We start from the raw sequence: 168478 nt of genomic DNA on the forward strand, positions 1-168478 counted from the left end.
CGTAGTGGTCCGAGAAGAGCTTTTCGGACCCAGCGGAGGCGTCGGGCATCGCCGTACTCCTTCGATCGGGATCGGTGTGATCAGGGTGGGAAGAGGAGGTGGTCGGGGTAAAGCGACAGATTGTCGACTCGGACAAATCACCTGCTAAAGGCGCCGGGTTGGTGAGTGCGTGCTACGTTCCGAAGGCCCGGCTCGCACCCCGCAGGACGAGGACCGTCATGACGTACACGCCCCCGCTCTGGCCCGTCTCCGTGAAGGGCGTCGCGCTCGACGCGCACCATCGCGTGCTGCTGTTGAAGAACGAGCGGGACGAGTGGGAGCTGCCCGGCGGCCGTTTGGAGATCGGCAGTCCGGACGGGACTCAAGTGCCTGACGCTGGCCCGGAGGCGGCGGTGGAGCGTGAGATCCAGGAGGAGACCGGCTGGGAGGTGAAGGCCGGCCCGCTGATCGACGGCGGGGTGTGGATCTACCAGCCGATTCCCGGACGGCGGGTCCTGATCGTGACGTACGGCTGCACCGTACTGACCCCCGACCGGCCGCCGGTCGTCAGCCACGAGCACAAACAGCTGGGCATGTTCACCGCTGACGAGGTGCCGGAACTGAACATGCCGGACGGCTACAAGCAGGCCATCGCCACCTGGTACGGCCTCAAGCGTGCAGACTCCCCGGTACTGGACGACTACGGGCGGATGTAGCCGACGATGGCCGACGGCGAGATCGTGAAGCGAGCGGACGCGGACGGCGGCCGTCTTCCCCGCCCCTCGGCCCGGCATGCCCAGTGGCACTGGGCGACCCCGCAGGCCCAACTGGTCCTGGCAACAGGCGAGCTGGCCGATGTACTGCGCTTCTACCGGCGCGTGCATGGCCTCAACCAGACCGCTCTCGGCGACCTCCTCGGCTACGACAAGACATACATCTCTGCCTTGGAGTTGGGGAAGCGAGCACTCGACGACGTCGGCTCCCGCCGCCGGCTCTGTGAAGCCCTCAACCTCCCACCACACGTCCTCGGCGTCACCGATCCCACCGACCCCGACCACCGGGCGATGCTCCAGTTCGGGGAGTCCACGGTCCGGCTCGCCGAGATTGCCCGCCAGTCCGGGCACGCCTCCGAAGCCGTCTCTGAACTGTGGCCCCTCGTTGCCCGCCTCGAAGCCCGCGTCGACGACGGCCACACCGAGCGCGACGTCCTGCACCTGCTCGCGAGAGCCCGCGTCGGCCTCGGCGTCGCCCTGGGCAACGTGCTGCCCGAGGAACGCCTGGCCACCGCCGCACACTGGACGGCCAAGGGCCTGGAGATCGCCGAATACTTCGACGACTCCCGCATGACCTCGTATGTCCTGCGTATGCACGGCAACGAACTACGCAAGGCCAATCTCCGAGGCGCTGCCGTGCAGCGGTTGTGCCGCGCCGCCGCCATCGCACCCGATGAAACCGCTCGCGCCGCGGCCCTGCCTCTCCTCGCCCGGGCCTCCGGTGCCCTGGGCAACAGCGAGCTGTTCGACCGGGTGATGCGCGAAACGGACACGCTGGTGGACCGTGTCGAGCACACGAGCCTCTTCAACCCCTTCTCGTTGCACGAGATTCGCCTGCGCGGTCTCGTCGCCACCGGCCGTACGAAGGCCGCGATGCGGCTGGCGGAGACGAGTCCCGTTCCTACGACCGTTGTGGCCCCGCAGTGGCGTGTCATCGAGCTGATCACGGTGGCGCACGTCCAGCTGCTCGCCGATGACCGCAGCGGTGCCGCCGGGTCGCTGGACACAGCGACCCGGGAGGCGGTGACCCAGCGTCTCCCTCACCAACTCCAGCGGATCATGCGCACTGCGGGGACACGGCTGCCGGCGCAGCAGGCCGCGGCATCCGATTTCCTGGACCGGATACGAAGTGAGATGGCGGCCTGACCGGGTCGGCGTCTGACGGTCGAGTCGGTCAGCGTCGGAGACGGGACGCGCCCGACTGCCGCGGCATGTGCGGAGTTGACGTGTGGCTGGTGCTCTGTCCATGACGGGGGTTGGTTGCGTCCGCGGGTAGGTCTGCCATACGCCGCAAGCGCCACGTCAGGACATCGCTGATGGAAGAGGCGTTGTCCAGTTCCCGCAGGCCGGCGGCTTCTGCCAGAAGCGCCCGGGGATCGCGGCCAGCCTGTTCGGCCTGTGCCATGGTGGCGACGAGCGCCGGCCATCCGGGCTCGGCGATGACCGAGTCCGCGAGGTCGGGAAGGGCCACGTGGACCTGCAGCGCGTACCAGTCGCGGACTGGCTGGATGATTTGTCGGCCCTGTTCCCTCAGCAGGGCGAGGGGAGCCTCGGCTGTTGTGGCGTAGGCGGTACGCAGGTGGACTGCGGCCTGGCGGGCGGACTCTGCTTGCTGCGCATGCCGGTGCTGGGCGTGCCAGTGGGCGGTGGCGAGCACCAGGAAGAAGAGGGTGTCGATCAGCATGGCCGTGGTGGCGCCGTCTTCTCCTCTGCCTCGCGCGGGCCCGCTGTAGAGCAGTTCGCGGGCGGCCAGACGCAGGGCTTGGGCGTGGCGGTGCTCGGCGCGGGTGTGGGACAGACGCGCGCGTTCGAATGCCCAGGCTGCCTGTCTGAGCTGCTGGCGGGTGTCGGTGTCGCTGGTCATGGCGAGGGCGTCGAGGATCTCGCCGGTGGCGGTGATGCGAGCGGCCGTCGCGCCGTCACCGTCCTGGTCGATGGTGAGCAGGGCGACCCAGGCAGCGTGGGTGGCGGAGCGCCGACTGGTGGCGGCGGCTGAAGGCTTGTGCCCGGTGCCGTCCGTTCCACGGTTCGTAGCGTGTTGGTGTGTCTCGGCCGGGGTGGTGGTGAAGCGTTCACGGATGCGGGGCAGCGACAGGTCTGCGGAAAGGGTGGAACCGGCGTAGTAGACCGGTTCGCCGACCTGGCTTCGGTCGTCGGGGAGAGCGACGTTGTAGCCGAGCAGGTCACCTGATGGGGCCACGCGCTGCCGGACGAGGAGCCCGGTGGCATGGAGCCGGGCGAAGAACTCGTCTTCACTGGTGGCGCCTGTCAGGGCCTGCCGGACGGCTGTCCGCAGCTCTTCTCGTGCGGCGCGGTCGCGTCCCTGACGCTCGGCCTTGTGCTGTTCGGCGCTCGTGGGGCGCTTCGGTGCGGTGCCGTCCCCAGGTGTCACTCGGCGCAGGTCGTAGTCGGCTTCGATGCGGCGGGCCTCGTCCTGGGCGCGCTTGCCAGAGCGGTGATGGTCGGGACGCCGCCCGTCCTCCCGGACAAGGGTGGCGATGATGTGGATGTGGTCGTCGGCGTGCCGGATTGCGGCCCAGCGGCAGCCGACGCCGTCGCCGAGGTCGATACCGGTGGCGGCGACCATGCGGCGTGCGATGCCCGCCCAGCCGGCGTCGGACAGGATGCGGTCGCCCGGTGCGGCGCGCACCGAGCAGTGCCAGACGTGGCGGGGTGGGCGTTGGTCATCGTCCAGGAGGTGAAGTGGCTGGTCGAGGATCTGCTGGAGAGCGGTGAGGCCGGCGTTCACGTCCCGTCCCGGATCGGGGGCCAAGCCGTCGTACGAGGCGACCAGATGCGGATCGACGTGCTCCTCCTTGGTGCCCTTGCCGTAGAGGTAAGCGAGCAGGCCGTAGGTGTTGCTGCCCTGCTTGTGGATCTTTGGGATCATGCGGCCTCGCCGTACTGGTCGCGCCGCGACCGCGGTTGAGGGCTGCTCGGGTCGATCAGGGCGATGAACCGCTGGACGGCTTCGTCGACGCGGTTCCGTGTGGTGGCCGTCCGCTCGATGGCATCGTCCAGGTACGGGGCTTCCGCTCCGGCGTTGAGAGCGGCGACGGCCTGGTTGAGGAGGTTGCCGTACTGGGTGAGGGCGCGGCGGGCGGCGAACAGTTCCTGAAGGACGCGGCGGTTGTCGGCGATCGCGGCGGTGACGCCGGTCAGGTCGCGTGCTGCGGCGAGGCCGGACTGGGCCAGGAACCCGGCCAGGGTCAGGTTCGCAGCTTGTGCTCCGGCTTCGGCGAGGGCTCTCTCGCTGCTGCTGAGCCGCACGCTGACGGCCGGTCGCTGCTTCGGCTTGCGCGGCCGAGATCGTGGCCTGGGCTTGCTCGGCGAGGGCGTGGTGGGCCCTGTTTGCTCGCCCTGCTGCGATCCGCCCTCGGTCGCAGCCTGGTCGGCCGGTGCCCCCTGGCGCCGGTCGACCGCCTCCGCCACCCCCGGGGCGGAGGCCGGTTGGGACACGCCCCCTGCGGGGGAGTGTCCCAACCTCCAACTTGCTCCGGCTGAGGTCGGTGTCGTGGTCGCCTTCTGGTTGATGGTGGGGTGCTCCTGATGTGGGTCGTGCATGAGTGGGCCTCCGGGACGTAATCGGTGGGGGAACGGGGCTTGTGGGCCGACGCTGATGTCAGGTGCGCGCAGCAGCTGAATAGCTCGGTTGCTGCGGGATGCCATTCGGAATGGGCTGTCGAGGCGTGGACACATGGGAAGCAGCAGGACCGGTCCCCTGAGGCAATGCGGTCCCCGGTCCCCGAACGCTTCGGGGACCGGGCGTCGACGCCCATCGGGGACGGTCCCCCTGACACGTCGTCACGGGGACCGTCCCGTTCCACTGCACAGTCCCGGTCCCCGATGGGACGGTCCCCGTTGTCGGGACGCTCCGGGGACCGACGTGCATTGCCCTCTGACCTGGTCTTTCGACGGGGACGGTCCCCTCTCGGTCCCCGATTCAGCGGGACAGCGGTCCCCGATTCCGGTGCTTGACGGTCCCCGCCAGGTGGTGATCGTGATCGTGGGACCAGCGGGGACCGTAGGCCGGTCCCCGCGGCGTCAGTCCCCGATCGGCTCTCGGCTCGGTCTTCGAGTGCGCCCGGGCCTGCCGCCGTGAAAGTCAGGTGTGGGTGTGCCGTCTGCGGTCGGGGCCGGTGAGGATGACGCGCTCGGTCATCTCGGCGAGGCGTGAGGCGACCCGGTCGCCGAGAGTGGCCCGCAGCTCCGGGATCGGCAGGTTGGTGGTGATCAGGGTGGGGAGCATGTGCTCGTACCGGTGGTTGATCAGCCGGTAGGTGAGTTCCTCCGTCCACTCGCTGCTTTTGGCCGCTCCGAGGTCGTCCAGGACCAGCAGCGGGCAGCGGGCCAGCGTCTGCAACTCGCGTTCGGTGTCGTGGCCCGGACGGGGACGGAGCCGTGCGTGGAGGTCGGCGGAGGTAGTCGCCTCCCAGCGGAGCCTGACACCTCGTGTGAGGAGGGCGCGGACGGCGCCGTACGCCTGGTAGGTCTTGCCGGTGCCTGTGGGGCCGGCGATCAGCAGCGACGGTCCCTCGGCGATGCCGGGGCCGCTGGGCCCCGAGCGTCCGGCGTGGGCGACCTGGCCGGCCCAGGTGGTGATCTGGGGGTGATCGGCAAGGGCGCGACGGTAGCGGGCGGGGATGCGGGCGTCGGCGAGTTCCAGTGCCGTGACCGGCTCGGGCGGCGGTTCCTCCGCTGCGACGGAGGGGTCGATACCCCGGTCGGCCAGGATCGTGTGGAGCCGGTTGACGAGCGGACCGGCCCGCAGGGGCTCGCGGGTGAGGGTGGCGTTCAGAGTTCACCCCCGTAGGCGGCATCCATGTTGCTGGGGTTCGTCCACGCCTGGTGGGGGACCGGTTTGGGCACGGCGTTCATGGCCTCGTGGACGAGACTCGGAAGGGTGCTGGGATGCAGCCCTTTGGCCCGGTGACGCGCCAGTCCCGCCCGGAGATGAGTGGCCGTGATGCCTTCGTCGAGGAGTTTGCGCACCTCGCGACCGAGATGGCTCAGGACGCTTTCCGGTGGTCGGTGGGCGCACTCGGCGGCGTACTCGGCGATCAGCTGCTGGGCCGAGACGGTGTCGGGCGCGGGGGCGCTCGCGCCCCCCGAAGGGGTACTTCCTAGATCCATGATCCTAGGTCCTAGATCCGTACCCTGAGGGCTCACGTTTGCTGCCCGGAGCCCTCCCTGCTTCCTCACGGAAGACTCCGTGAAACGCTCCTGACCTGCACGATCATCGCCATCCCCCGAATTCAGTGAGGGCTCCCGTATCTCGTGGGAGTCCTCCCGGAACGTTCCGTGAGGCGACGGTGAGGGGGCCATGACGTCGACGTTCCCGACGAGCGTAGTGGATCCGGCGGGCGCGTCGTGGTGAGGGCATCCGGGGAGACGGCTCTTGCTGGGGCGGTTGATCTTCTGGTGCTGGTGCCACGTGACGATGTGGAGGTACCGCTTGTCGTCCGGCCCCTTGTAGCGGCAGATCAGCCTGGCGGTGGCGAGATGGGCGAGGTCCGTCTCGACGTCCGTGGGGCCGTGTTCCGGGCGCAGGACCCACAGCTGTCCGGCGATGATCGCGGCGTGGTCGCGGTGGCGGCCCTGGTCGTCGGCCTGGGTGAGTAGGCCGAGGAAGGTGCGCTCGGCGGTCAGGGAGACGGCGGCCAGGGACTCGGAGACGAAGGCTTCGGGCTTGATGGTGCGAATTCGGGCCAAGAGGCGGGGTTCCTCACTCGGTTGCAGGGCGGCAGGCACCCATGGTTCACCGTCATCGTGGCGGTACGGGCGAAAAGAGCGGAGAAGTCGACCGGCCGGCGGTGCAGTGCGCTGGAGCCCACTCGCGCTTTCCGGGGGTGTCGTCAACATAGCCACACCCAGGCCGCGCAAGTCCAGCCCAATCCCGCGCAATCTCTCACGGCAGAAAGGCTGCCGAGGAAGCTGGCCGTGAAAGGCGGTGCGAAAACCGTAAGGGACGATCGGCGGTTGACCAAAAAGTTGTTCTGGACGTCGAGCCAGACAGATCACATTGAGAACCTGTTGACGTACTGCCGAAGCGGAAGCTACAACACAACACCCCTGCGCTGAAGGGCAATCGGAGTCCCGGCCTGACGTCAGTCTCCACAGCCTGAAGAGATGCGCAGCGTCTCTTCGGCCGGGAGCGCGGCCGCAACATAGACCACGATCGCCGGTTCACCAAACCGGCGAATGCAAGCTACAAATGGAGCCATGGCAGCACGCTCTCTAGACATCGGACCCGCAGGCATACGAACCGCCCGAACCATCGAAATCGTCCGCACCGAACGCGGTCTCTCCCAGCGCCGGCTTGCCGCTCGCGTGACTGCCGTCGGCCGTCCGATGTCCAACACCATGCTGTCCCGCATCGAACGCGCCCAACGCCGTTGTGACGTCGATGACCTGGTCGCTCTCGCTGAAGCACTGCACGTTTCCGTCCTGGTGCTCCTCGGAGTCGACCCCTTGCCTGCCCCGCGCTTGTTGCACACCTAGCACGGGATCTCCGGTGTTCACCGGCCTGCTTGGCGACCGCACTCACTCCGAAACCCTCCGACGAAAGGCAACCGTGCCTGTACGCCTCCTTCATATTCACCACCCGGGTGCCGATCCGGAATCAGTGACGAACCCAGCTATGCGGCAGGCATTCCTGAGCGTGAAAGAGGCCGCCGAATACCTCGGTATGTCGCCGCACACTCTCTACGTCTGGCGGCATCGTCGAATCGGTCCGCCCAGTTTCCGGATGGGGTCCCGTGGGCGGGTGACGTACAGGCTTGAAGCGCTGGACGCCTGGATCTGCGAGCAGGAACGCGCAGATTCGCGCTCCAACCCGGCCCTGAGCCCATTGAGCGTCGAGCCGGAGCAACGCTCGGACTACGCCACGAGCGCCTGACCGGGCCTGTCCCCACCCCACGCCACCTGTCATCGAGGGAAGTATTTGGCCGGCTACATCGAAGACCGCTGGATCAAGAAGAAGAAAGACGCCGTCACCGGCAAGCGAGAGCGCACCACCCGCTACGGCAAAGGCTCCAGATATCGGGTTGCCGGTATCCCGGGGGTCCGGGACAAGTCCTTCGACATCCTCGAAGACGCCAAGGTGTGGCTCCGTAGGGCCGGCACGGACAGCGAACGCGGCGAGTTCGTCGACCCCCGCGACGGCTCGATCACGGTCGACGACTACGTGACACGCTTCTGGCGGACGGGAGTTCGCGGGACGCCTGCCACGGTCAAGCGCATCGACGAGCGGGTTCGCCTCCACATCCAGCCTCACCTGGGCACCGTGCCTCTTCGCGACATCACACCGGTGGTGTTGCGCGGATACATCACTGCGCTGGAGGCCGAATGCTCACCGCGGTACGCACGCCAGATCCTGTTCTCGCTCTCGAACATCTTCGAGACCGCCATCGACGACAAGCGTCTGGTGCGCAATCCGCTCCGGGCCAAGTCGGTTCGGTGGCCGAAGGTGCCGGACGACCAGCGGGAAGCCTGGCCGCTGAAGACGGCAATGAGGGTCCTGGAGGCGATCAACCCGCGGTACCGCATTGCCGCTGTGGTGGCATTGGGTTGCGGACTGCGACAGGGCGAAGTGTTCGGGCTGTCACCGGAGGACGTTGACTTCTCCCGCGGAGTGCTGCGCATCCGGCGACAGGTCCAACTTCTGCACGGACGCCTGTACTTCACGCTCCCGAAGGGCGGCAAGACCCGTGTCGTCGACATGCCCCCATCGGTCGCCTCGGCGTTGGCCGACTACTTCCTGGAGTTCCCGGCTGTCGAGGTCGAATTGCCCTGGGGAGGTCCCGAGGGCGACAGGGAGCGCAGGAAGTTCCCGCTCATCCTCACCACCACGTACGGCAACGCCCTCCGCGCGAACATATTCAACGTGGATGTGTGGAAGCCCGCACTCGCAGTCGCTGGTGTCATCCCCATGCGGAAGGCGGGTGAGCGATGGGCGGCGTCCCGCAAGGACGGCTTCCACGTGCTGCGTCACACGTACGCCTCGGTCATCCTTGAAGCGGGCGAGTCCGTGGTCACCCTGGCGCGCTGGCTGGGGCACTCCAGCCCGACCATCACGCTGGACTACTACGCCCACTTCATGCCCGAGGCAGGCGGGAAGGGACGCAGTGCCATCGACTCGCTGCTCGTCCGGACTTCCCAAGCCGCCGTGGCCGCATAGAGGACACGACGAGCCACCAAGGCCCTGAGCAGAGGGGGGCGCAGCACCGCTGCGCCCCCCTTGGGTTTTAGCCGGTCAGATGGTGACATTTGTCGGTTAGTGGGGAGGGGCGGCTTGTCCGGCGAGCCGTGTCTCAGGGGCAGCTGGCCGGTGCGGTGTGCGTCGCGTTGTTCGGTCACCCACCGTTGTACCTGGTCGACGGACTTCCCGAGGGGCTGGCCGGTGGTGTCGAGCAGGTGGTGCACCATTGTGGGTCCTCGGCGGTCTACCTCGTCCAGCGGCGCCAGACCATCTCCGGCCAGCTGCCGTTCGTGACAACGTCCGGCCGATGGCGGGGGGCGTGGGCATGTCTGCGGTGCCAGGCGGCTCGGCCGAGGAAGGTATCGACGGCGTCGGCAGCCCATCTGCCGGCGTCACGTACGGCGAGCCGGTCGCGCCGGGCTTCGTCGGCGACGTCGCGTCGATCAGACAGATCGCGATCTCGTCCAGCAGAGGCGCGGAGGGAACGGCCAGGAGTTCACCCAGCGGGGACTGTCCCGTCAGCAGCAGGTCGATCCCACGGCTTTCAGGGCCCTTCTCGCGCGTGCCCGGTCATGCAGTCGATTCTCCTCAGGCGCTCCCCAGAGTCGCTCGTACTCCCCAGAGAATGGCTCCGCGCGTTGTCGGTGGGGCGTGCTGGCGAAGGGTCTCCGGTCGATCAGATGATCACTGGCGGTTGCTGCCAAGGGTTGAGCAGGTGTGAGTCGTACTCGATATACGCTTGTTGCTCGTACTCGATACATGGTTTCCTTTGGGCATGACCAATATCAGGCTCACCAAGCCGACCATGGCGGTCTTGGGGGTGCTTCTCGATGCGAAGTCCAACGCTCCTGCGTGGGGTCTGAGTATCTGCCGCGACGCCGACCTGGGCCCCGGTACCGTCTACCCGATTCTCGACCGTCTCCTTGGGCGTGGCTGGCTCAGGAGCTGGGACGAGGTAGAAGCCCATCCAGGGCGTCCGGCCCGACGCTTCTACGAGTTCACGGGCACCGGACGCGCCCAGGCGCTGGAAGCGCTGGAAGCTCGCAACGCCCGCCGCGCCCGGTTCGGCCTTCGTCCGGCCGGCGGTGCAGCGTGACGACGTCAGGAAGCTACGGAGTACCGCCTGAACGGGGTTGGGAAGGCCACCTTGGCGATCGCCTGGCCGGGCTAGTGGAAGGAAAGCTTGGGGCGGAAAGCCGGGATCGCGTACTCGCGCACCTCGCGACCTGTGAGAGGTGCAAGGCCGAAGCCGACGAGCAGAGGCGCCTACAAAATATCTTCGACGAGGTGGCGCAGCCGAGGAGGCGGAGTGCCGAGGGCGCTCCAGCCGAACATCGCGTGTCCAGCTCGCCGGTGAGGCTGGTTCGCGTACAGCAACGCCGAGAACCGCGAGCAGAACGATGGACCTTCCTGGCGGCCAGGATCGCCGGAGACCGACGCGATATGCGCACAGCATGGCTGGCTGACCTCGACGGCAGACCTGAGGATGGTGTCTTCCTCACAACCTGGCAGCAGCGGCGATATGCGCTCGGCTGCCTCGTTGCTGCTGTCCGCTTCTTTCTTCATGATGGCCTCGGCCACCTGTGGTGTCCCGTCGACTGGATGTTGACCGGGCGGAACCGCCGAGAAACGTTCATCGGACTTCCGCCAGCACTGCTCGTGCTCTACATCGCGAAGCACGACGGAGTTCACACCCTCCTGACAGAAGGCTGGGTCTGGGTTGGCGGCTGCGGTGCGGCCATGTTTGCTCTTGTCCGCTGGCTTCAGCGAGTTCGCGGGATCGAGCTGACAGAACAGTCCCCGCCCGACGCGGAATAGGCTCAGAAGCTCCTTCCCTGCAGGGCGAGGGAGGGAGCCAGCTCTATGCACGGAAACAGAAGGAGGTCGAGCGGCCCAGCGTCGGAGTACGGACGCAGGATTGGCTAGCCCCCCAACAACGCAGAAGGCCCCGGCGGGATGGCCGGGGCCTTCTGCACCTCAACGCGAGAACGCGCACCACCAGAATGCCCGGCAACGCCAGCACCTACCTCCCGCTCCCCTCATGGTGTCCTTGGCTGCGGCTGTGCCACCGCCGCTCGTCTGGCTGGGCCCTGTGCTGGCTCACCAGTGAAGCGGTGTGTCGCCGATGGCGGTGCCGGAGTCCGCCCGTGCTGGCGCCACTACGGCGTGGGGCCCGGGCGCAGCAGATTGGGGTTTTCGCGCCCTCCAGGGATTCGGATGATGACGACGAGGCATGGTTCTGTTTCACCGGGACGTTGAACGGGCTCGATCCAGATGCTACTGAAGAGGTTCACGGCGCCTTCGGCGTCGACGGTTTTGTCGAGAGCGAGCAGGATGGCGAAGCCTGCGTTGGTGTTTTGGTATTCGGCGGCTTGGGCGACGTATTGACGTAGTGCGGTTTCACTCGCGTCGTCTTCTTCAATCTTGCATTCGACGTTGAATTGCACGGCGCCGAAGGAGACGAGAATGTCGGTTCTTCCGCCTGCCTTGTCGATGACTTCTGAGTTGACCACGCTGAAGAGCGCCGAGAACTGCAGCACTTCCCGGTAGTGCTGATGGAATAGAGCTTCGTCAACTTTCTGCTTCTTGCCGTCTTTATCGCGTTTGCGAAGGTACTCGGTGTAGGAGCCGCCCATCTTCCGGCCGATGTCGTAGCAGAGGTAGGCGTAGCGGATCGTGGCTTCCAGGAGAGCGGTGAACTCGTCGGCGATGCCGGTGATCCAGTCGCTGGAGTTCTTCAGCTGTCTGAGGAGTTGCGCCCTGAGACGGCTGTACTTGGGGTCGGCGATGGGCGCGATAACATCGTCGTGGGTACGCAGGCCTAGTTCGAGGCGGTCGAGGACGTGCTCCGGCGTCTGGTCAACGAATGCGGCAAATTCGTCCTTGAGTTGGTCTGCCAGCCGCTGCCAGCGTCGTGCTTTTCCCTGATCACCCGCCTGCTGACCGGTGGAGTTCTCACTGGTCTTGGTGCGGTGAAGGAGAGCGGCGTGGAGTTGCTGGGCCGCGGGGTCGTCGCGGAGTTCCTCGTCATGGGCCAGGGCGTGCTCAAGGAAGCGCTGCCGGTGTTCGTGCTGAAGGAAGGCGTCCTCGATGACGGGCGCCACCAGGGTCTCCACGGCTGCGGCTGCTGGGGTGTCCGTGAGGACGGCGACCGTGTTGTGCGCGGTGTACGCGCGGAGTAGGGCGGTGAGGATGCCGTGTCCGCCTTCGTACCAGGGGTCATCATGGGCGAGGTGTGCCGCGGCGCCGTCGAGTATGACGGTGAGTTCCGACCAGGCGATCACGTCGTCCTGGCGCGGTCGTGCCCAGGCGGGGGTGCGGGTGCGGTAGCGATAGTCCCGGTAAAGGGGGAGGGTCTCGCGCAGGGTGGATGCGGCGGTGTTGACGCGTGTGGGTGCGTCGGGAGCGGACAGACCGAGGACGGCTCCGATAGCGGCGTGGTAGAGCTGGGCGTCCAGGCGGCCGGGGTCGATGGTGATCAGTTCGGCCAGCCGGTCCTGGGTCTTGCGGAGTTGCTCGGTCATCGGCGCGTACTGGTCTTGTTCGAGAGCCTGGCGTAGGTCACCGAGGGCGAGTTCGAAGGCTGCGTCCCGGCAGGTGTGGTCGAGCATCAGGCAGCGTTCGAGGGCTTCGCGGAGGCCGGCGCCTGGATGGTGGGCGTCGAGGACGCCCAGGAGGCGCGGCAGACGGGTAGCCATGGCCTCGGGAAGTGCAGCCGGGTCCTCTGTTGCTTCGTCCATGGCGCCGAGGAGGCGCGCGGCCTTGGTGACGCCGGCCAATGTGAGCTGGACGAGACAGTCCGCGGCTTCCACCCCTATGAGAGCCGCGGCGAGGTCGTCGTCGGCGTCCTGGGCCTGCTGGAGGCGGGCGAGTAGCGCGCGGGCCAGTGGAGTGCCGAGTTCACGTGCCAGGGCCGGGCAACTCGCGAGGGCGTCGGTGGCGCTGGCGAAGGCAGCGTGGTTGTCGTTCGTCCGAAGGCCGTTGAGGACGGCGTCGTACAGCGGCTTGCATGCTTCGGCACCGAAGGCGTCAAGACAGTGGGCGGTCGCCTGGATCAAGTGGGCAAGGAAAGGCCCCTGGGCGAGGTGGTCCGCAGCGGCGAGAACGGCGTCGAGGCCTCCGAGATCCTCCGCTGTCGGACCGGCGCGCAGTTGGGGACGGGAGGCTTGCGCGGCCCACTGGGCCAGGCGTTCGTCAATGACATGCACGATGCCTTCCGCCTTCCTCGTCGTCGCTGGATACCCTTGGTGGCTTGGCCTAGAAAAGATGACGTTTGTCAGGACCGGTCACGGTACGGTCCGCGGGGAAGAACTCCCAAACTGCGTCGTCGATCGACGTGATCACGATCTGGATGCCGGGGTCGTCTGCCGCGGTCTCGTAGAGAGTCTTGATGCAGCGGCGCGCGTTCTCGTGGGAGAGCTCCTCGGCCGTGGGCGCGTCGATGAGCAGCAGACCGGGGTGGGACATGATGCCCCGTTTGCGGCCGACTTTGATCATGCCGACGATGGCCGCGATGCGCATGCGCAGGCGGTCGGTAGGGCTGAATGCGCTGAAGGGGTGCTTTTTGCCGGTCTTGCGGGCGTTGAGGTGCCCCGCCAGGTTGAGGTCGACGCTGGTCAGGTTGGCCACGCCCAGGTCGTGGGCGATGTTGACGATCTCAATGTTCAGGTCGGCGAACAGGGCCTTGCTGTGGTCGGCGACCACCATCGACAACACCTGGCCGGCCGCCTCCAAGATGGCGTCGCTGTCGTCGGAGTCGTCTTCGACGTCCGCCGGGCCCGTCGTCGCGGTGACGTAGTTGCTGACCACCTCCGGCAGGCCTGCTCCGTTGCCGGTGGCGACTGCTAGTGCCCCGCGCAGCTGATAGACGGACTCCCGCGCCGATTCAAGACGGGTGTACCAACTGCCGGAACGCGCCGCGGTAAGGCGGGCGTTCACCAGGTCATAGGCGGCACGGCTGCTTTCGCAGGCGGCGGCACTGCTCTCCACGACTTGCCGAGCCGTATCCTCGGCCGTACGGGAGGCATTCACGCGCTCCTCCAGCCGACTTAGCAGGGCGGTCCGCGCCTCTGGGTCGTCCCGCACCTCCGGCAGAGGGCTCGCGCACACCGAGCAACGGTGGTCGCTCTCTTCCGCAGTACGGCGGGCATCGTCGATCTCGTGATCGCACCGTGGGCAGGACTCCGGCTCAAGCGCCCCAAGCAGGAACCGGGCTGCGCTGCTCTGCTTAGCCCGGCGGACCGCCTTCTCGTCCTTCAAACGTGCCTTGCGTGCGAGGGCGTGGCCTTCCTCTGCCCCCTGGAGAGCTGCCTGGTCGAGGGCGACCTGGCGGGCGGCGGCATCGACATCGGCGAGCAGGCCCGTCAGATCGGGCTGGTCCGCTTCCAGGGCCGCCACCCTCTCTTCGGCACCCCTGAGCGCCTGGCGTAGCGGCTCAGTCTGCTGCTCGCGGGCCTGAGCATCCTCGCGTGCCCGGCGCCGAACACGGAGGCCCTCCTGGGTGTCCTTCTTGCGGGCCGTGATGACCTGGGTCAGCTCGGATGCGTAGGGGACGTCGAGGTAGAGCTGCATCAGCTTCACGGGCAGCTGGTTGTACGCCGTCGGGCCCAACAGAATGCTGGAGTTTCCTGCGTTCAATGCGACGGCATAGAAATAGCTCGCCCAGCCGTGAACGTCCTCTCTGCTCTCGCGGTTGCCGTCAGCGTCCTTCGGAGCGTTCGCCTCGGCCGTCCAGAGCGGCAGCGGCCGCAGCCCCAGGCGGTCGAGCATGAAACGGTCGATGAGCCCTTTGACGCCGTCGGGTTCCGCGGTTGCGACCACGCGTACGCCGGGACCGGATTCCTGAGAACCAGTGAGGTCCATGAGGTGATCGAGGGTGTCGGCACTCAGGAGCCGGCAACTGGGACGGTCCGGTTTGTCGAAGGTCAGGCGGATGGAGGCGGCGACGCCGGCGACCTTGATGTCCGCGCGGACATAGGAGAACCAGCCCACCGTCTCCGGTCGCTTGAAATCGTCGAAGCCGGCCCCGCGCAGGGCGTAGCTGAGAGCCCACAAAAGGCTCGACTTGCCGACGTTGTTGAGGGTGCTGGCGATCGCCCACGGGCCCGGTCCCAGCGTCATGTCGACGGTGAAGGGGCCGTCATTGTCGTCCGTATCAGTCTTGGTGCCCTCGCAGTACAGCCGGTGCACGACCAGCTGCCGTCGCGCCGGTAGCGGGCTGGTGAGAAGGATGCCGTGGGCCGACAGGGCTTCGCGGACCCTGCCCACATCAGCGGACGGCACCCGGGTGGCGATCCGCTCGTACAGCTCGCCGTCGGACGGCACGGGCAAAGGCTCTGTGGTCACGCAGCATCCCCCTGCTCTGCTTCGGCACGCAGACGGGCCAGACGCGTGCGGGCTCGGTCGGCAATCGACGGGATGACCTCGTTCAGTGGGGTCTGAGCGTAGTCGCGCTGCAGGTACTGCCGTCTGCGCAGTGCCAGGGCTGAGTGCCCGGTGGCCTCGGCCAACGCCCGGACGAGGCGGGCGCGCTCGGTGTACCAGGCCAGGACCGGAAACTGTTCCGCTGCCCGTGCGGCGAGATCGCGCCCCTTGGCCGTGAGGTAGTAGTTGTCCTGGAGCACCCGGTCGAAAGTGCGCCGCGGAACAACCACCACCAGCCGAGGCGCGGCCAGGACGCTCATCGCCTGGTCGATGTATTCGAACGCCCCGAACAGGTAGCGCAGCATCGGGATCGAGCAGATCTCCGGCTCGTCCGAATCCAGGATGTCGCCCGCAATCTGCAACTTGATGGCTTCCTTCTCGCGCTCGCGCTCGTAGTCGTTGAGAAGCTCATCGGCAAGGTAGTCCGGGTTACGCAGCCAGAAGTCGAGCTTCTGCAGCCGGCCCTCAGTGCGCAGCACAGCCACCGCATCCTTCGGCGCAGCCTGCTGCTCTGCCTCGTTCAACGGATCGGACACTGCCGCGATGAGCAGCAGCAGCCGAATCGCGTCCGAGAAACGATCCCCCTCGTCATCATCCACTCACACACCGTAATGACTCACGGCGTGGTCGATCAATGCCCCTGCACAGGCTGCTCAAGGCGTGTAGACGGCGCTTCGGATGGCCTGGTCGACTCGGCGGTCGTCCGCCAGTTCATGAAGGTGCCGTGCTCCGTGCGGTTGGGCGCGCAGCGCGGAGGCAACGACGCTCGCGGCATGTCCCGTGAGCTCGCGCATCCAGTCCTTGATGTCGTCCTGCGGCTTCCACCGGTCGAAGCGGCCGTCCCAGTCGCACATACCCTGAACAGCAGTGTCGAGCAGATCCCATTTCTTCTCGCGTGCTGCGAGGCGGGCGACATCGAGCAGCCACCACACGGCTCGGTCGGACTCCTGCCACGTGGGCCAGTCGTCGGCAGCGGCATGCCGAGTGAGGGCCTGGACCACGGCGGCCGCCTGGTCAGGGTTGTCGAGCAAGGCTTTCCTGGCGGTCGTCACCTTCAACTTGGTGAGCACGTCCAGGTACAGCTCGTAGGAGTCAGGCCGGTCGGCGGCCACGGCGAGCAGCTGGGAGGCCGCGGCGGCGTCGTTCTTCTTGTCCGCGGCCTCCAGCAGGCGCTGGGCGCGCACGACGGGCAGCTCGCTACCGGCATCCGTCTCGCGTTCGACCAGATCGAGGAAGGCAGTCATGTCCTGGGGACGGCGAGCGGGATCGAGTTGCGTAGCCTGGCGTACGACGCCGTACCACGGTCCGGGTTCGGGAAGCAGAGGCCTGTTGGCCTGCGGCCATGTCCCAGTGAGAATCCAGCCGATGAGCTGGCCGAGGCTGTAGATGTCGCTCGCCGGAGTCACGTCGTGGCCGTCGACGGAAAGCTCCGGCGCGGCGAACCCCTCGGTGCCGATCGCGGCGCGGGTCAGGAGGCCTGCGGTGCTGGTCTGCCCGCGGGGGCGGCGAACGATGCCCCAGTCCGCCACCACCCAGCGGCCGTCCAGTAGCAGGATGTTGGACGGTTTGATGTCCCGATGGATCCAGCCGTGCTGGTGCGCCTCGGCCAGTCCTGCGGAGACAGCGTCGACCAGGGCCCGCAGTTGTTCTGCGTCCTGAAGTGCTCTCCGCTTGTCCTCGACGGTGGCCGCGGCCAGTGGCATGACGAACCAGTCGTGGGCAGGGCTGAAGTCGAGTACCGGCATCACATTCAGGTTGGCACCCAGTCGCTGGGCGATCTCCACTTCACGGCGCATGCGCCGGGCATCCCGCTGGCCCTGGCCCCTGCGACGTTTGAGGGCCACGACCGTGCCCGAGGACTTGTGCTCGGCTCGGAAGACTTGGGCCTGGCCACCGTCGTTGTTGAGCGGCAACCGGTCAAGGCGGTAGTCGCGGCGCTCACCCCGGGCCGCCTGTCTCACGATCCCGTAGTCGACGGCTGGAGCCGCGAGGGTTGGGAACGCTGCCTGGGAAGCCGCAGGGGTGTGGAGTCCGGTGAGGCGCATCAAGGCGGGGCGGACATGCGTCGGGTCGTTGTCCGGCAGCGAGCCGAGCAGATAGGCCACCCCACCGCCAGGTTGCTGGTCGAGCCCGAAGACCTCGCCCAGCCGGACCTCTGCCACCGGCTCGCTTCGCCGACTGGTGACCTCGGTGCGGTGCAAAGCGACGCGGCTGCCGGTGCCGTCGGGCGACGCGCTCAACACGCTGTCCGCACCGGCACGCAGCACATCTGCCGGGAAGTGAACAGGGGTAGGGATCCATTCCTCGCGCTGCCCGGCATCGGTGGTGCGAGCCAGGTCAATCACGGCACTGTGCCCCGAAGCGGCGAGGAAGAACCTGCGCCGGTCCAGCCACACAGCCGAGCGCACCGCCGCCTCGAAAGTGAGCGGGTAGCGCATCTGGTCACCCACCCGCTCGCCGGCGCGCGTCAGCGCAAGCGTCCCCGCGCCCGCGCGGAATGTGACCCCGGAGCCGGACAGTACCCACGGTTCTCCCTCCGGCCCGCGCAGCAGCACCGAGCCGTCTTCGAAACCGCCCGCCACGGCATTGAGCTGCCCCTCGCGCCAGCGCACCAGGGCAGAGCCGCACATCACCAGCACCTCACCGTTGCTCCGGCCCAGCGGCATTCCATGGCAACCAGGCAGGGCCAGATGCCAGCGGGTGTGGCCGCGTACGGCGTCGACCTCCAACAGACCGTCAGGGCAGGTGATCAGTACAGTGTCGCCTCGCAGCCACGCCAGCCCTGACGGCCGTGCCTCCTGCGCCTGCCCCACGAGCAGCACCTCGGCGGCCGCGCCGCCCCAGGTCTGCACCTCCACACGGACCGGAGAATTCAGCCGAGAAGTTGGTGTCATCGCCCGCGCATCCGCGGAAGGTTCGCCAATGGCGAGCATGTCGGCCAGGGACACATGCGCCCGGTGTCGGCGGAAGACGTCACGAATCAGTTCGGCCAGGGGAGTCAGCCCGGCAACCGCCGCCTCCAGGTACGTGGTGTCCACCAGCACACCGGACGCAGGCATCGCAGCGATCATCTGCTCGTCGACCGCGCTCGGTTGGGTACGCCAGTGCACATGAACCCAGCGATGGCCTTGCAGTTCGTCGTCGAGAGATTCTCGAACGTTTCGGAAATAGGCTCCCCAGTCATCCGACTCGTGGTTGGGGTTGGTGAAGGTGACGAGATAGTCACGGCCTTCGAACTCGAAGGTGATCTGCCCCCAGCCTCCCCGGCCGAGGAGCACTTCCTGCACCGCTGTCTGTGGGACGGACCGGTGCAGCAGTGACACGACGATCTGTCGCAGTTCTCCCAGCACGTGTCGTCTTTCCCGCCTGTGGTGGCCGTACTCGACCAACAGCTCGCGCTCCTGCTCCACCGCGCTGATCCCCCCCTCGTTTCCTGGCCTGGCCCACGCGTCCGCATCACTGACCGGCCCTGGGTCCGTGAGCCTACGGCCCGTGATGGCTCCCTCACCTGGGAATAGCTCAGGATCGGTGACCTCACCGACCTTCTCCTCGGTGTCGCCCTTGACGTCGTAGACCAAGTCGATGAACTCGACCTGGGTTTGGTGAAGTCCTCGATCTTGGGCGGGGTCTAGTCGGACCGCCGGCGACTTCGGCACGCGTATGTCCGGGCGACTCCGCCCGCGCCGTCGAGCAAGGCACCCGGCATCAGAGAACCAAGCCATACACACCTCCGCGCAACGGGAAGGTGGGTGACCAGCCAAGGGCTTACCCGATAAATGCACATGCGACCCTACCGGTAGCAACCCCCAGACCCTACGAAGCGGTGGCCTCCGGGTAGCCGATACAGGCGGCCAGCTCGTCGTACCGGTACCAGTCCGTCTCCGCGAGCTCCCGCACCCGCTTGATGAACTCCGTCCACGCTCCGAGACCGTGAAGCTGCGGGGCCCGCGTCCAGAAGAGCGCCGCGAGGTCGGGCATCTTCGCTGCGGCACGGCACTCCTGGTTCTCAGCCCAGGCGGCCAGGATTCCCGCCAACTGCTCCGGCCGGATGAAGCCGGCCAGCCGGATCACCACACTCTCGCCGAAGTGTTCACCGGCGCGGTAGTTGCCGGCCGCGGCCAGGATTTCCGCCACGACGTCGGTGAAGTAGGCGGAGGGATTCGCGGCGATGACGTCGGCCTGCTGGTACGGATCGAACTCGGTGAATTTCCTGGCCAGGGCAGGGATGCGGGCCCGTATGGCGTCGCTGCCAGCCAACGCGATCACGTCGATCACCCGGCGGGCCCCCGTGCCGGCTGGCGGGTACTGAAGCTGGTCAACGTAGGTGCCGATCTGCTGGCACACCGTCGCGTCGAGGGCGTCGGTGAAGACGTCGAACTCGCTTAGGCGCGTAAGCCCCTTCAGCTGCCGCTCCATGGGAAGCTCGTTGAACTTGGCCATGGTTTTGGTCACGGCCTCCCGCACGGCGTCGCGGTCGTGCTGGGCGAAGGCAATCAGGCAGAGAGCGTGCCGGTCTGCGGCCACGTTCGAGGCGATGCTGCTGGTCTCGGGCACTGGCAGTTCGAGCATGGCGTGCTTGGCCGCTATGGCAACGATCTGCTTCCAGGCGCTGGACTTCACCCGCTGGGCGAACATCTGCACCAGGTAGTCGGCGTGGCCGACGAAGGAGGGGTCGTCCACGTGGGCGATATACCGGTCGACCGCTTTGCGCCCCTGGGTGGGCGGGTGCACCAGCAGGGCGTCCAGCGCGGCCACGAGGTGGGCCCGTGCGTAGTCGCCGGTCGGGGCGAAGACGTCGCCGAGCGACCTGAGGGAGGGGTGTGCGCAGAGGTTACGATCCTCCTTCAGACGCAGCAGCTGCCGGTGCTCGATCCCGTCGATCAGCTCCAGATCAAGCGCGTCCTCCAAAAGCCTCTTCTCCACGTCCTCCACGATCTTGATCGCTGCACTATCAAGCTTTCCCCGGGCCTCGTTGAGTTTCGCGACGATGTCGGCAGCCTTGCCGTCGCCATCCTCGGCAAGCTGGTAGAGCTTGTGGATGATGTCGGTGCAGACGGCCGTCCAGGTCGCCACGATGGCGGCCCGGGGGGTACCGGTGCTGTGGCAGCGAAAGGCGTCGTCGACCAGCGGCCGGACCTCCTGGTGCCAAACACGGGCAATGCGTTCTTCGAGGCTTTGCACCAGCTGCTCGCTGTTCTGTCAGGGCCCGTGTGGTGCGGGCAGGTCCGGCGGCCGGCCGGGGCGGAATTGCCGTACACCTATGTAGCGGCGAGCGTCCGGCCGGACACCAGGTTTCCACGACGGCACCGGCCCACAACAGCACGGCGAGCTGGCCCGGATTCCTCGCGGGGCGTCGGCGCGGAGACCGGGGCTCCTATCGGCCGTACCCGGGATCCGCCCCCGGGTCTGCGGGGAGCCACCGGTGATGCGGCGGCAAGATGCCAAGGACTGCGGCGTCGTTACCTGATCGGGGTCATAGCGCCACATCTGTCGGAGTCGTGTATGGCGATCTGCTGGAGCCGGTCGGCCGCCGACCGGTCGAGTGTCGTCTTGCCCCAACATCGGGATCCGGTCAGCTTGAACAGCATCGGGCCAGAGTCGCAACCCACCGCGACCTTCTCGACCGAATTTCCCCGGACGCCTCTCAGGCCTGGGACTGCTTACCCTCCGTGTCCAACGGGCACCTTGTGGCGGCGGCGAGGAATCCTCAGTCGGAGCGAGTGGATCTGAGGCTGGGGAGTGTCAGCCGAAGCGATGCGCGTTTCATTCTCCCCAGATTCTCCCCAGCGGCTCCGGACGGCGCTGAAGGCGGTCGCGGACGCCCCGGTGACGCCCTGACGCAGGCCCTGGGTGATCAGTTACTCAGAGCCAGTCTTTCCGTTTGAAAATGAAGTACAAACTGGTGCATACGATCGCCATCAGGATGATTGCGAAGGGGTATCCCAACACCCAGTGCAACTCCGGCATCTCCCGGAAGTTCATGCCGTAGATCGTCCCGACCAGCGTGGGCGCGAACAGAATGGCCGCCCATGAAGAGATCTTCTTGATCTCCTCGTTCTGTTCGAAGCCCGCCTCCGCCAACGCGCGCATCTCCGCGTTCTGTTGCTGGGTGACCAGGGTCGCGTTGACCGTGAGGATCTCCGTGAGGGCCTGGCGGAAGCCGTCGACGCGTTCGCTGATGTGGGTGACGTGGTCGGCGACGTCGCGCAGATAGCGCTGGAGTTCCTCGTCCGTGTCGTACTTGGCGAAGCCGGCGATCAGGCTGTGCAGCATGCCGACCAGGGGGCGGGTGGCACGCTGGAACTCGACCATCTCGCGGGAGAGTTCGTAGATGCGGCGGGAGACCTCCGGGTCGCCGCGGAAGACCTCCGTCTCGATCTCGTCGATGTCGTTCTGGACGCCCTCCACGACCGGGGCGTAGCCGTCCACCACCGCGTCGAGGATGGCGTACAGGACCGCCTCGGGGCCGAGTTTGAGCAGGTCGGGGCTGTCCTCCATGCGGAGGCGGACCGCCGAGAGGTCCGGTGCCGCGCCGTGCCGCACCGTGATCACGAAGTCCGGGCCCACGAAGACGTGCAGCTCGGCGAAGTCGACCTCCTCCGGCGCGTCCAGGTAGCGGGCGGCACGCAGGACCACGAACAGCGTGTCGCCGTACCGCTCCAGCTTCGGACGCTGATGTGCCTCCATCGCGTCCTCGACCGCGAGCGGGTGCAGATCGAACTCGGCGGCCAGCGAGAGGAGTTCGTCCGAGGTGGGGCGGCCCAGGCCGATCCACGCCATCACCGAGGCCTGGTCGCGCAGTTCGCGGTACGTCTGTGCGAGGGTCGCCGGCGTCGACACCCGCACCCCGTCCCGGTAGAGCGCCGCCTCCACCACGCTCGGTGGTTCACCCGGTTCCGTCGCCGCGGAACCCGGCTCCGGGAGTTCGGCCGTGTCGTGGTCCGGCGGCAGGGCGCGGCGCCAGACGGACCTCCTGGTGCTCCGGCCGTTCCTGCCGTTCCCGGAGTTCTTCGAGGCCGGACTGGGGCGTCGCTCGGACATCGCGGCCGCCTCTCGATGGGACTGCGTCGGCGTGATCCAGGTGATTGTAGTGATGGGGCGTGGCCGGACGGGAAGGGAGCGGGCAAGTACGGGATGCGGTGCCGAATGAGGACAGGATCTGTCCGCGACGGACGCTAGCGTGCGTGTCATGACGAAGACGTCGCCCCGCCCGGTCCTCGGTACCCGCGCCCTCAACCGCGCCACCCTCGACCGCCAGCTGCTGCTGCGCCGGTCGTCCCGCTCGGTCGAGGACGCCGTGGCGCACCTCGTCGGCCTCCAGGCGCAGAACGTGAAGCCGCCGTACCATGCCCTCGCCGCCCGCCTCGACGGCTTCGACCCCGAGCGGCTCTCACGGCTGATGACGGACCGTGAGGTCGTCCGCATCGTCACCCTGCGGTCGACCATCCACACCCACACCGCCGACGACGCCCGCACCCTGCGCCCGCTCGTCCAGCCCGCCCGCACCCGTGAGCTGACCGCCTTCCGCAAGGGCCTCGCGGGCGTCGACCTCGACCGGCTTGCCGCACTCGCCCGCGACCTGGTCGAGGCCGAGCCGCGCACCATGGCCGAGCTGCGCCAGGCCCTCCTCGCGGAATGGCCCGGCGCCGACCCGCAGTCCCTGGCCCTCGCCGCCCGCTGCACCCTGCCCCTCGTCCAGGTTCCGCCGCGCGGTCTGTGGGGCCGGTCCGGGCGGGTCGCCCTGACCACCGCCGAGCACTGGCTGGGACGCCCCACCGCCCCGGCCCCGGCGCCGGACGAGACCGTGCTGCGCTATCTCGCCGCCTTCGGCCCCGCCTCCGTCAAGGACATGCAGACCTGGGCCGGACTCACCCGGCTGCGTGAGGTCTTCGAGCGGCTCCGGCCCCGCCTCGTCGCCTTCCGGGACGAGCACGGTGCCGAACTCTTCGACCTGCCCGACGCGCCCCGCCCCGACCCCCGGACCCCGGCCCCGCCGCGCTTCCTCCCCGAGTACGACAACCTGCTCCTCTCGCACGCCGACCGCACCCGGGTCATCCCGCCCGAGCACCGGGGCCGCCTGTGGCAGGGCGGTCAGCCGCACCGCACCCTGCTCGTCGACGGCTTCGTGGCGGGCGTGTGGAAGACGGTGGACGACACCCTGGTCGTCGAGCCGTTCGGCCGGCTGAGCCGGGGCCGGCGGGCGGCCGTGCTGGCGGAGGGCGAGCGGATGCTGGCCAGCTTGTACCCGGGTGCGTCGTACGACATCCGGTTCGGGACCGTCCTGCCCGCGGCCGGCCGGTGACCGTTCGAACGGGGCGGCCTGAGAACGCGGCGTCCGGAGACCGGCCGAACGCGGGCGGGACATGGATAGGGGGCGCTGCGGGCTGCTCGTGGTAGCCCGCAACGCCCCCCGGTCACTCACCCGGGCGATGCCCGGGAAGCCTCCGGTTACGAGTTGACCTGCGCGGTCACCAGGTTCGAGAAGGTGGTCAGCCGGGTGTAGACACCCGGGTAACCGGCCTCCGCGCACCCCTCTCCCCAGGAAGTGATCCCTGCCAGGACGCCCCCGATGAGCAGGGGACCGCCGCTGTCGCCCTGGCAGGTGTCTACGCCACCGGACGTGTATCCGGCGCAAACCATGTCGGTCTGGACGAAGTCCGAACCGTAGGAGCTCTTGCAGCTGGAGTCGGACACGATCGGGACGGTCGTGGTCCGCAGCTGGTTGGAGGAGCTGCCGTTCTCCGAGGTGGTGCCCCAGCCGAGGATGCGGGCCGTGGTGCCGGCCGAGTACAGGCCGGTCTGGGAGGAGCTGACGTACGACGCCGGGGTGTACGTCATCGCCGTCGAGAGGGTGAGGACCGACACGTCGTCGCCGTTGGTGGCGTCCGTGTAGTCCGGGTTGATCCAGATCTTGCTGACCCGGCTCACCGTGCCGTTGGTGCCGTCCAGGTTCGTCCGGCCGCCGACCACGCGGACGCTGCTGGTGGTCTCGCCCTCCATGCAGTGCGCCGCGGTCACCACCTTGGTGGCCGACACCAGGGTGCCGCCGCAGAACTGGCTGCCCGACGCGTCCGTGATCTGCATCATGAACGGGTACGCCGTGGTCGTGGTCGTCGTGCCGCCGACGATCGGCTGGGGGGCGGCTGACGCGGTGGGGGACGCGATCAGCACGGTCGCTGCGGCGGCAGCCGTCGCCACCACGAGGGCGGCGGTCTGTCTGGCGCGGTTGAGCCCGAACATGAGTCTCCTCAGTGGGGGTTGCCGGTGGGGGGTCGCGCGGGCGTGGGGGGTGCACGGGGGTCGCGGGACCGGCCCCCGTATGCCCGGGCGAGCGGCACATCCATAAGCTAGAGCGCGGAACCCCACCCTCCCAATGAGGGAACCCCCTAGGGGGATGGGGGAGGGAAAACCCTCGGTCCGCCTCAGTTAACCGGGAGCGCTCTCACTTCGCGCGCCGCCCCGCGGCCAAACGGACTATGTCCACCCGCGATCGTATGCCCAGCTTGCGGTAGACCCGGGTCAGGGTCGCCTCCACCGTCTTGACGCTGATGAACAGCCGGGCGGCGATCTCCCGGTTGGTGGCGCCCTCCATGACCAACGCGGCGACCTGACGCTCCATCGCGGCCAGCCCGTCCAGGGCGTCGAGCGCGGCGGGCGCCTCGACCGGCGGCTCCGGGGCCGACACGGCCTCGTCCACCTGGCGCAGCCACGGCAGCGCCCGGCACCGGCGGAACAGCCGGGTGGCCTCGTCGTAGGCCGTGGGGGAGCGCCGCTCGCGCAGCGAGGCCAGGGCGAACGCGGCGCGGGCCTCCTCCAGGCCGTAGCCCAGTTTGGCGAACCGGTCCTGAGCCGAGGTCAGCTGGGCGACGGCCGCCTCGTGCTCCCCGTGGGCCGCCCGGACCAGCGCCTCGGCCCGGTCGAGCGCGGCGAGGACACTCTCCCGGCCGAGCCTGAGCGCGTGCTCCCGGGTGACGTCGATGACGTCCTGCGCCTCGGCCGTCTCACCCACCCGGACCAGCGCCTCGGCCAGGTCGCCCTGCCAGCGGCCGCGGGCCGGGTCGGTGATGCCGAGGCTCTGCTCCAGCTCCCGCACCCGGCGCAGCGAGCGCACGGTGCCCGCCGGATCGCCCGCCACCAACTGGGCGTACCCGAGGGCGCCGAGAGCCCGGGACAGGTACATGGTGTCGCCGTCCTGCTCGGCGTGGTCCACCGCCTCCCGGGCCAGCGCGAGCCCCCGGTCCACGTCACCGCCGGAGGACTCGGCCAGTGAGGTGAGCATCGCGGAGGCGGTCTCGCCGATCCCGCTGTCGTGGGCCAGGTGCAGGCCCTCGCGGGCCAGGTCGAGCGCCCGGCCGCAGTGCCCGGAGCGCAGTTCGGTCTCGGCGAGCCCGCGCAGGAAGTGCACCTCGCTCTCCACCTGGCCGCGCCGCCGGACCTCCCGCAGCAGCGCGGTGACCGTGGCCCGCGCCTCGGCCAGCTGGTCGCCCATCACCAGCCAGCGGAACCGGGCGCTGCCGGCCCCGTTGTGGTGGCACGACACACCGGGGTCCTGAGGCTCCCGCAGTGCGCGCTTGATGGTGGCCGGCGCCCCCGGATGGCCCATCAGGGTCTCGACCTGGGCCTGGAGGGAGAGCGCGAGCAGCTCGGTGCGGCGGTCCTCGCCGCGCGCCGCCAGTTCGGCGGAGTGCGCGGCCGCCCGCCGGGCCTCGGTGAAGTCGCCCTCGACGATCAGGGCACGCCAGGCCAGCTGGTAGTGGACCTTGCCGAGCAGCCGGGGGTCGTCGCCGGCGTCGGCGAGGGCGTGCGGGAAGGCCGCGTCGACCTCGGTCATGGTGTGGCCGGCGGAGTCGATCACCAGGATCCAGGCCCGTACCCGGTCGACGGGCCGGGTCGCCCGGGTGAGCACCTCGCGGGCGATGTCCTGGGCGAGGTCCACCTCGCCGGCGCTGATCGCGTCCTCGGCGGCCCGCAGCCGGCGCTCGTCCGGGCCGGGTCTGTTGTCACCGGGGGTGTGCCGGGCGGCGAGCAGGCCGAGCTGCGCGGCCACCGAGGGCGCGCCCCGGTCGCGGGCCTGGGAGGCGGCCTCGGCGAGCCGGGCGGCCACCTCCGGGTCGGTGCCGGTGGCGGCCAGGGCCAGGTGCCGGGCCCGCTCGATCGGGTCGGAGGCCGCGGTGGACAGCGCCGCGTGCGCGGCCCGCCGCTCCTGGGCGGGCGCCTCGGCGTACAGCGCGGCGGAGATGAGGGGGTGCGCGAAGCGTACGGCCGGGCCCTCCGGTTCGGTGGCCAGCAGGCCGAGTTCGGCCGCCTGGGCACATTCGGCCTCGGCGTTCTCCCGGCCGGCCGCGTGCAGCAGGGCGTGCGTGGGCCGGGCGCCGGCGCTGGCCACCAGGAGGGTGCGGCGGGCCTCCACCGAGAGCATGTCCAGCCGGGTCAGGACCAGGGCGCGCAGCGAGGTCGGCACCGGCAGCGGCTCGCCGGGCCGGGGCGGGGTGGGGTTCTCGGCGAGGGCGCGGCCGAGCTCCAGCGCGAACAGCGGGTTGCCGCCGCTGGTGCGGTGGATCTCCCGGACGGCGGCCCGGGGGAGCGCGGCGTGGCCGCGGTGGTCGAGGAGGTCGGCGACCTGCGCGCGGGTGAGCGGGCCGAGGCGTACGGCGACCGTGTCCGGGGGTGACGCGCGTAGGTGACGGTCGTACTCCTGGCCCTCCGTGCGGACCGCGCACAGCAGTTGGACCGGGGTGCCGCCGAGGCGGCGGGCGGCGAAGCCGAGGAGTTCGGCACTGGCCGGATCCAGCCACTGGAGGTCGTCCGCGACGATCAGTACGGGGCCCTCGGCGGCCAGCGCGCGCAGCGCGGAGAGCACCGCGAGGCGCAGGGCGAGGCCGTCGCGCTGGAGGGTGGACTCGCCGCGGCCGGTGAGTGCCGACTCCAGGGCGGTGCGCTGGGCGCCGGGCAGCCGGGGCGCGACCTCGTCGAGGACCAGTCCGAGGAGGTCGGCGAGGGCCAGGAACGGAAGATGGGATTCGGACTCGGTGGCCGAGCAGCGCAACACGGTGCGGGCGGCGCCGGAGTATTCGGTCTCCAAAGCCCGCAGGACGGTCGATTTCCCTATTCCGGCCGGCCCGTGCAGGAGCACACTGCCGCCCGAGGCGAGCTGTTCACGGGCGGCCGACAGCAGCTCCGCCCGGCCGATGAGCAGGTCGGGGCGGCATCGGGCAGGCTCCTGGAAGTCCCGTCGCACGGTCACCGCTCCCCTCGTGTGTCGTGTTCGGGCCAAATTCTAGGCAACGAACCCTGAAATCCGGTCGAACGGCATGGTGAGGGAAATAACAGCGGCCTTGCATCAGGTAATTCAAAGCACGCATGCATGAATGGATCGGGTTCCCTCTGCTACGGCAACAACCCCGTCCGACGAGCCGCCGACACCGCCTCCCCCCGGGTGTGCGCACCCAGTTTCCGCATCGCCGAGCGCAGATACGCCTTGACCGTCTCGGGCCGCAGTCCGAGCCGCTCGGCCACCATCGCGTTGGTGGCGCCGGCCGCCACCCAGGCCAGCACATCCAGCTCCCGGGGCGCCAGCACCCTTGCGGCCGCGGGCGCCGGGGCGGCCAGCAGCCCGCAGGCGGCCAGCAGTTCGGCACGCAGAGCGGGGTCGGAGATCCGCGGGGCAAGCGCCCGCAGCGCCGCATGCGCCTCCCGCACCTGCTCCCAGGCGGCCCCCGGATCCGGTGCGGCGGCGGGCTCCGGCCGCGCCGCCGCCAGCAGGCCGCGTGCCTCGTCCCGTACGACCAGGGCCTGCTCCACGTCCCGCGCCGCCGCCACCGCCGCGCCCAGCGTGCGGTCGCCCAGCGGCTCGGCGGTGCGCAGCGCGCCGTAGAGCACGCCCCGCACCCGGCGCCGTACCACCACGGGCACCGCGAGGACCGAGCGGATGCCCTCGGCCGCCACCGGGATGTCGTACTCGTGGCTGATCTGCCTCGAGAGCGAGTAGTCGGTGACCGCGCACGGGCGGGCCAGCATGACGGCCCTGCCGCCCAGGCCGTTGCCGGAGGTGACCGCGAGCGAGCGCAGAGCGGCCGTGTTGGCGCCGCTCAGCTCGCTGATCCGGACCTGTGGCCGGTCGGCGTCGACCAGACCGCCGAAGGCGACCGGGAGCCCGGTGGCGCGCCGGAGTCTGGCCAGCGCACCGCGAATCTCCACCGCCCCGGCGACCTCTGCTGCCACCTGTCCTGCCCTTCGACCCCGGCCCCGTGCTGTTCACACCCCCGTACGGGGGTAGTGAGACCTGCATCACGGATTACACGATGCCAGAGAGCCGCCCGGCAATGGTCCGGTACCGAAGGAGACGCGAATGACGAGTGCGACGGAGGACTTCCGCAGGGCGCGGGACTTCCTGCTGGAACACCGTACGGACTATGCCGCCGCCTACGAGGGGTTCGTGTGGCCGCGTCCCGACCACTTCAACTGGGCGCTCGACTGGTTCGACGTCATCGCCGAGGGCAACGACCGCACCGCCCTGCACATCGTCGAGGAGGACGGCACCGAGACGAAGCTGTCCTTCGCCGAGTTGTCCGAGCGCTCCGACCGGGTCGCGGGCCATCTGCGGGCGCGGGGCGTCGAGCCGGAGGACCGCATCCTCGTCATGCTCGGCAACCAGGCCGAGCTGTGGGAGACCGCGCTGGCCGCGATGAAGCTGCGCGCCGTCGTCATCCCGGCGACCCCGCTGCTCGGCCCGGCCGACCTGTGCGACCGCGTCGACCGGGGCCGGGTGAAGCACGTGATCGCGCGCGCCGGGGACGCCGTCAAGTTCGCGGAGGTCGCGGGGACGTACACCCGGATCGCGGTGGGCGGGATGGCCGAGGGCTGGGAGGCCTACGAGGACGCCTACGCGGCGGACGCCGGGTTCCTGCCGGACGGGCCGACGCTCGCCGACGACCCGCTGATGCTCTACTTCACCTCGGGCACCACCGCCCGGCCCAAGCTGGTCGAGCACACCCACACCTCGTACCCCATCGGGCACCTGGCCACCATGTACTGGATCGGTCTCAGGCCGGGCGACGTCCACCTGAACATCTCCTCGCCGGGCTGGGCCAAGCACGCCTGGTCGAACCTGTTCGCGCCGTGGAACGCGGAGGCGACCGTCTTCATCCACAACTACAGCCGGTTCGACGCGGGCCGGCTGATGGCCGAGATGGACCGGCACGGGATCACCTCCTTCTGCGCTCCGCCGACGGTGTGGCGGATGCTGATCCAGGCCGACCTGACCCAGCTGGGTACCCCGCCCCGTGAGGTGGTGGCGGCCGGCGAGCCGCTCAACCCCGAGGTGATCGAGCAGGTCCGGCGGGCCTGGAACACCACCGTCCGGGACGGGTTCGGCCAGACCGAGACGGCCGTCCAGGTCTCCAACAGCCCCGGACAGCCGCTGAAGACCGGCTCGATGGGCCGTCCGAGCCCGGGCTACCGCGTCGAACTGCTCGATCCGGTGTCGGGCGCGCCCGGGGCGGCGGAGGGCGAGATCGCCCTCGACCTGGCGGCGCGGCCGGTGGGCCTGATGACCGGATACCACGGGGACGCGGACCGTACCGCGGAGGCGATGGCCGGCGGCTACTACCGCACCGGTGACATCGGCTCCCGGGACGAGGACGGTTACATCACCTACGTGGGCCGCGCGGACGACGTGTTCAAGGCGTCCGACTACAAGATCAGCCCGTTCGAGCTGGAGAGCGCGCTCCTGGAGCACGAGGCCGTGGCCGAGGCGGCCGTCGTCCCGGCGCCGGACGAGCTGCGGCTCGCGGTGCCCAAGGCGTACGTCGTGCTGGCGGCGGGCTGGGAGCCGGGCCCGGGCACCGCGAAGATGCTGTTCGAGCACTCCCGTCAGGTCCTGGCACCCTACAAGCGGGTCCGCAGGCTGGAGTTCGGGGCGCTGCCCAAGACCGTCTCCGGCAAGATCCGCCGGATCGAGCTGCGCGAGGCCACGGCCGCCGGGGCGCCGGACGAGTACCGCGAGGAGGACTTCCGGTGAGCATCTCGTACACCCACGGCACGAGCGGGACCGTGCTGCTCGGCGACACCATCGGCGCCAACCTCGACCGGGCCGTCGCGGCCTGGCCGGACCACGATGCGCTCGTCGACGTCCCGTCCGGGCGCCGCTGGACCTACCGCCGATTCGGCGCCGACGTCGACGAGCTGGCGTGCGCACTGCTGGCGAGCGGCGTCGCCAAGGGCGACCGGGTGGGCATCTGGGCGGTCAACTGCGCCGAGTGGATGCTGGTGCAGTACGCCACCGCCCGCATCGGCGCGATCATGGTCAACATCAACCCGGCCTACCGCACCCACGAGGTCGAGTACGTCCTCAACCAGGCGGGGATCTCGCTGCTGTTCGCCTCCCTCAGCCACAAGGGCAGCGACTACCGGGCGATGGTGGAGGAGGTGCGGGGCAGGTGCCCGCAGCTGCGGGAGACCGTGTACATCGGGGATCCGAGCTGGGACGCGCTGGTCGCCCGGGGATCGGCCGAGCGGGGCGCCGAACTGGCCGCCAGGGCAGCGGAACTGTCCTGCGACGACCCCATCAACATCCAGTACACCTCGGGGACCACCGGCTTCCCGAAAGGCGCCACCCTCTCCCACCACAACATCCTGAACAACGGCTACTTCGTGGGGGAGCTGGTCACCTACACCGAGCAGGACCGGATCTGCGTCCCGGTGCCCTTCTACCACTGCTTCGGCATGGTGATGGGCAACCTGGCCGCCACCTCGCACGGGGCCTGCATCGTGATCCCGGCCCCGTCCTTCGAGCCGAAGGCCACCCTGGAGGCGGTCCGGCGGGAGCGCTGCACCTCGCTCTACGGCGTACCGACCATGTTCATCGCGGAGTTGAACCTGCCCGACTTCGCCTCCTACGACCTCTCCACGCTGCGCACCGGCATCATGGCGGGCTCGCCCTGCCCGGTGGAGGTGATGAAGCGGGTGGTCGCCGAGATGCACATGGCGGAGGTCTCCATCTGCTACGGGATGACGGAGACGTCCCCGGTCTCGCTCCAGACCCGGATCGAGGACGACCTGGAACACCGCACGGGCACGGTCGGCCGGGTGCTGCCGCACCTGGAGGTCAAGATCGTCGACCCGGCCACCGGGGTCACCCGGCCCCGGGGCACGGCGGGCGAGTTGTGCACCCGGGGCTACAGCGTGATGCTCGGCTACTGGAACGAGCCCGAGAAGACCGCCGAGGCCGTCGACCCCGGGCGCTGGATGCACACCGGCGACCTGGCGATGATGCGTGACGACGGGTACGTCGAGATCGTGGGCCGGATCAAGGACATGATCATCCGGGGTGGCGAGAACGTCTACCCGCGTGAGATCGAGGAGTTCCTCTACGCCCACCCCAAGGTCCGTGACGTCCAGGTGGTCGGGGTGCCGCACGAGCGCTACGGCGAGGAGGTCCTGGCCTGCGTCATCCCGCACGACCCGGCCGACCCGCCGACCCTGGAGGACCTGCGCGCCTTCTGCGCGGGCCGCCTGGCCCACTACAAGGCGCCGAGCCGGATCCAGATCCTGGAGAGCTTCCCGATGACGGTGTCGGGGAAGGTGCGGAAGATCGAGCTGAGGGCGGCGTACGCGGGCTGAGCCCCGTCGTGCGCCGGGCGCCGGCCGGGACCAGGGGTCTCAGCCGGCGCCCGACGCGTTCAGGCCGGCGGCGAGTTCGTTGACCGGCTGCGGTGTCCCCGTGAGGTCCAGGACGAACAGCGGTATCCCCAGCGTGTCGGCCCGGTCACGGGCGTCCTCGGCGTATCCCGCGAGGGAGAAGTAGACACAGCGCGAGTCCTCCGTCATCGCCGCCAGCCACAGGCACTCCACGTCCCGCAGCGAGGCCGGCCGCACGGTCGGGTCCACCTGGGCGACCAGGCCGCGCGCGGCCAGACCGACGCCGGAGGGCGGCCGCTGGTCGGCACGGCGTATGTCCGGGTAGCCGAGCCAGCGCAGGTAGAGCGCGGCGGCGGTGACCGCGTCCCGGGCGGTCCGGATCGTGACCGGCCGGAAGGGTGACCGCGGCTCCGGGGCCGACGCGGGCGCGGACTCGGTCCCGGCGATCGGCACGCGCAGTACCGCCCCGCAGCCGCAGCCCAGCTCGGGCTGCGGCCACTGGTCCCGGCGGCCGCAGGAGCCGCAGCTCACCGTCACCCACTCCTCGTCCCAGGCCCGGTGCGCGACCGGCACCGGCGCGGTCCTGCCGTCGAGGGAGGGGGTGACCGGGGCACCGCAGGCGCAGGGGTAGGACGGCGCGGTGTAGCGGTGCTCTCGCCGGCAGGCCGGACAGCGCAGCGGCACGCTCTCGGACATGGCCCCACCCCAGGCGTCGCGTCGGTTCGGCCGTCCCATGGTGCTCCCGCCGGGGCCCGGTTGTCCGTCCCTTGACGAGGTTCGTCGCCACCCCTACATTGATTTCAGATAGTAGAATTTAGTTTCCGTAATACGGAATTATGCTCACCGCGGGGCGCGACGGGAGCAGGCATCCGACAGCCGAAGCTGGAGTACTCCATGGCTCGAATGACCTCTGCCCGCGCGGCAGTCGAGATCCTCAAGCGCGAAGGCGTCAGCGCCGCGTTCGGGGTGCCGGGCGCGGCGATCAACCCGTTCTACGCGGCGCTCAAGGCCTCCGGAGGCATCGACCACACCCTTGCCCGCCATGTCGAGGGCGCCTCGCACATGGCCGAGGGGTACACCCGGACCCGCCCCGGCAACATCGGCGTCTGCATCGGTACGTCCGGTCCGGCCGGCACGGACATGATCACCGGGCTGTACTCGGCCACCGGCGACTCCGTCCCGATCCTCTGCATCACCGGCCAGGCACCGACCACGGTGCTCCACAAGGAGGACTTCCAGGCCGTCGACATCGCCTCGATCGCGCGGCCGGTGACGAAGATGGCGGTCACCGTACTGGAGGCGGCCCAGGTCCCCGGCGTCTTCCAGCAGGCCTTCCACCTGATGCGCTCCGGCCGCCCCGGCCCGGTCCTGATCGACCTGCCGATCGACGTCCAGCTCACCGAGATCGAGTTCGACCCGGAGACCTACGAGCCGCTCCCGGTCTACCGGCCGGCCGCGACCCGCGCCCAGGCCGAGAAGGCGATCGGCCTGCTGAACGCGTCCGAGCGGCCGCTGATCGTCGCGGGCGGCGGAGTCATCAACGCGGACGCCGCCGGACTGCTGGTGGAATTCGCGGAGTTGACCGGAACCCCGGTCGTCCCCACGCTCATGGGGTGGGGCGTGCTCCCAGACGACCACGAACTGAACGCCGGCATGGTGGGCCTGCAGACCTCCCACCGCTACGGCAACGCGACCTTCCTGGAGTCCGACTTCGTCCTCGGCATCGGCAACCGCTGGGCCAACCGCCACACCGGCAAGCTGGACGTCTACACGGCCGGCCGCACGTTCGTGCACGTCGACATCGAGCCCACCCAGATCGGCAGGATCTTCGCCCCCGACTACGGCATCGCCTCCGACGCCGGGGCGGCGCTGAAGCTCTTCGTGGAGGTGGCGCGGGAGCTGAAGGCGGCGGGCAGGCTCCCCGACCGCGGCGAGTGGGCCGCCGCGGCCCAGGAGAAGAAGGCGACCCTCCAGCGCCGTACCCACTTCGACGACATCCCGATCAAACCGCAGCGCGTCTACGAGGAGATGAACAAGGCGTTCGGTCCGGAGACCCGGTACGTCTCCACGATCGGCCTCTCGCAGATCGCCGGCGCCCAGATGCTGCACGTCTTCAGGCCGCGGCACTGGATCAACTGCGGCCAGGCGGGACCCCTCGGCTGGACGGTCCCGGCCGCGCTGGGCGTGGCCAGGGCCGACCCCGAGGCCTCCGTGGTCGCCCTCTCCGGCGACTACGACTTCCAGTTCATGCTGGAGGAGCTGGCAGTCGGCGCGCAGCACAAGATCCCGTACGTGCACGTCCTCGTCAACAACTCCTACCTGGGCCTGATCCGGCAGGCGCAGCGGGCGTTCGACATCGACTTCCAGGTCAGCCTGGAGTTCGAGAACATCAACTCGCCCGAGCTGGGCGTGTACGGCGTCGACCATGTGAAGGTCGCCGAGGGCCTGGGCTGCAAGGCGATCCGGGTGACCGACCCGAACGAGTTGGGCGCGGCCTTCGAGCAGGCCAAGAAGCTGGCGCAGGAGCACCGGGTGCCGGTGGTGGTGGAGGCGATCCTGGAGCGGGTCACCAACATCTCGATGTCGACGACCAACGACATCGGCAACGTCGTGGAGTTCGAGGAGATCGCGACCGAGCCCGGCCACGCGCCGACGTCGATCAGGACGCTGAAGGTCTGAGCCGCCGCACAGCGAAGCGGGCGGTCCGTCCGGAAGGATGGACCGCCCGCTCCGCTGTCGGTGACACGGAGGCCGCCGCCCCCGTGCCGGCGGCCTCCGTGTGCAGTGAATATGCCCCACGACCGGGGCGGCCGAAGCGTGCTGAACATGATTCAGAGCTTGATTTGAGGATTCGCCGCCCGCTTCACCTGGGTTCAGGGGCTTTCGGGATGTTCGGTCAGGCCCGGCCAGTCGTCCGGGCCGCCGCCCTGCCACTCGATGAGGTCGCTCTCCTCGACCTCGATCCGGTCCAGGTCGGCCATCCGCAGGATCTCGACCACGTCGTCGAGATGCGAGGCGAGCCCCAGGGTCACGTCCCCCTCGGTGACCCGGCGGGAGCCGTCCAGGGCGGGAGCGTGCACGACGATGTGGGGGAACTCCGTGGGTGGGTGTGCTGTCATGCCTTCAGCCTCCTGCGGCCGGGACGGATGCGCACGCCGAAGCGCCGGACACGGGCGGTTCCGTGTCCGGCGCTCAGGCTGTGACCGTCCGACGGCGCGAGGCTGGGCGCGACAGGTCGTTCGCGCCGCCGGACGGGGTCCACAACGGCTGGGACCGCGGCGGGTGCGACGGAGCCGGGCGGCCTTCCCTCAGGTCGGGAAGGGCGTTCCGGTCCTTCACCACCGCACTGGCTCGCACACCGCCACGGTCCGTGCCACGCCCGCGCACCCCCGGCCGGTCACCCCTCATCCGGGCCGTCCGGCCGTGCGCGGGCCGTCTGTGTCAGTCCTCGCGCAGGGCGTTGAAGTGGTTTCCGGGCGGCGCCGCCGCCTGGGCGCGACAGGACAGTTGTCAGCGGCGGCGCCGCCCGGAAGTCGGGGTGCGGCTCAGACCCGGGTGCCGGAGAGGCGCTCGACCGCGCGCAGCAGCGCGGAGTGGTCCAGGCCGCCGTCGCCCTGCGCGCGCAGGGAGGCGACCAGCTGGGCGACCACGGCACCGACCGGCAGGGCGGCGCCGACGTTGCGGGCCGCGTCGGTCACGATGCCCATGTCCTTGTGGTGCAGGTCGATCCGGAAGCCCGGCCGGAAGTCGCGGTCCAGGAAGTTGCCCTTCTTCCGCGCCAGCACGGTGGAGCCGGCCAGGCCGCCGCCCAGCACGTCCAGCGCGGCCGCCAGGTCCACGCCGGACTTCTCCAGGAAGACCACGGCCTCGGCGCACGCCTGGATGTTCACGGCGACGATCAGCTGGTTGGCGGCCTTCACCGTCTGGCCCGAGCCGTGCGGACCGCACAGCACGACGGTCCTGCCGAGAGCCTCGAAAATCGGCTTCGCGAAGTCGAAGTCGGCCTGCTCGCCGCCGACCATGATGGACAGCACGGCCTCGACGGCCCCGGCCTCGCCGCCGGACACCGGCGCGTCCAGGACGCGGAGGCCCTTGTCCCGGGCCGCCTCCGCCAGGTCGACGGAGGTCTGCGGGGTGATGGACGACATGTCGATCAGCAGCGCGCCCGGCTTCGCGTTCTCCAGGATGCCGTCGGGACCGTAGGCGATGGCCTCGACCTGCGGGGACGCGGGCACCATCGTGATGACCACGTCGGCGTGGCGCACGGCCTCGGCGATCGAGGGGGCCGCGGTCCCGCCGGCGGCGGCCAGCCGGTCCAGCTTCTCCTGCTCCAGGGTGAAGCCGGTGACGTCGTAACCCGCCTTGACCAGGTTCTCGGACATGGGGGAGCCCATGATGCCGAGACCGATCCAGGCGATCGCCGGGCGGGTTTGGCGGGAGGAAGGGGGGAGTGTGCTCATGGTGGAGATGCCTCTCTCGACTGCGCTGCGAAGTCGGGGAATTCAGCGGGCGGCTCGGGCCTCGCGCGGGAGCCAGCCGAAGGCCTCGGCACTCGGGCGGTCACCCGGCTTGTACTCCAGGCCCACCCAGCCGTCGTAACCGGCCTTCGCCAGCTGCCCGAGCAGCTCGGCCAGGGGGAGCGAACCCGTGCCCGGGGCGCCGCGGCCGGGGTTGTCGGCGATCTGCACGTGGCCCGTCTTCGCGGCGTACCGCTCGATCACCGACGGGAGGTCCTCGCCGTTCATGGACAGGTGGTAAAGGTCCATGAGGAAGCGTGCGTTGCCGAGCCCCGTGGCCTCGTTGACCCGGTCCACCACGGCGACGCCGGCCGACGCGCTCACCAGCGGATACCGCGGCGACTCGGGCCGGTTGAGGGTCTCGATCAGGAGGACCGCGCCGATCCGGTCGGCCGCGCGGGCGGCCAGTGCCAGGTTCTCCAGGGCCAGGGCGTCCTGCTCGGCCGGGTCCACGCCCTCGACGCGGTTGCCGTACAGCGCGTTGAGTGCCCCGCAGCCGAGCGACTGGGCGAAGCCGGCCGCCACCTCGATGTTGGCGCGGAACCTCTCGGACTCCGCGCCCGGGATCGACAGGGCGCCCCGGTCGGGTCCCGGCAGCTGTCCGGCGTAGAAGTTCAGGCCCGTCAGCCGCACGCCCGCGTCCTCGACCGCCCTCTTCAGCGCGTCGAGCTCGGACCGCTCGGGGGTGGGGGAGCCGGTCCAGGGCCACCAGAGCTCGACCGCGCCGAAGCCGGCCGCGGCGGCGGCCGCGGGGCGCTCCAGGAGCGGGAGTTCGGTGAAGAGGATCGACAGGTTGACATTGAAGCGTTGCTCTGCGGCTGCGCCCGGTTCGAAACCTGACATGGAGGTCGGCGCTCCCTTCCGCTGCCTAAGTTCCGTATTACGGAAGTTGCTTTCTGCTTAATGGAAGACTGCCCGTGACCGGGGAGAGCTGTCAAGAGCGCCCGCGCAAAAGCCGCGCCCTACCCTGAAGGCATGGCACGGTCCAACGACGAGGTCGCCGCACTGCTCCAGGAGTACGCGGACCTGATCTCCATCACCGGTGGGGACGCCTTCAGGGCGCGGGTCTACGAGAAGGCCGCCCGGGCGGTCGGCGGTCACCACGCCGATGTCGCCACGCTCGACCTCAAGGGGCTTCAGGAGATCCCGAACGTCGGGAAGTCCATCGCCCAGAAGATCCTGGAGTTCTTCGGCCAGGGCACGGTGTCCGCCGTGGAGGAGCTGCGGGCGAAGATCCCCGCCGGGGTACGGCGGCTCACCGCCATCCCCACGCTCGGCCCGAAGAAGGCCATGGCGGTCTACGAGGAACTGGGCGTCTCCTCGGTCGAGGAACTCGCCGACGCCATCCACCAGGAGCGGCTGCGCGACCTCAAGGGCTTCGGGCCCAGGACCGAGGAGAACATCCTGCACGGCATCGAGCTGCTCCGGTCGGCCGGCGGCCGGGTCCGGCTCGACGTCGCCATGGACCTGGCGGAGGGCATCGTCGAAGCGCTGTCCGCCGTGACCGGCTGTGAGAAGTGCACCTATGCCGGTTCGCTGCGCCGGTTCCGCGAGACGATCGGTGACATCGACATCCTCGTCGCCGCGGAGGAGTCGGCGCCGATCATGCGGGCGTTCACCGGGCTGCCGTACGTCACCGAGGTCATCGGGCAGGGCGGCACCAAGACGTCGGTCCGCACCAGCAAGGGGCTCAACGTCGACCTGCGGGTCGTACCGCCGGACTCCTGGGGCGCGGCGCTCCAGTACTTCACCGGCTCCAAGGCCCACAACATCCGCACCCGGGAACGGGCCGTGCACCACAGGCTCAAGCTCTCCGAGTACGGACTCTTCGACGTCGAGAGCGGGGAGAAGATCGTCTCCGAGACCGAGGAGGAGGTGTACGGCCGCCTCGGCCTGCCCTGGATCCCGCCGGCCCTGCGCGAGGACCGCGGCGAGATCGAGGCGGGGCTGCGCGGTGAGCTGCCGGAGCTGGTCACCGAGGCGGATCTGCGCGGCGACCTGCACACCCACACCGACCTCACCGACGGGCTCGCCCCACTGGAGGAGATGGCCGAGGCGGCGGCCCGGCGCGGCTACGCGTACTACGCGATCACCGACCACGCGCCCGACCTGGCCATGCAGCGCATGACCGACGAGCGGATGCTGGCGCAGCGGGCGCGGGTGCGCGAGCTGGACGGCACGTACCCGACCAGGGGGCGGCGCGGCGGGCTACGGCTGCTGCACGGCACCGAGCTGAACATCGGCCCCGAGGGCGAGGTGGACTGGCCGGAGGAGTTCCTCGCCGGGTTCGACCTGTGCGTGGCCTCGGTCCACTCGCACTTCCACCAGAGCCGCGACGCCCTGACCCGGCGGCTCGTGCGGGCCTGCGAGAACCCCCACGTCCACATCATCGGCCACCCCACCACCCGCCTCATCGGCAAGCGCCCCGGCATCGACGCGGACCTCGACGCGGTCTTCGCCGCCTGTGCCCGCACCGGTACGGCCCTGGAGATCAACGCCCACCCGGACCGTCTCGACCTGCGCGACGAGGACATCCTGCGGGCCCGGCGGCACGGCGTGAGGTTCGCCGTGAACAGCGACGCCCACGCCGTTCCTCATCTGGACGTCATGCGCTACGGGATCGGCACCGCCCAGCGAGGCTGGCTCACCAAGGACGACGTGATCAACACCTGGCCGGAGCGACGGCTGCGGAGTTTTCTGCGCAAGCGCGGCTGAGCCGGTGAGCCGGGCGGCGCCCGGGTTCAGTCGAAGACGATGACCTGGCGTCCGACGACGTCGCCACGGCCCAGGGCCTCCAGGTTCTCGTTGACGTCCTCCAGCCTCACTTCGGTCACGTTGTGCGTGACGAGGCCGGCTTCGGCGAGGGAGAGCACCTCGACGAGGTCCAGGTGGTTGCCCCAGAAGGAGCCGAGGTAGGACAACTCCGTGCCGACGAACGGGAACTGACGGTGCGCCACGCGGTCACTCATGAGACCGACGGCCGCCAGGGCGCCTTCCGGGCCCAGCAGGTCGAACCCCATGGAGACGGACGCCTCGCTGCCGACGCAGTCCAGGACGGCGTGGACGGTGCGCCGGCCGGTCAGGCTCTCCAGCTCGTCCTGGATGGCCTCGGTGGACCTGTCCCTCACGTTGATCCCGTAGTCCGCGCCGTTCTCCCTGGCCACGTCCAGCTTGCCGTCGCTGCGCGCGAACGCCACCACTGTCGCGCCGCTGCCCAGCAGCCTGGCGTACTGGATCGCGTAACTGCCCAGCCCGCCGATGCCCGTGACCGCGACGGTCCGGCCGGGCCCCAGCTTGCCCGCGTCCCGGAGCTTGCGCATCCCGCGGTACGGGGTCATGCCCGCGTCGGTCATGGGGGCGAGGAACTGGGGGAATTTCGCGGCGTCCTCGGAGACCGGGATCGCGTGACGGCACTCCACCGCCATGTACTCGGCGAAACCGCCGGGCGGGCCGAACCCCACCCATCTGCCGTCGCCGCTGCACAGGTTCTCGTTGCCTTCCCGGCACTGGCGGCAAGTGCCGTCTCCCCAGCTGGGGTTGACCACCACCATGTCGCCTTCCGAGTAACCCACCGACTTCGGTACACCACTTCCCATTCCCGCCACCCGGCCGGTGACCTCGTGGCCGGGGATGTAAGGGAGTTCTACCGGAAACGGACCTTCGAAATAGCCGTCAAGAAGTTGGTAATCGCTTCGGCACATGCCCGTCGCGGCGACCTTCAGGAGGATCTCGTCCGGCCCGGGATCGGGTACGGGGACCTCGTCGATGCGAAGGGGCTGCCGGTATCCGTGCATCCGAGCTGCTTGCATCTGCATCGGGCGGCCTCGCTTTCGTACAGATGTGTCCATCAAGTCTGAGTGGCCCGCACGGGAGCGGCAACTCGGAGCGGACCATGGGAACGTACGCGGTGCGGCAATGCGACCGGGTGGTGCATGATCGAAGATCCGGAGAGTGAAAAGGCCTTCCGCCGCCTCGTGAATCAAGAACAGTGCGGCCTTTCCGAAGGATTGCCATGATCAAACCCTATGGCCCGTACGATTTCATGCCGGAGATCAGGACTTTCTCGGTGACCTCGCAGTCCGTGACCGACGGCGGCCGACTGGCCCGCGAGCAGGTGAGCGGCATCCTCGGAGCGGGCGGGATGGACGTCTCGCCGCAGCTGAGCTGGTCCGGTTTTCCCGAGGAGACGCGGAGTTTCACGGTGGCGATGTTCGACCCCGACGTGCCGACCGCCTCCGGCTTCTGGCACTGGGCGGTGGCCGACCTGCCCGCCTCCGTGACCGACCTCCCGGCCGGGGCGGGAGACGGCAGGGACCTGCCCGGCAACGCGATGACACTGGCCAACGACGCCGGCTACCGGAGATACCTCGGCCCGGCGACACCGCCGGGCAACGGCCCGGACCGGTACTTCCTCGTGGTGCACGCCGTCGCCGTCGAGGAACTGGGGGTGTCCGAGGCCTCGACCCCCGCCTCCATGGACTTCCTCCTGTTCAGCCGCGCGATCGCGAGAGCGACCATGTACGGCACCTTCGAGCGTTCCTAGGCCTGCCGTCCGGGCCTCCTCGGTCCCGGAGACGATCTTCTCGCCGCTCTCGACGTCCCCGTACGCGCGGAGCATGAGCGACGTCGTCGGCGCCGGCCTCGTCGGGCGGCAGCAGTTCCCCCGCCCATCGCGCACACCAGCGGCTTCGCCGCGCTGACGAAGGGCTCGTCCGCTTTTCGGCTCACCTGTCGCCGCCCCACGGTGACCCGGAGAGGGATCCGGGTGCCCCCGGCCTCCGCCAGCCGGACGGAGACGGCGCTGCGCGGTCAGCTGCCGGAGCCGGTCACCGTGGCCGGCCCGCGCGGCACCGGGCCGAACATCGGCCCGAGGTCGAGGTGGACGGCCCGGACGGCCTCCACCCCACCGCCCGCCTCCTGGAGATCAACGCCCGCCCGGACCGTCTCGACCTGCGCGACGGGAGGACATCCCGCGGGCCACCCGGCCGGAGCGACGGCTGCGGAGCCGCACAGGCGCGGCCGAGCCGCCGGGACTTCCTCGCGGACGTCTCGCCCTCCGTGAACCGCGGCCCGGCACCCGCAGGACGTCAGGGTCCGCCTCTCGCTCCGGGAAACGCCCCGCCGCACCGGAACCCGCCCCTACAGTGGTCGTCCCGGGCGTCAGCCTCAGCCGTGGCCGAGCGCCCGACCGGAACGGGGGAGGGGGAGTTCCTGTGCGGGACGACGTGTGTTCGGCGCCGGAGCCCGGATTACGTCGTGTGCCGGCGTTGCAGGTGTTCAGTCCGGAGCACCTGACCTTGCTGCGCGACGCGGGTGTGGTGGAGACCTGGCAGCACGGCGACGTGCTTCTGCGGCAGGGAGAACGAGCCGACCGCGCCATTCTGTTGCGCAAGGGCGTCGTCAAGGTCGTATCCGAGTCGGTGGGCGGCTACACGAGCCTGCTTGCCTTCCGGGGAGCCGGGGAACTGGTGGGCGAACTCGCCTGCATCGACGGCGGAACGCGCTCGGCATCTGTGATCGCGACGCAGGACGGGCACGGGGTCGCGGTGTCCGGCAGCAGGTTCGCCGCACTGCTGCGCGCCAACGGCGACCTCGGCCTGGCAGTACTCCGGAGCATCAGCGCACGCCTGCGGCACTCCGACGTCCAGCGTGAGGCGATGGGAGCCGAGCCCGCCGCGACGCGGGTGGCGCGGCTGCTCGTCGAGATGTCCGACCGGTACGGCGTGGACGCATCGGCCTGGGCGCCGACGGCACGGTCGGTGCGCATCACGCAGCACGAGTTGGCGAGCGCGGTGGGGACCTCCCGCGAGTCCGTCGTGCGGACCCTGCGCGAGCTGCAGTCCTGCGAACTGGTCGCCACCCGACGGGGCGTCATCGTGGTCCTGGACCCCGCTTCGCTCGCCATCTGGGAACCGGATCGGCCCTGACCGAAGCCAACTGCTCCCCAGTGGGTCATTTGATGCGGAAGAGGGGGCGGGGCTTCGGCTTACCTGGAGTGCGGCGGTCGTCGGAGCACAACGGGGGAAACCCGACGGCCGCCGTCCCGCGCAAACGAAGGAGAGGTGCGTCCGGCATGGACGGCAAACCGCGTTACTACCTCATCGTGGTCATCGACATCGAGCGATTCGGCCGCCGGACGGACCCCATGCAGCAATGGCTGAGGGAACAGCTCTACGCCGTCGTCGGCAAGGCGCTGGACCAGGCGGGGATCGGTACCGACGACATAGTTGCCACGAGCGACCGGGGGGACGGCTGCTTCCTCCTGCTACGGCCCTCCGTCTCCAAACTCGACCTGACGACCCGGTTCCTGGACGCCCTGCAGACCGGTCTGCGCGGTCACGCCCAGCGCGGCCACGAGGAGACCGCCTTGCGGTTGCGCGTCGCGCTGCACGCCGGTGAGGTGGCACAGGACAAGCACGGCTGGGTGGGCGAGGCGCTCAACACCGCCTGCCGGCTCGTCGACCTGGAGGTGCTGCGCACCACCCTCGCCGCGGCCTCCCGTTCCTGCCTGGCCCTCGCCGTGTCCGCGGACTGGCACGCCGCAGTCGTCCGCCACGACTACCCCGAGCTTCCGGCGTCCGGCTTCCGCGAACTGCCTTTCGTGGCCAAGGAGATCACCTCGCGCACCTGGCTGCGCGTCCCCGGCTACGACGAGCCCCCAGGCCTGGGCGGCGCTACGCCCCCGGCGTCCGGGCGCCCGGCGCCGCCCGCGCCCCGCCCTGCCACGGACACACCTGCCGCGGACTCCCAGGCCGTCGCCGCGGCCCCGGGCCCGTCTGCTCCGACCACTCCGACAGGCGGCCACCACGGCCCCTTCGCAGGCGCGGTCTTCCACAACCCGGGCCGGGTGTACGGCGGGAATCACTACGAGGGCGTCACACCGGACGAGGCGCACGCCGACACCGCCGGGAGGGATGAGGCATGAAGGAGGAGCCCGCGCAGGGGCCCGCCCAGAACAGCCCGGAGAACGCCTCCCCCGGACAGGACGGCGAGGTTGCGCCTCCCGTGTCCGCCGGCCCGGCGGAAACCACGGAGCTGGGCGTCGACGACATCCGTCGTGCCCTGTCGGCACGCGCGGCCCAGCCCGGTTCGACGGACGAACGCCTCGACGCGGAACGGGACGCCCGCTCCTACCTCTCGCGCTTCGCCCAGTCGCGGATCACCGGGGAGCGGGTGTACGGCGGGGATCACATCGAGGTACTCCTCGGCCAGGGCCGCCGCTCCGTCCGCGCCTACCAGCTGTCGGCCCAGGACGTCGACCTCGTCTCCTCGGCGTTCCTGCCTCCGGCCTCCTACGACGACCTCCTGCGCGACAGCGAGCCGTTCCGTGTGGTGCTGCTCAGTGGTGCCCGGGGCCACGGCAAGTACGCGGTGGCACAACGGCTGCTGCTGGAACGCGGCCACGCCATCCTGCAGTGCCTGGAGCCGGACGCCGACCTGACGCGACTCGACGAGTCGTCGCTGCGGCCCGGGCACGGCTACCTGCTCCAGGAACTCGGCCCCGACGGCACCGCCGCTCCGCTCACGGGCTTCGAACTCCACCGCCTCAACTCGGTGATGCTCGCCCGGAACTGCCGCCTGGTCATCACCCTGCGCGACGGTGTGCGCACGGCCGATCCCGAACTCGGCAAGCAGACCTTCCCGGTGAACGGGCCGCCCGCGCCGTGGGACGTCTTCGAGAGGCACCTGCGCTGGTGGCTCGGCCCGCAACGGACGAGACGCGCGGAGGAACTGCTGCGTGCCCCGGAGACGGCCACGCTCTTCACCGAGGCGCAGTCGGCCGGCACGTCGCTGGCCAGGGCGGCGGAGAACGCCCGTCTTCTCTCCGAGTCGTCGGCCGCACCGGCGGACGCCGTACGTCAGGTGCGGGAACACGGCTCGGTCCGCGACGCCGAGGAGTTCGAGAAGTGGTTCAACGGCCTGGATGACCTGCCCACCCAGTGCGTGGCCGTCGCCACGGCGGTCTTCGGCGGAGAGGCCTACGAGACGGTGTCCGCCCTCGCCACCTCGCTCGGGCGACGGCTCCAGCCACCGCCCACCGCCGAACACCCCGAACGCCCCCGCAACGAGGCGGTCGTCGCGACCCGTGCGACGCGGCTGCGCCGGCTCAACGCCTCGCTCGTCGGCGCACAGGTCGCGTCCCGGCACGGGGGCGTCCCCGCGAAGGTCGTGCGCTTCGACGACTCCCGAACGGCCGCCCGGGTCCTGCAGAACGTGTGGGAGGAATACGACATCCTGCGCCACGAGCTGCCGGGCTGGCTGAAGGCCTGCGCGGGCCACGAACTGGCCACCGTCCGGACCAGGGCAGCGGTCGCCGTCGGGTTTCTGGCCGAGCTGTCCTTCGACAGTCTGCGCACGGGTGTCCTGCAGCCCTGGGCCAGGAGCCCCGTGCGGGCGCTGCGCGAGGCCGCCGCGACGGCCCTCGTCATCGCCGCCGAGACTCCCGAACTCGCCGCGCCGGTAAGGGATCTGATTCAGGCGTGGGCGAGTGGTGACGCGGTCCTGAGGGCCACGGCGGCGCGTGCCTGGACCGCCCTGCGGCGCTCCGACGCGGGCAGCGCCGATGAGGCGGTCGCACTTCTGGACACGCTCGCGGCCACCGACAGCGCGGAGATCATCGAGGCGATCTGCCTGGGGGTCACCGAGTCGCTCGCCGCGACGGACGGTCATGAGGCGCGTGACGCCCTCCACCTGCTCCGGCACTGGATCTCCCGGCGTGACGTCCAGCGCCGGACCGTCGGGGAGCTGTCCTTCCTCTTCGCGGCGGCCGACCTGCTGGAGGACATGCCGGCCGACGGCGGCGGTACGCACCGACGATGGCCCAAGCTGCTGGCGCTGGCCACCCGCGACCCCGTCCACCAGCGGGACATCGCCCTGCTCTGGGACGCGGTGCTCCAGTCCCCGGAAACCTACGAGGCGGCCACCCAGGTCCTCACCGAATGGGCCCGCATGGTGGACGCGGACGCCGCGGGCCGCCGCGCACTGGCCCGGCTGCTGCACGCGGCGGCCCCGACCGACCGCAGCAGACGCTTCCTGCTGCGCCACGTCGCCACCTGGAACACACCCGACAGCCGTGCCGCCCGCAGCGCCGGGCAGATCCTGAGCCATTTCGACAGCAAAGGCAGCACACCATGACCATGTCCGATGCCGAGCAGCTGATCGCGGGCCCGTGGCCCGCCGGGATGGTGAACCGGGGCGAGACACCGCGGCCGGGGACGGCCCTCGTGTTCTCACTCGACACCGGCGAACCCGTCGTGGTGGACCGTCGGCCGTCCTTCTTCGAATCGTCGCGGTTCCACTACCGCTACGAGGTGGACATCACCGACCACCACACCAACTGGCACGACACCCTGCCGAGTCGGACCAGGGGGTTCGACTTCCAGGCCGAGATCAGCACCGCCTGGCGGGTCACTTCCCCCGACGCGGTGGTCAAACGCAGCCTCACCACCGTGGCCACGGCGGAGTCGCTGGTACGGGGAGTGCTCAATGATCTGCTGCGCCCTCTCACCCGGGGGTTCGACATCGAGGACGTCGCCCGTGCGGAGGACTCGGCGAACCGCTCCCTGCGCAGCCGTGAGCACCCCTTCGACGCCGGGCTGACGGTGTTCGCCTGCGCTGTCCGGCTCGGTCTGGACGAAACCGCCGAACGCCACCTTCGCCGGCATCGCGACCTGGCCTGGCAGCGAGAGCAAGCCGAGCTCACCCACCAGGTCAACCGGGTCCAGACGGAGGGCGAACAGGCGCTGACCTCACTGGTGGAGGAGCACGAGGCACGACGTATAGGGCAGCGGACCGCCGCGCTGCAGGCCGCCCAACGCGGTGAGGGCGGGCTCCTGATGCACCTCGTCGCCCAGGATCCCAGCCAGCTGCGCAGCATCCTCCAGGAGGTCGCCGCCAGGCAGGACATGGCACTGGAGCGGAAACAGGCCCTCCTGCGGGACCTCAAGGGCGACCTGCATCCCGCCGAGTACGCCGAGTGGGTCCAACGGTTCATGGGCGAGCCGATCCCCTATGCGGGCCCCGCGCTGGGCGGCGAGTCCTCCTCGCACCTTCCCCGGCCCCACACTCCCGCGCCCCTCGGCACACACAACGGTGCGCCCGGAACCTCCCCGCGCCCGGAACCCGCCACGGACACCGGAGGGCCGCAGCCGGAGGGATCAGGAAGCGGGGTCGTCAGCTGGAAACCGGTCGGCGGGCGACGCTCCTCGGCCCACGGCGACCGCAACCGCGGCGAAGAGGACGACAAGGGATGAACCAGGATCCCCTCGGTCACGACTACGGCCGCGAGCAGGGATACACGTACCCCTATGACCACGTACGGCCTCCCGGCGCGAAACCCGGGAGGCACAAGCCCGGCAGGCTGCCGGGCCGAGCACCGGTGGGCGCGACGGGCGGACAACCGCCCGGTGATCACCGGGGCATGTCGGCAGCACGCTGGCGTCCGACCGGTGTCATCCGCTGGGTCGTGACACTGGCGCTGGGCATTCTGGGAGGATTCATGGCAGGGCCCTACGGCGCGACTGCCGGGCTGGTCGTGGGAGCGGTCGCCGGCTTCCTCGCGGGCGAGGCGGTCAAGGCGGTCACTTCGCGAAAGCAGGATGAGCGGACGATGCCGGAAGGCGTCGCCGGCGGTCCCCGGCAGGACACCGGCCCTTCCGCCGTCTCCTCGTCCCCCGCGCCGGCCGCGCGGACCGGCGCCCCTGCCCCGGCCGGGGCCCAGTGGCACGGCACGACCACCCCGGCCCCGTGGCAGAGCCCCCCCTCTGCCGTGGGCGAGCGTCCGTCCACGGCCGCTCCTGCCGGCGAAGAAGACCGGATGGTGCCGACGCGGCCGACGGCGCAGCCGGCCGTCCCCGTGGTGCGCAAGCACGTGCCGTCCACGGCGACGTGGACCTGCCCGCCGCCCCCGGTGATGTACCAGCCGTCGCGCCTGGCCGAGCTGCCCTGGAGGCTGCCGCCTCAGCCGGCCCCGCCGGGGCTGGCGGCCGACTCCGCGCGGGTGGGGGATCTGGAGGTCCGCGCCGCCTCGGTGGTGGGACCCGGGCACCGGATCGACGAGACCCGGGCCGGCCCCCGGCAGGACTCCTACCGCATCGGCCGGGACGCCGCCGCACGGCATCTGGTCGTCGCGGTCGCGGACGGCATGTCCGACAGCAGCCACTCCGACACGGCGGCCGCCGTGGCCACCCTCTCCCTGGTCAACTCCCTGCGGCGCCAGCTCGACGAGGGTGTACCGCCGTTCCACCTCGATCACCACACCGCCTTTCTGGAGGCGGCGCAACAGGTCCACGCCATCGCCAGGCAGCGGCAGTGGTCCGCCGACAGCGTGCGCACCGTGGCCGTGGCGGCGGTCGTCCCCGCCGACACGCCACCGAACGGTGCCCGTGACATCTGGCTCGCCGGACTCGGCGACACCAGCGCCTGGGTGCGCGAGCCCCGCCGCTGGGCCCAGTTACTGGGGGAGAAGGAGCAGGGGCCCGACGCCGGACGGCTCCGCACCTACCTGCCGCACACCCCCGAGGCCGTCGAGCGCCGTCACCTCTCGCTCGGCCCCGGCCAGGCGCTGGTCCTGACCACCGACGGAGTGGGCGACGCGCTCACGGAACTGCCGCAGGCGCACGACTGGTTCCACCACCACTGGGCCGCCCCGGTCACCGCCCTGGACCTGCTGCTGCACATCAGTTACGACTCCCACCAGCGAAACGACGACCGGACCGCTGTCGTCGTCTGGACCCCGTCCGCGGACGGAGGGCGGTCATGAGGACCTGGTCGGACAACCCCTTCCCGGACGACATCCCGTTGTCCTCGGTCAAGCTCGCCGGAGACAATCTGGGCGCGGGCGGCCAGGCGCACACGGTGGAGCGCCTGGCCGACCATCCCGGCTGGGTCGCCAAGCTGTACAAGTCGCCCATGGGCCCGCAGGAGGCGGTCACGCTGGGCCGCCTCGTGAAGCTGCCCCGGTCGATGACGGAGGCGGACCGCGCGACGCTGGACCGCGGTGCGGCCTGGCCGGTCTCGCGTATCACGGACGGGAGCCGGACCGTCGGTGTCGTCATGGCCGAGGCACCCGCCCGTTTCTACGTGCCGTTCAATCTCCGCGGAGGGCGGCGCAGTGGGCCGCGGGAACTCCAACTCGACCATCTGGTGAAGGACTCGGCCTACCTTGAGGACATCGGGGTGCGGCCGCCCACGCGCCAGCGCAGGCTGGAGATCGCCTGCCGGTTCCTGGAGCTGGGCGCCGTCCTGGAACGGCACGATGTCGTCTACGGCGACTGGTCCTACCGCAACGCGCTGTGGGACCAGGACAGCGACTCGGTGTACCTGCTCGACATGGACTCCTGCGGCATAGGCACCCGGCCGTGGATCGCGTCGCCCGACTGGAGCGATCCGGCGTTCCCCGAAGGTACCCCGCTGACCGTCCCGACCGACCGGTACCGGATGGCGCTGCTCACCCTGCGCTGCATCACCGGCGCGCGGGGTGAACCGCTGGAGAGTCTCAGCAGGCTGGAGCGGGACTGGCCGGCGAGCGACACCTTCCCGGGGCTTCTCCGGCAGGCACTCGACCGCGGCGATCTGCGGCAGCGTCCCGGGACGGCGACGCTGCTGAAGGCGTTGCGGAGTCCGGGTGGTACCGGGTCTCAGACGGACGTCGCGCCGGGCAGCAACGTCACCGGCTTCCGCCCGGTACGCCACCGTCCGGCACCGCAGACCGCGGGCGGGACGGCCACTGCGGCCGCGCCGCCCACCCCGCGTCCGGCGCCGCAGCCTCAACCGTCACCGGCGGGGGACGCCAAGGGCGTGCTCGTCGGCTGTGGCGTCCTCGTCCTGGCCCTCCTCGCGTTGATCGTCGTCCTGTTCTTCGTCGTGTGGACGTGACCCGTCCCGTACCCACGCCATGTCACCAGGCATCTCGCAAAGGATCATCATGAGTTACGCACCGTCGTCCGGCCTGCCCATGTACGTGGTGCTGGACACCTCGGGCTCCATGCAGAAGTCCGAGCACCTGCTCAACCAGACGCTGGAGACGATCTACGACACCATCGACACGACACCCCAGGTCAAGGAGTTCGTCCACCTGTCGGTGCTGTCGTTCAACAGCCGGCCCCATGTCGTCACCCAGATGACGGACTTCGACGACGTGAACCATCTGCCCACGGTCACGTGTTCCGGGCGCACCAATTTCGGCCCGATGTTCCAGCTGGTGCGCACCCGGATCGAGGCGGATGTGCCCGCCCTGGTCGACAAGGGAGTCCGCGTGCTGCGGCCCGTCGTCTTCATCCTCACGGACGGCATCCCCACGGACAAGGACGATCTGCCGAGCGACCCCTGGGAGAACCATCTGGACGACCTGCTGGACCCCCAGTGGAAGACCAGGCCCCACATCATCGCCTACGGCTTCGGCAACGCCCGCGAACAGGTGATCAAGAGGATCGCCACCGTGGCGGCCTTCGTGGCCGAGAAGTCGGACGACAACACATCAGCCCTGCGGAACGCGCTGATCAGCTTCCTGCACTCCATGGTCGCTTCCGCCGCCAGCCGCAGACTCGAAGTACCGGAACAGGTCAAGGGCTACCGAACGGTTCCCCTCGACTACGTGGACTGACCACCGCCCGTCCGTTCGCACGAGCGAGGCGGGGGACGGGCCCGTCCCCCGCCTCGCTTCCGCGCCCGCGGAGTCGTCGCGCAACGATGCTGATCGCCGAGGGCGAGTCCGTTAAGGTCGTCTCGGAGCGACTGGGGCACACGGAGCCGGAGCGGCAGACCAGGTTGCGGTGGACCGCGTGGTCGGCGCCTTGGCCGGCGACGCGCCCCGGATGTGCCCTCTCGGTCGGCAGAGTGAGAGACGCGCAGGTCAGAGCGGTGCCATGGGGGCGCAATGCGATTGAGAGTGGAGTTCACGACCGAGCCCTTCGATCTGGACGAGGCACCCGCGCACGCGCTGGTCGCCCGTGAGGTCATCGAGGGTGCTCAGCTGGACGCGGTGGACGTCGGGCCGTTCGGGAACACGGCCGAGGGCGGCACCGACGCCGTGCTCACCGCCGTGGACGCGCTGCTGCGCAGGACCCTGGAGGCCGGGGCCACCCGGATCTCGCTCCAGGTCAACGTGGTGGGGGAGGACGGCGACAAGTGACCGGAAACGCGGACGAGCCCTTCATCACCGCGGTGAAGCCGCTGGTCGACGCCATGGGCGGGGAGCTGCTGCCGCCCGACGAGGCCGGCGCCGACGATGTCGTGCTCGCCTGGGAGGGCGTCGACGTGGTCGCCGTACGGCTGCCCCAGCTCGCCGACTCGCTCGACCACATCCTGGCTGCCATGGAGCGCAAGCAGGGCAAGCCGCTGGCCGACCTGGACCGCAAGGCGAAGCAGGAGGTCGTGCGCATACTGGAGGCGCGGGGCGCCTTCTCCGTACGGCACGGTGTGGAGACCGTGGCGGGCGCGCTGGGCGTGAGCCGCTTCACCGTCTACAACTACCTCAACCGCGACAAGGAGAGCTGAGCGGCGGGTCCCGGGAGCCTGCGCAGTGGCCCCCGGGGCGTTGTTACGCGGAATTTTCAACAAAGTGTTGACGCCGGGTTCCGGAGGGCGTTAGCTAACGGCAGCCCGTTCAGCACGAAGGCCGCCTACGGCCACGGAGGCTCCCGTGACGTCGACTTCCACGCCCCCGGGTCTGGCCCGGTTCAATGATCTGGAGGAGCAGGCGGCGTTCGCCGCCCTCCACGAGGCGTGCGCCTCCACCGCGTGGGCCCGGCGACTGCTCGCCGCCCGCCCCTACGCCTCCCCTCAGGCCCTCTACTCCGCCAGTGACGCGGCGATGGCCGTGCTCGGTCCCGCCGACCTGGCGGAGGCCATGGCCGGGCACCCGCCGATCGGCCGCCCCAAGCCGGGCGATCCGGCCTCGGCCCGGGAACAGTCCGGCATGGCCGGTGCCGCCGAGACGCTCAAGGCGGAGATGCTCGAACTCAACCTGGCGTACCAGGAGAGGTTCGGCCATGTCTTCCTGATCTGTGCCACCGGCCGCGGCGCCGAGGAGATGCGGGACGCGGTCAAGGAGCGGATCGGCAACGCGCCCGAGCGGGAGCGGGAGATCGTCCGCACCGAACTGGGCAAGATCAACCGTATCCGGCTCGCCCGACTCGTCGCAGAGGACGCCTGACGCCATGAGCACCAGCACCACCGCCTCCGTGTCCACCCACATCCTGGACACCTCGCTCGGCCGCCCCGCCGAGGGTGTGGCCGTCCAGCTGTCCGCCCGCCGGGGCCGCGAGGCCGGCTGGCGGGCGCTCGGCGGGAGCGCGACCGACGCGGACGGCCGGTGCAAGGACCTGCCGGCGCCGCCGGAGGGAACCACCCACGTACGGCTCGACTTCGCCGTGGAGCCGTATTTCGAGAAGAAGCAAGCCGATGCGCAGCAGGACGCCCCCGCGAATCGGGACAGCGATACGTTTTTTCCAGAGGTAGCGATCACCTTCGCCGTCAGGCCCGGCGAGCACTACCACGTACCGCTGCTGCTCAACCCGTTCGGCTACTCCGTTTACCGAGGGAGCTAGCTACATGCCCACCATCCTGGGACAGAACCAGTACGGCAAGGCCGAGAACCGGGTCGTGAAGATCACGCGGGACGGTGCCACCCACCACATCAAGGACCTGAACGTGTCGGTGTCGCTCTCCGGCGACATGGACGAGGTCCACTACTCCGGTTCCAACGCCCACGTCCTGCCGACCGACACCACCAAGAACACGGTGTTCGCGTTCGCCAAGGAGCACGGCATCGAGTCGGCCGAGCAGTTCGGCATCCACCTGGCCCGGCACTTCGTGTCCAGCCAGGAGCCGATCCGCACGGCCCGGATCCGGATCGAGGAGTACGCCTGGGAGCGCATCGAGGCCTCCGGCGCCAGCTCCCGGTTCGTCGGCGCGGACGAGGTGAAGCACTCGTTCGTGCGCAAGGGCCAGGAGACCCGGCTGACGCAGATCACGTACGACGGTGAGTCGTGGGAGGTCGTCTCCGGCCTCAAGGACCTCGTCGTGATGAACTCGACCAACTCCGAGTTCTGGGGCTTCGTCAAGGACAAGTACACGACGCTCCCCGAAGCGTACGACCGGATCCTCGCCACCCAGGTCTCCGCCCGCTGGCGGTTCAACTGGACCGACGACGAGCAGAAGATGCCCCACTGGGAGAAGTCCTACGAGCAGACCCGCAAGCACCTGCTCCAGGCCTTCGCCGAGACGTACTCGCTCTCGCTCCAGCAGACGCTGTACCAGATGGGCTCGCGCGTCATCGACAACCGCGGCGAGATCGACGAGGTCCGCTTCTCGCTGCCGAACAAGCACCACTTCCTCGTCGATCTGGAGCCGTTCGGCCTCAAGAACGACAACGAGGTCTACTACGCCGCCGACCGGCCCTACGGCCTGATCGAGGCGACCGTCCTGCGGGACGGCTGTACGGCGAAGATCCCGGTGGACCTCACCAACCTCTGATCCCCCCTTCTCGGCACCCGCGGCCGGTGACGCCCCGCGTTCCGGCCGCGGCACTCAAATCCCCGGGGTCCTGCCGTGCCCTCACCACGAGTCCGCTGAGCGAAAAGGACGAACCATGGCAGCAGACCGGCGCACCGTCATCGAGAACTGTTCGATCGCGACCGTCGACGCGCACGACACCGAGTACCGGGACGGGTACGTCGTCATCGCCGGCAACCGCATCGAGTCGCTCGGCGCGGGCAGGGCGCCCGAGGGCCTGGAGAACGTCGTACGCCGTATCGACGCGACCGGTCACCTGGTGACGCCCGGCCTGGTCAACACCCACCACCACTACTACCAGTGGATCACCCGGGGCCTGGCCACCGACCACAACCTCTTCAACTGGCTTGTCGCGCTGTACCCGACCTGGGCGCGCATCGACGAGCCGATGGTGTACGCGGCCGCCCAGGGTTCGCTCGCGATGATGGCCCGCGGCGGTGTCACCACCGCGATGGACCATCACTACGTCTACCCGAAGGACTCCGGTGACCTCTCCGGCGCCATCATCCGCGCCGCCCGCGAGACCGGCGTCCGCTTCACCCTCGCCCGCGGCTCCATGGACCGCAGCGAGAAGGACGGCGGCCTGCCCCCGGACTTCGCCGTCGAGACCCTCGAAGGAGCCCTCGCCGCCACCGAGGCGACCGTCAAGGAGCACCACGACCCCTCCTTCGACGCCATGACCCAGGTGGCCGTCGCGCCCTGCTCGCCGTTCTCCGTCTCCACCGAACTCCTGCGCCAGGGCGCCGAGTTGGCACGCCGTCTCGGAGTACGGCTGCACACCCACGGCTCGGAGACCGTCGAGGAGGAGCAGTTCTGCAAGGAGCTGTTCGGGATGGGTCCGACCGACTACTTCGAGTCCACCGGCTGGCTCGGCGAGGACGTGTGGATGGCGCACTGCGTCCACATGAACGACTCCGACATCGCGGCCTTCGCCCGCACGAAGACCGGTGTCGCCCACTGCCCGTCGTCCAACGCCCGCCTGGCGGCCGGCATCGCCCGCGTCCCCGACATGCTCGCCGCCGGCGTCCCGGTAGGCCTCGGCGTCGACGGCGCCGCGTCCAACGAGTCCGGCGAACTCCACACCGAACTGCGCAACGCGCTGCTGATCAACCGCCTCGGCGCGCACCGGGAAGCCGCCCTGGACGCCCGCCAGGCGCTGCGCCTGGGCACCTACGGCGGCGCCCAGGTCCTGGGCCGGGCGGACCAGATCGGTTCGCTGGAACCCGGCAAGCTGGCCGACCTGGTGCTCTGGAGGATGGACACCCTCGCCCACGCCTCCATCGCCGACCCGGTCGCCGCCCTGGTCCTGGGCGCGGCCGCCCCGGTCACGGCCTCCTTCGTGAACGGCCGTCAGATCGTCGAGGCGGGCCGCCTCCTGCACGTCGACGAGGACGCGATCGCCCGCGCCACGCGGGCCGAGGCCCAGCGGCTGGCACGCGTCGCCGCACAGTAACTCCCCCTCGCCGTACCGCCCGTGTGAGGTACGGCCATCCAGCTCCGGTCGGGAGGGACGGCTCCCGGCCGGCAGCCGTGGACCCCATCCGGGCCCACGGCGGCCGTCTCCTGGGCGCGTGCTTCCTCGCGCGCGCCCAGGAACGGTCCCCCGCCCCCGTCCTCCCCGTCCCACTCGGTCCCGCACGACCGACACGCACCTCCCTGAAACCCGCGTCAGAGCCGACGCGTACCCGACCGGAGGAGAGCCGCCGTGTCCTCGCACCCCGTCGACGAGAAACTTCCGCCCCTGAAAATGGCCACCACGGGCCTGCAGCACGTGGCCGCCATGTACGCCGGAGTCGTCGCCCCGCCCCTGATCGTCGGCGCGGCCATCGGCCTGACCGGCACCGAACTGACCTTCCTCACCGGCGCCTGTCTCTTCACCGCGGGCCTCGCCACCTTCCTGCAGACCCTCGGCATCTGGAAGATCGGCGCCCGGCTGCCCTTCGTCAACGGCGTCACCTTCGCCGGGGTCGCCCCGATGACGGCGATCGCCGCCTCCACCCACGACAAGTCCGACGCCCTGCCGGTCATCTTCGGCGCGGTGATCGTCGCGGGCCTCCTCGGGTTCCTCGCCGCGCCCTTCTTCGGCAAGGCGGTCCGCTTCTTCCCGCCCGTCGTCACCGGCACGGTCATCACCCTGATCGGCGTCTCCCTGCTCCCGGTGGCCTTCGGCTGGGCGCAGGGCCCCGACCCGGCGGCGCACGACTACGGCGCGGCCAAGTACCTGGGCCTGGCAGCCGCGACCCTCCTCGTGGTCCTGCTCCTGCGCCGCTTCACCCGGGGGTTCGTCAAACAGATCGCCGTGCTGATCGGCCTGGTCGCCGGCACGGCCGTCGCCCTGCCCTTCGGCGTCACGGACTTCGGCCCGGTCGTGGACGCGGACGTCATCGGCTTCCCGGCCCCCTTCCACTTCGGCGCCCCGCAGTTCCACGTCGCCGCGGTCCTCTCCATGTGCGTGGTGATGGTGGTCTCGATGACCGAGTCGACCGCGGACATGCTGGCGCTCGGTGAGATCGTCGAACGCCCCGCGGACGGGCGGACGATCGCGGCCGGACTGCGCGCCGACACCCTCGGGTCGGCGATCAGCCCGCTCTTCAACGGGTTCATGTGCAGCGCCTTCGCCCAGAACATCGGCCTGGTGGCGATGACCCGTATCCGCAGCCGGTTCGTGGTCGCGGTCGGCGGCGGCCTCCTCGTACTGATGGGCCTGTGCCCGATGGCCGCCTCGCTGATCGCCGTCGTACCCCGGCCGGTGCTGGGCGGCGCGGGCGTGGTGCTCTTCGGCTCGGTGGCCGCCAGCGGCATCCAGACCCTGGTCAAGGCCGGCCTGGAGAAGGACGAGAACGTCCTGGTCGTCGCCGTCTCGCTCGCCGTCGGCATCGTCCCGATCACCTCGCCGGACTTCTACCACGCCTTCCCGGAGACGGCCCGGATCGTCCTGGACTCGGGCATCTCGACGGGCTGTGTGGCGGCCGTACTGCTCAACCTCGTCTTCAACCACCTGGGGCGCCGGCGCGCGGAGGCGGACGGCCCGGCCGTCGAGGCGGCCGAGGTCCCGGCGGCACTGCCGCTCGTATCGCCTCGCCCGCTCCCGTAACGGTCCCGCGTCCGCCTCAGCCCCCGGCGCGGCTCGCGCGGCAGGGGCTGAGGGCGGGGAGCCGGCCGGTCAGGTACGAGCGGGGCGGGACGCCCATCAGCGCGCGGAAGTCGGTCGTCATGTGCGACTGGTCGAAGTAGCCGGTGGCGGCGGCCAGTTCCGACCAGCCCGCGCTGCCCGCCCGGGCGGCGAGGGTGCGGACGCGGTCGATACGGGCGTAGTGCTTGGGAGAGACCCCGACGCCGTCCGTGAACAGGTTCCGCAACTGGCGCTCGCTCACCGCCAGTTCCCGGGCCACGTCCCGCACCTGGGCGGGTGCCCGGTCCAGCCGCACCGACAGCGCCTCCACACCCGCGCGCAGGAGTGCCGTCCGGGCCGGATCGGTCCGCTCCGACAGCATCCCGGGCAGCACCTCGGCGATGCGGGGCAGCGCCTCCCACGGGTCCAGCCACCGCACCTCGCGCGCGAACCGGCGGGCCACCCCGCCGGGCAGGCCGGCCAGCGGCACCACCCGGCCGACCAGCCCCGCGGCCGGAACACCCAGCAGGGACCGGGCGGTTCCCGGCGCGAGGCGCAACTCCACACACGCGATGTGCGACTTGCCCGCGTGATAGGTGGCCCGTACCCGCGGACCGACGGCCAGGACGTCACGTCCCCCGTCCCCGGTCACCCGGAGCACCACCTTGGTCGCCGCGTCCGGCAGATGGACGAACGTCCCCTCCGGCGGCTCGGCGAAGGACATGGCCCGCACCTCGGCGATCCACGGGCGCAGCCCCTCGGGCGGGGCCGCAAGCAGCTGGGAGACGGTCATCGGCACCCTTCCACGGTAGGCGACCCGCGCCGCCGTCCGGGCCGGCCGGGCGTGCCGGAATTTCCAAGAGCCGGCAGCCCGGGCACGCTCATCGTGGACCGCATGATTCTGGTGACGGGTGCCACGGGCACCATCGGGAGTGACGTCGTACGACAACTGGCCGAGCGCGGTGCGAAGGTGCGTGCGCTCACCCGAGACCCCGCGAAGGCGCGGGTGCCCGCCGGGGTGGAGGTGGTCCGCGGGGACTACGGCGACCCCGCCTCCCTGGACGCGGCGCTGGCCGGCGCGACGGCGGCGTTCCTGCTCCGGCCGCCCGGCCCCGACGGGGGAGAGGACGCGGCGCTGGCCACCGCGGCGCGGAACGCGGGCGTGGCACGGCTGGTGAAACTCTCGGCCGTCTTCACCGGCGACTTCGCCTCCGGCCCGTCCGCGCGGTGGCACGTCGACGGCGAGCGGGCGGTACGGGACAGCGGACTCGCCTGGACGGTCCTGCAGCCGTCGTCGTTCGCCTCCAACACGCTTTCCTGGCTGGACGCGCTCCGGGCGGGGCAGCCGGTGCCCAACATGACCGGTGACGGTGGCTCGGGCGTGATCGACCCGCGTGACGTCGCCGAGGTGGCGGTCCGGGCCCTGCTCGACGCCGGGCACGCCGGGCGGACGTACGTCCTGACCGGTCCCGAGGTGATCAGCGTGCCCGGCCAGGCGGCGGTGCTCGCCGAGGTCCTCGGCCGGCCGGTCCCGACCCGGGACCTGTCCGTGGACGGGACCCGCGACTTCCTCCGCACGGCCTGGGGCATGGAGGGAAGCCGGGCGGAGGGCGTTCTGACCGGCCTGGCGTTCGTCCGCGCCGGAGGCAACGCGCTGGTCACCGAGGACGTGGCCGAGGTGCTGGGCCGCCCGGCCCGCACCTTCCGCAGCTGGGCCGCGGACAACGTGAGCCTCTTCGAGGCGAGTTGAGCGTCCCGGACCGGTACGGACCCAGGCGGCCGGGGCCGGGGATCACCGGCTGCGCGGTCGCAGTACCGCCGCCGCCAGCACCAGGGCGGTCACCGCGACCGCGGTGGCCGCGCGGAACGCCAGCCGGTAGCCCTCCGCGGTGGCGGGGACCAACTCCGCCCCCCGGGCGAGCAGCCCGCCCGTGCGACTCGCCGCCAGGGTGCCCAGTACCGCCAGCCCCAGCGAACCGCCCACCACCTGAGTGGTGTTGAACAGCCCGGACGCCAGACCCGCGTCCTCCTGGCGCGCCCCGGACATCGCCAGCCCGGTCAGGGCCGGCATCGCCGCGGCGAATCCGGCGGCGAGCAGCAGCAGCGGCGGCAGCACGTCGACGGGGTACGAAGCGGCGACCGGCATCCGGCTCAACAGGGCGGTCCCGGCCACGATCAGCACGAGACCGCCGAGCAGGACCCGGTACGCGCCGTAGCGGGTGATGGTCCGCGCGGACAGCCCCAGCATCAAGAGCCCGATGGCGACCGGAGCCGGCAGGAAGGCCGTACCGGTCGCCAACTCGCCGTATGCGAGGACACGCTGGAGATACAGCGCGCCGAGGAACTGGAAGCCGTACATCGTCGCGATCATCAGCACCTGTACGGCGTTGGCGCCGGCGAGCAGCCGGGAGCGCAGCAGCCGCAGGCGCAGCAGCGGGCGCCGGGCGCGCGCCTGGCGGAGGGCGAACCCCGTGAACAGGGAGACGGCCAGGGCCGCCAGGAGGAGGGTGGCCAGCGGCCCGCGGTGGCCGGCTCCGACGATGGCGTAGACCGTGAGCATCAGGGCGCCGGTGACCAGTGCGGCGCCCGGGAAGTCGGCGCCCTGACGCAGGCCGGTGCCCCGCTCGGGGGCGAGGATCCGAAGGGCCGCGAACCAGGCGGCCAGCCCGGTCGGCAGGTTGATGAGGAAGATCCAGTGCCAGCCCAGCGTCTGGGTGAGCGCCCCGCCCAGAAAGGTGCCGAGCGCGCCGCCCGCCGCGCCGACGGCGCTGAACACCGCGATGGCCCGTCCCTGTTCACGTGGCTCGGGGAAGAGAGCGACCAGCATGCCGAGGACCACCGCCGACGTCATCGCCCCGCCCGCGCCCTGCAGCGCCCGCGCCGCGATCAGCATGCCCTGCCCGGTCGCCACCGCGCACAGCAGGGAGGCGGCGGTGAACAGGGCGAGGCCCGTCGCGAACATCCGCTTGCGGCCCAGCAGGTCGCCGAGGCGCCCCGCCAGCAGGAGCAGTCCGCCGAAGGGGATCAGGTACGCGTTGACGACCCAGGCCAGCCCCGGGCCGCTGAACCCCAGGTCGCGCTGCATGGCCGGCATGGCCACCGTGACGATGTTGCCGTCCAGGACGGTCATCAGGGTCCCGGCGCACAGAACGGCGAGGGACGCCCAGCGGGGGTATGTTCGGGGGAGTGCCACCGGGGCCGCTGGTGTCGGCGTCGGTGTTCCGGTCGTGGTCGACATGGCCTCGGGCCTCCGCAATCGCCGAAGAAACTCACCGGACGGATGAGTCGGGAACCGATCGTGCACAAGGTGCATGACTTGTAACGGAGTTCATGGTGAGTGACCCTGGGGGGAGACGTAAGGAGGCAGCCAGATGTCCCAGAGGAACACCGGTGTGACCGTCCAGGTGGTGAACGCGGGAACGTGCCCCGTCCGCGAGGTTCTTGACAGGGTCGCCGGCAAATGGAGCGTCCAGATCCTGGTCGCGGCGTCGCACGGCCCCATCCGCTTCACCGAGCTGGAGCGCGGTATCGAGGGCATCAGCCGCCGGATGCTGACCCTGACCCTGCGCAACCTGGAGCGCGACGGGCTGGTCACCCGGACGGTGTATCCGACCGTGCCCCCGAAGGTGGAGTACTGCCTCACTCCGGTGGCCCTGGAACTGCACGAGACGCTGCAGCGGCTCACCGACTGGGCGGAGCGCAACCGCGGCTACGTCGCGCAGGCGCGGGCCGCCTACGACGCCGAGCACCAGCCGGAACTGCTCGACGCGTAGCCGGTGTCGCCGGGCGGCCCTCCTGACCCTCAGAGGCCGAACAGTTCCGGGGCCGAGGCGAGCTGTTCGAAGAGCTCGGCCGGGCGGTCGACGAGCCGCCTGGCCTCGAGGTCCAGCAGCCCGCCGACCGCGGTCACCTCGGCGGCCAGGGTGCCGTCCGCCTTGGTGATCGACTGGACCATCCGGAACGTCTTTCCCTCGCCCCACTCGAACACGCAGGTCACATCGACCTCGTCACCGGCGAGCAGTTCCCGCCGGTACCGGATGGTCGTCTCCAGAGCCACCGGGCCCACGCCATGCCCGACCAGCCCGGCCTGGGTGATGCCGGCGGCCTGGAGCAGCGACCAGCGGGCGTGCTCGGCGTAGTTGAGATACACCGCCTGGTTCAGATGGCCCTGCACGTCGGTCTCGTAGCCACGGACCGTGACGCGGACGGAATACGGTTCGCTCACGACTTCCCTTTCTCGTGCACGACGTCTCGTGTATGACGCACTGATCCTCTGCCGGCATCCTGGCACGGCCGTCACACGCGGCGCGGGGATGCCAGCAGATAGCGCGTTCGAGTCCGCGGCTGCGTGTACTCGCCGGTCTGCCACCCGGCCCGCTCCAGGGTGGCCGCGCAGGCCCGCAGCGGCTCGCCCGCCGGCGCGTACACGGCGACCGCCTCGGGCTGCGGGGTGGCCCGCACCCGGTAGCCGGCGGTCGCCGGTCCCTCGGGGGGATGTCCGGCCGCCTCCAGGGCGAGCGCGGCGGCCCGCACGAGATGCTTGCGCTCCCAGCCGCACGGGCGGTCCGTGGCGCCGTCGGGGTTGGTCATCCGGCGCAGCTCCAGGAGGCCCTGCCAGGCGCTGTGCACCTCGCGGGCCCGGCCGGGGCCGTCATCGGCGGCCTCCTCACCGCCGACCCGCGCGGCGAACACCCGGTCCGGCTCGGCCGGGGCCGGCGCCGGGGGCTGCGGAACGGCCGCCTCCTCGCGTACCCGATGCCCCGCGGGCGTCAGGAAGTGGTCGTGCGGCGGCCGCGGGTGCCGAAAGGCGAGCCCCCGCTTCACCAGCGCCGCCAACTGCGCCTCGGTACCCCGCAGCCGGCCGCTGACCGGATCCGCGGCGTCGATGACCCGCCGCTGCGCGGCGGACGGCGGACGGCTCACAGCGCACCCCTCCCACACACCTGCCCCGACCCTCCACCGAAGGCTACGGCCCCCCGCTGACACCCGGCCCCGAGAAGATCCTCCGCGGGTCCCTTCAGTCTCTGCCGGGCCCGGTCGGGCGGATGTTCCAGCCCGCGATCACCGGGCGGTCGTGTTCCGTGCCGAGGCGGCACAGGGTGCCGGTGGCCAGCTGGAAGAAGGCGCCGTCGGACGGGGACAGGCCGAGGCGGCGGGCGGTCAGGACGCGCAGGAAGTGGCCGTGGGCGACCAGCAGCACGACCCCCTCGGTGTTGGCGAGGGCCGCTTCCACCTTGGACAGCATCCGGTCGGCCCGCTCGCCGACCTGTTCCGGGGTCTCCCCGGGGTGCTCCGGCGGACCGGGCGTGACCCCGTCGGTGAAGAGGAACCAGCCCGGCCGGGTGCGCTGGATCTCCACGGTGGTCACGCCCTCGTAGCCGCCGTAGTCCCATTCCCGCAGGTCGGCGTCGACCCGGGCGTCGGGCACGCCGATCAGCTCGGCGGTCTCCCGGGCCCGCTGGAGCGGGCTGACGAAGGCCGCGCCGATGCGATGCGAGCGGATCAACGGAACCAGCTGCCGCGCCTCCTCCCGCCCGTGCTCGGTCAGGGGCACGTCGGTCCACCCGGTATGCCGTCCGGACCGCGACCACTCGGTCTCACCGTGCCGGACGAGAAAGACATCAGCCATGGGTCAGAGGCTATGAGCCCAGCGTTCCAGTTCGGCGAACTCACGCGCCCGTAGGCCGTGGCGCGCGTCCACCGGAAGGAGTAACGCGGGGCCGTCGTGGTGCTCGGCGACACGGCGCGCGCACGTCCAGGTCGGTGACCATGTCGTCCACCCACACGAACGGCCGCCCCGCCGCCCCGGCCACGACCGTCCGTGTCTTCCCGTACAGCCCGTCCGGATCCCTGGCGAACAGCTCGGGCCACTCGATGACGGGGAGTTCGGGCAGCCCGACGGCCGGTCCGGTCATCCCGTTGGCCTCGTGCGTCCAGGTGGTGGCCCGGGCCAGTTCGTGCGGCAGCGCGAGAAACCGTGCTCCGGATGCAGCCGCACCCGCAGCCCGCGGCGCGGTCCGCGGAGCCGGGCTGCCGGCGGGCGGACCGGTTCGCCGGGTGCAGCCGGTGGGTCACGTACCCGCGATGCCGCAGCAGCCGTGCCCGGAACGGGTTGCGGGGTCCGTCGACGTCGAGGAGGAGCAGCGGGCGCTGGGTCATGGGAGGGACTACCCGCGTCGCCCCGGCCCGTGCGCGGCCGGGGCGAGCCCTACTGCCGGTACCCGCTCAGGAACCGCCCGATCCGGCCGATCGCCGTCTCCAGGTCGTCCGCGTGCGGGAGGGTGAGGATGCGGAAGTGGTCCGGGGCGGGCCAGTTGAAGCCGGTGCCCTGGACGACCTGGATCTTCTCCTGGAGGAGCAGGTCCAGGACGAACCGCTCGTCGTCGAGGATCCGGTGGACCTTGGGGTCGATGCGCGGGAAGGCGTACAGGGCGCCCTTGGGTTTCACGCAGCTCACGCCGGGGATCTCGTTGAGCTTCTCCCAGGCCACCGTGCGCTGTTCGTGCAGCCGGCCGCCGGGGGCGACGAGTTCGCGGATGGACTGGCGGCCGCCGAGGGCGGCCTGGATGGCGTACTGGGCGGGCGCGTTGGCGCACAGCCGCATGGAGGCCAGCATGGTGAGGCCCTCCAGATAGTCCTTCGCGTGCTGCTTGGGGCCGGTGACCACCAGCCAGCCGGAGCGGAAGCCGGCCACCCGGTAGGTCTTGGACAGGCCGCAGAAGGTGAGGACCACCAGGTCGGGGGCGAGCGCCGCGGCCGAGTGGTGGACGGCCTCGTCGTACAGGATCTGGTCGTAGATCTCGTCGGCGAAGACCATCAGGCCGTGCCGGCGGGCCAGGTCGAGGATGCCCTCGATGATCTCCTTGGGGTAGACGGCACCCGTGGGGTTGTTGGGGTTGATGATGACCACGGCCTTGGTGCGGTCCGTGATCTTCGACGCCATGTCGGCCAGGTCCGGGTACCAGTCCGCCTGCTCGTCGCAGAGGTAGTGCACCGCCTTGCCGCCGGCGAGGGTGGTCACCGCCGTCCAGAGGGGGAAGTCCGGGGCGGGGATGAGGATCTCGTCGCCGTCCTCGATCAGTGCCTGTACGGCCATGGAGACCAGCTCCGACACGCCGTTGCCGAGGAAGACGTCGTCGACGTCCACGTCCAGGCCGAGTGCCTGGTAGCGCTGGGCCACCGACCGGCGGGCGGAGAGGATGCCCCGCGAGTCCGTGTAGCCGTGTGCCTGCGGGAGCATCCGGATCATGTCCTGGAGGATCTCCTCCGGTGCCTCGAAGCCGAAGGCCGCCGGGTTGCCGGTGTTCAGGCGCAGCACGCTGTGTCCCGCCTCCTCCAGCGCGTTGGCGTGCTCGATCACCGGTCCGCGGATCTCGTAACAGACCTCGCTGAGCTTGTTGGACTGCCGGAACTCCATGCGCCCCTCCGGAAACTCGTGTTGCTTGGTTTTACCAAGTAGCAGCTTGGAAAGTCCAACATCTTGTCTAGACTGCGCCGCATGTCACCTCGCCGAAGCTACGACCAGTTCTGTTCCGCGGCGCGCGCTCTCGACCTCGTGGGCGACCGCTGGACCCTGCTGATCGTCCGGGAGCTGCTGGCCGGTCCCCGTCGCTACACGGACCTGCACGCGGATCTGCCGGGGGTCAGCACGGACGTCCTCGCCTCCCGGCTGAAGGACATGGAGCGGGACGGGCTCACGACCCGCCGGCGACTGCCCCCGCCGGCCGCGGCGTACGTCTACGAACTCACCCGGCGCGGAGGCGAGTTGCTCGCGGTGATCCAGGCGCTGGGGAGCTGGGGGGAGTCCGAGCTGGGCGAGCGCCGGCCCACCGACGCGGTCCGCGCCCACTGGTTCGCACTGCCGCTGCTGCGCGCCCTGGACGGCGAGGGCCTGGTCGAAGTCCGGGTCGGGGAAGGGGACTTCCATCTGTACGCCGGCGCGGAGGACGGCCCGGTGTACGGCGACGGTCCCGCCCCGCGCGAACCCGACGCGCGGCTCCTGCTCGACATGGAGACCTGCACGGCGCTGGCCCGGGGGGAGCTGGGCCTGGCGGACGCGGTCCGGTCCGGGCGGGTGACGGTGACCGGTGACGGCGCGCTGGCCAAGGGGCTGCGGGACGCCTGAAACGGCGACCGGGCCCGCCGCGAACGGGGGCCCGGTCACCGGTTGCGTCAGGTCAGGCGCCCGGCGGCACCCGGTGGGGCCGTCCCGCTCCCCGGGTCAGCGCGTATCCGCCGATGCCGGCCAGCGCGGCCAGCACCCCGCCGATCCCGGTCCACACCCAGCGGTCGGTCCACCAGCCGGAGGACCAGCCGTCGTCCGAACCGAAGCTGGAGAGCACCGCCGCCTTGTCGTCGTCGCTCTTCTCGGCGCTGACCGCGATCCCGGGCACCAGAGGCTTCGCCAGCGAACCGTCCACCGCGGCCGCACCGCCGATGTCCTTGGAGTCGACCTGGACCTCGGCGCTGACCGGCTGGCCGAGGTCGGCGTTGCCGAGGTCCACCGCGGTCAGCCGGACGTAGTACGTGCCGGGCAGCGGGTCGTTGGCCCATGGCTCCGACCAGGCCCGGACGGTACGCGTCACACAGGCCAACTGCACGGACGCGGCGCCCTGCGCGGCCGTGCGGGACTGCGCGCCGTACTGGCAGGCCTGACGGCGCCGCAGGCCGTCGTACACGTCGATCTGCCAGGTCTGCGCCCCGTGCGAGTCGGGCAGCTTCACCGTCGCCTTGACGTCGGGGCGCTGCCCGGCGTCGGCGGGGAAGGACCAGTACAGGTAGTCGCCCGTCGATCCGCTGGCGGTGGCCTGCTGTCCCTGGTCGATCTCGGTCGCCGTACGGAAGGACGTACCCGCCTGGGTGGGTGCGCCGCCGTCCTCGGAGGCGCTGGGGGAGGGCGAGGCGTCGTCGGCCGCCGCCGGGCCCGCGGCCAGGCCCACCGCCAGCAGGGCCGCGCTCAGCACACGTGTGATCGACATCAGTTGGTCCTCCAGACCGCTACCCGCCAGCGCGAAACCCAGCCCCACAGCAGACCCGCGAGGAAGCCGGTCAGCACCAGCGCCCCGAGGAGCCACCAGCCACGGCCGAGACCGAAGGAGGCGACGTCGGACGCCTTCGCGGGCCCGTCCACCACGTCCACCGTCAGCTCGACGGGCATGCCCGGGCTGGTCTTCACACCGGCCACGGCCGAGAAGGAGTTGGTCACCTGGAGACAGACGGTCTCCGGGGTGGTGTCCTCGTCGTCGTCGCTCTCGGCCTTCGGGTACCGCAGGCCGGTCGAGATGACGTCGGTACGGCCCGTGCCCGAAGCCTCGCCGCGTACTATCTCCCGTCCGTGCACGGTCACCGCACGCAGCAGCACCCCGTAGTCCGGGTTGACGGCCCGGTCGGCGGCGACGCTGACCGAAGCCCGCAGTTCCTGACCGGGGTTGACGTCGACCTTGTACCAGCGCTGCTGCCCGAACTCCTCGCGGTCGGTGTACAGCCCGGACTTCAGCGCGGGCGCCGAGGAGCACTGATCGGCGCCGTTCGTGGCCACCGGTGTCACCACCGGATCGGCGGCCCGGTGCACCAACTGCCCGACCCGGTCCGTCAGTTCCTCCTTGTGCTGTACGGAGGTGTAGGTGCCGCCGGTCGCGTCCGCGATGCAGCTCAGCTGGTCCCGGGTCTTGGCGTCCGGGACCAGGCCGAGCGTGTCGATGGTGAGCCCGACGCCCTTGGCGGCGATCTCACGGGCCACCTCGCACGGGTCCAGCGGCTGGCAGGTGTCCTCGCCGTCGCTGATCAGGACGATACGGCGGGTCCCGGAGCCGCCTTCGAGATCGTCTGCCGCCTTGAGCAGCGCGGGGCCGATCGGGGTCCACCCGGTCGGCGCGAGCGTCGCGACGGCGGTCTTGGCCTCGGTACGGTCCAGGGTGCTGACCGGATAGAGCTGCGCGGTGTCCTTGCAGCCGGTCTTCTTGTCGTTTCCGGCGTAGTTGGCGCCCAGCGTGCGGATGCCGAGCTGGACCCCCTCGGGTGTCGCGTCCAGCACCTCGTTGAACGCCTGCTTGGCCGCGGCCATCCGCGTCCCGCCGTCGATGTCCGCCTTCCGCATGGAACCGCTGACGTCCAGCACGAGCTCCACCTTGGGAGCGGTCTGGCCGGTGTCGTCCGTCTCGTCGGCGACCGCTCCGCCGGGGAACGCGATCCCGGCCGCCAGGGCGGCGAGCAGAGCGCAGACTCCCGCAGCCGTCCGTTGTGTTCTGATCATCGGCGGATCCTATTGATCAGAGGGGCCGGGCTCCAAAACGCGGTCCGCACGGCAAAAGGAGAGCGGCCGGCAAGCCAACGGAGCGTGGCGGACGGGAAGGTGAGCGCTCACCGCGCGGGCATCAGCGGATTCGGCAGTGCCGCCCATTGGTCCCCGGGCGTCTGGGACGTGAGCCGCATCAGTGTCAACGCCTTCGCGGGTAGCGGACCTTCGAGGAGGGCCGTCAGGTCGGGGGTGACGGGAAGGTCCCGTGCGGCCGTCTCCAGCGCCGTCGCCAGGGCCGGTCCGGACCCCGCCGTACCCGCCAGGGCGCCCGCGACCAGGGAGCCGAACAGCTTGCGCCGCAGCGTCGTCCCGTCGTCCGTGACCAGGCGTCCCGTCAGTCCGGGCGCGGTGATGCCGTGACGGGTCAGCCGGGCCGGGCTCAGACGGATGTCGGCCAGGTCGCGGTAGACCAGCCGCAGCGGCGCGCCGGTCCCGGACAGCACCACCAGGAGGTTCTGGCCGTGCGCCTCCAGCGCCACGCCCAGGTCCAGCAGCCGCAGCCCCACGCCCAGGGCGAGCCGGGTGAACTCGGCCAGCCAGGACGGCGAGCCGGGAAGGTCGGTGGTGGCCAGGGCGGCCACCGGCAGGACCCGCTCGCCCGGCGCCGCGTAGGCCTCGGGTGACTCGCGCAACACCGCCGCCAGGTCGGGGGAGTTCGCGGACGCCGCGCCCAGGGTGCGGGTGACGTGCAGGAGTCCGTCCGTGCGCGCGGCCAGGTCGGTGGCGAACGACGACAGGGTGACGGCCGCCTCGATCGAGTACGTCGAGATGTCCCGGACGGACGAGGTCAGCCGGGCGCTGAGCGCGGTCTTCACATGTGGTCCGCCGGGGACGGCGAGGGTACGCAGGGACATCAGGGGGTGCGCGGTCCGCCAGGGCTCGCCGGGGCCGTCCTTGAGGACATGAACGGCCTGCCATGGATGCACCGGAATCAACAGCCGTCCCCCGTCCCGGAGTTCGTCCGGCCAGTCACCGGTCAGCAGACAGTCCCCCGCGGCCACCGGGACCGTCTCCAGTCGTACCGCCGACCGGTGCTCCGGGCCGAACGCGAGCTGGTCCGCCGCCGAGAAACCGGGCCGCGAACGGCAGTTGGGGTGGAAGGGATGCCCGTCGACCACCCGCTGCTCCCACTCCCAGTCCCGCCCGGGCCACTTCTTCGCAGGAAACTCCCGGTCCGCCCGCGAGAGCGCCAACGACGCAGCACTGTGGTCGAGTTCGGCGGCGAACCCGGCCGAGTGCGGCCACCCCAGGTCGGTCATCAGCCGCGCCGCGTCGTCGTAACGCACCCCGTCCAGACGTACCGCGGTCACGTACGCGTCGGTGGCGTACGGGTCCGCGTGCGGGCCGTGCAGCGCGCGTCCGTCGGCCAGCCGCAGCGCCAGGCCGTGCGCCCCGCGCACCCGGCGTGCCACCCACGGCAGCGGCTCGTGCGCCAGCGCCCGCCACAGCCGGGTGAGCACCGCCGCCCGCGCACCGGGCAGCTCGGCCGTGAACCCCGGCACCAGATCCGGCCGCGCCTCGGCCAGCTCCGTGGCGAGCTGTGTCTCGATGGGGGAGGGACGGTGCACGGGGAGGCTCCTCGGGGACGGGTTCGACGGTCATGATGGCTGATGACGACAGACATACTGATCACGATCGGACTGTGTGGACGAAGCGAACGAATGGAACGCGTGGATCTCATGCTCTCCAGCGACGGCATCGGCGAGCGCGCCGACGCGTACGCTGCCGCGCCCCTGCTCAACTGCCTGCTGCGGGAGGTGGCCGAACCGCTCCCCGACAGCGGCGAAGGGAAACCGCGGGTCTACCGGCTGCCCGGCGGCGGCCGGCTGCTGCGGGTACGCGGCGCGCGCCGGCCCGCCGATCCCGAGGTGTACGCGGTCGGCCGCTGGCACCGCATCGGCCATGCCGAGCTGGTGAAACTCGTCGCCGAGGAGCTGCGCGCGCACACCGGGCTGTCCAACGGTGATCTGCCCGCCGAGATGATCGACAGCCGGGACGCGGTCGCCGCCCTGCTCACGGCACGCGCCCGGGCGGCGGCGCCCGACGATCCGTACCTGCGCTCCGAGCAGTCCCTCATCACCGGCCATCCCTACCACCCCGCCCCGAAGGCGCGCGGTGGCGGCCCGGTCACCGCCTGGCTGCCGTACGCGCCCGAGGCGCACGCCCGGTTCCCGCTGGTCCTGCTCGGGGTGCGCGAGGACCAGGTGGCCGAGGAGGGCGACCTGTCGGCGCTGGACGCGCTGGCCGCCGCACCGCCGGGCTACCGGCTGCTGCCGGCCCACCCCTGGCAGCTCGACCTTTCCGCCCGGAACCTGGCCCCGGCCTTCGCCGACGGACGTCTGGTACGGCTGCGGGCGACCGGTTTCCCGGTCTGGCCGACGGCCGCGATCCGCACCGTGTACGAGCCGGTGCGCGACCTCTTCCTGAAGTTCAGCCTGGACGTCCGGATCACCAACGACATCCGCCGGCTGTGGGCGCACGACCTGCGCAGGCTACGCCGTACGGACACGGCCGCGACCGCCGCCTTCGCCGCGATGGACGGGCCCGCGGCCTGGCTCGGCGACCGCGGCTACCGCACCGCCCGCTTCGCCTTCGAGGAACTCGCGGTCGTCGTCCGGGACGGGCTGCGCGGCTCACTGCTCCCGGGGGCGACCCCGCTGCTCGCGGCCGGCCTGGTGGAGGGCTTCGAGGGCAGCCCGCCGGCCGCGGCGACGGATCCGGGGGCCTGGTGGCAGGCGTACCTGCGCGCGGTCGTACCCCCGGCGCTCAGGGCCTTCGCCGACCACGGAGTCGTCCTCGAAGCGCATCTGCAGAACACCCTGGTCGCCGTCGACGCGGACGGCATGCCGGTGCAGGCGCTGTACCGGGACGCCGAGGGCGTCAAGCTGCTGGCCGACGTGGAGCGGGCCGCCGGGTGGGAACGGCTGGTGTACTGCCTGGTCGTCAACCATCTGGCCGAGGTCGCCGCCGCGCTCGCCGAACGCCGCCCCGGGTTCGACCCATGGCCCGCGGTCCGCCGGGAGCTGGCACGGCACCGGCTCCCCGAGGTGGCCGAACTGCTGGCCTCGCCGACGCTGCCCGGCAAGACGAACCTGCTGCTGCGCTGGACCGGGGCCGACGGCGCCGACGCACGCTACCTGCCGCTGCCGAACCCCCTGGCCGCACCGGGGCCACCGCGGCCGTGAGCACCACGGCCCCCGCCGGCGATCACCCTCGGTTACTATGGGCATTTCACGCCGGGGGCGGCGACACCGAAGGGACGGGTGACCTGAGGAGATGCTGAGAGAGGTCACCGCGACCCGCTACGTCGAACCCCTGCGGTCCGGTGGGTCGGTGCCCGGGATCGTCGAGGCGGACGACCTGGGGACGTACGTCGTGAAGTTCACCGGCTCCGCGCAGGGCCGCAAGGCGCTGGTCGCCGAGGTGATCGTGGGGGAGCTGGCGCGGGCGCTGGGACTGCGGTTCCCCGAGCTGGTCCTGGTGCACTTCGACCCGGCGATCGCCGAGGACGAACCGCACCAGGAGGTGCGCGAGCTGCACGCGGCCAGCGCCGGGGTGAACCTCGGGATGGACTTCCTGCCGGGTGCGCAGGACTTCACCCCCGAGATCGCCGAGATCTTCCCGGTGGACCCGCTGGAGGCCGGCCGGATCGTCTGGCTGGACGCGCTCACCGTCAACGTCGACCGTACGGTGCACAGCTCCAACCTCATGGTCTGGCCGACGTTCGGCACCGCGCCCCCGCGCCTGTGGCTCATCGACCACGGCGCCGCCCTCGTCTTCCACCACCGCTGGGACGCCTCGGCCCCCGAGAAGGCCTACGACTTCCGGCACCACGCCCTCGGCCGGTTCGGCCCCGACACCCGGGCCGCGGACGCGGAACTCGCGCCCAGCGTGACGGAGAAGCTGCTCAGGGACACCCTCGCCGAGGTCCCGGACGCCTGGCTCACCGACTTCGGCACGCCCGACGAGATGCGCGAGGCCTACGTCGGCTACCTGTTGGCCCGGGTCCGGGCCTCCGCACAGTGGCTCCCCACCGATTTCCCGGGCCGCGACCAGCTCGCGGCCGAGGAGGCCGCCCGCGCGGCCAGGGCCCAGCAGGGCCGCCCGGCCTGGCTGAAGCAGGTTCCCGACCTGCACGGCAAGCCCGCGGCCCGACAGGATTGGTCGGTACACCTCGGATGAGTGACATCTGGCGCGTCGAGATCGAGTACTGCACCCAGTGCCGCTGGCTGCCCCGCGCGGCCTGGCTGGCGCAGGAACTGCTGACCACCTTCGAGACCGAGCTGACCGAGCTGGCCCTGAAGCCCGGCAAGGGCGGCGTCTTCGTGGTGCGCGTGAACGACGAGACGGTCTGGGACCGAAGGGACCAGGGCTTCCCCGAGCCGACGGCCGTGAAGCAGGCCGTACGCGACCGAGTGGCCCCGGGGAAGTCCCTGGGCCACTCGGACAGATGAGCCGCTGAAGGTCAGCCGCGCAGCTGCTGGTACGCGGGCAGCGTGAGGAAGTCCGCGTAGTCGTCGTCGAGGGCGACGGTGAGCAGCAGGTCGTGAGCCTGCCGCCAGTGGCCGGCCGTGAAGGCCTCCTCGCCGATCTCCTCGCGGATGCCGTCGAGTTCCTCGGCGGCGATCTTGCGGGCCAGCTCGGGAGTGGCCTTCTCGCCGTTCTCGAACTCGACACCCGCGTTGATCCACTGCCAGATCTGCGAGCGGGAGATCTCCGCGGTGGCCGCGTCCTCCATGAGGTTGAAGATGGCCACCGCGCCCAGGCCGCGCAGCCAGGCCTCGATGTAACGGATGCCCACCTGGACGGCGTTGACCAGACCGGGATAGGTCGGCCTGGCGTCCAGGGAGTCGACCGCGATCAGGTCGGCGGCCTCGACACGGACGTCCTCGCGAAGCCGGTCCTTCTGGTTCGGCCGGTCGCCGAGGACCCGGTCGAAGGACTCCATGGCGATCGGGACCAGGTCGGGGTGGGCGACCCAGGAGCCGTCGAAACCGTCGTTCGCCTCGCGGTCCTTGTCGGCGCGGACCTTCTCGAAGGCCACCTTGTTGACCTCGGGGTCCCGCCGGGAGGGGATGAAGGCCGCCATGCCGCCGATCGCGTGCGCACCGCGCTTGTGGCAGGTGCGGACGAGGAGCTCGGTGTACGCCCGCATGAACGGGGCGGTCATCGTGAGGGCGTTGCGGTCCGGCAGGACGAACCTGGGCCCGCCGTCACGGAAGTTCTTGACGATGGAGAACAGGTAGTCCCAGCGGCCTGCGTTCAACCCCGAGGCGTGGTCGCGGAGTTCGTAGAGGATCTCCTCCATCTCGTACGCGGCCGTGATCGTCTCGATCAGCACGGTGGCGCGGACGGAGCCCTGCGGGATGCCGACGTGGTCCTGCGCGAAGACGAACACGTCGTTCCACAGCCGGGCTTCGAGGTGCGACTCGGTCTTCGGCAGGTAGAAATAGGGCCCCTTGCCGAGGTCGAGCAGCCGCCGCGCGTTGTGGAAGAAGTAGAGCCCGAAGTCGACGAAGGCGCCGGGCACCTGCTCGCCGTCGACCTCGATGTGCCGTTCGTTCAGATGCCAGCCGCGCGGCCGCATCACGACCGTCGCCAGTTCCTCGGCCGGGCGCAGGGCGTACGACTTGGTGGAGCCGGGGTCGGTGAAGTCGATGTTCCGGGTGTAGGCGTCGATCAGGTTCAGCTGGCCGAGGACGACGTTCTCCCAGGTCGGCGCGGAGGCGTCCTCGAAGTCCGCGAGCCAGACCTTCGCGCCCGAGTTGAGGGCGTTGATGGTCATCTTGCGGTCGGTGGGGCCGGTGATCTCCACCCGCCGGTCGTCGAGCGCGGCGGGGGAGGGGGCCACCCGCCAGGAGTCGTCCGCCCGGATCGCGGCGGTCTCCGGGAGGAAGTCGAGCGTGCAGGTGCGGGCGATCTCGGCGCGGCGCTCGGCCCGGCGGGCGAGGAGTTCGGCGCGGCGCGGCGAGAACCGCCGGTGCAACTCGGCTACGAAGGCGAGCGCCGCGTCGGTGAGGACCTCCTCCTGCCGGGGCAGGGGCTCGGCGTCGACGATGGCCAGCGGAGACGGCGCTGGTGCGGACATGAGCTGTCACTTCCTTCAGCGGTGGCACCGGGTGCCAGTCGTTCCGGGTAGAGCGAAGCGCACCAGCTCAGGGACCGGGCGCTACTGGACAGTGGATAGTAGTTTCCTCATTGTGGAAGTTCAATGGTTTGTTGATATCGAGATTCTCCGGGTCGAGCAAAGGTGGCGCTCAGTGCCATCCCGTTCACTCAAGGTGGCCCAGATCCGCTTCGGTGTCGATGTCGAACGGCTCGGCCACATCCCGGCACTCGACCAGCGTGATGGCGGCCTCATGGGCCCTGAGATAGGCGCGGGCGCCCCGGTCCCCGGTCGCGCTCGCGGCGATTCCCGGCCAGTGCCGGGCGCCGAGCAGCACGGGATGGCCGCGTACGCCGTCGTAGGCGGCCGCCACCAGTGAGTCCTCGTCCCGGTGTCCGGCGAGCACCCGGGCCACCGCCTCGCCCCCGATCCCCGGCTGGTCCACCAGCGACACCAGCGCGGCCCGCACCCCCGTCCCGCCGAGCGATGCCAGGCCCACCCGTAGCGAGGACCCCATCCCCTCGGCCCAGTCCGGGTTCTCCACGACCACGCAGCCGTCCAGCCGGGCCCGCTCCCGCACCGCGTCCGCGCGGGCCCCCAGTACTACGTGCACCGGCCCGCAGCCGCCCGCCCGCAGCACCTCGACCGCGTACTCCACCAGAGGGCGTCCGCGATGCGTGAGCAATGCCTTGGGGCGCCCGCCCAGCCGCCTGCCCCCGCCGGCGGCGAGCAGCAGTCCGGCGATCGGGCCGTGCTTGTCCGTCATGCGTCCTGCATACCCGACGCCGGGGCGGGGCGGCCGCTCCCGCAAGGCTGAATTTCGGTCCGCGCTGTAGCGCGTCGCGCCGGAGAGGGCGTTTACTGACCCGCGTCCCCAGGCGTCCGACCACCGTCATGGGGCGACGGGCGAGAGGGGGGGGGAGAGCTGTGTTGCGGAGCTTGGGACAGAGACCAGTGACCGGCAGTGACGAGGATCCGAGGGTTGCGGAACTACGGACGGCGGTCTCCCGACTGCGCCGCGAACTGGCCGCGCATCCGGCCGAGTTCATGGACCGGGCGATAGCCGAGGACGAGCTGGCCTCACTGGCGGCGATGGCGACGGGCGGCATGCCGGAGATCCCGCGCCTGCGCCGCTCCCTGTTACTGATCGCGGGAGCCATCGGTTCGGTGAGCGCACTGTCCCGGGGGCTGTCGGACGTCCGCCAGGCGGTCGACCTGTTCGGGGAGACGCCGAGGAACTGACGGCGAGGGGCGCCCTCCCGGGCGAGGGGCGCCCTCCCGCCCGCCCCTTTCCTAGACCCCCGAACTCGCCAACGCCTGTGACAGCTCGAGGGCCACCTGCTGGAGCACCGGCACGATCTTCTCCGTCGCCGCCTCCGTGACCCGCCCCGCGGGCCCGGAGATCGAGATGGCGGCCGCCGTGGGCGAGTCCGGCACGGACACCGCCAGGCAGCGCACGCCGACCTCCTGCTCGTTGTCGTCCACCGCGTACCCCAGCTGCCGTACCTCCGCCAGGGCGTTCAGGAACCCCTCCGGAGTGGTGATCGTCTTCTCCGTGGCCGCCGGCATCCCGGTCCGCCCCAGCAGTGCCCGCACCTCGGTGTCCGCGACGCTCGCCAGCAGCGCCTTGCCCACTCCCGTGGAGTGCGGCAGCACCCGTCGTCCCACCTCGGTGAACATCCTCATCGAGTGCTTCGACGGCACCTGTGCCACGTAGACGATCTCGTCCCCGTCGAGCAGCGCCATGTTCGCCGTCTCGCCGGTCTCCTCGACCAGTCGCGCCAGGTACGGCCGTGCCCAGGTGCCCAGCAGCCGGGACGCCGACTCGCCGAGCCGGATCAGCCGGGGCCCGAGCGCGTACCGGCGGTTGGCCTGCTGGCGTACGTAGCCGCAGGCGACCAGGGTGCGCATCAGCCGGTGGATCGTCGGCAGCGGCAGCCCGCTGCTCGCGGACAGCTCGCTCAGGCCGACCTCGCCGCCCGCGTCCGCCATCCGCTCCAGCAGATCGAAGGCGCGCTCGAGGGACTGGACCCCGCCGCTGCTGGACTTGGCGGAGTCGGTGGTGCTGGCGCTGGACGTCGGCACGGCGCGTTCCTTTCGGGGCTGCCTCTCGGGCCGGGCGGAAGAGCAGAAGCCTACCCGGCAGCCGGTTGACGCCCTGCTTGTGCGTAGCTACGTTCTGCTTGACGGAATTCTAATTCCACTTCGTGGAAACGTCCAGAGTGTGCGCCTGCGCGGCCCCGAGAAGCAGTGTGCCCTTGACGGCGCGGAAGCGGGAGTGAAGACTTCTTCAACAGAACGTTGAATTCCGTTACGTGGGTGTAAATCCCGTCTCCGGAAGGAAAACGGCGGCAGAGAGAGGGGTCCGGGTGTCCGACGCTGAACTGGTGCTGCGCTCGACGCGTGTCATCACCCCCGAGGGGACACGGGCCGCCGCGGTCGCCGTGTCCGCCGGGACGATCACGGCCGTACTGCCCTACGACGCACCCGTCCCGGCAGGCGCCCGCCTGGAGGACTTCGGCGACGACGTGCTGCTGCCGGGCCTGGTCGACACCCACGTGCACGTGAACGACCCGGGCCGCACCGAGTGGGAGGGCTTCTGGACCGCGACCCGCGCGGCGGCGGCCGGCGGCATCACCACCCTCGTCGACATGCCGCTCAACTCCCTCCCGCCGACCACGACCGTCGCCGCCCTCCGCGTCAAACGGGAGGTCGCGGCCGACAAGGCGCACGTGGACGTCGGTTTCTGGGGCGGGGCGCTGCCCGGCAACGTCAAGGATCTGCGCCCGCTGCACGAGGCCGGGGTCTTCGGTTTCAAGGCGTTCCTGTCGCCGTCCGGCGTGGACGAGTTCCCGCACCTCGACCAGGAGCAGCTCGCCCGGTCCCTGGCGGAGATCACCTCCTTCGGCGGCCTGCTGATCGTGCACGCCGAGGACCCGCACCACCTGGCCGCCGCCCCGCAGCACGGCGGCCCCCGGTACGCCGACTTCCTGGCCTCGCGGCCGCGCGACGCGGAGGACACCGCCATCGCGCAGCTGATCGCCCAGGCGAAACGCCTCCACGCGCGCGTGCACGTGCTGCACCTGTCCTCGTCGGACGCGCTGCCCCTGATCGCCGAGGCCAAGCGGGACGGCGTACGGATCACCGTCGAGACCTGCCCGCACTACCTCACCCTGACCGCGGAGGAAGTCCCGGACGGCGCCAGTGAGTTCAAGTGCTGCCCGCCCATCCGGGAGTCGGCCAACCAGGACCTGCTCTGGCAGGCACTGGCCGACGGCACCATCGACTGCGTGGTCACCGACCACTCGCCCTCGACCGCCGATCTGAAGACCGCCGACTTCGCGACCGCGTGGGGCGGCATCTCCGGACTCCAGCTCAGCCTGCCCGCCGTGTGGACCGAGGCCCGCAGGCGCGGCCACGGCCTGGAGGACGTGGTCGGCTGGATGGCGGCCCGCACGGCCGCGCTCGTCGGCCTCGACGACCGCAAGGGCGCCATCGCCCCCGGCCGTGACGCCGACTTCGCCGTCCTCGCGCCCGAGGAGACCTTCACCGTGGACCCGGCGGGGCTCCAGCACCGCAACCGGGTCACCGCGTACGCCGGCAGGACCCTGTACGGCGTCGTGCGGTCCACCTGGCTGCGCGGTGAACGCATCGTCGCGGACGGCACGTTCACCGCGCCGAAGGGACGCCTGCTGACCCCCGCCCCCTGACCGGCACCGTTCCCGCACCCGCAGCGGCCGACACCCGAGAGGACGACCTTCTGTGACGGCGATCCCGACCTTCACCGGCGACGCGCACCCCTACTCCGGCGGCGACCCGTACGCCGACTACCGCACCGCCGACTTCCCCTTCACCCGGTACGCCGACCTCGCCGACCGGCAGCTCGGCGCCGGGGTCATCGCCGCCAACGACGAGTTCTTCGCCCAGCGGGAGAACCTGCTGCTGGCGGGGCGGGCCGAGTTCGACCCCGAGCACTTCGGACACAAGGGCAAGATCATGGACGGCTGGGAGACGCGCCGCCGCCGCGGAACCTCCGCCGGGCACCCCTGGCCGACGGCCGAGGACCACGACTGGGCGCTGGTCCGGCTCGGCGCCCCCGGCGTCGTCCGCGGGATCGTCGTCGACACGGCGCACTTCCGCGGCAACTACCCGCAGGCGGTGTCGGTCGAGGGCACGTCGGCGCCCGGCTCGCCCTCCCCCGGGGACCTCCTGGGCGACGACGTGAAATGGACGACGCTGGTGCCGCGCACACCCGTGGGCGGCCACGCGGCGAACGGCTTCGCCGTCTCCGTCGAGCAGCGCTTCACCCACCTCCGCGTCAACCAGCACCCCGACGGGGGCATCGCCCGGCTGCGCGTGTACGGCGAGGTCGTTCCGGACCCCGAGTGGCTCGCCGTGCTCGGCACCTTCGACGCGCTCGCCCTGGAGAACGGCGGTCGGGTCGAGGACGCCTCGAACCTCTTCTACTCACCGGCCACCAACACCATCCAGCCGGGGCGCTCCCGCAAGATGGACGACGGCTGGGAGACGCGCCGGCGCCGCGACCAGGGCAACGACTGGATCCGCTACCGGCTGGCGGCCCAGTGCCAGGTCCGGGCGGTCGAGATCGACACGGCGTATCTGAAGGGCAACAGCGCGGGCTGGGCGTCGGTGTCGGTGCGGGACGGCGAGGACGGCGACTGGCGGGAGATCCTCCCGCGCACCCGCCTTCAGCCGGACACGAACCACCGCTTCGTCCTGGCCGCCCCGGCCGTGGGCACGCACGCGCGCGTGGACATCTTCCCGGACGGCGGGATCTCCCGCCTGCGGCTGTTCGGCACGCCCACCGAAGCAGGAGCGGCCTCCCTGGCCACACGCCACCGCGAACTGACCTGACCCCTCCCCGCCTGCTCCCGCCCGCCTCCCCGGGCACCGACGGGGGCGGGCGCAGGGAACCGCCGTACCGTCGGCTACGTTCTTCTGCCGTGACCCTTCAGCAAGAAATCGTCGGCAACGCCATGCAGATGGCGGTCGTCAACCTGCACCCCGGCCAGACCGTCTACTGCGAAGCCGGAAAGTTCCTGTTCAAGACCACGAACGTGACCATGGAGACCCGGCTCGGCGGCCCGAACGGCGGCGGGCAGCCACAGGGCGGTGGCGGCGGCATGGGCGGCATGCTGCGCCAGGCCATGGGCACCGCCATGCAGGTCGGCCAGCGCATGCTCGCCGGCGAGTCGCTGGCCTTCCAGTACTTCAGCGCACAGGGCGGGGAAGGCACCGTCGGCTTCGCGGGCGTACTGCCCGGCGAGATGCGCGCCCTGGAGCTCAACGGCACGCGCGCGTGGTTCGCCGAGAAGGACGCCTTCGTCGCGGCCGAGTCCACCGTCGAGTTCGGCATCGCCTTCCAGGGCGGGCGCACCGGCATGAGCGGCGGAGAGGGCTTCATCCTGGAGAAGTTCACCGGTCACGGCACCGTGATCATCGCGGGCGCCGGCAACTTCATCGACCTCAACCCCGCCGACTTCGGCGGCCGTATCGAGGTCGACACGGGTTGCGTCGTCGCCTTCGAGGAGGGCATCCAGTACGGCGTCCAGCGCGTCGGCGGCCTCAACCGTCAGGGCCTCATGAACGCGGTCTTCGGCGGCGAGGGCCTCTCCCTGGCCACCCTGGAGGGTAACGGCCGGGTGATCCTGCAGTCCCTCACCATCGAGAGCCTCGCCAACGCGCTGAAGAAGGCCCAGGGCGGCGACAAGCAGGGCCCGACGGGCGGACTGTTCTCGACGCACTCGGGGTGATGGCCGCGGTCCGCAGGTTAACTCCCTGAAAATTCACGGGACTTGTCGGGGAATTCTGCAGACTTGTCATTGACATGCCAGCGTCTACGCGCGTCATCATGGAGCCATGAGATTCCCCCCACGAATCATCCGTGCCGGCGCCGCCGGTGTCGCCCTGTCCGCCCTCCTCGTCGGCGGCACCGTCACCGCCACCACGGCGGACGCCGCGGCCGCCTCGGTCGGCAGCATCTGCTACAGCGACCTGCCGTCGCAGGCGTACGACACCCTCGACCTGATCGCGTCGGGCGGTCCGTTCCCGTACTCGCAGGACGGTGTCGTCTTCCGCAACCAGGAGGGTGTCCTGCCCAGCCGGGCCAGCGGCTACTACCACGAGTACACCGTGAAGACGCCGGGCTCCTCCACGCGCGGAGCACGTCGCATCGTGACCGGTGAGAAGACCCGGGAGGACTACTACACGGCGGACCACTACGTGACGTTCGACCTGGTCAACTTCGGCTGCTGAGCCCTGGCCGAGGTGACCGGCCGGAGGCCGGGAGCGGCGCCGCCGGCCGAGGGCCCGGTCCGTGCTCAGGCTGCGGGAGACCCACATGCCAGTGGGTGAACTCGTGCGGCGGGCTCGGCACACCCCGTACCAGAGCGACGAATCCCAGCAGTTCCGGCAGCCGTTCCACAGCACGACTCTCGCCCCGCGGCCTCCCCCCATGCCATCGGCCGCGGGGCGAGCCGTGCCCCGACGGAAGTCCGCCCCGCACGCGCGCGGGGCGCACCGAAAGTCCGCACCGGCCCGACTTTGGTCGACGATTCCGTGCGGGCGGGGGTGGCACGGACCGGTCCTGCGTAGATTTGCCGACCGTGAGCGGTGACATGTCGGTACGGACGTTCGAGGGGCGACGGTGGCTCTTCCCGTCCGCCGTGATCCATGAACTCGATCCCGGCCCGGGCGCGGCCGGCCGGCGCCCCCGGCGCACCGCGCGCGACTGGCTGGTCGACTTCAGCTGCTTCGTGCTCGCCGTCCTGCTGGGCGTGACCGCCGCGAAGACGGTGTGGCAGGACCCGCACGTCTCGCACGGCCTCGCGGTCACCGACCAGCTGGTCGGTGGTCTGGCCTGCGCCGCGGTCTGGCTGCGCCGCCGCCGGCCGATGGGGCTGGCGATCGCGATGATCCCGGTCAGCCTCGTCTCCGACACCGCGGGCGGCGCCGCCATGGTCGCCCTGTTCACGGTCGTCGTGCACCGCCCGTTCCGCTACGGCGCCTGGATCGTCGGCGCCAACCTCGCGGCCACCCCGTTCTTCTACTGGCTGCGCCCCGACCCGGACCTGCCCTACCTGGCCGTCGTCGCCCTGGTCACGCTCTTCGTCCTGCTGGTCACCAGCCTCGCCCTGTTCGTCCGCTCCAAGCGGCAGCTGATGCTCAGCCTGCGCGACCGCGCCCGGCGAGCCGAGACCGAGGCCGGGCTGCGCGCCGAGCGGGCCCAGCGGCTGGCCCGGGAGGCCATCGCGCGCGAGATGCACGACGTCCTCGCCCACCGGCTGACCCTGCTCAGCGTGCACGCCGGGGCCCTTGAGTTCCGTCCCGACGCGCCCCGGGAGGAGATCGCCCGGGCCGCCGGGGTGATCCGGGAGAGCGCCCACGAGGCCCTCCAGGACCTGCGTGAGATCATCGGCGTCCTGCGCGCCGCCGACGGCGACGAGGCGGGCGGCCGTCCGCAGCCCACACTGGGCGCGCTCGAGGCGCTGGTCGGCGAGTCCCGCCAGGCCGGCATGAAGGTCGTCCTGGACAACCACGTCGGCGACCCGTCGGCCGTCCCCGCCTCCGTCGGCCGCACCGCCTACCGCATCGCGCAGGAGGGCCTCACCAACGCCCGCAAGCACGCCCCCGGCGCCGAGGTCACCGTGCGCGTCACCGGAGCCCCCGGCGACGGCCTGGACGTCACCGTGCACAACCCCGCCCCGGAGGCCGAGGCCCCGCACGTCCCCGGCTCGGGCCAGGGCCTGATCGGCCTGACCGAACGTGCGACGCTGGCCGGGGGCCGGCTGGAACACCGGGCCACCGGCGACGGAGGCTTCGAGGTACGCGCCTGGCTGCCCTGGGGCGCCGCCTGACCGACCGAGGCCGCCGCCGGAACGGCCACGTGCCGTCGTACCCGCGTGATTACGTAGGAGCCATGACCGCGATCAGACTGCTGCTCGTCGACGACGACCCGCTGGTGCGGGCGGGGCTGTCCCTGATGATGGGCGGGGCCGGGGACATCGAGATCGTCGGGGAGGGCGCCGACGGCGACGAGGTCGAGGCGCTCGTCGACCGCACCCGCCCGGACGTCGTCCTGATGGACATCCGCATGCCGACCGTGGACGGGCTCACCGCCACCGAGCGGCTGCGCGCGCGTGCGGACGCCCCGCAGGTCGTCGTCCTGACCACCTTCCACGCCGACGAACAGGTGTTGCACGCCCTGCGTGCGGGAGCGGCCGGGTTCGTCCTCAAGGACACCCCGCCCGCCGAGATCGTCGACGCGGTGCGCCGGGTCGCGGCAGGTGACCCCGTCCTGTCGCCCGCGGTCACCCGCCAGCTGATGCGGCACGCGGCGGGCACCCGGGCCGACACCCGGCAGGCACGCGCGCGTGGCCGGCTCGCCGCCCTCAACGACCGCGAGCGTGAGGTCGCCGTCGCGGTGGGCCGGGGGCTCGCCAACGCCGAGATCGCGACCGGCCTGTTCATGAGCGTCGCCACCGTCAAGACCCATGTCTCCCGCATCCTGGCCAAACTCGGCCTGAACAACCGCGTCCAGATCGCGCTGCTGGCCTACGACGCGGGACTGCTGGAGGAGTAGGGGCACCAGCCGGGCGCGCCGAGCGTTCTCCGGGTACGGGACGGCCTCGGGGACCTCCTGAAGGGGGAGCAGGGCATGCAGGTGACCGACCTCGGCGAGTACGGCGACGGTCTGCGCACGGACCCGCACACGGTGTACGCCCGGCTCCGCGAGCGCGGCCCGGTGCACCGGGTGCGCTGGCCGCTGTCCGACGCGTACCACGAGACCTGGCTGGTCGTGGGGTACGAGGAGGCGCGCGCGGCGCTGGCCGACCCCAGACTGGCCAAGGACACCGAGAGGATCGGCTTCAGGTTCCTCGACGAGGAGTGGATCGGCAAGCACCTGCTGGCCGCCGACCCGCCGCAGCACACCCGGCTGCGCGGGATCGTCACGCGCGCGTTCACTGCCCGCCGGGTGGCCGGACTGGAGCCGCGGATCCAGGAGATCACCGACCGGCTGCTGGACGAGATGCTGCCGCGGGGCCGCGCGGACCTCATGGACGCCCTCGCCTACCCGCTGCCGATCACGGTGATCAGCGAACTGCTCGGCGTCCCCGAGCTGGACCGCGCGCGGTTCCGGAAACTCTCCAACGAGGTGGTCGGTTCGGCCCGTCCGAGCGGCGAGTACGACGCCTTCGCCGAACTCGCCGGCTACCTGAAGGAGCTGATCGAGGACAAGCGGTGCGCGGGTCAGAGCGGCGACCTGCTCGGTGACCTGATCCGCACCACCACCGAGGACGGCGACCGGCTCTCCGTGGAGGAGCTGCGCGGCATGGCCTACGTGCTGCTGATCGCCGGCCACGAGACCACCGTCAACCTGATCGGCAACGGCGTCCTCGCGCTTCTCACCCACCCCGGCCAGCTCGGCGCCCTGCGCGCCGACATGAGCCTGCTGGACGGCGCGGTCGAGGAGATCCTGCGCTGGCAGGGCCCGGTGGAGAACGCGACGTACCGGTACGCCGCCGAGCCACTGGAGATCGCCGGTACCGCCATCGGCCGGGGCGAAGCGGTGATGATCGGGCTCACCGCCGCCGACCGCGACGGCGCCCGCTATCCCGAACCCGACCGCTTCGACATCCGGCGCGACACCCGTGGCCACCTCGCCTTCGGCCACGGCATCCACTTCTGTCTGGGCGCGCCCCTGGCCCGCCTGGAGAGCCGTACGGCCCTGCGCTCCCTCCTGGAGCGCGCCCCGGACCTGGCCCTGGACGGTCCGCACGGCGAGTGGCTGCCGGGCACGCTGATGAGAGGGGTACGGAACCTTCCGGTGCGCTGGTAGCCGGGGCGCGGTGGGGGCCGGTGCGCGGCCGGCCGGCGGCGGCCGGGCTCAGCCCAGCCGGTCCGGGATCTCCGCGAGTGCCACCGGTCTCCGCTCGTGCCGGGAGACCTCGCAGGCTTCCGCGATCCGCAGGGCCTGGAGCGCCTCGCGCCCGTCGCAGGGGTTGGCGAGTCCGCCGCGGACCACGTCGACGAAGGCGCACAGCTCGGCCTCGTAGGCGGGTCCGAACCGCTCCAGGAACCCGGGCCACGGCTTGTCCGCGGGCGGCGGCCCGGTCGGCTCCGTGGAGGCCACCGGCGTACGGTCGTCCAGCCCGACCACCACGGTGTCCCGCTCCCCGGACAGCTCCATCCGCACGTCGTAGCCGGCGCCGTTCAGCCGGGTCGCGGTGGCGGTGGCCAGCATGCCGTCGTCCAGGGTGAGCAGGGCCGCGCCGGTGTCCACGTCACCGGCCTCGCGGAACATGGCCGGCCCGGCGTCCGAACCGGTCGCGTACACGTCGACGACCTCGCGGCCGGTCACCCAGCGCAGTACGTCGAAATCGTGGATCAGGGTGTCCCGGAACAGGCCGCCGGAGAGCGGCAGCCACTCCGGCGGGGGCGGCGACTGGTCGGAGGTGAGCGCCCGCACGGTGTGCAGCCGTCCGAGCCGGCCCGAGCGCACGGCCTCCCGGGCGCCCGCGTACCCCTTGTCGAAGCGCCGCTGGAAACCCATCTGCAGCACCGTCCCGGCCTTCTCCACCTCGGCCAGGGCGTGCAGTGTCCCGGGCAGGTCGAGGGCGACCGGCTTCTCGCAGAAGACCGGGAGCCCCGAGCGCGCGGCCCGGCCGATCAGGTCGGCGTGCGCCGACGTCGCGGTGGTGATCACCACCGCGTCCACGCCCCATTTGAAGATCTCGTCCGCCCCGGGTGCCGCGGTCTCCCCGAGGCGGTGCGCCAGATCCTGGGCCCGCGCCGGATCGACGTCCGAGAGGATCAGCGATCCGACCTCGCGATGACGGCTGAGCGTGTTCGCGTGAATGGTTCCGATGCGGCCCGTCCCGATGACCCCGATGCGCATGGGAACAAGGTGCGGGTGCACCCGGCGCGCTGTCAATCCGTATGTCCGGACAATCGAACTACACAACTTCCCGTCAACCCGTCACGGGGATACGCTCGGGCCCGTGCCGAAACCAGATGGGGACCCGACTGTGCCGCTCGACCTGAGTGTGGACCGGAGCTCGCCGGTGCCGTTGTACTTCCAGCTCGCGCAGCAGCTGGAGGCGGCCATCGAGCACGGCTCGCTCACCCCCGGCAGCCTGCTGGGCAACGAGATCGAGCTCGCGGCACGGCTCGGTCTGTCCCGTCCGACGGTGCGTCAGGCGATCCAGTCCCTTGTCGACAAGGGACTCCTCGTCCGTCGCCGGGGTGTCGGCACCCAGGTCGTGCACAGCCAGGTCAAACGGCCACTGGAGCTCAGCAGCCTCTACGACGACCTGGAGTCGGCCGGCCAGCGCCCCGCGACGAAGGTGCTGGTCAACACGGTCGTCCCGGCGTCCGCCGAGATCGCCGCCGCGCTCGCGGTCGCCGAGGGCACCGAGGTGCAGCGCATCGAGCGGCTGCGGCTGGCGCACGGCGAGCCGATGGCGTACCTGACCAACTACCTGCCGTCCGGCCTGCTCGACCTGGACACGGGGCAGTTGGAGGCGACCGGCCTCTATCGCCTGATGCGGTCCGCCGGGATCACCCTGCACAGCGCCCGCCAGTCCATCGGCGCCCGCGGCGCCACGGCCGCCGAGGCGGAGCGGCTCACCGAGCCCGAGGGTGCCCCGCTGCTCACCATGCGGCGCACCACGTACGACGACACCGGCCGCGCCGTCGAGTTCGGCGACCACATCTACCGGCCGACCCGCTACTCCTTCGAGTTCCAGCTGCTCGTACGGTCCTGAGCGCGCCCCGCGTTTCCGACGATCCGTTAGTCGCAATGTCCGGACAAGGTGAGCGCAGAGTGCCGCCCGCCGCCGCCCGGGGTGTCCCCATGTTCGATACTGAGGCTTTTGGGGCAGGCGAGGTCACCACCAGTGGTCACTCACGGTGAGCTTCGTACGCCCCTCTCGCACGTATGAGCACGGCAAGAAGGGCACGGCCTCGTGGCACGGTTTCGGACCTGGGTGGGCATCGCGGTGGCGGGGGCGCTCGGCGTCACCCTCGCCGGGTGCAGCAGTACCGGCGGCAAGCGGGCGGAGGACGCCCGGAACGCCGCGGCGGCCCAGGGCAGGGCGGCGGTGAACACGCCCCGCTGGACCTTCGCGATGATCACGCACTCGGGAGACGGCGACACCTTCTGGGACATCGTGCAGAGCGGTGCCGAGCAGGCCGCCCGCAAGGACAACATCGACTTCCTCTACTCGCACGACGACGAGGCCCAGCAGCAGGCGCAGCTCGTGGACGCGGCGGTCGACAAGAAGGTCGACGGGATCATCGTCACCCTCGCCAAGCCCGACGCGCTCAAGGCGGCCGTGGCCCGGGCCGAGAAGGCCGGCATCCCGGTGATCACCGTGAACTCCGGTTCCGAGGAGTCCAAGGCCTTCGGTGCCCTCGCGCACATCGGCCAGGACGAGACCATCGCGGGCCAGGCGGTCGGCGACGAGCTGAACGAGCGCGGCAGGAAGAAGGCCCTGTGCGTCCTGCACGAGCAGGGCAACGTCGGCCACGAGCAGCGCTGCGCGGGTGTGGCGAAGAACTTCGGCGGCGAGGTCGAGAACCTCTACGTCAACGGCACGAACATGCCCGACGTGCAGTCCTCGATCGAGGCGAAGCTGCAGGCCGACAGGTCGATCGACGCGGTCGTCACGCTCGGGGCGCCCTACGCCGACACCGCCGTGAAGGCGAAGACGGACGCGGGCAGCACGGCCGAGGTCGACACCTTCGACCTCAACGCCAAGGTCGCCGCCGGACTGAAGGACGGCACCCTCGGCTTCGCGGTGGACCAGCAGCCGTACCTCCAGGGCTACCAGGCGGTCGACCTGCTGTGGCTCTACAAGTACAACGGCGACGTCCTCGGCGGCGGGCGGCCGGTGCTCACCGGCCCGCAGATCATCACCAAGGGCCAGGCGGCCGCGCTGGCGAAGTACACCGCGCGGGGCACCCGATGAGCGCCGCCGTGGAGCACACCCTTGATGAAAGGATTCTGCAGAGTTCTCCGCTGCGCAGACTCCTCTCCCGTCCGGAGCTGGGCTCGGTCGTCGGCGCAGTCGCCGTCTTCGTCTTCTTCGCCGTGGCCGCGGACGGTTTCCTGCGCGCGTCGAGCATCAGCACGGTCCTCTACGCCTCCTCGACGATCGGGATCATGGCGGTGCCGGTCGCGCTGCTGATGATCGGCGGCGAGTTCGACCTCTCCGCGGGCGTCCTGGTGACGTCCTCCGCGCTGACCTCCTCGATGTTCAGCTACCAGCTGACGACGAACACCTGGGTCGGCGTGGGCGTCTCGCTCCTCGTGACCCTCGCCGTCGGCGCCTTCAACGGCTTCGTGCTCACCCGAACCAAGCTGCCCAGCTTCATCGTCACCCTGGGCACCTTCCTCATGCTCACCGGGGTGAACCTCGGTCTCACCAAGCTGATCGACGGCACGGTCTCCACCAAGACGATCGCCGACATGGAGGGCTTCCCCTCCGCCCGCGCGGTCTTCGCCTCCACGCTCACCGTCGGCGGCGTCGACTTCAAGATCACGATCCTGTGGTGGCTCGTCCTGGTCGCGGTCGCCTCCTGGATCCTGCTGCGCACCCGCGCCGGCAACTGGATCTTCGCGGTGGGCGGCAACCAGGACGCGGCCCGGGCGGTCGGCGTCCCGGTCGCCAGGACCAAGATCGGCCTCTACATGGGCGTGGCGCTCGGCGCCTGGATCTCCGGCCAGCACCTGCTCTTCTCGTACGACGCCGTCCAGTCCGGCGAGGGCGTCGGCAACGAGCTGATCTACATCATCGCGGCCGTCATCGGCGGCTGTCTGATCACCGGCGGCTACGGCAGCGCCGTCGGCTCGGCGGTCGGGGCGCTGATCTTCGGTATGACCGGCAAGGGCATCGTCTTCGCCGAGTGGAACCCCGACTGGTTCAAGTTCTTCCTCGGAGCGATGCTGCTCCTCGCGACCCTGCTCAACACCTGGGTCCGCAAGCGCGCGGAGGCCACCGCATGACCCTCGTCCAGCTGACCGACGTCAGCAAGAACTACGGAACCGTCCGCGCCCTGGAGGGGGTCTTCCTGGAGGTCCGCGCGGGCGAGATCACCTGCGTCCTCGGCGACAACGGAGCCGGCAAGTCCACCCTGATCAAGATCATCGCGGGCCTGCACCGGCACGACGGCGGCAGCCTGCGCATCGAGGGCGAGGAGACGGCGCTCACGTCGCCGCGCGAGGCGCTGGACCGGGGCATCGCCACGGTGTACCAGGACCTCGCCGTCGTGCCCCTGATGCCGGTGTGGCGCAACTTCTTCCTCGGCTCGGAGCCCCGCAAGGGCGCGTTCAAGCGCCTGGACGTCGACTTCATGCGCCGCACCACCCGTGCCGAACTGCTCCGCATGGGCATCGACCTGAGGGACGTCGACCAGCCCATCGGCACCCTGTCGGGCGGCGAACGCCAGTGCGTGGCGATCGCCAGGGCCGTGTACTTCGGTGCGAAGGTGCTGATCCTGGACGAACCGACGGCGGCACTGGGAGTGAAGCAGTCAGGTGTGGTCCTGAAATACGTGGCGGCGGCACGCGACCAGGGTCTGGGTGTTGTGCTGATCACCCACAACCCGCACCACGCCTACCTGGTGGGAGACAGGTTCGTGCTGTTGCGGCGGGGCACGATGGTGGGGAACCACACACGTGACCAGATCACGCTCGAGGAACTGACCGGCCAGATGGCAGGCGGAAGCGACCTGGACGCGCTCCGCCATGAACTGCGGCGCCCCTGAAAGACGCGCGGGGCTCTGCTCGATACGCGGCTACGGCCGCGCGGGCGCGACACGCCGTGGACGGCCCGCACCGGGCGACGGCGACGGCGACGCACCCGCTCCTTATCTCCCCCGAACGGCGCCGCCCTTCCCGGTGCGGCAGAATCGAGCCCGATGAGCACCTACCGCGACCTCACCGCCCCCATAGGCTCCCGCCGGGCCCCCGTCCTGCGTACGGTCGGCACCAGGGAACGCCGGTCCCACCTGACGGCCCCCCGTGTCCCCACCGTCGGCATCGACATCGGCGGCACCAAGGTCATGGCGGGCGTGGTGGACGCCGACGGCAACATCCTGGAGAAGCTCCGCACGGAGACCCCGGACAAGTCCAAGAGCCCGAAGGTCGTCGAGGACACGATCGTCGAGCTGGTCCTGGACCTGTCCGACCGACACGACGTGCACGCCGTCGGCATCGGCGCGGCCGGCTGGGTCGACGCCGACCGCAACCGCGTGCTGTTCGCCCCGCACCTGTCCTGGCGCAACGAACCGCTGCGCGACCGGCTCTCCGGCCGGCTCTCGGTCCCCGTCCTCGTCGACAACGACGCCAACACCGCCGCCTGGGCGGAGTGGCGGTTCGGCGCCGGCCGCGGCGAGGACCACCTGGTCATGATCACGCTCGGTACCGGCATCGGCGGTGCGATCCTCGAGGACGGCCAGGTCAAGCGCGGCAAGTACGGCGTGGCCGGCGAGTTCGGCCATATGCAGGTCGTCCCCGGCGGCCACCGCTGCGCGTGCGGCAACCGCGGCTGCTGGGAGCAGTACAGCTCCGGCAACGCGCTGGTCCGCGAGGCCAAGGAGCTGGCCCAGGCCGACTCCCCGGTGGCGTACGGGATCATCGAGCACGTCAAGGGCAACATCAACGAGATCTCCGGCCCGATGATCACCGAGCTGGCCCGCGAGGGCGACGCGATGTGCGTCGAGCTGCTCCAGGACATCGGCCAGTGGCTCGGCGTCGGCATCGCCAACCTCGCCGCCGCGCTCGACCCGTCCTGCTTCGTCATCGGCGGTGGCGTCAGCGCCGCCGACGACCTGCTGATCGGTCCCGCCCGGGACGCGTTCAAGCGCCAGCTCACCGGCCGCGGCTACCGCCCCGAGGCCCGGATCGCCCGCGCCCAGCTGGGCCCCGAGGCCGGTATGGTCGGCGCCGCCGACCTCGCCCGCCTGGTCGCCCGCCGCTTCCGGCGCGCCAAGCGGCGCCGGGTCGAGCGGCACGAGCGCTACGAGCGGTTCGCGGAGGCCCGCCGAACCCGGGACACCGCATGACCGCGTCCCTGCCCCGCCAGGCCGCGCCCCCGGACGAACCGCACCGGCCGCCGGAGACCCCCGGGCACAAGGCGCGCCGCCGGGCGCTGACCCTGCTGATCATCGTGCTGCTCATCGGCGTGCCCGCCGGCTACCTGGTGATCTCCGCCAACCAGAGCCGCAACAGCGGCAAGGACAAGGAGTCCAAGTACTCCGCGACCGGTCTCACCGAGGGCTGGCCGTCCAAGGTGCAGCGGCGTCTCTACCAGGTGCCCGTCCCGCACCCTGCCGACCGGATCGCGTACTACGAGACGAACAACTGGAAGACCAGCCGGCTCTACGTGCAGTTCCGCACCAACAGCGCCGGCCTGGACAGCTTCCTGGAGGGCCTGGGCCTCAACCGGGACGCGCTCAAGAAGGACGAGATCAGCGTCGGCTCCCGGGACCAGAAGATCACCGGCTGGAAGTTCACCGGCTCCGGCCCCTGGTCGGGCCTGACGCACCAGCAGAAGAACCCGGCACCCACCCAGGACGTCGTCGTGAACACCGCCGACCCGAACTACCCGATGATCTACGTCGTCTCCCGCACCGTGCCGTAGCGACGGCCCCCGGCCGGTCGCCGGGGCCGATTGTCAGACCCCGCCCGTACAGTCGAAGACGTCTGATCCGACAGGCGGGCGGGAGGTGGCAGAACGTATGAGGGACACGGTGACCGGGACACCCGACGGCATTTCCCCGCGTCTGGCCGCGGTCTATCTGCCCGCCGACCTCCCGCGCCAGGGCCGCGTCGCCTTCTGGGACCCGGACGGCGACCCGCTGCCCGCCTGCGCGACCGAGGACCTGACGGTCGTACGACGGCACGGTGCCGGTGTCCGCCGCCGGCAGGTGCCCGCGCTGACCCTGCCGCTCGACGAGGCCCTCCCGCTGCTCGTCCGGGCCCGCCGCGACCCGGCCGCCCACCCCGCCACCGCCTGCTGGGGCGCGGCCGCGCAGCACGCGCTGCGGCTCGCGGCCCGGGGCCGCCTGCTGCCCGGTCTCACCCCGGCCGGCCACGACGCCTGGCGGGCCGGTCCCCTGGAGCCCGCCGACATCGCGCACCTGCGCGCGGTGGCCGCCGCCCTGCCCGCCGAGGGACACGCCGTGCCGCTGCCCGGCCCGGGCCCGCTCCGGCTGCCCCAGCCGGAGGCGCTGATCCGCTCCTTCCTGGACGCGGTCGCCGACACCCTGCCCCGCACCCCGGCCGCGCCGCACACCTCGGGCAGGCCGTTCGCCGCCCGGGAGGCCCAGCGGCTGCCCGACGCACGGGAGTGGGCCGCGGAGGTCGCCGCGGGCATGGACGCGGGCGTGCGCATCTCGCTCCGCCTCGACCTGTCGGCCCACGACCTTTTCGACGACGGCGAGGGCGCGCACCGCGCGGGCGCGGCGATCGTCCAGGTGCACAGCCTGGCCGACCCCACCCTGATGACCGACGCGGTGGCCCTGTGGGCCGGACGGTCCGACGCCGCCTTCGGTCCCCGCGCGCGGGTGGACGCGGCCCTGGCCGTGCGCAGGGCCGCGCGGGTGTGGCCGCCGCTCGACCGGCTGGCCGAACAGGACGTGCCGGACGTACTCGCCCTGTCCGAGGAGGAGCTGGGTGACCTGCTCGGAGTGGCCGCGACCCGGCTGGCGGCGGCCGGCGTCGCCGTGCACTGGCCCCGTGACCTGGCCCAGGACCTCACCGCGGCCGCCGTGATCCGCTCCGCCCCCGGCTCGGCGACCGACGGGACGGGCTTCTTCGAGGGCGAGGAACTGCTCCAGTTCCGCTGGCAGCTGGCGCTCGGCGGCGACCCGCTCAGCGACGCCGAGATGGATGTGCTGGCCGAGGCGCACCGTCCGGTCGTACGGCTGCGGGACCGCTGGGTGCTCGTCGACCCGGCCCTGGTCCGCAAGGCGCGCAAGCGCGAACTGGGCCTGCTCGATCCGGTCGACGCGCTCTCCGTCGCGCTCACCGGCGAGGCCGAGGTGGACGGCGAAACGGTGGCGGCGGTCCCCGTCGGGCTCCTCGCGGCCCTGCGCGACCGCCTCACGGCCGGCATCCAGCCCGCCGAGCCGCCCGCCACCCTGCACGCCACCCTGCGCGACTACCAGCTGCGGGGCCTGGCCTGGCTCGACCTCATGACCTCCCTCGGCCTCGGCGGCTGCCTCGCCGACGACATGGGCCTGGGCAAGACGATCACCGTCATCGCCCTGCACCTCAAGCGGGCACGCACCGAGCCGACCCTGGTGATCTGCCCCGCCTCGCTGCTCGGCAACTGGCAGCGGGAGATCGCCCGGTTCGCGCCCGGCGTCCCGGTCCGCCGCTTCCACGGCGCCGACCGCACCCTGGACGGCGTCGACGGCGGCTTCGTCCTGACCACCTACGGCACCATGCGCGCCGCCGCCGGCAGCCTCGCCGGCCGGCCCTGGGGGATGGTCGTCGCCGACGAGGCACAGCACGTCAAGAACCCCTACTCGGCGACCGCCAAGGCGCTGCGCACCATCCCGACGCCCGCGCGCGTGGCCCTCACCGGCACTCCCGTGGAGAACAACCTCTCCGAACTCTGGGCCCTGCTGGACTGGACCACCCCCGGGCTTCTCGGCCCGCTGAAGTCCTTCCGCGCCCGGCACGCGCGTGCGGTGGAGAACGGCGAGGACCAGGAGGCGGTGACCCGGCTCGCCCGCCTGGTCCGCCCCTTCCTGCTGCGCCGCAAGAAGTCCGACCCGGGCATCGTCCCCGAGCTGCCGCCCAAGACCGAGACCGACCACGCCGTTCCCCTCACCCGTGAACAGGCCGCGCTGTACGAGGCGGTGGTCCGCGAGTCGATGCTGGCCATCGAGACCGCGGAGGGCATCGCACGCCGGGGCCTGGTGCTCAAGCTGCTCGGCGCCCTGAAGCAGATCTGCGACCACCCCGCGCTCTACCTCAAGGAGGAGACGCGCACCGACGGCCTGGCCGCCCGCTCCGGCAAACTCACCCTGCTCGACGAACTGCTCGACACCGTCCTCACCGAGGACGGCTCGGTGCTGGTGTTCACCCAGTACGTCGGCATGGCCCGCATGATCACCGCGCATCTCCAGGCCCGCGCGGTCCCGGTCGACCTCCTGCACGGCGGCACACCGGTACCGGAGCGGGAGCGCATGGTGGACCGCTTCCAGAGCGGTGCCGTCCCGGTCCTGGTGCTGTCGCTGAAGGCCGCGGGCACCGGCCTCAACCTCACCCGCGCGGGCCATGTCGTGCACTTCGACCGCTGGTGGAACCCGGCGGTGGAGGAGCAGGCCACCGACCGCGCGTACCGCATCGGCCAGACCCAGCCCGTGCAGGTCCACCGCCTGGTCACCGAGGGCACGGTGGAGGACCGCATCGCCGAGATGCTGGAGGCCAAGCGCGCTCTCGCCGACGCGATCCTGGGTTCCGGCGAGTCCGCCCTGACCGAACTGACGGACCGTGAGCTGTCCGACCTGGTGTCGCTGCGGAGGACGGCATGAGCGAGGACGAACAGCGGCCGGGCGACGCGGCACGGCGGGCCCTGCGGGCGGCACGGGGACTGGGCACGGAGACCGCGGACGACTCGGCGGCGCCGGCGGCCCCACGGCCCGCGGGTCCCGCTCCGTCGGCGGCGGACAGCGCCGACGAGCGGGTGAACGACGAGCAGGTGAAGGTGACCAGGCCGGGTGACGGCGCGCGGCTGGCGCTGCGGGCGGCCGCGGCGGTTAAGGGCGCGGAGCAACGGGACGCCGAGGCCGACGCCGAGGCCGGCGTGGCGGACGCCGGTGTCCCGGCCGCCGCTGCCGTTCGTCCGGGCGCACGGCCCGGGGACGTCGCGCGCGAGGCGCTGCGCGCGGCCCGCGCGGAGGCCCGGCGGGCCGAGGCGGCCACCGCGCAGGCCCCCGAAGGGTCCCCGGAGCGCACGGCACGCCGGCCGGCCCCGGCGGAGACGGCTCGCGTCGGCACCGCCCGTGACCTGAAGCAGTTCCTGGCGACCGCGTTCAGGATGCCGAAGGAGGAGCCGGGGGCGGCGCACACCGCCCCGACGGATCGGGGAACTCCGGCGGAGCGCCCCGAGGCGGACGGTACGCACGCCACCGGTACGCACGCCACCGGGACGCGGCGTCTCCCGCCGGAGCCCGCCCCCGCCGAGACGCCCGGCCCGCCCACCGTCCCCGCACCCACCTCGGTTTCCGGCCGCCCGGAGCCGGCGGCCGCTCCCGCCACCCCCCACCTGCCCCGCACCATGGCCACCCCGCACCGCGACACCGACCTTCGCCGGACCTTCCCCTCCTTCCCTTCCCCGGCCGGTGTGCCAGGGGCCGACTTCGCCGGGACCTGGTGGGGGAACGCCTGGGTGCGCGCGCTGGAGGACGGGGCACTTGACGTGAAGCGGCTCTCCCGGGGGCGCGGTTATGCCGAGCGGGGGCATGTCGACGCCATCACCGTGACGCCGGGACTGGTCCTGGCCTACGTGCAGGGGAGCAGGCCGCGGCCGTATCGCGTGCAGGTGCGGTTGCGTACCTTCGGCGCGGACGAGTGGGACCGGTTCCTGGAGGCCGCCGCCGACCGGCCCGGAGACATCGCCGCGCTGCTCGACAAGGAGCTGCCGCAGGCCCTCGCGGAGTGCGGGGTGTCCTTGCTGCCGGGGCCCGGCGAGCTCGAACCCCGGTGCAGCTGCCCGGACTTCGGGCACCCCTGCAAGCACGCGGCCGCCCTCTGCTACCAGACCGCGCGGCTGCTGGACGCCGATCCGTTCGTCCTGCTCCTGCTGCGCGGCCGCGGGGAGCGCGAGGTCCTCGACGCGCTGTCCCGGCGCAACGCCGCTCGCGCGGCCCGGGAGCGGCAGCCGGTGTCGCTGCCCGGCGTGCGCGCCACCGAGGCCCTGGAGGAGCGTCGGCTGCCGCCCTTGCCGCCTCCGTTGCCGGTGCCGCGGCACCCCGAGCAGCCGCCGGTGTACCCGGGTGCCCCGGGCGGACCCGACCCCTTCACGCTGGACCAGCTGGCCACGGACGCCGCCGCCCGCGCCCATGCCCTGCTCGCCACCGGACGCGACCCGGTCGGCGACCTGACCCTCTGGCAGGACGCGGTACGCCTCGCCGCGGCCCGTCCCGGGTCCGGGCTGACCGCGTCCACCCGTGCCCTCTACGCCTCGCTCGCGGACGCCGTCGGCCGCAGCCCTGGCGACCTGGCCCGCGCGGTCGCCGCCTGGCGCCAGGGCGGCGCGGAGGGGCTGGCCGTGCTGGAGGAGCCCTGGGACCCGCCGGCGGGCCGTTTCGACCGGGCCAGACCCCTGCTCCTGGCCGCCGACCTCCCGGCCTTCCGGCCCTGGCGCAACCACCTGACCCACCCCGGCGGCCATGTCCAGCTCCGGCTGGGCCGGGACGGCCTGTGGTACGCCTACGAGTCCGAACCGGGCCATGACGACTGGTGGCCCAGAGGCACCCCCGACCTGGACCCGGTGGGGGCGCTCACGGGCCTCGGGGCGGCGGACGACCTCTAGAGCCCGACGGAGCCCGACGTTCTTTCCGGTGCCGTCGTACCGGGCCACGAACCGGGCCTCGGCACCCTCGGCCGGTGGAGGAACCGGCCGCCGTCCTCGGCCCGCTCCGGGAACCGCTGCCGGCTCTCGTGACTGAACCGGCGGGTGATCCCGCTGTCACGGCTCGCTCTCCGTCGTCGGGGAGGCGCTCGCCGTCGCGCCGCCCGGGGTGCTCGCGGCGGCCTTCGGTGCGGCGCCGTCGTCCGTGTCGCCCGGTCCGCCGACCGTGCACGTCCGTGCTCGCCGTGAGCAGCAGTGCCGTCGCCGCGCACAGGACCGGTCCGCGTCCCCTCACGCTCGCCCCCAGCAGGCCGCCCTACGGCCTGTTCCCTCGGGGCCGCAGGGCTGACGCCGGCGTCTACCCGTCCCGAAAGCCGTGACGTTCGAAGTCACTCAGTGCCAGAAGGGGCCGCAGGCCGAGAACATCAACCTGGCCTGACCTCGCAGACCCGTCCGGGGGAGCGCGCACGCCGCGTCCGGTGGCCTCCGCCGGTGCGGGCCCTGCCGCCCACCTGGACGAAGTCGCCCGATCCGGGGAGGCCCGGGGCGGCGCGACTTCGGCCCGGAACTTCCTGACCTCAGTCCCTGGATCGGCCGAGCCCGTCCCGCGTCATCGCTGTCCGTGGCCGCGTCAGATCCCGCAGGTCCCGCATCTCCTGGGCGTCATGCGAGCCAAGCGGACTCCTTCGGACGGGTGTGCGGTGAGCTGTCGGTGCCGCCTTGCGCGGCCGTGCGGCCCAGGTAGCGGTGCACGAAGTGGATGCTCATCGCGCCTTCGCCGACCGCGGAGGCCACCCGTTTCACCGAGCCGCTACGGACGTCCCCTACCGCGAAGACCCCGGGCAGGCTGGTCTCCAGGGTCATGCACGAGCGCCCGCGGCCGTGCCACACCTCGGGGCAGGCGCAGGCTTCCTGGGCTTCCGGGCCGGTGAGGACGAAGCCGCGGGAGTCGAGGGCGATGACGCCGGCGAGCCACTCGGTGTGGGGGTCGGCACCGGTGAAGACGAACAGGCCCCGCACCGCGAGTCGGCGGTGTCCGCCCGTGCGGTTGTCGACCACGTCGAGCTCCTCCAGCACCCTCTGGCCGATGACCTCGGTGACCTCGGTGTGCAGCATGACCTGCACCCGCGGATGACGTTCGACCTGCTCGACCAGGTAGCGGGACATGTTGGCCTCAAGGCTGGGTCCTCGGACCAGCAGGTGCACCTTCGGCGCGTGCCCGGCGAGGAACAGCACGGCCTGGCCCGCCGAGTTGCCGCCGCCGACGACGGCCACCGGGTCGGTGCGGCACTGCTGGGCCTCGTAGAAGGTCGCCGAGTAGTGGACGCTCGTTCCCTCCAGGCATTCGATGCCGGGCACCTGGAGCCGGCGGTAGCGGGCCCCCGTGGCCAGGACGACGGCGCGGGCGGCGATCTCGCTGCCGTCGGCGAACGCCACCACGTAGTGGTCCTCGTCCTTGGGATGGAGACCGGTCGCCTCCACCGGAATGCTGATCTTGGCGCCGAACTTGTCGGCCTGGAGCACGGCTCGTTCGGTGAGTTCGGCGCCGGAGATACCGGCGGGGAAGCCGAGCAGGTTCTCGATGCGGGACGACGTGCCGGCCTGGCCGCCGGTGGCCATCGCCTCCACCACGGTGGTGCTCAGGCCCTCGGAGGCGGCGTAGACCGCGGCGGCGAGGCCGCCGGGTCCGGAGCCGACGATGAGGACGTCGCCGTGACGGATTCCGGCGGGCAGCGACGGCAGGCCGATGAGCCGGGCCAGTTCCGCGTTGCTGGGGTTGCGCAACAGGGTGGTGTTCCGCCAGATGACGAGCGGTGTCTGCGCCGGGTCGACGCCGAAGCGGCGGAGCAGGTCCTCGGCCTCCTCGTCGGTCTCCAGGTCGATCCAGCGGTGCGGCAGCCGGTTGCGGATGGCGAACTCGCGCAGCCGTCGGGTGTCGGGCGAGTAGCGCGAGCCGATGATGCGGAAGCCGGCGCCCTGTCCGACGAGCAGCGCACGACGGCCCAGACAGGCGCGGAGCACGACGTCCCCGATGGTGGAGTCCTGGGACACCAGGTGGCGCAACTGGTCCAGGGAGACGACGAGGACCTCGCCCGGCTCCCTGGCGACAGCGGTGTAGAAGGCCACCTGTCCGTACAGCAGCCCGAGTTCGCCGATGAAGCGACCGGGGCCGTGCACGCGCAGCACGTGCTCCTCGGGAGTGCCGTAGTCCTCGACGACGGCGACGCTGCCGCTGAGGACGACGACGAACGTCTCGCAGCGCTCCCCCTCCTGGAGCAGCACGTCGTTCGGCGCCATGCTCCGGCGTCGCCCGTGCTCCGCCAGACGTGCAATCTGGTCCTCCGTAAGGCGCGGATACGCGCCGTAGATGTCCGGGGTCTCCCGGAAGACGGCCTCGTCCGCTTCCTCCGGCACCGGTTCTCCGCCCGGCAGCGGCTGGTCGCCGGACATCAGACGAACGCCTCGTGAACGTAGCACCAGCGCCAGTCCTCGCCGGGCTGGAACGACTGCACGATCGGATGGGCGTCGGCAGCCGCGTGCCTACGCGCGTGCTTGTTCGGCGAGGAGTCGCAGCAGCCGACGTGCCCGCAGGTCAGGCAGAGCCGCAGGTGGACCCACGGGGAGCCGAGCAGCAAGCACTCCCGACACCCTTCTGGGGTCAGCGGCTGGACCGGCCGGACAAGCGCGAGGTGGGGGTCTGCGTGCAGGGTCATCCGGATCACCCTTTCCGGGCGGTGATCGACTGTTCCACCCACCGGCGCAGAGCGGGGGCGGGCGCCGCACCCGTCTGCCGGGCGACCGTCTCGCCCTGGTCGAGGACGAGCAGTGTCGGTACGGCCTGGACCTCGAAGCGCTGCGACAGCCGGGGGTTCTTGTCGATGTCGACCTTGACGAGTTTGATGCGGCCGGCGAGATCGGTGGCGACCTTCTCCAGCGCGGGGCTGACCATGCGGCAGGGACCGCACCAGGTGGCCCACAGGTCGACCACGACGGGGACGTCGGCCCGCTCGGCGACCTGGGTGAAGTCGTCGTCGCCCGCGTCCACCATCCACGGTAGGGGCTGCTTGCAGTGGCCGCACTTGGGGCGGCCTTCCGCGGCCACAGGCACTCGGTTGATGCGCCCGCAGTTGGGACAACTGACGGTCGTCGCCTGCATCGTGCTCATGCCGCCCGCGCTCCCTTCACGTCCTCGGGCTGGTCGTAGGTGACCACCAGCTCTCCGTGTTCGGCGTCGACGCGGACCGTCGCGCCGTCCTGGACATCGCCGCGCAGCAGGGCGCGTCCGACCAGTGTCTCGACCTCGTGGGAGATGTAGCGGCGCAGTGGCCGGGCCCCGTACACCGGGTCGTAGCCCTGGTGGGCGATCACTTCTCTGGCGGCGTCGGTGAGTTCGACGGTGATGCGGCGCTCTGCGAGGCGGCGGCGCAGTTCGTCGAACTGCAGTTCCACGATCCGCTCGATCTGCCGCTCGCCGAGCGGTTTGAACAGCACGATGTCGTCGACGCGGTTGAGGAACTCCGGGCGGAAGTGCCCGCGCAGTTCACCCATCACCAGGGCGCGGGCGTTCGGCTTGATCTCACCCTCCGCGGTGGCGCCGTCGAGGAGGTGCTCGGAGCCGATGTTGGACGTCATGATGATCACGGTGTTGCGGAAGTTGACGGTGCGGCCCTGCGCATCGGTGATGCGGCCGTCATCGAGGATCTGCAGCAGGGTGTTGAAGACATCGGCGTGCGCCTTCTCTATCTCGTCGAACAGCACGACCGAGTACGGCTTGCGGCGTACGGCCTCGGTGAGCTGGCCGCCTTCCTCGTAGCCGATGTATCCGGGAGGTGCGCCCATGAGCCGGCTGACGGTGTGCCGCTCCTGGTACTCACTCATGTCGAGGCGCACCATGTTCTCCTCGGAGTCGAACAGGGTCCGGGCGAGGGTCTTGGCCAGCTCGGTCTTCCCGACGCCGGTGGGGCCGAGGAAGATGAACGAGCCGATGGGCCGGCGAGGGTCGCGGATGCCGGAGCGGGCGCGGATGACGGCGTCGGCGACGAGCTTGACGGCTTCGTCCTGGCCGATGACGCGCTCGCGCAGGATCTCGTCGAGGCGCAGCAGTTTCTCGCGTTCGCCCTCCTGGAGGCGGGCGACTGGGATGCCGGTCCAGGCGGCGACGATCTCGGCGATCTCCTCCTCGGTGACGACCTCGCGCAGCAGCCGCTCCTGTCCTTGCTTGGCGGCCAGTTGCTCCTCCTCCGCGGCGAGTCGGCGCTCCAGGTCCTGGAGTCGGCCGTAGCGGAGTTCGGCGGCGCGGTTGAGGTCGTAAGCGCGTTCGGCCTCCTCTGCATCGCGGCGGACCTGCTCCAGTTCCTGGCGCAGTTCCTGCACGCGGCGGATCGCCTGCCGTTCGGCCTCCCACTGGGCGTGTTTGGCGTCGGCCTCGCCGCGCAGGTCGGCAAGTTCCCTGCGCAGCTCCTCCAGGCGGGCTTTGCTGGCGGGGTCGGTCTCCTTGGACAGGGCCGCTTCCTCGATTTCCAAGCGGGTGACGCGGCGGGTGATCTCGTCGAGTTCGGCGGGCATCGAGTCGATCTCGGTACGCAGCCGGGCGCACGCCTCGTCGACGAGGTCGATGGCCTTGTCGGGCAGGAACCGGTCGGTGATGTAGCGGTGGCTGAGGGTGGCCGCGGAGACCAGTGCGTTGTCCTGGATCTTCACTCCGTGGAAGACCTCCAGGCGTTCGCGCAACCCGCGCAGGATGGAGATGGTGTCCTCCACGCTCGGCTCGTCGACCAGGACCTGTTGGAAGCGGCGTTCGAGGGCGGCGTCCTTCTCGATGTGCTTGCGGTACTCGTCGAGGGTGGTGGCGCCGATCATGTGGAGTTCGCCGCGGGCGAGCATCGGCTTGAGCATGTTGCCCGCGTCCATGGCCCCTTCAGCGGCGCCCGCTCCTACGACGGTGTGGAGTTCGTCGACGAAGAGCAGGATGCGCCCCTGGGCGGCCTTGACCTCGCTGAGCACGGCCTTGAGGCGTTCCTCGAACTCGCCGCGGTACTTGGCGCCGGCGACCAGGGAGCCCATGTCGAGGGCGAACACCGTCTTGTCGCGCAGGCCCTCGGGGACGTCGCCGCGAACGATGCGCTGGGCCAGACCCTCCACGATGGCGGTCTTGCCGACGCCGGGGTCGCCGATGAGGACGGGGTTGTTCTTGGTCTTGCGGCTGAGGATCTGGGTGACGCGGCGGATCTCCGCGTCACGGCCGATGACCGGGTCCAGCCGCCCGGACCGAGCCTCGAGGACCAGGTCGCGGCCGTACTTCTCCAGAGCTTCGTAGGCCACTTCGGGGTTGGCGGAGGTGACGCGCTGGTTGCCGCGGACCTGGGTGAGCGCGCTCAGGAACGAGTCCCTGGTGATGCCGGCCTCCTTGAGCAGTCGCCCAGCCGCGGTCGAAGAGCTCTCCTCGGCCAGCGCGAGCAGGAGGTGCTCCACGGACACGTACTCGTCCTTGAGGCGTTTGGCCTCCCGTTCGGCGGCGTCGAGCAGGCGGCCGAGGCGCTGAGTGACGAAGACCTGGCCGGGTGCCGCGCCCGGGCCGGTGACCTTCGGGCGGCGGGAGAGTTCCTCGCGTACGGCAGCACGCAGTTCCTTCGGCTCGGTGCCGGCCTGCTGCAGCAACCGCGGGATCAGACCGTCCTCCTGATCGAGAAGTGCGAGCAGCAGGTGTTCCCCGTCGACCTCGGTGTGCCCCATGCCGACGGCCGCGGTCTGGGCCTCCTGGAGGGCTTCCTGGGACTTCTGGGTGAGACGGTTCATGTCCATGGGGGTGTTTCACTCCTCAGGCCGCGGCCGCGCAGGGCGGCTTCGAGCAGGCTGATGCGGTCGAGCAGGTCGAGCACCAGGCCGATGGATGCGTAGTTGAGGCAGAGTCCGGTGCGCAGCCGCTGGATGCGGGCAAGGACCGCCGGGGCCGTGGGGTCGAACACCAGGTGCCCCGCGGCGTCGCGTTCGGCGTCGACAAGGCCGAGGGCGACGAACCGGCGGATCAGATCGGGGTGGAGGCCCGAGCGACGGGCCACGGCGTCGAGGGAGAGCCTGGGGGCGGGCACGAGCGCGTACCGGACAGCCGTCGAGGCGGTGATGTCTGCGCCCGTTCGTACCGGACGGGCGCCCCCGCCGGCCCAGCCGATGCCTGCCGCTCCCACGGGTCGGTCGTTCATCACGTCCTCCTGGGGTCGAACGAGGAGGTGGCGGCGAGCTCCTCGAACAGTTCGCGCTCCCGCTCGCCGAGGGTGGGCGGCACCATGATGCGGAGTTCGGCGTACAGGTCGCCGTTCGCGCCGCGCGGGTTCGGCATGCCCTCGCCACGCAGCCGCAGCCGCCGGCCGCTGGACGAGCCCGCGGGCACCGTGACCTTGGCCGTGCCGCCGCCGGGCGTGGGCACCGGCACGGTCGCGCCCAGGGCCGCCTCCCAGGGGGCGACCGGGACCTGGACGTGCACGTCGCGGCCGTCCAGCCGGAACCGGGGGTGGGGCTGGATACGCACCCGCAGGTACAGGTCGCCCGCGGCGGCGTCACCACTGCCCCGGCCGCCCTCGCCCGCCAGCCGGATGCGCTGCCCGTCGGTGACGCCCGGCGGCACGTCGACCTCGTACCGCCGCGGCTGCCCGGTGGGACCGGCGAGCGTGACGGTGCGACGGCCGCCTCGGTACGCCTCCTCGACGGTGAGCGGCAGCTCGGCCTCCTGGTCCGCTCCGGGGACGCCGCCCGGGGCGGCGCCGGTTCCGAACATGGAGCCGAACAGGTCCTCGATGTCAATGCCCTCCGCGCCGAAGTCGTCGCCGAAGCCGGTGGCGTACCGGACACGGCGGCCGCCCGCGCCTGCGGTCCTCCGACCGCGGAAGCCGCCGCCCGCTCCGGCCGCGACCCGTTCGTCGAAGTCCTCGGGGATCTTGCGGAAGTCCTCGCCGAAGCGGTCGTAGCGGGCCCGGTTCTTGGGATCGGACAGGACGCTGTGTGCCTCGTTGAGGTCCTTGAAACGCTCCTCCGCGCCGGGGTCCTTGTTGACGTCTGGGTGGTACCTGCGGGCGAGTTTGCGATACGCCTGCTGGATCTCGTCCTGGCTCGCGCTCCGCGACACGCCCAGCACGTCGTAGTAGTCCCGTGCCATGACCGGTCACTCCCGCTTCGCGACGGTCACCGCGGCCGGCCTGAGCTGCCTCTCGCCGTCCCCGTAGCCGGGGCGCAGCACCTCGACGACCGTGCCCGGTGGGGCGTCGGAGTCCTGGACGACGCCGACCACCTCGTGCCGGGCCGGGTCGAAGGCGACGCCGGTCTCCGCGTGCCGCGGGTAGCCGAGCAGCTCGACGACGTTCACCGCCTGGTCGCGTACCGCCCGGATGCCCTCCACGATCGCGCCCGGATCGGCGCCGGCGTGGGTCAGGGCGAGTTCGAGGTTGTCGAGGACGGGCAGGAAGGCGGCCGCCGTGCGGGACCGCTCGACCGTCCGTACGCGCTCCAGTTCCCTGGCGTGACGCTTGCGAAGGTTGTCGAGGTCGGCGAGTGCGCGCCGCCAGCGGTCCTCCAGTTCCTCGATCGCGGTCGTGTACTCGTCCTCGGCAGTCGCGGGGCCGGCGGCGTCGGGTCCCGGTTCGCCGTTCGCCGCTTCCGGCCGGGTCGGCGGGCCCGGTTGGGGCAAATCCCCGCGCGGGGGGCGTCCGGCGCCTTCCGGGACCGGTTCGACCGGAACCGACGCGGTCCGGTCGGGCTCCTGGGGGTAGGTGGGCATGGCGCGCCTCAGCCCTTGTCGAACTCGGCGTCGATGACATCATCGTCACCGCCACCGCCACTCGTGGGACCACCGGTGGCGGCATCCTGGCCGGGGCCGCCATCCGCGGTGGCGGCGCCCTGATGGGCCGCCAGCCCGGCGAGTATCTGCTGGAGTTCGGAGGTCAGGGGCCGCACGCGCTCCACGCCCGCCTCTTCCTTGACCGCCGCCCGGGCGTCGGACACGAGCATCTCGGCGCGTGCCTTCTCGTGCGCCGGCGCCGCGTCGCCCAGTTCGGTGAGACGCTTCTCGACCTGGTACGCGACGGCGTCGAGTTCGTTGCGGGCGTCGACGGCCTCGCGGAGTGCCTGGTCCTGGCCCTGGTTGCGCTCGGCCTCCTGGACCATGCGTTCGACCTCAGTGCGGTCCAGGTTGGAGCTCTCGCTGATGGTGATGCCCTGTTCCTTGCCGGTGTCCCGGTCGCGGGCCTTGACGTTGAGGATGCCGTTGGCGTCGATGTCGAAGGTGACCTCGACCTGCGGTTCGCCGCGCGGCGCCGGCCGGATGTCGGTGAGCTGGAACCGGCCCAGCACGCGGTTGTCGGCCGCGGACTCGCGCTCGCCCTGCAGCACCACCACATCGACGGCCGGCTGGTTGTCCTCGGCGGTGGAGAAGGTCTCGGCACGGCGCACGGGGATGGTGGTGTTCCGCTCGACGATCTTCGTCATCACTCCGCCGCGCGTCTCCACGCCCAGCGACAAGGGTGTGACGTCGAGCAGCAGGACGTCCTTGACCTCGCCCTTGAGCACTCCGGCCTGGATCGCGGCGCCCAGGGCCACGACCTCGTCGGGGTTGACGCTCATGTTGGGTTCCTTGCCGCCGGTCAGTCGGCGGACCAGGGACTGGACCGCCGGGATACGCGTGGAACCGCCTACGAGGATGACCTCGTCGATGTCGCTCTCGCCGACCTTGGCATCGGCCATCGCCTGCTGGACCGGTCCCAGGCAGCGCTCCACCAGGTCGCCGGTGATCTGCTCGAACGTGGACCGCATGATCGAGTCGGTGAGGTGCTTGGGGCCCGAGGCGTCGGCGGTGATGAACGGCAGACTGACCTGCGTCTGCGTCACCGAACTGAGCTCGGTCTTGGCCTTCTCCGCCGCCTCGAACAGTCGTTGCAGCGCCTGCGGGTCCTTGCGCAGGTCGATGCCGTTCTCCTTCTGGAAGTCGTCCGCAAGGTAATCCACCAGGCGCCGGTCGAAGTCGTCGCCGCCCAGGTGGCTGTCGCCGGCGGTGGAGCGCACCTCCACCACGCCGTCGCCGACGTCGAGGATGCTCACGTCGAAGGTGCCGCCGCCCAGGTCGAAGACGAGGACGGTTTCGTGCTCCTTCTTGTCCATGCCGTACGCGAGGGCGGCCGCCGTCGGCTCGTTGATGATCCGCAGCACCTCCAGTCCCGCGATCCGCCCGGCGTCCTTGGTGGCGGTGCGCTGAGCGTCGTTGAAGTAGGCGGGCACCGTGATGACCGCCTCCGTGACCCGCTCCCCGAGCTGCTTGGAGGCGTCGTCGGCGAGTTTGCGCAGCACCTGTGCGCTGATCTCCTCAGGCGCGTAGAGCTTGTCGCGCACCTTGAAGCGGGCCGCCCCGCCGTCGCCCTCGACGACGTCGTACGCCACCGCCCTGGCCTCGTCGGAGATCTCGTCGAAGTGCCGGCCGATGAACCGCTTGGCCGAGTAGATGGTGCCCTTCGGGTTGAGGATCGCCTGGCGCCGGGCCAGCTGGCCCACCAGACGCTCCCCGGTGTCGGTGAAGGCCACCACGGACGGTGTCGTGCGGTTGCCCTCGCTGTTGGGCACGACGGACGGCTCGCCGCCCTCCCACACGGCGATCACCGAGTTGGTGGTGCCCAGGTCGATGCCCACTGCCTTGGCCATGAGGAACTCCTCCCGGTACGGCGCCCGTGTCGACTCTCCGGATCACATTCGTTCAGGTGGGGGTGGGACCTCCGCCGGTGTCCCACCCGTGAGCACGGAGGGTCTCGAGCACTCCCAGGGTGACGAACCGGTGGGCTCCACGCCTGCGCCTGGCGAGTCAGGAATGCACGGGTCCGGTCGCCCCACGAGGACGAGAGGAAGAATCCGGACATCTCGGATAGGCGGATCGGGAGGGGGTACGCGAACTACCGGTCGCGTCCCTGAAGGCTCGGGAGAACGGAGTGATCCCATGGCCGGTAGCCGGGCGCACAGCCCGTACCACCGCTGCCCCGACCGGGCGGGCAGGCTTTCGCGTGGCAGCGCCCGGCGGCACCCCACGGCCGCGTGCGGACAGCCCCGCCCACCCGCTCGCACCCCAGCCGACCATGACCCCCGCGACCTGATGGTGCTCTCGTGTGCCCTGTTCGACTCCCCGGACGAAGACGAGATCCTGCGACTGGCCATGGACCACATATCCGTCGCGGGGCCCTACCGCGCCGAGGCCGGATATCTCAAGGTGGGCGGCGATCTGGTCCCCAGCCCGAGGAACGGGCAGACGCGTGCCTTGGCCGTGGGCCGGAGGGTGCGGGAGCTGGCCGGGCAGGACGGCCCTGTAGCCGTACCCGGAAGGCCCTGGGGCCGGGCCCTGGGGCTACGCGGACCTGAGGGACTCCACGGCTACCTCGTGGTGACGTCCCGCTCCCAGCCCACCGAGGCCGAGCGATTCCTGCTCGCCACGCTCGTCCGGCACACCGCTGCCGCACTGTCAGTCGTCTTCGCGCACCGCCGCCTACGCGAGGACGCGCTGGAGCTGCACCGGCTGAGAGACGAACGCACAGTCCTCCAGCGGTGGCTGATCTGCGTCGTGGCCGAGCTGGAGTACCAGCGAGCCGTTCACGGGCTCATGGCCGACGTCGCTGCCTCGAGCGGCGGCGAGGAAGCCGTCACCCGCGCGCTGCACAGGCTCACCGGACTCCCCGCGCTGGTCGAGGACCGCTTCGGTCGGCTCAGGTCCTGGACCGGCCCCAACTGCCCCGACCCCTATCCCGAACCGGACCCCGTGCGCCAGGACGAAATGCTGCACGCCGTCGTCCGTCAGGCCGGGCCGGTGCGGATAAAGGACCGGCTGATCACCCTGGTCCGCCCGCACGGCGAGATCCTGGGCGTACTGGCCCTGGCCGACGTCCGGGGCGAGGCCGACGAGCACACCGTGCTCGCGCTGGAACACGCCGCCGCGTCGCTCGCCCCGGAGCTGACGCATCTGCGCAATCTGGCGGAAGTGGAGCTGAGGCTGCACCGCGAGCTGGTCGACGACCTCCTGACAGGGACGGACGAGGCGAGCGCCTACGCCCGGTCCGAGGCAGTCGGACACGACCTGCACCGCCGCCACTACATCGTCGTGGTGCAGTGGCCGAACCGGACTGCGGACGACTTCTTCGCGCACACCGTGGGACGGGCGGCCTCTGCCGTGGGCATGCGCTCGCTGCTGACCCGACGTTCCGACCACGTGGTCCTGGTCGCCGACGACAGGCCGCACGCCCGCGCGTTGTACGAGGCGCTCGCCCGGGAGACCGGGACGCGGTCCGGGACGATCGGGGTGAGCGCCCCTTGCGACTCCCTGACCGACATCCCCCACCACTACCAGGAGGCGCAGCGTGCCCTGGAAGTGCGCCGCCACTCCCGCGAGCACTACGGCACGGCGTTCTTCGACGAGCTCGGCCTCTACCGCATCCTGGGACCCGGCAACGATTACCGGGAACTGGAGACTTTCGTCCACGAGTGGCTCGGGCAGCTCATCGAATACGACTCCCGGCACCACACGGCCATGGTGGAGACCCTGTCCCGGTACTTCGACTGCGGTGGCAACTACGACGAGACCGCGGAATCCCTCGCGATCCACCGCAGCACGCTGCGCTATCGGCTCCAGCGCATCCGCGACATCAGCGGCAACGACCTCGCGAACGTCGAGGACCGGCTGAACCTCCAGGTGGCGACCCGAGTGTGGAAGATCGTGCTGGGCGGCCCCGGCTGATGCCTCGCTGGTGCTCTCGTGCGATCGCTGTGAGCAGCAGTTGGCCGTGCTGCCCTGTCACAGAGCTGAAGTTGCCGGGTGTGGGGCCGTTCTTCGGTTGATCCGGGGAGGGCGCGTCGCGCCAGAAGACGGGGCATTGGTTCATCATCGCCGTCGCGACGATCGGCGGGGCTTTCGGCCCAGCCTCGACGCAGATGTCGCGGCCGGAGCGTACGCAGGGGGCCGGACACCACCGCCGGGTACGCCCGGGCGTCACAGGGCGATGACGTGGAGGTCGACCAGGTCGAGCAGCGCTCGCAGGGCCGAGCTGGACCGCCGGGCCGACGACGTGCCGAGATGCATGCTCCAGCGGAGCATGGTGCCGTGGACGTTCAGGACGTGCAGGCCGGGAGTGCGGGCAACGGCGAACCCGGGCAGGAAGGCGATGCCCAGACCGTGCCGGACCAGTGCCGCCCCCATGTCGATGTCGGGCACTTCCAGGGCCACCCGGCGTGCGACGCCTGCCACCGCGAACGCCCGGTCGACCACCTCGCGGTTGCCGTAGCCCGGCGGGAAGTCCACGAAGGGCTCGCCCGCGAGGTCCGCAAGTGCCACCTCCCCCCGCTGCGCGAGCGGATGGGCGGCGCTCACCACCAGGAGGAGCGGCACGGTGGCCAGCTCCCGTGCGTCGATCCCGGCGGGTTTGTGCTCGGGCAGCGACAGGAAGGCCACGTCCAGGTCCCCGCTGAGCAGCGCGTGCGCCAGTCCCGCCGATCCGGTCGTCGCCAGCCGCAGCCGGACGTCGATCGCCGGATGCCGCGCGTGCAACTGCCCGAGGAGCGCGGGCAGGTCCACCACCTCGACCGAGGCCATGGCACCCACATTCACCGTGCCGTGCAGCGTGTCCTGCGCGGCACGCACGGCGTCCTGCGCCGCCTGGGCGGCGTGCAGGGTGGCCCGAGCCTCCGGAAGCAGCGCCGCGCCCGCCCCGGTGAGCCGAACCTGCTGCGACGTGCGCTCGAACAGCGCGCAGCCGAGCTCGCGCTCCAGGGAGCGGATCGCGGCGGACACCCCGGACTGCACCACGTGCAGCCGACGGGCGGCGCGCGTGAAACTCAGCTCCTCGGCGACCGCGATGAAGTGCTCCAGCTGACGTAGCTCCACGCGGGAAGTATCACTCACATTGCTCGAGCCCAGCAAAAACATTCGTTGGCACTGATCGCGGCTGGTGAGGAGGATGGAAAGCGCCATCCGCTTCCGCCCGAGGAGGGGTACCCCTGCCTGCCGTTCCGACGCCGCTGAGCCGTCCCACAGCCGACGTTCCCCACGACCCGGCCCACCGGATCCCAGCACCCGCTCCCGCCGGCCTGCCGCCCCGCGCCCCTGCCCGGCGCCGTGCCTCGCACACCACCGGCTTCTGGTTCGTGGCGGTGGCCTTCACCGTGCTGATGGCCTTCGGCACCGCGCCGACCCCGTTGTGGCCGCTGTACGAGGCGCGGGACCACTTCGGCGCGACCACGGTCACGGTCGCGTACGCCTCGATGGTCGTGGGCGCGGCGGCCGCCTTCCTCGGACTGGGACACCTGTCGGACCGGCTCGGCCGGCGGCGCATCATCGTCCCGGCGCTGCTGGTCGGCATCGTCGCGTCGGGCGTACTGATCGCGTGGCGGGACCTGCCGGGGCTGATCGCGGGCAGGATCCTGAACGGCGTCGGGCTGGGGCTGATGGCCTCGACCGCGACGACGTACCTGCACGACCTCCACCACGAGGCCCGTCCGGAACGGACGGGTTCGGTGCTGCCCGGCATCGTGGCCACCGCCGCCAATCTCGGCGGCCTGGCCTCAGGCCCCCTGGTCGCCGGAGCCGCCGCCGAGTGGCTTCCCATGCCCCTGATCACCACCCAGGCGATCTTCACGCTCGCCATGGCGGTGTGCCTGGTGCTGGTGCTGTCCACCCCGGAGACCGTGGACCTGGACCTGGAGCTGCCCGCGGCCGAACCGCCCAGCAGGTTCGTCCTGCGCCCCGGCGGCCGGCGGACTTTCGGCGCGGCCGGCGCGCTGGGCGCCTTCGCCTTCGCGATCCTCGGCCTGATCTCCTCCCTCGGGGCGAGCGTGCTCCACGGCACCCTGCACACCGACTCGCACCTCGTGGTCGGCCTGGCGGCCTTCCTCATGTTCGGTTTCGCGGCGGCCGCCCAGCTGGTGCTGGGCCGCCTCCCACTGCCCCGGGTCCTGACCGTGGGAGCGGTGGTCTTCCCGCTCGGCCTGGTCCTGTGCGCCCTCGCCCTCCACCACCCGGCGCTCTGGCTCTACCTGGTCGCCGTGTCCCTGTCGGGAGCCGGCTCCGGGCTGCTGTTCAAGGGTGGCGTCGAACGTGCCGCTTCAGTGGCCGAGCCCGCCTCACGCGCGGGGGTCCTCGCCGTCTTCTTCGTCGTCGCGTACCTCGGAATGGGCCTGCCCTCCGTCCTGTTCAGCATCGCCCTGCGGCACTTCGCCGTGCAGACCGCGATGATCGGCTTCGCGGCGGTCCTCTCCTGCGGCGCCGTCGTGTCGGTCGCCGTCGCGTTGCGCGACCGCGCACCCGCTCCCGGCACGTTCTCGGCGCAGTCCGCTCGTCCCTCCTGACCTCCCTGCGGCGCATGCGACACCGGTTGTCTGGGAGGCGCGGACCTGGGCACTCGTTACGGGCGCACGTAATACGGATCCGCGGCAGACGGGAGGCCCGAGATGTCTGCGGAATCGGCCGGAACGATCGCACTCCCCTCCGGTGAGGAGATCGCGGCGCTCGGGCAGGGCACCTGGTACCTGGGTGAGGAACCGGCCCGGCGTGAACAGGAGATCGCCGCGCTGCGGCTGGGCGTGGACCTGGGCATGACCGTCGTCGACACGGCGGAGATGTACGGCGACGGCGCAGCCGAGGAGCTCGTCGGGGAGGCCCTCCGGGGACACCGGGAGGAGGTCTTCCTCGTCAGCAAGGTGCTGCCCGGCCACGCCGACCGGAAGGGCACCGTCGCCGCCTGCGAGGGCAGCCTGCGGCGGCTCCGTGCGGAACGGCTGGACCTCTACCTGCTGCACTGGCGGGGACGGTGGCCCCTCGAGGAGACCCTTGCGGGATTCACCGACCTGATCGAGGCGGAGAAGATCCGCTACTGGGGCGTGAGCAATCTGGATGTCGCCGACATGGCCGGGCTGAACGCCCTCCCCGGTGGCGACGCCGTGGCCGTCGACCAGGTGCTGTACAACCTCTCCCGGCGCGGGGTCGAGTGGGATCTGCTTCCCTGGTGCCGCGCGGCCGGGGTGGGGGTCATGGCCTACTCCCCGGTCGAGCAGGGGCGACTCCTGAAGGTCGAGGCTTTGGGTACCGTGGCCCGGGCCCTCGGAGCCACGCCGGGCCAGGTGGCACTGGCCTGGGTGCTGGCCCAGGGAGTGGCCGCGATCCCGCGTTCCGGATCACCCGACCACGTTCGGGAGAACCGCGGCGCGGTGGACCTCCACCTTCCCTCCGAGGCGCTCGACGCCCTCGACGAGGCGTTCCCGCCGCCCAGCGGGCCCACGCCGCTGGAGATGCTCTGAAAAGTTGGCAGGCCGGTGCGCCCCCCACGCTTATGCCGGCTCAGGTCCGCAGGGCGCCGCCAGTTAGGCCGACTCTCCTGACCGGCCGACGCGCCGTGACCGTTCCCGTTTCGCCGGAACACGTCAATGATTGCCGGCACGAGGCGCCGGGCCCGGTCTTGTTCCGGTCCCGGCTGGGTGCCCTGATACGGTCCCGCGCCCCCGAGTTGTTCGTGTCGTCCGGTCAGCAGTTCTCGTTCGAGCCGTTGCAACGTCGTGCAGCCTCCTGCCGACGGACAGCCGCACGGCCGGCCGGGTGATGCCTGCGCACTTCATGCTGCTCTGCCGGGGGAAGAAGGGGCGTCCTTTTTCGGCCTGGGGGGCGGAGGCGCTCAGCAGGAGGCTCTGCGAATCTCGACCGGGTAACAGCCGATGGCGGCGCGGGCGGGAGCGAACGACGCCGTCCGTTCCCGGTGAGGAGGCGAGAGGCATGACCGTGATGGGTGTGTCGAAGTTCGAGAAGTTCTTCCGCGCCGCCGCAAGCCTCGACGTGGACAGGAACGACCTGAAGCGATACGGCGACTTCGTCGATGCCAAGCTCTACGACCTCCTGGTCGTCGGACAGGCGTCGGCCAAGGCCAACGGCAGGGATACCGTCGAACCGTGGGATCTACCGATCACCAAGGGCCTCCAGGAGAGCATCCACCGGTTCCGGCGGCTCGACGAGAACGTCGAGCTGAAGCCGATCCTGGAACAGCTCGCCGTGCACCCTCGCCTCGACAGGACACCCACCCAGGAGGCCGAAGAGCGCTACCCCGAGATCATCGGCGGTCTCAGCGTCGCCCTCGCCGAGACGTTCAGAATCATGTATCCGGATGTCAAGAACCCGCAGACCAGTCACTGGGAGGGCGTGACCGCGGTGTTCGACCGGCTGCTGTAGCAGTGGCGCCCGGGTGCATGCCGCCGGACTGAACTGAGATGCCGGACGTGGGGCGGAAGGGTGGATCCCGGGAACCTTCACCGAGGCCCGGATCGCCCTGCAGGCGCTCGGGGACCCGCGCTGGTGGCTTCAGCCGGCTGTCGCCTGGCCAGGAGAACCACACCCCGTTCCCCTCACGTAACGGCGCCTCACTCGGAAGGTCGTTTCGACGGTCCGTTTCGCCCTGCGACGCTCTGACACGCCGAGGGAAGACTCATGAGGGGATGCGGCAGGCCCTGCCGGGTCTCTCTGCCGCTCGCGTCGTACAACCAGCGACTCGTGAAGGGAGCCGTACCATGACACAGGAACTCCGCGGGATGCGGGTGGGGATTCTGGCCACCGACGGCGTCGAGCGCGTGGAGCTCGACCAGCCGCGCGGTGCCTTGCAGGGCGAGGGCGCGAGGACCGAGATCGTCTCGCTCCACCCCGGCGAGATCCAGGCCCGCCAGTTCGACCTCAACGCGGCCGGAACCTTCCCTGTGGACCGCTTGGTCGCCGACGCCTCCGTCGACGACTACCACGCCCTGCTCCTGCCCGGCGGCACCATGAACCCCGACCAGCTGCGCATGGACCGCGACGCGGTGCAGTTCGTCAAAGACTTCATGGCCAGCGGGAAACCGGTCGCATCGATCTGCCACGGCCCGTGGACACTGGTGGAAGCCGACGCCGTGCGCGGCCGCCGCCTGACGTCCTGGCCCAGCATCCGCACCGACCTGCGCAACGCCGGCGCGGAGGTCGTCGACCAGGAGGTGGTCGTCGACGGGCAACTGGTCACCAGCCGCAGCCCGGCCGACCTGCCCGCCTTCTGCGCCGCCATCGTGGAACAGTTCGCCCGGGCGCACCACGCCGTGCCCGGCTGACCCGGTGGAATGGGCCCAGACGGGGCACCTCGCGAGCGATGTCCGCCACACGCCGGAACGCAGCATCGAGGCGCGCGACCCTGCGCCCCCACCCCGTCTGACCGGTACTCAGCTCCTCGCGCCGTCGTCAGGAGCGCGCGAGCCGAGCCGCGAGGTAGGGCGCGGTGGCGCTGCGGCGGGCCCTCGCCACCTTGGCCGGCGGGCCCGCCGCGATCACCCGCCCGCCCGCGTCGCCGCCGCCCGGCCCGAGGTCGATGACCCAGTCGGCGGTGGCGATCGTGTCCAGGTCGTGCTCGACGAGGACGACCGTGTTGCCGGCGTCGACGAGCCGGTGCAGCTGTCGCAGCAGCAGCGCGATGTCCGAGGGGTGCAGCCCCGCCGTCGGTTCGTCGAGCAGGTAGAGCGCGTGCCCGCGGCGGGCACGCTGCAGTTCGGTGGCCAGTTTGATGCGTTGCGCCTCACCACCGCTGAGTTCCGTCGCGGGCTGACCCAGCCGCAGGTACCCTAGTCCCACGTCGCGCAGCGTCTCCAGACTGCGAGAGGCGGCCGGGACGGCGGACAGGAACTTGGCGGCGGCGTCGACGGACAGCCCCAGCACTTCCGCGATGTTCTTGCCGCGGTAGGTGACTTCCAGCGTTTCGGCGTTGTACCGGGCGCCCTGGCAGGTCGGGCACGGCGCGTAGGTGCCGGGCAGGAACAGCAGTTCCACCGCGACGAATCCTTCGCCCTGGCAGGTCTCGCACCGCCCTTCGGGCACGTTGAAGGAGAACCGCCCGGCCGAGTAGCCGCGCGCCCTGGCCTCGTCCGTCGCCGCGTACAGCTTGCGCACCGCGTCGAACATCCCCGTGTAGGTGGCCAGGTTGGAGCGGGGAGTCCGGCCGATGGGCCGTTGGTCGACCAGGACCAGCCGGTCGAACGACTCGACCCCTGACGCGTCCTGGACGTCGACCTCCAACTGCGCCTCGTCGGGCCCCTCGGGTACGAGTCCGAGGTGGCCGCGGACGACCTCGGCGAGCACCTGCGTCACCAGCGTCGACTTTCCGGAACCGGACACGCCCGTCACCGCCGTCAGCACGCAGAGCGGTACGTCGACGGACACGTCGTGCAGATTGTGGCGGGAGACTCCGCTCAGGTGCAGCCAGCCGTGCGGTGTGCGCGGGCGGTGATCGAGCGGCTGGGCGCGCCCGAACAGGTACTGGCTCGTGGCCGACTCCCCGACCCGCTCAAGACCGGCGACCGGGCCGCTGTACAGCACGCGTCCGCCGCCCTCGCCCGCGCCGGGGCCGATGTCGACCACCCAGTCCGCCCGCCGTACGACGTCCACGTCGTGCTCCACGACGAACAGCGAGTTGCCCGCCGCCTTGAGGCGGTCCAGCACGTCCAGCAGCGGTTCCGCGTCAGCCGGGTGCAGGCCCGCGGAGGGTTCGTCGAGGACGTAGACGACGCCGAACAGCCCCGAGCGCAGCTGGGTGGCGATGCGCAGGCGCTGCGCCTCGCCGGGCGACAGGGTCGTCGAGCGGCGCCCGATGCTGAGATATCCGAGGCCCAGGTCGAGCAGTACGCCGACCCGCGCGACCAGATCGCCGCAGATCCGGACCGCGACCTCGGTCGTCTCCCCGGATCGGGCGGTCGACGTGGTGGCGTCGGCCTCGGACCGCCCCGCGACGGGCCGCAGCAGCGCCACGACCTCGGTGAGCGGCATCGCGTTGATCTCAGCGATGGAACGTCCGGCGAAGGTCACGGCGAGCGCCTCGGGCCGCAGTCCGCTGCCGTGACACTCGGGGCAGGGCACACTCCTGACGAACCGGAGCGCCCGTTCGCGCATCTTCTCGCTCTTGGAGTCGGCGAGGACGTGCATGACGTGCTTGCGGGCGCTCCAGAACTTGCCCTGGTAGCCGTGGTCGACGCGGTCCTCCTCCGGCTCGATGTACACGGAGGGCTGCTCGTCCGTGTACAGCAGCCAGTCCCGGTCCTTCTTCCTGAGCCTGCGCCACGGCCGGTCGATGTCGATCCCCAGGCCGCTCACGACACTGCGCAGGTTGGCGCCCTGCCAGGCGCCCGGCCAGGCGGCGATCGCCCCCTCGCGGATGCTCAGCGAGGGGTCCGGGACGAGCAGGTCCTCGGCGACGTCGTGCACGACGCCCAGTCCGTGGCACTCCGGGCAGGCACCGGCCGCGGTGTTGGGTGAGAACGACTCGGCTTCCAGCCGTGCGGCCCGGGGCGGATAGGTGCCGGCGCGGGAGTACAGCATGCGCAGCAGATTGGACAGCGTGGTGATGGTGCCGACCGTCGAGCGCGAGCTGGGCGACCCGCGTCGCTGCTGCAGGGCCACGGCCGGTGGCAGTCCGGTGATTTCCTGCACGTGCGGTGCGCCGACCTGTTGCAACAGCCTTCGGGCGTACGGTGCTACGGACTCGAAGTAGCGCCGCTGGGCCTCCGCGTAGAGCGTGCCGAACGCGAGCGAGGACTTGCCCGAACCGGAGACGCCGGTGAAGGCGACCATCGCGTCCCGCGGAACGTCGACATCGATGTTCCGCAGGTTGTTCTCACTGGCGCCCCGGACATGCACGAAGGGGTCGGTCGCGTCCTTGTCCACCGTTCCTGATTACCTGATCGCGCCGGGAACCGCGCGACAGGCGCCGTCACCGGGCCCCGCTCACACCAGCCTCCGGAGAATCCCGGTACGAGCCGCTTCCGGGAAATATTTGGGAGTGCTTCACCGTTGACGCGTATGTGGGCGTGAAGGGAACTGTGTCCCCGGGCCTCACCTTCTGCCCATGAGGACGATCGTTCGGCTGAAGCCTCATGGAGCCCCCGCCGCGAGGCGACCGCCCTTCGCGCCCACTCTCGATCGGCCCCGGCTGGGGATCCCCCGAACCAGTCGGGGCCTTCGCCTGGCCCCTGCCGGCGCCCTTCGGCGAACGCGTTGGTTCGCCTCCCGGTGCCGCACTCGCCCCGGCGGCTCAGCCCGAGGTCGCGAGCATGCGTCCCATGGCGGCCGTGACCGGGGGCCTCGACCCGGTAGTAGACCCACGTTCCGCGCCGCTCGGAGGTGAGCAGCCCGGCCTCATCGAGCTTCTTCGGACAGTGAGACGGTCGACTGCGAGACACCCCTGTCGGAGATGTCGACACATGTCCAACCAGCGCGTCCCGCCCGTGCTGGAGACCACCCTTCCCGGGGTCTTCGCCGCCGGCGATGTCGGGAGCGGCCCGGTCGAACGGGTGGCCTCGGCGGTCGGTGAGGGTGCCATGGTGATCCGCCTCGTGCACGAGCACCGGGAAAAGCGCGGTGATCGGGACCTGGGTGAACACCGCGTCGCGGAGCGGCCACACGTAGGGCTGACCGGCAAGATGTCGCTGCCGACGAGGCCGAACGCCGCGGTGTCGAACACGCCGGCGAGCGCTCGGAAGAGGCCCGTGGACAACAGCCTGGGCCGGTTGACGTGGGCCGTCCGGCCTAAGCCGGCCGCTTCGTCCGGATCATCGGATCTTTGGTCCGGGCGCGCCGTCGACCAATGCGCCGTGGGCGCGGATCGAGCCGTTGCTCCCGGGCCGGACACCGAAGCGGGGTGGCCGGTGGCGCGGCGTGCGGTGCCGACCGGGGTGGCGCGGAGCGGGTGTTCGCGGCGGCGCACGCAACCGTGGCCCGGTGGTGGAGCAGGCCCTGCAGGGGGAGGACGAGAAGATCTGACCGTACCGCCTGTACCCGCTGGCAGGCGCTGGCGGGGGCCAGCGTGTCACGCGACGTCGGCGATACCACAGGGGCATCCTGTGGGCACGGGCGATCGCGGAGGCAGCCGACGAGAAGGAGTCATGCGGGTGTCGTCTCAGGGCGTTACGGTCGTGGCTCTCCTGGCGGATCCCGACGCGCCCACGGAGATCGCGCAGCGCATGGCCCGGACACTTCCCGCTCGGCTCGCCGACAAGTCAGGCCAGGGGCGACGGTTCGACGTCGAGGTGGTCAGTGAGCCCTTCAGCGCGGGGACCGAGGACCCGCCCACCTTGATGCGCCGGATCATGGACCGTGGAAGAGCGGAGAGTTGGGACATCGTCGTGGCCATCACCGACCTTCCGCTGCACTCACACGGGCGCAAGGTCGTTGTGGATCTGAGTCACGAACACGGTCTGGCGCTGCTGTCTCTTCCACCGCTGGGGGGCTTGCGTCTGCAGACGAGAGCCCGGCGGGCCGTGGAAGAAGCCGTGCTCAGCTTGGCGGGCCCGCGGGCCACCGGGGCTGGGGGACCTCCGCGGAGTCAGCCGCTTCTGGGACCCTTCGTCAGCCGCCTGGCGCCTATTCACCCGGGCCAGATCGGTGAGGAGGAGACCGCTGATCTTCGGTACGTCGTCAGCGGACCGCGCGGTTACCTGAGGGTGCTCGTCGGTATGGTCCGTGCCAACCGGCCGTGGCGATTGGTGCCGGGCTTGTCGAAAGCCCTCGCGGCCGCACTCGCCACGGGAGCAGTCGCCACTGTGAACTCCACCATCTGGAACCTGGCCGAGTCCCTGAGCGCGCCACGCCTCGTGATCGCCACGGTCGGGTCCATCGTGCTCATGATCGGCTGGCTGATCGTGGACGCGCAGCTGTGGCATCGATCAGCAGAGGTCTCGCGGGAGGCGAGGCAGAGGGCGAGGCTCTACAACGCCTCGACGGTCATGACCGTGGGTATCGGGGTGCTTGTCTGCTACGTGGGTCTGATCGTCATCAACTTGGTGTGGGCCCTTTTCATCCTCAACGACCAAGTGTTCGCCTCCACGACACGAACCCCGCTGCACGCCGCGGAATACTGGACTTTGTCCTGGTTCGTCGCTTCGGTCGCCACGGTGGGCGGGGCGCTGGGATCAGGCTTGGAGAGCGACGAGGCGATCCGGGCAGCCGCCTACTCCAAACGCGAACAGGAACGTCGCCGCATGCTCCAGGACGATGACGGTGACCAGTTGGTGACCTGAGTCGGAGACTCTTCGGTGGTTGGTGGTCGTGCGCGTACGAACATTCCGCTGATCGATCGGTGCGTGGCTGTTTCGCGTCGGGGGCCGACGGGGACTCGGACGACACGCCGCCTGAGCGCCGAAGCTCTGCCGGGCAGGCCCACGGCGGCACCGCCGTTCCACCCGGACCGGGGGAACGGCCCACAGAGGCATGCCGGAGCCGTGGACCCCGTCGCACCAACTCCGGGAGTGGGGCTCGGTACGCCGTTTCCATCGTGCCCATGCTGCGGTCATGCCGCGGCAACGAAGGAAGCGATCATGAAAGCAGCGATATATGAAGGCCCGCGAACGGTAACGGTGAAGGACGTACCGGACGCGAAGATCGAACACCCCTGCGACGTCATCGTCAAGATCACCGCTACCAACATCTGCGGTTCGGACCTGCACATGTACGAAGGCCGCACCTCGTTCGAGTCCGGCCGCACTCTGGGACACGAGAACATGGGCCAGGTCGTGGAGGTCGGCTCGGCCGTCCGCAAGGTCCAGGTCGGCGAGTACGTGGTCCTGCCCTTCAACATCGCCTGCGGCTTCTGCAAGCAGTGCGAGCGGGGTCTGACCAACTACTGCCTGACCATGCAGCCGGAACCGGCCCTCGCCGGAGCCGCCTACGGATTCGCCGACATGGGCCCCTACCAGGGCGGCCAGGCGGAACTGCTGCGCGTGCCCTACGGCGACTTCAACGCGCTGCGTCTGGGGGAGGACGCCGCCGAGCGGCAGACCGACTACGTGATGCTCGCCGACATCTTCCCCACCGGCTATCACGCCACCGAGATGGCCCACGTCAAACCGGGCGACCAGACGATCGTCTTCGGGGCCGGTCCCGTCGGGCTCATGGCGGCCTACTCCGCCCTTCTCAAGGGCGCCGGCCGCGTCTGGGTGGCCGATCACCAGCCCGACCGGCTGCGCAAGGCGGAGGAGATCGGGGCCATCCCGATCAACACCGCCGAGCAGAATCCGGCGGAGGTCGTCAAGGATGCCACCCTCGGTCTGGGGGCCGACAACGGCTGTGAGTGCGTCGGCTACCAGGCACACGACTCCAAGGGGCACGAGGACGCCAGCCTCACGGTCAACGGACTGATCGACTCGGTCAGGTTCACGGGCGACATCGGCGTGGTGGGCGTGTTCCTGCCCCGGGACCCCGGCGGCGCCGAGGCTCAGGGGGAGTTGGAGGCGCAGGGCAAGGTCCCGATCGACTTCGGCATGATGTGGTTCAAGGGCCAGCGCATGGGTACCGGGCAGGCGCCGGTGAAGAGGTACAACCGGGCGCTGCGGGATCTGATCGCCGGCGGGAAGGCGAAGCCGAGCTTCGTCGTCTCCCACGAACTCAGCCTGGACGAGGCCCCCACCGCCTACGAGCACTTCGACGCCCGTGACGAGGGCTGGACCAAGGTGGTCCTGCATCCCAACGGACACGGCAACGGCCACAAGCGGTAGGCGACCCGGGGTCGCCGTCCCGCCCGTCCTCCGGCCGGGGCTGGGGGCAATGGCCCGCGCTCCGGTCGGACCTGAACCAAACGGCGATTGCCCGCGCTCAGGCCCGGTAGGACGGACGGCTGAAGCTCAGCAGTGTCCGCAACGGCTGCACCCCGTCCGGCGGCTGCGGCCGCCGGCCTGTTGGCGGGGCGCGTGGGAGGCTCCCGTGCCCGACGGTTGCCGCACCTCGACCAGGCCGATGCGACCCGGCAGGGTGTTCCGGCTAGGCTCACACCCGTGACGTGGCTGCGGGCCTTCGGAGAGGTCGTGCGATCCGGGCTCACGATCGAGGAGACGCGGCTGGAGCCGCTGCTCGCGCTGCGCACGGCTGCCGGGGTGGCGATCGTCGTCGGGTCGGCGCTGTGGCTGGTCTCCCCTGCGTATGCCGCGTCCGCCGCCCTCGGCGCCTACTCCGCGGGTGGGGCCGCCTTCCAGCGCACCTGGCGTCCACGCAAGGTGATCGCGCTCGGCGCGGGCACGGGTCTGGCGCTCAGCACCTTCGTGGGCTACCTGGCCGCGGGGCGACTCGTGACGTTCCTCCCACTGCTGGCTGTATGGGCCTTCGCCGCGGGGATGGCGTGGGCCGTCGGATCGACCGCCGGGATCGTCGCAGCGACGCTCGTGGGCAGCATGCTGGTGACCATCACCCTGCCCACGAGCGTCGGGCGAGCCCTGGAGCACGCCGGTGTCATCGCGCTCGGGGGCGTGGTGCAAGCCGTGCTGATCCTGCTGTTCCCGATCCGCCGTTGGGGGGCGCATCGTGACGCCCTCGCCGACGCCCTGGCCGCAGTGGCGGACTACGCCCGCCGGCTGCGGCACGACCCGACGGCCCCGTTCGACCCGGAGCCGTTGATGACGGCCCGGGACGCGGCCGCCGTGACGCCATCACAGGCCCGCACCCGTCCCCCCGTCCTGCACGGCCCCCGGGGACTCGCCGAGCGTATTCGGCCGGTCGTCGCCGCGCTCGCCGACCCGGACGTCGGAGCCCCGGCGGAGGGACCCGGGCGGGACCGCGCGCGGGAGTTGCTCGACGCGGCCGCCGACGTCCTGGATGCGGCCGCCCGTTCGATCCGCCGCTGCATTCCCGCCGAGGTGCCGCCCGGGAGCACGGACGTCCTGCGTATCGACGAGGAGCACGAGGTGCTGGAGGGGCCCGCGCGGCAGGCGGCCGAGCGGCTCGTGCAACTGCTCGGCGAGGCGTTGGAGATCGCCGGAAGCGGCGGCGGACGCGGGAGGACGCCCACGCCGCCCGGCGCTGCCGGCGCCCAGTTCCTGGTGCGCCCGACAATGCTCCGGCTGGTCCCGGTCGTCGTCCGTGCGGTCCGCCGTGAGCTCCGGTGGGACTCGCCCGTGTTCCGGCACGCCGTCCGCCTGGCGGCGGTGGCCGCGCTCGGCTACCTGATCGCCGCCCGGCTGCCCCTGGGCCACAGCTACTGGGCGCCCATCGCCTCGGTGATGGTGATGCGGCCGGACTTCCACCGGACGTACGCGCGCGCGGTGGCCCGTCTCGCCGGCACCCTGGCGGGGGTCGCGCTCGCCACCGGAACGGTGCGGGCCCTGGGTCCGGACGCCCATGTGTTCGGCGCGCTGGCGGTGGTCTCGGCCGGCCTGTCGTACACGCTGATCCGTACCGGCTATGCCTACTCCCAGTGCTTCACTGCCGCGTACGTCGTCTTCCTGCTCGGCATGGGTGGCCAGGCGTGGGAGCAGACGGTCCCGGAGCGGGTGGTGCTCACTCTGCTCGGCGGGGCCCTGGCCATGCTGGCCTACGTGGTGTTCCCCGGGTGGGAGACGCCCCGGCTGCCGGGCCGGCTTGCGGACTGGCTGGCCGCCAACGGCCGCTATGCGGCCGCGGTGCTCCGCAGCTACGCCGAACCGACCCAGGAGCATCGCGCCGACATGCGCAGGGCGCTGCTGGCGAGCAGGGCGGCACGTGCCGCCTGGCAGGAGGCATACGACCGGGCAAGGCAGGAACCGGTCCGCCCCAGGGGTCTGACGTTGCGTGAGGCGCAGGAGGCGCAGGAGGCGCTGAAGGGGTTCGGCCGGGCGGTGATGCTCATGGAGAGTCACGTCCCGCGGGCCGACGGCCGTTTCGTCTCCGAGGCGGAGCGGTTCGCCGAGGCTCTGGAGGCGGATACCGCGCAGGCGGCAGTCGACGTGCGAGAGCACAGGAATCCGGACTGGGGGCGCGTGGAGGAGGCGCTCCACGCGTGGGAGGACGCCACTGCCGGGGACCGGAGCCAGGTCGTGCGGCGCGAGGCGGAACTGCAGAAGCGGGCGTTGGAAGACCTCGCGACGGCCGTGAGTCGCACACCCCTGGAACGGGACGTCGGCTCTGCTCGCGAGGAGCAGCGGGTGCGGGCCGCCGTGGCGGCGGAAGGTGACGGATCAGGCACCGCGCACCGGGGTGGGTGACGGCTCCGGCGACGGGGAGCGCCGCGCCTCCTGGCGCGGGATGTGGTCTCCCGGGCCGCGTCGAGCGCCGCCACACGTACGCCGCTGTCGCCATCACGAGAATCAGACCCGCCAGGATGAGCAGTTCGATGCCCTCGACGTTCCGGCTTCGTGGACGCGCTCGATGCGCAGGGTCTGTAATTCGTGGATCGCGTGGGTGGTGTCGTTGGACGGGATGCGTCACCTGTCGAGTTCAGCGTGTTGAAGGCAGACCTTCACCGAACTCTCCCTGCGGTGGGAGATGGACGGCCGTCTCGTACCGGGCCGGCCGGATGAGGAGTGGGCGATCCTTGCGCGGTCATCCCTGGCCTGGTCGCTGACCGCGCGGTGCGGGCGCCGCGTCCTGGGCCGCCGCCGACCCGGCGGCGACACGTCCGCACCCCCCCGCCCCCACCGCGTCCCAGCGGCGCGGGGGCAGCACGAAGCCCAGGCCCAGGGCGGACCAGGGCCTCGATCGACGGCCAGGGAGGGGGAGCGGGTATCTACGGCCCGGCGCCCGTGGCGCGAGTCCCGTGGGGTCTTTGCAACCCGTGTACGCGTCACCGTGACGAACGCGCAGGTGCCGGTTGGCACGGTGCGCTCAGGCGGCGGGGGTGAGTTCGTCGCGGCAGAACAGCAGCGCGAACCCGGAAGGGAGCTGGCGCAGGATGCGGGTGAGGAGGTCGGGGCCGGCCAGGGGCGGCGACGGCGGCGAAGACGGCTCCGGTGTCCCAGCGGGTGGTGGCCAGGGGGGCTTCGCCGCCGTGCGGCGAGGTCCTTGACGAAGGCCCGGCCGGTCAAGGGCTTGGGTGTCGGGGATCCGAGCGGTGAGGGGGCGTGCGGCTTCGAGGGGAGACGGGCGGCGTGCTCGGCGTGCTCGTCGCCCGTTAGCTGGCGCCCGAGTCCTGCGACGACAAGAGGGATGGCCTCCTCGGCCCGCTCACGGGTGGGGTGGGCGCCTTCGTAGCGGACCTTCTCCACCATCTGTTCGTACGACGTCGCGGGCGCAGGCCGCAGCGGGACGCGCGGGTCGGGGAACACTTGCTGTGGTCTCCTTTCTGCCGGCGGGATGGTGGTCACCGGGTGGGTGGGTGATCAGGCGGGCTGGGGGCGTCCGAAGAGGAGGTCGTGGCCCGCGGGGAGCTGGAGCAGGATGTGCCCCACCCGTCCGGGTGTCCTGGGTGAGCTGACCGGTCGGTCGGCTTGATACCCCCGACGTGCCGGTAGCCAGTGGATCAGCCGTGGGCGGGAGCTGAGCGGAGCTTGAACGAGAACAACGCGGTCGCCGTGCACATGGCGCTTGCTGGACCGTGGCCGAGAGCGGGCGGTGTGTCGGCGTCTCGCGGGTCGAACCTTAAGGCAGCGCCCGGCCGGCAGCGCCTGCACGCCGCACCTGCTGACGCAGTGCGTCCGGCGTCTGTGGAGCAGGGGAGGGCGGCCTTCGCGGGATCCTCTTCAGGACTTCGATCAGCCTGCCGTGACAGTCTGAAACACCCGGGTCGGGTTGCCGGAGGACCGCCACGCGCTTGAACTGGTGGGGGGTGCACTGCGCAGATCGGGAGGTGTTGTCCGTGCCCGACCGCGACGTGCTCATGATCATCGCTGAGGATGGGCGGGTGATCGAGTGGCGGCGACTTGCTGAGGAGCTGTTCGGATGGTCCGCCGAGGAGGCCGTTGGCCAGTCCGTCCTCGCGCTGATGCGTGAGATCAACGCGAGGGACGGAGGGCGCCGAGGCAGCCTCTTTGGCGGAGCCCCGGTACTGGTCACGCCGGAGCTGCGCGGCACTTCCCTTGTTTGGCAGGTACGTGCTGCAGCGGACGCCGTTTCACAGGGGGACGTGGCGGTATTGAAGGCCATGCTCACCCAGTCCCCGGTGGGACTGCACGTCCTGGACAACCAACTCCGCGTGGTCCGTATGAACACCGGCAGCCGTTGGCTGCGTGACACGCCAGTGGCAGACCTGCTCGGCAAGCGGTTCACCGAGGCGTTCGAACTCGAAGACCCTGACGAAGCGCTCGCGGTGGCTCGCAGGGTCTTGGAGAGCGGAGTGCCGGTACTGAACCTGCTCGTCCGGGCTGGCGAGGCACCTGGCCTGCACAGACGCCGCATCTACACCGTCTCCTTCGCCCGCTTGGAGAGCGGCCGCGGGGACGTGCTCGGTCTGGTGGCGTCCGCGGTCGACGTCACCGAGCGTGAGAACGCGCTGAAACGCCTGGCCCTCCTGGACGCGGTTCGCGCTCGGGTGGGGCGGCGGCTGGACGTGCTGGCTGTGTGCCGAGAACTGGTGGACGCAATAGTGCCTGCCTTCGCCGGCATCGCCGTCGTCGAAGTCATCGACGACGTCGTCCGCGGTGAGGACCCTCCACCGGTCCCCGTCCACCAGGACGTTCCCCTACGCCGAACAGCCTTCCGGGGACGGATCTCGGCTTACCCGGTGGGAGACGTGCGCCCGCTTCCGTCCGGCACCCCCTACTCGCGTGTACTGTCCGACCTCCGCCCGCGGCTCGTCTCGATTGACGCCGACAGCGCGTGGCTTGCCGCCGACCCAGCCCGAGCGGACTCCATCAGACGGTCTGATGTCCACTCTCTGATCGTGGCACCGCTGGCATTGCGCGGTCATGCCCTGGGCGCAGTCAGCTTCTACCGCCACCAACAAGAAGATCCCTTCGAGGAGGAGGACCTTCAGCTCGCGTCCGACGTATGCGCGCACGCCGCTCTCTGCATCGACAACGCCCGTCGGTACACCCGCGAGCGGACCATCGCAGCGACTCTCCAGCGCAGGCTTCTGCCCCAGCATCCAGCCACGCCAAGCTCCGTGGAGGTCTGCCAACTGCACTTTCCCGGTCCGGAGGGTGGCGGCGTATGGTTCGACGCGATCGCGCTGCCCGGCGCACGGACCGCGCTGGTCGTCGGCGACGTCGCCGGACGAGGCGTCGCCGCGGCGGCCACCATGGGACAGCTTCGGACGGCCCTCCACTCACTGGCCCCGCTGGACCTGGGGCCCGACGAGCTACTGGCCCGGTTGAGCGACACCGCGATCCGTCTCGCAGCTGAACGCGCCGCACTCCCCCCTGGGGATCCCCTGCGCCATGAGCTGCTCACTGCCGGCTGCGCCATCGCGATCTACGACCCGGTCACTCTCGCCTGCACCCTTGCCCGTGCCGGTCTCCCGGAGCCGGTCGTTCTCTTTCCCGACGGCAGTTCGTCCACCGTGGCCGTGCCTCCGGGCCCCCTGCTCGCCGGAGCGGGCAGCGCCCCGTTTCCCGCGACCACGGTCAGCCTCCCCGAAGGCACCACCCTGGCCATGGCCACGGCCCCCCTCGCGGACAAGGTCCTGGCAGGTCCACTGCGCCCGCTCCTGGACCGCGGCAGCAAGCGGAGTCTTCCCGAGCTGCGTGACGACATCACGCGTGCGCTCACACATGGCCACCCGACCGACGAGACACTGATGCTGCTCGCCCGTACGAAAGCGCTGCCCTCGGATCAGGTACGGGCCCTCTCCCTGCCGCCAGGTCCCGAGGCCGCCCCGATCGCCCGTGCGGCTGCCCGGTGCCAACTGGATGCCTGGGGTGTGGACGAGGAGATTGCGTTCACCAATGAGCTCATCGTCAGCGAACTCGTCGGCAACGCGGTCCGCTACGGCGCCCCGCCCCTGCAACTACGCCTGATCCTCGACGAGATGCTGACCAGTGAGGTCAGCGACGCCTCGACCTGCGCTCCACACGTGAAACACGCCCGCACCATCGACGAGACCGGCCGAGGGCTGTTCATCGTCGCCACCCTCGCGGACCAGTGGGGTACCCGCTACTGGGATCAGGGAAAGACCGTCTGGGCAGAGCAGTCAACAGGGAGGACGCCCGTGGGGGCACTGTCCGGCGCGGCTTTGACATGACCGCAAGGTTGTGCGAATCGTTCACCGGCCGGCCCCCGTTCCAAGGCGCCACCTCGATCGCCGTCGTGTAACGCATGTCAACGCCACCCGCTTTTCGCCCGCCCAACCGCGCCCCGAGCTCCAGCTACCTGTTGCACCTGCTTGCCAAGGCCCCCCGCACCGACTCAGCGCCGAGCAGGCAGCCGACTGGCTCCGTGCGCCGCGCACCCCCATCCGCACCCCCGTCCGCACGGCCACCGCAGGCTTACGCCGAAACCCGACAGGGTACTCAACGGGCGGCAGTTGCGTGAGCGGGTGTACAAGGTCATGGACGAGCACGGGGTGCGACGGGTCCGCCCGTACGACGCTCGCGCGAGTTTCTTCACGTACCTCGCGAACAACGGGGTGCCGGATCACCTCCTGGCCCGCTGGGCCGGGCACACCAACGTCAAGACCACGAAGCGCTGGTATGTGAAGCCGGATGTGGAGGATCTTCGTCAGGCAGCGGATACCTGGGGAGGTCTGGCGAGCCTCTCCACCCCCGCTCCTGCATAGGGTGTGAGATGTGGGAGCGTGAGCGGGTGAGTGAGAAGAACGTCGAAACCCTGCAATACCGCTTTGACGGGCCGGAACAGGCTCCGGTCCTGGTCATGGGAACCTCCCTCGGTGCTACATGGCACATGTGGGACCGCCAGGTCCCGGAGCTGATCCAGCAGTGGCGGGTCTTCCGTTACGACCTTCCCGGGCACGGGGGCTCCCCGGCGCACCCCGCCGGTTCCGTCACCGAGCTGACCGCCCGGCTGCTGGCCACGCTCGACTCGTTCGGCGTGCAGCGCTTCGGCTACGCGGGCTGCGCGCTCGGCGGCGCCGTAGGCATCGAACTGGCCCTGCGGCACCCGGAGCGGATCGCCTCGCTCGCGCTGGTCGCCGCCTCGCCCCGGTTCGGGACGGCGGACGAGTTCCGGCAGCGCGGCGTGATCGTGCGGACGAACGGCCTCGACCCGATCGCCCGGACCTCGCCGGAGCGGTGGTTCACCGGCGGTTTCGCCGCCGCCCAGCCCGCGATCACCGAGTGGGCCGTGCAGATGGTGCGCACCACCGACCCCGGCTGCTACATCGCCGCCTGCGAGGCCCTCGCGGGGTTCGACGTACGGCATGAACTGGGCCGGATCGGCGTGCCCACGCTCGTCCTGGTCGGCTCGGACGACCAGGTCACCGGCCCCGCCGAGGCCCGTACCCTGGTCGCCGGGATCCCGGACGCCCGGCTCGCCGTGGTGCCCGGCGCCTCGCATCTGGTACCGGTCGAGCAGCCCGCCGCCGTCACCGACCTGCTGGTGCGGCACTTCTCCACCGCCTGGCAGCCCGCCTACGACTCCACCACCGGTCAGATGGCCATCCCGGCCGCTCCGCCGAAGCCGGTCCTGGCCGCCGCGCCGCAGGTCGTGCCCCAGGTCGCGCCGCAGGTCACGCCCCTCGCCGAGATCGCCCCGGCCGTCGCGGTGCCGCAGCCGCTCGGGCGGCCCGATCCCTACGACGCGGGACTGAAGGTCCGCCGGGAGGTGCTCGGGGACGCGCACGTGGACCGGGCGCTGGCCCAGGCCGACGAGTTCTCCGGGGACTTCCAGGAGTTCGTCACCCGCTACGCCTGGGGCGAGATCTGGGACCGGCCCGGACTCGACCGGCGCTCACGCAGCTGCGTCACGCTCACCGCGCTGGTCGCGGGCGGCCACCTGGAGGAACTGGGCTTCCACGTCCGGGCGGCCCTGCGCAACGGCCTCACCCCGGACGAGATCAAGGAGGTCCTGCTCCAGGCGGCGGTGTACTGCGGTGTGCCGGCGGCGAACAGCGCGTTCCGGGTCGCCCAGCGGATCATCCGTGAGGAGACCACTCCCGAGGACTGACGCACGTTCCGGGGGCAGGATGGTGACCATGAAGCTCACGAAGATGTCCCACGCCTGCGTGCGTCTGGAGAAGGACGGGCGCACGCTCGTCCTCGACCCCGGAGGGTTCAGCGAGGAGGACGCGGCCGTCGGCGCGGACGCGATCCTGATCACGCACGAGCACGCCGACCACTTCGACGAGGGCCGGCTGCGGGCCGCGCTGGACGCCGACCCGGCCACCGAGATCTGGACCCTGAAATCCGTCGCCGACCAGCTCGCGGCGGCCTTCCCGGGCCGGGTGCACACGGTGGGCCACGGCGACGCCTTCACCGCCGCCGGCTTCGACGTCCAGGTGCACGGCGAACTGCACGCGGTGATCCACCCCGACATCCCGCGCATCACCAATGTCGGCTACCTGATCGACGGCGGCAAGGTCTTCCACCCCGGCGACGCCCTCACCGTCCCCGACCGTCCCGTCGAGACGCTGATGCTGCCCGTGATGGCCCCCTGGAACAAGATCTCCGAGGTCATCGACTACGTCCGGGAAGTGAGGCCGCGGCGCGCCTACGACGTCCACGACGCCCTGCTCACCGATCTGGCCCGCCCGATCTACGACCGCCAGATCGGCGCCCTGGGCGGTGCGGACCACCAGCGGCTGGCCCCGGGGACCTCGGCGGACGTCTGAGCCGCGCTGTCACAGGGGCCCGGTAGGTTGTCAGGCATGCGCATCGCGACCTGGAACGTGAACTCGATCACCGCCCGCCTGCCGAGGCTCCTCGCCTGGCTGGAGAGCAGCGGCACCGACGTGCTCTGCCTCCAGGAGGCAAAGGTCGCCGAGGCGCAGTTCCCGACCGGGCAGCTGCGCGAGCTGGGCTACGAGGCGGCGGTCCACGCCACCGGCAGGTGGAACGGCGTGGCGGTGCTGTCCAGGGTCGGCCTGGCGGACGTCGTCAAGGGCCTGCCCGGCGACCCCGGGTACGACGGGAGCGTGGAGCCCCGCGCGATCTCGGCGACCTGCGGCCCGGTCCGGGTCTGGTCGGTGTACGTGCCCAACGGCCGCGAGGTGGAGCACCCGCACTACGCCTACAAGCTGCAGTGGTTCGAGGCGCTCAAGGCGGCCGTGGCGGGGGACGCGGCCGGCAGCCGCCCCTTCGCGGTCCTCGGCGACTACAACGTGGCACCGACGGACGACGACGTCTTCGACCCGGCCGCCTTCGAGGGCCTCACCCATGTCACCCCGGCCGAGCGCGCGGCCCTGACCGCGCTGCGCGAGACCGGCCTGTCCGACGTGGTCCCGCGCCCCCTGAAGTACGACCACCCCTACACCTACTGGGACTACCGCCAGCTCGCCTTCCCCAAGAACCGCGGCATGCGCATCGACCTGGTGTACGGCAACGAGCCCTTCGCCAAGGCCGTGCAGGACGCCTACGTCGACCGCGAGGAGCGCAAGGGCAAGGGTGCGTCCGATCACGCTCCGGTGGTGGTGGACCTGGAGGTGTAGGTGTCAACCTGGGTCCATGAACATCCCCTTCCTGGGTAACAGGCATCCCCACACCGGTGGCGTGCCCCTGATCGCCGACCCCGATCTGCTCGCCGAGTGCGAGCTGCTGCGCGCCCAGGCGGCCGAGGAGGGTGTCACGCTCGACGACACCCCGGCTTCACTGGAGGCCCTCGACCAGTTGATCCCGCGCTGGCGGGACGACGAGGAGACCCTGACCTGGCTCGGCACCGACGCCGGCCTGTACCTGGGTACGGTCCTGATCCGGACCGTGCCCGGCGCGCACTGGGAGATCCGCACCGACGGGGAGCCGGTGGTACGCCTGGAGTCCGGGCGTGAGTTCGAGGTCGTCGAGTCCGGCCACGGCTGGGCCGCGAGCGGGGTCCCCGAGCTCTCCCAGCTGTACGCGGAGGTGTCCGAGGCCTGACCGACGGCGCCGTCGCGGCGACGACGGCACCGCGATAAAGACGGCGTAAATACGGCTAATGCCCGAAAAGTGCGTGTCGTGCCTCAAGCCCACCCGCGGGTGGATAGTTTGCGGCAACCACGACACAGCTGAGAGTGGGTAGGGCTGCGTATGGCCGTCGATACTTTGATCGAGCTGCGTGACGTCAACAAGTACTACGGGGACCTCCATGTCCTGCAGGACGTCGATCTCACCGTCGGCAAGGGGGAGGTGGTCGTCGTCATCGGCCCCTCGGGCTCGGGAAAGTCGACGCTGTGCCGCACGATCAACCGCCTGGAGACCATCCAGTCCGGCAGGATCACGCTCGACGGGCAGCCGCTCCCCGAGGAGGGCAGGGCCCTCGCGAGGCTCCGTGCCGAGGTCGGCATGGTCTTCCAGTCCTTCAACCTGTTCGCCCACAAGACGGTCCTGCAGAACGTCTCCCTCGCCCAGATCAAGGTCCGCGGGCGCAGGAGGGAGCAGGCCGACCGGCACTCGTACGAACTCCTCGACCGCGTGGGCCTGTCGGCGCACGCCCGGAAATTCCCCGCACAGCTCTCCGGCGGCCAGCAGCTGGGGGCACCTCCCAGGCCCTTCGGGCACTGGGGGAGGGTGGCCACCGCCCGTGCCCTCGCCATGGAACCCAGGGCCCTCCTCTTCGACGAGCCGACCTCGGCCCTCGACCCCGAGATGATCAACGAGGTCCTCGACGTCATACGGCAGCTCGCCCGGGACGGCATGACCATGGTGGTCGTCACCCACGAGATGGGCTTCGCCCGCTCCGCCGCCCACCGCGTGGTGTTCATGGCCGACGGCCGGATCGTCGAGGACCGTGCGCCGCAGGAGTTCTTCACCGCCCCGCGCAGTCAGCGTGCCAGGGACTTCCTCTCCAAGATCCTCAAGCACTGAGCGGGGAGCGCGACCATGTTCCGTACCACCCGTGCGCCCGCCGCCCCGGCCCTGCTGAGCGCCCTGTCCGCCGCGCTGCTCGCCGCCGCGGGCTGTGGCAAGGAGGGCAGCCCGCCCGGGAAGGGCCCGGCGGCCGAGACCCTTCCCCACTACCAGGTGGCGCAGAACGTCCGGCTGCCCGCCTCCCCGACCTGGACCCGGGCCAGGCGGCGCGGCTACTTCGTGGTGGGTGCCAAGGAGGACCAGCCCTACCTCGGCGAGCGGGACCCGGCCACCGGGGTCTACTCCGGCTTCGACATCGAGATCGCCAAGATGGTGTCCGCCTCCCTCGGCCTCGCCCCGGGCACCGTCCGCTTCCGGACCATCGCCTCCGCCAACCGCGAGACCGCCCTGCAGAACGGCCAGATCGACTACTACGTCGGCACCTACACCATCAACGCCAACCGCAGGAACCTGGTCGGCTTCGCCGGGCCCTACTACCTGGCCGGCCAGTCCCTGCTGGTGCGCCACGACGAGAACGACATCCACGGCCCCCAGGACCTGGCCGGCAAACGCGTCTGCTCGGCCGCCGGTTCGACGCCGTACCAGCGGATCAGGGCCGACTACCCGAAGGCGGTCCTGGTCGCCTACGACACCTACTCCGTGTGCGTGGACAACCTGCTCACCTACCAGGTCGCCGCCGTCACCACCGACGACGCCATCCTCGTCGGCTACGCGGCGAAGGCCCCCGGCGAGCTCAAGGTCGCCGGCAAGCCCTTCTCCCGGGAGCCGTACGGCATCGGCGTGCCACGCGGCGACAGCGCCCTGCGTTTCGCGATGGACGACGCGTTGGAGGCCCGTGAGAAGAACGGCGACTGGAAGAAGGCGTACGACGCGACGCTCGGCCTGTCCGGCGTCCCCGCCCCGAAGCCGCCCCCGATCGACCGCTATCCCGCGAGCTGACCGAGGACGGCATGAACGTACTGACCGACAACGTCCACACGTATGCCGAGGGCTTCCTCGGCACCGTCGAACTGACCGTCTGCGCCTCGGTGCTCGCCCTGGTCCTGGGTTTCCTGATGGCGTCCTTCCGGGTCGCCCCGGTCGGCTCCCTGCGGATCATCGGCACCGCCTGGGTCACCGTGCTCCGCAACACCCCGCTCACCCTGCTGTTCTTCGCGGTGCTGCTCGGCCTGCCCCGGTTCGGGCTCGTGCTGCCCTTCCAGGTGTTCGCGGTCCTCGCGCTCGGCTGCTACACCTCAGCGTTCATCTGCGAGGCGCTGCGCGCCGGCATCAACACCGTGCCCAGGGGACAGGGCGAGGCCGCCCGAAGCCTCGGCATGACCTTCGGGCAGACCCTGGCCCTGGTGATCCTGCCCCAGGCGTTCCGTTCGGTCATCCCGCCGGTGGGCTCCACCCTCATCGCGCTCGCCAAGAACTCCGCGATCGCGGGGGCGTTCAGCGTCACCGAACTCCTCGGCACCTACAAGACCCTGACCGAGCTCGGCTACGACATCGTCTGGACCTTCGTCTGGATCGCGGCCGGCTACCTCGTCATCACCCTGGCCGTCAGCGCCCTGTTCACCGTGCTGGAGCGGAAGTGGGGGATCGCCCGATGACCGAGGCCACCGCGCTCTACGACGTCCCCGGACCCGTCACCAGAAGACGGCACACGCTGTACGGGGTCCTGTCGACCTTCGTCATCCTCGGCCTGGTCGCCTGGATCCTGAACCTCCTCTTCGACACGGCCCAGTTCACGCGCACGAAGTGGATGCCCTTCGCCTACAAGGGAATCCAGGAACTCCTGCTGCGAGGCCTCGGAAACACGCTGGTGGCCTTCGCGACGGCCGCTGTCCTCTCCCTGGCGCTCGGCGGCCTGCTGGCCACCGGACGGCTCTCCGAGCACCGTGCGGTGCGGTGGGCGGCCACCGTCGTCGTGGAGTTCTTCCGGGCCATGCCCGTCCTGGTGATGATCTTCTTCATCTTCGTGGCGCTCAAGGTCCATCCGCTGCCCGCCCTGGTCGCCGGACTCACCCTCTACAACGGCTCGGTGCTCGCCGAGGTGTTCCGCTCCGGGGTGAACAGCGTCGAACGCGGCCAGCGGGAGGCCGCGTTCGCGCTCGGCATGCGCAAGACCCAGGTCATGTCCTACGTCCTGGTGCCGCAGGCCGTGCGGGCCATGCTGCCCGCCATCATCAGCCAGCTCGTGGTGGCCCTCAAGGACACCTCGCTGGGTTATCTCATCACCTACGAGGAGTTCCTCCATGCCGGGAAACTGATCGCATCCAACCTCGACTACGATTTGCCCTTCATCCCCGTGGTGATGGTGATCTCGCCGATCTACATCGGGATGTGCATGTTGCTCTCGTGGTTCGCCGGCTGGGTGGCCAGGAGGGAGCAGCGCAGTCCCAGGACCGAGGCCGCCGAGGTGGCCCCGGCCGAACCAGGGACGCTGCTGCCGTAGGGGGCGGCAGCCAGGGCCAGGCCCGGCCGGCGGCAGCCGGAGATCACTGCTCGCGCAGCGGAACGGACACGTACGACGGGTCGTCCACCGGCGAGGAGAAGGTCAGCTGCGCGCCGGACGGGTTGTGCTCGATGTAGAGCGGGTCCACCGTGTCGACCACCAGCGCGAGCCGGTGCCCGGCCGGCACGTCGTAGGCCGTGGAGAACAGGTCCAGGTCCACGTCGAACGCCTTGCCGGGGGAGCGGTCGTACCAGGTGTACGGCGCGTTGGTGACCAGCTTGCCGAGGCCGAGCGGGCCCACGTCGTACAGGTAGGCGACGAGGGTGCCGCTCTCCCCGGTCGGGGTGAGGGTGGTGTGCAGCCGGGCCGTACCGCGCACCCGCTGGGCGCTGCCGTAGCGCTCGGACTGCCAGACGGCGGCCCAGCGGCGGGGCAGCAGCGGGATCGACGCGACCGGCGGCAGCCGGGCTATCTGGTCGAGAAGGCCGGACAGGAGGACCACCCCGCCGTCCGCGCCCGAGTCGACGTTGGCGTGGATCGTGGTCGAGCCGGCGAGGGCGACCTTCCGGCGGGTGGCGCCCACCGACTTCCAGTCGGGGTAACCCTCGTAGCCGCCGTCGGTACGGGACTTGAGCTGGACCGGCGGCTCACGGTCGATGCCGTTGCCGTCGCCCTTGAGGTAGTGGTCGAACCAGCGCTCGGTGTCGGTCCACACGTCGTTGGGCAGCCCCAGCAGCCCGGTCAGCTCGGCGGTGGCGTGGTCGCCCGGGCGCAGCTCCAGCCGCTTCGGGACGGTCAGCCTCCCGTAGAAGTCGGCGTACTGGTTGGCCGGGAAGATGCTGTCGCTCCAGGCGTTGGCCATGAAGACGGCCGCGCCGTTCTGGTTGAGCTGGTCGACACAGGTCGCGACGGAACGTTTCTCTCCCCAGGCGATCATGTCCTGTTCCCGGTCCAGGTTCGAGGCGTAGAAGTCCTTGAAGATCTGCCGTACTTCGGGGCTCTCCCGCCCGGTGAGAGTCGCCGAGCCGTCCAGGAGGGCGGTGGCCTCGACGTGCTGGGTACGGCCCGAGTAGATCGAGTCGATCAGATCGGCCCAGCCGCTGAGCGCGCCGACCGCCTTGATCCGCTTGTCGTGCGCGGCGGCCAGCAGGCTGATCCCGGCGCCGTAGGACACCCCCGCGATGCCGATGTGCCCGGGATCCGCGGCGGTGTTGGCGAGCGCCCAGTCGATGACCTTGGAGGCGTCCGCGACGTCCGGCGGGCCGGCCACCTCGATCTGTCCGCCGGACTGCCAGAACCCCCGCACGTTGTAACTGAGCACGATGTAGCCGGCGTCGGCGAGTCTTTGGGCCTGGGCCAGGTATTCGACCTGGGGCAGCGACCAGCTCGTGGGCAGCACGATGAGCGGGTGGTGCCCGGTGGCGTCGGCGCCTGCGGGTGTGACGACGTTCGCCTTCAGGACCGTGCCGCCGTCGCCGGTGATGTCGACGAAGCGCACGGACGCGGCGGCCTGTGCGGCCGGTGCCAGGCCGATGAGGGTGCCGGCGATCAGGGCCGCCGAGACGGCCCCCGCGGCGGTGGTGCGACCGTGTCCCATGGGTCACTCCTCACTCGTGTCAGTGCAAAGTGACCCGACGGTAACCGCGACCTCTTACCGCAAGTAACCCGTCGGTAAGTTACGTGCCAGTAACGATTGTTGAATGGCGCGGGCGTTCAGGAGGCGCGGTGCGAGGAGCGGGGCGTCTCGGTCGCGGCGGGCGGCAGCGGGGCCTGCGCGGCGCGGCTGACGTCCTCGACGAGTTCGACCACGTCGGGCCCGTACGCCTGCGAGTTGACCACCTTGAGGAGCAGCACGAAGGTGTTGTTGCCGTGCTTGCGGGCGAGCCGCTGGTGATTGCGGGCGAGATAGCGGGTGGCCGCCTGATTGGTGATCGCGCGTTGCCCGCAGAAGAGGAACACCGGCCGGGCGTCGGGGCGTTGCCCGGCGGTGAGCCGGGCGAGCAGGACGTACTCGGTGATGCCCGGGTCGAGACGGTAGCGCTCGGCGCCGATCTGGAAGGCGCCGCGGTCCGGTCCCGGCTCCGGGTCCACGTTGACCCGCACGCCCGGCAGCATCGCCGACATGTGCGCCACCATGCGCCGGTTCGACCCGGGCCCGCCCACACAGAACTCGGTGCGCTCGCCGAACCCCTGCTGGACGTTGTCCTGCGTCACCACCTGGAGGTTGGCACCGCAGTCCTTGATCAGCGCGGCCAGTTCCAGGAGCGCGAACACGTCGAAGCGGTGCACGGCCGGTTCGGAGGTGGCCGGATCGCGGTTGACGACCAGCAGTGACTCCGAGTTCTCCGGCAGCCCGAAAAAGGCCTGCTTGCGGCGCAGGCCGCGCCGCCACAGGGCGGTGCGGGCCAGCCAGCCGAGCGCCGCGCTGATGCCGGCGGCCACCACGCCAAGGATAATGTTGCGCAGGTCGTCATTCATGGGCGCGCATGCTAGCGGTCGCGGATGGCCGGAACGTACCCGTGTTCGATGTGTGGCGGTCGTATGACAGTGCCCTGAATGTGGCTGTCGGGACCGGGGCCCCGCCGATACGCTGCGCGGACGTTCCGGAACTGGAGGTGCGGATGCGTCGCCCTGTCACGCGGAAACTGACCGTTCTGGCGGTCTCGGCCGTCGTGGTCTCGGTGGGGGCCGCGGCACCCCCCGCGTCCGGCGGCGCGGGCGTCGCGAAGTCACCGGTGGCCGTCGGCTACGGCGGCGCGGTCTCCAGCGTGGACGCGGACGCCACCGCCGCCGGTGTCGAGGTACTCCGCAAGGGCGGCAACGCGGTCGACGCGGCCGTCGCGACCGCCGCCGCGCTCGGGGTCACCGAGCCCTACTCCTCCGGCGTCGGCGGTGGCGGCTATTTCGTCTACTACGACGCCAAGTCCCGCCAGGTGCACACCATCGACGGCCGCGAGACCGCGCCGCTGACCGCCGACTCCGGCCTCTTCACGGAGAACGGCAAGCCGCTCTCCTTCGCGGACGCCGTCAGCAGCGGGCTCAGCGTCGGCACCCCGGGGACGCCGGCCACCTGGCAGACCGCGCTCGACCGGTGGGGGACCGAACGGCTCGGCACCGTACTCAGGCCGGCCGAGCGGATCGCACGCGACGGATTCGTCGTCGACGACACGTTCCGGTCGCAGACCGCGTCCAACGAGACGCGCTTCCGGTACTTCCCGGACACGGCCGAGCTGTTCCTGCCGGGCGGGCAGCTGCCGGCGGTCGGCTCCACCTTCAAGAATCCCGACCTGGCCCGGACCTATCAGGAGCTGGGACGCAAGGGGGTCGCGGCGATCTACCGCGGAGACCTCGGCAAGGACATCATCTCGACGGTCAACAAGCCTCCGGTGGACCCCGGTTCGGGGTGGAACGCCCGGGCGGGCAAGCTGTCGGCGAAGGATCTGGCCGCGTACCGGGCCAAGGCGCAGGCGCCCACCGAGACGTCGTACCGCGGGCTGAAGGTGTACTCGATCGCGCCGTCCTCGTCCGGCGGGACGACCGTCGGGGAAGCCCTCAACATCCTGGAGAACAGCGACCTCTCGAAGGCGAGCGAGGTGCAGTACCTGCACCACTTCATCGAGGCGAGCCGGATCTCGTTCGCGGACCGCGGCAGGTGGGTCGGCGACCCCGCGTTCGAGGACGTGCCGACGAGGGGGCTGCTGTCCCAGCGGTACGCCGACGAGCGCGCGAAGCTGATCAGCGACGACGCGGTGCTGACCAGCCCGGTCGCACCGGGCGACCCCGAAAACCCCGGCTCGGCCGGTACGCCGGCGCCGACCACGTACGAGGGCGAGAACACCACGCACCTCACGGTCGCCGACAAGTGGGGGAACGTCGTCTCCTACACGCTGACCATCGAGCAGACCGGCGGCAGCGCGATCACGGTTCCCGGGCGGGGGTTCCTGCTCAACAACGAGCTGACCGACTTCTCGTTCACGCCGGCGAACCCCGCGGTGCACGACCCGAACCTGCCCGGGCCGGGGAAGCGGCCGCGGTCCTCCATCTCACCGACGATCGTGCTCGACAAGGCCGACAGGCCCGTGGTGGCGGTCGGTTCGCCCGGTGGGGCGACCATCATCACCACCGTGCTCCAGGTGCTGACCGAGTTCCTCGACCGGCATCTGCCGTTGGTGGACGCGATCGCAGCGCCCCGGGCGTCGCAGCGCAACGCGGCGAAGACCGAGTTGGAGCCCGCGCTGTACAACGACCCCGTGCTGCGGGGCAAGTTGGAGGCCATCGGGCATTCGTTCTCGCTGAATCCCGAGATCGGTGCGGCTACCGGGGTGCAGCGGCTGCCGGGCGGGAAGTGGCTGGCGGCGGCGGAGACGGTGCGGCGGGGCGGGGGAGCCGCCCAGGTGGTGGACCCGGCTCGGCGGTAGCGCGGTCGCGGAGCGGGGGGCACGACCAGCCCCCGCTCCTAGAGGGGCGCATTTTCCGGGCGGAACTCCAGGCGGCCGTCCGTGACGTCCACCGTCACCGTGCCGCCCTCCGAGAACGTGCCGTCCAGGAGCAGCCGGGAGAGCTGGTTGTCGACCTGCCTCTGGATGGTCCGCCGTAGTGGTCGCGCGCCGTATTCCGGCTGGTAGCCGTGTTCTGCCAGCCAGTTGACCGCGGCGTCCGTGAAGTGGGCCGTGATGCCCTGGGCGTGCAGCATGCGGCGGGTGTGCTCCAGGAGAAGCTCGGTGATCTGGTGCAGCTGGTCGCCGGTGAGCTGGCGGAAGACGACGATCTCGTCGATGCGGTTCAGGAACTCCGGGCGGAAGTGCTCCCGGAGCGGGCGCAGGACCTGTTCACGGCGGGCCTCCTGCGTCGCCTCCTCCCCGCCGGGGCCGAAGCCGATGCCGGCGCCACGCCTGGTGATCACGTCCGAGCCCAGATTGCTCGTCATCACGATGACCGTGTTGGTGAAGTCCACCGTGCGGCCCTGGGAGTCGGTCAGTCGGCCGTCGTCCAGGACCTGGAGCAGGATGTTGAAGACGTCCGGGTGGGCCTTCTCCACCTCGTCGAGGAGCAGGAGCGAGTAGGGGTGGCGGCGCACCACCTCGGTGAGCTGCCCGGCCTCCTCGTGACCGACGTAGCCGGGCGGGGCCCCGACCAGGCGGGAGACGGTGTGGCGCTCCTGGTACTCGCTCATGTCCAGGCGCACCATCCGGTCCTCGCTGCCGAACAGGACCTCCGCGAGGGCGCGGGCCAGTTCGGTCTTGCCGACACCGGTCGGGCCGAGGAAGAGGAAGCTGCCGATCGGGCGGTCCGCGCTGGAGAGCCCGGCGCGGGAGCGGAGCACCGCCTCGGAGACGACGGCGACCGCCTCGTCCTGGCCGACGACCCGCTGGTGCAGATGAGCCTCCAGGCCGAGCAGCCGTTCCTTCTCCTCCTGGGTGAGGCTGCTGACCGGGATGCCGGTCTGGCGGGACACCACCTCGGCGATCGCCTCGGCCGTCACCTCCAGGTTCATCCCCTCGTCCGCCAGGTCCTCGCCGGAGACCTCGGTGATGCGCGTCTTCAACTCCACGACGCGGTCGCGGAGCTGGGTCGCGTGCTCGTACTGCTCGTCGGCGACCGCCTGGTCCTTGTCCCGGGTGAGCTGCTCGATCTCGCGCTCCATGGCCCGTACGTCGCTGCCCTTGGCCCGGGAGCCGAGCCGGACGCGGGCGCCGGCCTGGTCGATCAGGTCGATCGCCTTGTCCGGCAGCCTGCGGTCGGTGAGGTAGCGGTCGGACAGTTCCACGGCCGCGACCAGGGCCTCGTCGGTGTAGCGGACCTGATGGTGGGCCTCGTAGCGGTCGCGCAGGCCGCGCAGGATCTCGATGGTGTCCGGGACGGTGGGCTCGGGAACCAGGATCGGCTGGAACCGGCGGGCCAGTGCCGCGTCCTTCTCGATCTTGCGGAACTCCTCCAGCGTGGTCGCGCCCACGATGTGCAGCTCGCCCCGGGCCAGTGCCGGCTTGAGGATGTTGCCCGCGTCCATCGAGCCGCCCTCGCCGCCGCCTCCGGCGCCGACCACGGTGTGCAGTTCGTCGAGGAAGACGATCAGTTGCTCGGAGTGGGCGCGGATCTCCTTCACGATGGTGGTCAGGCGTTCCTCGAAGTCACCCCGGAAGCGGGTGCCCGCGACCACGCCGGGCAGGTCGAGGGCGATCACCCGGCGCCCGGAGAGGATGTCCGGCACGTCCTGGTCGGCGATCCGCTGGGCCAGGCCCTCGACGATCGCGGTCTTGCCGACACCGGCGTCGCCGATCAGCACGGGGTTGTTCTTGCCGCGCCGGGAGAGCACCTCGATGGTCTGCTCGATCTCGTCGTCGCGGCCGATGACCGGGTCGATCCGGCCCTCCCCGGCCAGCTCGGTGAGATCGCGGCCGTACTTGTCCAGCGTGGGCGTGCCGGTATGACGGCGGCTGTCCGTACCGGTGAGGACGCGGTCGGTGTCCGGGACGTCGGCCGGCAGACTCGCGGCGAAGCGGGCCGCGTTCAGGATGTGTCCGGCGGCCGAGTCCGGGTTGGCGGCCAGCGCGCCCAGGACGTGTTCGGGGCCGATGTATCCGGCGCCGCCGGACCGGGCCAGATCGTGGGCGTCCAGCAGGGCGCGCTTCACGGCCGGGGTCAGGGACAGCGAGGTCGGCGGGGGCGCCTCGCCGGGCGGGTGCTGGACCGGTCCGGCGCGGCCGTCGATCTCCGTGGCCAGCGAGTCGGGATCCGCACCGGACCTGCTGAGCAGGGAGCGGGTCGGCTCCGCGGTCAGCGCCGCGCGCAGCAGATGTTCGGTGTCGAGGTCCCGGCTGCCGTGTTCGGCGGCGTACTGGGCGGCGCCCCGGACCAGTTCCCGGGCGGGCTGGCTGAGCAGTCTGCCGATATCGACCTGACGGGGGCCCTGGCGCTCCCCGCCGCCGCCGAAGAAGCGGGCGAGGAACTCTCCGAAAGGATCCTGTCCGAAGTCGTTCGGTCCGGGGTAACCGCTGCTCATGAGCGTTCGTTCCGTTCCGGCGTCCCGGCGCCTGGCGGGACGCGCTCGCTGGTCGACGTGCCGGTCCGCGCGGGTGCCCCCGGGAGGACCCGGTCACACCACCTTCGCACGCCTGCCCGAAGGGGGCATGTCCAGCACTTCGCCGGCTCTCAGTTCTCCGGACTCCGCTCCGTGAGGATCCGCGGCCCCGCCTCCGTGATCGCCACCGTGTGCTCCACGTGCGCCGCGCGGGATCCGTCGTTCGTGCGCAGGGTCCAGCCGTCCGGAGCCTCGTGGTAGCCGTCCCGGCCACCGGCGATCAGCATGGGCTCGATCGCGAGGGCCATGCCGTGCCGGAGCGGCAGGCCGCGGCCGGGACGGCCCTCGTTGGGTACCTCCGGGTCCTCGTGCATTCGGCGGCCGATGCCGTGCCCGCCGAAGCCCTGCGGGATGCCGTAGCCGGCCTCGCGGCAGACCCGGCCGACGGCGTGCGCGATGTCACCGATGCGGTTGCCGACGACCGCCGCCGCGATGCCCGCCGCCAGGGCCCGCTCGGCCGTTTCGACCAGCCGTACGTCCGCCGGGCGCGCCTTTCCGACCGTGAAGCTGATCGCCGAGTCGCCGACCCAGCCGTCGAGCTCCGCCCCGCAGTCGATGGAGACCAGGTCGCCGTCGCGCAGCCGGTAGGAGGTCGGGATGCCGTGCACGATCGCGTCGTTGACCGAGGCGCAGATGACGGCGGGGAACGGGGTGGCCGCGAACGAGGGCCGGTACCCGAGGAAGGGGGAGGAGGCCCCGGCCGCGCGCAGCACCCCGCGCGCCACCTCGTCCAGCTCGAGGAGGGAGACGCCGACACCGGCGGCCTCCCGTACGGCCGTCAGGGCCTGCCCGAGGACCTGGCCCGCGCCGTACATCGCCTCGATCGATACGTCTGTCTTCAGTTCCACCATGCCAATTACTATACCGGCTTTCTCGACCGGCTAAGAATCACGGCTTAGGATGGGGGCATGGTGCGCACCCCCCTCACCCCGGAAGAGCGCGAACGCGGCGAGCGTCTCGGGCAGATGCTGCGCGAGGCGCGCGGTGACCGGAGCATGACCGAGGTGGCGGCCGAGGCCGGCATCTCGGCCGAGACGCTCCGCAAGATCGAGACCGGCCGGGCGCCGACCCCCGCTTTCTTCACCGTCGCCGCGCTCGCCCGTGCGCTCGGCCTGTCGATGGACGAACTGGTGATCCGCTGCGCCCTGGTCCCGGTGTGACGCGCATCGGTCAGGATCCCGCAATGAGGACTCCGCGCGCCCGCTGAAAACTCCCCGTAGCGGCCCCGTAACACGACTGGTGTTGCCTACGAAGCCGGAGTGTTCCGGTCGGGCGGGAGTCGAGCGATGACTGTGGATCAACTCCCGGGACGAATGCGGGAGTTCGCAAACTACCTCAACGGTCTGCTGGCACGCCTGGACCAGGGCGGCGGCTGGTGCGCGGTGTTCTGGCAGCGCGATCCCGACGGTATGCGGGCCTGCCTCGGCGCACGGGAGGTTCCGCCCTGGGACGTGGTGGCCGCGCTTCTCCAGGACCTCGCGACCACCTACGGTCCCGAGGCGGCCGCCCGCGCCGCGGAACAGGCCCGGCAGCTGCACGCCGGCGCCCTCGCCGCCTACGACGCCCGGCCGGGCGCCCGGGAGGATCTGGTCGACCGCCTCGACGTCATGCTCCGCGAGCAGCGTTACGCCGCCGAACGGCTGGCCCAGGTCGGCCGCGCGTACACCTCCGCGCACTCCCGCGAGGAGGCCGAGTCCCTCGACGTCGACCTGGCCTGGGCCCGCGACGACCACGAACGGGCCTCCGCCCGGTGTGTCGAACTCCGGCACCGGATAGGCCGGCTGGAGCGAGAGTACGAGCCGGCAGCGCCGCCCGACGAACCGGCCGCCGAACCGCGGGCGACCGCCCGCGCCACCGCGGCCGGCACCGCCACGGCGCCGGCCGCCCCGGAGCCGGCCGAAGTCCCGGCCTCCGCTGCCGGCCCGGACCCCGCCCCCGCCAGACCGCGCAAGCGGCGGCGGGGCAGTGCCCGGTTCGCCGGGATGGCGGAGGACGAAGTCCCGCCCGCCGCCGTACCGCAGACGCCGGCGGTGCCCGTGCCCGTGGCTCCCGACGGCCGCCGCACCCCGCGCGGAGCCCGGTTCGCCGGGGCCGCCGAGGCGCCGGCGGGGCCGGAGCCGGTCGCGGAGCAGGCCGACGAGGAGGCGGCACAGGCCGTGGCGGGGGCCGTGGCGCGACTGGAACGGCTGCGGTCCGAGAGCCGCACCGGAGAGGCGCACGCGCTGCTGGCCGAGGCCGCGCAGTGGCCCGCCGCCCGCTTCCCGCTGCTCGCGGACGCCCTCCAGCGGGCCGGGCTCGGCGCCGACTGGGCCACGCTGCTGTGGGAGACGGCCTCGCTGCCACCCGCCCGGCTGGTGGCAGCCGCCGACGCGCTGACCGCCGCGGGCAGGACCGCCGACGGCCGGCAGATCCTCCGCCAGGGCGTGGTCCGCCCCGCCGCGGAGATCGGCGAGGCCGTCCTCGTGCTGGACACGGCGGGCCGGCACCGGGAGGTCCGGGCCCTGCTGGACACCTACGTCCAGGTCCGCCCGCCGGAGGAGGCGGCGCACAGCGCGGAGCCGGACCCGCACCGCCTGGCGCCACTGCTTCTCCGCTCGGCGCGGTCGTTCTCGGACCGCTGCTACTGGGATGTGCTCCACGCCCTGCGCGTCGCGGGCCTCGCAGCCTGACCGGCCTCGGTCGGCGCGCCCTTCCAGGGCGCGGGAAACCGCGCGACCACCCCCACGCACCGGCACCCGGCAGGCGGCCGAAGCGACGGCGGAGCCCTCCGACTCGTCCACCGGGGTAAGAAACGAGATCGACTCGGCGGCTTAACGACGATGGTCTTGGCAAGGACTCCGAGGACGCCTACTTTCGACCCTCTACGGGCGTAGAAGGAGCAGCTCATGGCCAACGTCGTACGCGCCGCTCTGGTCCAGGCCACCTGGACGGGCGACACCGAGTCCATGGTGGCGAAACACGAGGCGCACGCCCGCGAGGCGGCCCGGCAGGGTGCGAAGATCATCGGATTCCAGGAAGTCTTCAACGCCCCCTACTTCTGCCAGGTCCAGGAACCCGAGCACTACCGCTGGGCCGAGCCGGTCCCCGACGGCCCCACGGTCCGTCGTATGCAGGAGCTGGCCCGCGAGACCGGCATGGTGATCGTCGTCCCGGTCTTCGAGGTCGAGCAGTCCGGGTTCTACTACAACACCGCGGTCGTGATCGACGCCGACGGCAGCGTCCTCGGCAAGTACCGCAAGCACCACATCCCGCAGGTCAAGGGCTTCTGGGAGAAGTACTACTTCAAGCCCGGGAACGCCGGCTGGCCGGTCTTCGACACCGCCGTCGGCAAGATCGGCGTGTACATCTGCTACGACCGCCACTTCCCGGAGGGCTGGCGGCAACTCGGCCTCAACGGCGCGCAGCTGGTGTACAACCCGTCGGCCACCTCGCGCGGCCTGTCGGCCTACCTCTGGCAGCTGGAGCAGCCCGCGGCAGCCGTCGCCAACGAGTACTTCGTCGCCGCCATCAACCGGGTCGGCCAGGAGGAGTACGGGGACAACGACTTCTACGGCACGAGCTATTTCGTCGATCCACGTGGGCAGTTCGTGGGGGAGGTCGCCGGCGACAAGGACGAGGAACTCGTCGTCCGCGACCTCGACTTCGGCCTGATCGACGAAGTGCGGCAGCAGTGGGCCTTCTACCGCGACCGCCGTCCCGACGCCTACGAAGGGCTGGTACAGCCGTGAACGACCTCTTCGCCCGCCACCGCCAGGTCCTGCCCGACTGGCTGGCCCTCTACTACGACGAGCCGCTGGAGATCACCCACGGCGAGGGCCGGCACGTCTGGGACGCCGACGGCAACCGCTACCTCGACTTCTTCGGCGGCATCCTCACCACGATGACCGCGCACGCCCTCCCCGAGGTGACGAAGGCGGTGAGCGAGCAGGCCGGGCGGATCATCCACTCCTCCACGCTCTACCTGAACCGCCCGATGGTCGAACTGGCCGAGCGGGTCGCCCACCTGAGCGGCATCCCGGACGCCCGGGTCTTCTTCACCACCTCCGGCACCGAGGCCAACGACACCGCCCTGCTGCTCGCGACGACCTACCGCCGGACCAACACCATCCTGGCGATGCGCAACAGCTACCACGGCCGTTCCTTCAGCGCCGTCGGCATCACCGGCAACAAGGGCTGGTCCCCGACCTCCCTCTCGCCGCTGCAGACGCTGTACGTCCACGGCGGCGTCCGCACCCGTGGCCCGTACGCCGAGCTGAACGACCGTGACTTCATCGCGGCCTGCGTGGAGGACCTGCGCGACCTGCTCGGCCACACCCGGCCGCCGGCGGCGCTGATCGCCGAGCCCATCCAGGGCGTCGGCGGCTTCACCTCCCCGCCCGACGGCCTGTACGCGGCCTTCCGCAAGGTCCTCCAGGAGCAGGGCATCCTCTGGATCGCCGACGAGGTGCAGACCGGCTGGGGCCGCACCGGCGAGCACTTCTGGGGCTGGCAGGCGCACGGCCAGAGCGGCCCGCCGGACATCGTGACCTTCGCCAAGGGCATCGGCAACGGCATGTCCATCGGCGGGGTGATCGCCCGCTCCGAGATCATGAACTGCCTCGACTCCAACAGCATCTCGACGTTCGGCGGCACCCAGATCACCATGGCGGCGGGCCTCGCCAACCTGTCGTACCTCCTGGACCACGACCTCCAGGGCAACGCCCGCCGGGTGGGCGGCCTCCTCATCGAACGTCTCCGCTGCGTCGCCGCCCAGCTGCCCGGCGTACGGGAGGTCCGGGGCCGTGGCCTGATGATCGGCGTCGAACTGGTCAGGCCCGGCACGGACGAGGCCGACCCCGAGTCCGCCTCGAAGGTCCTGGAGACGGCGCGCGAGGGCGGCCTCCTGATCGGCAAGGGCGGCGGCCACAACACGAGCGCGCTGCGCATCGCGCCACCGCTGTCCCTGACGGTCGCGGAGGCGGAGGAAGGCGCCGCGATCCTCGAACAGGCGCTGAGGAGTGCCTACTGAGCGGTCGGCCGGAAGCGTGCCCGGCAGGCCGTGTGCCGACCGAGGCGCCGTCGTGGCCGCTCGCGCGGTTCCCCGCGCCCCTGACGGGGCCTCAGGCAGCGCCCCCCCAAGGCGCGGGGAACCGCGCGACCAGCCCCCACCGGCCCGCAGCTCCGAACGCACCGATCCGGACCAAGGGACACGCGAGATGACCGCCACCTGGGATCCTCCGAACACCGCACACGCCCCCACCCTGTCGGTCCGTCAGGTCCTGTCCCTGGAGCGGGTCCTGGCCGGTGACCCCGAGGTCGTCGCCGGCGCCGCCCACCTCGACCGTCCGGTCCGCTGGGTGCACGTCGCCGAGGCCCCCGACGTCGGCGTCATGCTCACCGGCGGCGAGATGGTCCTCACCACCGGTGTCCTGCTGGCGGACGACGCGCACAAACAAGCCGAGTACATCCAGTCCCTGCACCGGGCCGAGGCCGCCGCGGTCGTCCTCGGCCTCGGCCGGGCCTTCCCCTCCCCACCCGAGGCCATGCGCCGCGCGGCGGACCGCTGCGGCCTCCCCCTGGTGGTCCTGCACCGCCCGTTCCCCTTCGCCGAGCTGACCGAGGAGGTCCAGTCCCGGCTGGTCCGGCGGAAGTTCGCCGCCGTCAGCCTCTCCGAGTCGGTCCGCACCGTGCTCACCGGACTCATCACCGCCGGCGCCCCCCTGCAGAGCCTCCTCGACGAGGTCGCCGGGCACAGCGCCTGTCCGGTCGTCGTCACCAACCTCGCCCACCGGGTCCTGGCCACCGCGGGGGAGCGGTCGGCCGTGGACGACGTGCTGCGTGACTGGGAGCGCATCTCCCGGCAGGCCGGCGGCGGCGAGGGCGGCGGCTGGATCCGCGCCGAACTCGGCGGCCGCGGTGAGCGCTGGGGGCAGATCATGCTCTGCGGCTACCGCGGCGACACCGCCACCGGGCGGCTGCTCGCCGACCGTGGCGCCGAGGCCCTCGTCCTGCACCGCATGCTCGGCGGCGGTTCCGCCCACAGCTGGGAGGAGCAGTCCGCGCAGAGCCTGCTCACGGACCTGGTCTCGGGGGTCGTACCGGCCCGGCAGCTGCTGCCCAGGGCGCGGGCGGCCGGACTGCCGGTGAACCGGCGGACCTTCGTCCCCGTCGTCGTACGGGACGCCGAACCGGCCCAACTGGAGCGGACCCTGCGTCTGCTGGGGCTGCCCGGACTCGTCGCCGAGCTCACCGAGCGGGTCACCGCCGTCCTGCTCAGCCTGGCCCGGGACCAGGACGCCGACGCCCTCGCCGCGCACTTCGCCGTCCGCCTGCACGGCGAGTCGGCGGAGCCGCACGTGGTGGTCGCCGCGGCCGGCCCGCGTACCGCCTGGGACGACGTGCCCGCCGGTCTGCGCGAGGCCCGGCACGTGGCCGACGCCGTGGCCGACTCCACGGCGGCCCTCGACCTGCCACCCGTCGTCCGGCTCAAGGACGTACACCTGCGGGGCCTGCTCCGGCTGCTCCGCGACGACCCGCACGTCCAGTCCTTCGCCGAGCGCGAGCTGGACGGGCTGCTGTGCGGAAAGGGCGTCGACCAGGACCTGCTCGGCGTCCTGCGGACCTACCTCGCCACCGGGCGCAACAAGTCCCGCACCGCCCAGCTGCACCATGTCTCGCGGCCCGCGCTGTACCGCCGTCTGGAGGCCATACAGGCCCGGCTCGGCGTCGACCTCGACGACTTCGAACAGGCGGCCTCCGTGCACATCGCGCTCCTCGCACACGACGCGCAACAGGGGTGAAATATGCGACGACCTGGGAAAACGGCGGTGAAACATGAGCCGACGACCGTGTGACACCGTGACACGCGGAGCGCCCGCAGACGTGACACGCTGCCACTCAAAGCCCGCTCGCCGACTTCCTAGGCTCCTCGCACATCGAGCGACACACGCCCGAGCGACCGGAGGTCCCGATGAGCCGAGTGATTCGTGCCGCCCTGTTCCAGACCGCCTGGACCGGCGACAAGGAATCGATGATCCAGGTCCACGAACAGGCGGCCCGCGACGCGGCCGCGCAGGGAGCCCAGGTCCTGTGCTTCCAGGAACTGTTCTACGGACCCTACTTCTGCCAGGTCCAGGACAAAGCGTTCTACGAGTACGCCGAGCAGGTACCCAACGGCCCGGTCGTCCAGCGTTTCCAGGCCCTCGCGCGGGAGCTGGGCATCGTCCTGATCCTGCCGGTGTACGAGGAGGAGCAGCCCGGCGTCCTCTACAACACCGCGGCCGTGATCGACGCGGACGGTTCCTACCTCGGCAAGTACCGCAAGCACCACATCCCCCAGGTCCCCGGTTTCTGGGAGAAGTTCTACTTCCGTCCGGGGAACGCGGGCTGGCCGGTCTTCGAGACCGCGGTCGGGAAGATCGGCGTCTACATCTGCTACGACCGGCACTTCCCGGAGGGCTGGCGGGCGCTGGGCCTCGGCGGCGCCGAGATCGTCTTCAACCCGTCGGCCACCTCGCGCGGACTCTCCCGCTACCTGTGGCAGTTGGAGCAGCCGGCGGCGGCCGTGGCCAACGAGTACTTCGTCGGCGCGATCAACCGGGTAGGTGTCGAGGACCTGGGCGACAACGACTTCTACGGGACCTCTTACTTCGTGGACCCGGAGGGGCAGTTCGTGGGCGAGGTGGCCTCCGACAAGGAGACCGAGCTCGTCGTCCGCGACCTCGACCTGGCCAAGCTGCGCGAGGTCCGCGACCGCTGGCAGTTCTTCCGGGACCGCCGCCCGGACGCGTACGGCCCGATCACCGCACCGTAACCGCACCAGAGCCGAGCAGGGCAGGAGAGGGAGAATGAGCAGCCGTACCGTCATCCGGGGCGGACTCGTCATCACCGCGTCCGACGAGATCCACGCCGACGTCCTGATCGAGGACGGCCGTATCGCCGCCCTCGCCGCCTCCGCGACCCCCGTCGCCGAGACCTTCACCGCCGAGCGCACCATCGACGCCACCGGCAAGTACGTCATCCCGGGCGGTGTCGATGCCCACACCCACATGGAACTGCCGTTCGGCGGCACCTTCGCATCCGACACCTTCGAGACCGGAACCCGCGCCGCCGCCTGGGGCGGTACGACCACGATCGTCGACTTCGCCGTGCAGAGCGTCGGGCACGGTCTGCGCGAGGGGCTCGACGCCTGGCACGCCAAGGCCGAGGGCAACTGCGCGATCGACTACGGCTTCCACATGATCGTCTCCGATGTGAACCAGGAGACCCTCAAGGAGATGGACCTGCTGGTCGAGGAGGGGGTGACCTCCTTCAAGCAGTTCATGGCCTACCCCGGCGTCTTCTACTCCGACGACGGCCAGATCCTGCGCGCCATGCAGCGCTCCGCCGAGAACGGCGGCCTGATCATGATGCACGCCGAGAACGGCATCGCCATCGACGTGCTGGTGGAACAGGCGCTGGCCCGCGGCGAGACCGACCCCCGCTACCACGGCGAGGTGCGCAAGGCGCTGCTGGAAGCCGAGGCCACCCACCGCGCCATCCGGCTCGCGCAGGTGGCGGGTGCGCCCCTGTACGTCGTGCACGTCTCGGCGATGGAGGCGGTGGCCGAGCTGGCACGGGCGCGTGACGAGGGGCTGCCCGTCTTCGGCGAGACCTGTCCGCAGTACCTTTTCCTGTCGACCGACAACCTCGCCGAGCCCGGCTTCGAGGGCTCGAAGTACGTGTGCTCGACCCCGCTGCGGCCCAGGGAGCACCAGGCCAAGCTCTGGCAGGGCCTTCGGACCGATGACCTCCAGGTGGTCTCCACCGACCACTGCCCGTTCTGCTTCGTCGGCCAGAAGGAGCTGGGGCGGGGCGACTTCTCGAAGATCCCCAACGGCCTGCCCGGTGTCGAGAACCGCATGGACCTGCTCCACCAGGCCGTCGTCGACGGGCACATCTCGCGCCGGCGCTGGATCGAGATCGCCTGCGCCGCTCCGGCCCGGATGTTCGGGATGTATCCCAAGAAGGGCACCATCACCCCGGGTGCCGACGCCGACGTCGTGATCTACGACCCGCACGCCGAGCAGATCGTCTCCGCGGAGACCCACCACATGAACGTCGACTACTCGGCGTACGAGGGCAGGCGGCTCACCGGCCGGGTCGAGACGGTCCTCTCGCGCGGCGAACCCGTCATCACCGAGCGGGAGTACACCGGACACGCCGGGCACGGCGTCTACACCCCGCGCTCCACCTGTCAGTACCTCAACTAGGAGTGGCGCTTATGGACTTCGGACTCGTCCTGCAGACCGATCCGCCGGCCTCCCGTGTCATCAGCCTGATGAAGCGGGCCGAACGCAACGGGTTCTCGTACGGCTGGACCTTCGACTCCGCCGTGCTGTGGCAGGAACCGTTCGTGATCTACAGTCAGATCCTGGCCAATACCACGAAGTTGACGATCGGGCCGATGGTCACCAACCCGGGCACCCGTACCTGGGAGGTCACCGCCTCCACCTTCGCCACCCTCAACGACATGTTCGGCAACCGCACGGTCTGCGGCATCGGCCGCGGCGACTCCGCGATGCGGGTGGCCGGGCGCAAGCCCAACACCCTCGCCCGGATCAGCGAGGCCATGAAGGTCATCCGCGCCCTCGGCAGCGGGGGCGAGGCCGACCTGGGCGACGGCACGGCGATCAGGTTCCCGTGGATCAAGCCGGACGCCCGGCTCCCGGTCTGGATGGCCGCGTACGGGCCCAGGGCCCTGAAGATGACCGGTGAGGAGGCCGACGGGTTCATCCTCCAGCTCTCCGACCTCTACCTCACCGAGTACATGGTCAAGGCGGTCAAGGAGGCGGCGGCCGCCGCCGGCCGCGACCCGTCCGAAGTGACGATCTGCGTCGCCGCCCCCGCCTACGTCACCGAGGACGACTCGCCCGAGGCCCTGGCACACGCCCGCGACCAGTGCCGCTGGTTCGGAGGCATGGTCGGCAACCACGTCGCCGACCTGGTCGCCAAGTACGGCGAACACTCCTCCCAGGTCCCCGAGGAACTCACCGACTACATCAAGTCACGTCAGGGGTACGACTACTCGCACCACGGGCGCAGCGGCAACCCCGACACCGAGTTCGTCCCCGACGAGATCGTCGACCGGTTCTGCGTCATCGGACCGCCCGAGAAGCACATCGAGAAGCTGAACGCACTGCGTGAACTGGGCGTCGACCAGTTCGCCGTCTACGACATGCACGACGCGCAGGAGGCCACCATCGACGCCTACGGGAGCAAGGTCATCCCCGCCGTCAACGGTTAGCCCATTCCTGGCAATTGGTCTCCCCCTTCCCGCCGTCCCGGGAAGGGGGTCAGGGCGCACCCCACACGCGTACCCCCCCGCCCCGCCCGCACGGCCTGTCTCCCGTCCCGTCTCCTCCCGATTGGCCTGCCATGACCGACACCGCTCCCACGGCCATACCGCCGTCCGGTCAAGTAACCACCTCCGACGGGCGCGTAGAGCTCGCCCCGGGCTCCCCGCCGCCGGCCGGGCCCTACGCCAACGAGGACCTGCTGCCGGTCCCCGTCGAAAAGCGCACCTGGACCACGTACAACTTCTCCGCACTCTGGGTCGGCATGGCCCACAACACGGCGTCCTGGACCCTGGCCTCCGGGCTGATCGCGGTGGGCATGGACTGGAAACAGGCCGTGTTCACCATCGCCCTCGCCAACCTGATCGTCCTCGTCCCGATGCTGCTCACCGGGCACGCCGGACCGAAGTACGGCATCCCCTTCCCGGTCTTCGCCCGCGCCAGCTTCGGCGTGCGCGGAGCCAACCTCCCCGCCGTCGTCCGGGCGTTGGTGGCCTGCGGCTGGTTCGGCATCCAGACCTGGATCGGCGGCGAGGCCATCTACTTCCTGGCCGGCAAGCTCATCGGCGACAGCTGGGCGAACGCCTCGCACATCGGCGGCCACGCCTGGACCATGTGGCTGTCGTTCGCGCTCTTCTGGGTGCTCCAGGTCGCCATCATCTACCGGGGCATGGAGACCATCCGCCGCTTCGAGAACTGGGCCGCGCCCTTCGTGATCGTCGGCGCGGTGGTGATGCTGATCTGGATGAGCAACAAGGCCGGGGGCCTCGGACCGCTCTTCGACCAGCCCTCCAAGCTCGGCTGGGGCGGCGACTTCTGGAAGCTGTTCTGGCCCTCGCTGATGGGCATGATCGGTTTCTGGTCCACCCTGAGCCTGAACATCCCCGACTTCACCCGGTACGGCAAGAGCCAGAAGGCGCAGACCTGGGGCCAGGCCCTCGGCCTGCCGACCACCATGACCCTGTTCGCGTTCCTGTCGGTCCTGGTGACCTCCGGCTCCCAGGCCGTGTACGGCGAGCCGGTCTGGGACCCGGTCCAGCTGGCCGCCAAGACGGACAACGTGGTCGGGCTGCTCTACGCCCTGGTCACCGTCCTCGTCGCGACCCTGTCCGTGAACATCGCGGCCAACCTGGTGTCCCCGGCGTTCGACTTCTCCAACGTCGCGCCCCGGAAGATCAGTTTCCGCACCGGCGCCCTGATCACCAGCGTGCTCGCCGTGGTGATCTTCCCCTGGAAGCTGTACTCCGACCCGCAGGGCTACATCTTCACCTGGCTCGGCCTGGTCGGCGGTCTACTCGGCACGGTCGCCGGCATCCTCATCGCCGACTACTGGCTGCTGCGCCGCACCCGCCTAGACCTGACCGACCTGTACCGCACGGGCGGCCGCTACTGGTACGACGGCGGCTGGAACTGGCGGGCGGTCCTCGCCTTCCTCGTCGGAGGCGTGCTCGCCATCGGCGGCGCCAGCTTCAAACCGCTGATCGACGGCCGCCCGATCCCGGCGCTGTCCTCGCTCGCCGACTACGGCTGGGCGGTCGGTCTGGGTACGTCGCTGGTGCTGTATCTGGGCCTGTCGCTGCTGATCAGGCCCACCCCCCGAGCGGCGTGAGCGCGAAGGGCGGCCGGTACTGCCTCACTGGCTGCCCTTCAGCGCGGTCACCGCGCTCTTCGCGGCCTTGATGGCGCCCTTGTTGATCTCGTCCGTGTCCGGCGCCTTCTTGTTCTCGAAGTCGCTGCCGTTGTAGGTGACGACCACCAGAGCGTTGGAGACCTGGGCCATCACCACGCCCTCACGGGTCTGCTGCTTGTCCTCGGTGGTGAGGTTCACCACCGAGTAGCCGCTGTCGCCGAGCCCCGGCACGGCTCCGCCGCCGCTCTTCTCCGCGACCCGCTCCTTGTACTCCTTCGCCGCCGCCGCGTTCGTGTCCATGATCTCGAAGGAGACGTCGAGCCAGCGGTAGTCGTAGCCCTTGAGCGCGTTCCAGGAGCAGGTGCGGCGCAGCTTGGTGTCCGTGGAGGGGATCTCCTTGCCGGCCGTCTTGGCGCCCGGCACCAGCGACTTGATGGTGGCCGCGGGGATGCTCCCGCAGGGCGCGGGCGCACCGCCGTACGTCTTGGCGGCCGCCGTCGACGCGGCGGACGAGGACGGGTCCTCGCTCGTCGACCGGCCGGCGGTCTGCTGGGCCGAGGTGTCACCGGAGGCGGTGCCGGCCGTCTTGTCCGGACCCGATGCCATCGCCCAGCCCGCACAGGCGAGCACGGCGACCGGCGTCAGGCGCGCGGTGAGGGCGAGTGGCAGTGGTAGAGAACGCAAGTCGCACTTCTCGTGGGGGACGGTGTGCCGAGGTGTCCACACTGCGGACGGGACGCCAGTGTCACACGACTCCCCGTGGGGTGGAAGTGGAATCGACGCCTTGACTGTGCGGTGGGCGCTTACGCCCTGTTGACAGAGCTCGCGAGCCCGTCCCCGTACATCCGGAATGTCGTGTGGCCGCGGTCCGCGTACTTCCGGAATGTCGTGACTGCATCGGGCCCGCAAAGGTGACCGGGGTCACCGCCGTGCGCGGTCCCGCGAGTTGCCGAACAGCAGCCGGTAGGCGATGAGGAGGACCAGGGAGCCGGCGATCGCGGCGCCCCAGGTGTAGAGGTCGAAGAACTGCTTCTCCACCGGGCGGTCGAGGAAGCGGGCCGAGAGCCAGCCCCCGACGAAGGCGCCCGCGACGCCGATGAGGGTGGTGCCGATCAGGCCGCCCGGGTCACGGCCGGGCAGCAGGACCTTGGCGATGGCTCCGGCGAGGAGGCCCAGGATGATCCAGCTGATGATGCCCACGTTCGTCGTCCTCCCGGTGCGGGGTGGTGCCTTGCTCAGTTGCCTTGTTGCGCAAGCTTATGAACGGCGGAGGCCGACGGCAGCGCCTGACGCCGAGCCGTCGAAGATCTGTCACCCGCTCATGACAATGCGGGGAACACGTGGAGGACATTCCGGGGAGGTCGTGCGGGCGGCCGTGACCGCGCGCCTACACTGAGTGCACTTCTGTGTGACGACGGTGAGGGAGGGAGCGGGCTGTGGCCGAGGACCTCGACGGCGTCACGGACCCCTCCGACGGGGTGCTGACGGAGGCGGCCGCGGTGTTCGGGCTGCTCGCCTCGCCGGCCCGGCTGCACCTCGTGTGGGCGCTGTCCCAGGGTGAGAGCGACGTGACGTGCCTCGCCGACCGGGTCGGCGGCGCCCTGCCCGCGGTCAGTCAGCACCTGGCCAAGCTCAAGCTCGCCGGCCTGGTCCGGTCCCGCCGGGAGGGGCGCCGGCAGATCTATTATGTGGACGATCCGGACATCGTGACCGTGGTGCGGGTGGCCGTCGGACAGCTGACCGCCCGAACGTACCAAGTTCCGGCACCGGTGCGACGGTTGCGCGAGGCCGGGGTCTGAGCGCGCGGGTACGGTCCCGACGCCTGTGACGCGTCTCGGGTTCCGCGAGGGTTCCCGGGCGTTTCCATGAGATCACTCACCTGTGAAATCCGCCGGGAGCTGTGCTGCTCGGGCCATGGGTTTGTTAGATTGCGCAATCACGCAACCCAAGTGGGCCCACATCGCGCCTTCCCGTACACCGCCGGGTACGGGTCGACCCGACCGTCGCGGGCCCCACCCGTTCATGGGAGTGGAAGATGACCGACCCGTGGGACGGCCCGGGGGGGCAGGCCACGCGGAGCCGCACCGACCGGGTGCCCGGACAGCGCGGTGCACTGCCTGACGGGACGCGCCCGACCGGCGGCCGGGCCGCGGCCCGGCAGGCGGCCAGGAACCGCGGCGGCAAAGGGGCCCGGCGGGCCAGGCCGACCGGCCGCGGCAGGCGGGCGCTGAAGATCCTCGGCGTGGTCACCGCCGTCCTGGTCCTGGTCACGGCCGGCGCGGGCTGGTGGTTCTACCAGCACCTGAACGGCAACATCAACAGCGTCTCCCTGGACGGCAAGGGCGGCACCGAGAAGGCCGACGCGTTCGGCCGGACCCCGATCAACATCCTGGTGATCGGCTCGGACGGCCGGACCAGCTCCGAGGACTGCAAGCTCGGCGGCGGCTGCAGGACCACCGGGGTGCAGACCGGCAACGGAAACGCGGACGTGGAGATGGTCGTCCACATATCCGCGGACCGCTCCAACGCCACGGTCATGAGCATCCCCCGCGACACCATGGTCAACGTGCCGGCCTGCAAGGACAAGGCGAGCGGCCAGTCCACGTCCGGCTACTACGGCCAGGTCAACAGCGCCCTGGAGTACGGGCCCGCCTGCCAGGTCGACACCATCCACCAGCTCACCGGCATCACCATCGACCACTTCGTCAAGCTCGACTTCTCGGGCGTGGTCAAGATGTCCGACGCGGTCGGCGGTGTCTCCGTCTGCGTCAGCTCCAACGTGTACGACACCTACTCGCACCTCAAGCTGTCCAAGGGCCCCCACACCCTCAAGGGCGAGGCCGCGCTGGAGTTCGTCCGCTCCCGGCACGGCTTCGGAGACGGCAGCGACCTCGGCCGCACCGTCTCCCAGCACATCTTCCTCAGCGCGATGATGCGCAACTTCAAGAGCGCGGGAACGCTCACCGACCCCACCGCGGTCTACAAGCTCGCCGACGCCGCCACCAAGGCGCTCACCGTGGACGACGGCCTCGGCAGCGTCAAGAAGCTGATATCGCTCGCGGCCGACGTGAACAAGGTCCCCACCAAGCGGATGACCTTCACCACCATGCAGACCGCCCCGGACCCGAACAACAGCAACCGCGTGGTGGTCGGCGACGGCGCCAAGGACCTGTTCGCCACGATGGCCAACGACCAGTCGCTGACCACCGGTTCCGGCAAGAAGTCGTCGGCGGCCGACGCCACCGGAAAGCCCAGGGCCACCACCGCGACCGTACCCGCGGCCCAGATCGCCGTGACCGTCGAGAACGGCACCGACATCACGGGCCGCGCCTCCGCGATCGCCGGCGCCCTGATCTCGCAGGGCTTCAACAGCGGTACGAGCACGGCCAACGCGCCCGACTCCGCGACCACGACCACCGTGACCTACGGCAGCGGCGACAAGGCCGCGGCACAGACCGTCGCCAAGGCGCTGGACGTGCCCACCTCGCACGTCAAGCAGGGCACGGGCACCGGCGTGACCCTGGTCATCGGCAGCGACTGGACCACCGGCACCAGCTACCCGGCCAAGTCCGGCGACACCAAGGCCGCCGTCTCCAACGCCAACGCCTCCACCGCCGACGACTCCAAGACCTGCGCCAAGGTCAGCCCCTACAGGACGGTCAGCCTCAACGGGGTCGCCATGACACCGGCCCAGGCGTACGCGGCGAGCAACAAGCCCGACTCGGACGACTAGGGCGTGTTGCGAAAATCCCGTCTGCCGTGCGACACCATGCACGCACGCTCGCCGAACCGGGCGAAAGCCCGAGTACATCCCGTACGAGGACTTCCGCCGGGCACGCCGGGAGCACGCGCCTGACGTGGCACGGCCCGCCCTTCGGGCGAACGACGGGACTTTCGCAACACGCCCCAGGACGCGCGTCGCCGGGGGTGCTCGACGCGGATGCGCAGCGGGGCGAGCAGGTCGTTCACGTAGTGGCGGCCGGCCGGGGTGTCCAGCTCCAGCGGTGCCTCGGAGGACGGCTCGGGCAAGCGGGGCCGTGCTCCGGTTCGCACAGGGCGCACACCTCGCCGGAGAGCAGGCCCGAGTCCTGGCGCGAGGGCCAGCGCAGGCCCACCGCCCAGTCGGCCTGGCCGCGGATCCAGGAACCCCGGCGGCGGGTGCGCGGACAGGCCGGGGCCTCGGCCTGCACGAGCCGGACTCGCCGGGTGGCTGGGGCACACGTCGCCGACCCTCACCCCTCGACCACTACGCCCACTTCATGCCGGAGACGGCAAAGAAAAGGGAGGCGGGGAAGAACCGGAGGCGGGGAAGAAGAGGAGCAGGGCGGTCGATAGCCTTCCGGGGGAGTGGGCGAAGGAGACCCCTGGCGGGACATCCCCAGATTCTCCCCAGGCCCCCTCGTGAGCGCCCGTCATCCGGGCCGATACACGTAAAGAGCGAGGTGGGAGACCCTGTGTTCACGACCCGACCGACCCTCCAGGGCACCTTCGGCATGGTGTCCTCCACGCACTGGCTGGCCTCCCAGTCGGCGATGGCGGTCCTGGAGAACGGCGGCAACGCGTACGACGCGGCCGTCGCGGGCGCGTTCGTCCTGCACGTGGTCGAGCCGCACCTCAACGGACCCGCCGGCGAGGTACCGATCCTGCTCGCCCCGGCCGGCGGCGAGGTGCGGGTGCTGTGCGGGCAGGGCGTGGCCCCCGCCGGCGCCACCGTCGCCCACTACCGGGGGCTCGGACTGGACCTGGTCCCCGGCACCGGCCCGCTGGCCGCGGCCGTTCCCGGCGCCTTCGACGCCTGGCTGCTCCTGCTGCGCGACCACGGCACCAAGCCGCTGGACGAGGTCCTGGCGTACGCGGTCGGGTACGCCGAGCACGGGCACCCGGCCGTGGAGAACGTCGGCGCGACCGTGGCGAGCGTACGGGAGCTGTTCGAGACCGAGTGGACCTCGTCGGCGGACCTGTACCTGCCCGGCGGCCGTGGGCCCCGGCCCGGCGAACTGCTGCGCAACCCGGCCCTCGCGGCCACCTGGCGGCGGCTGCTGGCGGAGACCGCGGGCGCCGGGGACCGCGAGGCGCGGATCGACGCGGCCCGTGCGGTGTGGCGCACCGGCTTCATCGCGGAGGCCCTGGTCCGGCAGGCCGCCCGCCCCACCATGGACACCAGCGGCGAGCGGCACACCGGCACCCTCACCGCCGCCGACCTGGCCGGCTGGTCCGCGAGCTACGAGCCCCCGGTGTCGTACGAGTGGAACGGCTGGACCGTGTGCAAGGCGGGCCCCTGGAGCCAGGGCCCGGCCTTCCTCCAGCAGCTCGCGCTGCTGCCGCCCCGCCTCTCCGAGCTGCCCGCGTACGGCTCCGCCGACTACCTGCACCTGCTGATCGAGGGCTGCAAGCTCGCCATGGCCGACCGCGAGGCCTGGTACGGGGACGCGGCCGAGGTACCGCTGGCCGAACTGCTCTCGGACGCCTACAACGCGGAGCGGCGCGGGCTGGTCGGCGCCGAGGCCTCCGCCGAGCTGCGGCCGGGCAGTCCCGGCGGCCGGGTGCCCCGGCTGCCCGGGTACGCGCGCCTGGAGGCCGCGCGCGGCACCGCCTTCGATCCGATGGGCGCCGGTGAGCCGACGGTCGCGCAGGTCGCCGCCGACGGCACCACCCGGGGCGACACCTGCCACCTGGACGTCGTCGACCGCTGGGGCAACATGGTCGCCGCCACCCCCAGCGGCGGCTGGCTCCAGTCCAACCCCGTCGTCCCCGAGCTGGGCTTCCCGCTGGGCACCCGGCTCCAGATGGCCTGGCTGGAGGAGGGCCTGCCGAACTCCCTCACCCCCGGCCGCCGCCCCCGGACCACGCTCACCCCGTCCGTCGCCCTGCGCGACGGAGTTCCGGTACTGGCCTTCGGCACGCCCGGCGGTGACCAGCAGGACCAGTGGCAGCTGCACTTCTTCCTCGCCGTCGCGCTGCGCGGGGAGGTGCGCGGCGGCCTCGACCTGCAGGGCGCGATCGACGCGCCGAACTGGCACAACGACAGCTTCCCCAGCTCCTTCTACCCACGCGGGCGCCGCCCGGGCAGCGTGACCGTCGAGTCGCGGACGGACCCCGCGGTGGTGGCGGAGCTGCGGCGGCGCGGCCATGACGTGACGGTCGGGCCGGCCTGGTCGGAGGGGCGGCTGTGCGCGGTGGCCCGGGACCCGGAGACCGGGGTGCTGTCGGCGGCGGCGAATCCGCGCGGGATGCAGGGGTACGCGGTGGGACGCTGACCCGGCAGGCCGGCCGTCCACTGATCGGCGGCACCGGTTGTTCGTGCGTATTCCACGTTCCGTACATCCGGGCGGGGGGGATTGTCAGTGACGCGTGCTCTCATGGAGGCATGATCGAAGCAACGGAGACCATCGACGAGTTTCTCCTCCAGCACGCCGGTGACGTCGAGGACGCCATCCACAAGGCCGCCCGGACCGAGATCATGCCCCGCTGGCGCCGGCTCGCCGACCACGAGATCGACCAGAAGAGCGGCCCGCACGACCTGGTGACGGACGCCGACCGGCTCGCCGAGAGGTACCTCACCGGGGCACTGGGCGCCCTGCTGCCGGGTTCCGTCGTGGTCGGCGAGGAGGCGGTCCACGCGGACCCGGAGAGCTACGGGGCGCTCCAGGGCGACGCGCCGGTGTGGATAGTAGATCCGGTCGACGGCACCCGCCAGTTCGTGCGCGGCGAGGACGGCTTCTGCACCCTGGTCGCGCTCGCCCACCGGGGCGTTCTGCTCGCCTCCTGGACCTACGCCCCCGCCCGCGAGCAACTCGCCACGGCGGTACGGGGCAAGGGTGCCTTCCTGGACGGCGTACGGCTGCACGCCGGGCCTCCCGCAGCGGGCCAGGACCTGCGGATCGCCACCTCCCACCCGGACTACACGACGGACGCGCAGAAGCGCGCGCTGTTCGCCCTGTGGGTCGACGGCGTCGCCCCGCGCGCCTGCGGCTCGGCGGGTCTCGAGTATCTCGCCGTCGCCCGGGGCGAGTTGGACGCGACCGCGTTCTCCTGGGAGGCCGCCTGGGACCACGCGGCCGGGCTGCTGCTGGTGGAGGAGGCGGGAGGCGCCCACCTCACGCTCGCCGGTGTGCCGTTCCGGATCACGGGGGACAACGCGTTGCCCTTCACCGCGGCCCGCGACGCGGCCACCGCCCACCGGGTGCGGGACCTGCTGCGGAACCCGCACTGGTAACCCCGGACGAGGGCGGTGTCAGTCCAGCGGCATATCCTGAATTCGAGTGGCCAATCGGCTGACGAAGGGGTGCGAAGGTGCCGTCGATGCTCGATGCGGTCGTGGTGGGGGCGGGACCGAACGGCCTGACGGCCGCCGTGGAGCTGGCCCGGCGCGGCTTCTCCGTCGCGGTCTTCGAGGCACGCGACACCGTGGGCGGCGGGGCCCGCACCGAGGAGCTCACGCTGCCGGGCTTCCGGCACGACCCGTGCTCCGCGGCGCACCCGCTCGGCATCAACTCGCCCGCGTTCCGGGCCCTGCCCCTGGACCGCTACGGCCTGGAGTGGCTGCACCCCGAGCTGCCGATGGCCCACCCCTTCCCGGACGGCCGGGCCGCCGTACTGGCCCGCTCGGTCGCCGAGACGGCCGCCTCTTTCGGACCGCGTGACGCGGGCACCTACCGCAGGCTGGTCGAGCCGTTCCTGGCCCACTGGGACACCCTGGTCCGGGACTTCATGTCCCTGCCGCTGACCGCGCTGCCCCGCGACCCGCTCACCCTCGCGCGCTTCGGCCTGGTAGGGCTGGAGCCCGCCGCCCTGCTTGTGCGCCGCTTCCGTGAGGAGCGGGCCAGAACCCTCTTCGCCGGCCTCGTCGCCCATGTCATGGCCCCGCTCAGCGGGTTCGCCACCGGTGCCGTCGGCCTGGTCTTCGCGCTCGCCGCGCACGCCCGCGGCTGGCCGGTGGCCCGGGGCGGCTCGCAGGCCGTCTCCGACGCCCTGGCCGCCTACCTCGGGGACCTCGGCGGCGCGATCCACACCGACTACGAGGTCAAGCGCCTGGACGACCTGCCGCCCGCGCGGTCGTACATCTTCGACACCTCGCCGACCGCCCTCGCCCGCATCGCCGGCCTCGGCAACTACTACCAGGACTACCGGTACGGCCCGGGCGTCTTCAAGATCGACTATGCGCTGGACGGGCCGGTCCCCTGGACTGCCCCGGAGGCCCGCCGCGCCGGGACCGTGCAGATCGGCGCGGACAGCGCGGAGATCGGCACCGCGCTGCGGGCCGCCTCCCGCCAGGGCCGCGCCCCCGACCGGCCGTTCATGATCACCGTGCAGCCCGGCGTCGTGGACCCGTCCCGCGCCCCCGAGGGCAAGCAGGTCTTCTGGGCCTACGCCCATGTGCCGAACGGCTGGACCGGCGACCTCACCGACGTGATGGAACGCCAACTGGAGCGTTTCGCACCGGGGTTCCGCGATCGCGTGCTGGCCCGCGCCACCGCGGGACCCGCCGAACTCGCCGCCCGCAACGCCAACTACGTCGGCGGCGACATCGGCACCGGTGCGGTCTCCGGCCTGCAGATCCTGCTGCGCCCCAAGCTCTCCCTGTTCCCTTACGGCACCCCGCACCCGGCCGTCTTCATCTGCTCGTCGGCGACCCCGCCCGGCCCGGGGGTACACGGGATGTCGGGACACAACGCGGCCAAGGCCGTCTGGAGGAGGCTGAGACAGTCATGACCCGCATCACGCTCGTCCAGGGCGACATCACCCGGCAGACCGCCGACGCGATCGTCAACGCGGCCAACTCCTCGCTGCTCGGCGGCGGAGGCGTCGACGGTGCCATCCACCGGCGCGGCGGCCCGGCGATCCTGGAGGACTGCCGCAGGCTCCGTGCCGGGCACTACGGCAAGGGCCTGCCCACCGGCCAGGCCGTCGCCACCACCGCCGGCGAACTCGACGCCCGGTGGGTCATCCACACCGTCGGCCCCGTCCACTCCCGCAGCGAGGACCGCTCCGAGCTGCTGGCCTCCTGCTACCGCGAGTCCCTCAAGCGCGCCGACGAACTCGGCGCGCACACCGTCGCCTTCCCCGCCGTCTCCACCGGGATCTACGGCTGGCCGCTGGACGACGGCGCCCGGATCGCCATGGCGACAGTCCGGGAGGCGGACACGGCCGTCGAGGAGGTCCGGTTCGTGCTCTTCGACGAGCGGGCCTACGAAGCGTTCGCCGCGCAGCTGCCCTGAAGACGGGTCAGGTCGCGGGGGAGTCCGCCGTGGCCCCCGCTCCCGGGACGGGTGCGCTCACGCGGACTCCCGCACCATGATCCGCGCCGGGACCGGCACCAGGGCCGCCGGGTCCAGCCCCAGCGCGGTGCGCGCCGCCGGCCGGCCGTGGGCCTCCGCGTCGATGTGCCCGGTGGTCGGGGCGGGCGTGCTCAGCTCGCCGTACCCGGTGTCGTCGTAGCCGATCACCGCCATGTTGCCGCCGGGGACGGACAGGCCCGGGTCGTGCAGGGCCCTCAGGGTGCGCAGGGCGAGGCCGTCGTCGAAGGCGGCGACCGCCGTGACGCCCGGATGGCCCTCGCGCAGCCCGGCGACCGCGTCGGTGCCCGCCCGCCGCGGTCGCTCCACCGTGACCGGGACCAGCGGCGGCAGGCCGAGGCTGTGCGCGGTGTGCTCGGCGGACCGCCGCCGGGCCCGGGCCCGCGCCGAGTCCTCCTCGGGGAGGGCCGGCGCGATCCGGCGGTGCCCGTGCTCGGCCAGATCCCGGATCTGCAGGGCCGCGTGCGCGGCGAGGCCGTCCCACCGGCAACCGCCCCCAGGCCCTTTAGGCAGTGACCGGTCAGGTGCGGCTTCGCGAACCGGATGATGGCGCACGGGGTGATCGCGTCCAGCACCTGCCGGGTCGCCGCCGCCGGGTGCCGGCCGTGCCGCACCGGCAGGACATGCCCGTGCGCGGCGAGTTCGTCGTCCAGACCGCGCACGCAGCCGCGCGAGCAGTTGCCCTCCAGACCCCGGTCCAGATCGAGGGCCACCACCCGGGAGCCGCCCTCGCGCAGGACGCGCCACCCCCGTGCGGGACATGGCCGAGGTCGCGTGCCGCCTGCCGTACCCGGTCACGGGTGGCGGCCGGGACGGACTGCCGCGGATCGTCGTCGAGGACGAAGCCGACCGTGGCACGCGAGACACCGCCGGCGACGGCCACGTCGTTCGGCGTGCCCCGGCCCGGCCTGCCCGTCACCCGGTCCCGATCCGCGATTTCGGCCGTCCGGTCCCGGCAGCGCCGACCGGGACCAGATGGGCCTCGGCCGCCCTTCGGAACGCCGGCAGCAGGCGATGGCGGTCGCCCTTCCGGGTGGCCAGGACCACCTGGACGGGGTCCGCGTCCACGACCGGCACGAGGACGATGTCCGGCCGCAGGCTGCCCCGGAAGCCGGCCGGCGCCAGTGACACCACCTCACCGCTCGCCACCAGCTCCAGCTTGTCCTCCAGCGTGTCCACCAGGGCGCCCAGGTTGGTGTGACCCGCGGGATTCGCACCGATCCGGTCGGCGCCGGTGAAACGGGGGAGCGGCTCGTCGGCGAAGTCCGCGAGCGTGACCGACTCCCGGCCCGCCAGCCGGTGGCCGAGCGGTACCAGCAGCACCCGCGGCTCGTCGTACAGGACGGTGATGTCCAGGCCGTCGGAGGTGAACAGGAAGCGGGTCACCACCACGTCGACCCGGTGGTCGAGGAGCGCGTCGCGCGGTTCGTTCCAGTCCACGTGCAGGGTGCGCACGTCGGCCTCCGGATGGCGGTGCCGGATCTCCCGTACGGCAGGGGTGACGATCTGGTGAGTGGTGTACCCGACCGTGAACGGGCCCTGCGCGGCCGCCGAACGGGCGCTCGCGGCGGCCCGGGCGGCACTGCGCAGCAACTCCCTGGCCTGCGGCAGAAAGGTCTCGCCGGCCTCGGTGAGCCGGGTGCCGCGCGGAGTGCGATCGAGCAGCCGCACGCCCAGCTCCCGCTCCAGACGCCGGATCTGCCGGCTCAGCGACGGCTGGGCCAGACGCAGCGCGTCGGCCGCCCGGCCGAAGTGCAACTCCTCGGCGACCACGGTGAAGTAGCGCACCAGGCGCAGCTCCAGGTCCACCGGCGGTACGAGGGAATCGGGCACTCCACGACTCTACTCCCGCCGCCGTGAGCTGCGGTCATGACCGCGGGGGCATCACCGGGTGCGGAACAGGTCTTGGACCCCGGCCCCGGGCCGGACGCAGGCTGGAGCCATCCCATCCCATTCACTCTCCGTGAGGTGATTCGTCATGCGTGTGTTCGTCACCGGCGCCACCGGGTTCATCGGCAGCGCGGTCGTCCGCGAACTGCTCGGCGCCGGGCACCAGGTGCTCGGCCTGGCCCGTTCGGACGCGGCTGAGGCGGCCCTGAAGGAGGCGGGAGCGGAGGCCCACCGCGGCGACCTGAACGACGTCGACGGCCTGCGGGCCGCGGCGACCGCGGCGGACGGGGTGGTCCACACGGGCTTCAACCACGACTTCTCCGACATGCCCGGAGCCCTGCGCACCGAACTCGCCGCCCTGGCGGCCTTCGGTGACGCCCTCGCCGGCTCCGGCCGCCCCCTGGTCATCAGCTCCGTGACCGGACTGCTCGCCCCGGGCCGCCTCGGCACCGAGACGGACGGACCCGACCCCACGGCGCCCGGCGCACACCGGGGCGAGTCCGAGCGGGCCGCCCTCGCCCTGGCCGGGCGCGGGGTACGGGTCTGCGCGATCCGCCTCGCGGCCTCGGTGCACGGCGCCGGCGACCACGCCTTCGTCCCGCACCTCATCGGCCTCGCCCGGGACAAGGGCGTCGCCGGCTACCCGGGCGACGGCGCCAACCGCTGGCCCGCCGTGCACCGCCTGGACGCGGCGGTACTGTTCCGCAAGGCCCTGGAGAGCGCACCGGCCGGTGCCGTGCTGCACGCGGCCGCCGAGGAGGGCGTACCGCTCCGCGCCATCACCGCGATCGTCGCCCGCCGTCTCGGCCTGCCGCTGGTGTCCCTCGCGCCCGAGGAGGCGGCCGCCCACTTCGGCTGGATGATCCGTTTCGCCGGCCACGACAACCCGACGTCGAGCACCGCGACCCGCGAGCGCTACGACTGGCGCCCCGGGCAGCCGGACCTGCTGGCCGACCTCGACCAGGACCACTACTTCGGCTGAGAGGGCCACGCCTCCCCAGCAGGCCGCGGGGGCCACCGGCGCTCCCGGAGGTCAGCGCACCTACGTGTCGGATTTCCGCCAGCATCGGCCGTGTCCGGTGGCCGATGCTGGACCCATGCAGAAAGGGACGCACCTCGACCGAGAGCACTGTGTACGGGCCGTGCAGTCGAAGGACGCACGCTTCGACGGCTGGTTCTTCACGGCCGTCCTGACCACCCGCATCTACTGCCGGCCCAGCTGCCCGGTGGTCCCGCCCAAGCCCGAGAACATGACGTTCTACCCGAGCGCGGCCGCCTGCCAGCAGGCCGGCTTCCGGGCCTGCAAGCGCTGCCGCCCCGACACCAGTCCCGGCTCCCCGGAGTGGAACCAGCGCGCCGACCTGGTCGCCCGGGCCATGCGGCTGATCGCCGACGGGGTCGTGGACCGCGAGGGCGTGCCCGGCCTCGCCACCCGCCTCGGCTACAGCCCCCGGCAGGTCGAACGCCAGCTCCTCGCCGAACTCGGCGCCGGCCCGCTGGCCCTCGCCCGCGCCCAGCGCGCCCAGACCGCCCGCCTGCTCATCGAGACGACCGCCCTGCCGATGGCGGAGATCGCCTTCGCGGCGGGCTTCTCCTCGATCCGCACCTTCAACGACACCGTCCGCGAGGTCTTCGCGCTGTCCCCGAGCGAGCTGCGCACGAGGGCCCCGAAGAGCGCGTCCAGCGCCCCCGGAGCGCTGTCCCTGCGGCTGCCCTTCCGCGCCCCCCTCAACCCCGACAACCTCTTCGGCCACCTCGCGGCCACCGCCGTACCCGGCGTCGAGGAGTGGCGGGACGGCGCCTACCGGCGGACCCTGTGGCTGCCGTACGGCCACGGCATCGCGGCCCTCGCCCCGAAGCCCGATCACATCGCCTGCCGGCTCACCCTCAGCGACCTGCGGGACCTGCCCGTCGCCATCAGCCGCTGCCGGCGGCTGCTCGACCTGGACGCCGACCCGGTCGCGGTCGACGACCAGCTGCGCACCGACCCCGTGCTGGCCCCGCTGGTGGACAAGGCGCCCGGCCGCCGCGTGCCCCGCACGGTCGACGAAGCGGAGTTCGCGGTGCGGGCCGTCCTCGGCCAGCAGGTCTCCACGGCCGCCGCCCGCACCCACGCGGCCCGCCTCGTGACCGCCCACGGCACCCCCGTCGACGACCCCGAGGGCGGCCTCACCCACCTCTTCCCGACCCCCGGGGCCCTGGCCGGACTGGCCCCCGAGTCCCTGGCGATGCCCCGCACCCGACGCGCCACCTTCACCACCCTGGTCGGCCGGCTCGCCGACGGCACCCTCCACCTGGGCGTCGAGTGCGACTGGGCCGAGGCACGCGCCCGGCTCCTCGCCCTGCCCGGTTTCGGCCCCTGGACCGTCGACGTCATCGCCATGCGCGCCCTCGGCGACCCCGACGCCTTCCTCCCCACCGACCTCGGAATCCGCCGCGCGGCCCTGGAGCTTGGCCTGCCCGGCACTCCGGCCGCCCTCACCGCCCGCGCGGCCGGCTGGCGCCCCTGGCGGGCCTACGCGGTCCAGTACCTGTGGGCGACCGACAGCCACCCGATCAACTTCCTGCCCGTGTAAGGACTCTGGCGTGAAGAACCACACCGTCACCGACAGCCCCTACGGCCCCCTCACCCTGGTCGCCGAGGACGGCACCCTCTGCGGCCTCTACATGGAGGACCAGCGCCACCGCCCGCCCGAGGAGAACTTCGGAGCCCGTGACGACGACCTGTTCGCCGAGGCCGAGGAACAGCTGACCGCTTACTTCGCGGGCGAGTTGAAGGAGTTCACCGTCGAACTCCGGCTGAACGGCACCCCGTTCCAGCGCAGCGTCTGGGAACAGCTGCGCCTGATCCCCTACGGACAGACCCGCTCGTACGGCGAACTCGCCGACGCCCTCGGCAATCCACGGGCCTCCCGGGCGGTAGGCCTCGCCAACGGCAAGAACCCGATCGGCATCATCGTGCCCTGCCACCGCGTCATCGGAGCGAACGGCGGCCTCACCGGCTACGGCGGCGGCCTGCCCCGCAAGCGGCGCCTGCTGGCCCTCGAACGCGACGGGGGCCTCTTCTAGGGCGTGTTGCGAAAGTCCCGTCTGCGGTGCGACGCCATGCACGCACTCTCGCCGCACCGGGCGAAGGCCCGAGTACATCCCGTACGAGGACTTCCGCCCGGCACGCCGGGAGCACGCGCCTGACGCCGCACGGCCCGCCCTTCGGGCGAACGACGGGACTTTCGCAACACGCCCTAGCCGGTCCGCAGCTCCGCGAGCAGCCTCGGCAGCGCGGTTCCGATCGGCTCCCGGACGATCGCGTCGGCCAGTTCGTCGTAGGGCGTGGGTTCGGCGTTGACGATGACGAGCCGGGCGCCGTGGTCGGCCGCGACGCCCACGAGGCCGGCGGCGGGCTGCACCTGGAGGCTGCTGCCGACGGCGATGAACACGGTGCAGGCCTTGCTGATGGCGAGGGCCTCGCCGATGACGACGGGGTCGAGGTTCTGACCGAACATGACGGTCGCGGACTTGAGGATGCCTCCGCACTCCAGGCACGGCGGATCGTCCTCGCCGGCTTCGACGCGGGCGATCGCGTCAGCCATCGCTCCCCGCGCATGGCACCTGGTGCACACCACCCCGTGTGCCGAGCCGTGCAGTTCGATCACCTTGCGGGCGGGCATCCCGGCGAGCTGGTGAAGCCCGTCGACGTTCTGCGTGACGACCCGGACCGGGACCCCGGACCTGTCGAGCTCGGCGACGGCCAGGTGCGCGGCGTTGGGCTCGGCCCGGAGCGCACGGTTCGTGCGCCGCATCTGCCAGGACCGGCGCCGGATCTCGGGGTCGCCCATGTAGCAGTCATAGGTCACGAGCTTCTCGGCCTCGGGGTCCCTGCGCCACAGACCGTTGGGGCCGCGATAGTCGGGGATCCCGGAGTCGGTCGAGATGCCGGCGCCGCTGAGGATGGCCACGAGGGGCTTGGTCATGTGTTCGAGGGTAGGGCGGGGGCGGCGCGGGCGGCGAACGGTTATCGACCGTTCCGGGATCACCCCGCGCGGTGGCCGTTCTCCAGTTCCGCGGTGCCCGCGCCCTCGTCCAGCACGTCCAGTGCGGCCAGCACGCGGTGGCCCAGGGAGCCCGGCAGGTAGGTGAGGAGATCCGCGCGGGGGACCAGCCGCCAGGAGAGCAGTTCCTCCTCCTGGAGGCGGATCGCCCCGAGGTCGGCGTCGGTGACGACACCGCCGTCGTACAGGTAGGCGACGATCGGCGGCCGGCCCGCGCCGTGCACCCAGTCCACCGCGAGCAGCGGGCCCATCTCCCGGTCCAGGCCGATCTCCTCCAGGGTCTCCCGGCGGGCGCCCTGACGCGGGGTCTCCCCGTCGTCGGACTCGACGGTCCCGCCGGGCAGCGCCCAGCCGTCCCGGTAGTTCGGCTCGACGAGCAGCACCCGTCCCTCGGCGTCCCGGAGGAGCGCGGCAGCCCCGGCGAGGATCCGGGGCAGGCTCGCGATGTACGCGGCGTAGGCGTCAGTCGTGGTCACTCGGGAAGGGTATCGAGGGCGGGCCCGGGACCCGTCCGGGCGAGTCGCAGGGTGCGCTCCGCCAGGTCGCTGATGCGGGACCGGTCGAACCCGAAGACGGCGCTGCGGACCGTGTCCTCCAGCGGCTCCTTCCACTGGTCCGGGATGGCCGCCGCGCCGGTCAGCACCCCGGCCACCGAGCCCGCCGTCGCGCCGTTGGAGTCGGTGTCCAGGCCGCCGCGCACGGTGAGGGCGACGGTCCGGGTGAAGTCGCCGTCGCCGTAGAGCAGCCCCGCGGTGAGCACGGCCACGTTCGGGACGGCGTGGATCCAGCCGAGGCCCGCGGTCTCCCCGGACACGGTGGCAAGGGTGTCCTCCCAGCTCATCCGGGTCTCGTACAGGGAGACGACCCGGCGTACGGTCCGCGCGAGCCGGCAGCTCGCCGGTACGACCGTGAGCGCGCTGTCGATCGCCTGCCGCACGGTCGGCGCGGTGAACGCCGCCGAGATCAGCGCGGCGGCCCACATCGCGCCGTAGACCCCGTTGCCCGTATGGGAGAGCACGGCGTCCCGGCGGGCCAGGGCGGCGGCCCGGTGCGGGGCGTCCGGGCAGGTCCAGCCGAAGATGTCGGCGCGGATCAGGGCGCCGATCCACTCCTGGCAGGGATTGTCGTGGGTGGCGGTGAGCGGCGGTTCGAGGCCGTTCGCGAGGTTGCGGTAGGCGGCCCGCTCCGCCGTGAAGGTCTGGAGGTAGGGCAGTCGCAGCAGCCACAGCTCACCGACCTGCTCGGTGCTGAAACCGAGACCGTGGGTCTCCAGGAGGTCCAGGCCGAGGATCGCGTAGTCGACGTCGTCGTCCTGGCAGCTGCCGTGGATGCGGCCGCGCACGCACCGGCGCCACTCGGGCCGCAGCGCGATCGCGTCGCTCTCGTCGGCGGGCTCGGGGAGGTAGTCGGTGAGCGGCAGGGCGGCGGCCCGCCGCAGATAGCCGTCGATGCGGTCCCTGGTCCACACGTCGCCCCGCTCGACCGGCTTGCCGAGCATGTTGCCCGCGATACGGCCGAGCCAGCCGCCGAGCACCCGGTCGGCGAGGTCCGGGCCGGCGGTGCCGTCGTTGCCCATGGCTGTGGTCTACCCGGTTTCGCAGGCGGCTCCCAGGCCTTTCCCGGGCTTCGGCCGGGGAATGACGGCGAGGGTGTCCTCCGGTTAAGGTCACAGCGGCGCGACTGGCCTTGACGTGCGCGAGGCCCGGAGAGCAAGGGGATACAGGTGACACAGCGCGTGCTCATCGCCGCGGACAAGTTCAAGGGGTCGCTGACGGCCGTGGAGGTCGCCGAGCGGGTCACTGCGGGGCTCCGGCGGGTCGTGCCCGGCCTGGAGGTGGAGGCGCTGCCCGTCGCTGACGGCGGGGACGGCACAGTGGCCGCCGCTCTCGCCGCCGGCTTCGAACGCCGCGAGCAACCGGTCGCCGGGCCACTGGGACAGGAGGTCACCGCCGCGTTCGCGCTGCGCGGCGACACCGCCGTGGTGGAGATGGCCGAGGCGAGCGGACTGCAGCGGCTGCCGTCCGGTGTCCTCGCGCCGCTGACGACCTCCACGTACGGCTCCGGAGAGCTGCTGCGGGCCGCGCTGGACGCGGGCGCCCGCACGATCGTCTTCGGCGTCGGAGGCAGCGCCACGACCGACGGCGGCGCCGGCATGCTGTCCGCGCTCGGAGCACGGTTCCTGGACGAGGACGGCGAGCCGGTACCGCCGGGCGGCGGCGGCCTCGCCCACGTGGCCCGCGCCGACCTGTCCGGCCTGGACCCGCGCCTGTCCTCGGCCGACCTGATCCTCGCCAGCGACGTCGACAACCCGCTCACCGGCCCCAAGGGCGCACCGGCCGTCTACGGCCCGCAGAAGGGCGCCTCGCCGGACGACGTCGAGATCCTGGACGCCGCCCTGGCCCACTTCGCGAAGATCCTGGAGGCCGAGACCGGCCCGCGCGCGGCGGGGTACGCCGTGGCGCCGGGCGCCGGGGCCGCCGGCGGCATCGGATACGGCGCCTTGCTGCTCGGCGCCCGCTTCCGCCCCGGCATCGAGGTCATGCTCGACGTCCTCGGCTTCGCGCCCGCTCTGGAGCGGGCGTCGCTGGTGATCACCGGCGAGGGCTCGCTGGACGAGCAGACGCTGCACGGCAAGGCGCCGGCGGGGGTGGCCGCGGCCGCGCGCGCCGCCGGCAAGGAGGTCGTGGCGGTGTGCGGGCGGCTCGCCCTGGCGCCGGCCGAGCTCGGGCGGGCGGGGATCCGGCGGGCGTATCCGCTGACGTCCGTGGAGCCGGACATCGCGAGGTGCATCGCGGACGCGGGACCGATCCTGGAGCGGGTCGCGGAACAGATCGCCGGGGACTTCCTGACCTGATCCCCCGGGCGCGGGAACGGCACAGGGCCCCGGACCGATCGCGGATGCTGTTGGTTAATCCGGGGCCTTACGCCTTCTTCGCCCCGCCGATCGTCTGGTCGGCGGGGCGAAGTCGTGCGAAGTGGCTGGTACGGGTG

The 168478-nt window shown here is 71.2% G+C and carries 142 protein-coding genes and 3 pseudogenes (1 of these 145 running past the window's edge); 87 read left to right on the top strand and 58 right to left on the bottom strand.

The window, feature by feature from the left end; all coding sequences use genetic code 11:
* Positions 1–49: the start of a TauD/TfdA family dioxygenase gene (locus ACZ4O3_RS02705; RefSeq protein WP_467720908.1), read on the bottom strand. Its footprint begins 782 nt before the window's first position; 49 of the gene's 831 nt are visible here — the first part of the coding sequence; it begins with the start codon at positions 47–49; the stop codon falls past the left edge of the window.
* A gap of 169 nt (positions 50–218) precedes the next feature.
* On the opposite strand from ACZ4O3_RS02705, the gene ACZ4O3_RS02710 reads away from it, so the two are divergent.
* Positions 219–695, top strand: coding sequence for an NUDIX hydrolase (locus ACZ4O3_RS02710; protein WP_467720909.1), 477 nt, complete (start codon positions 219–221; stop codon positions 693–695).
* Positions 696–701: 6 nt separating this feature from the next.
* A complete protein-coding gene (locus ACZ4O3_RS02715; protein WP_467720910.1) occupies positions 702–1898 on the top strand; it encodes a helix-turn-helix domain-containing protein in 1197 nt (398 codons plus the stop codon).
* 28 nt (positions 1899–1926) lie between these two features.
* Here the strand turns inward: ACZ4O3_RS02715 and ACZ4O3_RS02720 are convergent, their stop codons facing one another.
* From ACZ4O3_RS02720 to ACZ4O3_RS02735, 4 genes are all read right to left on the bottom strand, one after another.
* Positions 1927–3642, bottom strand: coding sequence for a relaxase/mobilization nuclease domain-containing protein (locus ACZ4O3_RS02720; protein WP_467720911.1), 1716 nt, complete (start codon positions 3640–3642; stop codon positions 1927–1929).
* Positions 3639–4211, bottom strand: a complete 573-nt coding sequence (locus ACZ4O3_RS02725) for a hypothetical protein (protein WP_467720912.1) — start codon at positions 4209–4211, stop codon at positions 3639–3641. The genes ACZ4O3_RS02720 and ACZ4O3_RS02725 overlap by 4 nt, the downstream gene beginning before the upstream one ends.
* A 646-nt stretch (positions 4212–4857) precedes the next feature.
* Positions 4858–5550 (bottom strand): ATP-binding protein, encoded by a 693-nt coding sequence (locus tag ACZ4O3_RS02730; RefSeq protein ID WP_467721007.1) that lies wholly within the window; start codon positions 5548–5550, stop codon positions 4858–4860.
* The gene (locus ACZ4O3_RS02735; protein WP_467720913.1) at positions 5547–6464 is read right to left on the bottom strand and encodes a hypothetical protein; all 918 of its coding nucleotides are present in this window, start codon (positions 6462–6464) and stop codon (positions 5547–5549) included. Before ACZ4O3_RS02735 ends, ACZ4O3_RS02730 begins: the two co-directional genes overlap by 4 nt.
* Positions 6465–6974: 510 nt before the next feature.
* Here ACZ4O3_RS02735 and ACZ4O3_RS02740 point away from each other — a divergent pair.
* The 5 genes and pseudogenes from ACZ4O3_RS02740 to ACZ4O3_RS02760 all read left to right on the top strand — a co-directional run.
* Positions 6975–7253 carry a helix-turn-helix domain-containing protein gene (locus ACZ4O3_RS02740; protein ID WP_467720914.1) on the top strand — a complete coding sequence of 93 codons (279 nt, stop codon included), beginning with the start codon at positions 6975–6977 and terminating at the stop codon, positions 7251–7253.
* A gap of 13 nt (positions 7254–7266) precedes the next feature.
* Positions 7267–7650 carry a helix-turn-helix transcriptional regulator gene (locus ACZ4O3_RS02745; protein ID WP_467720915.1) on the top strand — a complete coding sequence of 128 codons (384 nt, stop codon included), beginning with the start codon at positions 7267–7269 and terminating at the stop codon, positions 7648–7650.
* Positions 7651–7695: 45 nt separating this feature from the next.
* Positions 7696–8931, top strand: coding sequence for a tyrosine-type recombinase/integrase (locus tag ACZ4O3_RS02750; protein ID WP_467720916.1), 1236 nt, complete (start codon positions 7696–7698; stop codon positions 8929–8931).
* A gap of 796 nt (positions 8932–9727) precedes the next feature.
* Positions 9728–10048: a PadR family transcriptional regulator gene (locus ACZ4O3_RS02755; protein ID WP_467720917.1), complete on the top strand. Its 321-nt coding sequence runs from the start codon at positions 9728–9730 to the stop codon at positions 10046–10048.
* Positions 10045–10251, top strand: a pseudogene (locus ACZ4O3_RS02760) (anti-sigma factor family protein); the annotation flags it as partial. The gene ACZ4O3_RS02755 and the pseudogene ACZ4O3_RS02760, both read left to right, overlap by 4 nt.
* Here ACZ4O3_RS02760 and ACZ4O3_RS02765 read toward each other — a convergent pair.
* From ACZ4O3_RS02765 to ACZ4O3_RS02795, 7 genes are all read right to left on the bottom strand, one after another.
* A complete protein-coding gene (locus ACZ4O3_RS02765) occupies positions 10219–10644 on the bottom strand; it encodes a hypothetical protein (protein WP_467721016.1) in 426 nt (141 codons plus the stop codon). The pseudogene ACZ4O3_RS02760 and the gene ACZ4O3_RS02765 sit on opposite strands and share 33 nt — an antisense overlap.
* 467 nt (positions 10645–11111) lie before the next feature.
* Positions 11112–13160: a hypothetical protein gene (locus ACZ4O3_RS02770; RefSeq protein ID WP_467720918.1), complete on the bottom strand. Its 2049-nt coding sequence runs from the start codon at positions 13158–13160 to the stop codon at positions 11112–11114.
* Between the two features lie 49 nt (positions 13161–13209).
* Positions 13210–15297, bottom strand: a complete 2088-nt coding sequence (locus tag ACZ4O3_RS02775) for a hypothetical protein (RefSeq protein WP_467720919.1) — start codon at positions 15295–15297, stop codon at positions 13210–13212.
* Positions 15294–15974 (bottom strand): hypothetical protein, encoded by a 681-nt coding sequence (locus ACZ4O3_RS02780; RefSeq protein WP_467720920.1) that lies wholly within the window; start codon positions 15972–15974, stop codon positions 15294–15296. The genes ACZ4O3_RS02775 and ACZ4O3_RS02780 overlap by 4 nt, the downstream gene beginning before the upstream one ends.
* A gap of 54 nt (positions 15975–16028) precedes the next feature.
* Positions 16029–18953 (bottom strand): serine/threonine-protein kinase, encoded by a 2925-nt coding sequence (locus ACZ4O3_RS02785; protein ID WP_467720921.1) that lies wholly within the window; start codon positions 18951–18953, stop codon positions 16029–16031.
* Between the two features lie 235 nt (positions 18954–19188).
* Positions 19189–20556, bottom strand: a complete 1368-nt coding sequence (locus ACZ4O3_RS02790; RefSeq protein WP_467720922.1) for a hypothetical protein — start codon at positions 20554–20556, stop codon at positions 19189–19191.
* Between the two features lie 681 nt (positions 20557–21237).
* A complete protein-coding gene (locus ACZ4O3_RS02795; RefSeq protein WP_467720923.1) occupies positions 21238–22416 on the bottom strand; it encodes a magnesium and cobalt transport protein CorA in 1179 nt (392 codons plus the stop codon).
* 148 nt (positions 22417–22564) lie between these two features.
* Between ACZ4O3_RS02795 and ACZ4O3_RS02800 the strand changes: the two genes are divergently transcribed.
* Complete coding sequence (locus tag ACZ4O3_RS02800; protein ID WP_467720924.1) at positions 22565–23677, top strand: winged helix DNA-binding domain-containing protein; 1113 nt, start codon at positions 22565–22567, stop codon at positions 23675–23677.
* Between the two features lie 146 nt (positions 23678–23823).
* Here the strand turns inward: ACZ4O3_RS02800 and ACZ4O3_RS02805 are convergent, their stop codons facing one another.
* From ACZ4O3_RS02805 to ACZ4O3_RS02815, 3 genes are all read right to left on the bottom strand, one after another.
* Positions 23824–24615, bottom strand: a complete 792-nt coding sequence (locus tag ACZ4O3_RS02805) for a S1 family peptidase (RefSeq protein ID WP_362731387.1) — start codon at positions 24613–24615, stop codon at positions 23824–23826.
* Positions 24616–24817: 202 nt separating this feature from the next.
* Positions 24818–27619: an AAA family ATPase gene (locus ACZ4O3_RS02810; protein WP_467720925.1), complete on the bottom strand. Its 2802-nt coding sequence runs from the start codon at positions 27617–27619 to the stop codon at positions 24818–24820.
* Positions 27620–27762: 143 nt separating this feature from the next.
* Positions 27763–28596, bottom strand: a complete 834-nt coding sequence (locus ACZ4O3_RS02815; RefSeq protein WP_467720926.1) for a helix-turn-helix transcriptional regulator — start codon at positions 28594–28596, stop codon at positions 27763–27765.
* Between the two features lie 127 nt (positions 28597–28723).
* On the opposite strand from ACZ4O3_RS02815, the gene ACZ4O3_RS02820 reads away from it, so the two are divergent.
* Both ACZ4O3_RS02820 and ACZ4O3_RS02825 read left to right on the top strand, forming a co-directional pair.
* Positions 28724–30394: an AMP-binding protein gene (locus ACZ4O3_RS02820; RefSeq protein ID WP_467720927.1), complete on the top strand. Its 1671-nt coding sequence runs from the start codon at positions 28724–28726 to the stop codon at positions 30392–30394.
* A gap of 2 nt (positions 30395–30396) precedes the next feature.
* Positions 30397–31995, top strand: coding sequence for an AMP-binding protein (locus tag ACZ4O3_RS02825; protein ID WP_467721008.1), 1599 nt, complete (start codon positions 30397–30399; stop codon positions 31993–31995).
* A gap of 39 nt (positions 31996–32034) precedes the next feature.
* Here ACZ4O3_RS02825 and ACZ4O3_RS02830 read toward each other — a convergent pair whose 3' ends face one another.
* Complete coding sequence (locus ACZ4O3_RS02830; RefSeq protein WP_467720928.1) at positions 32035–32709, bottom strand: hypothetical protein; 675 nt, start codon at positions 32707–32709, stop codon at positions 32035–32037.
* Positions 32710–32907: 198 nt separating this feature from the next.
* Here ACZ4O3_RS02830 and gcl point away from each other — a divergent pair, with 198 nt between their 5' ends.
* Positions 32908–34692 carry a glyoxylate carboligase gene (gcl, locus tag ACZ4O3_RS02835; protein WP_362731561.1) on the top strand — a complete coding sequence of 595 codons (1785 nt, stop codon included), beginning with the start codon at positions 32908–32910 and terminating at the stop codon, positions 34690–34692.
* Between the two features lie 194 nt (positions 34693–34886).
* Here the strand turns inward: gcl and ACZ4O3_RS02840 are convergent, their stop codons facing one another.
* The 3 genes from ACZ4O3_RS02840 to ACZ4O3_RS02850 form a co-directional block, all read right to left on the bottom strand.
* Positions 34887–35132, bottom strand: a complete 246-nt coding sequence (locus ACZ4O3_RS02840; RefSeq protein ID WP_362728090.1) for a hypothetical protein — start codon at positions 35130–35132, stop codon at positions 34887–34889.
* Between the two features lie 426 nt (positions 35133–35558).
* Entirely contained in the window at positions 35559–36473 is a 915-nt protein-coding gene (locus ACZ4O3_RS02845; protein WP_467720929.1) for a 2-hydroxy-3-oxopropionate reductase, read from the bottom strand.
* 42 nt (positions 36474–36515) lie between these two features.
* Positions 36516–37373, bottom strand: coding sequence for a TIM barrel protein (locus ACZ4O3_RS02850; protein ID WP_362725371.1), 858 nt, complete (start codon positions 37371–37373; stop codon positions 36516–36518).
* Between the two features lie 132 nt (positions 37374–37505).
* Between ACZ4O3_RS02850 and polX the strand changes: the two genes are divergently transcribed.
* Positions 37506–39245, top strand: coding sequence for a DNA polymerase/3'-5' exonuclease PolX (gene polX, locus ACZ4O3_RS02855; protein ID WP_467720930.1), 1740 nt, complete (start codon positions 37506–37508; stop codon positions 39243–39245).
* 26 nt (positions 39246–39271) lie between these two features.
* On the opposite strand, the gene ACZ4O3_RS02860 is transcribed toward polX, so the two are convergent.
* On the bottom strand, positions 39272–40324 hold the full coding sequence (locus ACZ4O3_RS02860) for an NAD(P)-dependent alcohol dehydrogenase (protein WP_362725376.1): 1053 nt from the start codon (positions 40322–40324) through the stop codon (positions 39272–39274).
* Between the two features lie 218 nt (positions 40325–40542).
* On the opposite strand from ACZ4O3_RS02860, the gene ACZ4O3_RS02865 reads away from it, so the two are divergent.
* The 15 genes from ACZ4O3_RS02865 to ACZ4O3_RS02935 all read left to right on the top strand — a co-directional run bounded on the left by ACZ4O3_RS02865 (position 40543) and on the right by ACZ4O3_RS02935 (position 56139).
* Positions 40543–41073 (top strand): YbhB/YbcL family Raf kinase inhibitor-like protein, encoded by a 531-nt coding sequence (locus ACZ4O3_RS02865; protein WP_467720931.1) that lies wholly within the window; start codon positions 40543–40545, stop codon positions 41071–41073.
* A 730-nt stretch (positions 41074–41803) separates the two neighbouring features.
* Complete coding sequence (locus tag ACZ4O3_RS02870) at positions 41804–42457, top strand: Crp/Fnr family transcriptional regulator (RefSeq protein ID WP_385000185.1); 654 nt, start codon at positions 41804–41806, stop codon at positions 42455–42457.
* Positions 42458–42603: 146 nt separating this feature from the next.
* Positions 42604–43455 (top strand): hypothetical protein, encoded by an 852-nt coding sequence (locus ACZ4O3_RS02875; protein WP_467720932.1) that lies wholly within the window; start codon positions 42604–42606, stop codon positions 43453–43455.
* On the top strand, positions 43452–45665 hold the full coding sequence (locus ACZ4O3_RS02880; RefSeq protein WP_467720933.1) for a hypothetical protein: 2214 nt from the start codon (positions 43452–43454) through the stop codon (positions 45663–45665). The genes ACZ4O3_RS02875 and ACZ4O3_RS02880 overlap by 4 nt, the downstream gene beginning before the upstream one ends.
* Complete coding sequence (locus ACZ4O3_RS02885) at positions 45662–46783, top strand: hypothetical protein (protein WP_467720934.1); 1122 nt, start codon at positions 45662–45664, stop codon at positions 46781–46783. Before ACZ4O3_RS02880 ends, ACZ4O3_RS02885 begins: the two co-directional genes overlap by 4 nt.
* A gap of 167 nt (positions 46784–46950) precedes the next feature.
* Complete coding sequence (locus tag ACZ4O3_RS02890; protein ID WP_467720935.1) at positions 46951–48291, top strand: protein phosphatase 2C domain-containing protein; 1341 nt, start codon at positions 46951–46953, stop codon at positions 48289–48291.
* Positions 48288–49406: a hypothetical protein gene (locus tag ACZ4O3_RS02895; protein WP_362724386.1), complete on the top strand. Its 1119-nt coding sequence runs from the start codon at positions 48288–48290 to the stop codon at positions 49404–49406. The genes ACZ4O3_RS02890 and ACZ4O3_RS02895 overlap by 4 nt, the downstream gene beginning before the upstream one ends.
* Before the next feature lie 49 nt (positions 49407–49455).
* Positions 49456–50133 (top strand): vWA domain-containing protein, encoded by a 678-nt coding sequence (locus ACZ4O3_RS02900; protein WP_362724384.1) that lies wholly within the window; start codon positions 49456–49458, stop codon positions 50131–50133.
* A gap of 273 nt (positions 50134–50406) precedes the next feature.
* Positions 50407–50661, top strand: coding sequence for a YkoF family thiamine-binding protein (locus ACZ4O3_RS02905; protein WP_362724381.1), 255 nt, complete (start codon positions 50407–50409; stop codon positions 50659–50661).
* The gene (locus ACZ4O3_RS02910; protein ID WP_362724378.1) at positions 50658–51026 is read left to right on the top strand and encodes a helix-turn-helix domain-containing protein; all 369 of its coding nucleotides are present in this window, start codon (positions 50658–50660) and stop codon (positions 51024–51026) included. The genes ACZ4O3_RS02905 and ACZ4O3_RS02910 overlap by 4 nt, the downstream gene beginning before the upstream one ends.
* 145 nt (positions 51027–51171) lie before the next feature.
* Positions 51172–51684: a 2-oxo-4-hydroxy-4-carboxy-5-ureidoimidazoline decarboxylase gene (gene uraD, locus ACZ4O3_RS02915; RefSeq protein ID WP_385000138.1), complete on the top strand. Its 513-nt coding sequence runs from the start codon at positions 51172–51174 to the stop codon at positions 51682–51684.
* 4 nt (positions 51685–51688) lie between these two features.
* Positions 51689–52078: a hydroxyisourate hydrolase gene (gene uraH / locus ACZ4O3_RS02920; protein WP_362724373.1), complete on the top strand. Its 390-nt coding sequence runs from the start codon at positions 51689–51691 to the stop codon at positions 52076–52078.
* Between the two features lie 4 nt (positions 52079–52082).
* On the top strand, positions 52083–53006 hold the full coding sequence (gene pucL / locus ACZ4O3_RS02925) for a factor-independent urate hydroxylase (RefSeq protein ID WP_467720936.1): 924 nt from the start codon (positions 52083–52085) through the stop codon (positions 53004–53006).
* A 115-nt stretch (positions 53007–53121) separates the two neighbouring features.
* Positions 53122–54498 (top strand): 8-oxoguanine deaminase, encoded by a 1377-nt coding sequence (locus ACZ4O3_RS02930; RefSeq protein WP_467720937.1) that lies wholly within the window; start codon positions 53122–53124, stop codon positions 54496–54498.
* A 252-nt stretch (positions 54499–54750) separates the two neighbouring features.
* Positions 54751–56139, top strand: coding sequence for a nucleobase:cation symporter-2 family protein (locus ACZ4O3_RS02935; RefSeq protein ID WP_467720938.1), 1389 nt, complete (start codon positions 54751–54753; stop codon positions 56137–56139).
* 16 nt (positions 56140–56155) lie between these two features.
* Here the strand turns inward: ACZ4O3_RS02935 and ACZ4O3_RS02940 are convergent, their stop codons facing one another.
* Positions 56156–56950, bottom strand: a complete 795-nt coding sequence (locus tag ACZ4O3_RS02940) for a helix-turn-helix domain-containing protein (RefSeq protein ID WP_467720939.1) — start codon at positions 56948–56950, stop codon at positions 56156–56158.
* A 102-nt stretch (positions 56951–57052) separates the two neighbouring features.
* Between ACZ4O3_RS02940 and ACZ4O3_RS02945 the strand changes: the two genes are divergently transcribed.
* Complete coding sequence (locus ACZ4O3_RS02945) at positions 57053–57907, top strand: NAD(P)H-binding protein (protein WP_467720940.1); 855 nt, start codon at positions 57053–57055, stop codon at positions 57905–57907.
* Positions 57908–57949: 42 nt separating this feature from the next.
* On the opposite strand, the gene ACZ4O3_RS02950 is transcribed toward ACZ4O3_RS02945, so the two are convergent.
* Entirely contained in the window at positions 57950–59395 is a 1446-nt protein-coding gene (locus tag ACZ4O3_RS02950; RefSeq protein ID WP_467720941.1) for an MFS transporter, read from the bottom strand.
* Between the two features lie 133 nt (positions 59396–59528).
* Here ACZ4O3_RS02950 and ACZ4O3_RS02955 point away from each other — a divergent pair, with 133 nt between their 5' ends.
* Entirely contained in the window at positions 59529–59930 is a 402-nt protein-coding gene (locus tag ACZ4O3_RS02955) for a winged helix-turn-helix transcriptional regulator (RefSeq protein ID WP_362728518.1), read from the top strand.
* 29 nt (positions 59931–59959) lie between these two features.
* Here the strand turns inward: ACZ4O3_RS02955 and ACZ4O3_RS02960 are convergent, their stop codons facing one another.
* The 5 genes and pseudogenes from ACZ4O3_RS02960 to ACZ4O3_RS02980 form a co-directional block, all read right to left on the bottom strand.
* Positions 59960–60382 (bottom strand): acyl-CoA thioesterase, encoded by a 423-nt coding sequence (locus ACZ4O3_RS02960; RefSeq protein WP_362728520.1) that lies wholly within the window; start codon positions 60380–60382, stop codon positions 59960–59962.
* A 71-nt stretch (positions 60383–60453) separates the two neighbouring features.
* The gene (locus ACZ4O3_RS02965) at positions 60454–61080 is read right to left on the bottom strand and encodes a hypothetical protein (RefSeq protein WP_467720942.1); all 627 of its coding nucleotides are present in this window, start codon (positions 61078–61080) and stop codon (positions 60454–60456) included.
* 94 nt (positions 61081–61174) lie between these two features.
* Positions 61175–61786, bottom strand: a complete 612-nt coding sequence (locus ACZ4O3_RS02970; RefSeq protein WP_362732567.1) for a histidine phosphatase family protein — start codon at positions 61784–61786, stop codon at positions 61175–61177.
* Positions 61787–61789: 3 nt separating this feature from the next.
* Positions 61790–62316 (bottom strand): annotated as a pseudogene (locus tag ACZ4O3_RS02975) (hypothetical protein).
* Between the two features lie 49 nt (positions 62317–62365).
* Positions 62366–63574, bottom strand: a complete 1209-nt coding sequence (locus ACZ4O3_RS02980; RefSeq protein ID WP_467720943.1) for a pyridoxal phosphate-dependent aminotransferase — start codon at positions 63572–63574, stop codon at positions 62366–62368.
* A gap of 81 nt (positions 63575–63655) precedes the next feature.
* Between ACZ4O3_RS02980 and ACZ4O3_RS02985 the strand changes: the two genes are divergently transcribed.
* A complete protein-coding gene (locus ACZ4O3_RS02985) occupies positions 63656–64282 on the top strand; it encodes a winged helix-turn-helix transcriptional regulator (protein WP_362725852.1) in 627 nt (208 codons plus the stop codon).
* Positions 64283–64334: 52 nt separating this feature from the next.
* Here ACZ4O3_RS02985 and ACZ4O3_RS02990 read toward each other — a convergent pair whose 3' ends face one another.
* From ACZ4O3_RS02990 to ACZ4O3_RS03000, 3 genes are all read right to left on the bottom strand, one after another.
* Positions 64335–65135, bottom strand: a complete 801-nt coding sequence (locus ACZ4O3_RS02990) for a hypothetical protein (protein ID WP_467720944.1) — start codon at positions 65133–65135, stop codon at positions 64335–64337.
* On the bottom strand, positions 65135–66409 hold the full coding sequence (locus ACZ4O3_RS02995; RefSeq protein WP_362725858.1) for a VWA domain-containing protein: 1275 nt from the start codon (positions 66407–66409) through the stop codon (positions 65135–65137). The genes ACZ4O3_RS02990 and ACZ4O3_RS02995 overlap by 1 nt, the downstream gene beginning before the upstream one ends.
* Positions 66410–66516: 107 nt before the next feature.
* The gene (locus ACZ4O3_RS03000) at positions 66517–68022 is read right to left on the bottom strand and encodes an IucA/IucC family protein (RefSeq protein WP_467720945.1); all 1506 of its coding nucleotides are present in this window, start codon (positions 68020–68022) and stop codon (positions 66517–66519) included.
* Between the two features lie 93 nt (positions 68023–68115).
* Here ACZ4O3_RS03000 and ACZ4O3_RS03005 point away from each other — a divergent pair, with 93 nt between their 5' ends.
* The 3 genes from ACZ4O3_RS03005 (at position 68116) to ACZ4O3_RS03015 (ending at position 70908) form a co-directional block, all read left to right on the top strand.
* A complete protein-coding gene (locus ACZ4O3_RS03005) occupies positions 68116–69639 on the top strand; it encodes an IucA/IucC family protein (RefSeq protein WP_467720946.1) in 1524 nt (507 codons plus the stop codon).
* 91 nt (positions 69640–69730) lie between these two features.
* The gene (locus ACZ4O3_RS03010) at positions 69731–70636 is read left to right on the top strand and encodes a HipA family kinase (protein ID WP_362730807.1); all 906 of its coding nucleotides are present in this window, start codon (positions 69731–69733) and stop codon (positions 70634–70636) included.
* Positions 70633–70908 (top strand): Rdx family protein, encoded by a 276-nt coding sequence (locus tag ACZ4O3_RS03015; protein WP_362730811.1) that lies wholly within the window; start codon positions 70633–70635, stop codon positions 70906–70908. Before ACZ4O3_RS03010 ends, ACZ4O3_RS03015 begins: the two co-directional genes overlap by 4 nt.
* Before the next feature lie 11 nt (positions 70909–70919).
* Here ACZ4O3_RS03015 and aceB read toward each other — a convergent pair whose 3' ends face one another.
* Both aceB and ACZ4O3_RS03025 read right to left on the bottom strand, forming a co-directional pair.
* On the bottom strand, positions 70920–72542 hold the full coding sequence (aceB, locus tag ACZ4O3_RS03020; RefSeq protein WP_467720947.1) for a malate synthase A: 1623 nt from the start codon (positions 72540–72542) through the stop codon (positions 70920–70922).
* Between the two features lie 184 nt (positions 72543–72726).
* The gene (locus tag ACZ4O3_RS03025) at positions 72727–73326 is read right to left on the bottom strand and encodes a nucleotidyltransferase family protein (protein ID WP_362724777.1); all 600 of its coding nucleotides are present in this window, start codon (positions 73324–73326) and stop codon (positions 72727–72729) included.
* Between the two features lie 128 nt (positions 73327–73454).
* On the opposite strand from ACZ4O3_RS03025, the gene ACZ4O3_RS03030 reads away from it, so the two are divergent.
* Positions 73455–73802: a DUF5955 family protein gene (locus tag ACZ4O3_RS03030; RefSeq protein WP_467720948.1), complete on the top strand. Its 348-nt coding sequence runs from the start codon at positions 73455–73457 to the stop codon at positions 73800–73802.
* Between the two features lie 51 nt (positions 73803–73853).
* On the opposite strand, the gene ACZ4O3_RS03035 is transcribed toward ACZ4O3_RS03030, so the two are convergent.
* Positions 73854–74645 carry an IclR family transcriptional regulator gene (locus ACZ4O3_RS03035; protein ID WP_362724780.1) on the bottom strand — a complete coding sequence of 264 codons (792 nt, stop codon included), beginning with the start codon at positions 74643–74645 and terminating at the stop codon, positions 73854–73856.
* Between the two features lie 284 nt (positions 74646–74929).
* Here ACZ4O3_RS03035 and allB point away from each other — a divergent pair, with 284 nt between their 5' ends.
* The 7 genes from allB to ACZ4O3_RS03070 all read left to right on the top strand — a co-directional run bounded on the left by allB (position 74930) and on the right by ACZ4O3_RS03070 (position 82419).
* Entirely contained in the window at positions 74930–76270 is a 1341-nt protein-coding gene (gene allB / locus ACZ4O3_RS03040; RefSeq protein ID WP_467720949.1) for an allantoinase AllB, read from the top strand.
* 52 nt (positions 76271–76322) lie between these two features.
* Positions 76323–77435 (top strand): allantoicase, encoded by a 1113-nt coding sequence (gene alc / locus ACZ4O3_RS03045; protein ID WP_362724786.1) that lies wholly within the window; start codon positions 76323–76325, stop codon positions 77433–77435.
* 89 nt (positions 77436–77524) lie between these two features.
* Entirely contained in the window at positions 77525–78334 is an 810-nt protein-coding gene (locus ACZ4O3_RS03050; RefSeq protein WP_467720950.1) for an AIM24 family protein, read from the top strand.
* Between the two features lie 106 nt (positions 78335–78440).
* On the top strand, positions 78441–78836 hold the full coding sequence (locus tag ACZ4O3_RS03055) for a ribonuclease domain-containing protein (RefSeq protein WP_467720951.1): 396 nt from the start codon (positions 78441–78443) through the stop codon (positions 78834–78836).
* A gap of 362 nt (positions 78837–79198) precedes the next feature.
* Positions 79199–80437 carry a sensor histidine kinase gene (locus ACZ4O3_RS03060; RefSeq protein ID WP_467721009.1) on the top strand — a complete coding sequence of 413 codons (1239 nt, stop codon included), beginning with the start codon at positions 79199–79201 and terminating at the stop codon, positions 80435–80437.
* A 62-nt stretch (positions 80438–80499) separates the two neighbouring features.
* Positions 80500–81162, top strand: a complete 663-nt coding sequence (locus ACZ4O3_RS03065) for a response regulator transcription factor (RefSeq protein WP_362719770.1) — start codon at positions 80500–80502, stop codon at positions 81160–81162.
* 75 nt (positions 81163–81237) lie between these two features.
* Positions 81238–82419 (top strand): cytochrome P450 family protein, encoded by a 1182-nt coding sequence (locus ACZ4O3_RS03070; RefSeq protein ID WP_362719774.1) that lies wholly within the window; start codon positions 81238–81240, stop codon positions 82417–82419.
* Positions 82420–82467: 48 nt separating this feature from the next.
* Here the strand turns inward: ACZ4O3_RS03070 and ACZ4O3_RS03075 are convergent, their stop codons facing one another.
* Complete coding sequence (locus ACZ4O3_RS03075) at positions 82468–83478, bottom strand: Gfo/Idh/MocA family protein (protein WP_362719777.1); 1011 nt, start codon at positions 83476–83478, stop codon at positions 82468–82470.
* A 130-nt stretch (positions 83479–83608) separates the two neighbouring features.
* On the opposite strand from ACZ4O3_RS03075, the gene ACZ4O3_RS03080 reads away from it, so the two are divergent.
* From ACZ4O3_RS03080 to ACZ4O3_RS03115, 8 genes are all read left to right on the top strand, one after another.
* A complete protein-coding gene (locus ACZ4O3_RS03080; protein WP_467721010.1) occupies positions 83609–84346 on the top strand; it encodes a GntR family transcriptional regulator in 738 nt (245 codons plus the stop codon).
* Positions 84347–84547: 201 nt separating this feature from the next.
* Complete coding sequence (locus ACZ4O3_RS03085; protein WP_467720952.1) at positions 84548–85552, top strand: sugar ABC transporter substrate-binding protein; 1005 nt, start codon at positions 84548–84550, stop codon at positions 85550–85552.
* Positions 85549–86589: an ABC transporter permease gene (locus tag ACZ4O3_RS03090; RefSeq protein WP_362719782.1), complete on the top strand. Its 1041-nt coding sequence runs from the start codon at positions 85549–85551 to the stop codon at positions 86587–86589. The genes ACZ4O3_RS03085 and ACZ4O3_RS03090 overlap by 4 nt, the downstream gene beginning before the upstream one ends.
* Positions 86586–87350, top strand: coding sequence for an ATP-binding cassette domain-containing protein (locus ACZ4O3_RS03095; protein WP_467720953.1), 765 nt, complete (start codon positions 86586–86588; stop codon positions 87348–87350). Before ACZ4O3_RS03090 ends, ACZ4O3_RS03095 begins: the two co-directional genes overlap by 4 nt.
* A gap of 153 nt (positions 87351–87503) precedes the next feature.
* A complete protein-coding gene (locus ACZ4O3_RS03100) occupies positions 87504–88649 on the top strand; it encodes an ROK family glucokinase (protein WP_385000049.1) in 1146 nt (381 codons plus the stop codon).
* Positions 88646–89227 (top strand): sugar kinase, encoded by a 582-nt coding sequence (locus ACZ4O3_RS03105; protein ID WP_467720954.1) that lies wholly within the window; start codon positions 88646–88648, stop codon positions 89225–89227. The genes ACZ4O3_RS03100 and ACZ4O3_RS03105 overlap by 4 nt, the downstream gene beginning before the upstream one ends.
* Positions 89228–89324: 97 nt before the next feature.
* Positions 89325–92132, top strand: coding sequence for a DEAD/DEAH box helicase (locus tag ACZ4O3_RS03110; RefSeq protein ID WP_467720955.1), 2808 nt, complete (start codon positions 89325–89327; stop codon positions 92130–92132).
* Complete coding sequence (locus ACZ4O3_RS03115; protein ID WP_467720956.1) at positions 92129–94135, top strand: SWIM zinc finger family protein; 2007 nt, start codon at positions 92129–92131, stop codon at positions 94133–94135. Before ACZ4O3_RS03110 ends, ACZ4O3_RS03115 begins: the two co-directional genes overlap by 4 nt.
* 702 nt (positions 94136–94837) lie before the next feature.
* Here the strand turns inward: ACZ4O3_RS03115 and ACZ4O3_RS03120 are convergent.
* From ACZ4O3_RS03120 to dnaK, 8 genes are read right to left on the bottom strand one after another with little or no spacing between them, the layout of a single operon-like run.
* On the bottom strand, positions 94838–96625 hold the full coding sequence (locus tag ACZ4O3_RS03120) for an FAD-dependent oxidoreductase (protein ID WP_467720957.1): 1788 nt from the start codon (positions 96623–96625) through the stop codon (positions 94838–94840).
* Positions 96625–96888, bottom strand: a complete 264-nt coding sequence (locus ACZ4O3_RS03125; RefSeq protein ID WP_467720958.1) for a UBP-type zinc finger domain-containing protein — start codon at positions 96886–96888, stop codon at positions 96625–96627. Before ACZ4O3_RS03125 ends, ACZ4O3_RS03120 begins: the two co-directional genes overlap by 1 nt.
* Positions 96889–96893: 5 nt before the next feature.
* Positions 96894–97340, bottom strand: a complete 447-nt coding sequence (gene trxA, locus ACZ4O3_RS03130) for a thioredoxin (RefSeq protein ID WP_362726929.1) — start codon at positions 97338–97340, stop codon at positions 96894–96896.
* Positions 97337–99976: an ATP-dependent chaperone ClpB gene (clpB, locus tag ACZ4O3_RS03135; RefSeq protein WP_362726932.1), complete on the bottom strand. Its 2640-nt coding sequence runs from the start codon at positions 99974–99976 to the stop codon at positions 97337–97339. The genes trxA and clpB overlap by 4 nt, the downstream gene beginning before the upstream one ends.
* Positions 99967–100374: a chaperone modulator CbpM gene (locus ACZ4O3_RS03140; protein WP_467720959.1), complete on the bottom strand. Its 408-nt coding sequence runs from the start codon at positions 100372–100374 to the stop codon at positions 99967–99969. Before ACZ4O3_RS03140 ends, clpB begins: the two co-directional genes overlap by 10 nt.
* Positions 100374–101324 carry a DnaJ C-terminal domain-containing protein gene (locus tag ACZ4O3_RS03145; protein WP_467720960.1) on the bottom strand — a complete coding sequence of 317 codons (951 nt, stop codon included), beginning with the start codon at positions 101322–101324 and terminating at the stop codon, positions 100374–100376. Before ACZ4O3_RS03145 ends, ACZ4O3_RS03140 begins: the two co-directional genes overlap by 1 nt.
* 6 nt (positions 101325–101330) lie before the next feature.
* Complete coding sequence (locus ACZ4O3_RS03150; RefSeq protein ID WP_362719291.1) at positions 101331–101942, bottom strand: nucleotide exchange factor GrpE; 612 nt, start codon at positions 101940–101942, stop codon at positions 101331–101333.
* A gap of 8 nt (positions 101943–101950) precedes the next feature.
* Complete coding sequence (gene dnaK, locus ACZ4O3_RS03155) at positions 101951–103852, bottom strand: molecular chaperone DnaK (protein ID WP_362719293.1); 1902 nt, start codon at positions 103850–103852, stop codon at positions 101951–101953.
* 289 nt (positions 103853–104141) lie between these two features.
* Between dnaK and ACZ4O3_RS03160 the strand changes: the two genes are divergently transcribed.
* Positions 104142–105923 (top strand): PucR family transcriptional regulator, encoded by a 1782-nt coding sequence (locus tag ACZ4O3_RS03160; protein WP_467720961.1) that lies wholly within the window; start codon positions 104142–104144, stop codon positions 105921–105923.
* A 252-nt stretch (positions 105924–106175) separates the two neighbouring features.
* Here the strand turns inward: ACZ4O3_RS03160 and ACZ4O3_RS03165 are convergent, their stop codons facing one another.
* Complete coding sequence (locus ACZ4O3_RS03165; RefSeq protein WP_467720962.1) at positions 106176–107066, bottom strand: LysR family transcriptional regulator; 891 nt, start codon at positions 107064–107066, stop codon at positions 106176–106178.
* 260 nt (positions 107067–107326) lie between these two features.
* Here ACZ4O3_RS03165 and ACZ4O3_RS03170 point away from each other — a divergent pair, with 260 nt between their 5' ends.
* The 4 genes from ACZ4O3_RS03170 (at position 107327) to ACZ4O3_RS03185 (ending at position 111292) form a co-directional block, all read left to right on the top strand.
* The gene (locus ACZ4O3_RS03170; protein ID WP_467720963.1) at positions 107327–108526 is read left to right on the top strand and encodes an MFS transporter; all 1200 of its coding nucleotides are present in this window, start codon (positions 107327–107329) and stop codon (positions 108524–108526) included.
* Between the two features lie 102 nt (positions 108527–108628).
* Complete coding sequence (locus ACZ4O3_RS03175) at positions 108629–109474, top strand: aldo/keto reductase (RefSeq protein ID WP_362719304.1); 846 nt, start codon at positions 108629–108631, stop codon at positions 109472–109474.
* Between the two features lie 469 nt (positions 109475–109943).
* On the top strand, positions 109944–110393 hold the full coding sequence (locus ACZ4O3_RS03180; RefSeq protein WP_362719307.1) for a DUF1931 family protein: 450 nt from the start codon (positions 109944–109946) through the stop codon (positions 110391–110393).
* A 335-nt stretch (positions 110394–110728) separates the two neighbouring features.
* Positions 110729–111292 carry a type 1 glutamine amidotransferase domain-containing protein gene (locus ACZ4O3_RS03185; RefSeq protein ID WP_467720964.1) on the top strand — a complete coding sequence of 188 codons (564 nt, stop codon included), beginning with the start codon at positions 110729–110731 and terminating at the stop codon, positions 111290–111292.
* A 127-nt stretch (positions 111293–111419) separates the two neighbouring features.
* Here ACZ4O3_RS03185 and uvrA read toward each other — a convergent pair whose 3' ends face one another.
* Both uvrA and ACZ4O3_RS03195 read right to left on the bottom strand, forming a co-directional pair.
* Positions 111420–113888 (bottom strand): excinuclease ABC subunit UvrA, encoded by a 2469-nt coding sequence (gene uvrA, locus ACZ4O3_RS03190; protein WP_467720965.1) that lies wholly within the window; start codon positions 113886–113888, stop codon positions 111420–111422.
* Positions 113889–114255: 367 nt separating this feature from the next.
* Positions 114256–114434, bottom strand: a pseudogene (locus ACZ4O3_RS03195) (ArsR/SmtB family transcription factor); the annotation flags it as partial.
* Positions 114435–115105: 671 nt separating this feature from the next.
* Between ACZ4O3_RS03195 and ACZ4O3_RS03200 the strand changes: the two are divergent.
* The 3 genes from ACZ4O3_RS03200 (at position 115106) to ACZ4O3_RS03210 (ending at position 120166) form a co-directional block, all read left to right on the top strand.
* Positions 115106–116239, top strand: coding sequence for a hypothetical protein (locus ACZ4O3_RS03200; protein WP_467721011.1), 1134 nt, complete (start codon positions 115106–115108; stop codon positions 116237–116239).
* A 297-nt stretch (positions 116240–116536) separates the two neighbouring features.
* A complete protein-coding gene (locus ACZ4O3_RS03205) occupies positions 116537–117712 on the top strand; it encodes a glutathione-independent formaldehyde dehydrogenase (RefSeq protein WP_362726428.1) in 1176 nt (391 codons plus the stop codon).
* 276 nt (positions 117713–117988) lie between these two features.
* On the top strand, positions 117989–120166 hold the full coding sequence (locus ACZ4O3_RS03210) for an FUSC family protein (protein WP_467720966.1): 2178 nt from the start codon (positions 117989–117991) through the stop codon (positions 120164–120166).
* A gap of 219 nt (positions 120167–120385) precedes the next feature.
* Here the strand turns inward: ACZ4O3_RS03210 and ACZ4O3_RS03215 are convergent, their stop codons facing one another.
* The gene (locus tag ACZ4O3_RS03215; protein ID WP_467721012.1) at positions 120386–121168 is read right to left on the bottom strand and encodes a DUF2267 domain-containing protein; all 783 of its coding nucleotides are present in this window, start codon (positions 121166–121168) and stop codon (positions 120386–120388) included.
* Between the two features lie 587 nt (positions 121169–121755).
* Between ACZ4O3_RS03215 and ACZ4O3_RS03220 the strand changes: the two genes are divergently transcribed.
* The 10 genes from ACZ4O3_RS03220 to ACZ4O3_RS03265 all read left to right on the top strand — a co-directional run bounded on the left by ACZ4O3_RS03220 (position 121756) and on the right by ACZ4O3_RS03265 (position 131231).
* Entirely contained in the window at positions 121756–124077 is a 2322-nt protein-coding gene (locus tag ACZ4O3_RS03220) for a SpoIIE family protein phosphatase (protein ID WP_467720967.1), read from the top strand.
* Between the two features lie 141 nt (positions 124078–124218).
* A complete protein-coding gene (locus tag ACZ4O3_RS03225) occupies positions 124219–124611 on the top strand; it encodes a tyrosine-type recombinase/integrase (protein ID WP_467720968.1) in 393 nt (130 codons plus the stop codon).
* An 8-nt stretch (positions 124612–124619) separates the two neighbouring features.
* Entirely contained in the window at positions 124620–125957 is a 1338-nt protein-coding gene (gene pcaDC / locus ACZ4O3_RS03230) for a bifunctional 3-oxoadipate enol-lactonase/4-carboxymuconolactone decarboxylase PcaDC (protein WP_467720969.1), read from the top strand.
* Positions 125958–125985: 28 nt separating this feature from the next.
* Positions 125986–126621: an MBL fold metallo-hydrolase gene (locus ACZ4O3_RS03235; RefSeq protein WP_362717898.1), complete on the top strand. Its 636-nt coding sequence runs from the start codon at positions 125986–125988 to the stop codon at positions 126619–126621.
* Positions 126622–126657: 36 nt separating this feature from the next.
* Positions 126658–127437 (top strand): exodeoxyribonuclease III, encoded by a 780-nt coding sequence (locus ACZ4O3_RS03240; protein ID WP_384990037.1) that lies wholly within the window; start codon positions 126658–126660, stop codon positions 127435–127437.
* A 16-nt stretch (positions 127438–127453) separates the two neighbouring features.
* The gene (locus ACZ4O3_RS03245) at positions 127454–127861 is read left to right on the top strand and encodes a DUF6278 family protein (RefSeq protein ID WP_467720970.1); all 408 of its coding nucleotides are present in this window, start codon (positions 127454–127456) and stop codon (positions 127859–127861) included.
* A gap of 150 nt (positions 127862–128011) precedes the next feature.
* Positions 128012–128788, top strand: a complete 777-nt coding sequence (locus ACZ4O3_RS03250) for an amino acid ABC transporter ATP-binding protein (protein ID WP_467720971.1) — start codon at positions 128012–128014, stop codon at positions 128786–128788.
* A gap of 15 nt (positions 128789–128803) precedes the next feature.
* On the top strand, positions 128804–129730 hold the full coding sequence (locus ACZ4O3_RS03255) for a glutamate ABC transporter substrate-binding protein (RefSeq protein ID WP_362717910.1): 927 nt from the start codon (positions 128804–128806) through the stop codon (positions 129728–129730).
* Positions 129731–129741: 11 nt separating this feature from the next.
* On the top strand, positions 129742–130386 hold the full coding sequence (locus ACZ4O3_RS03260) for an amino acid ABC transporter permease (protein WP_467720972.1): 645 nt from the start codon (positions 129742–129744) through the stop codon (positions 130384–130386).
* Positions 130383–131231, top strand: a complete 849-nt coding sequence (locus ACZ4O3_RS03265) for an amino acid ABC transporter permease (RefSeq protein ID WP_362717916.1) — start codon at positions 130383–130385, stop codon at positions 131229–131231. The genes ACZ4O3_RS03260 and ACZ4O3_RS03265 overlap by 4 nt, the downstream gene beginning before the upstream one ends.
* Positions 131232–131274: 43 nt before the next feature.
* On the opposite strand, the gene ACZ4O3_RS03270 is transcribed toward ACZ4O3_RS03265, so the two are convergent.
* Positions 131275–132828 carry a CocE/NonD family hydrolase gene (locus ACZ4O3_RS03270; protein ID WP_467720973.1) on the bottom strand — a complete coding sequence of 518 codons (1554 nt, stop codon included), beginning with the start codon at positions 132826–132828 and terminating at the stop codon, positions 131275–131277.
* Between the two features lie 116 nt (positions 132829–132944).
* Complete coding sequence (locus tag ACZ4O3_RS03275) at positions 132945–133709, bottom strand: hypothetical protein (RefSeq protein ID WP_362717923.1); 765 nt, start codon at positions 133707–133709, stop codon at positions 132945–132947.
* Between the two features lie 143 nt (positions 133710–133852).
* Here ACZ4O3_RS03275 and ggt point away from each other — a divergent pair, with 143 nt between their 5' ends.
* Complete coding sequence (gene ggt, locus ACZ4O3_RS03280) at positions 133853–135649, top strand: gamma-glutamyltransferase (RefSeq protein WP_467720974.1); 1797 nt, start codon at positions 133853–133855, stop codon at positions 135647–135649.
* A 38-nt stretch (positions 135650–135687) separates the two neighbouring features.
* Here the strand turns inward: ggt and ACZ4O3_RS03285 are convergent, their stop codons facing one another.
* Together ACZ4O3_RS03285 and map are read right to left on the bottom strand one after the other, a co-directional pair.
* The gene (locus ACZ4O3_RS03285) at positions 135688–138231 is read right to left on the bottom strand and encodes an ATP-dependent Clp protease ATP-binding subunit (protein ID WP_467720975.1); all 2544 of its coding nucleotides are present in this window, start codon (positions 138229–138231) and stop codon (positions 135688–135690) included.
* A gap of 149 nt (positions 138232–138380) precedes the next feature.
* Entirely contained in the window at positions 138381–139160 is a 780-nt protein-coding gene (gene map, locus ACZ4O3_RS03290; protein WP_362732275.1) for a type I methionyl aminopeptidase, read from the bottom strand.
* A gap of 57 nt (positions 139161–139217) precedes the next feature.
* On the opposite strand from map, the gene ACZ4O3_RS03295 reads away from it, so the two are divergent.
* From ACZ4O3_RS03295 to ACZ4O3_RS03335, 9 genes are all read left to right on the top strand, one after another.
* Entirely contained in the window at positions 139218–139469 is a 252-nt protein-coding gene (locus ACZ4O3_RS03295) for a helix-turn-helix domain-containing protein (protein WP_362732273.1), read from the top strand.
* A gap of 126 nt (positions 139470–139595) precedes the next feature.
* Positions 139596–140978 (top strand): hypothetical protein, encoded by a 1383-nt coding sequence (locus tag ACZ4O3_RS03300; RefSeq protein WP_467720976.1) that lies wholly within the window; start codon positions 139596–139598, stop codon positions 140976–140978.
* 216 nt (positions 140979–141194) lie between these two features.
* Positions 141195–142037 carry a nitrilase-related carbon-nitrogen hydrolase gene (locus ACZ4O3_RS03305; protein ID WP_362728928.1) on the top strand — a complete coding sequence of 281 codons (843 nt, stop codon included), beginning with the start codon at positions 141195–141197 and terminating at the stop codon, positions 142035–142037.
* Positions 142034–143317: an aspartate aminotransferase family protein gene (locus ACZ4O3_RS03310; protein WP_467720977.1), complete on the top strand. Its 1284-nt coding sequence runs from the start codon at positions 142034–142036 to the stop codon at positions 143315–143317. Before ACZ4O3_RS03305 ends, ACZ4O3_RS03310 begins: the two co-directional genes overlap by 4 nt.
* A gap of 187 nt (positions 143318–143504) precedes the next feature.
* On the top strand, positions 143505–145088 hold the full coding sequence (locus ACZ4O3_RS03315; RefSeq protein WP_467720978.1) for a PucR family transcriptional regulator: 1584 nt from the start codon (positions 143505–143507) through the stop codon (positions 145086–145088).
* Between the two features lie 170 nt (positions 145089–145258).
* Complete coding sequence (locus tag ACZ4O3_RS03320; protein WP_384990022.1) at positions 145259–146101, top strand: nitrilase-related carbon-nitrogen hydrolase; 843 nt, start codon at positions 145259–145261, stop codon at positions 146099–146101.
* Between the two features lie 34 nt (positions 146102–146135).
* The gene (hydA, locus tag ACZ4O3_RS03325; RefSeq protein ID WP_362718363.1) at positions 146136–147539 is read left to right on the top strand and encodes a dihydropyrimidinase; all 1404 of its coding nucleotides are present in this window, start codon (positions 146136–146138) and stop codon (positions 147537–147539) included.
* Between the two features lie 11 nt (positions 147540–147550).
* The gene (locus ACZ4O3_RS03330; RefSeq protein ID WP_467720979.1) at positions 147551–148573 is read left to right on the top strand and encodes a TIGR03842 family LLM class F420-dependent oxidoreductase; all 1023 of its coding nucleotides are present in this window, start codon (positions 147551–147553) and stop codon (positions 148571–148573) included.
* 131 nt (positions 148574–148704) lie between these two features.
* Positions 148705–150231, top strand: coding sequence for an NCS1 family nucleobase:cation symporter-1 (locus ACZ4O3_RS03335; RefSeq protein WP_362718359.1), 1527 nt, complete (start codon positions 148705–148707; stop codon positions 150229–150231).
* Between the two features lie 24 nt (positions 150232–150255).
* Here ACZ4O3_RS03335 and ACZ4O3_RS03340 read toward each other — a convergent pair whose 3' ends face one another.
* Both ACZ4O3_RS03340 and ACZ4O3_RS03345 read right to left on the bottom strand, forming a co-directional pair.
* Positions 150256–150936 carry a hypothetical protein gene (locus tag ACZ4O3_RS03340; RefSeq protein ID WP_362718356.1) on the bottom strand — a complete coding sequence of 227 codons (681 nt, stop codon included), beginning with the start codon at positions 150934–150936 and terminating at the stop codon, positions 150256–150258.
* A gap of 237 nt (positions 150937–151173) precedes the next feature.
* Positions 151174–151452: a GlsB/YeaQ/YmgE family stress response membrane protein gene (locus ACZ4O3_RS03345; protein ID WP_384990017.1), complete on the bottom strand. Its 279-nt coding sequence runs from the start codon at positions 151450–151452 to the stop codon at positions 151174–151176.
* A gap of 236 nt (positions 151453–151688) precedes the next feature.
* Between ACZ4O3_RS03345 and ACZ4O3_RS03350 the strand changes: the two genes are divergently transcribed.
* The 6 genes from ACZ4O3_RS03350 to ACZ4O3_RS03375 all read left to right on the top strand — a co-directional run bounded on the left by ACZ4O3_RS03350 (position 151689) and on the right by ACZ4O3_RS03375 (position 159470).
* Positions 151689–152051, top strand: coding sequence for an ArsR/SmtB family transcription factor (locus tag ACZ4O3_RS03350; RefSeq protein WP_467720980.1), 363 nt, complete (start codon positions 151689–151691; stop codon positions 152049–152051).
* A 236-nt stretch (positions 152052–152287) separates the two neighbouring features.
* On the top strand, positions 152288–153985 hold the full coding sequence (locus ACZ4O3_RS03355) for an LCP family protein (protein ID WP_467720981.1): 1698 nt from the start codon (positions 152288–152290) through the stop codon (positions 153983–153985).
* 760 nt (positions 153986–154745) lie between these two features.
* Positions 154746–156509, top strand: a complete 1764-nt coding sequence (locus ACZ4O3_RS03360; RefSeq protein ID WP_467721013.1) for a gamma-glutamyltransferase family protein — start codon at positions 154746–154748, stop codon at positions 156507–156509.
* Positions 156510–156619: 110 nt separating this feature from the next.
* Positions 156620–157468 carry an inositol monophosphatase family protein gene (locus ACZ4O3_RS03365; protein ID WP_467720982.1) on the top strand — a complete coding sequence of 283 codons (849 nt, stop codon included), beginning with the start codon at positions 156620–156622 and terminating at the stop codon, positions 157466–157468.
* An 86-nt stretch (positions 157469–157554) separates the two neighbouring features.
* Positions 157555–158964, top strand: coding sequence for a phytoene desaturase family protein (locus ACZ4O3_RS03370; RefSeq protein WP_362729255.1), 1410 nt, complete (start codon positions 157555–157557; stop codon positions 158962–158964).
* Positions 158961–159470 (top strand): O-acetyl-ADP-ribose deacetylase, encoded by a 510-nt coding sequence (locus ACZ4O3_RS03375; protein WP_362729257.1) that lies wholly within the window; start codon positions 158961–158963, stop codon positions 159468–159470. Before ACZ4O3_RS03370 ends, ACZ4O3_RS03375 begins: the two co-directional genes overlap by 4 nt.
* A 57-nt stretch (positions 159471–159527) precedes the next feature.
* Here ACZ4O3_RS03375 and ACZ4O3_RS03380 read toward each other — a convergent pair whose 3' ends face one another.
* Genes ACZ4O3_RS03380 through ACZ4O3_RS03390 form a run of 3 tightly spaced genes read right to left on the bottom strand, consistent with a single transcriptional unit; the run spans position 159528 to position 161381 of the window.
* Positions 159528–160103, bottom strand: coding sequence for a substrate-binding domain-containing protein (locus ACZ4O3_RS03380; RefSeq protein ID WP_467720983.1), 576 nt, complete (start codon positions 160101–160103; stop codon positions 159528–159530).
* Positions 160069–160467 (bottom strand): LacI family DNA-binding transcriptional regulator, encoded by a 399-nt coding sequence (locus ACZ4O3_RS03385; protein WP_467720984.1) that lies wholly within the window; start codon positions 160465–160467, stop codon positions 160069–160071. Before ACZ4O3_RS03385 ends, ACZ4O3_RS03380 begins: the two co-directional genes overlap by 35 nt.
* The gene (locus tag ACZ4O3_RS03390; RefSeq protein ID WP_467720985.1) at positions 160464–161381 is read right to left on the bottom strand and encodes a LysR family transcriptional regulator; all 918 of its coding nucleotides are present in this window, start codon (positions 161379–161381) and stop codon (positions 160464–160466) included. The genes ACZ4O3_RS03385 and ACZ4O3_RS03390 overlap by 4 nt, the downstream gene beginning before the upstream one ends.
* A 145-nt stretch (positions 161382–161526) precedes the next feature.
* Here ACZ4O3_RS03390 and ACZ4O3_RS03395 point away from each other — a divergent pair, with 145 nt between their 5' ends.
* The 3 genes from ACZ4O3_RS03395 to ACZ4O3_RS03405 all read left to right on the top strand — a co-directional run bounded on the left by ACZ4O3_RS03395 (position 161527) and on the right by ACZ4O3_RS03405 (position 164507).
* Positions 161527–162420 carry an SDR family oxidoreductase gene (locus tag ACZ4O3_RS03395; protein WP_467720986.1) on the top strand — a complete coding sequence of 298 codons (894 nt, stop codon included), beginning with the start codon at positions 161527–161529 and terminating at the stop codon, positions 162418–162420.
* 115 nt (positions 162421–162535) lie between these two features.
* Complete coding sequence (locus tag ACZ4O3_RS03400; protein WP_467720987.1) at positions 162536–164014, top strand: AlkA N-terminal domain-containing protein; 1479 nt, start codon at positions 162536–162538, stop codon at positions 164012–164014.
* 10 nt (positions 164015–164024) lie between these two features.
* Complete coding sequence (locus ACZ4O3_RS03405; RefSeq protein WP_362732763.1) at positions 164025–164507, top strand: methylated-DNA--[protein]-cysteine S-methyltransferase; 483 nt, start codon at positions 164025–164027, stop codon at positions 164505–164507.
* Between the two features lie 173 nt (positions 164508–164680).
* On the opposite strand, the gene ACZ4O3_RS03410 is transcribed toward ACZ4O3_RS03405, so the two are convergent.
* The 3 genes from ACZ4O3_RS03410 to ACZ4O3_RS03420 are packed head-to-tail and all read right to left on the bottom strand — an operon-like array spanning position 164681 to position 167063.
* On the bottom strand, positions 164681–165409 hold the full coding sequence (locus ACZ4O3_RS03410) for an SIR2 family NAD-dependent protein deacylase (protein ID WP_467720988.1): 729 nt from the start codon (positions 165407–165409) through the stop codon (positions 164681–164683).
* A 59-nt stretch (positions 165410–165468) separates the two neighbouring features.
* Positions 165469–165963, bottom strand: a complete 495-nt coding sequence (locus tag ACZ4O3_RS03415) for an NUDIX hydrolase (protein WP_362730658.1) — start codon at positions 165961–165963, stop codon at positions 165469–165471.
* A complete protein-coding gene (locus ACZ4O3_RS03420) occupies positions 165960–167063 on the bottom strand; it encodes an ADP-ribosylglycohydrolase family protein (RefSeq protein ID WP_467720989.1) in 1104 nt (367 codons plus the stop codon). The genes ACZ4O3_RS03415 and ACZ4O3_RS03420 overlap by 4 nt, the downstream gene beginning before the upstream one ends.
* 141 nt (positions 167064–167204) lie before the next feature.
* Here ACZ4O3_RS03420 and ACZ4O3_RS03425 point away from each other — a divergent pair, with 141 nt between their 5' ends.
* Entirely contained in the window at positions 167205–168341 is a 1137-nt protein-coding gene (locus ACZ4O3_RS03425) for a glycerate kinase (protein WP_467721014.1), read from the top strand.
* The last annotated feature ends 137 nt before the right edge of the window (positions 168342–168478 follow it).

It is taken from the genome of Streptomyces sp. NPDC026515 (assembly GCF_055567595.1).

Excerpts from the sequence above, each read along its gene's own strand:
- ACZ4O3_RS02710 (WP_467720909.1), top strand. The coding sequence starts at position 219 with ATGACGTACACGCCCCCGCTCTGGCCCGTCTCCGTGAAGGGCGTCGCG.
- ACZ4O3_RS02715 (WP_467720910.1), top strand. The coding sequence starts at position 702 with ATGGCCGACGGCGAGATCGTGAAGCGAGCGGACGCGGACGGCGGCCGT.
- ACZ4O3_RS02720 (WP_467720911.1), bottom strand. The coding sequence starts at position 3,642 with ATGATCCCAAAGATCCACAAGCAGGGCAGCAACACCTACGGCCTGCTC.
- ACZ4O3_RS02740 (WP_467720914.1), top strand. The coding sequence starts at position 6,975 with ATGGCAGCACGCTCTCTAGACATCGGACCCGCAGGCATACGAACCGCC.
- ACZ4O3_RS02755 (WP_467720917.1), top strand. The coding sequence starts at position 9,728 with ATGACCAATATCAGGCTCACCAAGCCGACCATGGCGGTCTTGGGGGTG.
- ACZ4O3_RS02795 (WP_467720923.1), bottom strand. The coding sequence starts at position 22,416 with ATGTCCGAGCGACGCCCCAGTCCGGCCTCGAAGAACTCCGGGAACGGC.
- ACZ4O3_RS02800 (WP_467720924.1), top strand. The coding sequence starts at position 22,565 with ATGACGAAGACGTCGCCCCGCCCGGTCCTCGGTACCCGCGCCCTCAAC.
- ACZ4O3_RS02805 (WP_362731387.1), bottom strand. The coding sequence starts at position 24,615 with ATGTTCGGGCTCAACCGCGCCAGACAGACCGCCGCCCTCGTGGTGGCG.
- ACZ4O3_RS02820 (WP_467720927.1), top strand. The coding sequence starts at position 28,724 with ATGACGAGTGCGACGGAGGACTTCCGCAGGGCGCGGGACTTCCTGCTG.
- ACZ4O3_RS02830 (WP_467720928.1), bottom strand. The coding sequence starts at position 32,709 with ATGTCCGAGAGCGTGCCGCTGCGCTGTCCGGCCTGCCGGCGAGAGCAC.
- gcl (WP_362731561.1), top strand. The coding sequence starts at position 32,908 with ATGGCTCGAATGACCTCTGCCCGCGCGGCAGTCGAGATCCTCAAGCGC.
- ACZ4O3_RS02840 (WP_362728090.1), bottom strand. The coding sequence starts at position 35,132 with ATGACAGCACACCCACCCACGGAGTTCCCCCACATCGTCGTGCACGCT.
- ACZ4O3_RS02845 (WP_467720929.1), bottom strand. The coding sequence starts at position 36,473 with ATGAGCACACTCCCCCCTTCCTCCCGCCAAACCCGCCCGGCGATCGCC.
- ACZ4O3_RS02850 (WP_362725371.1), bottom strand. The coding sequence starts at position 37,373 with ATGTCAGGTTTCGAACCGGGCGCAGCCGCAGAGCAACGCTTCAATGTC.
- polX (WP_467720930.1), top strand. The coding sequence starts at position 37,506 with ATGGCACGGTCCAACGACGAGGTCGCCGCACTGCTCCAGGAGTACGCG.
- ACZ4O3_RS02860 (WP_362725376.1), bottom strand. The coding sequence starts at position 40,324 with ATGCACGGATACCGGCAGCCCCTTCGCATCGACGAGGTCCCCGTACCC.
- ACZ4O3_RS02865 (WP_467720931.1), top strand. The coding sequence starts at position 40,543 with ATGATCAAACCCTATGGCCCGTACGATTTCATGCCGGAGATCAGGACT.
- ACZ4O3_RS02875 (WP_467720932.1), top strand. The coding sequence starts at position 42,604 with ATGGACGGCAAACCGCGTTACTACCTCATCGTGGTCATCGACATCGAG.
- ACZ4O3_RS02880 (WP_467720933.1), top strand. The coding sequence starts at position 43,452 with ATGAAGGAGGAGCCCGCGCAGGGGCCCGCCCAGAACAGCCCGGAGAAC.
- ACZ4O3_RS02885 (WP_467720934.1), top strand. The coding sequence starts at position 45,662 with ATGACCATGTCCGATGCCGAGCAGCTGATCGCGGGCCCGTGGCCCGCC.
- ACZ4O3_RS02890 (WP_467720935.1), top strand. The coding sequence starts at position 46,951 with ATGTCGGCAGCACGCTGGCGTCCGACCGGTGTCATCCGCTGGGTCGTG.
- ACZ4O3_RS02895 (WP_362724386.1), top strand. The coding sequence starts at position 48,288 with ATGAGGACCTGGTCGGACAACCCCTTCCCGGACGACATCCCGTTGTCC.
- ACZ4O3_RS02900 (WP_362724384.1), top strand. The coding sequence starts at position 49,456 with ATGAGTTACGCACCGTCGTCCGGCCTGCCCATGTACGTGGTGCTGGAC.
- ACZ4O3_RS02905 (WP_362724381.1), top strand. The coding sequence starts at position 50,407 with ATGCGATTGAGAGTGGAGTTCACGACCGAGCCCTTCGATCTGGACGAG.
- uraH (WP_362724373.1), top strand. The coding sequence starts at position 51,689 with ATGAGCACCAGCACCACCGCCTCCGTGTCCACCCACATCCTGGACACC.
- pucL (WP_467720936.1), top strand. The coding sequence starts at position 52,083 with ATGCCCACCATCCTGGGACAGAACCAGTACGGCAAGGCCGAGAACCGG.
- ACZ4O3_RS02930 (WP_467720937.1), top strand. The coding sequence starts at position 53,122 with ATGGCAGCAGACCGGCGCACCGTCATCGAGAACTGTTCGATCGCGACC.
- ACZ4O3_RS02940 (WP_467720939.1), bottom strand. The coding sequence starts at position 56,950 with ATGACCGTCTCCCAGCTGCTTGCGGCCCCGCCCGAGGGGCTGCGCCCG.
- ACZ4O3_RS02945 (WP_467720940.1), top strand. The coding sequence starts at position 57,053 with ATGATTCTGGTGACGGGTGCCACGGGCACCATCGGGAGTGACGTCGTA.
- ACZ4O3_RS02950 (WP_467720941.1), bottom strand. The coding sequence starts at position 59,395 with ATGTCGACCACGACCGGAACACCGACGCCGACACCAGCGGCCCCGGTG.
- ACZ4O3_RS02955 (WP_362728518.1), top strand. The coding sequence starts at position 59,529 with ATGTCCCAGAGGAACACCGGTGTGACCGTCCAGGTGGTGAACGCGGGA.
- ACZ4O3_RS02970 (WP_362732567.1), bottom strand. The coding sequence starts at position 61,786 with ATGGCTGATGTCTTTCTCGTCCGGCACGGTGAGACCGAGTGGTCGCGG.
- ACZ4O3_RS02980 (WP_467720943.1), bottom strand. The coding sequence starts at position 63,574 with ATGGAGTTCCGGCAGTCCAACAAGCTCAGCGAGGTCTGTTACGAGATC.
- ACZ4O3_RS02985 (WP_362725852.1), top strand. The coding sequence starts at position 63,656 with ATGTCACCTCGCCGAAGCTACGACCAGTTCTGTTCCGCGGCGCGCGCT.
- ACZ4O3_RS02990 (WP_467720944.1), bottom strand. The coding sequence starts at position 65,135 with ATGTCGATCACACGTGTGCTGAGCGCGGCCCTGCTGGCGGTGGGCCTG.
- ACZ4O3_RS02995 (WP_362725858.1), bottom strand. The coding sequence starts at position 66,409 with ATGATCAGAACACAACGGACGGCTGCGGGAGTCTGCGCTCTGCTCGCC.
- ACZ4O3_RS03005 (WP_467720946.1), top strand. The coding sequence starts at position 68,116 with ATGGAACGCGTGGATCTCATGCTCTCCAGCGACGGCATCGGCGAGCGC.
- ACZ4O3_RS03010 (WP_362730807.1), top strand. The coding sequence starts at position 69,731 with ATGCTGAGAGAGGTCACCGCGACCCGCTACGTCGAACCCCTGCGGTCC.
- ACZ4O3_RS03015 (WP_362730811.1), top strand. The coding sequence starts at position 70,633 with ATGAGTGACATCTGGCGCGTCGAGATCGAGTACTGCACCCAGTGCCGC.
- aceB (WP_467720947.1), bottom strand. The coding sequence starts at position 72,542 with ATGTCCGCACCAGCGCCGTCTCCGCTGGCCATCGTCGACGCCGAGCCC.
- ACZ4O3_RS03025 (WP_362724777.1), bottom strand. The coding sequence starts at position 73,326 with ATGACGGACAAGCACGGCCCGATCGCCGGACTGCTGCTCGCCGCCGGC.
- ACZ4O3_RS03030 (WP_467720948.1), top strand. The coding sequence starts at position 73,455 with ATGGGGCGACGGGCGAGAGGGGGGGGGAGAGCTGTGTTGCGGAGCTTG.
- ACZ4O3_RS03055 (WP_467720951.1), top strand. The coding sequence starts at position 78,441 with ATGAGATTCCCCCCACGAATCATCCGTGCCGGCGCCGCCGGTGTCGCC.
- ACZ4O3_RS03060 (WP_467721009.1), top strand. The coding sequence starts at position 79,199 with ATGTCGGTACGGACGTTCGAGGGGCGACGGTGGCTCTTCCCGTCCGCC.
- ACZ4O3_RS03065 (WP_362719770.1), top strand. The coding sequence starts at position 80,500 with ATGACCGCGATCAGACTGCTGCTCGTCGACGACGACCCGCTGGTGCGG.
- ACZ4O3_RS03070 (WP_362719774.1), top strand. The coding sequence starts at position 81,238 with ATGCAGGTGACCGACCTCGGCGAGTACGGCGACGGTCTGCGCACGGAC.
- ACZ4O3_RS03075 (WP_362719777.1), bottom strand. The coding sequence starts at position 83,478 with ATGCGCATCGGGGTCATCGGGACGGGCCGCATCGGAACCATTCACGCG.
- ACZ4O3_RS03090 (WP_362719782.1), top strand. The coding sequence starts at position 85,549 with ATGAGCGCCGCCGTGGAGCACACCCTTGATGAAAGGATTCTGCAGAGT.
- ACZ4O3_RS03095 (WP_467720953.1), top strand. The coding sequence starts at position 86,586 with ATGACCCTCGTCCAGCTGACCGACGTCAGCAAGAACTACGGAACCGTC.
- ACZ4O3_RS03100 (WP_385000049.1), top strand. The coding sequence starts at position 87,504 with ATGAGCACCTACCGCGACCTCACCGCCCCCATAGGCTCCCGCCGGGCC.
- ACZ4O3_RS03105 (WP_467720954.1), top strand. The coding sequence starts at position 88,646 with ATGACCGCGTCCCTGCCCCGCCAGGCCGCGCCCCCGGACGAACCGCAC.
- ACZ4O3_RS03110 (WP_467720955.1), top strand. The coding sequence starts at position 89,325 with ATGAGGGACACGGTGACCGGGACACCCGACGGCATTTCCCCGCGTCTG.
- ACZ4O3_RS03115 (WP_467720956.1), top strand. The coding sequence starts at position 92,129 with ATGAGCGAGGACGAACAGCGGCCGGGCGACGCGGCACGGCGGGCCCTG.
- ACZ4O3_RS03120 (WP_467720957.1), bottom strand. The coding sequence starts at position 96,625 with ATGTCCGGCGACCAGCCGCTGCCGGGCGGAGAACCGGTGCCGGAGGAA.
- ACZ4O3_RS03125 (WP_467720958.1), bottom strand. The coding sequence starts at position 96,888 with ATGACCCTGCACGCAGACCCCCACCTCGCGCTTGTCCGGCCGGTCCAG.
- trxA (WP_362726929.1), bottom strand. The coding sequence starts at position 97,340 with ATGAGCACGATGCAGGCGACGACCGTCAGTTGTCCCAACTGCGGGCGC.
- clpB (WP_362726932.1), bottom strand. The coding sequence starts at position 99,976 with ATGGACATGAACCGTCTCACCCAGAAGTCCCAGGAAGCCCTCCAGGAG.
- ACZ4O3_RS03140 (WP_467720959.1), bottom strand. The coding sequence starts at position 100,374 with ATGAACGACCGACCCGTGGGAGCGGCAGGCATCGGCTGGGCCGGCGGG.
- ACZ4O3_RS03145 (WP_467720960.1), bottom strand. The coding sequence starts at position 101,324 with ATGGCACGGGACTACTACGACGTGCTGGGCGTGTCGCGGAGCGCGAGC.
- ACZ4O3_RS03150 (WP_362719291.1), bottom strand. The coding sequence starts at position 101,942 with ATGCCCACCTACCCCCAGGAGCCCGACCGGACCGCGTCGGTTCCGGTC.
- dnaK (WP_362719293.1), bottom strand. The coding sequence starts at position 103,852 with ATGGCCAAGGCAGTGGGCATCGACCTGGGCACCACCAACTCGGTGATC.
- ACZ4O3_RS03160 (WP_467720961.1), top strand. The coding sequence starts at position 104,142 with ATGGCCGGTAGCCGGGCGCACAGCCCGTACCACCGCTGCCCCGACCGG.
- ACZ4O3_RS03175 (WP_362719304.1), top strand. The coding sequence starts at position 108,629 with ATGTCTGCGGAATCGGCCGGAACGATCGCACTCCCCTCCGGTGAGGAG.
- ACZ4O3_RS03180 (WP_362719307.1), top strand. The coding sequence starts at position 109,944 with ATGACCGTGATGGGTGTGTCGAAGTTCGAGAAGTTCTTCCGCGCCGCC.
- ACZ4O3_RS03185 (WP_467720964.1), top strand. The coding sequence starts at position 110,729 with ATGACACAGGAACTCCGCGGGATGCGGGTGGGGATTCTGGCCACCGAC.
- ACZ4O3_RS03200 (WP_467721011.1), top strand. The coding sequence starts at position 115,106 with ATGCGGGTGTCGTCTCAGGGCGTTACGGTCGTGGCTCTCCTGGCGGAT.
- ACZ4O3_RS03205 (WP_362726428.1), top strand. The coding sequence starts at position 116,537 with ATGAAAGCAGCGATATATGAAGGCCCGCGAACGGTAACGGTGAAGGAC.
- ACZ4O3_RS03215 (WP_467721012.1), bottom strand. The coding sequence starts at position 121,168 with ATGGTGGAGAAGGTCCGCTACGAAGGCGCCCACCCCACCCGTGAGCGG.
- pcaDC (WP_467720969.1), top strand. The coding sequence starts at position 124,620 with ATGTGGGAGCGTGAGCGGGTGAGTGAGAAGAACGTCGAAACCCTGCAA.
- ACZ4O3_RS03235 (WP_362717898.1), top strand. The coding sequence starts at position 125,986 with ATGAAGCTCACGAAGATGTCCCACGCCTGCGTGCGTCTGGAGAAGGAC.
- ACZ4O3_RS03240 (WP_384990037.1), top strand. The coding sequence starts at position 126,658 with ATGCGCATCGCGACCTGGAACGTGAACTCGATCACCGCCCGCCTGCCG.
- ACZ4O3_RS03245 (WP_467720970.1), top strand. The coding sequence starts at position 127,454 with ATGAACATCCCCTTCCTGGGTAACAGGCATCCCCACACCGGTGGCGTG.
- ACZ4O3_RS03250 (WP_467720971.1), top strand. The coding sequence starts at position 128,012 with ATGGCCGTCGATACTTTGATCGAGCTGCGTGACGTCAACAAGTACTAC.
- ACZ4O3_RS03255 (WP_362717910.1), top strand. The coding sequence starts at position 128,804 with ATGTTCCGTACCACCCGTGCGCCCGCCGCCCCGGCCCTGCTGAGCGCC.
- ACZ4O3_RS03260 (WP_467720972.1), top strand. The coding sequence starts at position 129,742 with ATGAACGTACTGACCGACAACGTCCACACGTATGCCGAGGGCTTCCTC.
- ACZ4O3_RS03265 (WP_362717916.1), top strand. The coding sequence starts at position 130,383 with ATGACCGAGGCCACCGCGCTCTACGACGTCCCCGGACCCGTCACCAGA.
- ACZ4O3_RS03270 (WP_467720973.1), bottom strand. The coding sequence starts at position 132,828 with ATGGGACACGGTCGCACCACCGCCGCGGGGGCCGTCTCGGCGGCCCTG.
- ACZ4O3_RS03275 (WP_362717923.1), bottom strand. The coding sequence starts at position 133,709 with ATGAATGACGACCTGCGCAACATTATCCTTGGCGTGGTGGCCGCCGGC.
- ggt (WP_467720974.1), top strand. The coding sequence starts at position 133,853 with ATGCGTCGCCCTGTCACGCGGAAACTGACCGTTCTGGCGGTCTCGGCC.
- ACZ4O3_RS03285 (WP_467720975.1), bottom strand. The coding sequence starts at position 138,231 with ATGAGCAGCGGTTACCCCGGACCGAACGACTTCGGACAGGATCCTTTC.
- map (WP_362732275.1), bottom strand. The coding sequence starts at position 139,160 with ATGGTGGAACTGAAGACAGACGTATCGATCGAGGCGATGTACGGCGCG.
- ACZ4O3_RS03295 (WP_362732273.1), top strand. The coding sequence starts at position 139,218 with ATGGTGCGCACCCCCCTCACCCCGGAAGAGCGCGAACGCGGCGAGCGT.
- ACZ4O3_RS03300 (WP_467720976.1), top strand. The coding sequence starts at position 139,596 with ATGACTGTGGATCAACTCCCGGGACGAATGCGGGAGTTCGCAAACTAC.
- ACZ4O3_RS03305 (WP_362728928.1), top strand. The coding sequence starts at position 141,195 with ATGGCCAACGTCGTACGCGCCGCTCTGGTCCAGGCCACCTGGACGGGC.
- ACZ4O3_RS03315 (WP_467720978.1), top strand. The coding sequence starts at position 143,505 with ATGACCGCCACCTGGGATCCTCCGAACACCGCACACGCCCCCACCCTG.
- ACZ4O3_RS03320 (WP_384990022.1), top strand. The coding sequence starts at position 145,259 with ATGAGCCGAGTGATTCGTGCCGCCCTGTTCCAGACCGCCTGGACCGGC.
- hydA (WP_362718363.1), top strand. The coding sequence starts at position 146,136 with ATGAGCAGCCGTACCGTCATCCGGGGCGGACTCGTCATCACCGCGTCC.
- ACZ4O3_RS03330 (WP_467720979.1), top strand. The coding sequence starts at position 147,551 with ATGGACTTCGGACTCGTCCTGCAGACCGATCCGCCGGCCTCCCGTGTC.
- ACZ4O3_RS03335 (WP_362718359.1), top strand. The coding sequence starts at position 148,705 with ATGACCGACACCGCTCCCACGGCCATACCGCCGTCCGGTCAAGTAACC.
- ACZ4O3_RS03355 (WP_467720981.1), top strand. The coding sequence starts at position 152,288 with ATGACCGACCCGTGGGACGGCCCGGGGGGGCAGGCCACGCGGAGCCGC.
- ACZ4O3_RS03360 (WP_467721013.1), top strand. The coding sequence starts at position 154,746 with ATGGTGTCCTCCACGCACTGGCTGGCCTCCCAGTCGGCGATGGCGGTC.
- ACZ4O3_RS03365 (WP_467720982.1), top strand. The coding sequence starts at position 156,620 with ATGATCGAAGCAACGGAGACCATCGACGAGTTTCTCCTCCAGCACGCC.
- ACZ4O3_RS03370 (WP_362729255.1), top strand. The coding sequence starts at position 157,555 with ATGCTCGATGCGGTCGTGGTGGGGGCGGGACCGAACGGCCTGACGGCC.
- ACZ4O3_RS03375 (WP_362729257.1), top strand. The coding sequence starts at position 158,961 with ATGACCCGCATCACGCTCGTCCAGGGCGACATCACCCGGCAGACCGCC.
- ACZ4O3_RS03395 (WP_467720986.1), top strand. The coding sequence starts at position 161,527 with ATGCGTGTGTTCGTCACCGGCGCCACCGGGTTCATCGGCAGCGCGGTC.
- ACZ4O3_RS03400 (WP_467720987.1), top strand. The coding sequence starts at position 162,536 with ATGCAGAAAGGGACGCACCTCGACCGAGAGCACTGTGTACGGGCCGTG.
- ACZ4O3_RS03410 (WP_467720988.1), bottom strand. The coding sequence starts at position 165,409 with ATGACCAAGCCCCTCGTGGCCATCCTCAGCGGCGCCGGCATCTCGACC.
- ACZ4O3_RS03420 (WP_467720989.1), bottom strand. The coding sequence starts at position 167,063 with ATGGGCAACGACGGCACCGCCGGCCCGGACCTCGCCGACCGGGTGCTC.